Raw genomic sequence first — 173,212 nt, forward strand, 5'->3', positions numbered from 1 at the left:
TCACATTGTCTGTTCCAAACTCTTCCCGGAAGAATTCCTTCCCGTGAAGGAACTGCCTGACCAGTGATTCTCCAGAAGATAAATTGCAGTCCGCCTCCACAAACATGCCGCCCTCTGTTTCCCATCTTCCCTCTGCTACACGTTTCATAATCTCTTCATACACATCGGGAGCGTTCTTTTTCACATATTTGTAAAGCTGGGGCTGACTGGACATGAAAACATATTCCGGATACTGTCTCATCAGCTCCAGAACCGTTGAGAAGCTTCTCACTGCTTTATCCTCTGTAACAGCTAAAGTCCACAGCCACGCCACATCAATGTGGGTATGGCCCACGCAGCATATGGTTTTACTTTCACCGCCACAGTAGCGGTCATAAAATTCTTCCTTCATATATCTGGAAGCCTTTTTTAAACTCTCATAGTATTCAGGAGAATACTCTTTTCTTAAATCCAGCAGATTCAAAGATTCATTTGCTGCCGATAAGATGGTGATGCAGCTGCTGTCACCGTCAGGCAGCAGTTTTGCTGCTTCATAGGGAACGGATACATCATAAAAATACTGTTCCGTCTCCTGGTCGAGAATGCGGATTTTAGAATCCATCACCAGCTTAAAGTTCTGGTCTCCCGTGAAAGCAGACAAAATAATCCGGAAGGTTTCTCCTGCTTTTGCCTGTCTGGTTAAAAGCACTTCCCGATGATTTACATCAAGCCCCTGGCGCCTGATTCCGTTTACATAAATACTGAACTGAGGATTTGTGGCATCCCAGAAACCTTCCCGTCCTGTTCGCAGTTCATAAACCACACACTGGTCTTCCCATTCCTCTGGTATGGTAACTTCCGCTTCAAACCAGTAATACTCCCTGTGTCCACCCCAAAGTTCTTCCTTTGACAGCACCTCCCAAGACTTGGTATCCAGATCACTGATATGCTCAAACCGTTCTGCTGATTTGAGCATCCGGTACTCAGATACCGGAATGTCTTCTTTATAGATCAAAGACTGTAAATCACTTAACAGCTTGCCGATTCTCTCTTTTATTAAAATCACGTGAATTTCCTCCTTTTTTTATCAGCCCTTGGCTGCTCCGGCCATATTAAAGCCTTTTGACATGTAATTCTGAGACAGAACATAAAGGACAATGGAAGGAACTGCATAAACTGCGGAATACGCTGCCAACTGTCCATAGATCACCATTCCATGCTGTCCGAAAAACTGATAAAGTGTCACCGAAGCGGGAAACTTATCCAGGGTCTGCAGCAAAATATAAGGCACGAAGAAATTGCCCCAGCTTCCTGAAAAGGTGAAAATAAAAACCACACAAATCCCTGGAAACATGAGAGGTGCAATAATCTTTCTTAAGCTGTCAAAAGCAGAAGCCCCATCCACCCACGCAGCCTCTTCCAGCTCCACTGGCACATTATCCATAAAATTCTTCATCAGCCAGATTCCATACGGCATGGATGTTGCCGTAAGAAATAATATGAGCCCTCCAATCTTATCATACAATCCAACGGTCAGAAACATTTTATATACGGGAACCATCACAGCTGTAATGGGAAGTGAGGTCATAAATAAAATCGTATATAAAAACATGTTCTTATAACGAAGTTCGTATCTTGACAGAGGATAAGCCGCAAATCCTGCAATCAGCACCACCAGTACGGACTGCCCCAAGGAGATGAGAAGCCCATTTCCAAACGCTCTCTGATTTGCCTGATTAAGCAGTATGGTTTTATAATTCTCCATGGTCCACTGAGTTGGCATTTTCACTGCCTGGGAAGCATTGGCATCAAAGGAGGCAAGTAAAATCCAGAGAAGAGGCAGGGCAAATATTACAGCTAAAATTGTCAGTACCAGGTAAGGGATTGTTTTACGAAATTTCCAATACATGTGGTTGCCTCCTTAATCATTTCTCATAATTCTGGTATAAAATACGCTCAGAACAATTCCAATCACCAGGAGGATCATGGATATGGCAGTTCCATATCCCAGCTGCTGGGAAATAAATGCCTGTCTGTACATAAAGATGGGAAGAGTCAGGGTTTTTGTTCCCGGACCGCCGCCTGTCATCATATAAATCAATCCGAACACTCCAAGAGTGGACAGAGTATTTAGCATGGTATTGGTTGCAATGGTATTTTTAATGCATGGGAGGACAATCCGGATCATGGTCTGAAAAGGCCCGGCTCCGTCCACTCTTGCCGCTTCCTCAATATCTGCTGGAACCCCATCAAGGGCTGACTGGAAGTTCATCATGGAAAATGCTGTTCCGTGCCAGATATTTGCCAGTATTACCGTAAGCATGGGAACTGCAAATAAAAATTCCACTTGCGGCAGATGGAAAAAAGAAAAGATCTGGTTTAAGGTTCCGCTGTCTCCAAAAAACGTGCTGCAGCAAAGAGCTACTACTACCTCAGGCATAATCCAGCCTGCCAAAAAAATGGGACCTACAATCCCTCTGAAAACCCTGTTCTTATTTCTCATATTAAGAGCGATGATAAAACCTAATACCTGCTGCCCAATCAGACTTCCAAGCAGGAATACCAGAGTGTTAACAATGCTGATTCGGACAGTTCTGTCTTTAAACATGGTAAAATAATTACTCAGTCCGATGAATTTTAACTGCCTGGCATTCTCCCCTGACAAAGCCAGGTTTGTAAAGGAGTAATATACCGTTAGCAGAATGGGCGCGACAAAGAAAACTAGCAGAAGCAGGACTGACGGCATTAACAGCACCGATTTTTTCGCCTCTTCCAACAGACCGCTTTGTTTTTTATTCATAGTTGCCTCCTTATGGAATGCGGGTAAAGGGAAGGGCAGGTACTGAACTAACCTGCCCTCTCTGACCTCATTCTGACTTTACTTTTCCACTACATTTTCCGCGCCTACGCTGTTGGTCACATCTGACTGATACTGTGCCATTGCATCCTCCGGGCTGGTACCGGACACGACGGATTCCACCATCGTCTGAATGTGGGTGGTAACGGTGGTATACTGGCTGTTTCTAGGACGGTAGAACGCTCCTGAGAGGAAGCCGGTGCAGGTTTCCATAAACGGTTGGGAGGAATAGGAAGCATCTTTTGCAATGTCGGTTCTTGTGGCAATATTTCCCTGAGCAATAATGGTATCTAAGTAGACATCATAGCTCATGCAGTGTTTGATAAAATCCATGGCTGCATCTTTTTGATCCGACAGATTTGGTATGGATAATGCCCAGCCACCTGACATGGTAACACTGCCCGGCGCCTGTCCTTCACTGGTGGGCATCGCTGCAATTCCAAGCTTATCTTTATACTCCGGCCATGGTGCAGCTCCTGTCTCCTTGTAGTTTCCAGTCATCCAGTAACCGTCTAAAGAGATGGCTAACTTGCCTTTTGGTAAATACTCTCTGGACGCGATGTTGCCTGCCTCACCATTTAATACTTTTGATAAGGAAGGACCGTAACCATCTTTATAAATGGTGCTGACAAAATTCAGAGATTTTAAAATATTATCGCTTTTTACAATCCATTTGTTATTGTCAAGAAGCTGCTCTCCTGTTCCATAAAGAAGCATCTCATAGGTCTGCATGGAAGTTGCTTCGCCGGTTGCTACGCCGGAGTTGCACCAGAATGGAACTACATCCGGACATTTTTCTTTAATAACCTTGCATGTATCAAGGACATCCTGCCAGGTTTTTGGCTGCCAGTTGGTATCAAGTCCTGCTGCCGCAAATACATCCTTGTTATACCAAAGCCCTCTGGTATCTGTACAATAAGGAATTCCATATACGCTTCCGTCATCATAGGTAACGCCATCTACCAGCGCTCCGTAGAAGGTTCCGTCATTCCACTCCTTATAATCCTTTAAATAGCTGGAAAGATTGGTTAAATATCCGGCCGCCACATCTGAGGGCAGCTGAAAGGTATCTTCACATACGATATCCGGTGCCGTATCAGCAGACTGAAGAGCCAGAGCCACCTTTGCAAAATAATCTCCCTCTGATGCAGTAATCGGTGCAATATCCAGCTCAATGGAATCTTTCTTATCATAGGTTTCATAGGCGTGTTCAAACCACTTTTTCAGCACATCGCTTCCATCATTTCGATAGGTAATGCTGATCTTTGTCTTTCCCGCTGCCGCTGTTGTCTGACCAGCCGGTTTTTCCGTCTCCTTTTGTGTGGCTGCCGCTGTACTTCCTCCCTGGGTTTCTGACTTGCCTCCTGCCCCCTGACAAGCCGTTAAGGAAAGCGCCATAACTGAAGCAAGCGCTGCTGCCTGAATCCGTTTCATTTTTTTCATAATACCCTCTCCTTTTTATTTGTTAGATGAATCATAGCATATGACATTTCCCCGGTGTATTCCAAATTTTTAGAAAAGGGGTGTAATTTTAACCTCTGATTTACCGTTCCAGAATGGCGCTGCGGATTTCTCCCTGAAGCCTTGCCCCAACTGCCTGGGGCGTCATGGATTTGTCCCCGAAAAAGTCCGACATTGCCCCTGCAATGGAATCGGAAATAATAAACCATGTGGAATAGGTGCTTTTTAAAACACTCTGGTTTCGCTCCCGTTCTACAAACCCATCAGAAAGTCCCCGCATTTTCCCGGGATTGACACACACATCAGTTCTGACAGAAAGGCTATAGGTGTTTCTATAATAAGATTCAGAAACCTCCGGGGAAGTTATGTAATCCAGTAATTTTAATGCTTCCGTCTCATCTGCAGTCTCAGTAACCCCGATCATATCCCCCTGAAATAAAAAAGTCTGCTTTTGAATATAAGGAATTTCCGCTATCTCATAATTAATCTGGCTGGCGGAATGCTCTAATAGTGACATGGAGCTTAGCTTGGCAACCGCAATTTTTACATAGCCACTGGAAAATGCCTGCATAAGATCCTTCTGATTCCAGTTAATTACGTCCTGGGCAATGATTCCTTCATCCCTCATTTTCCCAAGTATCTCGTACAATTTTAAGCTGTTATCCGAATCCAAACCTCGAAGATTCCCCCCTGCTGAATAGACCAGCTGAAGAAAACTGGAAGCAATATCCTCCTTATTTTTCACTGCGATTCCAAAGTTGTAGGTCCCCAGACTTTTGGTCTCTCTGCAAAGATTATAAAAATCATCCATATTATCGGGGATCTCTTTTTTGTACCTGGCTAAATGATCTTTGTTATAAAACACCACATATGGATTGCTGGTAAAGGGAACACCATAGCAGATTCCATTTACCACACAGCTGCCATAGGCATGCTTTAAAAACCGGCTGGTTCTCTCCCCCGTCATATAATCAGACAGATCCTTAAGTATATCCATGGACTGAAGTGCAGGCGTCATCACACTGTCACAGATAATTAAGTCAGGAAGACTGTTCTGATCCTTATATAGACAGAGCTGCTTTTGAAATGCAGACTGAGCCACATACTCAGTAACCACCTTTGGATTACCGGGTATGGAAGAATATTCATCCAGTACTTTCTTTAAGTATTCATCACTTTTATCCTCTTTGTAAACTGCCATAATTACCAGCTTTTTTTCTGCATTTCCAGGGCGGTGTACCACATTGGTTTCCCTGCTGAAATTAACCAGAACCCCCATCAGCAAAAGAAATATAACGGTCCAGGCTAAAATCAGTAATTTACCAATTCTTCGGTTCAAGATCTATACCCCCTTTCTGTAATCCGACGGGCAGACTCCTGCAATGGAACGAAACACCTTGTTAAAATACTTGGTATCCTTATACCCCACAAGCTCCGCTACCTCATAGATTTTATATTTACCGGAGGCAAGAAGCTTTTTTGCCGCACTTATACGGAATTCCCCTAAAAATGCGGTAAAGTTGATTCCCATTTCCTTAGTAAACAGCTTGCTTAAGTATTCCGGCGTGATTCCTACCAGTTCCGCCGCATCAGTCAGGGATATTTCCCTGGCATAGTTCTGTCTTATAAATCCAATGACATTTAAAATCATTCCGTTGTCTGTCAGCGCCCCGCTGTCCCTTTTATCTGTCACCATACCAATAATCTTCCAGTAATTATTTAAAAATACCTCTCTGATTCCGGTTTTCATCATATCGTTTAAGAGATACTGGTATAATCCGTCTATATCTTTTTCCTTCATCAGTTCTCTTGCTGTATCAAGAATTGCCATGACAAAACGTACCGTATGGTTTTTTATGGTTTCAGGCCGCTCTCTGCGTAATATTACCTGTTCCTCAAATAGCCCCGCTATACGTCTGATACCGTCCTGATTTCCATTCTTTATTTCCCGCTTTACTCCATGCTCCAAATATTCCGGATAATCAATCCGCTCAAAAGCCAGCTTTTTTTTAAGCTCCTGATCAATAATACAGCTTTCAGAGAACAGGAAACTGTAAGATAAGCTGTCCTGCATCTGCCGGATGACATCCTTTAATTCTCCAATCCCATTGATGCTTTCAAAACTAATTAGAAATTCTCCCTTCTCCTTCAGTTCTTTTAAAATTCTGGTCTGAAACAGATTTTTTAAATAGCGTACACTTTGTCCGTCTAATATCATCACCAGTATCTGCCTTTCATAAGGCAGCAGAAAGGTATAAAAGCTGGTCAGGCAGTTTGTTTCCAGACGATCCTTTAACAGTTCCGCCATCTGCTTTGTGGTATCCTCCAGAATGCTTTCCGACTGTATTAAAAACAGAGAAATCTCCTGACCGTTCTGGTAACGGATTTCACCTGCAAACTGCCTCATGGCCTCTTCTTTTAACTCTCCTGTCAGCAGGGAAAACAGCAGCTGCTGGGGTGATACCGTCTTTGCCCTTGTCTTTGACAGCCTGTTTTCCACAGTCTCTAACACACTCATAATATCCTCTACGCTCAAAGGCTTTAAAAGATATTCCACCACAGACAGCTGAATTGCCTTCTGAGCATATTCAAATTCCGAATAGCCGGTCAGTACAACTGCAACGGCCTCACACCCCTCTTTTCTCATCCGTTCAATCATGACCAGGCCGTTCATCTGAGGCATATTAATATCTGTGATGACCACATCAGGCTGTAACCGCAAAGCCTCAGAAAGTCCCGTTTCACCATCACTTGCTCCACCCACCACCTGATGCCCGGTATAGGTCTCGATAATTTTAATAATTCCGTTTCTTGTATTGGGTTCATCTTCTACAACGAGAATTCTCATGCCTGTCCTGCCTCCTGCCTGCTATTCAAATAATATTTCTGCCCTCACTGTTGTCCCGTTTTCGTCTGACTCAATTTCAAAATGCCCCTCATCGCCATAGTAATACTTGATTCTCATGATCACATTTCTCACACCAATGCTTCCCTCCAGAGAGCTGGCGGAATAATCGTAATGATTGAGTTCATGGATTAATTCTAAATCCATTCCTTTTCCATTGTCTTTCACCTCAAACATCAGATGCCTCTCCCCTTTTTTTCTGATGGTTATGGTGATTAAATCCTCTCCTGACTTACCTGGGAAACCATGATTGATGGAATTCTCAATGAGAGGCTGAAATAAAAGCTTATGCATCTTAAGATCCATCACTTCCTCTTCAATATCCATAATGCAGTGGAAGGAAAAGGAAAAACGCTGCTGCTGGAGAAATATGTACTGCTTCAAATACTCTGTCTCGCTTCTTACAGTGACCACGCCATTGCTTTTATGGATACTGTACCGCAGAATATTGGCCAGGTTTTTTAACATCTTACTGATTAAAAACTGTTCATTTTCTATTGCAATCCAGTTAATGGCATCCAGGGTATTATAAAGAAAGTGTGGATTGATCTGCGCTTCCAGTGCCTTTAGCTCCGCATTCTTCTCTCTTAAAAGAGCTTCCTTTTCCATCCTGCCTGACTGGTCTATCTTTGTGACCATGTGGTTAAAATGCCTTGCAATGGTTCCGAATTCATCCTGCCAGGAATGGCTGATCTGGACCGTATAATCCCCTTTATAAGCCTTATCCATAGCTGATGTGATCTTCTCCACCCTGACCTGAAGGGACTGGGCAAACCGGAGCATGATCAGAATGCTTGTGATGATAATCAGGATTGTCAACAGGATAATAACTTCGAAAATGTATTTAAAATCCTTCAAAAGCTCTCTGTTATCCCGTATGGTAACCAGCGCATACTGACCATTTAAAACTGGTTTTGTGTAGATGCTGGAAAAACGCGCCTTAGTCGCCGGCTCAATTCTTGTTCCTATGAGCTCTGCCCGGTTACTGGAGATAATGATTCCATTGGTATCACAAAGAAAGGAGACGGTTCTGTCCTGCTTGTCTTCCTGAGAATACGTCTCCCTGATCCGTTCTTCATCCAGGCAGATTAAAATACTTCCTACCGTCCCCTGTCTGTAATTGTTAATATCTGCAATCCTGTGACCCAGGTAAATAATATTCCGGCTGGTTCCGTTATCTTCCTTCCGGTTAATCATGTCAGAATAAACTGTCCTGGTATTTAAAAACGTCTCATCTGCCACTTCCAGCCAGCTTTTATCCCCGTTTGGAAAGCAGAAGCTGTTCATGGTGCTGTTGGTAACAGAGTCATACCCGATACACTCTTTTTTCTGCGTTACCACCGCAATCCCCAGAATCTCCGGATGTAAGTAAGATATATTTTCCAGATCATCTTCCAGTTCCTTCTTTATGAGATAATAATTTCTGGAATCCCAGACATTTAATTTTTCAAGCTTCAGTGCGTATTGGTTTTCTGTATAGATGGACATGATAATGCTGTCATACTGGGAAAAATAATCCTCAAGTCCCTTCTGTGACAGCTTCATATTACTTTCCATCAAAATGTCTGTCTGACGTTTTAATGTGCTGGCCGCAATCATGCAGGTGATTGTCTCCATGATCATTAACGGTACAATGGAACCTGCCAGCAAAATAATTAGAGTTTTTTTTGCTATGCTATAACTTTTATATCTGTTAAGTAGTTTTCTGATCAAGTCCGGCTCCTTTTATTGTGTAATTCACATAATTTAATGAGATTTTATTTTGCTATTATAGCACATATTACCAATGACAGGCAATCCACACATACATAGATTGTTTTACGTAAAAAAAGGCAGCCCCTAAGGCTGCCTTAAATAATATTGTATTCTCTTTTTTACCCCCCCAGGGTCACATCCTGCCTGGAGTACCACTCCAGCGCATTGTAAACATGATCTGTTTTAAAATCCGGCCAGTAATCGTCTACCACATATAGATCCGAATAAACGGACTGAACCGGGAGAAAGCCGGAAAGTCTTCTCCTTCCCCCCCAACGGATGATTAAATCCATTCTGGATACATCAGAGGTTTTAAGCTCAGGACCTATGGTTCCGTCTGACAGTCCCAAATCCCATTCCCAGCTGTAATTGATGAGAAAGTTGATTTTCATTCCTCCTGTACCAAAGCACACCCTTTTGGTATATGGTTTAAGCTCGTCCGGAAACATGGCCGAAGAAGTTTTCCCAAGAACCAGAAGCTGGGCATTCTCTTTAGACAACACCTCCACAGCCTTTACGCAGGCCTTGGAAAATGCTTCTCTTTGTACAGACGGACGTTTGGTATTATCTGCGGTAAAGCCATAAAAGGTCATCTCTTCTACACCCAGATCCCTGCAAAGACGGTAAAGGGTCATACCAGGTGAGATACCTTTATCATACCCTTCTTCTTTTTTTATGCCATTCTCCACAGCCCAACGTCTGTTTCCATCAGGAATGATACCGATGTGTTTTGGAATTCTCATTATCTGCCCTCCATGATTGGTTCCCTTCGAGGAAGTCCTGTTAAAATTATAGCCAACTTTTTCAAAGGATATCATGTCCTGCAGAAAATTATGTAATTATAGTTGCCCTGGTGCTTATTTCTTAAATTTCTTAAGATCCGGCATCTTCGGCTGGTGATAGATATACATGCATCTGCTTTCAGATGCCAGCTCCACAGATTTTCTAGCTACCTGTTCCATGAATTTAGCTGCGATATTACTTTTACCCTTCATTCTTTCTACCTCCATTATTATAAAGACATTAAGATAATGCAATTATACATAAACAACAGCAATATAGAGACAAGTTGTAAAAATTACGGCTCTGCTCGTAACTATTCCCGATTTTGATACTCATGAATCCTCCCATTGTCACTTTTATAAAAAAACATGAACAGCACCAGAACGAGACACAGCAAAATGTTAACCAGATTTAGCAGGGATATAAAGCTTTCCCCCAAAAATGTGGCTCTCCTCTCAAACTGCATTTCACTCCACTCAATACAATTGGAAATGACAACAGCCGTCATCATATTTATTACATAAATTTTTCTGTTTGTTTTTCGATTATTATTTTTTTCCAGAATGAGATGAACTAAATTTACAACTAAAAACACGGTACAAAGAAAAATAATGAAAAGCAGATAGTGTTTCAATTTTGTTACCTCCGATATTAAAATGTGATATAATTTTTAGTGCAATAAGAAAATATTATATTTCCATTGAAAATATCACACCATGTTGAAATTTCGAGCCTGCAAGTAATTTTTAATTTATTCAATTAGACAAAATGCGACAAAAGCTCCTAATTCTCTCTTTTAATTAATGGGAGGTATCGTACGATATACAGATATAGATGTTTCATTTTTGCATAAATAAAGGAAAAAGTTTTAACGGGGAAGGGTACGTATGTTAAGAATAGCAATTTGTGATGATGACGTTCTGTTTACAGGAATGTTAGAAAATTTAATCAAAGAAGAAGCTTTGGCAAACGGTATTGAAATTGAAGTTGACGTATTTTTTGATGGATCCATGCTGACAAAATATGTACATCTTGGTAACTTATTTGACCTGATTTTTCTTGATATAGAAATGTCACAGCAAAACGGAATCGAGGCTGCACGCCACATCAGAGAGATTGATAAGACTGCATTATTAATTTATATTTCCGGATACGAACAGTATTTAAAAGAATTATTTGAGGTGGAGCCGTTTCGGTTTCTTTCCAAACCGCTTGATACGGCAAAGTTCTCCCGGTATTTCAAACAAGCATATGAGCGGATCAATGAAAATAATGTTTATTTCCAATTTAATTTTAATAAAGAAATTAAAAAGGTAGCCTTAAAGGATGTAGTCTACTTTGAAAGCCGCAACCGGGTTGTATACATTTATTTAAAAGATGGGAGAGAAGAATTTTTTTATGGAAAGCTTAACGATGTGGAAAATGAGTTGGCCGGAAACAAGCAGCGTTACCTGCGAATACACCAATCCTATCTTGTTAATTATGATTATGTCAGCACCATGAATTTTTCCAGTCTTGTAATTGAAAACGGAGGTAAGTCAACCACACTGCAAATCAGCGAAGACAGGCAAAAGAAAATCCGAAAACAGTTATGTGATCTGGCCAGTAAGAAAGCAGGGGGAAAATAGTATGAAAATTCTTTCAACAACCGTTGTCACTCCTTTTCTTTCACTTTTTTATATTTTAGTCATACGGAAATGCATCAACGCGTTTTTCGCGCCCTCATGGAGGAAAACCACAACATATATAATCTGGATCGCATATTATTTCTTCCAGTTGTTTCTGGGCATTGGAAGTGGGATTCCTCCGGCACTGACCCTTTTACTTAACATGGTCTTTGTCTTTCTGGTAACCAGTATTTCTTATTCAGAAAACTATAAAAAATGTGCCTTGTTCTCTTTTTTAATCTGTGCAATCTGGATGCTTGTGGAAATTATCATACATATGATCTTAAATATGATGAATTTAGATGATAAAGCCGGTCTCTCAGGAGCCATTATCTCTAAAATAGTAATGATGGTTTTTGCCATTGTCACCGGACACTGTCTTCAGCATAAAAGTACAGGAGATATTTCCTTACGGTATATGGCGATTTTACTAATGGTTCCTGCCGGCAGTATTTACATTATGCATAACATTTTTCTTATCAGCAGCACGGCTGAGGATGAAGTTCTTTTCTCCTTTATATCGGGTATTTTACTGCTGTTTATGAACTATATTATTTTCGAAGTATTTGAGTCTCTGGCAGCAAGTTCAGAGTATCAGAAAAAAACCCTCCTCTATGAACAGCAATTAGAACTTTGCAGCCGCCAGGCTGAGGAACGTGAGATCCAAAACACTGAAATACGCTTATTGCGCCATGACATGAAGCAGCACTTAGTCAGCATACTGGGCATGGTTAATTCCGGAAAAAATGAAGAGGCTGCCACATATCTCACTTCTTTTTTAGAAAAGGGAACCTCAAAAAAAATAAATGAAATATCCCACAGCGGTAATATAGTAGTGGATTCACTTGTGAATTATAAATCTTCCATTGCCCGAAAACAAAATATAGAATTCTGTACCAATATTTTTATTCCACCGGTAATGCCTTTTCAAAACGGAAATCTCACCATTATACTGGGAAACCTGCTGGAAAATGCCCTGGAGGCCTGCCGCCAGATGAATAGCGGACATCCAAAAATTGATCTGGAAATGTCTTATCAGAAGGGGATTCTTTCCATTGTTGTCTGGAATACCTTTGAAGGGGAGCGATACACAGACGGGCAGAAACATTTTCTTACCACTAAGAAAAATCCCTCCCATCATGGCCTGGGTCTGTTTTCCATTGAACAGGCGGTAGCCGCCTGTAACGGGGAAGCCATCACACAGGTTGAGGGAAACATATTTAAAGCGGTTGTGATCTTATATCAGGAGCCGGAAAAATAACAAATTACTGATCAGGGGGAGGGTAATATGGAACGATTATCCATTGTATTAACCAATTATATTTTAAAAAAAGATGTGATCTCTAAAGAAGATTATGAAGTTTATTTATATGGCTTTCAAAGCTTTCTGGAACTGTTTTTAAATCTGGTCTGCAGTCTTTGTATTGCATTTCTTATTCATATGGAAGTGGAATGCCTGCTCTTCTTTTTATTGTTTATTCCCCTTCGTTCCTTTAACGGAGGACTGCATTTGAAGTCTTATTTCTCATGTCTGGTTTTCTCCTGCGCCACCATGACTGTCATACTTCTGATTGTGAAATATTACAGTCTGAGCGCCCCGGTTTCGTTTCTGCTGTACCTTGTTTTTATGGTACTTATCAAAATCACGGGTGCAGTCGACCATCCCAACCGGCCGGTTGACACAGACGAAAACCAGACATTGACTCATAAAACTGACCGTACTCTGTTTATTAGTTTCCTTGCTGCATTGTGCTTTCTCTTTTTGAATTTAGAAAATTATATTTTTTTAGAGGCGCTGATTTATCTATTAGTATTTATCACACTGATATTATCCAAAATCAGGGGTTAGTCTTTATCTATATTCCCACGCAATTCCGTCAGGACTTTTTGTAAAAATTCCGGCATTCTGGCGCCCATTCGTCCTGCATTTTCTAAAATAGAGATTAACTCATTAATGATGAGCCAGACAGATACCAATAATCCAAAAATTGTTTTATGCTCAAATTTAATTCCAATCTCAGTAGAAAATTTATAGATCACATAATCCGTGCTGACAGCCGCCAGAATGATGAATATATAACTTGCCTTTTTATAAATTCCGATCCGGCTTTTCCTGCTGTTCCAACCATACTGATTATTATCTGGATTGTCCAGTGCTTCCTTTTTCGAAGCCAGCATCCCCGATATGTAGTCCGTGATCATAAGTATGGTTAATAACGATATGGCAGGAAATAAAAGTCCGAATTGATCCATAATCCAGGCACTGATGATTCCCATTGCGCTTTTTTCCAAATCCAATTTTTTTTCCATGGCTGCACCTCCTGTAAAGTCCTTCACTTATTTATAATAGTTCTCTTTTAAAAGATTGTAAAAATTTCTTCTGACCCGGTTCACGTATTGCCGGGACACAGAGTGGCGTTCTGCAATTACTGCATCTGACTCCTCATGAAAGACAATATCCCACAGAATAACCGCCTGTTTTCCTTCTGTCTTCAAGAGCATAGTTTTTAGATCTTCATAAAACAGCCAGTCATCGTAAACAGGCTGATCCATGCTGATCTCAGTAAAAAACTCATCCTCAACAGAAGCTTCCGCGTCAAAATGCTGCTTGCTTTTTTTATACTGTTCTAAGAACTTGTTTTTTAGGGCTCTGCTTAAAAAATAAACACATTGCCCATCTTCCTTATAATATTGCATTGAATTGATGGCCTCCAGCAAACTGAGCACAAATTCTGAATGCATGTCCTCTTTTTCATCTTTATATAACAGGCGGACATATTTATTAATCAGTGGAGTCATTTTATCTACTATCAGTAAGAATTTTTCTTTATTACCTTTTTTTATTTCCTCAATAATTACATGAACGCTTTCTCCCATTTTCTTACCTCCTAAAAGGCAAAAAGAAAAAAAGGGTAATATTGTAAACTAAATTCTTCTGAATCTTTATTTTTTTCGCATAACATGATTGTAGATAAAAAACTCACTATTTATCGGAACACGTAAAAAACGCTGAATAATAGGGAGAAATCTCCCTATTATTCAGCATTTTTCTATATAAACCTTATTTAGTTAAATTGTTTCTACCAAATTAGCATCGCCCAGTCTGGTATTATTTCTCCTCTTTCTTTGTTTCTCTTTATGAGAGACTTTCTGCTGTCCTCTCTCAGTTCCGTTATATGAAATACATTATTGAACTCTTTAAACCCGGAATCTTCTCCGCCTAAAACCGACTGATCCGGACTTAAATCATTATATTTACCAGTAAGATATGAGCCATCCCCATAAGTAAATCCAACATATCCGCATCCATCCGATCCATTGCTCACCAGAATCAGGCAATTGTTTTGAATGTATAATTCATGAATCATATACCAGCCCTCCGGTTCGTACAAATCGGCGACTTTCTCCAATCCATGGTTTAAGTAAGTATACACGCTTATGGAAATCCCGTCTCCCAGAATTAATTCAGGTATCCCATCTCCATTAAAATCGTGAATTCCCAGATAAAAAGATGAATTTAAACCATCTTCCCCTCTTAATTGATATGGATCTGGCAGATGGCCTCCACCCTGGTCGATTATCTCCCTATATGCAGTTTGCCAGTTAATTTCCTCTTCTGTCAAAGCAACTGGTTCCTGTACCATATTGCTGACCTGATTTTCGTCTGACTGCAAAACAGTTCCCCCCGTCATGTTGGAATCAGCGCAGCCGTTTAAAGATAAAATCAGAAAACAAAATAAGAATAAATGTTTATTCATTTGTCTTTCCCCTTTAAATTTTAAAACAAAATTGTTTTTGCTACTTCTGGGCATAATTATTTTATTCTACTATTATTACTGATTAAGGATTTTACCTCGTAGTAATTACGGGCCTGCACGTTGAAAAAGCCATAGTTATTTCACTATGGCTCATCAAAAAGGTTATCAAAAACTGTATTATACAATTAAACCGGTAAATATGTAATCACCATACCTCCTATGATCAGGCTCGCCATATTTGCCGTTATTACATATAACGCTACACGTCTTTTCCTGAATTCTTTCACAAAGGTTAGAAATGCAGTCAGTTCTGCTGCAAGCACCACAATCTCACAAAACAGATAACCAAATATCCAGTAATTACCTAAATCAGATCCTGTAAGCATTGCATTCAGCCCTGCCTGGGTAATCAGATTGACTGCGGTAAAAACCAGCCAGCTTCTTTTTTGCCTGAATCCAAAAAGCAGAAAAATAATTCCCTCAATAAGCATTGTCAGGAGAACCCGCATTACCACCAGAGCAGGAACCCGCAACGGAGCCTGACCTAATATAAGGGTCTCCGTTTCCATATCAAGTGTCAAAATATTACTATATCTTTCAAATGTTTCTTCAGGTAAAGCACATTGAAAACTTTTTTTATTACTTTGTACCACCAGCACTGCATCCTTTAAATCCTTAACCCGGGGTGATGAGTGGGTGTAATAGAGCCTGTAATACTTTTCCCAGCCTTTTCTTTCCCCTTCTACCACTCTTAAGTCTGTAACATCATGATTGGACATTTTTAAGGATAAAGATATCTTCTCTGGAGAGTTTAATACGATTATGGTAAAACCCGGCGGTTCCGCTGAGTTGGCAAACGCTGTTGAATAATAGCAGATACATAACAGGTGAACAATAAGAATGAGGAGGCAGATACTACTTCTATGACTGATACTCCTCCCTCTTATAAAAAAACCAGCCCCACCTTTATACACATTCATTTCTCTTTCCCCCTTCTATTTTGTTGTAATTATAACATACAAAGCTGGTATTATTATCCTTCTTCCTTATAAAATCCTTAAAATTAGCTGTTATCATAGCAATATATAGTCAAAAGGAGGTCCCTTATGGAGCGGAAATGTTACAAGACGGCTGCTGATTTTGAAAAGGAGGATGTTATGATGCACGAGTATATGTTAAAAACAAACCACATTTCAAAAAAATTCAAAAAAACATATGCAATTAATGATTTATCAATGTCTGTAAGAAAAAACTCTGTCTATGGATTATTAGGACCTAATGGTGCTGGTAAATCAACATTACTGAAGATGATTACAGGAATTATCACCCCCACTTCCGGGGAAATAATATTTGATAATCACCCCTGGAGCAGAAAAGATCTGTTAAGGATTGGTTCCCTCATTGAATCACCTCCTTTGTATGAAAACTTAACAGCATTTGAAAATTTAAAAGTTCGGGCAACTCTTTTAGGAATCTCATCCGATAAATGCATGGAAGTTTTGGAAAGAATGGACTTAATGGATACGGAAAACAAACAGATTTCCCAATTCTCCTTGGGAATGAAGCAAAGATTAGGTATCGCATTAGCGCTTTTAAATGACCCAGAATTGCTTGTCTTAGATGAGCCTACCAATGGGCTTGATCCGTTTGGAATGGAAGATTTAAGGAAAATGATCCGTACATTTGCGGTATCTGGGATATCCGTCATTGTATCCAGTCATATCTTAAGCGAGATACAGCAGGTTGCCGATGACATAGGCATCCTAAATAATGGGTCTCTTCTTTATCAGGATAAAATTGATGCCAATGAAAATCTGGAACAATTGTTTATGGATATTATAAGAAAGGAGCGTGCTTCCTGATGTTACAAACCTATCTGGTAGCCGAAAACTTAAAATTTAAACGAACCCTGTTTCGGAAACTTATTTTATACATTCCGGCAGCCTTAATTTTAATAGCAGTTATATTTTTATCTGTGGGGATTGGTTTAGGTGGTTTTTCAGCCTCCATCGTCTGTAATTGGTGTGTGCCCATTGCATCTTTATCCATTGTGATATTATGCCACTTAGTAAATAATAAGGAACAAAAACACAATTACCGGACTATATACAGCCTGCCTATAGACTTGAAAAATACATTTATTTCTAAAACAATTTTAATAGCACTTAATCTTTTGCTGATATCATTATTACTTTCATTGATATCTATTATTTCAGAGTACATGATGTCAGGTGTCTTAAGTGCATTTAAACATACCGGATCTTATGTTTTAGGATACTGCTTATTATGGGTAACTTTATTATGGCAGATCCCTTTCTGCCTGTTTTTGGATCAAAAGGCCGGATTCGTTGGTTCTATGATCATTAACCTGATTTTTACTGGACTTGGCGATTTGTTTCTTTCTCTTTCGCCTATATTCTGGTTTATTCCATATAGCTGGACCGCCAGATTTATGATTTCCTTATTCGGAGTATTGCCAAATGGATTATTAGTACAGGGAGGTTCAAGACAGATTCTGAGTTTGGGTCAGAGTTCACTGCTGGTGGTAGTAAGCATGCTCACTGCAGTCGTTCTTACATTTTTATTTGCACACTGGTACAGAGGGCGGGTGTATCGAAATTGACAATTGCAAGAGAGTTTTTCTCTAACTTTACAAAAATAAAACGAACTCCGCTTTTACTATTACATCTGCTGCCTCCTGTGATAATCACAACCTTATTTTTAGTTTATTACAATTCTGGTGGATACCGCCTTTTTTCTGATGTTCGGCTGTTTTTCATTTTGTTACAAATCTGCTATCCTATGTTTGTTAGTTTTGTTGTACCAATTTTTATTAATTTAGACCGAAATATCAGCAATGTTCAAAATGCTCTGGGGATTGTGGGATCAAGAAGAAGTGCTTATCTTGGTAAATTATTGTTTCTGCTGTTCCTGTCTGCCACAAGTATCATACTATACGAGCTATGCTTCTATATTGGAGTGAATTTTTTTCTAAATATGAACGTTATGGACTTTAATTCCTATTTTTTCGTATTCTGCTCGTTTTTATTAAGTAACTTGTTTTTATATTTTATACATGTACCCATTGCTTTTAAATTTGGTTTCAGTGTCTCCGTTTTATCAGGAATAGCAGGTACAATTTTAGCCGGTTACTATGAAAATTACATTGGTGATAAAATCTGGCCGGCCATTCCCTGGGAATGGGGTGTGCGGTTTTTAAAAGATTATTTTGGCCTGACCAGTGGAACGGTTATTCCTGGAGTGATTTCTCTGACTATTATTACTTCGGTTGTTCTGGTTCTCACAATATTATGGTATAGTAGATGGGAAGGCAGAGTTATACAAGAGTAAGATTAGGGGGATATTCTATGCCAAAACTATTAGTCATCGACGATGACCTGGATATGCTGGCTCTGGTACGCACTGCTCTGGAAAAAGATGGTTACCAGGTGGACACGGAAGCAAATGCTGCTTCCTTACAGCCTGCCAGATGCCGATTATACGATCTTTTGCTTCTTGATGTAATGATGCCCGGCGAGGATGGATTTTCTTTCTGCAGGCGGATCCGTACCGAAGTGGATTGCCCTATCCTGTTTTTAACCGCCAAGGCAGAAGATTCGGCTCTCGTCCAGGGCTTTGGCCTGGGAGCCGATGATTACATTAAAAAGCCTTTCAGTATTGCAGAGCTCCGTGCCCGGGTAGGCGCCCATCTTCGGAGAGAAGTGCGTCAGCCTACCCACATAATTAGACGAGGCAGCGTCCGTTTCGATATACAGGCAAAAACGGCATTTGCCGGTGAACACACACTTCCCTTTACCAAGGGTGAATATGCGATCTGTGAACATCTGGCACTTCATGCCGGACAAGTATTTACGAAAGAACAATTATACGAAGCCGTTTTCGGCTTTGACGCAGAGGGAGATCCGTCCGCTGTCGCGGAGCACATTAAAAATATCCGTGCTAAGCTGAAAGCCCACGGTATCAGTCCTATCGATACAATCTGGGGGGTAGGTTACAAATGGCGAAAAAACGAAGATCTGTAAGTTTATCCTATGTCCTTTTACGCTTTGTCATCATCATGGTTGGCTGCATGCTATTATGCTGCCTGTTATGGTATGGATTGTTTATCCGGCTTGTAAACGCCGGCTTTTTCTATAATGCTTATACTTCCAGCGAACAGATAGAAAAAATGCTGGCTGGTGACCCGGAAGCCTTCGTTTCTCCAGGTGATGATTTTTTGCCAGATTATGCTTTATTTGACCGGAACGGCAAAGTTCTGGAAAGCAACACCAAAGGTAAGAAACTGAAAATACTGACCAGTCTCTTATATGAAGACGCCTCTAATATGCGTGTTTCCAGACACACTTATGGAGATGGAAGCACGATAATCATTCGATATTATTTCAGATCAGAGTTTGCTAATCCTGTTCTGCGGAATACCCTTCCCCCCTTTGAATATATGTGGCTGTCATCACTGGGGGCAGCATTGGTGCTTTGTCTGCTGTTTAACACCCTGTGGCTTCGTAAGCGTCTTGCTGCCAAGCTGAAGCTGTTTGGCGAGGTTAGCCGGAAGGTAGGTGCACAGGAACTGGATTTTATAATTCCACACGCAGGAATTCGGGAATACGATCAGGCACTTGATGCAATGGAGCATATGAGAGATGCATTGTACAATTCCCTGTCTTCCCAGTGGGCGGCACAGCAGGAACGGGAAGCAGAGATAGCCGCGCTGGCCCATGATTTAAAAACTCCACTCACCCTGGTGGGAGGTAATGCTGAGTTGCTGCTTGATGAAGAACTCCCTGAAAGCAGTCGTAAGATGGTGGAAACAATTGCATCCAGTAATGAACGTGCCAGGCAGTATGTTACAAGTTTTCTTGAAGCCTCAGCAGGTGAGGAGGAGGCTTTCAAAAGCATCAGCCTGAGCGCTCTGTTTGAACAGCTGATCATTAACACTACGGCTATTGCAGAAGCAAGGGGCGTATGCATGAAAGTCCAGAACAGCCTTAACGGTTCAGCAACCGTTCAAAAAGATCGTCTGCTTCGTGCCCTTGTAAATGTAGTACAAAATGCCATAGAACATTCACCAGTTGGTGGAAACGTATATTTGACAGGCAATATGGCAGATGACGGCTGGCAGGTAACTGTTTGTGATGATGGCCCTGGATTTAGTAAGGCGGCTTTACAACATGCAACGGAACGACTGTGGCGTGGAGATACGGCCCGTGGTGCAGACGGCCATAATGGTCTCGGTCTCTGGTTTGCCGCACAGGTAGTCAAAACCCACGAAGGTCAGCTTTATCTAAGTAACAGTAAGTCCGGAGGGGTTGTTACAATTAAATTCTGAGAGGGTGGGAATCTCGATTAACCAAAGAATTCCATTTTCAACACATACCCCTAATTTCAGTAAAAAAGTAAAGCTATTGCTCCAATAAATTATTCATCTATTTTTGCAATAGCTCTCTTTTTTACAATTATGAAATTTTCTATAATAAAAATATGGAATCCCATTGAGTTTTAGCAGGTTGATAGCAAGATAAAATAGTCAGAATCACTCCACTGGTTCCTGTTAAGAGTCCTATTTCATCCTTATTTACGATATGCCCTTCCTCTATTTCTATATCTTTAAATCCAAACGGATATTGATCACTGTAGGATTCCAGTAAATGATCCAATATCTTCATATACACCTCGTAAAAGAATTCATCATCTGTGTATTCATAGAATTTTCTGGTCAGGCAGCACAAGCCAGAAAGACCGTGACAAAAAGTAGGTGAGATAACCTGCCGCATTCTTTTCAAAGATAATTTCATACTATCAATCGCAAGCTTACCCATTTTATCATTATTAAGGATTTTTGATGCAATCAATAATGAATACGCCACACCTGGAGTACCATAACACCATGCATCTCTGGATGGTACTGCTTTCTCCTGTTCCATCCCTAATATTTTTTGAGTTTCCCAAAATATATCATCACTGTCTTTTATACAGCTGTTAAAAATAAATTCTGACAGATATTTTATCGCTTCCAGCTGGTCTTGTACATATACTCCCGACTCATAGGACTTACATAATATTAAAAGTATGCCAGGTATCCCGTGTGCAACCCCTAAATTTATGTATCGTATCTCCGGACTATTTTCCAGAGGAAACAATTGACTCTCATCTGACCGGATGGCAAACCGGGGAATATTGTCGTCCCCTGCTTTACAAATATCCGTTAAATATTGCAAAATGTGCAACAAAGTCTCTTTCACATTGGGCTCGGATTTAAAATTCAACAGATAATTGGCTGTACCGGTTAATCCATACATAATATCATAAAATAGTTCGTTTAATGGAAGTTCTTTGTACTTCTGAATATTACTTTCTGCGATATCAACTATATACTCGTTTAGACTCTTAATAAATGATTGATATCGTTTCCCATGGTCTGACATACAATGTGCAGCAAATCCCACTCCGCATAGCCCATCAAACAGGGAGATATCATAGATGTTGTTTTTTCCCATATAGTCGTTTATGATCTCCAGATATTTATGGGCATAATTATCAAAACCATAATCTGGAAAATTTAATTGAAGTTCCGAAAATAATATACATAATGCGGGATACGATACTGCTACTGAAGTACATCGATACTCCGTGTTATTTGAAACAAATATCCCCTGAACATACTCTGCGTCGGATAATTTTTTTGATATATTTATTATGAAATTATCCAATTCGCGCTTTTTTTCATTCAGTAAATTCATAATCAGCCTCCATTTTGGGGTATATCGAATTCCAGATCATAAATTTCTTTGTAAGAAGGGCATGTTTTTAATAACTCTTCATGTGTGCCTTCAGCAACGATCTTTCCTTCGTCCAGATAAATTATTTTATCAGCTAACATGACATGAGCAATTTTATGAGAAATAAATACACCTATCTTGTTTTTTGTAAGTTCAAAAAATGTGTTCATTATTTTTTTCTCACCCATTTTATCCAGCGCAGCATTGGGCTCATCTAAAATATACATTTGTGCTTTTTTGAAAAAGCACCTGGCCAGAGCTACTCTCTGCCACTGCCCACCAGATAACTGTGTTCCATCTGAAAACCATTTTCCCAGCTGCTGATTTAAATCTGGTGGAAGAAAATCTATGCCAGCTTCTTTTAGTGACTCTCTTATCTGAGCCTCATTATCGATTTCATCAATGTTACCGAATCCTACATTATCCTTTACCGATAGTTCATACTTACAGTAATCTTGGAATAATATACCTGTTAATTTATGTAAGCTGTCAATATTGACTTTATTTAATGGGATTCCATTCATCTTAATCATATCGTCTTCCACTAAATAATATCCCAATAATAGTTTTATTAATGTACTTTTACCAGATCCATTTCTACCAAACAATGCAACCCTTTGGTTTTTATCAATTTTTATATTGATGTTCTGAAGAACTATTTTATCTGTTTCCGGATATGCAAATGTCAGATTATTTATCTCAATCTGATTTAAATCGTTTAGTTTGTATGTTTCTTCACTATTCCCATTTCCGGGCTTATTAAGAAAATTGATTAATTTTGACATATACAAACTGTTTTGATTTATGCTGTAAATAATATTCATAATACTGTTAAAGCTATCAAACATCATGTTAATAATTCTTAGAAGTGCAACGGCGTTACCAATTAAGATTTCACCTGCAATTACGGAGAATATGATTAATATCATGAGTACTGCCATACAGATCTGATCAACAAAATCAAATACAACAGAAATAATCAGCCGTACCTTGGTGTTGTATAAATTTTCTTTAATCACGCTTTGCTTCAAATCATTATGCCTTTTTATAATATGTCTGGCTAAATTAAAAATTTTAACTTCCTTAAATGATTGATCCTTTGTAAGTAAAAATTCGTAATACCATATACTTCTGGCTTTCTTTGCATTTCTTTCTTCTGTCTGGAACTCTCTTTTACTTATGGATAAGTAGAATATTGAAAAGGCAAACGCCGGAACAATAATCAAGAATACCGACAACGGCCGCCACATCAGCATGATATAAACAGATGAAAGTATGGTAGTAATGGACGTTACAAGTGTCAATGTGGTAGTAAAGATATTATAAGGCCTGAATCCCACCTGGGAAAGAATATGCTGCAGCTGATCCTGTATATCAGAATTTTCAAATTCTTCCAAAGACATAATGGCACATTTATCCAATAACCTGTTAATCAATTCATAATCCAACAAGAATTGAAATTTGGTAAATAAAAAAGTTTTAAAGCTTATAATCATACCTGACAAAAAACTTATCCCGATATAGATTGCTAAAATTCTAAGGGAAAGATTTAAGTCTTTGGCTGAAATGGCATTAATCAGGCTGCCAAAAATATTTACGGAAATTACAGGAACAATACCCCCGATAATATTAATAATAATGGTCAGTACAAATATCAGTTTGCTGGCCTGGAAGAATATTTTAATAGATTTGGGTATCACTTTTAGGGAAGAAAGCATTTCCTTTACTTCTGAAGTACTTAGTATTTTAAATTTCTGCATATTATTTACCACCCAATATACCTATTTTTTTTCTGCTGTAAACACAGTAATATGTATGACGCGCTAAAGTTCTCATCTTTTTTTCCAATTCCGTATTGGGACCAAACAAACGATTCATGTTCATATGCAGCAGACTATCCAGTATGCTTAATTTTACAGTTTTGTTATCTGGATAATTTTCTTCAATTCTATTTAAATATTCTTTCATTGATTCTTGTTTTACCGATAATATTTTCAAAATAAATTCAATATCTGGATCTAACGTTTCATGATACAAATACTTTATAACAAAATCAACGTAGGTTTCTTTATGTTCTTTAAATTCTTTCTGATAGCTCTTGGTAGGATTTTCACAATTAAGAAATACAAACATATCCTCAAAACTTAAATTAAATGTCTGCATGTGAAAGAAAATAATCACTGATGCTAAAAGTTCATCTGTCACTTTTATATTATGATTATTTTTTTCATAGATTATGGTTTGAATTGCTATGCTGTCTTTATAAAACACCTCATGTGCATAGTTCATTAAATCATATCCGCCATATCTCTCCAATTCAAGCTCATAACAATTAATACTATAGTTTGAGATAAGAGATTTTTTCATAAGCTGGCTTAATGTATCTAACATTTTAGGCAATACCATTATTAATCTGGTCTTATCAGCTTTTAATCTAAATCTCAGATGTAAATCGGGATCTTTATACTGAATGAAGAAATAGCTGTCTATTTCTTTATTATCAAGTAAATTCTGCAATGGAGCATACAACGCTTCACCTAACAGATAATCTGCGTATTCCTCAATACCGTATATTTTGAAATATAGCCACTCATCTAAGGGCTCTTTATATCTGACATTACCATAGTTCTTGGTTATATCAAAATTATTGGCCTTATGGGGAGTCGCATCCTGACCTAAAATTAATGGTATTACCAATTCACAGCAATAAGAGCTATCATTCAGTTTCACTGGATGTTCTGATTCTATATGATATCTTTCCACAACAGTTTCTGATTTTTCCAGTAATTTCTGCAACACAGATAAACATCTGTCATCTTTCAGATTTAACAGAAGTTTTTTGTCTGCATCTACGGCCTCCACCCAATGGGGTATATTTCTTGAATTTATGTATTCGGTAAACTTATTTTTAAACTCAGGAAAATCATAATGTTTTGTTAAACCCAGATCTCCTATTTTAATAATCCATTTTTCCTGTTCCAATACGAAGTTTTTATATCGTATTGTTGGAAGATAGGCAAATTTCTCCAGTAAGTATTGCCACGGTTTATTATAAAACCTGATTCCATCAGAAGATATTTCGTCAATTAATCTTAATATTCTGGGTTTTAACTGCGGATTAAACATATTGGTAGAGGTTGGGATGATTCTTTTATTGTTAACCGCAGACTTTAAATATAGTTTGTTGTTTTTAAATTCTACTAAAATCTCACTTAACTTAAGTTTAAATGCATGATCTTTGGAATTTGTAGTCCCGAAACTTGTTTCATAAGTGGAACCATGCATATTTCGGATTACGTTTGCGGAATATAAACTATCGGGTAAGTAGGTAAATTCACAGACCTGGCATTCATCACCATAATTTTTATTTATTTCTTCAAAGAATTGTTCCGGATTCTTCATCAGGTGAGAAAATCTTCCAAATGATTTCCCTGCATAAGTGGACCCAAAAATATTACTTAAATAGTAGACATCTCTTCCTTTTTCCTTTACATAATTAAAGTAGATTTCCATGGATTTTGGCAACTGATCCATATCAATATCTTCTGTTAAAAACATTCCCATATCTGCGTCAGTGATCTCAATTTCCTCACCAAGTCTTATGGAATCAACATATTTTCTTTCAAAGAATCGTATCCAGGGGTTGATATATTCTCCTAAATTATTCATGCCGGTTTTTCCATCATAATGGGCTGGAAAACCGATTCCTATATCAGGATCAATGAGTTCAGTTAAAGGAACGCACCTGGAAAAGCCATATTTTTCTAAAAATTTGTTCTTGTAATCATTCAAACTATTGAAAGGCTCTTTGATATTAAATTGTATAAATAAATTGAGAAGCTTATTTATTTTTTTAATTTCATTTTGATTTAAATTGCATTGGCTGTAAGAAATTGAAGAATCTATGGTCAGGTAGTTTTTGGAGTTGTAGATTCTCTTCATGTTTTTGAAAATATGTGTCAGGCTTTCGATGGTATTATTTATATAACCATTGGAATATTCCTGTATTTCATTTTTTATGTCAACTAAGGAATCTGTATTTATACCGTATTCCTGAAGTCTACAGATAAAGTATTCAAATTGGTCGACGATTGTTAATGGTGGACGAAGATCGGATATTAAATAACCTTCTTTTATGAGTGATTGGATATATGTATGAAATGTGTTTTCTTCCACATTCGGATATTCTTTTTTAAGGTTCTCTATAATATCAGAATAACCTACGTAATCACCTGATATTCTTAAAACTACTTCAAATGCATTGGAGTACTTTACAGATTTTTTATTTACTTTTCCCCCATCGCTGTCTTTTGTGCAGTTAAACAAGATTGCTTTGTTTCTCTGAATAGCAACACTTTCATTAATTGTGTATCGGAGGGTTTTTAAGTACTTGGATTCATACATAAAAACCACCTGGTATAACCACTCTGAATCAATCAGGGGTTTTCTTTTTAATTCTGCACTGCTTAATTCAAATGACGTTCTTTCAGATGTAATATTGCCAAAAGCAACTGTGGAGAATAATCCAAACGGAGTACACCTGGAACAGCTTCTGCTAAAATATTTATAGATTGAATTTAATAAATAATTTGTATCCCTTGCTGTGCCATCCTCTATATAGTGCTGCATGGATTCATATAAATCTTGGCTGGCCACAAATATAGCTTCATTAAACTGATCTTTGTATTGAGGAGAATCAAATAAAAACATAGTGTGATCTATGTTAGTTTCATTTTCTATATTATCTGTCAATAAATTGATTGGCAGACCCGGTGTTCTTATCATAAAGGAACCTATATCTTTGTATAAATCTTTCATATTTAACCGTATCCCCCTTACTTAACTCTTGTATGCCTAACCAAAATAGAAACTTCATTTGTACCAGTAAATTACTTCCACAAAATGTAAACGTACATGCATTTTGTGAATCTTCTAAATGCATGTACGTTTGCATCGGGTTTTGATTTACATGGAAATTAGTAGCATAACCATGTGTTTGTGCAGTTTCTTGTCAATCCACATTCACTTGTTCCACAGGTAGATCCTGTTAAACAACCAGGTGTGCAATAAGCAACACTAGCAACTTTTGATTCTCCTACATCTACTGAACCCTTGTCCATTTTAAGATCTAAATCAAAATCTTTATTCATGTACTCGTCCCCCTTTCTATGTAGTTATATAATCTGAATTTGATTATATATAGTAAACGTGAAATGAATCACATTACTACCAAGTTCATGTCTGTATTATATCAAAAAATATACTCTGTTTTGACTGCATGTAATTTTTACGACTTTACATGTAATTTTCAATGAGGTCCATTATGAAATGAGGGGAGGGAGGGGAAGTTTATAATATCTATAATGCAAGTGCGGGCAAAAAAAACTGCACATAGCTGATTAAAAAGCTGTGCGCAGAATATTGTTGAGTGATACTTCGTGTTGTTTGGGAATGTGAAAAGAGAACTAATATGTAAGAAAAAGAATATCCTGATTACATATACTAATTCGGATCTTTATCAGTCTATTTTTACAATATCAAATAGAAAGGGAAACTTTTCTGCAGTTTTATTTTCGAAGTTAACTTTGTACCCAGTTCCGTCTTTGTAAAATAACCCCTGGCTTAAATTCACTTTGATGTAACACATATTTTCATCATTTTCATTGTTATGGGCAAAATACCATGGCTCAAATACTTTAATCAGCTTTTCTCTGATTTTGAGATTTCCCTTTAATAATGGATGCCCAATATTTCGGGCAATTCCGGTAAAACGATACAGATCTTTACTTAATGAGACTACCGGATTATGTTTAATCTCTTTTACTTTATTAGACTTTCGGGAAGTTACAATGTAAAATGCTCCATTATCATAAAAGGTATCAATAAACCTTACGGCCGGAATGTTATTGTTTGATGTGGCCAGTGCAAATTGATAGTCTCTTGCAAATAATGTTTCTAAAACTCCCAGTCCTTCTTCATACGCATTCATTTCTCTTTTTCCCTATTTTCTTAGTATTTTTTCTATTGCTCTTCCTTTGGCAAGCTCATCTATTAATTTGTCCAGATATCGGATCTGCCTCATCAATTCATCTTCAATCTCTTCCACACGGTATCCGCAGATCACTCCTTTGATTAGTGACGCATTGGGATTCATCTGAGGAGCTTGGCGAAAAAAGACTTCCACACTTACTTCCTTTTCTATTTGCTGTTGTAATGAATTTGTGTTATAGCCTGTAAGCCAGAATATAATTTCATCTACTTCTTTTCTGGTTCTTCCTTTTTTCTCTGCTTTTTTTATATAAAGCGGATAAATGCTTGAAAAGGGCATGTGAAAGATTCGCGGTGTCTCCATCAGATGATCTCCTTTGGGTGATAGAATGATTGTTTTATTTGTTTTATATGAACCCTTTGGCTTCTTTCCAATCTATGAGAAGATTGTATCGGCTTGTGGTGAAACGTAAAACGCAGTAACTTGGATCATCCCATCCACTGAAATGATTCTCCAGTCCACGATACCACATCTCTCTTTTTATTTCAGGGTCTGTTATTACTTCTATTGTACCCACTAATGTGATATTATGATCAATTGAATTAAAACAAACACTGGCTTTGCTGCACCGATCGATTCGTTTGGTTCTATCACTTCCAAAACCGGTACAAAATGTCAACCAGTTGATGCCGTCAGCTTTTGATACGGATATGGTTGAGGTTGTTGGAAAGTCATCTGTGTCCATTAGTGTTAAGGCGCAGTATCCTTTTTCTTCACCTGCGGTGTTGGTGGCAATGATCTCTCCTGCTCTTGCAATGATTTCTTCGTTCATTTGATTTTCCTCCTGATTGGTTATGGATATAGTATAAGATAATAGATAGGACAACAGGGTGTCATGTTCAAAACGGGGGGTAAAAAAATTGGGTCCCTAACTCCGTCGCGCTAACCTCAATTCCGCTTACGCTCCATCTCGGTCACGGGCTTCGCCCTATAAAAATAAGTGCCATAAAGTCCGGTTGAGAGCAAGCTCTCCCCCGGACTTTTTGACACTTATTTTTGCACGACTCATTGCTATCGTGTACTCTATTTATTATTCAACGCCGCCTGTGCTGCTGCCAGTCTTGCGATCGGCACACGGAATGGGGAACAGGATACATAGTCAAGACCAATCTTATGGCAGAATTCTACGGAAGATGGATCTCCACCGTGCTCGCCACAGATACCAACATGCATGTCAGGACGAACTCCCTTGCCTAACTTGATAGCAGTCTCCATCAGCTTGCCTACACCAGTCTGATCCAGTTTTGCAAATGGATCATTTTCAAAGATCTTAGTATCATAGTAAGCATTTAAGAACTTTCCTGCATCATCACGGGAGAAACCATAGGTCATCTGAGTTAAGTCATTGGTACCGAAGCAGAAGAATTCTGCGTCTTTTGCGATATCATCGGCTGTCAGTGCTGCTCTCGGGATCTCAATCATGGTTCCTACCTGATAGGTTAAGCTGCTGCCTGCTGCTGCAATTTCTGCATCTGCAGTCTCAACAACAATCTTCTTTACAAATCTTAATTCCTTCTCATCACAGATCAGAGGAATCATGATTTCAGGACATACGTTCCAGTCTGCATGTGCTTTCTGAACGTTGATTGCAGCACGGATTACTGCTTTTGTCTGCATTCTTGCGATCTCCGGATAGGTGACGGCAAGACGGCAGCCTCTGTGTCCCATCATTGGGTTGAACTCGTGAAGGGAATCAATAATTGTCTTGATCTGCTCCACAGTCTTGCCCTGTGTATCAGCCAGCTTCTTGATATCATCTTCCTCTGTCGGAACAAACTCATGAAGAGGCGGATCTAAGAAACGAATGGTAACTGGATTTCCTTCCAGTGCCTCATAAAGAGCTTCGAAATCGCCCTGCTGTACTGGAAGAATCTTCTCCAGAGCTGCTTCTCTCTCCTCAACAGTATCAGAACAGATCATCTCACGGAATGCATCAATTCTGTCACCTTCAAAGAACATATGCTCGGTACGGCAAAGACCGATTCCTTCTGCACCAAGTTCTCTTGCTTTTCTTGCATCAGCAGGTGTATCTGCATTGGTTCTGACTTTCAGTTTTCTATACTTATCAGCCCATGCCATAATTCTTCCAAACTCACCGGCAACGGTTGCATCAACAGTGGGAATAATTCCGTCGTAGATTTTACCGGTTGATCCATCAAGAGAGATCCAGTCTCCTTCATGGTATTCCTTACCTGCAAGAACAAACTTCTTTGCTGCTTCATTCATGGCAATTTCAGAACAGCCGGATACACAGCAGGTTCCCATTCCTCTTGCAACTACAGCTGCGTGAGAAGTCATTCCTCCTCTTACAGTCAGAATACCCTGAGCTGCCTTCATTCCTTCAATATCTTCAGGAGAGGTTTCAAGACGTACTAAAACCACCTTTTCTCCTCTTTCTTTCCATGTCTTTGCATCATCAGCGGTGAAAACGATCTTACCACAGGCAGCTCCAGGAGAAGCAGCAAGTGCCTTTCCAACCGGTTCTGTCTTCTTTAATACTTCTGCATCAAACTGAGGATGAAGCAGAGTATCTAAGTTTCTTGGATCAATCATCTTAACTGCTTTTTCTTCTGTAATCATAAACTCGTCTACTAAGTCACAGGCAATCTTTAAAGCAGCTTTTGCTGTTCTCTTACCGTTACGGGTCTGAAGCATATAAAGCTTCTTGTCCTCAATGGTAAACTCCATATCCTGCATATCTTTGTAGTGATCTTCCAGGATACTGCAGATTCCTACAAATTTATGATAAACTTCAGGCATAACCTCTTTTAACTGTTCAATCTTCTGGGGAGTACGAACACCGGCAACTACATCTTCGCCCTGGGCATTCATTAAGAATTCACCCATTAAATGCTTTTCACCAGTTGCAGGATCACGGGTAAATGCAACACCTGTACCGGAAGTCTCACCCATGTTTCCAAATGCCATCATCTGAACGTTGACAGCGGTTCCCCATGAATAAGGTATATCGTTGTCACGGCGGTAAACATTAGCTCTTGGGTTGTCCCAGGAACGGAATACAGCTTTGATTGCCCCCATTAACTGCTCCTTGGGATCAGTTGGGAAATCAGAACCAATCTTTTCCTTATATTCTGCTTTGAACTGTCTTGCAAGCTCTTTCAAATCGTCGGCATTCAGATCCACATCCTCTGTAACACCCTTTTTTTCTTTCATTTCATCAATCAGTTCTTCGAAGTATTTTTTGCCTACTTCCATAACTACATCGGAGTACATCTGGATAAATCTTCTGTAGCAGTCATATGCCCAGCGTGGATTACCTGATTTTTCAGCAAGTACTTCCACTACGTTCTCATTCAGTCCCAGATTTAAAATCGTATCCATCATACCAGGCATGGAAGCTCTCGCTCCGGAACGAACAGAAACCAGAAGAGGATTTTCATTATCACCAAATTTCTTGCCGGTGATTTTTTCCATCTTTTCGATATGATCCATGATCTGCCCCATGATCTCGTCATTAATCGTTTCCCCATCTTCATAATACTGAGTACATGCCTCAGTCGTAATCGTAAATCCCTGAGGAACCGGCAGCCCTAAATTAGTCATCTCTGCCAGATTCGCCCCTTTACCACCTAACAGGTTTTTCATATCTGCACTACCCTCAGTGAACAAATAAACCCATTTTCTTGCCATAAGTAAAATCCTCCTCAAATGTGTAAATTATGCTGCTCCCCCGCGCTTTCCATTGCGGAAAAGCCCTGAAAGTATTATAGCACAATTAAAGGGGTAGTAAAGAGGTTTTCATAGATTATTTAAAGTAATTATCTCTTTTTTAAATACAATTGTATTGAAAGCACTTACAAAGTCTGTCTTTTTCCGATATGCGATTTGCGTTCGTATATACGAAATCATGTTCGACAAAAGCTCTGTTTCTTTAACATAATTCGACATGCAGCAAGGGTCAGTATCTCCGTCACAGGCATGACCGTCCAGATTCCGGTAACTCCCATAAAAATCGGAAGAATAAAGACCAGAATACTGTTTAAAATAATTCCCCGAAGCAGACAGATCTTTAATGCATTTCCCGGTTCCATCACGGATTGAAACCAGGTGGTATAAAGCACATTCAGTCCCATTGCTGCAAAAGACAGAAAATAGATCCGAATGGCTGGAACTGACATAGCCAGAATTTCCCTTTCAGGTCTGACAAATGCTTCTGTCACAAGAGCCGGAAACAAAAGTCCTGTTACAGCAAACAACACACCGGAAAAACAGGCGGTACGCTCTGCCAGATGTCTTACTTCCTTTAAACGGTCTTTTTTTCCTGCACCGTAATTAGTCGCCAGTATGGGCTGGACTGCCTGTGAAATACCGTTATTAACAGATGATGCGATATAAGCACTGTTGGAGATAATACCGTATACCACCACACCAAGTTCCCCTGCAATAGAAAGAATCTGGCGGTTAAATAAGAAGGTTACGATGCCATTGCACATATCCAGCAAAAAGCTGGAGAACCCATTCTTCACTACAGCCACAGCCTGACTGAGATGAAAGCCAGAAACAAATTTTAAAGTATTCCCTTTTGAAACCAGATGGGTCAGCAATATTAAGAGTGTTACACAGGTTCCGATGACAGTTGCCGCAGCAGCCCCTGCCATTCCCATTTTTAAGGGAAACATCAATATATAATCCAGAATAATATTTAAAACTCCTCCGCAAACCACCGCAGTCATAGCCAGGCGGGGAGCTTTATCATTTCGTACAAATACCTGATAAAAAGAAGCAAATAAAAAGGCGGGAGCCCCTGATATCAGGATTCTTCCATATTCTTCCACATAAGGTGTCATGTTTTCATTTCTTCCCAGGAACCCCGTAACAGGAAGGAAAAATGCATGTCCCAAAAATACATAAATCAAGCTCATTCCCGCAGCCATGATAAATGCCACAGTATAATACTGATTTGCTCCTGATTCATCTTTTTTTCCCTTACATACGGAAAGAAGTATACCGCCCCCTGCTCCAAACAGCATACCGGTTGCAAAAAAAAGGCTGAATAACGGCAGCAGTATATTTAAAGCCGCAATTCCAATTGCTCCAACTCCTCTTCCGATCATTAGAGTGTCTGCTAATATATAAATGGAGGTAACCATTGTTGCACTAATTGATGGAAGAAGATAACCTGCAAATAATTTTTTAACAGGATCTTCCAGTAAATTTACTTTTTTCATAATTAAGTCTCCTTTTGAAAGTCTTAAAATAGTTTACCATAATTTAATTAAATAACAAGGAAAAGAACGAAAGTGTGATTTAACATTTAAAAGTTGGGGCATATATATTAAAATGACAGAATTTTTTATCTTAGTTTTTATGCAAAATATCATGAATTAAGATTGTTTCCGACGCTGAAATATGATACATTAGAGTTATCTCTGAAAATATATTAATAACAGGAGGAAAGATCGTATTATGAAAAAAAGAGCTCTCGCATTAGCCATGGCAGTTATGATGGCCGCAACACTCAGCGCATGTGGTTCCGCTGGCAAAGGAACTGCAACAACTGCTGCTCCATCTGCAGAAGCCACAACTGCTGCAGAAAAACCAGCTGAAACGACAGGTGCTACATCCGTTAAGTCTGATTCTTCAACCGGATATGAACTGGCGCTGGTTACAGACCTTGGTACCATTGATGACAAATCCTTTAACCAGGGTGCATGGGAAGGTATGAAGAAGTACGCAGAAGAGAACAAGATCTCCTATAAGTACTATCAGCCACAGGAAGGTACTACTGATTCTTATTTAGAAACAATTGGACTTGCTATTGAAGGCGGTGCAAAATTAGTAGTATGTCCTGGCTTCTTATTTGAAGAGCCTGTATTCCTTGCTCAGGAGCAGTACAAAGACGTTCACTTCATTCTTCTTGACGGAGTTCCTCATAACGCAGACTACTCAGAATATAAGACAGAATCCAATGTTATGCCAATCCTGTTCCAGGAAGATGAGCCTGGATTCTTAGCAGGCTATGCAGCAGTAAAAGAAGATTACACAAAGCTTGGTTTCTTAGGTGGTATGGCTGTTCCTGCAGTTATCCGTTATGGTTACGGATTTGCTGAAGGTGCTGATTATGCAGCTAAGGAAATGGGCATCGACGGCGTTGAAATCATGTACAACTATACAGGTGCTTTCGCTGCAACTCCAGAGGCTCAGTCTATGGCTGCATCCTGGTATCAGAACGGAACTGACGTAATCTTTGGCTGCGGCGGTGCTGTTGGTAACTCTGTTATGGCTGCTGCTCAGGAAAAAGGCAAAAAGGTAATCGGTGTTGACGTTGACCAGAGCTATGAATCTGAGACAGTCATCACTTCTGCCATGAAACAGCTTTCCGTATCTGTATACGACGGCGTAAAAGCTTTCTATGACAACAAGTTCCCAGGCGGCGAGACAAGCATCTTCTCCGCTAAGAATAACGGTATCGGCCTTCCGATGGAAACATCCAAGTTCACCAAATTCACAAAAGAAGATTACGAAAAAATCTTCACTGAATTAAAGGATGGCAAAGTAACCCTGGTACAGCCTTCTCAGGATAACAACGATCCGAACAAAGACTTAAAGCTTGAAAAAACAAAGATTAACTTTGTAGAATAATCCGCGGGGATAGTGCCCTCCGGGCATACCACGATGTCAGAATTCTGACATAAAAAAGGAAAGGAGATGCCGTTTGATTCACCAGTCAGTAAAGATCTGGTCTCTTACGGCATCTTCTTTTTGCTTTATAACTTTATTAACCGGGTACCGGGCCCCATAGATAGGTACCGTAGTAAGGGGGATTTTATGGACTACATTATTGAGATGCTTCATATCACAAAAGAATTTCCCGGTATTATCGCCAATGATGACATTACACTACAGTTAAAAAAAGGCGAGATACACGCCCTCCTCGGAGAAAATGGAGCAGGCAAATCAACTCTTATGAGTGTATTATTCGGATTATATCAGCCGGAAAAAGGCTCAATCCGGGTTCGTGGTAATGAAGAAAAAATCACTGGTCCGCTGGATGCCAATGCACTTGGTATCGGCATGGTGCACCAGCATTTTAAGCTGGTAGAGAATTTCACAGTCCTGCAGAATATCGTACTGGGCATGGAGACGACAAGACGGGGCTTTTTGAAGATGGATGATGCCCGCAAAAAAGTAATGGAATTAAGTGAAAAATATAAATTGTTTGTAGACCCTGATGCGCTGATATCCGATATTACCGTAGGAATGCAGCAAAGGGTTGAAATTTTAAAAATGCTGTATCGTGATAATGAAATCATGATATTTGATGAACCTACCGCAGTCCTGACTCCTCAGGAAATTGATGAACTGATGCAGATCATGCGGGATCTGGTAAAGGAAGGGAAGTCCATACTGTTCATCACACACAAGCTCAATGAAATCAAGGCGGTAGCAGACCGCTGTTCCGTCCTGCGCCGCGGTAAATATATTGGAACCGTAGATGTTGCTGATACTACGCGGGAAGAGATGTCAGAGATGATGGTTGGCCGTAAGGTAAACTTAACCATTAGTAAAAAAGCGTCCGAGCCTGGTGAAGTAGTTCTGGAAGTAAAAGATTTATCTGTAGAAGCCAAACGGGAAGGACAAACCAAAAAGCTGGTTCATGATGTGTCATTTCAGGTAAGGAGAGGTGAGATTGTCTGTATCGCCGGTATTGACGGCAATGGACAGACAGAGCTGGTTCATGCAATCACCGGTATTTCGGATCCCAGCTCCGGTACTGTCACCATTAACGGGGAGGATATGACGAAAAAAAGTATCCGCTACAAAAATACCCATGGTCTCTCCCACATCCCCGAAGACCGTCATAAACATGGACTGGTACTGGAATACAATCTGGCATACAACCTGGTTCTCCAGCAGTATTTTGACAAAGAATTTCAGAGCGGCACATTTTTAAAGAATGACCAGATCTATGACTATGCACAAAAACTGATTGAAAATTATGATATTCGAAGCAGCGAAGGGGCATTTACCACGACCCGCAGCATGTCCGGCGGCAATCAGCAGAAAGCGATTGTAGCAAGAGAAATTTCCAAAGGTCCGGATATTCTCCTTGCAGTTCAGCCTACCAGAGGTCTGGATGTTGGTGCCATTGAATACATTCACAACCAGCTGGTAAAGCAGCGTGACGCAGGTGCCGCTATTTTACTGGTATCTCTGGAATTAGATGAAGTTATGAATTTAAGCGACCGGATTTTAGTCATGTTTGAAGGCGGAATCGTTGCCGACTTAGATCCTGAGAACATTACCGTTCAGGAATTAGGTCTTTATATGGCAGGCGCTAAGAAAGAAGGTGGCACACTATGAAACCGAAACAGATAAAAGATCATACAGGCATCCTCTCTTCCATATTCGCTATTATTCTGGGACTCATTGTAGGGCTGATTATCTTGTTTCTGTGTAATCCAGAGCAGGCACTTCCCGGATTTGCTACGATTTTAAGCGGAGCCTTCACCCACGAAGCCAAAGGTGTGGGTCAGGTATTTTATTATGCCACACCCATTATTCTTACCGGTCTTTCCGTTGGATTTGCATTTAAAACCGGACTTTTTAACATCGGTACTCCCGGCCAGTTTATTATAGGAGGCTTCGGTGCGGTTTATGTTGGAATTCTCTGGACCTCTCTCGGCCCGGCTCACTGGATTGTAGCTCTGGCAGCAAGTGTAATCCTTGGCGCCTTATGGGGGCTGGTACCAGGTATTTTAAAAGCGTACTACAACGTAAATGAGGTTATCGCCTCTATTATGATGAACTATATTGGTATGTATCTGGTAAACTGGATTACGAAAAGCTATAAGCCGCTGTTTAACAATTTAAGAAACGAATCCAAGAATGTGGCCAATACAGCTAATATCCCCAAGATGGGTCTGGATAAGATTTTCCCGGGTTCCAGTGTTAACGGGGGAATTATCATCGCGATTCTGGTGGTAATCCTTATATGGGTTATTTTAAATAAGACTACATTCGGATATGAATTAAAAGCAGTGGGCTTTAACCGTGATGCCAGCAAATATGCAGGAATCAATGAAAAGAAAAGCATCATTCTTTCCATGGTAATCGCCGGTGCTATTGCAGGACTTGCAGGAGGTCTTTTATTCCTTGCAGGAACCGGAAAGCATATTGAGATTAAAGACGTACTTCCTTCCGAAGGATTTACAGGTATTTCTGTTGCACTCCTTGGTTTAAACAACCCCATCGGCGTTCTGTTCTCTGGTATCTTCATTGCATACCTGACAGCCGGCGGCTTTTACTTACAGCTGTTTGAGTTCTCCACAGAAATTATCGATATCATCGTTGCAGTTATTATCTATTTCAGCGCATTTGCCCTGATGGTAAAAATCATTATGGCAAAGTTCGTTGGACAGAAAAATGGAAAAACTGACGAAACTGGGAAAGGAGGAAAGAAATCATGAGTGTCATTTATTTTATTTTTCAGCAGACCATGTATTTCATGATTCCTCTCATGATCGTTGCACTTGGAGCCATGTTTTCCGAGCGAAGCGGTATTATTAACATCGCTTTGGAAGGTATTATGACCATGGGAGCATTTACCGGAATCCTGTTTTTAAATTTTACAGGCAACAGTATGAGCGGCCAGCTTCAGCTGATTATGGCCATATTAATATCCATGGGCACTGGAATGATCTTCTCTTTGTTCCATGCTTATGCATCCATTAACATGAAATCAAACCAGGTTATCAGCGGTACTGCTCTTAATATGTTTGCTCCTGCTTTTGCAGTATTCGTAGCCCGTGTTATTCAGGGTGTTCAACAGGTTCCATTTAACAATACTTTCCGTATCACCTCGGTTCCTGTACTTGGCAGTATCCCATTTATCGGACCTCTTTTATTCCAGAACGCCTATATTACCACCTACGTGGGAATTTTAATCTTTGTATTATCTGCCGTTGTGCTTTACCGCACACGATTTGGTTTAAGGCTTCGGGCATGCGGAGAACACCCACAGGCAGCGGATTCTGCGGGAATTAACGTTTACCGTATGCAGTATGCAGGAGTATTAATCTCCGGTGCTCTGGGCGGTCTGGGAGGTCTGGTATTTGTAGTTCCTACTTCCACCAACTTTAATGCAGATGTGGCAGGATACGGTTTCCTGGCATTGGCGGTATTAATCTTTGGTCAGTGGAAACCAGTCAATATCATGCTGTGTTCCCTCTTCTTTGGACTGATGAAAGCGGTGGCTTCCTCTTATTCCGGAATTCCATTCTTAAGTGCTCTGGGAATTCCAAGTTACTTCTACAAAATGGTTCCTTATATCATTACATTAATCGTATTGGTATTTACCTCAAGAAATTCCCAGGCTCCAAAAGCGGAAGGAATTCCATACGACAAAGGTCAGAGATAACAAATATGCCGCAGGACTGGATAAATCTATTGGATTTACCGCCTGCGGCTTTTTTCTTTGTCTGATCCGGTGTCACTGAACGATCTCTGTACCATATAATACATTACTAAAATGAAAAGAGTGATGTTTCCATGTCCGACTGTAATTCTTTTTGTAACTCCACCTGTAATGAACGCTCCTATTATTCCTGGGATGCCAGCGACTACGGGCCTTCACCTCTCATTCTTAATATCAATCATGATACATTAAGAAATCCTTCCTTTCGAACAACAAGATGGACAGGAGAACATATGCAGCTTACTTTTATGAGTATTCCTGTGGGGTATGATATAGGTGCAGAAAGCCACCCAGGTCAGGATCAGTATTTTTGCGTTGTAGATGGAGATGGAATCATTTATATGGGGGATAGTCCATATGACCTGTTTTATTCCCAGCCTGTTGATAATGGCTGTGCGGTTTTAATTCCAGCCAATATCTGGCACAATCTGATCAATACCGGTGACCGGCCCCTGAAAATCTATTGTATCTATGCACCAATTGTCCATCTGCCGGAAACGGTACACTGGACCAAACGAGACTCTGATTTGGAAAAGTGAAGGCAAAAAATCCGGAAGAAAATCTTTAAAAAGATTCTCCTCCGGATTCTGTAATTAGAAATGGAACTTATCTTCAAAGTAGCTTTTAAGCTCTGCAATTGGAACTCTTACCTGATCCATGGTATCACGGTCACGAACGGTTACTGCGTGATCTTCTTCTGAATCAAAGTCATAGGTAATGCAGAATGGAGTACCGATCTCATCCTGTCTTCTATAACGTTTACCAATGTTTCCTCTGTCGTCAAATTCACAATTATAATATTTACGCAGTTCATCAAATACTTTTTCTGCACCTTCATTTAATTTCTTGGATAATGGAAGTACACCAATCTTAACCGGTGCGATTGCCGGATGGAAACGAAGCACGGTACGTACATCACCTTCGGCAATCTCTTCTTCATCGTAAGCTGCGCAAAGGAATGCCAGTGTTACACGGTCAGCTCCTAAAGAAGGCTCGATTACATATGGAATATAACGCTCTTTCTTCTCATCATCAAAATAGGTTAAGTCCTGACCGGAAGTGTTCTGATGCTGGGTTAAGTCGTAATCAGTTCTGTCTGCAATACCCCATAACTCGCCCCAGCCAAATGGGAATAAAAATTCGATATCAGAGGTAGCTTTGCTGTAGAAAGAAAGCTCTTCCTGCTCATGATCTCTGACACGCATCTCATCCTCTTTCATGCCTAAGTTCTTTAACCAGCTGACACAGAATTCTTTCCAATATGCAAACCACTCTAAATCTGTATCCGGTTCACAGAAGAACTCCAGCTCCATCTGCTCAAATTCTCTGGTACGGAATGTAAAGTTTCCAGGAGTGATCTCATTACGGAAGGATTTACCAATCTGTCCGATTCCGAAAGGAATCTTCTTACGGGAAGTTCTCTGTACATTCTTAAAGTTTACAAAAATACCCTGAGCAGTCTCTGGTCTTAAATAAACAGTATTCTTCGCATCTTCGGTAACTCCCTGAAAGGTCTTGAACATTAAGTTAAACTGACGAATATCGGTAAAATCATGTTTTCCACAGCTTGGGCAGCAGATATTTTTTTCATCGATGTACTGTTTCATCTCTTCCTGAGACCATGCGTCAACAGAACCTTCTATTGTGATTCCATGTTCGCCCATGTAATCCTCAATCAGTTTGTCTGCGCGGAAACGTTCCTTACATGCCTTGCAGTCCATGAGAGGGTCGGAAAAACCGCCTAAATGGCCGGAAGCGATCCAGGTCTGGGAATTCATCAGGATAGCACAGTCCACACCAACGTTATATGGACTTTCCTGTATGAACTTCTGCCACCAGGCTTTCTTAACATTGTTCTTTAATTCCACTCCCAGATTGCCGTAATCCCAGGTATTTGCAAGACCTCCGTATATTTCAGAACCTGGATATACGAATCCTCTTGACTTTGCCAGTCCCACTATCTTTTCCATTGTCTTTTCCATGATCTTAACCTCTCTTATTTAAAAATAATGTAGCTTTTTCCCTTTGTTGTCTGTACAGTATGACTGTCCTTTATCACCACATTGTCGGAAACAAACAGAATCTTACCCTGGGTCTGTATGGTAACGGGATTGGCTGATGTCACAACAACCGCCTGGCTCGTTCCTTTCTTGGATACTGCCTTATCATCCGCTTTTTTACCATCCGAAGCTTTTATAAAGGTTACTTTTTCTGATTGACTCTGACTATATACTTCAGACAGCTTATTTACCTCTATGGATTCTACCAGATTGGCTTTATCTTCATACTGGGTTGTAAATCCAATCAACGCATCAGCAGTAGCGTAATGAAACACCATCTTGGCTGTTCCCTTATCCAGTGTGCAGGAGTCTAAGGTGACCTGATTCTGCCCGTTGGCTCCGTTATACTGAGAAACTGCCTCTTCCAGAAATGCCTTCAGTTCATCCCCATTATAATAGTCCTGCTGCGCATAAGATTCCACCGTTGCAGTCTGAAGGGTTCCTTCTTCTGTTACAAAGATTCTGCTGCTCTCTGAATTTAAGGTGCTGCTGCCGCCATTACCAAGACAGCCTGTCAGCATGCCCGCAGTCAGCAAAACAGCAAGAACCGCTTTCCTTTTCTTCATCCAATTTCCTCCTGCATTGGCACATATGAGAGCATTATACCAAATGCTGCCTTTCATTTCAATACTTAACTCCCCATCATCGTCTGCAAAATATCCAGAGAATGAAACTCACGGTCAACGTACCGCTTTTTATTGATTTCCACACAGCGGGAGAACTCGATGAGCACCGATTCCGTCAGGGTAAAGGTATATAAATGCTCGATTGGGGAACCGATGACATACTCCCATGCATAGTTCGCCGAATCACTGACCTGACGCGGTGGTTTCTCTGTATATTCCCCGCTTAATACCATGGCCTTCAGCTCGAAAATCCGCAGAACCAGCTGGTTATCCAAAGCAGGCTTTAAAAGAGCCCGTACCGACTGGTATAAAAGCTTTAACAGTCCGGTCCCATCTATGTTTTCCCTGGAATAGTAATCGGTAAATTCCAGAAAGTAAGAGCCATAGCAGGTACATTCCATATCAGCTGACAGTTCATCAAAATAATTGGAAATTTCCGCAGACTGAAGTGTGTAGGAATCCCTGCCGGCGTAAAGGGAAAACTGGCCAAAGGCAAAGGGCCTGCTCACCGCCATAAACGGATTGCCCGGCCTCCTTGCACCTCTGGCAAATGCGGTAATTTTCCCTCTTTCCCTGGTCAGTATCACAAGACGCTTATCCATCTCTCCTACTGGAGAAACCTTTAATACCATTCCCGTCAGTTTCTCTGTTTCCCTCAATTTCTACCACCGTTTTTAAATATCCTTCTGGCTATACCCATAATTTTTCATATACAGTTCACTGTCACGCCACTCTTTGCGAACCTTGACCCACAGCTGTAAATTCACCTTCGTCTCCAGCTGGGATTCGATCTCTCTTCGTGCTGCGCTTCCAATTCTTTTTAACATGGCGCCGCCTTTTCCAATGATGATTCCCTTGTGGGATTCCCGTTCACAGATAATATTGGCTTCGATATCCATGATTCCGTTGTCCCGCTCCTTCATTTTCTCTACTGTTACTGCAATTCCGTGAGGAATCTCATCGTTTAAAAGCCTAAGCGCCTTTTCTCTTATCAGTTCTGCGCAGATCTGACGCATGGGCTGATCAGTCACCGTGTCTTCATCGTAATACTGTGGGCCTTCCGGAAGATACTTATAAATCAGCTCCAGCATTAAATCCGTATTCTTATCCTTTAATGCGGATACCGGAACGATTTCTGCAAACTTGCAGATATCTTTATAGGCGTTTATAAATGTGAGAATCTCTTCCTGGTTCTTCACGGTATCAATCTTGTTAATTACTAAGATTACCGGTGTCTTTACCTGGTTCAACTGCTCGGCGATATGCTGCTCTCCTGCACCGATAAAGGTGGAAGGCTCTACCAGCCACAGAACTACATCCACTTCCTTTAATGTATGTTCTGCAACATTCACCATATACTCTCCCAGCTTGTTTTTCGCCTTGTGGATTCCCGGAGTATCATGGAATATAATCTGCCCCCTGTCATCCGTATATACGGTCTGAATCTTGTTCCTTGTTGTCTGCGGCTTGTCGGAAGTAATAGCAATCTTCTGCCCGATTAAATGATTCATCAGAGTAGATTTTCCCACATTTGGGCGCCCGATTAAAGAAACGAAGCCAGATTTATAATTTTGATCCATATAGATTCTCCTTTGTGTTATGAGTGGAATAAGTTCTTTGTCTCTGCAAACATAGAGCTTTCCGCTGCGATTTTTTCTTCATTACCAATGACACAGAGACTGCCGGTGCTTAATACCGCTTTTACGATAGGAGCCAGTCTTCTGATATCTTCCTGTGATGCATTTAATACTTCTTTCCGCTCTTTTTCCATCATTTCACTGGTCACGCCTGATAAATAGGCGGACAGACCGCGGTTTCCCTTGGTAGACGGCGGATAGGGGACATCCATATCACTGATGGTTCCGATTACGTATTTGGTCATATCCCGATCTTCGACCTGGAAGTTTTCTAAATATTCCACCACACCTTCGTAGATCTGGTTTGTCTCTTTTAAGTTAGGATCCCGGTAAGAAGCAAAATAGCCTTCGCCGGAACGCCCGAATCCGCTCATGCAGCCGTAAGCGCCTCCCTTGACTCTCAAATTGATCCAAAGGTAGTCATAGCTTAAAATGACTTTTAAGATCTTCAATGCTCCCGTATACTCCATTCCAGTGCCTGCAAAGGTTCCGCATCTTGCCACATAGTTGACCTGGGAAGCGGTTGTGAAGCCTTCGTTTCTGTTGCCTGACGGGTAGAGGAATGAATACCGTTTTTCGTCTCCAGCAGGCAGCCCATCCGTCAGCTTTTTCATTGCATCAGGCAGAAGGGCATAACCTTCTTTATCTGCTGTATAGCTGACCAGCATATTGCCGGTTGTAAAAAGCTTTTTCACCACAGACTGAAATCTGGCTATAAATGTTTTCTTATCAGCCGGATATTCTTTATCCAGCTTTTCCAAAAATTCATAATAACCGATTCCGCCAGTTATATCATTAAAGTAGGAAGCTGAGGAAAAATAGGATGTAGCTCTCGCCACTGCCGCCGAATGGCAGGCACCCTCCAGCTTCATTCTTGCTCTGGATCTGGTTTCGCTGATTACCTCACCCACCCGCTTTTCATCATCTAAAAGAGAACGGGTCAGTATTTCATTTAAAATAGAAAATCCGAAATCAATTTTATCATAGAGCACTCTTGCACTTGCCATGAAGTAGCCTTTAAACTGACCTCTGTTTTGTAAATCAGGATAAGAGGTGACACTAAAGCTAACACCGCCGCTGTTTAAATGGATCTCACTGGCTAAATCTCCGTAAGTGTAATTCTCAGTATTTACATATCCAAGCAGGGATTTTAAAAATCCTACATAAGGTAAATCCTCCATCGGCAGAACCGATGTATCAAACAGTACTTTCAGGTAACCAATACCGGAGCTGAACATCTCATGATGAAGAACCTTAACTCCATGGACCTCCTTCTCTTCCCAGATAATCTCCTCCGGCTCCCTGCTGATATCTTCTCTGGCAAGCATGGGGATCTTTTCCAAATCCTCCTGGGGAGACGGGTTTTCCTGATATTCCCTTAACGCTTTTGTCTGAATAATTAACCGGTCAATCTTTTCTTCGGAAAGAGATGCCTTATATTCAGCAAGCTTTGCGGCTGTTTTTCTGTCTTCTTCCGCTGTTAAGTTCTTTTTCGGGCTGACGGTCAATACTGCCTCAAAGGGATTATCTAACAGATACTCTCTGATCAGCTGTTCAAAATAGCCGTCATCCACTACTTTCTTTAAATAATCAAAGGTGGCCTGATACTGTAAATGCATCATGGGATCACCATCATAAAGCCAGCTGTCCATACACTGAAGTCCATACATCAGCCCCTTTGGTGCGGAACCGTAATCTGCTTCCCGATAACGGAATTCATAGTAATTCATGCCTGCCTTTAAACTCTTTTTGTTAATGCCCTCATCTGCCAGCTTTCTTAAGGTTCCTTTGACAACTGCAAGGAATTCTCCCAGCTGTTCTTTGTTGGCATTCTTTGCAATCACCGTAAAATACGGCTGCAAAATTCCGCTGTCATATCCACCAAGAATATCCTGACCAATTCCTGCATCAATCAGTGCCTGCTTTAAAGGAGCACCTGGCGCATCAAGAAGGGTATATTCAAGAATCTGGAATGCCACATACAGTTTGGGGTCTAAATCGGTACCCACTACGGTATTGATGGAAAGATAGGTGGCGTTTTCTTCAGATTCCCCTTCTGTTATGGAATAGTATGTCTCTTCCTGTACCGGATGTTCAAACGGTTTCTGTCTCTCAATTCTGGAATCAACCTCTGCCTGATCATAGTGGCTTAAATACTCACGGTCCAGCCATGTAAGCTTCTCTTCCATATCCATATCGCCGTAAAGGTAAATATAACTGTTGGATGGGTGATAATACTTTCTGTGGAAATTTAAAAACTCCTCATATGTGAGATCCGGGATAAAGGATGGATCTCCGCCGGATTCCTGACCATAGCAGTTATCCGGGAAAAGTACCTTTCTGGTAAAACGGTCAAGAACTTCTTCCGGAGAGGAAAAAGCACCTTTCATTTCGTTGTAAACCACTCCGTTGTAGATTAAATCCGAGTCTTTCTCTTCCAGCTCATAATGCCAGCCTTCCTGCATAAAGATTTTCTCTTCTTTATAAATGTTGGGATGAAGTACTGCATCCATATAGACATTCATCAGGTTGTGAAAATCCTTTTCATTGCAGCTGGCAACCGGGTAAACAGTTTTATCCGGATAAGTCATGGCATTTAAGAAAGTATTAAGAGAACCTTTGACCAATTCCACAAACGGGTCTTTTACAGGGAACTGATCAGAACCACATAAAACGCTGTGTTCCAGAATGTGTGCCACTCCGGTGCTGTCCGCCGGAGGAGTCCTGAATCCAATGTTAAATACCTTATTATCATCGTCACACGGTATAATGAAAATTCTTGCTCCGCTTTTCTTATGATGGAGTACGCATCCTGTTGCGTTTAACTCCTCAATTTCTTTTTCCTCCACAACCTCATAGGCTGCAAGTTTTTTTAATTGATTCATATATGATTTCTTCCTCCTGCAAATTCTGTATTAATTACATATTGCCCACTAATTTGTCTTTTAATATAGCCGCGCATTCTCTGACGCAAAAATGTAGAAAAAGAACAGGATCGGATCCGCAGGATATTCCGTAAATATCAGGAATCCCCCATTTTTTAGCAATTTGCTGGGCGCGAAATACGTGAAAATCACTGGTCAGCACTCCCACTCTTATGGGTTTATCGGGCACCTCTTCAAATGCCCCCGGAACCACAATGCCCGGGCTGTTTAACCGGCTGGCCTTTTTCCTTGCCTGGTCCTCTTCAATGGCAACACGGCTGTACGCAATATTCTCAACCGTGCTGAAAGAACGGGTCTCTAAAATAAGCTGTTCTTCTCTAACACCATTATAAATCAGATAGTCTCTCATAGCCTCTGCCTCGGCAACCGGCTCATCTTCTCCTTTGGCACCGGATAAAACGAGAATGGTGCCTGGGTTCTTATCCACATACTCCACCGCCTTGTCCAGGCGTTTTTTTAAGGATTTTGTAATTCCTGTCTCCTTTACTTTCGCCCCCAGAACGATCACATAGTCCAGATTCGAGGTATCACGGACAGCCACACCTGTAAATACCAGAATTTCAACCACAGCAAACACTAAAATGCCGGTGCAGCACATGGTGGCAGCTGAAACCGGAACCCACAAAGGCACCTTATCCTTATGCTTTATATAAGTTTCCCATCCTCCTGCCAATAACATGCATATGGCGGCAAAAAACAGCCAGATCAGGGAAAATGATGTGGTTATACCGGAATAAACCACGATCACGATATAATAAATGACACATATAACTGCTGTCAGCCACAAAATCCATATCATACGTAAGCCTCCGCTCTGTCAGCTTCTATTTTAATTAAACTGATTTAGACATTCTATAGCATACCACAATATGGCAGTTTCTACAACAACCACCCGGTTTTGCTATAAAAGAAAAACACCATCCGGCAGTTAACCTGCCATGCCGGACAGTGCTTGAATTCTGTTTTATTGAAATTAGGTACGTCAAAACAAATCTGCATTTATTTAGCTAATTCCATAATTATTTCCGCAGCTTTTTCTATTCCATATCTGTCCGCCTTTAATGATAAATCATATGCATTCGCCAGTCCCCATTCTTTTTGCATGAAATGCCTGCAAAAATTTTTGCGTTCAGATTCTGCTTTTCTAATTTTCTTCTCAGCCTCTTTTTCTTTAAGGCTTTCGCGCATCATAACACGTTTTACTTTAGAAGCCATATCTGCGCAGATAAAGACATGAAATGTATTCTTTTGTTCTGCCAGGATAAAATTCGCAAGTCTTCCTATGATAACGCAGGATTCCTTTGTGGTGATTTCTTTGATTGTTTTTTCCTGCGCATGAAAAATTGCATCATATTTTCCATCTTCTCCATAGATATAAGCATAATTTTGCGTATATAGATCATAAAGAAAACTATGTGTCAATTTCTGATCGTTAATCAGAACAATTTCATCTGAATAACCCATTTCTTTTGCAACCTGACCGATGAGTTCATCGTCATAATAAGAAATCCCAAGCTTTTCTGCGATCAGTTTTCCAATTTCTCTGCCTCCGCTGCCATACTCCCGTGAGATGGTAATAACCAGTGGGTCCTGCTTTGGTCTCATAGGATTGCTTTCTGCATTTGTTTGTTCCAGAAATAACCAGTCTGTCAAAGGAGAAAGCATTCTTTTGAAAAACCTGGCAATGAGTCCTACAACGAAAGCTGCAATAATGGTTCCTTCCCGAACTCCCTGTATTTCACGAAATAAAAAGATGGAAACAATTCCAGCAATTACTGTCATGGATGTATCAAAACATACTTTTGTTATTCCAAACTCCACTTTAAATCTTTGTGATATCGCCTTAACAAAAGCTTCTCCCGAAAGCATCACCACATCTGCAATCACTTCCAGATAAACACCAAATCCTAATATGACACAGCCAATTATCAATGAGGCAATCTTTAAATAATATTGGTCTGGGTTAAGCCATGCCAATACTTTCATAGATGAATCAATGAAATATCCGAATGCAATTGAGACCGGTATCTGAAGTAACTGTACCTTCTGAAAATTTTTACCAAGTATTATAACCTGTAATACAATTAATAACAGACTAAATATGATTGTAAACTGTCCTAATGTAGGATTGAATCCAAGGCTTAAAACATATGGAATGCTCGAAATGGGTGATGTTCCCAGATTTGCCTTTGTGACGAAACTTACACCAAATGAATTGATGTACAATCCAATCAGAAATATAATATAACGTTTTGCTAATTCTCTTCTGTTCAAATTAACTCTTCCTTTAAATTCTTATTTACCCGTTTTAAATACTGGATAAATAGTTCTTTTTCTTTGTTTGTAAAATCCTTTAATGCAATTTCTTTCACAGTATCAAATGCTTTTTTTACATAAACGGCTTCCTCTCTTCCTTTTTCTGTTAAGTACACATACCAGAACCTGCGATTATTATTTTGCATTCTTCGCTCAATAATCTCACTTTTTTCCATTCTGGATAACAGACTGGTAACGGTAGCAGGCTCTATTTTGCATGCCTGCGCAATATCCTTTTGTACTGAGCCGTCATGTTCATAAAGATATTCTAAGATCTTTGGTTGTCCCGAAGATAGTTCTCTGCCTTCCAGCTGCTCAAATACCTGCTTTGTAAACATTGTCTGGTTTTCCAGCATTAACTTATGATACATAAATTTCCCCCATTTCTAATACAGATTGAATTCTAACAGTTAGAATTCTAATTGTCAAGTTATTAATATTTTTTTCAATGAAACTATTTTGTCATGTTATCTGAGCAATACGAAAAAGACAAGTAAGGAAGAAGACCGAAACCTTCATTTCCTTACTTGTCTTATTTATTTCAATTCACTTCTGCGAAGAATGTCATATGGTTCCATCTCCACGGTTAGTTCTACATAGAGAATTTGCTGGGGATGGGGAGCACTTTCCAGATTGTTTCCGTTTTCGTCGTAAATAGCTTTCACAACAGCCTCCAGATTTCTTCCGTCAGGTTTCATGACCTCAATGGTCTCTCCAACCGTGAATTTATTCTTCTGCTCGATTCGTGCATACCCTCTCTCATCAACTGCAAGGACCGTTCCTAAATAGGTGTAGTTTTTTACATAGGTATTGTTGTCGTAGATCTGGGTAGTCTCATCCGGTTTGCCAAAATAGAACCCGGTTGTGAACTCCCTGTAGGTGCATTTTCCGATTTCAGAACGATACCAGTCCATATTAGCTTTATAAAGCTCAGGATCTTTGTTGTAATCATCAATGGCTTTCCGGTAAGTTCTTGCTACCGTCGCCACATAAAGAGCCGTTTTCATACGCCCTTCAATCTTAAAGCTGTCGATCCCCGCATCCATCATCTCCGGTATATGTTCAATCATACACAGATCCTTGGAATTAAAGATATAGGTTCCACGCTCATTTTCATAAACCGGCATATACTCACCCGGTCGCTTTTCTTCCACAATGGAATATTTCCATCTGCAGGGATGGGTACAGGCTCCCTGGTTTGCATCTCTGCCCGTCATATAGTTGCTCAGTAAACAACGGCCGGAATAGGACATGCACATGGCTCCGTGTATAAAGCTTTCAATTTCTAAATCTTCCGGAATCTTTCCCCTGATTTCTTTAATCTCTGCAAGGGACAGTTCTCTGGCTGATACCACACGTTTTGCTCCCAGCTGATGCCAGAACAGATAAGTTCCGTAATTTGTATTGTTGGCCTGGGTGCTGATATGAAGCTCCATATCCGGAATCACCCGTTTTGCAATGGCAAAAACACCCGGATCGGAAATAATCACCGCATCTGGTTTTATTTCTTTTAATTCGTTAAAATATTCCTCTACTCCGGAAAGATCATCGTTGTGAGCCAGAATATTGGCTGTAATATAAACTTTTACCCCGTGTTCGTGGGCAAAGGCAATTCCTTCCCGGATATCATCATTTGTGAAGTTTTTTGCCTTGGCGCGCAGTCCAAAGGCTTCTCCTCCGATATAAACAGCATCTGCACCGTAAATAACTGCGGTTTTTAACACTTCCAGGCTGCCTGCCGGAATCAAAAGTTCGGTCTTTCTCATGAAACTCCTCTCTCGTACTTCTCTTTTAAAATGCTGACAGTAATTCCGTCTCCAATGGGAACCACCGATGTAATAAGCTGGTCACAATGCTTTAATTCAAACAGATATTCCCGCATCCGGGTATGAATGGTCCGGTTGCGCCGCTCTACTGCATAGCGGGATTCTATAATGTCTCCATCCTGAAGAACATTGTCTGAAATCAGCATTCCGCCTGGCCTTAAAAGTTCAAGAATTCTGGGAAGCCAGATTAAATACTGGCCTTTGGCGGCATCTAAAAAGACAAGGTCAAAGGGGCCGCTAAGCCCCTCTAATACCTCCTCGGCATCCCCTTCATACAGGGTAATTCGATCCTTTTCTCCGGCTTTTTCAAAGTTAGACTTGGCCTGGGGAATTCTCTTCTCGTATTTTTCTATGGTAGTGATATGGCAGTTACGGGGCATAACCTCCGCCATTAAAAGGGCAGAATAACCAACCGCTGTTCCCACCTCCAATATGGCCTGTGGCTGCATGGCGGCAGTCATTGTCTGTAAAAAAGCGGCGGTTTCTTCCCGGATCACCGGAACCCCTTCTAGTCTTGCCTTTTCTCCAATCTCTGTAAGAAGACCGCTGCGGTCTGTCTCCAGAGATTTAATATATTCCGTTATCCTGTCGTTAACAATCATTGTTTATCTTTCTTTTCCTCCGTATTATCATTCATCATCTGAAGGATCTCCTTGGAGGTCATGGAAGTATTAAAGGTATAGATACCCGGATTCACCTTATAATCAAAGAACTCTGCCTGTATGATAAAGGAATATTCATTGGCAATTAAGCCGCTTCCCTTTAAAAGTCTGGCTACCCGCGCAGCTGATGCACCCTTTTCCACAGTAATGTTCTTATCCTGGCCGGGTTTTTGTTCCACTGCGGAGGCATAGAATATCTCATGACCAAAATCATAGCCTCTGGTCACGCCTTCATATAGCAGCATTACGACCAGTGCAAAAATGATAAGTCTGGAGGATATGGCTATAATCGCTCCTGTTATTTTATTTATCTCATTCGTTGTCCGGCTCATAACGATCCATTCCTTTCGCCTTAAAGGCAGGAGTTTAATAAAACTCCTATACCTCCATAATGATCGGCAGAATCATGGGATTACGCTTCATACGCTTCCAAAGGAAATCGCTTAAGCTGTCCCGGATAATATTCTTGATTTTACCCCAGTCGTTGATTTTGCGTTCCAGGCAGTCCTGAACTGCATCATTTACAATGGCTCTTGCCTCTTCCATCAGATCCTCAGATTCTCTTACATATACAAATCCTCTGGACACAATGTCTGGTCCTGCAAGAAGCTGATTGGAATATTTTTCCAGAGTCAGCACAACCACAATAATTCCGTTCTGTGCCAGATTCTGTCTGTCTCTTAATACGATATTGCCTACATCACCAACTCCAAGTCCGTCTACCAGGATACCTCCGGACTGAACGTGATCTACAACTTTCCAGGATTCTGATCCCAGCTCCACTACGTCACCGGAGGACATGATAATTACGTTCTCCTTTGGAATACCCATGGACTGAACCACACTCTTTTGTGCAATTAAGTGGCGGTATTCTCCATGTACCGGAATGGCGTACTGAGGACGAACCAGTGCATACATAAGCTTAATTTCTTCCTGACATGCGTGTCCGGATACATGGGTATCTTCGCAGATTACCTCAGCACCCTTCATGGAAAGCTCGTTTACTACCTTGGAAACTGCTTTTTCATTGCCAGGAATCGGGTTGGAGCTTAATATAATTACATCATTTGGCTTAATGGAAATTTTCTTATGAGTACTTCCAGCCATACGGGAAAGAGCTGCCATGGATTCTCCCTGGCTTCCCGTAGTGATTAACACGGTCTGCTCATCGGGATAATTCTTCAGCTGATCAATGTCAATTAATGTGCCTTCCGGGATATCAATATAACCCAGTTCACTGGCTGTACCAATAACATTAACCATACTTCTTCCTTCTACTACAACTTTACGCCCGTTCTTGGCAGCGGAATTGATTACCTGCTGAACACGGTCCACATTGGATGCAAAAGTTGCCACTATGATACGGTTATTCTTATGGTCTGCAAATATATTATCAAAGGTCTTTCCAACCGTCTTTTCCGACTGGGTAAAGCCTGGTCTCATGGCATTGGTACTGTCACACATGAGGGCAAGCACGCCTTTTTTTCCAAGTTCTGCAAAACGCTCTAAATCTGCCGGTTCTCCAAATACGGGAGTATAATCAATCTTAAAGTCTCCTGTATGAAGAATTACACCTGCCGGTGAGAAAATAGCGAGGGCAGATGCATCGGCGATGCTGTGGTTTGTCTTGATGAATTCAATACGGAAGCAGCCTAAATTAATGGACTGTCCATGTTTAATCACCTTTCTCTTGGTGTTTTTCAAAAGATTATGTTCTTTTAATTTGTTCTCAATTAATGCAATGGTCAGTTTGGTACCATAAACCGGCACATTGATCTCTTTTAAGATATAAGGGAGTGCACCGATATGATCCTCGTGACCATGGGTGATAACAAATCCCTTTACTTTGTTAATATTTTGTTTCAAGTAGGAAACATCCGGGATTACCAGGTCGATTCCAAGCATATCATCTGTGGGAAATGCAAGTCCGCAGTCCACAACAATGATGCTGTCCTCGTATTCAAAAGCAGTGATATTCATACCAATCTGCTCCATTCCTCCTAATGGAATGATTTTTACTTTCGCGTTGCTGTCTTGTTTCTTCAATCTTTTACCTCCGTTTTATTATTTCCGTCCTGATCTTCTTCCATTTTTTCCCGGCATTCCCTGCAGTACCCGTGAAGTTTCACTTCATGATCTGTTACCATAAACCCCTCTGTATCAAGAAGTGCCTGTTCCAGAGTATCTAAAAGGTCGCCCTTAAAGGAAAATACTTTTTGGCATCGGCTGCAAATGGCGTGGTGGTGGTGGTGTCCGGACTCACGATTAAAGCCCCCCAGTTCGTAGCGGGCAAATCCATCATCAAAGCTGACCTTATCAATCACTGACAAATCCACCAGCACCTGCACAGTCCTGTAAATCGTGGCAAGTCCGATCTCCGGGCAGCTCTGTCTGGCCAGATCATAAATCTCCTCTGCAGTCAGATGTTCTCCCGGACGCTCAGCCATGAGTTCCAGCACCAGCATACGCTGATTGGTCACCTTGAGTCCTTTTTTTCGAAGCATGTCTTTAAAAACTTCCTGTTCCATACAACAGTCCCTCAATCACTTACCATCATTTTTCAATATCCACATCCGCTCCGTCAAGCAGTTCGGAAAATATTTTAAATAAATAATCTATCTCGTTATCATCCTCAACAAACTCATACAAAGCTTCCTCTTCATTCTGCTTTGACATGTCTTTTAAGATGTAACATTCTCCTTCTTCATCCTCATCTGTGGAATCAGTTACCAACAGATAATTCATACCATTAATTCTGGTTTCTTCTAACACATAAAAAATAATTTCTTCCCCTTCGTCATTGGTCAGGGTAATTTTTCTCTCTTCACTGTTCATTGCCTGTCTCCCGTTTTAAACTGTCTAAATATCCCTGCAGAATCAATCCTGCTGCTACCTTGTCAATGACTGCTTTCCGGTTTTCCCGTCTCACACCGCTCTCCATTAAAATTCTTTCAGAAGCGGCCGTAGTCAGTCTCTCATCCCATAAAACCACAGGAATTCCTGTCCGGCGTTCCAGCATATCTTTAAATTCCTCAGTCTTCTTAGCTCTGTCTCCAGCCGTGTTATTCATATTCTTAGGATAACCCAAAACAATGGTTTCAATCTCATAATCCTGAATCAGTTCCTCAATCCGGGCACAGGTTCTTCTCAGTTTATTTTCTTCTTCTCTCGTAATTGTCTCCACACCCTGGGCAGTTATACCCAGTAAGTCGGAAACTGCAACTCCCACAGTCTTAGAGCCGTAATCAAGTCCCATGATCCTCATATTTCCTCTTTCCTGTCCATGCTTTCTGGACATAAAGGTATGTTCGTTAGAACGCTCCTCTTTCCTGTCCATGCTTTCTGGACATAAAGGTATGTTCGTTAGAACGCTCCTCTTTCCTGTCCATGCTTTCTGGACATAAAGGTATGTTCGTTAGAACGCTCCTCTTTCCTGTCCATGCTTTTTGGACATAAAGGTATGTTCGTTAGAACGCTCCTCTTTCCTGTCCATGCTTTTTGGACAACAAAACAAAGCTGGTTCGCAGCCAACTAGATAAAAACAAACTGCCAGACTCCGCCTCTTACCACTTCATCTGACAGCTGTAACGCATTGCAAAGGTCTTATAGAGTTGAAACCTACCCGACAGACACCTAATGGCGTCATTACTTTAACTTCGTATCAATATATACCCGCATCAGTTCTTCCAGAATCTCGTCCCGTTCCACTTTCATGATCAGACTTCTGGCATTCTTATGGCTGGTGATATAGGTAGGGTCACCTGACATAATATACCCCACAATCTGGTTAACCGGATTATAGCCTTTTTCTGTGAGGGCAATATAAACCTGTTCCAGTACCTGACTTACGTCCAGCTTATTTTCCTGGACTGCTTTAAAAAATTGTGTATTATGAATATCGCCCATGTTTCTCACGTCCTTTAACTGTTCTCCTTTATTTTAAACCATAATCATGGATTCGGCAAGACAAAAATAATTTTTGTCTCTTAACATTTTAAAAATATGATTTCATCTGTCAGCATTTTCCATAAAGTTCCCTTTATCATCCTGCCTTTTATTCCTTCTTCAAAAGGCACTGCTGCTTTGATATATTCTTTTGTATGACCAATCACATAGCGCTTTCCATCTATCTCATATTCCTCTTCCATCAGCACTTCGGTCTGGCTTCCTAAATGAGATTCCCTGTAAGAAAGTGACATTTCCCGTTCCAGAGACAAAAGCTCACCGCTTCGTTTTGTTTTTACAGATTCAGGGATCTGATCCGGCATATCTGCCGCTCTGGTTCCGTTTCTGACCGAATATTTAAACACATGCATTTCGTAAAACTGAAGTTTCTTTAAATATTCTCTGGTGGTTTCAAATTCAGCGTCGGTTTCCCCAGGAAACCCTACTATGATATCGGTCGTTATGGCTGGATTCTTAAATGCGCTGCGAAGAAGCTCACAGCCTGTTAAGTATTCTTTGGTGTTATATCTCCGGTTCATACGCTTTAACGTGGCATCGCAGCCGCTTTGTAAAGACAGGTGGAAATGAGGACATATCTTTTCCATCCCGGCAAGAGCTGAAGCAAATTCTTCGGTTATAATCCTTGGTTCCAGAGATCCAAGACGAATTCGTTTAATTTCCGGTATTTCATGTACTTTTACAATTAATTCCAGCAGTCCGATTCTCTCCTCTGCCGGAAAATCCATGCCGTAAGAGCTTAAATGAATTCCTGTTAAAACAGCTTCCTCATATCCCAGAGCCGCCAGCCGTGTGATCTCTTCTACTACTTCCTGGGGTTTTCTGCTTCTGACCCGTCCTCTGGTATACGGGATGATGCAGTAACTGCAGAACTGATTGCAGCCGTCCTGTACCTTTACAAATGCTCTTGTATGATCACCGATTCTGCTGATGGAAAGGTTTTCATATTCAGCGGTATGGCTAATGTCAATTACTGTTTCTTCCTCTGTCACTTTATTTTGTGCAAAATAATCCTCCAGAATGGAAACCAGCTCTGTCTTCTTATTATTTCCTATCACCAGATCCACAGCTTCGTCTTTTTTCAGTTCTTCGCCTGCTGCCTGGACATAACATCCGGCTGCAATCACAACTGCACTGGGATTCATTTTCTTAGCACGGTGAAGCATCTGTCTGGATTTTCGGTCAGCAATGTTGGTTACTGAACAGGTGTTGATAATATAAACGTCTGCTCCCTCTGCAAATGGTACAATCTCATAGCCTGCGTTTTCCAAAAGCTGCTGCATCGCTTCTGTTTCATATGAATTTACCTTGCACCCAAGGTTATGCAGGGCTGCCTTTCTCATTTTATTTTCTCCTATCTAAATATTGCTTAAATTTTCAGTATTTTCATGTAAAATTACCATTGACTTTTATACAATAAATCAGTAGTATTGAAGTGAAAAAGGGGGCGGTTCCCTGATTAATAAAAGAGCTCACGCAAGGAGGTTTTTCACATGAAAACAGTTCGTATATCTTTAAATTCCATCGACAAAGTAAAATCTTTCGTAAATGACCTGACAAAATTTGATACAGACTTTGATCTTGTTTCCGGTAGATATGTGATCGATGCAAAATCCATTATGGGTATTTTCAGTCTGGATTTATCCAAGCCGATTGATTTAAATATTCATTCCGAAAGCGCTGTCGATGAAATCTTAAACATTTTATCTCCATATATTGTAGATTAACTTGATTAAGAGTTATTTGAGAAATGGGATCCGTCCTTTTAATAAGGAGCCGGACCCCATTTTTTCTTTAACACCAGACTTTTTCTACGGTACGAATGGCCGTCTCAACCAGCTCATCAATCTTTTCTTCCAGTTTTTCTTCTGAACGCTCAATCATTTTAATGCTTGGCTTTGTAACGGGATGCTTTGCAACAAAGATGGTGCAGCAGTCCTCAAAAGGAAGTACAGAAGTCTCATAAGTTCCGATCTTTTCTGATACGTCAACAATCTCCTGCTTATCAAAACCGATTACCGGACGAAATACCGGAATTGTACAGGCTGCATCTGTAGCTGCCAGTGACTGCATGGTCTGTGAAGCTACCTGTCCGATGCTCTCTCCTGTGATCAATGCCTGCGCTCCTGCTTCTCCTGCCAGATGCTCAGCAATCCGCATCATATAGCGTCTCATGATGATTGTAAGCTCCTCATGAGGGCATTTATCATAAATATAAAGCTGAATGTCAGTAAAATTCACGATATGAAGGTGAACTGGTCCGGAATATCTGGAAACCAGCTTTGCAAGGTCAATGACCTTTTCCTTTGCACGTTCGCTTGTATATGGCGGAGCATGGAAATAGACTGCGTCAATTTTAACTCCACGTTTTGCAATCATATAACCGGCTACCGGACTGTCGATTCCACCGGATAATAAAAGCATGGCTTTTCCGTTGGTTCCTACCGGCATTCCTCCTGGTCCCGGAATAATTTTAGAATAAATATTAATTTTATTTCTGACTTCTACATAAAGCATAACATCCGGCTTATGAACATCTACCTTTGTGTCAGGAAATGTATGAAGAATCACTTCTCCCAGATCCCGGTTAATCTGCTCTGAGTTAACTGGATACCGTTTGTTTCCTCTTCTTGCATACACTTTAAATGTAAAATGCTTATCGTCATAATACTGGTCCACATAAGTTAAAACCTGTTGTTTTAAATCCTCATAGCCATTGTCCTCCACCTGAACCATAGGGCAGATGGCTGCGATTCCAAATATGCGGCTTAATGATTCCACAACTTCATCAAAGTCGAATTCAGACTGGGCACTGGCATAGATACGTCCTGATTCCTTGGAAACGATAAAATCTCCGTCCAGCCTCTTTAATGCATGGCGGATGTGTGCTACAAGAGCATCCTCAAATAAGAAACGGTTTTTTCCTTTTACACCGATTTCTGCGTATTTAATTAAAAATGATTGATATTGCATCTGTTGTCCTTTCTTTTAAAAACCCGTCTAACCTCTCTGGTACCGCCTGAGTACAGGCAGCAGTTCTTTTAAGGTTTGTATGCAGTAGTCCACTTCTTCCCTTGTATTAAAAACTCCGAAACTAAATCTTAAGGTGGAATCCAAAAGTTCCGGTTTTATACCAATTCCTTTTAAGGTTCCACTGACAGCCGGATGATTGGAGGAACAGGCAGAACCTGAAGATACATAGATCTCTTTCTCCTCCAGCGCGTGAAGGAGTACTTCACTGCGGATTCCGGAAAAGCTGGCACTGACAATCTGTGGTGCCGACAATTCTCCTTTTTGGCTGTTTATGGTTACCCCGTCTATTTCTGACAGCCTGTCAATCAAATAATCCTTAATTTCTGTAATTGCACGGATCTTATCTCTGTGATTGGTATACATAAAGTTTGCGGCTGCAGCTAAACCTGCAACGCCCGGAACATTTTCCGTACCAGAACGCATACCTCTTTGCTGTCCTCCCCCATAAATCATGGGTCTTATTTTAACTCGTTTGTCAATGTAAAGAAAACCAACCCCTTTGGGCCCATGGATTTTATGGGCACTCACTGAGAGCAGATCAATTCCCTGGCTCTTTGGCCGGATCAAAAGCTTCCCATAAGCCTGTATGGCATCTACATGAAATAAAATGTTTGGATTTTTCTTTTTTATAATTTTAGAAATGGCTTCCACTGGTTCAATGGCGCCGATTTCATTGTTTACATACATGATGGAAACCAGAATCGTCTCAGGACAGATTGCTTCCTCCAATTCTTCCAGGCTAATATGGCCCTGCCCGTCAACGGAAAGATAGGTCACCCGGAATCCCTGCTCTTCCAGATAGGCAAGAGGATTGTATACGGAAGCATGTTCAATTCCAGTACTGATAATATGGTTTCCTGCCCGTTTATTGGCCATGGCAGTCTCAATAATAGCCATGTTGTTTGACTCGGAACCGCCGGATGTAAATACGATTTCCTTTGCAGCCACCTTTAAAGTTCCTGCAATGGTTTCGGCAGCTTCTTTGATATACCGTTCCGCATCCAGTCCTTTTTTATGCCTGGCTGATGGATTTCCATAATCCTCCATCATAGTTTTTATTACAATTTCTTTCACCGGCTCCAGAACTTTGGTCGTTGCCGAATTATCAAAATATGCTTCCATTTATGTTATCTCCCTAAACACTTTCCAACTGAAAACCAAGTACAGAAAGAACGAAAAGTCCTGCTGTTTCCGTGCGTAAAATACGTTTTCCCAGTGTAATTGTATGTGCGCCGTATGATTCTCCAAGTTCCACTTCCCCGTCCTCAAAGCCGCCTTCCGGTCCGATGAAAATTCCAACTTTCATACCCGGTTTTATGCGGGAAACAATCTCTCTTGTGTGAATCATTCCTTCGGCATGTTCAAAAGGAAGCAAAAGAATGTCAAATTCCTTTGCATATTCAAAGGCTTCCCGAAGAGTCTTCACACCGGTTACTTCCGGAATCAAAAGCCGTTTGGACTGCTTGGCCGCACTTTCGGAAACAGCCGCCCAGCGTTTGATTTTTGACTCTTCTTTCTTTTTATCAAGCTTCACCACAGCGCGCTTCGTTTCAACCGGGATGATCTTAAAGACTCCTAGTTCAACTGCCTTTTGTATGATCAGTTCCATCTTGTCGCTTTTGGGAAGTCCCTGAAATAAATATATCTCCACAGGCAGCTCTGTGCCGCCTTCCCGGATCTCTAATATCTTTGCTATAACCTCATCAGAAGAAATAGACAGAATTTCACACAAATAATCCTTATCCACTCCATTGCTAAGCAAAATTTCTTCTCCAGGTCCCATGCGAAGAACATTTTTTATATGGTTCACATCCGTTCCGGCAATCCGGACCGTGGTCTCCCCGATCTGGTCCTGCTGCACAAAAAAATGATACATTTTTTCCTCTTTCCTGTCCATGTTCTTTGGACATAAAGGTATGTCCGCAGGACGCGCTCCTATTTCTTTCTGACTGTCACAGAAACCCATTCTCCCTGATAGGTAATCTCCACCAGTTCAAAGGCATCATTGGCAGCAAATGCCTGCTTTACAGCTTCTTCCTTCATATTAATGATACCGGAAGTAATAAAGACAGTTCCTTTCTTCATATGAACCGGGATTTCCTTCTGTAAAGGGATAATGACATCAGCCAGAATATTGGCGACTACTACATCATATTTTTCAAAGCCTGCGGCTTCTTTTACATCTTTATCATCAATAATATTGCCTTTTAATACCTTAAATTTCTCCGGATCAATATGATTGGATTCCATATTTTCCATAACGGCAGTGATGGCATTTTCATCTAAGTCTGTCCCGAATACTTCCCCGGCTCCAAGCTTAAGTGCTGTAATTCCAAGAATACCGCTGCCGGTACCCACATCAAGAACAAGGTCACCCGGTTTTACATATTTCTTTAACTGACGGATGCAAAGCTGTGTGGTCTCATGCTGTCCTGTACCAAAAGCAGTACCTGGATCAATTTCGATCAGAAGCTTTTCTTTATGTTCTTCCGGAATCTCCTCCCAGGTAGGTTTAATTAAAATATCGTCAACAGTAAATGGTTTAAAATACTGTTTCCAGTTATTAATCCAGTCTTTGTCCTCAGTCTCGCTGGTTTCAATGGTACGGGCTCCCAGGTCCGTAAACATGGAAAGCTCGTCAAGTCCCTCTTCCACCTTTATTAACATCTCTTCTATATTGGTATCAGAGTCCGGATCTAAGTAAAAGCTGACTCTTGCCACTCCCTCATCAGGGGGCAGTTCCGGAAGAATGTCAATGAACATCCCTTTTGTTTCCGCTTCTGTAAGAGGAATATTATCTTCAATTTCAATTCCTTCAATTCCAATTTCATCAAACATGCTGCTGACTAAATCAACAGCCTCCGTTGTTGTAGTAAGAGTAAATTTTTTCCATTTCATATCAATTCCCTATCCTTTTATAATTTTCACAAAGAGACACAACAAAACCACAAGTACAACAGGGCGTACAATCTTCAGCCCGTTTTTCACCACAAGTCCGGAACCGATGTAATGTCCTGCAATACAGAATACACCAGCTGCCAGACCAAGTGGAATTAAAACTTTACCATTTATTAAAAATGTTGTCAGAGCCGCAATGTTGGAAGATAAATTAATCACCTTGGTGGTTCCGGAAGCACTTCTGATATCCATTCCTGCAAGGCCGGTCAGTACTAGAAGCAAAAAAGTTCCCGTCCCAGGTCCGTAAAAGCCGTCATAGCAGCCAATCACAAGGGCAGCCCCTATGGTGATCAGAATCATTTTTCTCTCAGATACTTCCTTATTTTCTTCCTGCTCTCCCAAATCTTTATTCTTTAATACATAAAATGCAACAACCGGTAGTGCCACTAACATCATGGTTTTTAACACGGTCTCACTTGCAAGCATGGATAAATGGGCTCCAATGACAGAACCTCCTATTGCCAGAAGTGCTGCGCACAAAGACAGCTTCACTTTTATATAACCATTTTTTGCAAACCGTGCCGTAGAAACCACAGTCCCCATGGCAGATCCCATCTTATTGGTACCAATTGCAAGATGGGGCGGTATTCCCGCAGCAAGATAAGCAGGCAGTGAAATAAGTCCACCTCCGCCGGCAATGGAATCTATCAGTCCAGCCAGAAATACAAGAGGACACACAATTAAGTATTGATTCATCTTCTGTTTCCTTTCTTTCGTCGAATCCTATTGAAATAAAAATCCTTCACAAGGAAAACCACATGATATCATAACATACAATGATATGGGTTGCAAGCGCAGAAAATCGGGCTTTCTCCGGTACATTCCGGAAAAAATATATTTTTTTTAATTTTTTTTAAAAAGAATGCAATAAAATTTCCACTTGGTGCATTAACTAATTGAACGGATGAAAAAGACTTTTGTTCCGTAGCAGATATAAGGGCAAAAAAACATATCAAGTAAACGAAATTCCTTGATGCATTACACCCCATCACACCCGCCTGAGTGTCTGTGACCGGAACAGAATCTTTTTTACAAAATTACAATCTAAAGGCAATTAGAATTTGTAATGAAAAACAGGAGAAATTTGGAACGGCTGATTATTCAGTCATCTCAAATGTCTCCTGTTTTTCGTTTATACAAAAAAGTCCTTACGGAACCCATGCCCCGTCAGCCCCTACCTTATAACCATCCGGCGTGACTGTATTCAAAAGAAGTCTGCCCTGTGTTCCGTCAGACATGGTGTTAAAATAATATGCCTTTTTGTCAATCAGCTGCCAGCCAGTTCTCATGGCACCAAGCATTCCATCATCAACTGGATTTAAATAATACTTTGCGCCATTCTGATCTGAATACCAGCCTGTGACCATGTGTCCCCCCTGATCAAAGCGGTACCATCTGCCGTTTATAAATTTCCAGCTGTTAGAAGGCCATGTGCCGTCACTGTACTGAAACCACCAGCCTGCAGGACTGTAATACCATCCTCTTCCAGTACTGCGGTTTCCTGGACCATCGTCGTCGTCATCCTCATCATCCCAGAAGTCAAAATAATCATCTGAATTACCTGGTCCGCCAATTTTGGTGCCGGAACCATTCCAGCCCGGAAAATCTCTGGCAGTCTGGCTATTATCCGCCCATGCATTCATGGACAGCAGGATTATCATTCCTGACAATACTGCTGCCCATATTGTTTTTTTTCTTACCCCTTTCATACCTTCTCCCTTCTCCGTAACATGTACTTTCAAAGGCTTTATTTAAAAAGTCCCTTCTTTTTATGTTTATCACTGTCCGGGTTCCCGTTCATGGCTTCATCGAAATTCTTTAAAGCTTCTTTTTGCGCCTCAGTCAGACGTTCCGGTACGGAAACAACCAACGTAACATAGTGATCGCCTCTGACAGCACGGTTACGTAAAGTAGGAACGCCTTTTCCTTTTAAGCGTACCTTGGTATCTGTCTGTGTTCCTGATTTAACTTCATATTCTACATCGCCGTCTACGGTCTTTATCAGTATAGTGCCGCCAAGTGCTGCTTTTGCAAAGGAAATGGGTACCGTGGAGAAAATGCTGGTATCCTGGCGTTTAAATATGGGGTGATTTGAAACCACTGCTTCAACCAGAAGGTCTCCCCTCTCTCCGCCATTGGTGCCAGGCTCTCCGGCTCCAGCCAGTCTTACGGACTGTCCGTTGTCAATTCCGGCAGGAATGGTGACTTTGATCTTCTTTCTCTTTGTGATATATCCTGTACCATAGCAGTCCGGACATTTTTCCTTAATCACCTTACCGGTTCCGCCGCAGTCCGGGCAGGTCTGTACGTTCTGGATCTGACCAAAGAAGGACTGCTGGGTGTACATAATCTTGCCTTTCCCGTTACACTTGGGACAGGTCACCGGTGATGTACCCGCTTTTGCACCGCTTCCATGGCAGGAAGCACACTCTTCCTTAAAATTGATCTCGATCTCCCGTTCGCAGCCGAAAATCGCTTCTTCAAAGCTGATGCGGATGCTGGTTCTGATATTTGCTCCCTTTAACGGGCCGTTATACTGGGCGCTTCTTCTTCCGCCACCAAAGATATCTCCAAAAATATCTCCGAAAATATCTCCCATATCGGAGCCGCTAAAATCAAAGCCGCCAAAACCGCCTGCTCCGCCGCTTCCATCAAATGCAGCTGAACCAAACTGGTCATACTGACGTCTTTTATCCGGATCGCTTAATACGCTGTAAGCTTCCGAAGCCTGTTTGAATTTCTCTGCAGCAGCAGTATCTCCAGGGTTCGTGTCCGGATGGTATTTTTTAGCCAATGCGCGATAGGCCTTCTTAAGTGCTGCATCATCTGCATCTTTGGAAACGCCAAGGATTTCATAATAATCTTTTTTACTTTCTGCCATCTTAGGTCTACCTCTCATAATTGTAAGGAATTTATTCCTGCGGAAAAAGTGCTGTATTCCTACAACACTTTCCCCAAAGCCCTGTCAAACGACTTAATATTAAACTTCTTTGTAATCTCCGTCAACAACATCGCTGTCCTGGTAAGAAGCACCTGCTGCTCCCATGTCAGGACCTGCGCCTGCGCCTGCCTGAGACTGTGCCTGCTCATAAACCTTTGCAAACAATGCCTGAGCGCTGTTCATCAGTTTTTCGCGGCCTGCCTTAATATCTTCAACCTGAGCATCAGTCATATCTTCTAATGGTGCTCTGTTAATTGCTTCTTTTAATGCATTTAAATCAGCTTCAACAGTTGCTTTGTCTGTATCTGCGATCTTATCTCCAACTTCCTGAAGTGCTTTTTCTGTCTGGAATACCATGGAATCTGCATCGTTTCTTGCATCAATGGCATCCTTGCGTTTCTTATCCTGAGCCTCGTATTCAGCTGCTTCTTTTACAGCCTTATCGATATCGGAATCGGACATGTTGGATCCGGAAGTGATGGTGATATGCTGCTCTTTTCCTGTTCCTAAATCTTTCGCGGAAACGTTAACGATACCGTTGGCATCAATATCAAAGGTAACTTCGATCTGAGGAACACCTCTTCTTGCTGGTGGAATTCCATCCAGACGGAACTGTCCGAGAGTCTTGTTGTCTCTTGCGAACTGTCTCTCACCCTGTACTACATGAATGTCAACTGCTGTCTGGTTATCTGCTGCAGTAGAGAAAACCTGGCTCTTCTTTGTAGGAATAGTAGTATTTCTCTCGATCAGTCTGGTAGCCACGCCGCCCATTGTCTCGATAGATAAGGAAAGCGGAGTTACGTCAAGAAGAAGAATATCGCCTGCACCTGCATCGCCTGCAAGCTTACCACCCTGGATACATGCACCAATTGCTACGCACTCATCTGGGTTTAAAGACTTGGAAGGCTCTTTGCCTGTCAGCTGTTTTACTTTCTCCTGAGCTGCCAGCATACGGGTAGATCCACCAACTAAAAGTACTTTTCCAAGCTCTGCTGCTGTCATTCCTGCATCTTTTAATGCACTCTGTACCGGAATGGCAGTACGCTCGATTAAATCAAGTGTCAGTTCGTCAAATTTAGCTCTGGATAAGTTCATGTCCAGATGCTTAGGACCTTCTGCTGTTGCAGTAATGAAAGGTAAGTTAATATTGGTTGTGGTAGAAGAAGATAATTCTTTCTTTGCTTTTTCTGCAGCTTCTTTTAATCTCTGCATCGCCATCTTGTCACCGGATAAATCAACGCCTTCTGCCTTTTTGAATTCATCAACCATCCACTGTGTCAGACGGTTATCGAAATCATCTCCACCTAAACGGGTATCGCCGTTGGTAGAAAGTACTTCAATTACTCCATCACCGATTTCGATGTTGGAAACGTCGAATGTACCGCCGCCTAAATCGTATACCATGATCTTCTGTTCTTTTTCATTATCAAGACCATAAGCAAGTGCTGCGGCTGTCGGCTCGTTGATAATACGTTTTACATCAAGACCTGCAATTTTTCCTGCATCCTTGGTTGCCTGGCGCTGTGCATCATTAAAATAAGCCGGTACGGTAATAACTGCTTCTGTAACTTTTTCTCCTAAATAAGCCTCTGCATCTGCTTTTAATTTCTGAAGAATCATTGCAGAAATTTCCTGAGGGCTGTAGTTCTTTCCATCAATGGTAACTTTATAATCGGTACCCATATGTCTCTTGATGGAAGAAATAGTACGGTCTGCATTGGTTACTGCCTGACGTTTTGCAGGTTCACCAACCAGTCTTTCTCCATTCTTTGTAAATGCTACAACTGACGGTGTTGTTCTAACGCCTTCGCTGTTTGGGATTACAACTGGCTTACCGCCTTCCATAACGGCTACACAGCTGTTTGTTGTTCCTAAGTCAATTCCAATGATCTTACCCATAGTTTTTTCCTCCTATTTATTAAACAAAATTGTGAGAGTTTCTGATTTATAATTAATTAGCTACCTGAACCATGGAGTGTCTTACCACGGTATCCCGATAGGTGTAACCTTTTTGAAGTTCCTGGGAAACTACATTCTCTCCAAGAGAATCATCCTCCACATGCATAACCGCATTGTGGTAATTGGGGTCAAATGGCATTCCAACCGCTTCGATTGGCTTAACCCCTGCTTCATCCAGAGTTTTCATCAGCTGCTTATAGATCTTTTCCATACCGTCAGCGAAAGGTGATTCCTTATCCGCTTCGGGAATCGCTGCCAGCCCCCGCTCAAAATTATCAACTACGGGGAGAATTCTCTCTATGATGTCCTTAGCGCCTATTTCAAACATGGCAGATTTTTCTTTTTCAGTCCGCTTTCTAAAATTATCAAATTCAGCCATGGATCTTTGAAGACGGTCTGTAAGCTCCTCAATCTTCTCATCTTTCGGATCTTTTTTCTCTTTCTTCTTACCGAAAAAGCCTTTCTTTTCCGGCTCCTCTTTTGCATCGCCTTCCGACTCTGCTGTCTCTTCCTGTTCCTGTGAACATTCTTCCTTACCGTCGCAAGTAACGTCTATCTCTTTTTCAGAGGAAACGGCATCTTCCTGATTTGTCGTCTCTTCTGCCAGATTCTCGTCTGTTTTAACATCTTCCATGCTCAATATTCTACCCTTTACCTTTCATCTTTTTTCAAAATGGTATCCAGCTGGGTCATTAAATTCCTCAGCGTATTGAGTACCTTTTCATAATCCATTCGCTTGGGGCCAATGATTCCGATGGTACCTCTTAAGCCTTCCCCAAGTTCATAATTGGCGGTAACGATACTGCAGTCCTTCATCGTCTGTACAGGTGCTTCATCTCCGATGTACACCTGGATTCCGGAGCTGCTTTCTGAACTGTTTACATCATCTACCAGTTCCTGAAGTAGTTCCTTTTGTTCCAGCGCACCGATTAACTGACTCGCTTTTTCTCCGTCGCTTAATTCCGGATATTTAAAAATATTGGTTGCTCCGCTGGTATAAATCTGAAGATCCTCATCATCGGCTCTGATGGCTGCTGCCACCTCCGATAAAACCCGGTCCACCACTTCACTGTGGGGACCTGCCTGGACCTTTAACCTGCTGATCACTTCTAAATTGATCTCTTCTATAGAAAGCCCGTTTAAAGCATTATTTAAAAGAATGTTAAGATTCAATATCCCTTCGTCGCTCAGTTCTGAACGAATGGGGATTATGGTGTTCTTTATGATATTGCCTTCCACCACGATTACCACAAGCAGTTTTCCCTCATCTACCTTGGACAGCTGGATAAACTTTAACTTGTTATGATGGTACTGGGGCGCACTGATCATGGCTGCATAGTTGGTATTCTGGGCAAGCAGCTTTGCTACCTGCTTTAACATGGATTCTACCCGGTCCACACGCTTTATCATTAATTCTTTAATCTCTGTAAACTCATCTTCCTTTTCCTGAAGAATGGTGTTCACATAGAAGCGGTATCCCTTATCGGAAGGAATTCTTCCTGCAGAAGTATGGGGTTGCATAATATAACCCATCTCTTCCAGATCAGACATCTCATTCCGGATGGTGGCGGAGCTTAAATTCAAGTCCGTATACTTTGAAATTGTACGGGATCCTACCGGCTCACCTGTTTCCAGATAAGTTTTAATAATCGCTTTTAATATAATGATCTTCCGTCCATCCAGTTGATCCTTATCATCCAAACTGCCACGCTCCTTTCAGAGGTATTTGTTAGCACTCGACGTTTAGGAGTGCTAACATCTTCTTTTCATAATATATTCTTTTTTTCTACATTTGTCAATACATTCCTGAAAATTTTTAAATGAAGTTTTTGTGACCTGCATGTACATTTTATCTCAATTTTCTATCAAATATTACAAAGCCTATGACATTTTTTTCTTGACATTTAACACTTTTGTAATATAATGGTAATTGATACACCATAACAACACGATTGCGAGGTAAATCATGATTAGTTTTTCAAGACGATTCCGAATCACCGGATTTCTGACACTCCTTTGTATTCTGCTGTTATCCACTACTGCAATGGCTGCCCAGACGGCTGATAGCCAGAGTACAGCAAGCCAACAGTCAGGGAGTGTAGATACGGATAAGCAAATGAAAAAGAACAGTACCGAAACGGTTGCTACTGCAAGTGACGCTACGATGAGCGATCAGGTAGGACCGGGCATAGAAAAGAAAGAACTGCCAGAAGAAAAAGCACCCACAGGTCCGGTTTTTGAAAGAGGAGCATCTCTGGGAATATTCTCTGCAACAGCCTACTGCCCCAGCAGCTCAGGAAGACAGCAGAAGACTTACTCCGGAACCATACCACAACCGCTGCACACATTATCTGCAGATCTTACTGTACTGCCACTTGGATCAAAGGTCATGATTGATGGCGTTGTCTATACGGTGGAAGATACCGGAAGCGGTATCAGAGGAAACAAAGTAGATATCTATTTCGGAAGCCGGGGAGAAGCTCTCGCTTTTGGAAGACAGTCAAAAGAGATATTTGCTGTAATTGAAAGATAATAAATCATTGTCCATATGCGTTGCCGGAAAGCGGATTTCTCCCTTTCCGGCAGCTTTTTTTGTGCAGAAAATCCTGCTGCCATCTACAGAAAGATATAAAAACTTGACAAATATGGAAAAAAGTGTAAAATAATTACTTGTACCTCATTTATTACAAATCTGTTACATATATTTATATTGTATTAATTTGTATGTACTTTTTGTAAAAAAGAAAGGAAGTAATTATTACATGAATAAAACAAAGAAATTACAATGGTTCTTAGGAACATTACTAATGATAGTATTTTATACGATATCACCTGTTTATGTCCTTGCAGGGCAGACTCCTGGGATTATAGACGGTGCGGATGAAACCAGCATCCGGGGATGGGCCTGGAACAGTTCAGATCCTTCTTCCACCCAGGAGGTTAAGGTCGTCATTACCAATCAGGCAACCGGAAATGTTGTGGGAGAACTGACTGCTTCTGCGACGAAATACAGAGAGGATCTGGCTAATCAGGGCACTGGCACTGGAAATTATGGTTTTGAGGTATCCGCCCCCTGGAACAGTTATGGGGACGGCTCCTATCTTGTGGAAGCTTATGCCGGCGGACAGAAGCTTTCCGGCTCCAGGGTATATGGTGTTGGTTCCTTTGCTTCTTCAAACGGGCTTCGTTCTCTTGGAATGTTTAAGACCACAGCTTACTGCCCATGCAGAGGCTGCTCAGGCAGATGGGGAGGAAGAACCAGTACGGGTACAGTCGCCACTGCAGGCCATACTATTTCCGTTGATCCAAGAGTGATTCCTTATGGAAGCCGTCTTATGATCGGTGGAGTGATTTATACGGCTGAAGACTGCGGCAGTGGGGTAAGAGGAAATCATATTGATATCTTTTTTAATACTCATGGAGAGACCCGGGCTTATGGCACCAGGAGTATGGAGGTTTTTCTGGTTCAGTGATGAAGCTTTATAATAGAATAAGGGGTATGCAAAGAAAGTAATTGTTCTCTCTTTGCAGACCCCTTATATTACAATAAAAACTGGCTCATAACGTAATTGCTGATATCAATTCCCCGTTCTGTAAGCCGGTAAAATCCTTCCTTTAATTCCATCAGGCCTTCCTGCTCCAGTTTATCAAGGATTGGTCCATATACATGGCGTATATTCTGGCCGAAATTGCTGACAAACCCATGAGCAGATACTCCTTCTATGAGGCGGAGCCCTAAAAACATATACTCCTCCATCTTTCCTTCTATGGAAAGGTGTTCAAACTCCTGTCTTAAAAGCTTGTCAAACTCTTCTTTTCTTCCAAAACTTCCATTGGTATAATCCTGAAAACATGTTGTGTTATGATAACGGCAGCCATCTAAATAGGAAGAAGATCCAAGTCCCAGACCTAAATACTCCACTCCTGTCCAGTAGCCGATGTTATGTCTGCACTCATATCCTTTTCTGGAATAGTTGGAAATCTCATACCGCTCATATCCCTGTTCCTTTAAGAACTCTCTGGTCAGGTAATACATCTCTCTCTCCATGTCTTCGTCAGGAAGCTCAGGAAGAGACATCAGACGCCGCCTTTCCTCTTTTGTCATAGAATCATTATCCATCTCCACATGATCTCCATAACGATCATAGAACGGAGTTCCTTCCTCAACAATGAGGCTGTAGGCCGAGATATGTTCAGGCTTTAACATGGTAACCTTTTTTAATGTATTCTTCCAGGATTCCACTGTCTGACCGGGAATGGCTGAGATTAAATCCACATTTACGTTTTCAAATCCTGCCATGCGAACTCGCTGAAAGCTTTTTAAAAACTCATCGTAGGTGTGTATTCTGCCAAGGTAGCCAAGTTCTTTATCGTCAGCCGACTGAAGTCCCATACTGATTCTGTTTACTCCGGCACGTTTGTACTGAATGAGTGCCTCAGAGGTAACGGTTCCCGGATTGGCTTCCATGGTTATCTCCGCCTCCGGATGAATGTCAAACTGACTGTTTAATGCGTTAAGAATGGCAGTCATTTGATTTGTTTCCAGAATAGAGGGCGTCCCTCCCCCGATAAATATACTGATGACCTGATATTCTCTGGTATATGCACTCTGGTATTTTATCTCTTCCAGCAGCTGTTCTGTATATTCCTGCTGCATCCGTTTATTTCCGGGAAATGATAAGAAATCGCAGTAAGCGCATTTACGTGCACAAAACGGGATGTGCACGTAAAGTTCCATATTTTTTTTATTCATCATCTAATTTCAGTACGCTCATAAATGCCTTCTGCGGTATCTCAACGTTACCGACCTGGCGCATACGTTTTTTACCTTCTTTCTGCTTTTCAAGAAGTTTTTTCTTACGTGAAATATCACCGCCGTAACATTTGGCAAGTACATCTTTTCTCATGGCTTTTACTGTCTCGCGGGCAATGATCTTGCCGCCGATGGCTGCCTGAATGGGAATTTCAAAAAGCTGTCTGGGAATCTCATCTTTTAGCTTTTCACACATTCTTCTGCCGCGCTCATAGGCGGATTCTGCATGTACAATAAAGGAAAGTGCATCCACTTCTTCTTTGTTGACTAATATATCCAGCTTTACCAGTTCAGACTTTTCATAGCCTTTCAGCTCGTAATCGAAGGAAGCATAGCCTCTGGAACGGGATTTCAGTGCATCAAAGAAATCGTAGATGATTTCATTTAACGGAAGTTCATATTTTAATAACGCTCTGGTGGCTTCCATATATTCCATTCCAAGATAAACACCACGCCGTTCCTGACAAAGCTTCATAATGGCTCCTACAAATTCCGTAGTTACCATAATTTCTGCGCTGACAATGGGCTCCTCCATATATTCAATCTCGGTAGGATCAGGAAGATTGGAGGGGTTGGTCAGTTCCAGCTTCTCCCCATTCTTTTTGAATACATGATAGACTACGCCAGGTGCAGTCGTCACAAGATCTAAATTATATTCCCGTTCCAGACGTTCCTGGATTACCTCCAGATGAAGAAGTCCTAAGAATCCGCAGCGGAAACCAAAGCCAAGGGCAAGTGATGTCTCCGGTTCAAAGAATAAAGAAGCGTCGTTAAGCTGAAGCTTCTCAAGCGCATCACGAAGATCATTGTAACGGGCTCCGTCGGAAGGGTACAGACCGCAGTAAACCATGGATGTTACCTTTTTATAGCCAGGAAGAGCCTGCTTACATGGTCTGTCAGCAAGGGTAATGGTATCTCCCACTGCCGTATCCTTTACGTTTTTGATACTGGCAGTTAAATATCCAACCATACCTGCAGATAATTCTTCACAGGGTAAAAACTGGCCTGCGCCGAAATATCCGACTTCCACTACTTCTTCCACCGCACCGGTGGCCATCATTCGCACTTTATCTCCTCTTTTTACCGTTCCTTCTTTTACACGGAAGAAAACGATGACTCCTTTGTAGGAATCATAAAGGGAATCGAAGATCAGAGCCTGAAGGGGTGCTTCCGGATCACCCACAGGAGCTGGTATTTTCTCAACAATCGCTTCCAGTACCGCTTCTACATTGAGACCTGTCTTGGCAGAGATTCTGGGTGCATCATGAGCTTCAATGCCGATTACATCTTCAATCTCCTCAACGACCCGCTCCGGCTCCGCACTGGGAAGGTCGATTTTATTTAGAACTGGAAATACATCCAGGTCGTGATCCAGTGCCATATAAACGTTTGCAAGTGTCTGGGCTTCAATTCCCTGGGAGGCATCCACTACTAAAACTGCGCCGTCACAGGCTGCCAGACTTCTTGAAACCTCATAATTAAAGTCAACATGACCCGGTGTGTCAATCATGTTGAAAACGTATTCCTGTCCGTCATTTGCCTTATAAACAGTACGAACTGCCTGGGCCTTAATGGTTATTCCACGCTCCCGTTCCAGATCCATATTATCAAGAATCTGAGCCTGCATCTCTCTGCTGGTCAGCAGTCCCGTTTTCTCAATAATTCTGTCTGCGAGAGTTGATTTTCCGTGATCAATATGAGCAATAATGCAAAAATTACGTATTCTATTCTGCTGGGCAGCTGCCATAAAATATAATCCTCTTTTCTGATGTTTCTGGTGTCTTCAAATATACCATTAAAATTAACGGTTGTCCACCGGGAAAGCGTTGATTTCCCTGAATCATATACATTTCCTGTTACTATTTTCGCTTGCAAATACAGGAATTATGTATTAGAATAATAGTAAAGAAACAACCGCCCCATTACAAGGGGTTGGCCAATGACAATGATAGAAATCCATCCTTGCTACCGTCCAAAGTATACAAGGGTGGGTTTTCTATTTCCTGTTTCCAGGATTTTATAGAAAATATTACTTACAATTAATAAAAATAAAGGTAAGCAATGCTAAAATGAATGTACCAAAAGCCATAAGGTCTTTAAAGTCATATTTCATTCACATCACCTCCCATCTATGTAATGATGGAAGGCCAACGCCCCTGCAGTGACACGATTGTTTCATGTTCTTATGGTAACATATCCCAATTTAACATGCAATTGATTTTCTCCTCTGCAGATAGCATTTTCAGAGAAGACGCAAAGCTGGATATGCCTGATAATATAACAGGCTTCCAGCTTTTTTTTACTAATATGTTGATTTTTAATTTCCTTTTAAGACCATATCCAAAACCTCTGAAAGGGGTTCCATGGCATTTAATGCTTCCTGGTAGGAATTGGTCTGGGCGCCGACTTCAATCAAAGCGGATCTGGCTCTTAAATGTTGGTTATAACGTAGCCCTTTTATGTAAATCTTGCGGGTAAGACCAGGGAAATAGGCTGCGCTGTCCAGCTGCATCTGAAAGCTGAAAGCCAGATTCTTCTCTCTGTATGGATTGGGCAGATATTCAATGGGGCCTTCGGGAGTCTGGCTGACTCCGTTAAAAAACATAACAGGAGCTGTCATTTTCCCATTGACCTTATTAACCATATGCAGATCACTGTTTACTCCATCCCGGTGTATATCCAGGATCACCTCAATAGACGGATTATCCTGAAGAATTCTGGTAATGCCATCAAGGGCGTATGTATATGCTTTGTTTCTGTCCAGCTTTCCATTTTGCAAGTCATAGACAGAGGTATCGTGAATGACATTGTAACCTTTTGCTGTTAACAACTGGGTTAAATAATTTCCGATTCCAACAACGGTTGCCTCCTTATTACCAGACGCAAAATCAGTATATTCCTCCTGAGAATGGGTGTGGTAAATTAAAATCTGGGGTTTATCATTTCCACCTTCCAGAGTAAATTTCTCTGAAAGAAACTGATCGGCTTTCATTAAATCCCGTCCAGCCGTGGTTGAGGTATGAACGCTGTAAAAATGCTTCATCATATAATCGTAATCTGCCAGCTGCTCCTTCCGGTAAGTGGTTCCCACAATGGGCCAGATACTGCTTGATGCGCAGGTCATAGCAGAATTCTTTTCCCCACTGGCAGGTACGGTCTGTTGCGGCTCTTTGGCCGCTTCTTGTTTTGGAGGTTCTGCGGCCGCCTGGCTTTCCGGTGTCTCCTGGGAAACCTTGGGTGCGCCTGCATTTACACTACCGTCTTCTCCGCTCTCTTCTCCTCCATCATATAGAAGAAAGCTGTGTTCCTCATAAAACTTTCCACTTTCTAAATAACTCCTGTAGGCAGGATCATCTTCTCCGTAATAATCTGCTGTTGTTCCGTTTTTATTCGTATAACGGGATAAGGGGGAATGACTGAAGAAAAAACCACAAAACAGACTTCCAAGTGATTTTTCCTGATACAGTATCTTCCCGCCTTCCCCTTCCTGCTCCCATACAGAAGCAGGATACTGGTAACGCCAGATTATGGCGGCGCTCTCTGCAACGCCCTCTCCAATCCAGCTTTGAATATCTTTTAAATCCAGCCTGCCTGCTGCCTGGGTAGCTTCTTTTAGACTTAAAAAAACGGCCAGAATCAGGCTTACTGTAATCATTATTTTTTTAATTATCCGGTTTAATCGTTCACTGCTCTGTTTCATAGCCGCCTTCCTGCATTCTTGATTATAATATACTATGCAGAAAGGTGGCTGTTTACTACGAAACTTCCTGTCCCAAAAAGGTCATGTGGATCCCCTCGGAGATGGTAAAGCTTAATTCTTTCACCGTTTCGTCAATATCTGGAGGGGTTACATAAAGCGGTCCAAATTCTGGCTCTAAAAGTTCACGGATCAGATCATACTGTTCATCAGAATTAAGATTTTCCATAAAATCACCCATTCCTTTGGTTTCCATATTTTCTGACAGTGCCCGGATTAAGGTTGTTACTGTATCATGGACAATTGCGGCAGCCCCTACAACAGTAGGTACGCCGATTGCCATGACCGGTACCCCTAAGCTTTCTTTTGTTAAGCTGTTGCGGTGATTTCCCACTCCGGAACCGGGGTGAATTCCGGTATCGGTAAGCTGTATGGTTGTCCCAAGACGTTTTACGCTTCTTGCAGCCAGAGCATCAATTGCAATAATGAGATCGGGTTTTGTTTCTTTAATAATGCCTTTTAAAATCTCGGCTGTCTCCATTCCGGTCTGGGCCATAACGCCTGGTGCAATCCCACTGATCACAGGCATGGGTTTTCCACGCCAGAAATCGTCTCCATACTGAACCTTTAAATGTCTGGTAACCTGGAGATTATTAAGAACTCTGGGTCCCAGAGAATCGGGAGTTACAGAAGAATTACCCAGTCCTGCCACCAAAACATGAAAATTAGGTTTTGTAAAATCTTTTCCTTCCAGCAGCTTGGAAATCTGCGCTGAAAGTTCCTTAGACACCTCTCTGTGATAATCCTCATCTTTTAAAGACAGCTGGTCTGCCTCCAGGGTAATATAGGTTCCAATGGGTTTTCCCATGGCTTTTGACCCTTTTTCATCAAGAATTTTTACCTCAGTCATTTTAATCCGGCTGTCAGCCCGATGCCATTCCCGCAGTGATACTCCTGATATTTCTCCGCCGTCACCAGGAAAACTTTCTTTTTCTTCAACTGCAAGGTCTGTACGTACTTCAAATGTGTTTTCCATTTCTTCCTCCTTTCCAGCATTTCTAAGGTATTTTCTGCAAAAAAGCAGGAATTATGTATTGACATATGTACTGAAATTAGCTAAAATATAAAAGTATGTTTACATTGAACTGTCCGTGTCCAGACTTTGATGCAAAACAAAGAATAAATCATATTACATTTTATTGGAGGTGTACAGATTGGCTAACATTAAATCTGCAAAGAAAAGAATCTTAGTTAACGAAACTAAGGCTGCTAGAAACAAAGCGATCAGATCCAAAGTGAAAACATCCATTAAGAAAGTGGAATCTGCTATTACTGCCGGTGACAAGGCTGCTGCCCAGGCATTATTAGTAAGTGCTATTACAGAGATCGACAAAGCTGCTACTAAAGGCGTATATCATAAGAATAACGCTTCCAGAAAAGTATCCAGAATCTCTAAAGCTGTTAACGCAATGGCTTAATTCATAAACGATATTTATCCCGTTCAGACTAACCCCCTGAATGGGATTTTTTGGTTTGGCGGGATTGCCGGGATCTCTATTCACCGGATCCCGCCAGGTTCTTATTGGATCTGAAGTGCGCCGTTCTGGTCTGACTTTAAGTGAAGCTCACCCTCATACATACTGCCGTCAGCTGTCACGCGGTAAAGTTCATTTTTCCAGATCACCCACTGGTCTTTTGCCATTTTCCCGGCACTGTCTAAATAATACCACTTTCCGTCACTTCCTGTTTTCCAGGTGTCTTTTACCATATATCCGGCTTCATCAAACCAGTACCAGGTATCTCCATCCTGATACCAGTCATTTTTCACATAATCTCCTGTATTGCCTAAATAAAATCTCCATCCGTTTTCCTCTTCCACCCAGCCGGATTTTACTTCTGCTGCGGATAAAAGGGAATCCTTAAAATCTTCCCAGGTGTGAATGGTGTTGTTGTATACGTAAGGATTGGGGCAGATTTTACCGGTCACATCGTAATGGCGGATTACGTGATCTTCTTTGATTCCGTATTGTTCCATCAGCTGCTTAGTCAGTTTCTTTGCTGAAGCGACGGTTGCGTCTTCAAAGTACCAGTCTCTGCTTGTGTCGGACTGGCTGCCTTTGTTTCTGACACACAGCTCGATACCAATGCTGTTGCTATTACGGCATTCCGGATGGATATAGGTCTTGGCTCCGCAGTGCCATGCAACGTTTTTGTCTTCAACGGACTGCCAGATTTCTCCGGAAAAGCCTACAAAGTAGTGGGCGCTGGCGCCTACGTACTGGGAGGCATAGTATTTGCAGTTTGCTTCTGCGCCTCCCAGCGCTCCTACATAATGAATAACGATATATTTAATACGGCTTAACTCGCCGTTACTGTAGTTATATGGGGTTAGAAGTTTGTTTATTTCCACTTAAATCCCCTCCCTTCTTCCCGAGAATCCCATGTCATCTGCATCAAAGGATTCCCGGAAACGTTCGATTTCTGTATAATCGGAATCTTTTAGATTCTCCTGTATTCCAAGTAGTTCGATGTTGCTCATGTCTTTGGTTGATTCGCTTTTTACCATAGATATCACCTTGTCCCTTTCTATTTATCATATGAAGAAAGGTGGGGAAATGTCACGGGGCAGTGTACTTGGTAAGGTTTTAGGTTCGGTCGGGGAGCTCGTCGGTGTACTGGGACAGGAACTTCTTTATGGCTTCCCATATGTGTTTTACGGGCAGACCGCATAATGTCATGTTTTTTAAAATGCTGACCAACTCGTATGCTATGTATAGAAGGCCGAAAAACTCGGCCACACCTATGGAATTAACTGGAAGATAGGATCGGATACCTTCCGGAATGAAACCAATTAAGTTTAGGTGTACGATTTGGTCTAGTACCAAGAGGAATGCCAGGGAGGCAACCATTGATATTTTTCTGATCGCACCGTCTATTCCAAAACAGCTGTTAAATTTATGTTCTTTAATTGCTCTGATGCAACCAAAGCAGGTATCCATAACTACGGCCAAGATAACCAGTTTAATAATCGTGCTTCCCCATGCCAGGGCAAGCAATTCTATGATTCTTTCCATTTAATTCTCCTTTACTTTAGACTTTTCCATGTTTTTATGTAGGGATTTAAATCGGTCAATTCTGTTTACTAAATCATGTCAGTATACGTAAATTATATTATGTTCATAAGTAGCTTTAATTTTAATTCCTGTTGTAACTTAGCCATTATTAGTTATGGAACAAAAATAATTAGTAATATCCTGATATTGTGTAAAAATAATTTCCTGATGTAGCAACTGGAACAATCATTTGATTATTATCATACTGAGCCCCGCCAGAATAATTAACCATTCCATTATTACTACCATATGGAATTACATATTGTCCTCCTTCAAATAGAGCAAGTCCGTTCCAGCCTGGATCAATAGAATTGTCCAATCTAAATACGCCTACCAGAGGTGTAAATCCAGTAGGTAATACTAAATAATAGTAGGATTTTGTAACATTATAATTCCATAGGAAAAAGTTTTTACTACCCGAAGTTGTTTTACGTCCTGATATACTAGCATATTTTCTAACATTACCCGTTACTCCAAAAATTTTAATTCCATTTAAAATATTCCCAGCCATAAGATTGCTATCGCCGACAATATTTATATTTCCTGTCATATACTTATCAGAGCAATTTACCGTCTGCTGAAAACTTCCCGGTGTAATAGTTTGACCCGATAAAGATGTTATATTACCTGTTAGTTTACTTCCATTTACCCATGCAGTGTATCCGTACAGCATCTGAGCAGCTGTAGCAGTTCCAGGTGTTTGTCCTACCAAACTATTCGCTATAATTTTTCCTAATCCATTATGATATCCAGCAGGAATGTTACATATTTCACCTGTGTTTAATGTCTGGCTCATAGCACCATGATTTACCATACTACCTTTTCTTTTGTTTTTAGGATCTGTACTATAATATGTTTTACTAGCGAGTACCTGACTATCCGCTGCATCTCCGGTCAACTCCAGAGTTCCTTCTACTACTTCATCATCAGAAGCACTTATAATAGCCGTATACCCCTTTAACACTTCAGCTCTGGTAGCGGTACACTCATCAGATCCTCCTCCAGCGGCTCCAGCACCTGAAATACTAACTTTACCCATTCGCACTCACTCCTCTCAGATATACGCTAAAATCTTCTGTTGGCTTCTTTTCTCCGCAATAGAACGTCACATACCCATCTTCTGTCTCCCCGTCAGATATCATCCCAGTCATTTTTCTTCGAAGCTTTACATCTGCAGCATCCAAATTTTTAGGAGTACAAGGGCTTAATACCGGATTGTCAGTTGCTTTCAATCCTGCCACCGCTAATCTTTGGCTGTAAGGTGCTGTATTGCTCCAGCCAGAAGCCGGAATACTTACCTCTATTAACTGTTCATGCTGCTCCTGAACCATCTTATTATAAAAAGTATTATTAAAAAGCTGTTCGATCTCAACCGCCATCTCCTGGCCATCTGCCAGCGTATCCCTGTCCCATTTACGAATTTCAGCCGTATATTGCGGCGGATTCTTTACATCACAATATGCCATATTAAACCTCCTTAAAATATTTCATCCATATCATAGATCTGAGGAATATCTGCATCTTTTCCTTTACGCATAAAGGTTCGGTATGCAATTAAATCTCCTTCTGCATCAAACAATCCCATTTCGGATATTTCACTTCCAGTTAATTCTCCTTTTTCTAATGTAGCCGTGTAACGGCAAGCAGTCTCCTCATCATTTACATAAGTGTGAACCTCCACTTTCTTTTTTAAAAGTTCATGATAAAGAGCAACTTCACCTCCAGAAGCCGCCTTTGGCTTCCCCTCATCATTTACGCCCCCGTCTCCCCACGCCATATGAGTGATAATGGGAAGAGCCACATCTCCTGCATGTGCTTTGCAAAATTTCTTTCTCCCTGTTACTGTAATAACTCCATTTGTAATGTCTGCCATATATTTTCCCTTTCCTATAAAATAGTTAAACCGCCATTTAAGTTACGATTACCGTCCAATGGCCACTCATCTTCCAATACATTCCTGTTTGTAATGCAGACAGGACCAACCGTCATGTATTCCATCGCACTGAAACTAAAACTCATCATTTCTTTTATATTAGAATCATTTTTTGATTCTGCTTGTACTACAATCATCTCATTATCTGAAAATAACTGCCTTGGTATGCCAACCGATATACGTAACTGCTCTTCCCGTTTATTGGGATGCTGTATTTCTGCACAAACCCTGGTTCCCACAGGATAAAAGTCAATGGGACTTTCATCATTGTAACCGTTTAATTTATTGTCCCTATTCAAATTCCAATTACGATCCAGATTCAAATGCGCCAGATTATATCGAGGAAAAAAAACAGTACGAATAGTTATGTTGTTAAAGGTAGAGCTGTTTGCGTGATAGTTTCCCTGGTATTTACTGCAAAATTCTGCTTCCAGATTTGCTGGTATTATTCTTCCTACCATATCCCGAATGCTTTCCACAATAACCAGAGAACATTCTTTTACTACAATTTTTAAATTGCTCTTAAGGATATCCACGTAGATTTCATAATTGTCCCCAAGTAGAGATGTTAACTGCTCCTGCAATTTTCTTTGGGTATAAGGGAGCTGATAATTCCAGTTTGCTAATACAATATTTCTTCTCTCTTCAAGAGAAAGTGCTGCCTCCCCTTTGATTCCTAACAAAGACTCCCATTTTTTTATCCCCTGATAATCCGAGGATACTATAAAACTGTTATTCCACAGGATTTCAATGTTTGAATACAGCTGCCCCAATTCATTTTTTTCAGCTCCGCCTATCTCATTAAACTCTCGGATTCCTCTTAAATAATCTGGTAAATATGATATTAAATCCATTTCTCTTTGATTAAGCATCGACATCACCTCGTTGTGCTATCTTCTCAGAGGGAATTACATAATTACCATTCACTCCATTGATCTTTGTATCCATAACATCAAGAACCCCTTCCACATCCAGCAACCTGCTTTCAATTCTGGAAATCCTGACAATAATGTTATCTAACTCTTGCCACGAATGATTGAGTTCTTCCAAATATTCGTCCAGAGTCTTTTCAATAAAATCTTTACATTTTCCAGAGTCATATCCTGTCTGATATGTGATTTTTGCAGTAATTGATACTATCTCTCCCTGGGCGCCTGCAACAGAAACTTTATGACCAATAGGCGCAATTCCATAGCCTTTCCCCTGGTCTGTAATTGGATCAATCTGTTCCTGCACACGTTCAATTAAATCCAGACTGGGAGCGTGAAAAGAGGAATCAACAATGACCAGTTTCACCGTTCCGCCACCATTCCAGGCAGGAAACACCTTTACCCCACCTACTCCTGAAATCGCCGAAACTTTCTCTTTATAATCTGCAATATTTCCACCGTACGCCTGAGATTTTAAACTGTCAAAATATCGTTTACGAAACCGTTCTGTTTCCTCTTCCTCTTCTCCTGGTACTAAAAGTTCTGTAAGTTCAGCAAATGTTAAGCCTTTTATATATTCAACGGGAATCAATCTGCCTAAATTTACATTTCCGGAAGTACCAATCGTTTCACACCGCATCCGGTATTCAAAGTCATCTAATTTTTCTATAGCCTTGTAATTCATTAAGTTTTGAGAGAAACGACTTCCTATTGGAATTTCCATATTAAATCGTGCCTTTAGCTCTGCATAAGAAGCTGCCTTGGGAATAATTCCGCGCTCAGCTGCTCTACGTATTAAAAATTCTCTGTCTGCTGTATCCGCAAAAATCTCTTTTAAGACCTGGTCGATCTCTATGTACATAATAGCAAGCTCTGCAGCAGCTGGAGCCAGCGCTGTATAAATTACAGAACCTTCCCTTTTATCTAAGTCAGATGATACTTTATCTAACATACGCTTTAATATGTTCTCATACGAAATATTTTCATACACTTAAAAGTTCACCTCCTTTTCAGCATTAATTTCTCCCACCGGAGTATGGACGGTAAATGTTATAAATAGTGATGTACCCTTCTCTTTGAAAGAAAAATTATCCACCTCATTGATTCGGTCGTCTTGCTTTAAGGCTTCCTTGATTCTTTTTTTCACTTTAGCTTTAACCAGCCCTAACGGCCTTCCAAAAAGCCTGTTTAATTCCACTCCATAATTCCAGCTATAAATTAGCCAGTCAAAACGCTCCGTATTTAAAATGCAGTAAACAGACTGTCGAATTGCCTCTAAACCATCTGTCATTCCCATAATACGACCGCTGTCCATAACAAGACGGAAGGTTTTAGATGGCTGCTCAATTACTTTAAAGTCCTGTTCCAAAATATTACCTGTTACTGGGAGCATAAGTATTCCCCCTCCTTTACCATCTGCCTGCTACTACGTATTGTTGTCCTCCCCGTTTTTGAATGAGAAGAATCCTGTCTCCATTTCTCAGACCTGCCTTTACAGTCACTGTCATTTCTCCCAAACCTGGTATTTCCATTACACTTAAATGGTCTGTAAACTGTTCTGGTAATATAATCTGGGTTTTTGTTAATATGGTTTTCTGATCTATCCGAATTTCTAATGGATCCGTGTTAAGCACAGAAGCAGTTATAACATCACAAGGATCTCCAGCCTCTACAGCCTGCATTACAATTCTTTTTATGTTCTCTATCCATTCAACGTCAGCCAACTATTTTTGCTCCTCTCAATGTTAAATCCATAGTATGAATTCCTTCATCAATTTTGTGAGTGACTGATTCAATAACCAGATAATTTTTACAACTTGTGTCTAATGTATCCAGAAAAACCGGAATAAGACAACCAGCTCTGGCACGAATATCACCAAATGCATCTTTTATTGTCAGGGAACGGGAAGGGCGATTGTACAAAGTCAGATAGGTTTCTGCTACTTTTTGCCCATCCACTCCCTTTTCAATGGATTCATCCTTTTTAAGGACTCCCCATTTATTTATGTTCTCTGTGCTTTTCGTAATGTAACACTCTCTTTGTTTGGTATCACTATTGTCATAATACAGTTTGATCAGATTAAAGGTATTGCTGTCAATACTGACTTTATAGTCATAGTCCTGCGCTGTCGTTTCATCAATCATGATATCCAGCTTCATGTTTTCCATAGATTTAAGTGTTAATTTTCCTACATCATCATAGAACGTATATAATTTCCCCGAATGTATCATAGCAAGATCCATATTGTTCAAAATAATATCAAATAACGTCTTGTCCTTTTCTTTTCTGGAAAATCGCTGACCAGTATCCTCAAGTTCTCCTGTCTTTAGATGAAAATCATCCGCAATCATCTGTATTAATTCTGCGGCAGTTAAATCCGTATAATTATAAGTCTCTTTATTTTTTAGATAACGCAGCTGATCGTATGCTGTAACCTTTACCTGACCATCACTGTTCCAGTTACGTTCGAAAATAAACCCAAAGAAAACAGGGATTCCAGTTACGTCCAACCGGACAGCATTGCCCTCTTCAATTTGAAGCATCTTGTCCGGGAGAAGCGTAAATGTGCACTTTCCTGGCTGTCCTCTTCGTTGGGTCTGCCATGAAATGTTTCCGCATACGACTGGTTCATAAACGGTCCGATCATTTTGGATATATAAATGTGCTTTCATCTTTCTCCTTTCCTAAGGCATAATTAATACCTGATTTGGATAAATCAAATTAGGATTGGAAATTTTATCGCGATTTAACTGGTATATTTCTTTCCACCGGCTTCCATCTCCAAGATTTTTTTTAGCAATGGACCAAAGGCAATCTCCTTTTACAACCGTATATTCTTTTACGATTGGCGGCTCTCCCTGACGTTCTTCTTGTGAACTGGTCACTTCATTTTGCGATTCGTCCTCATCGATTTTAAAATTCATGATTTTTGTTCCGTAACTCTTATATTCTTTCATGTTAAGAGACACTGCCAGATCAAACCCCTCACTGACATCATCTGTGACTTTATAGTCCTCCAATGTGACATCAAAAGTTGTGTCAAATAAACTGTTTCCCATTAGTCCTTCACGAATTACAGTAAATTCAAAAAAATTCCCATTATCCTTAAGTTTTTTTATTTTAGTTAAGAAATCTTCTGCACTTCCTATACTTCCATCCCAAGTGGCACATGGATATTCCATTTGAGGAATAATTACATCCAGGCTTATTTCAGCAAGACCCGTTGGCTTAACTAAATTAATCTCCTCTCCATTAATGAGATTTATAGTTTTATTCTGTCCATTGTATTTTAATGGTATTTTTTCTGGTGGAAGAGGAAGTAGCATGTCATCAATATAGATTTGATAAGCCATTAATATACCGTCCCTTCTGCGGAAGAAACCAGCATTTCTGTAGTAACATCGCTAAGCATTCGAGCTACGTTATCAATGTCCGTAACAGTCTTTATGGTGTTATTGTTATTAACATCCACCTTTAATTCCGCCAGTGTAAACCGGTTAATAATTTCCTGCTCAGCCGCATCCCGCATATACTTTAATTCCTCGTCTACGATATCCATGGAATCTGCCATAGCTGCTGTACTCGCCGCCGTATTACCTGTGTTTTTTATAATATCTTCATTAGGTACCTGTGTGTTTTCTACAGGATCATGCTGCTTAACATTTGTTTTTATTTCCTCATATTTATTTTTAACTCCATTTTCTATACCCGTCCCCCAATTATTACCATTCTTATAAGCATCACCATAATTAAAACGATCATGTTCTAATCCCGCTTCAGACATCATCTTATCTAAATCCAGTGGTTTAAACTTTTCTTCGTAAGTCCCATTTCCATGTTTCTTAGCAAATCTATCATAAAAACCATAAATGTCTTCTCTCCAAACTGATACCGTTGCTTCAAAATGAGAACCAGTAACCAGATCCAGAGCTTTTGCCACCTTCTGAATCAGGCCCAAAATTTGATCTCCGAAATCTGCAAATAGATACACAGCCGAAGCAAGAGGATCACGGAACATATTTGCTATAAAATTAGCCAAGAAAATAAAAGGATTCAACATAAATTCAACTACCCCAATAACCATTTCTCCCATAGCCATCAGGATATTACCGATAAAAGCTAATGCCGCTGCGAATACCCCGCAAATTATTCCTGTAGCACTATAGGAGGTTCCGGCAAAATGATTAATAGCTGCTACTCCTGCATAAAAAAGAGCAATAATTGCAATAAGAAGAATCAGGAACCAAGTCAGAGGGGAAGCTCCCAGTGCTGCATTTAGACCTTCGACTGCAATCTTTTGTGCTGTTGTAGCTACAACATTGGCCCAACCGCAAACCGTACTTAAGGCTGTTTGAGCCGCATTAGCAGCCATAACCAGCCAACCAGCTCCCAAAACTGCATTGTAAACAATTAAGGCAGCAACAATACCCAGGATAACAGGTTGGAGAACCGACCATGACTCAGCAATAAAATTACCAATAGTTCCCGCTACCAATCCAATTACACCAAAAATCCCACTGATATTTTCAACATCTCCCTGCAATCCTGATGTAAAATCCTGAATACTTTTTGTAACAAAGTCCACTATTCCGCCAATTGGTCCTGCTAATCCAATATTAATTGTCTTTGCCAGTGAACTGAGAGCACTTGCTGCATCGTTATACTTTATACTGTCTAGTTCCTCCAGATGATCTTTTGTCAATTCTACAGATCCACTTAGGTCAGACAGTGCCATTACACCGTCGCTACCAATATTTCCCCATGCATCACCAAACAGCTTAACTCCTGCCAGATTTTTGCTTACCGGATCTTCCATATTATTTAAAGCATCCATTGTCTGCATAAAAGCCTGCTTTGCGGTCTCTCCTCCACCTTTAAATGCTTCCGTCATTTTATTTGCATCAAGCCCTAAGGCAGCGAATCCCTGGCTGGAATCTTTTCCACCACTGACTGCACGTTTTGAGAATTCGCTAACCGCTGTACCAAGGGAAGCTATTGAAACTCCTCCATTTTCAGCACCATTAATGAAAGCCTGAAACATTTCATCTCCACCAAGACCCAGGCTTTTAAATCTGGATGAGTACTGATTAATTGTTGCCAGTAAATCTCCATTCTTATTAAGACCTGCCTGTGTTCCCTGAATAATCAAATCAAACGCTTCAGCACCAGATATACCAAACTGCTGTTCCAACATGCCTGCAGACTTTATACTATCTGTCAGTCCATATCCAAAGGTATCCTGCATCAGCAGTCCGGCTCGTGTTATCTGCTCTAATCCGCTTCCGGTTTGTCCAGTAAGCTGATTCACTGCAGAAAGGCTTTGTGCTGCCGAACTAAGACTGGGGCTTAGATTATCAATATAGAGATTGGAGGCACTTTTTTGTGCTGCACTAAGATCTGGTCCTTCCATACCGGTTCTTGTCTGTATGACATTACCTGCGGCTTTCATGTCGTTTGCCTGATTGAAAATATCCATGGCACTTGTCTTAATGCCCATTTTCTTTGTAACAGAAACAACTTTTTCCCAGGCTTTCTTTAGCTTTTCGACTTCTTTCTCATTCTCTTTTGTGTTCTCAGTTAACTCTTCCTGCTGGTCTTGCACTTGATACACCGTTTCTTCTATTCTGTCATACTGGAGGCGAATTCCAGCCAGTGAAGATTCCCACATTTGCATACCAGGTAGCGCCAACGCATTTGATGATGCCATTTGTAAGCTGCGCATAAGACCGGCAGTCATATTAATGGAAGTACTGACTCTGTTGAGTACAGGTGTTGCACCGTCAACAAGCTGTATTGAGTTTTCTAATGTCGCCACACTTCTACCTCCTTTCCATTTATTATTGGGGAAACGTCTGTTAAGGCGCTTCCCTCATTTATTACCTGTGCCTGGCCTTTGCTTTTTGAGCCTGCTTCTTATCATTTTCCAGTTTCAGATTAACTGCTGCAATAATAAATGCCTTCTCATACCGGTCAAGGCTTAAAAATTCATGTGGCCATTTGTGAAGCTTGTGGAGGCAATAGTAAGCAATGTTGGCTTCCATATCGCCTCCATTTATTAGTTTTTTGCCTCTTCGACCTGCTCTTCCAGTGTTGTATCAAATCCATTCACCTGCTGGATCCGCTCTAAATATCCGGCATATTCTCCAGCAGTCAGCATTGCTTTTAACAAAGCATCTGATCCCATAACCTGGTAGGAATCCTGTAGACCTTTATCATTCAGATTGGGATACACCGTACATTCTGCGGCCAGTTTTCCAAGATAAAGATTATAATCCGTCTCCTGTGTATACTGTCCCTTTTTGCCAGTCACCTGTACCCGTTTCGTGCACTCTTTTCTCAGCGCTTCATCTTCTTTTGAAGTAATTGCTTTAATTTCCCACTCCACTGGTTTATTTTTCTGACCTATAAAACGTTTTGAAGCTACAAATTTCTCATTCTCCGCCTTTACAGCATTCTGACTTAAAAAACAACTTAAATCTCCCATTTTCATATCCTCCATGTATTTACTGCATTCCTGCAATTGTTCCAAAACGTTCTGGCATTTCCCAACTCTCAAATGTAAATTCGAACTCATCCTCTAAATATTCTCCTGAGGCATCAAACTTGGTAATAATTCCTCCGTTTAAGTTACAATTCTTTAAAATGACAGTCTGTCTTCCCACACTGGAAGCAGGATCTTCATTTGTAACCTGAATATCAAAGTAGATATCCTTGCCAGTCTGCTGGTATCGATATAAAATATCACGGAAAATGCTTGTGTTATAGTGAAATGTTGCAGAACCGGTTCCCTTCATTCCGACCGTTTTATTCCCTTTCATAGCTCGTCCAAGAATCGGGATTTCAGACTTCACCTTTTCAATCTTTGCTTCCAGATTCAAAGCCTGCATGAAATTAAAACGTTCATTTTCAATTGTAATAAAGCATTCTGCTTTTGCTGCGCTGACTGCATCCCACGCATTCATTGTTATATTACTCATTATCCATTACCCCTTTCTTATGAAACGACGACTGTCATGTACAAAATACTCATACAGTTAATAGGCTGAACCGGGAAATTTACTAAAACAGACCGTTTTCCCTCCCCCTTATCCACTGTGACCGCTTTTGCATCAAAGTCTTCAATGGCTCTTAAAACTGCCATTTGTTTTCCGTAGGTTACAATATCATTCCACAGACTGATTCGCCCTGCATTATCATTGGGCATCTTTCCCAGATACCGGGAATGGAAAAGTCCTGCAATATCATTGCCAATCTGATCCAGTACTCGGATGGTCTGATTATTAGAGAAATCCTCTCCTTTTTCATCTGTATCGGTTACCAGTGTATTAATATCTGTAAGAACCCTGATCTCACTTCCAACTTTATGTAAAAGGAATTTGCCGGCCTTCATAGCATCTGCAAGCTGAAGCTGGGTATAGGGAACTTTTACAGTGTATTCTCCGTCATACTTCTTGTTTTCCACTGTTTTGTTAATATCACAAGCTGCCTCAGCGCCTGTTACCCAATAAACCAGACCTGGCGTATTCTCTTTGGCTTCATTTTCCACTGATATGATTCCTTCATGATCTGCTTTTGAATATTGATGTAAAACTGTCTGGAATTTTACTCCAACATCATCTCTCATTCTCCTGGTAAAGGCCGCAAATAATGCTTTCACATTATCATCCTGTGAAGGACAGCAAAGAATCTGGTAAGAGCTGCTTTCTATTGCATGTAAAAATTCAGAATAATCTTCGCCGGTAATTTCGTTCCCATCACTGCCTCCAGCAAATGGAAGCCCTGCCGTTTCTGCCAAAGTTGCATCTTTCTTAAATATCACATAATTGTTATCCTTAAGTTCAGCTGATTTTGAAACAGTCTGAGCATCTATTTCTTTTCCATCAAACAGGATGCTTACATTATATTTTGAATTGTCATCCACATTTTTTGAGATGACTGCCATCAGATTGTTTCCCCGCTTTCCGGAATATTTTGCTGTTCCATAGTCACAGAATGCATGGTTACCGGCATTTAACCGATAGAAGATTCCCTTTTTCATATTCTGGAATAATTCTCTTACAGGCAGCATTGCTGCGTCCTCAACCGAATAGCCAAAAATTTCTTTACTGTTATACTGGAATTCCTCAGCAGTAACTTCAAAAATTTCCTTTTCCGGCCCCCAGCTTAAAATCATTGGAATAGCGGCCACACCTCTGTCACCAAAGGATACACCAGACGTAGCACGATTAATAAAATTTATATACGCACCGGGAAATACCTTATTTTGTGTTTTAAAATTTCCTCCACCTAACATACGTTTACCTTACCTTTCTTAAATCGATTCATTATCTCTTCTGTTTCTGCCAGTGAATAAGTTTTTCCGTTCTCTAACAATGCACATAGCAGGTCACTTTGACCGAAATACTTCTCTGAACAGATTAACTGTTTTTTTGTATAACGTACTGCTTCAGTTTTTTCTGCAGCCTTTCTTCTACTGTTCCCAGTCATCAATTTACCTCTTTCATTTTAAGATAATGCCCTCCATAGACACTTCCTCCTCCTGATTTTTCAGAAAGAATATTTGATATTCCGTTTGAAATTTCAGATTACCGTTTTCTACTAATCCAGATCTGTCTTTACTTCCTATAACTGCCCCGTTTTTCAAAGAGATCGATTCCAAATGTTTCATTAACAACTCCAATACATGGTACTGATTCTCAAATTGCTCATCTGCACCCTTGGGATAATAATTAATAAATATTTTTATACTACAGCAGTATCGCTTCCCGTTTATGCAATTCTCCGACACCTGTGAAATTCCGGCCACTAAACAGGATTCTTTCTCTTCTAGCTCAATAGATCCTAAACGGATTTTTATTTCAGGAAAGATAATCTTCAACTTCTCAATTACAGATTCCGTTATTATGTTATACATTCCTTGCCTCCATCCCTTTCACCTACCTTCTGTCAGAATTTTATGTAGTCTTTTTGTCTACATCATCATTAAAAAAAATATCACTAATCTCCTCCAACGATGCAATCCCAAGCAACTCACACAGCGCTTTAATCTCACCCGCCTTAAACTGACTCTTATTCCACAGTTTTCTTCGAAACCCATAGCTGGACAAGTGAAGTCTGTCCGCAATCCACCCCTTTTTCAGCCCGGATTTTTTGATTAACTCATTTAGCCGAACCGTGTTGGTCATCCTGTCCTCCTTTCTTGTAGTCTTTTTGTCTACAACGTCATCATACTCCGTCGTTTCCTTTTTGTCAACACGTTTTTCAATTTTTGTTGAAAGTAATTCTACTCCGTGATATAATGCTGTCATGGAGGTGGTCCTATGGATATCGGTCAGATTATAAAACAAAGACGTGAGGAATTGGGAATGTCTCAGGAAGAGCTTGCGAATAAGGCGGGTTACAAATCCCGTTCTTCCATCAATAAGATAGAGGTAGACGGCAGAGGCCTTCCCCAGTCTAAAATTACCGCAATCGCAAAAGCACTGAGAACAACTCCGGCTTCCCTCATGGGCTGGGAGGAAACAGATGTTTTTGCGCTGGATCATGAAAACAGCTGTTTCGGAGAGTCTGCAAGAGAAATGCTCAATAATTTTCAAAAGCTCAATGAAAGCGGACAAAAAGAGGCGCTAAAACGGGTCAGTGAGATGGTGCACATCCCCCAATATACAAAAGTAGACCCGGTTGTCCGGCCTTTGCGTACGGATCCCAGATCTTATTTACAGCCGGTAGCGGCTCATGAGCGGACGGATATTGAAGTGACTGAGGAAATGAGACAGCATGATGATGCCTTTTTCGATGAGTAAGGAATAAAATTCGTTGAGGTGATTTATTTGAATTATGACATATTATTAGAGGAAGCAGACTCTGACGGAATCATGATTAAAGAAAAACCATTAATTGGTAATGACGGACGTATTAGGGGTGATCAGATTCTCATCCGGCAGAACATGTCCGGCTGTCAGAAAGCCTGCGTACTGGCTGAAGAACTTGGACATTACTACACCACTGCCGGAGATATACTGGATCAGTCTAATGTTTCAAACAGAAAACAGGAACGCACAGCACGTTTATGGGCTTATAACAAAATGATCACGTTGGAGAAGCTGGTTGCCGCGAAAGAGGCCGGCTGCAGAAACAGCTTTGAGATCGCGGAACATTTAGAGGTTACGGAAGAATTTCTGCTGGAAGCACTGGAATGCTATCGGACTAAATATGAGAAGGGGCTGCAAAAGGACAACTATTTAATTCTTTTTGAACCGTTTAATATTTATAAAATGGCAGAATAATTTTTTTCTTATCTTAATGTCACCTGATGCATCATATATTATCCAGAGGTGATGAACTATGCAGTCCTGCGAATTAGTAACACTTGTGTCATCCATTGCCTGCTGTCTTGCACAAGGGCGTACACCTGATGAAATTGCCCTGCTTAGCAGTATTTTCGACCAGCTGGGCGATACACTGGATACTATTGCAGCCCACCGGGCTCTCTGTTGCGGCAATGATGACAATATTAATGATGATATATTTTTTGGCTTTCAAAGTGAAAGAAGACGGGAGCGATAAGGAACTATTCACCAGTTCCTTATCCTCCCGTCTTCTGAAACAGACAACCTGTTATTTTAGTATTTTGCAGTCAGCAAAAGCTCAACTGCCATACGATCCGAAAGTCTTCCCGTTTTAACCGCTTCTTCCGCCTCAACACAGGAATTCACATAAGAAAGAATCTGTTCCTTGGAAAAAGTTCTTGCCTGAGGCATCAGTTTACCGGCAGCAAAAGGCGGGATTTTAAGCTTTGCTGCGATTCCCCCTTTATCCATCCCCTTCCCCATCAGTTCCTTTACCTGGAGCAGCTGGTTAAACTGCCTGGCAATGAGAAACATGATTCTCATGGGAGGTTCCTTTAACGTGAGCAAATCTTCATAAAGTTCAAGAGCTCTTTTTGTCTGGCGGTTAACGATGGAAGTAACCATATCAAATATTTTATTGGTGGTCCGCTCTGTACAGATCGCCATCACATCTTCATCAGTTATAATATCTCTTCCTAACGTAAAGCTAATCAGCTTTTCCAGCTCCATGCGGATATTTTCCATATCATCACCGGTCATGTTTAAAAACAGCTCCATGGTCTGTCCAGTCACCTTTTTTCCTTCTCTGGAAAGTAATGTTCCTGCCCACCTGGCAAGCTGATTAATGTCCTGACGCTCCATCTCGGCGGCATAACCAAGTTCCTTTATCTTTTTAAACATTTTGCTTCTTTTGTCCACTTCTGATTCCACAAAGATCATGCAGGTTGTATCCGGCATCTGGGGCAGATAGTTAACCAGTTCTTCTGCAGCCGCCTTAAAAAATCCACTGTCTTCTACAAGGATCAAGCGTTTCTCCGAAAAAAAAGGCATAGTATCAGCAAGGCTTATAAGCTCCTTTACATCAATGGATTTTCCGCCAAACTGGTTGAAATTCATGGTATCTCCCTGAGTTATGGCCGATTTCATCTGATTCTTGTAGCTGTTTTTTAGAAATGCCTCTTCTCCATATAAGAGATAAACCGGCTTAAAACTGTTATTTTTTATATCCTGATTCAGGGTTTGCATCGCATGTTTCACTCCTTTTCCTTCTTAACATTATACCCATGGTTCCTGGTTCCGTCAACGAAAGTTGAAAAACGGATTCTTGTTCCATCCGTTTCCAGCCTGACTGCTCCGCTCATTCCAGTTCCGAACACCGTAACACTCCGCTCATTAAAACGTTCTAATACTTCTTTATGAGGATGTCCGTAAGAATTCCCCTGTCCATAAGAAATCACAGCCCAGACAGGTGAAACTGCATCAAGAAATGATTCGCTGGATGAATATTTCGAGCCGTGGTGAGCTGTTTTTAAAACATTTACTTCACTTAATAACTGATCTTTCTTTTTTTCAAGAAGAAGCTGTTCCTCCCGCTCCCCCATATCACCGGTAAACAGCATATGGCAATCACCATAGTCCATTTTAAGCACCTGGGATTCGCCATTAACATCTGTGGGTACGTCATCTTTTCCAGGATAAAGGCAGGTAATGGATAGCTTTCCTACCTTCATTACATCTCCCCCTGTCAGATACTGCACACAGGCCCCCCTATCTTCCCCCAGTGCTGCCAGAGATTGTATCATTTCCTCATCCCGCCCATGATAAGGGAGAAATAAATTCTTAATCTGTATGTCCTCACAGCTTTCCAGCAAATATTTTACTCCGCTTACATGATCCAGGTCTCCGTGGCTGACAAATGCATAATCAATCACTGAAACACCAAGAGACTTCAGACATGGGGACAGTGTATACTCTCCCAGAGTTTTTTTAGATGAGCTTCCACCATCAATCAGCACGCATGCCCCTTCCGCCCTGAGCAGAATTCCATCTCCCTGCCCCACATCAAGAAACCATGCTTCGAGCCCTTTTACCGGCTCAGGTAATAAAAGAAATATAGATAATATATAAAATCCAACCAGGAAAAGGAGTTTTCCTGCAAACGATATTTTTCCTTTTTCCGGCGAACTTTCATTTCCTCCCAGGGCATCAACGTTTTTTTTCTCTGCTTCCTTTTCACACCTGCTGAATAATTTCATTATAAAAATACAGCCAGTAAGAAGAAACCCATAAGCCACCAGCGTTCTGATACCAGGCCTGCCCAAAATAATATTGCTCCCCGGCATCTCACCGGCAATGTTTAAAAGAATCTCATACAGAGACAGTATATAATGCCCGGTTCCCGCTGCCGCAGTTCCAAAAACAGGACTTAAAGCTCCAAATGCAATCACTCCCAGACCAGAACAGAGAACTCCGCCCATCAGTGGAATGACCAACAGATTCAAAACCAGACCATAAGGCGGAATCTGGTAGAAATGAAAGGCTGTCACAGGCAGAGTAATCATCTGCACCGCAAAGCAGGCAGAAATACTCCCGGAAAAAAGGCTATCCTTTCCCAGCCACCCTTGAATAAGCGGAGCGATTGCTCCTATTGCAAATACGGCACCGAAGGAAAGCTGAACACCTCCCTGCATCAGGAGTGACGGAGACTGAAAGCCCAGAAAAAATAATGACAGCGAAGCTGCAGATAATAAATCATAGGTTCTTCCAAGACAAGCCGCATAAAATCCCAGACACATCATCAACCCGGCACGTACCACAGAAGGACTTGCACCCGTTAATATACCATATAAAATCAGAAGTACCATACTAACAAGACCTGCACCCCAAAAGCCTGCACCAGCCTTTTTTATCAGCTTATAAAAAGAAAGTCCGATAAAAGACATATGAAGACCGCTGATGGCAAGGAGGTGGGCAATCCCATTTTTCTGGTATAAATCCTTAATATCCCTGGAGATTCCCATTTTATCGCCCAGCACTGCAGCCGTAAAGATCCCTGCATCTGTTTCTATTGCGTCCCGGTAAAGAATCGCCTTACTATGGACTTTTAATTTTCTTAAAAACTCCAAAAGCGGAGACTTCCCCCCATCTACTATAGTAATCTCCTCTGCAAAAAGGGTAAAATCCACCCCCAGAGACTGATAGTAGCTCTTAAAGTCAAACTCTCCCGGGTTTCTTGCCTGTGAAAAGGGCTGTGCCTCGCCCCGCACAGCAACAATCTGTCCCATTCCCAGAGAGTTTAGAGAATCCCCTTCACACTCCTTTAAAGAAACCATGATTCCGGGGGGCTGATAAAGAACCTCTTCCCACTTCCCTTTCATCATTTTTCTGATCCGGTTATTCTTCAGAGTCAGACTGACAACTCCTTTCTCTTCTGCAATAGATGAAATACTGCCCTGTACCTCAGTGTAATAACCTGTGATCTCTAAAAGACGCATATCCCGTTCTCTTAATTGTTCCATCTCAAGGCCTGCACGTGCCGATCCCAGATAGAAAAAAACAAGAGGCAAAAAGACCCAAAGCGGGTTTCTGCCTCTCCTGCAACCACAAAAAATCATCCCGGCAGCAATCAGTGCCGGAATAAAAAGCCAAGATGTCAAAGCCAGCAGTACGGCAGTCTCTCCAAGTACAAATCCCCCTGCAATCAGACATAATGGGCGTTTTATTGTTGTGTTCCTCCTGTTTCTTCTGTTGATTCCTCATTTTCCTTATTGTAATCCAGATTTCGCTCAAACTGCTGGTTCAAAGAAATGGAGTCCCGAAACATCACATCCTGAGAACCATTGACTGTGATCTGAACCTTATTAATAGATGAAACCGCAGCCAGAGAGTTGACGATGGAATAGATGGGGATATATTCCTTTACCTCCAGAGTGTTATTGAGAAATGAGGAGTCAAAATTGATGTAGCATACATTTTCATTAACCGACACATTAATCAGTTTGGTTTCCTTCGGCAGCGTAGGGTTTAATCCCGGTCTGCCAGGTCCTGCGATCAGCTGTTCAATTACCAGCTTTTCCAGGGAAGTATTAATATTATGAACCACTTCTCTTGACTCTTTTACCAGCTTTTCTCCGCTTTCATCAGCAAAATACAAGGACAGCTCTGTCTTTTCAAATGAGTTGACATTGCTGATATTATCAATAAAATCCGTACTCTGCATTGGTCCCACCGGATTTCCGGTGCTGTCCATAAGCGGCTGTTCTGCTGTGTAGATTGCTACGTATGCAATTCCCTTGATCTGAGTCAGGGTTCTGACAAGAGCAGCCCTGCAAAGAATCTCTCTGGTGCTGTTCATCATCGCATAATTATTATCAAAATACAGATACAACACTGTATCCTCCAGCTTATACCGCTCAAATCCCACCTTGTCCGGGACGGCTGCCTGCCGGTCTAAATCCTTGGGAACGTTGCGCAGCTGTTCCATCAGATTTTGAATTTTCCAGTCTGTTTCCTCTTCTGATTCATCCACAGGCTTTTCAGGCATGGTATATGGCTGAGGCTCCATTTTGGTCATGGCCGAATTCAAATAGTAGATCTGATAAAGTTCCCCGCTATCCGTGCTTTTTTCAGGCGCTCTTCCTGAGCAGCCGGATAAAAAGCATACCACAGACAGCAGGAATATCATGATACCCATTCGTGGCTTCATCCCTATCCCTCCTGTTCCTAAGAAATGTATGTAAGAGGAATACGTACAGTAAATGTAGTACCCTCTCCCTCTTTGCTTTGAAGCTTGATCGCTCCCTGATGCATCAGAACAATCTTTTTTGTTATGGATAAACCAAGCCCCGTTCCTCCAGTCTCCCGGGACCTTGCCTTATCCACCCGGTAAAAGCGGTCAAATACCCGTTCCTGGAACTCTTCTGAAATTCCAATCCCTGAATCTGCAACCTTTACATAAAAGAACTTGTGATCTGCATCAAGGGTAACCCGCACCCAGCCGCCTTCTATATTGTATTTAATGGCATTTTCAACAAGATTGCTCAGTGCCAGAGACAGCTTCATCTCATCCACATCTGCCGTAACCTCCCGCATGCTTTCAAAGGTCAGTTCAATATTGCGCTTCCCGGCTATGGGACGAAGACGTTTTAAAATCAGTTCCAGCAGACCGTTAATTTTAACCTGGGCCACATTTAAGTTAGCACCTGCTGTCTTATCCATTCGTACAAGAGCAAGGAGATCATCGATAATTTTATTCTCTCGTTCAATCTCTTCCGAAATATCGCTTAAGAACTCCCGGTACAGTTCCACCGGGGCATCCTCCATTCCAATGAGAGAATCCGCAAGTACACGAATGGATGTAATGGGAGTTTTTAGCTCATGTGACACATTGGAAACAAACTCTTCCCTGGACTTGTCTACCGCTTTCAGTTTCTTTAACGTGGTATTAATGGAATCTGAAATCTGCCTGGTCTCCTTGTAAACACGGGAGATAATATCTTCATCTATGTTTCCTTCTGCTGCACGGTTTAACATCCTCTGCAATTCCCGAAACGGCTTCATTAAAAGTTTTACCAGAAGAACTACCACAATTGCCAGTATGGAAATAATTAAAAGCTGCAAAAATGCCCCCTTATCCGATACAGTGACAATGCGGTTTAAAAGATCTTCCGAAGATGCCGTGATGATCATAACACCGTCAATCTCTTTTTCCTGACTATTGGAATAGATTGGAATTGTGAGAGAAAAATACTTTTTTTCCTGATTGTATTTGCTGCTGTTTTCACCGTTAAAGCACCGGATCACTTCCTCCGACACATTGGTCTTACCTGCAGAGAGGGAAAAGGTATCGCTGATAATACGAAAGCTCTTATTGATAATTACAATTCTCCCGTTAAACATATCCGCTTTCACAGCCATCTCATTATCTAACAGGGGATCTTTGGGATCCATTGTTAAATATCCAATCCTGGTCATCTTATTGCTTAATATCCAGCACTGGTTTTGGATCTCCTGCATTCGTGAATCGATCAGGTTTTGCCGGAATGCTCCCAGCAGAACAGAGCTCCCGACAAAAACCGGAATACTTCCTATAAACAAAAAGACGAGGATCAGAGTGACCTGCAGGCTGATAACGGGCTTTCGGCTGAATAGTTTATCCTGAAACATGGTCTCACCTCTCCAATCTCTGACTTATCATAAATTTAATTTTTTGGTACATGTAACTGCAAGTGCACCAGGTCCGATATGACAGGAAACGCTGAGGGAAAGATGATCCACATGGATGTCCCCTGTTTCCGGAAACAGCTCCTGAAGCTCCCGCTTAAATTCCAGAGCGGCTTCCAGACTGTCTGAGTGTACAACTGCGATATGGGTCACTGCACCGTTTGGATCATTAAAACGTTCATCCATGTCCTTTTTTATGGCTGCAATCATCATGGCTTTCGCCTGCTTCATGGTTCTTGCCTTTGCAAATGCATCAAGCTTTTCTCCCTGAATGGTGAGAACCGGTTTAATCCGCAGAAAACTGCCAAGCAGCGCAGCTGCAGGAGTGATTCTCCCCCCTTTTTTCAAATATTCCAGAGTGTCCAGAGTAATGTAAATGGTGGAGTCCATCTTCGTCTCCTCCAGTTTTTCCTTGATTGCCTGAGGGCTTATCCCCTGATCTGCCATCTCCTTCGCATCAAGAACAGACTGCCTCTGGGTTACAGAGATTCTCTGATTGTTAACAACAAATACCTTACCTTCATAATCTTCCGCCAGCATTATGGCTGTCTGACAGGAACTGCTTAATCCACTGGACATGGGTATGTGCACAATGGCATCGTATTCCTTTAACAGTTCATTCCATAAATCCATTAAATCACCGGGTGACGGCTGTGAGGTGGAAATATCAGCACCGTTTTCCAGCTTTTCATAAAACTCCTGCTGGCTTAAGCTGATATCCTCATAATACATCTCTCCATCCATCATAAATGGCATGGGAACGACATAAATTCCAGCTTCCTTTCCCTGTTTCTGGGTAATTCCGCTGTTGCTGTCTGTAACGATCGCTACTTTCATTCCGGCTCTCCTTTATTTCTCAAATTAAGTATTCTTCTCTGCTTCACTCACAGAGGTATAAAGCTGGTAGTACATGCCTTTCTTTAAAAGCAGTTCTTCATGATTTCCTTCTTCCACAATTCTGTTATCAGAAAGAACTAAAATACGGTCAGCATTCTGTATGGTAGTCAGACGGTGTGCGATAGTCACCGTTGTCCTTCCTTTGGAAAGCCGTTCCAAAGACTGGGAAACCAGCTGCTCGCTTTCATTATCCAGCGCAGAAGTTGCCTCATCAAGAATCAGTACCGGCGGATTTTTAAGGAATACTCTGGCAATACTGATCCTCTGCTTCTGACCTCCGGAGAGTTTTACACCACGTTCCCCAACGTATGTATTGTATCCATCCTTTAATCCTGTGATGAATTCATGAGCGCCTGCCATCCTGGCGGCCGAAACCACCTCTTCCATGGAAGCCCCGGGACGACCATATTCAATGTTCTCAAATACGGTTCCTGAGAATAAGTAAACATCCTGCTGTACCACACCTACTGTACTTCTTAAGCTCTTAAGGGTCACTTCCCGGATATCCTGACCATCAATTAAAATTCTTCCCTCAGTGGGATCATAAAACCGCGGTACCAGGCTGCAGAGAGTTGTTTTTCCGCCTCCCGACGGGCCTACCAGAGCCACCTTTTCACCGGATCTGATCCTAAGATTGATGTGTGACAGAACTGGATTCCGGTCATCCGGATATTCAAACGAAACATCTTCAAAAGAGATCTCCCCGTCGATCTTCGTCAGAGGTCTTGCCCCCTCTTCATCAAATATATCTACATTGGCATCCATCAGTTCCATGAATCGGTCAATTCCTGTCATTCCTCTCTGGAACTGCTCTGCGAATTCAATAATTCTTCGTATGGTCGCCAGCAATGTGCTCACATAAAGAGTGTAAGCCACAAGATCTCCAGGCTCAATAAGACCTTTAATCATAAAAATACCGCCTGCAACGATTACCACTACATACATCAGACCGTCAAACATCCGAATGGTATTCTGGAAAGCAGCCATATATTTATAAGTTTTTCGCTTGATCTGTAAGAATTCCTGATTGTCCCGATTAAATTTCTCTATCTCAATCTTTTCATTGGCAAAGGCTCTTACCACCCTGTTTCCAAGCAGACTGTCTTCTATCCTTGCATTCAGTTCACCGATATGATTTCTCTGGTGCTTAAACGCTTTCCTCACCTGAATGTTAAAATAGGTACAGGATACTGCCATAACCGGAATCAGCAGGAAAATAAGGATGGTTAAGGGGAGATTAATCCCAGACAGTATAATAAAAGAAATCACTGTCTTTAAGAATGCAATGAAAAATTCTTCTGGACAATGATGGGCAAACTCCGTCACCTCAAATAAGTCGCTGGTTATCCGTGACATAATCTGCCCGATCTTGGTGTTATTAAAATAATTATCCGAAAGCTTTTGGAGATGGCCGAATGCATCCTCCCTCATATCCGTCTCTATGGCAGCCCCCATCACGTGCCCCGTATAAGCCATATAAAAACTAGCCATACCGTCAATGATCCTCAGACCGAAATAAAGAGCGCCGATACTTATAATGGTGCGGGCGGTCAGTGCCGATAAATCCCGCAGCCCCTGATTGGTAATATACCGGAGAATCAGGGGCAGCACCATCTCACAAATAGTGGTTAAAGACGCACAGATTAAGTCCATTACCATGATTTTTGTATACTTTTTATAATAAGGCACAAAGCGCCTCAGCAATACGCCTGTTTTCATCTCTTTTTGATTCATACGTTCCTCTACTCTGTTATTCGAATGCTTTTTATCAGTTCCAAAGCCCAGTCTCTCTCCCCCGGCTTTCTGCTTACAATGTTAATATTCATACGCTGGTCTTTATAAAGTACCTGGGCTGATACTCCATATCTGGTTTCTCCCGGCTTCTCCTCCGGTTCATAAAATGCAACCCTGACCTTTGCGTTATTCAATTCAAAATCCAAAATCTCCTCAGGCTTGCCCTGTTCAAACCACTGGGATTTAAACTCCGCTTCACGTCCTGCAAAGACCGCTGCATAAATATAGTAATCATGACCGCCGTAATCTCTGCCGTCATAATAATGATCCATTGCACTGTTATCTTCCTCATCGTATAAGAAATTCCCTGGCAGGGCAAAACTCATATTACCGATCTTACGATAGACCAGATATTTTCTGCAGCCGATGGAATCTTCAATATCCATAAGATTCACAGACTTCATCTCCATGGGAGTATGGGAATCTAGAGCACAGATGTCAAGATAGGTTTTATGGGGAAATGGAATATCCGGATCCATAACATATGCTTTTTCAAGAAGCTCTATAATCCTTTGATTTACATAAACATCCTGAGTGCTCCGCTGGGAGGGCATAAAATAGCAGGACTGGTTTAAAAGCACCATAGCACTGTTTCTGTAATATCTGGCATCTTTTTGAATATCATTCCAAACAAAAAAATCCTTGGCAAATGCCACACTCATACCGGAATGAACCATACCTGCGATCTCTTGAAATGAAAAAGACCGGATGTGGGTAATCAGCTTTCCTTCCTGCCTGGATGGAACATAGTAGATGGCAGGCCAGCAAAACATATATTCCCCTTTTTCATTCCAGCCGGATACTAAATCCATCAAATCGGAAAACCATTGGTAAAAATACGTTTGTCTCATAGCCAGAAAATCTCTTTTTATGAAATAACCGGTCCGGTCCTCTACTCTTAGTTTAAGTTTCTTCTCCCGTGCTGCTTCTTCTAAAAATTCTATCACTGCAGCATGAAACCCGGGACCTGCAATGTTTGTCTGGCTCTCCCCCTGAAGCTTACGCTTATTCCAGTTAAACCAGATATATCCTTCCGGACACAGCTGAACAAGCAGCATGCCTTCAATGCGAAAACACTGATATCCCATCTTCTTTGCCAGGTCCTTTACCATAAGCTCCGCAGACTGACTGTTCCAGGCAAATCCGGAAAATATTTTTTTCTTGGGCTCCAAAGAAAATCTGATTCTTATACTCATCTGAAATCCTTCCTAACATACCTTTCTATATTCTATCGTATTTTTGTTAGAAATGGAAGCACAAAACGTATATGGACAAAGTAATTTTCAAACTTTTATAAAAAAGAAGACCGCCCGGCAGGTTTACCGGGAAGCCCTCTTCCTTTCTTACATTAACGGACAATCAGTGATTTTCCTGTCATCTCTTTCGGCTGTTCCATACCCATCAGTTCAATTAAGGTTGGTGCGATGTCTGCAAGGCAGCCGCCCTCTCTCAGCTTACAGGCCGGATCAGCATTTACCAGAATGAAAGGTACCGGATTGGTTGTATGGGCTGTAAAGGGTTCACCCGTCTCATAATCCAGAAGCTGCTCTGCATTACCATGATCTGCACAGATAAACATTACTCCGTTCATCTCCTTCACTGCATCTACCGTTCTTCCCACACACGCATCAACCGTTTCAATGGCTTTAATTGCTGCGTCTTCAATACCGGTATGTCCAACCATGTCCGGATTTGCAAAATTCACGATGATAACATCGTATTTGCCGGAAGTCACAGCCTCTACCAGTTTGTCGCAGACAACAGGAGCGCTCATCTCTGGCTGCAAATCATAGGTGGCAACCTTTGGTGATGGTACTAAAATTCTGTCTTCTCCCTTATTGGGCTCTTCCACACCACCGTTAAAGAAGAATGTTACGTGTGCATATTTTTCCGTCTCAGCAATTCTTGCCTGAGTCATGTTATGATCAGCAAGGAATTGTCCAAATGTGTTAACAATGGATTCCTTTTTAAATGCAACCAGTTTATTCTTAATTGTCTCATCGTAATCAGTGAAGCAGACATAGGTGAGATTCAGACGTTTCTCTCTCTCAAATCCTGTAAATTCATCATCGCAGAAAGCTCTTGTCAGCTCTCTTGCACGGTCAGGACGGAAGTTAAAGAAGATAACCGAGTCGCCATCCTCTACCACAGCAACCGGCGCTCCGTTCTCTGTCACAACAAATGGCTCTACAAATTCGTCATTCTTCTCTGCGTCATAGGAAGCCTGTATACCAGCAGTTGCTGACTGGGCCTGATTTCCTTCTCCCTTTGTGAGTGCATCGTAAGCCCGTTTTACACGGTCCCAGCGGTTATCTCTGTCCATGGCATAATAACGTCCGGAAACAGATGCCACTTTGCCTACGCCAAGCTCTTTCATCTTTGCTTCCAGCGCTTCCACATAGCTTTTTCCGGAAGCAGGAGGTGTATCACGGCCGTCTAAGAAGCAGTGAACAAATACCTTCTCAAGGCCGTTTTTCTTAGCAAGTTCCAATAATCCATAGATATGGCCGATGTGGCTGTGAACACCACCGTCTGAAACCAGTCCCCACATATGAAGTGCGGAATTATTCTTTTTGCAGTTTTCCACTGCCTGTAAAAATTCGGAAACAGTAAAAAAGTCTCCGTCTGAAATTGCTTTTGTAATTCTGGTCAGCTCCTGATATACGATACGTCCTGCACCCATATTTAAATGGCCAACCTCAGAGTTGCCCATCTGGCCGTCCGGCAGACCAACTGCCAGGCCGCTGGCATTGCCTTTTACGTAAGGACACTGGCTCATCAGCTGGTCCATAACGGGAGTTCTCGCTTCACACACAGCATTATGGTCGCAGTTATTATTTAACCCGTAACCATCAAGGATCATTAATACAACCGGTTTTTTGCTCATAACTAGTTCTCCTTTTCCTTCTGTTCATTCTATCGTAATTGTGCTTATTGCAATCATTGTCTTTCAACACATTATTTTACATGATTTCGTAATTTCCTGCAACCTGGGAATGATGAAAAATTATCAGGAAGCAAAAAGCTGCTCCCTGCCCGAAAGCAGACAGGAAGCAGCAGCTGTGTTATTTCTTATAATTGACAATATCTCCGAATTCCGGTTTTAAGGATGCTCCTCCTACAAGACCGCCGTCGATATCCGGCTGTGCAAACAGTTCTGGTGCGCTGCCGGCGGAAACAGAACCGCCATACTGAATCCGGATTGCCTGTGCAGTTGCTTCATCATAGATTTCAGCAATGCAGGAACGGATAGACTGGCAAACTTCCTGAGCCTGCTCCGTTGTTGCAACCTTACCTGTACCGATTGCCCAGATAGGCTCATAAGCGATGACTGCTTTCGCAGCATTCTCAGCCGGTATGTTTAAGAATGCAATCTTAATCTGCTGGCGAATCCAGTCAATGGTAATTCCCTGTTCTCTCTGTGTCAGTGATTCACCGCAGCAGATAATCGGGGTGATTCCGTACTCAAAAGCCTTTAATGCTTTTTTGTTAACGGTTTCATTGGTCTCTGCAAAATACTCTCTTCTCTCGGAATGACCGATTACCACGTATTTTACACCTGCGTCCTTTAACATAGCCGGTGAAATCTCTCCGGTATAAGCGCCCTTATCTTCATAATACATGTTCTCAGCGCCGATGTTAATGTTAGAACCTTTTGCTGCCTCCATGGCAGGAATGATGTCAATAGCAGGTACGCAAAATACCACATCTACTTCATCGTTAGCTACCAATGGCTTTAATGTATTAACAAGCTCCACCGCTTCGGTTGGAGTCATATTCATCTTCCAGTTTCCTGCAATAATTTTTTTTCTGGACATAAAATAACCTTACCTTCCGTTATTTATTATCTGCTGCTGCAACGCCTGGCAGTTCTTTGCCTTCCAGGAACTCTAAGGATGCTCCGCCACCAGTAGAGATGTGGGTCATCTTATCAGCAAAGCCCAGTCTCTTTACTGCATTTACAGAATCTCCGCCGCCGATAACTGTGGTAGCATCGCTAAGCTCTGCAACTGCACGGCAGATTTCTAAAGTACCCTCTGCAAAGTTAGAGAATTCAAATACGCCCATCGGTCCGTTCCAAACAACGGTCTTAGCGCCTTTTAATGCTTCCTTAAACAGTTCAATGGTTTTAGGTCCGATATCAAATCCTGACCAGCCAGCTTCAATGGTTTCTACCACTTTGCGCTCTGTATCATTGGAGAATTCTTTACCAATCACATTATCGATAGGAAGAAGAAGTTTCACGCCTTTCTCCTCTGCCTTTTTGATCATCTCTAATGCATAGTCAAGCTTATCTTCTTCACATAAGGAATTTCCGATCTCTTTGCCCTGAGCCTTAGCAAAGGTATAAGCCATACCGCCGCCGATAATTAAGGTATCAACCTTGTCAAGAAGGTTGTTAATTACGTTGATCTTATCGGAAACCTTTGCACCACCCAGGATAGCCACAAAAGGACGTACCGGATTCTCAACTGCCTGACCAAGGAACTTAATTTCTTTTTCCATTAAGTATCCAACCACATTCTCAGATGTATATTTGGTAACGCCTACGTTAGAGCAGTGAGCTCTGTGAGCAGTACCAAATGCATCGTTTACAAAGATTCCATCACAAAGAGAAGCAAGCTCTTTTGCATACTCTTCTGCAGCTTCGTCTTTTCCGTATTTGGTCTCTTCCACTCTGTAACGGGTATTTTCAAGAAGAAGAACTTCTCCATCCTTTAATTCCTCAGCCACTTTCAGTGTCTCAGGACCAGTTACCTTAGGATCATTTACGAATTTAACTTCTACGCCAAGACGCTCGCTTAAAGCAGGAGCAACTGGTGCTAAAGATAATTCTGGAAGAGGCTCGCCCTTTGGTTTTCCAAGATGGGAGCATAAAATAACTTTAGCGCCCTGATCAAGCAGTTTTTTAATAGTAGGGATTGCTCCGTCAATACGGTTAAAGTTCTGAATCACACCTTCCTTTAACGGTACGTTAAAATCACATCTTACAAGTACTTTCTTACCCTTTAATCCGGTTAAATCGTCAACTGTTTTTTTATTAAGCATCTTATTGTGCTCCTTTCAGATTATGTTTTACAACATCATAAAAAAACAAAAGGCCCGGTCCTTTCCGACCGGACCCTTCGTGGATCTTTAGCCTAATTCAGCGAAGTACTTAATTGTACGAACCATCTGGCTTGTATAGGAATTCTCGTTATCATACCAGGAAACAACCTGTACCTGATATAAATCATCACCGATCTTGGAAACCATAGTCTGAGTTGCATCGAATAAAGAACCAAATCTCATACCGATTACGTCAGAAGATACGATCTCATCTGTGTTGTATCCGAAAGACTGGCTTGATGCTGCCTTCATAGCTGCATTGATACCGTCTTTGGTTACTTCAGCACCCTTAACAACTGCTGTTAAGATAGTGGTAGAACCTGTAGGAACCGGAACACGCTGTGCGGAACCGATTAACTTGCCGTTTAATTCAGGAATAACAAGACCGATTGCTTTTGCAGCACCGGTAGAGTTTGGTACGATGTTAGCTGCACCAGCTCTTGCTCTTCTTAAATCACCTTTTCTGTGAGGTCCGTCAAGGATCATCTGATCACCTGTGTAAGCGTGAATTGTGCTCATGATACCAGACTGGATCGGAGCATAATCATTTAATGCCTTTGCCATAGGAGCAAGACAGTTTGTTGTACAAGAAGCAGCGGAGATGATCTTGTCATCTGCTGTTAATACATTCTCGTTTACGCTGAAAACAACGGTTGGCAGATCGTTGCCTGCTGGAGCAGAGATAACTACTTTCTTAGCGCCTGCATCGATATGAGCCTGAGAAAGAGCTTTGGAGCAGTAGAAACCAGTACACTCAAGTACTACGTCTACGCCGATTTCTCCCCAAGGAAGATTTTTTGCATCTTTTTCTGCGTAAATTCTGATGGTCTTTCCATCAACTGTAATAGAATCTTCAGAAGCTTCTACTGTGTGAACATTCTCACCATAAAATCCAGCGTATCCGCCCTGAGCTGTATCATATTTTAATAAATGTGCTAACATCTTTGGATCTGTTAAATCGTTGATTGCTACTACTTCATAGCCTTCTGCACCAAACATCTGTCTGAAAGCAAGACGGCCAATACGTCCGAAACCGTTAATCGCTACTTTTACTGCCATAATTCAATTCCTCCTAAGAATAAAATTAAAAGTGATCGTTAAATATTAATCAACTACCGTTTATTCTACCTAATATTCCAGTAAATAGCAAGTCCTTTTTTTATTTTTATCAATTCCTCACAATTATTTTACATTTCATTCTTGACATATCCGGCAAGATTGTAAGCATGATCGGAAATGCGTTCCAGGTTGCTGATCAGGTCTAAAAATACCACGCCTGCGGCGGTGCTGCACTCTCCAGTCGAGAGACGTTCGATGTGTTTTTCCCTTAGCTCCTCCTCCAGGGCATCTACCTCATCTTCATACTTAATCACCTTGCGGACCTCATCCATATCGCCTCTTCTTCTTGCATCAATGGAATGGGAGAACGACTGAAAAGCCGTCTGACAGATCACCTTAAGGTCGGATATTCCGGTTTCAGAAAATGCCACTTCATGCTCCGCCATATATTCCGCCTGTTCCGCCAGATTTTCTGCATGGTCACCGACTCGCTCAATATCGTTGATACTGTAAAACAGGTTGTTGACTATTATTTTCTGCTCTTCTGTCAAAGACAGATTGTTGATTTTGACCAGATATTCCGTCAGCATCTTTTCCATATTATTAATCGTCTTTTCGGTTTTATACACATCTTTTGCTTTATTGACATTTTTAGAAATAACAGCATCGATGGCAAGCTGCACATTTTCCATGGCAATCTGTCCCATATGTACCACTTCCATGGCAGCGGTCTCCACTGCGAATGCAGGTGATTCAAAAATTCTTTCGTCCAGATGCTTCATGGTTTCACTTTCCTGATCAGCGGATTCTTCTGAACCTTTTTTCTCTTCCGGTATCAGCATACCGGACAGCTTAACCAGCTGATTTGCAAAAGGAAACAATATGCAGGTATTGGTTAAATTAAATATGGTGTGGAAAATTGAAATCTGCACTGCTGTTATGTTGTGGTCTGCAATCTTTGGCATCGCTATAAATATAAGAAAAGATGCGATTCCAAATAAGATAGAACCAATGACATTAAAGGAAAGATGAATCGCAGCAGCCCGCTTAGCAGTCCTGGAACTGCCGATACTTGAGATCAATGCAGTCACACAGGAACCAATGTTTTGACCCAGTGTAATGAAAATAGCAGCATTGGTAGTAACCACCCCATTCATTGCAAGGGTCTGTAAAATACCAACGGAAGCCGAAGAACTCTGTAAGAGGGCTGTTACCAGCGCTCCGATTATCATGCCAAGGAACGGATTGTTTCCAAGAACACGGAATGCTTCCGAAAATATGGGCGCATCTGTATAAGGTGAAATTGCATTGGACATGAAATCAAGTCCTATAAACAGCATGCCAAGTCCCACCAGTATCTCACCAATGGTTCTGGTCTTCTGCTTTTTCACAAATAATAGAAGAACCGCTCCGATTCCAACAAGAAGGGGAGCACAAAATGAAGGTTGAAATATAGAATATGCATCTCCCAGCTGATTCATGGAAACAATCCAGGCTGTAATGGTCGTTCCGATGTTTGCACCCATGATTACTCCCACAGCCTGAGTCAGATTTAAAACTCCTGCACTTACAAAACCAACTACCATAACCGTAGTTGCACCGCTGCTCTGGATAATAGCCGTAATTAACGCTCCCAGAAGTACTGCCATAAAGCGGTTGTTTGTCAGCATTCCCAGAAACTGACTCATACGGCTTCCTGCACTTTTCTGCATGCCGTCTGCCATGGTATTCATGCCGTACAAAAACAGTCCCAGCCCTCCCATGAATGTAAACAAACTCGATATGTCATTAACCGACATTGTTACCTCCTTGTAACCAATATGTATTTTTTACTACAGATATCTGACCATGCATTTATCTGCGCCGTTTAAAATAATACCATAGAAAGATTTCATTTATCAATGGTTTTTAAAATTTATGTAAAATTCTGTTTAAATTTGTGTAAAACAGTCTGTTGGGCAGATTGCATTTCCAGTCATGTTTGTTTATAATGAATTTAATTTTTGGAAAAGGAGACTCCTATGCTGCCAGACTATCATTTTCACACAGAATTTTCAGGGGATTCCACCACACCAGTCAGAAACCAGATTGAACGTGCCATTGCGCTTCATATGGATTCCCTATGTGTGACGGATCACCACGACTTTGACGTAGATTCCCCCATCGATTTTACCTTAGACCCGGAAATTTATTTTAACACCATGTGTCAGCTTCGGGACGAATATAAGGAACGAATTGACCTTCGCATCGGAATTGAACTGGGACTGCAGCCCCATTTAAAACAATATTATGACCAGCTGCTGAGACGCTATGATTTTGATTATGTAATCGGATCCACTCACTTCATTAACCGCAAGGATGCTGCCTATCCCGAATTTTTTGAAGGCAGGCGGGAAGAAGACGCATATCTTCAGTATTTTGAGGTGACACTGGATAACGTAAAACTAAAAGATGCTTACGATGCTGCAGGACATATCGACTACATCGTCCGATATGGTCCGAATAAAGCAGCTTATTACAACTATCATGCATATCAGGATATCATTGATGAGATATTAAAGACTGTAATTGAAATGGGAAAAGGAATTGAAGTGAACACCGCAGGTTACAGAAAGGGAATCGGTCAGTCTAATCCATCGGGAGATATTATTAAACGTTACCGGGAGCTGGGCGGCGAGATTATTACGGTGGGATCTGATGCCCATATACCAGAAGATTTAGGTGCAGATTTTCAGACTGCAAAAGAGCTTCTGAAACAATGCGGATTTTCCTATTATACGGAATTCAGAAGAAGAAAACCGGAATTTAAACCTCTGTGATACATCTAAGACAACACGGATTGGAGAACTATCATGAATGTATTTGACATCGTCGGGCCTGTCATGATCGGACCTTCCAGCTCTCACACAGCTGGAGCCGCCCGCATTGGAAAAACTGCTGCGCTCCTTCTTGGAGAACCGGTAGCAAAAGCGGATATTTTGTTTCACGGTTCCTTTGCTAAAACCTACAAAGGCCATGGAACCGACAAAGCCATTGTAGGCGGAATCTTAAAATATGATCCCTGGGACCCAGGAATTCGTACCAGTCTTGAAACGGCCGAAAAGCAGGGTATTAGCGTTAACATTCATACCGGTACCATTGAAAATGCCCATCCAAATACAGCTTTAGTGACCCTTACCGGATCAGGTGGTGCTACGCTATCTGTCCAGGGTGCTTCCATTGGAGGCGGCAATATTGTGATAAACAAAATCAACGACATGGAAGTATATTTTACCGGTCAGAATACCACATTAATTGTCATGCATCAGGATGTTCCCGGTATCATCGCCCAAGTCACAAATCTGGTTGCTGCCGGCAACGCCAACATCTGCAATTTCCGGTTAAACCGCCAGGAAAAAGGCGGAATTGCAATTATGACAATTGAGATGGATTCCGATGTGGCCCCTTCTTTGGTGTCTGAAATCAGGCTTCTTCCTCATGTGTACAATACCATTCTTTTAAAACTGGGCTGAAAGAATCAACCGACTGGAGAATACAATGAAACTAAAATATAATACGGTGGAAGAGCTGGTTGAGGCCGCTGCTTCCAGTCACAAAAAAATTTCTGAAATCGTTTTGGAGCAGCAGGCCGGAGATATGGAATCAACCATAGAAGAAGTCTATGCAACCATGGAAAGCAGTTTTGACGTGATGCGCCAGTCTGTAATAAGTGGACTGGACGAAACTCTCCGATCTCCCAGCGGTCTTTCCGGAGGTTCTGCTGCAAAATTAAAAAAAGCCGTAGAGGAGGGTAAAAACCACTACGGTCATCTTCTTGGCAATGCCATCAGCATGGCACTGGCTGTTACGGAATTTAATTCCTGTATGGGAAAAATTGTTGCTGCTCCAACTGCCGGATCCTGTGGGGTAATTCCCGCAGCCCTGATCTCAGTTATGGATGAATACGATCTCCCAAAGCGCGACATAGTCATGTCTTTGTTTACCGCTTCTGCCATAGGTATGGTCATTGCCAAATGCGCCAGCATTGCCGGAGCGGAAGGCGGCTGCCAGGCTGAGGTTGGTTCCGCTTCTGCCATGGCTGCCGCAGCTCTGACAGAGATTTTTGACGGTACACCCCAGATGGTATCCGACAGCTGTGCCATTGCGTTAAAAAACACCATGGGACTTGTCTGTGATCCCGTTGCAGGACTGGTGGAAGTTCCCTGCATCAAACGAAATGCCATGGGTGTGGCCAATGCCTTTACCGCATCCGAGCTTGCCTGCGCAGGGATCAAAAGCGTAATACCTGCAGATGAAGTAATTCTCGCCATGAAACAGGTGGGACAGCTCATGTCCACCTCTTTAAAAGAAACAGCCGAAGGAGGGCTTGCTGCCACTCCTACCGGCTGCCGCCTGTGCAGACAGATTTTTGGTCCGGAAGCCTGCAGCGGAGAATGATCTTACAACTTCATATCTGATATCATTTTTTCATTTTGGAAGAGAGAAAGGCATAGAAATCATTTTTCTCTTCCTTTAATATGCGGCCCGGAAGAACAAATCCATGAGTGGAATTTAAAAACACCAGTATCATGGAAGGCTTTTTCGCAATTCTTCTGACTTTGTTCCAGCTTATTTCCTGCTTTCCCTCTCCCTGTCCCACATGGATTCCCGTGTCATCAAACCGGATCTTGATATCCTGACTGGCTGACGCCTGTTTCTTTGCTTTCCCATAAACTGCAAGAGGCTGAATAATCGGAAAAAGGCAGCAGCCTAACACTGCACAAATCCGGAAGAAATTTCCGGAAGTTTCCCATCTGACAATGGTAAGAGTAAGAATCGCAGCAGTAAAAATCAGGTTGCACATGCCTACCATTGATCCATAAATATAGTACATGGACAGCTGCCAGATATCCATGCCTGTATTTCTGTACGTATACTCGTATTTCATAATTCATTTCCTCCCATAGCAGAAATCAGGCATTGAAAATTACAATGCCTGATTTCAAACGTGCTCATCATTTTGCAAATAAGGACGGTAACCAGAGACTGGCTGCTGGTACAAAAGTAATTAGTAAAAGTGTGATAATCATACAAAGATAAAATGGAAGGGTTGCCTTTACTACCTTTTCCATTGGCAGCTTTGCTACCGCCGAACCGATAAACAATACCGCGCCAACTGGTGGTGTTAAAAGTCCGATACCACAGTTAAGTACCATAATAATTCCGAACTGAACCGGATCGATACCAATTGAAGTTGCAATCGGAAGTAAAATAGGGGTTGCAATCAAAATAATTGGTGACATATCCATGATACAGCCAAGGATCAGAAGAATCAGGTTTAAAAGCAGAGCAAGAATAATCGGATTAGAAGTAATTCCGGTAATTGCATGTGCTGCCATATCCGGTACATGGAGTGATGTAAGACAATATCCAAATACGTTGGAAGTTGAAATAAGGATAAGAACAATGGCAAGTGTATTGACACAATCCCCCATTACGTTCCAGACACCTTTCCAGTCCAGTCCTTTGTAAATAAAGACGCTTACAATTAAACTGTAAATAACAGCGATAGCTGCAGATTCTGTAGCAGTAAATACACCACCTACTACTCCGAATACCACAATTAATACGGCTGCCAGAGCCCAGAATGAAATTCCCAGCTGCTTTACCAGGTTTTTGATGCTAAACTTATCTCCCTTTGGATAATTTCTTTTTACAGAAATAATATAGGAACCAACCATAAGGGAAATTGCCAATATCGCGCCTGGTACATAACCTGCAAGGAAAAGGCTTCCTACTGAGATACCGCCTGCAGTAGTTGCATAAATTACCATATTATGACTTGGAGGAACTAACAGACCCTCACAGGAAGAGGTTATGGTAACGGCCGTTGAGAAATCATCATCATAGCCCTGATCCACCATCATTGGGATAAGGATAGAACCAAGTGAAGCTGTATCAGCAGCAGCTGAACCAGAAATACCACCAAAGAAATAAGATGCAACGATATTTACCATTGCCATACCGCCCCGCATCCAGCCAACACATGCATTGGCAAGAGCAATCAGTTTTTCAGAAATACCACCGGATCCCATAAGAACGCCCATGGTGATGAAAAACGGTACTGCCATCAGGCTGAACGAACTGATTCCTTTTACCATCTGCTGACAGATCACTGCCAGACTGCTTCCCTGGGAAAGCAGACAGAATACTGCAGATAAAGCCACTGCGTAAGCAATTGGAAACCGAAGGAAAACCATAAGAAAGAAACTTCCCAGTAAGACCAGGATTGCTATATTACCGCCCATTATAGATTTTCCTCCTTTTCAAAAAGACGTTTGATATCATTGTATAATGCTTCCAGTTCAAAAATAATCATTGCACCACCAGCCAACGGAACCGGGAAGTACATCCAGAATCTGGAAAGCTTAGGCATACTGGTATAAAATCCTTTTGATCCAATACCATGAGCATATTTCCAGCCTACAGTCAGCATAATAAATGCAAGTGCGAGAATGGATATATCTGCCAGAATGTCAAGAAATTTGATCAGATTTTTTGGCAGATAAGTATCCAGTGCAGTCATACGGATATGAGAACCTCTCCGAATGGCAAGAGCTGCAGATAATACCGCCATGTAGCACATAAAGGTTAAAACAACTTCTTCGCTCCACGCTGGATCGGGGATAAAGGAGATATATCTTCCAGCCACCGACATGGTGGTTATTAAAACATCTCCGATCAAAAGTATCTTACATATAAACAAAACAATCTTATAAACAATATCATAAGCCGGTTTTATCTTGTCAATTGTTTTGAAAATTTCTGGCATAAAGAACCCCTTTCTAATAGTGAGGGCACAGAAAGCTGATTTCTGCGCCCCACTTGTCAACACTGATTATTTCATATCAAGAATCTTCTGATATAAATCTGCATTATCCTTTGTGTTTTCAGCAATTACGTCCTTGCAGGCTTCCTGCCATGGTGTAATGTCTTTTACTTCAACTACATTAACACCAGCAGCTTTTAAACCATCTAATACTTCTTTCTCATTATCCTGAGAAAGTTTCTGGTTGTATTCAGAAGCATACTTGGCAGCCTCTGTCATGGCTTTCTGCTGATTCTCAGTTAATTTATCCCATGAAGCATCTGTGATAATAACCTGAATGGCACCAAGTGTATGTCCGTCAAGAATTAAGTTTGGAGCAACTTCCTGGAATGCATTTCCTTTGTAGTTGGCAATTGGCTGTTCAGCAGCATCAACCACACCGGTCTGAAGAGCGGAATAAAGTTCATTCATGCTTACTACGGTTGCATTTGCACCTAAAGCACTTACCATACCTGTCATAACAGGGTCACTGGAAACGCGGATTTTTAAACCTTTAATATCATCAATGCTGTTAATTGGTTTCTTGGAGAAGAAATGACGGAAGCCCTCTTCACCATAGAATAAACCTCTTACTCCTAATCCTATATCATGCGGCTCCATTAAAAACTCTGGAGCAAGATCACTTTTTACGAATTTCCAATAATGATCACGGCCTGCAAATGTGTAAGGAATGGATAACAGTTTTGACTTGTTTGCACCATAGCTGGTAAGCGCGAACGCAGAGATACGTGACATATCAATGGTTCCGCCGCCGCCAAGCATGTTATCAAGAACATCGTTTTCTGCTCCCAGTACACCGCTTGCCTGTAAATCAATTTTAATAGATCCGCCTGACAATTCTTCAACCTTTTCTTTAAACGCCTGATCAGTTTTACCTACGATTGTGTCTAACGGATTTACTTCTGCATATACAAGTGTAACCTGTGGATCTGTGGAAGAAGCTTCTTTGGATTCTCCCCCCTTGGTTGTCTCTCCTGCTGCTGCAGTTGTTGCAGCCGCTGCTGCAGTGGTTGTCTCAGTCGCGGTATTATTTTTTGCAGTACCGCCGCATGCTGTTAATGATAAGGCTGCAATTGCAGCTAACATCAGAGCACTCAGTCCTCTTTTTTTCATGATATAACCCCTCCTTATAATTTCCTTGCCAGTTGAAAACCTAATTATTTCCTTATGTTTCCCCCAGCGAAATCATTCTATCACACAAAAAGTGATAAAACCACGGTAAATATTTGCGAATCCTAGTATTATTTTAACATCTTATTTATATCCTATCCCCGTTTCTTTATTAAACATTAACATTGTTTTTGGTTTTTTGCATTCCAGTTTGACATTTCATATAAAAAAAGACCCGTACATGGTGCACGGATCTTTCTGACTGCTCTGCTCTTATTCTTCTATTCTCTTTTTATATATTTCAATTACCTTTTTCATTGCCTCCTGGCCTGGGGCTCCGATGGTCATTCTCTTTTCCACACAGGTCTTTAGGCTGATTGCATCGTAAATATCCTCTTCAAAAACAGGGCTGATGGCTTTGTATTCTTCCAGAGTCATATCATCCAGAGCGATACCTTTCTCTATGCAGAAAAGGACAAGCTGACCAACGATTCCATGGGCATCACGGAAAGGAACTCCGTGGTTTACCAGATAATCTGCGGCATCGGTAGCGTTGGTAAAACCATTCTTTGCACTGACCTCCATCACATCCTTACGGAAGGACATGGAGGAAATCATTCCTGTAAAAAGAGCCAGACAGCCTTTTACTGTATCAATTGCATCAAAAGTCAGTTCCTTATCCTCCTGCATATCCTTATTATAAGCAAGAGGAATCCCCTTCATGGTAGTCAGAATGGAAATAAGTGCTCCATAAACCCGTCCTGTCTTACCTCTGATCAGCTCTGCAATATCAGGATTCTTTTTCTGAGGCATAATGCTGCTTCCCGTACTGTAGGAATCATCAATTTCAACAAAACGGTACTCATTGGTATTCCATATAATAATTTCCTCGCAGAACCTGCTTAAATGCATGGAGATAGTTGATAAGGCACTTAAAAGTTCAATTAAGTAATCTCTGTCTGCAACCGAGTCCATGCTGTTTAAGGTAGGTCCATCAAAGCCAAGAAGCTTGGCGGTGTATTCACGGTCCAGAGGATAGGTGGTTCCTGCCAAAGCTCCGGATCCCAGGGGACAGTAGTTCATTCTCTTTCTGATATCCAAAAGGCGGGAATAGTCCCGGTCAAACATCTCAAAATATGCACCTGCATGATGAGCCAGGGTAATTGGCTGGGCTTTCTGCAAATGGGTAAAACCAGGCATATAGGTATCCAGATTTTTCTCCATTAATGCCAGAAGTTCCTTTAAAAGCCCCTTTACAAGAGCGGAAAGTTCATCGATTTCGTCTCTGGTGTACAGTTTCATATCCAGAGCCACCTGATCATTTCTGCTTCTTCCCGTATGGAGACGCTTTCCTGCTTCTCCAATCCGTTCCGTTAAATTTGCTTCCACAAAGGAGTGGATATCTTCATGCTCCGCTGTGATTGTAAGGGCTCCACTTTCCAAATCGGCACAGATTCCTTTCAGACCATCAATAATTTTATCCCGGTCCTCTTCACTGATGATTCCCTGTTTTGCAAGCATTGTAACGTGGGCAATGCTTCCCTCAATGTCCTGATGATAAAACTTCTGGTCAAAAGACAGGGATGCGTTAAAATTGTGAACCAGCTGATTGGTTTCCTTGGTGAAGCGACCGCCCCATAATTTCATAATAGTTCTCCTCTTTCCTTAGTTAGTTGTATGTGTCCGCATGGGTTTGCGTTTTTTGTTCTTTCCTGCTGCCAGGCCTGTCAGCACCAAAAGGATCAGGATACTTCCTCCTGTAATCATTCCTCCGGCTTTTAAGCCCTCCGGCATATATTCAAGGGTAACTTCATGAGTTCCGGCAGTCATATGAACGCTTAAAAACGTATCAAATATTTTATAGGGTTCTGCTTCCTTCCCGTCGATCTTTACAGACCAGCCCTTGTCAAAAGGAATGCTTAAATACAAAAGTCCTGCTTTCTCAGCATCAACCGTTCCCTTAATCTGGGTATCGGTCCATTTTGTAAGCTTAAGCGGATTCTTATTTAACACCTGATAAACAGATTCCAGGCCTTGAGGAAGAAAACGGTAAGCACTTGCTATTAAATCCTGATCATTGTCATCATTTCGAAGTGTAACTTCTTCTCCCGATTTTAAATAGCCCAGCTCCAGTAAATATCCACGGCTTACATTATCAAAGTTTTTTGTCTTTTCTCCCAAAAGTGCAACGACTTTTTCAACCTTCTTGTTGCTGACAAAAACATAGTAATCACCATCTGTATCAGGAGTGAATGTAAAGCTTTTTCCTTTTACTTCACTGGGTACTTCAGAAAGCACCGGACTTGCACCTAATACCACCGCTAAATCATTTTGAACCTCAGCCGGATTAGTAAGCTCCAACTGCCAGTTATTCTCCACATCATATGGCATCATAAAGCCTAATGAAAGTGCATAATTATTCTTCCACAGCTGCATGTCATCCTGAACCGATACAAGAGAGGATACTTCATTTTCTCCCGTCTCTTCGGAGTACAGGGCATATTTCACAGCAAAAAGTGCATCTACCAAAGGAGTGCTGCCTGTTATACTGTAGGCGTTGGTTGAGCTTTCACAGCCAAGCTTTTTAAAAAATTTAGACAGATCCGCGTTGGCAGTAGACGAAAACAGGGATACTGATGGAAAATTCATCCATGCACCGTCGTTCTTAGTTTTTCTTGTGACCTTTTCCACCCTGTAAAAATCGGGGTTAGGCAGCAGACCTTCTGTTAAGTCAATGGAAGCCTTATTATCTTTTACATAGTTTGTACGGCTTGTAGTTGTAACACTTGTAACCGTAGTATTGACTGCTGCTTCTAAAGCTACCACTCCAAGAGCCAGCAAAACAAGCAGATTCCGGTTGATTCCTCTCTGATAAAGGCTGATCAGTCCTGTATATACTGCCAGAAAAATGATGGCAACATAAAAAATAGAAAAATGGAAGGCATCGTCTGTAATCAGTTTCTGAGCCATAATCACAAAGATTACAGTGGCAAAAAAAGCTGTCACAACATGTTTCCATGGTATCTCATGTAAATAGATATAAGCATGATATCCTGCTGTCAGTATGAGAAAGATATAGATAAAGGATTGCCTGCAGGGAAGGCTGTTTGGATAGTGAAATCCATGCCAGATAAAATTAAGTACATTAATAGAGAAGCTGGCATAAAAAAACAATAAAAGGGAACACATGACAATCTTATCCTTCTGCCGGATCTTCCTGCATCCAAGATACAAAAGGAAAAATATAAGAATTGCCACGCCGCAGTAAATATTCGGCCAGTGATCCAGTCCGATTTCTGTTTCCACTGCTGGCAAATGTCTTGCAATCATATCAAAGATGGAAAAATAGGAGCTGAATGTCTGGGGAAAGTTAATATCTCCAGAGGCTGTCATCTTCATGGCATAGATTTCAGGCAGCAGTACCACTGCAGCCAAACCACCTGCAAGAAGGGAATACACTGCAAAATGAACCCCGTTTATCAGAACCTCTTTCCATGGTTTTCTTCCTTCCAGAATCAGAAGTGCCAGGAAATAGAAGACCATAAAAATACATATCATAATAGATATGTAATAATTGGATAAAATTGATAACCCAAGTGTAATGCAGTAAAGAATGCATTTCTTTTCCTGAACCAGTTTCTCTAATCCAAGCATAATAAGCGGGAACAAAAGAATACAGTCCAGCCACATAATATTCCAGCTATACGCTGCCATATACCCGGATAATGCATAAAAAATACCAAAGAACGCGATTCCAAAATCAACTGTCTTAAAATGCCTGCGCAGATACCAGGAAAAAGCAAGACCGCTTAACCCAATCTTTACCACAATCATATAGGTCATGAATTCAATGATAAATTTTTTCGGGTAGAGAACGATCAGCCAGTTTAAGGGACTTGCCAGATAATAGGAATAAAGAGCTGAAAAATTAACTCCCATGCCAATATCCCAGCTGTATAACAGGCTGCCTCCATGAGTCAGCTTATACTGGAATTCAGAGAAAAAAGGTGCATACTGATGATACATATCCGTTCTTAAAAAGCTTTCTTCTCCAAAGGGAAAGATCCCTCTCTGGGCAAATATAATGATCATGATTATCACAGGCACAAAAAAGGCGGCAATCAGACCGTCAGAGTCCTTTACCAGACTCCCGCTTTTATGCTCTTTTTTCCGAAAAGAACGTAAGACCTCCTGGTGCTCTTCTTCAAATGGTTCTTCTTCCCCCATTTCTTCTCCGTATTCCTCTGTATTTACAGATTCGTCAACGGAATAAGACTCACTGTCTTCATTGGAATCATCAAAATCATAAAGTTCTTCCATTCCTTCTACCGGAACCTCCAGCCTTATGACAGGCATGGATTCATAATCCGGTTTTTCTTCTCCCTCGTCCCCCAAAAAACCTGTCTTCTGTCTGTCATCCGTTTTATTCCCTTCCTGGATGTCCGGTGTTTTATCTTTTTTTTCATCTGATGTCATCTTTAAAATATCCTCTAATTCCTTTGAAATCTTTTCAATATCGTCATCGCGTTCCATTTTACTTACCTCTCTTTACAAGGGGGAACCTCACTCTTTCGGAATATGAAAAGCTTACTGAATACATAATTTACAATCACAACAACGATGGACACCAGTATTTTGCTTACATATTCATCCATATTGAGCCAGGAAACCATTATCACCATAAGAACCATTTCCATGACGCCTGATGCAGCCCTGCATGCAGTAAAGGAAATCATCTCCTTTACCACAAATCCCAGATGCAGATCATAGCTTTGAAATACAAAGATTTTATTAACACCAAATGCAAACAGCACAGAAACCAGCCAGGCTGCTGCAGTACTGATCCGATAGTCGACTCCGGCCTTCACCATTCCAACATACACGATCAAGTTGACTACCGTGGTAAGGACACCAAATACCAAATAGGATATGACCTCACGGTTCATAACCTTGTCCCATATTTTTTTAATCATAATAGCTGTTCTCCTGTAAAACACATTTCCTCTATTGTATTATAGGCACCGGAAATTGTAAAGGGAATCTAAGGGGACGTTACCAGAAAGTCCTTAGCCCCCTCTGTGTAGTGTACCTTGCCATCCTCTGTAATAAAAACACCATAAACATCATCCATGGAATTTAACAGCTCCATTCCCTTTTCCAGTCCCATAGAAAAACAGGTGGTAGATAATGCGTCCCCATCAACCGAAAGCTTTGAAAGAATGGTGACGGAAACCAGCCCGTTCTCATAGGGAAAGCCGTCTCTGGGATTTAAAATATGATGATAGTTCACCCCGTCTTTTTCAAAATGGCGCTCATAAACACCGGAGGATACCACAGACATATCTTCTATATTTAACGTTTCAATGGTCTCATTTCTGTCTGCATAGGGCTTTTGCAGTCCAATCTTAAAAGGGCTTCCATCTGGTTTCTTCCCAACACAGAGTACATTTCCACCCAGATTAATCACTGCACTTTTCACTCCCTGTTCAAGAAGATAATCTTTCATGCGGTCTGCTATATATCCCTTTGCAATCGCCCCTAAGTCAATGGAAGTGTCGGGAGATAAAAAGGTAAGGGTATCATCTTCAAGCTTTAAATTCTGGTAACCTACTTTTTTCACCGCAGCACTGATTTCATCCGAGGGGGGAATAACGGGATTTGAAGCTGTAAAGTCCCATAAGGAAGACAACGGTTCAATGGTAACATCAAAATCACCATTGGATATTTTGGAATAATAAAACCCCTTGGAAAGCAGGGCAGCCATATCCGGTGACAGCTTCACAGATGATTCCTGTCCAGGTCTGTGATTGATTTTATAAACTTCACTGCTTTCAATTGTTTTACTGAAAATATTTTCATAGGAACGGCACAGATCCAGACATTCCTTTAAAATTTTAGGATCATCGTTATCATAAAGAGTAACTGTTACAAATGTATTTAACAAAAATCCTGATTTACTGATTGGCTCTATTTTTCTATGACATCCGGTAAGAAGACTGACAGCCAGGCAGACCGCCAAAACCGCTGCTTTTCCTTTTTTCATTCCTGATCCTCCAATTTTTTACCGGCTTCCCTTGCGTGTTCCACAAACATCCGGCGTACACCTTCAATTTCACCCATTCCTTTCAACCGGCAGATCACATCATAACCAACAGTTTCCAGCCGGCTTTTCCACGAATCACTATCTGTCCCAGCCATATCATTATGAGCATGATCTCCGCATACAATCATCATGGGCTGAAGAACTGCCTGTTTTGACTGTTTCCCGTTTAGTGCTTCTATTACATCATCAATGGAAGGTTCTGCTTCTACCGTTCCCACATGATACCTGGTATATCCCTGTTTTTTCAAAATTCCAGCCAGGCGGTTATAGGCGGCATTGGCTTCATGTTCGGAACCATGGCCCATAAACACAATCTCCGTACCTTCCGAATCATATTCCTTTGTATCTTCCGTCAGGATCTTCGTAAGTTTTAAATAATCTTCCTCAGAAGAAAGAAGGGGTGCACCGATAATCAACTGGTCAAAGGAACCTTCCTGTTTTTTTACAGCATTGACGATACAATCATATTCTTCTCCACCCATTACAAGAGTCGGTTGGATCAATACCCGATTAAAGCCTTCTGCTGCCAGCTTTTCCATGGCTTCTTCCACTCCGTCAATCTTAATATTATCCCGTTTTCTTAATATATCTATAATAATCCGACTGGTAAAAGCCCGTCTTAATTCATAAGAAGGAAATTCAGCTGCCAGAGCCTGTTCTATGGCTTCTATGGTCTTACTTCTGCTTTCGTTATAACTTGTCCCAAAGCTCACTACTAGTAATGCCTGTTTCATCTTTCTGGTCCACACTTTCTAATCTTTTTCCTGACTACCATATCACAGATGATTTTTGCTGTCAAATTCCTTTTTACGCACCACAGGCGCAGAACCAAACGGTTCTGCGCCTGAGATACACATTGCATACATTTTATTGGAGATTATCTTAAAAATCTACCTCTTTATCATAGTAACAACAGGTTAACAGCTTCTCCATCTCTGCCGGGGTAATTGCCCGTGGGTTGGAGCCGGTGCATGCATCACCAACTGCTAACTCAGCTACTGCCGCTAATTTATCATTGAACTCTGCTTCGTCAATGATTCCGCCTTCGTATTCCTTAATACAGGTAGGAATATCCAGCTCCTTGTTCATGGAACGGATCTCAGCAATTAATGCATCAACCAGTTCTTCATCTGTGTTGCCCTCTAAACCAATGAAACGGGCAATCTCACCATAACGCTTTGCTGCTTCTGCGTCTTTGGCATTAAACTTAATAACTTTTGGAAGATACATTGCATTGGCACAGCCATGCACAATGTGTCCGCCAGAATAAGCAGCTCCTGTTTTATGAGCCATGGAATGAACGATTCCAAGGAGTGCATTGGAAAATGCCATACCTGCAAGACACTGTGCATTATGCATGCGGTCACGTGCAGCCATATCTCCGTTATAGGAATCAATTAAATCATTATGTATCATCTTGATCGCATGAAGCGCAAGAGGATCGGTATAATCGCAGTGAAGAGTGGAAACATATGCTTCCATTGCATGGGTAATTGCATCCATACCGGTATGAGCTGTCAGCTTTTTAGGCATGGTCTCAGCAAGATCCGGGTCAACAATTGCCACATCGGGTGTTATATTAAAGTCAGCAAGGGGATACTTGATGCCCTTGTGATAATCGGTAATAACGCTGAATGCCGTAACTTCGGTAGCAGTACCGGAAGTAGAAGGAATGGCGCAGAACTGTGCTTTTGTTCTTAAAGTCGGGAAATTAAAAGGAATGCATAAATCCTCAAATGTTGTATCCGGGTATTCATAAAATGCCCACATTGCTTTTGCCGCATCAATCGGTGAACCGCCGCCGATTGCAACGATCCAGTCCGGTTCGAACTCCCGCATCATCTGGGCACCCTTCATTACAGTTTCAACGCTGGGATCAGGCTCTACCCCTTCAAACAGTTTTACTTCTAATCCAGCTTCTTTTAAATATGCTTCCACTCTGTCAAGAAAGCCAAAACGCTTCATAGAGCCGCCGCCTACGACAACAATTGCTTTCTTTCCCTTTAAGTTTTTTATTTCCTCCAGGGAGCCTTTTCCATGATAAAGGTCTCTGGGTAATGTAAATCTAGCCATTGTAAAACCCTCCTTGTGAAATTCCTGTCGTTTCTATGAGATAATTGTAGTTCAAACAGAGAGGAATTACAAAGGTAAAAAAATATATATCAGTATATAAATACTGATATATATTTAACATTCTTATTCTGCCAATTTTTCTTTTACACAGCTTAACTGCTCAAGAAATTTCTTATCCCAGCCGGTAAGTGAATACCCCTTCCGGCAGATAAATGAATCCCTGAAACGTTTCTTCTTCACGCATTGTTTTTCCACCAGCTGATACTGCTTTAGCAGCTCTTCCGGCATGGGAGATACCCACATATAGGTCAATTGATTGTCACACAAAAGCTGAAACTGGCTGCCCCGTTCATATACATAAATTCTCTTTGGGGATTTGGGATATTTCATTCCCCCTCCAATATCGTCGTTTTTGCTGGAAACAACATCTCCATGGGCAATCTCAATAAAATTCATTAAATCTTCGGCTTCTATCACACTCTTATCTGCAAGAGGATGGGCATTTGACATCAGGATCCTTAAAGAATACTCAAAAACAGATTCCATAATCAGCCCTTTTGCAGCGGTCTCCCTTGCATAATACTTTTCAGAAGCAACCGGATACCGGATGATACCAAGATTGTACTCTCCTGTCTCCACATCCCTGATAGTATCTGTGGAATTGGTCTCCCGAAGCCATACGTTCATCATGGATTCAGCGCCCATTTCCTTTATAAAACCGGAAAATGCTGTGCTGATATAACTGGCTCTGGGCATAGATAGAGAAAACTCCACACCGCTTCCATCTCCTGTTTTATACAGATGTTCCATTTCATCAATCTGAATCAGAACATTTCTGGCATGTTCTAAAAAGATCCTTCCTCTGGCAGTGGGCACAACTCCTTTGGAAGTCCGTTTAAAGATAGGCGCCCCAAGGCCTTCTTCCAAAGTCTTAATCGCCTTGCTGAGATTCGGCTGATCCATGTATAAATTGGCTGCTGCCTGTGTAATGGAACCGGTCTTTTCCACTTCAACCGCATACTGCAATAGCACGGTATTCAATCATCTTCCTCCTTTGTCTCCTGCCAACCGTTCTTTTCCACTTCATACAGATACTTTGACAGTGCTGCAAGCGAAACTGCCATATTCTCGTTTTGAACCAGTATATGGGGTGGTACAGTCAGATGAATGGGGGCAAAATTCCAGATGGCCTTCACTCCGCCTGCCACCAGCCTGTCACAGACCCCCTGGGCATATTCAGCAGGAACGGTAATAATCCCAATGTGTATATTCATTCGCTGACAAAGGTTTTCCAGTTTATCCATGGAAAGCACCATCTTTCCACCGATTCTGGTATTCACCTTTCTTCCGTCAGCATCAAAAGCCATAACAATTTCAACCCCGTACTGTTCAAAGCCTTTATAGGAAAGCAGTGCTTTTCCCAGATATCCAACGCCTACCAGTGCTGCCTGATTGGTGTTATGAAATCCCAGAAATTCCTCCATATCTGCAATTAATTCCTTAATTACATATCCCATTTTGGGCTTTCCTGCTGTTTTGGCTACTAATGCCAGATCTTTTCGGACCTGAACCTCATTTAACTGAAGATCCAAAGCAATGGCGGGTGCGGAAATGGTTTCTAATCCATCGCTGCTTTTCTTTTCCAGATAATGATGATAAACGGGAAGGCGCTCCAGCGATTTTCTGGATATTCCTCCTACCATATGTCTCTTTTCTTCCATAAAATCTTCCCCCAGTCTCATTTAGCAAATAACAGATACCAACAACCCTTTTATAACTTTTTAATTGACTGTACCCCGATCCTTCTGGTCAGTCAGAAACATGGCATCGCCAAAGCTGAAGAAACGGTATCTCTCCCGAACTGCTTCCTCATATGCATGAAGTACATGATCTCTCCCCGCAAGCGCAGATACCAGCATAATTAAGGTGGATTCAGGCAAATGGAAATTGGTAATCAGGCAATCCAGTATCTTAAAGCGATAACCCGGATAAATAAATATTTCAGTCCATCCGCTTCCTGCCTTTAATATACCGTCTTGCGTTGACGCAGATTCCACGGTTCTGCAGCTTGTGGTTCCTACGCAGACGATCCTTCCCCCATTTCGTTTGGCATCATTAACCTTTCTTGCTTCCTCTTCTTCAACGATATAGAATTCAGAGTGCATGTGATGAGCTTCTATCTCATCCACCTTAACCGGGCGGAATGTACCAAGTCCCACATGAAGTGTAACATGGGCAATCTCCACTCCTTTTTCCTGTATCTTCTTTAATAATTCTTTTGTAAAATGCAGACCTGCGGTTGGTGCGGCAGCAGAGCCTTCATTCTTGGCATAAACAGTCTGATACCGGTTTTTATCCTGAAGCTGGTGGGTAATATAGGGTGGCAGGGGCATCTGACCAAGCTGATCTAAAATCTCTTCAAAAATACCCTCATAAGAAAACTGGATGAGACGGTTTCCTTCTTCCACCACGTCAATCACGGTTCCTTTTAAAAGTCCCTCTCCAAATGAAATGACAGTTCCGACTTTTGCTTTCTTTCCCGGTTTCACAAGAGTTTCCCAGATATCATTCTCTCTTCTTTTTAATAGAAGAATCTCGATCTTTGCTTCAGCGCCTTCTTTTACACCAAATAGCCTTGCCGGAATTACCTTGGTATCGTTAATAACCAGACAGTCTCCCTTTTTTAAGTAATCCAGTATATCTTTAAAATGTCTGTGTTCGATCTCTCCCGTATGCTTGTCCAGAACCAGCAGTCTGGAAGCCGACCGGTCCTCTAACGGATCCTGTGCAATCAGCTCCTGAGGTAAATCAAAATAAAAATCTCTGACGTTCATAAAACTACTCTCCTTTATCAAAAATGCTCCTCTGCACGGTGCCACGCAGAGAAGCATCTGTTTTAACTATTGTTCGACTGGCTGGCTGATTCACTGGCAGGTTCACCAGATGACTCACTATCTGATTCCCCAGTGGTTTCTGCAGCAGCTTCCGGCTCTTCTTCGCCCTTTTTTAAGGTGTTATAAACTGCCAGAAGATTCTCATCGGACTTTAAAGCCTTCTCAAGACCTTCGTTTACCTCTTTTGCCATCTTTTGCACTTCATCAGACTGGTTTACTTCCTGCATAAATTCAGACTCTTCTTTGCTGTTATCTGCAACCAGGAAGCAGCTTCCATCCGATGCAGTCTTTGCATAGCATACAATCAGGCTTGGAGCCATCGTCTCTGCCTGACGGAATTTCACATCAAATCTGGCATAAACCACATAGTCACCATCTGCAATTCCAGGTGTAGAAAAGCATTCCAGATTTTCAAAACTCTGATAGAACTTTACCTCTTCTTCCATTCTGGAAGCCAGCTGATCCAGGCTCTCATCCCCGGTTTTACCGCCATAAACTTTAGAAAGTGCGTCCTTGTCGCAGCTCTTTCTGGCGTTAAAGTATGACTTCATCAAATCATTCAATTCGGGCACCGCATCCTTTTGCAGTGCAACTTTTACCTTCTGCGGCTGATTTTCATCGCTTTGCGGTGATGTACTCTCCGCCTTGGCAGAGACCGTTTCCGGCTCATTCGCGGGCTGTCCGGCTTTGTCCAAAACAACCACCGCCATGATCAGTATTACTGCAACCAATGGTATGGCAAGAAACTTCAAAAACCGTCTGGTTTCCGCTTTCAGCCCATTCCATTTTCCTAATAAGTCCTTCATTAGACCTGACCTCCTGGAGAAACAATCTCCTCTCTATTCTAACAAAAAAACAGCCAAAAATCAACAAATAACTCTTGCGCTTTAAAACAATCTATAGTAGAATGTAAAAGATGCATCTGTAGCTCAGTGGATAGAGCAGTGGCCTCCGGAGCCGCGTGCGTAGGTTCGATTCCTATCAGATGCACTATAATTATATAGAATTATTAACCAAAAATCCTTGTTTTAAAAGGATTTTTTTAGTTTACAGTTTCTTAAATCATTTTGAGCAATTTATTTTGAATCGTTCTTCTTAACCATATATATCCACTTAAACAAGTTTTTAATACCAAAAAATTAAAATTCAGACCGCTGCAACTACAGAATTATGTTTTGCTGCTTCTCATAGTAAAATATCTCATTTAAATAAAAACCAGCCGATAACAATGGGACTGTTACCGACTGGTTTTGTTTATTTTTCATTCTGCCTATGGCAATTTTCCAAAGAACGCAACTATAAAAGCTGAAATAATGAGTAATATAGAAAATACATATTTATAACTCTTTTTTATACTAAGCATCCATATGAAACTAATCAGACTTGATATGATAACAATGTATACCGCCAGCATTTGTAAAAGGCTGTTATACAATTTATAATGATTTGCACTCCACATAATAATTGTAAAAACCGTAAATACAATCATGGAGATTGTTTTTATTATTTTTTTCATTTTAATATGTACGAACAGATGTTATCTGATGTGTAATTTTATATACTTGTCGTCTGCCCATTCTGGTTCTGTAGTATTTTACGGTTTTTATGGATAATTTTAATCCATGACTAGAATCATTAGGGATCAGTAAAGTGCCGCCTCCTACAATTGTGCTGATTGTACCAGTTATGCCACCAGCAATTTGTGCTCCTGGAACTTTTGTCAGTATTAAACCAACAACTCCCGCTACAGTGGCCGTTGTACCTATGGTATCTCTAATTTCTGCATAAGAGATATATTCAGTACTATAAGATGTTTCTGATTTTAAAGTAATGCTGCCTTTGTTGCCTTGATTACTTATATCAACCGTTTTACCCGTAATAGATGAGTAGATTGTATTAGATAATTTATCATATTTTAAATAATTTTCCTTACCTGTCTCCAGGTTTTTAATGGTAACTGTTCTCGTATTATCATCTTCTGCAACGGTTACAAGTTCTGACGATCCCTGGGACTCTACCAACACCGAAGTGTCACCAAGTATTTCAATATTATCTTCCAGGTTTTCCGATAAAACTCCTGCTGTAGATTCAAAGTCACTTTCTGCCGCGGAGACAGGTGTAATAGTTAATGCTGTCACGGTAGTTACAGACAATATGATAGCTAAAGCTTTTTTCAATCTCATATTTTTTCTCCTTATATATCGATTAGTTATCGCTAACTCTTGTATGAAAATACGGCCGTGTTTTCATTTCTATTATAGTTCTTTTAAAATTTTATAACAACAGTTTATCCCTTACATTATTCTTAAATAAAACCTGTATCATAGTCCATAATTTATGTTATATTTTCTCTTTTTCGACATCACCTGACGTGTTTTGATACAATCATATGATTAATATTTAAATTTTCATTAACATGCCGATTAAGCCAAACAATATCATAGGTACAGCCCACTGTTTATTAAAAGATATATACATAAAAATAAAGGCATCCCAGAATGAACTTACCCCCATAAATTAGATTCGGTCTAACTTATGGGGGTAAGTTCATTCAGAAGCCTTTTTTACAGAAAACCTTTATATATTCAGTTATTCTCATTTAAATATGTATTACATGATCAACTTTACATCAGGGGGCTTCCTATATTTCAAAAATAATCCCTCCTGTGAAACTAGTTTCTTCAATATTTGAAGAACCTGATCAGTTGGTTTATAAATAGAAACTGAAAATCCCCCATCAATACTTATAAGAAACTGAGGCTCTGTAAAGATTATTTGTGCCGAAGAAAAATCCATTGATACAATCTTGTTTATTATATATGCTAATTTATCCGGAGAACTGTTTCGGATATTAACGTCAAAAGAAATCTCATGTTCCAACTCAACAGGTATTGGAGCTTCAGTTAAATAAATTTCGCAATGAAGGAAATAAATCATCTTCAAAGCAATTCTGGATATTTTATCTGCAAAAGTATGTAAATAAGTACTTTCAAAATATTCCTCCAAATCCAGAAAGCTCACATCATTTGTTTCATATGGAATAAAATCAATAAAATAATAATCATCTGATTTTTGAAATGATTCTATTAATTCATACATAAAGTATTATACCTCATTAATTTGCAAGTACTTCCCCATTCTCTCCCAGTGAAGCAACTCTATTCCCATCCTTGTCCTTCAACTTCCACTTTCTTCCTCCATGACCAGCATTATCTTTATCAATTGTCCAGCCACCTTTTTCTTTATAACTAGTTTTTCCTTTAACATTTTAATCAAACTTTCCTAAATCAACATCTCCGTTTTCACCCCTTAACCTAGCTGGAATTTTTCCTTTTATTTGGCAATTTATAGAGAATCAGAATCACTAAGCCAATCAGTAATAGTATTGTATAACCAGGTTCCTGCTGCTATTGATACGCCAGCTACGAATATAGCGCCTGTCGCAGCAATTGCAATATTTCCAATACCAGGAATAAAATATACTCCTGCCGCACGCAGGGCGAACAAAAAACAACCAGTATCAATCTAACTGTTACTAGCTGTCTAAAAATATAAGTTTATCTCTCTCTTGTATAAAACATACCTGACCCTATGGCAAATTACCAAAAAAGCAACCATAACAACTGAAATAATGAGTAAAACATTAAAAATATTTTTATAAGCCTTATTCATACTATGCAGCCATACATACCAAAAGTTTCATCTGGCATGCTTATCACATTCTAATTGCTAAGTTATTCAATTATAATCACTGCCCCCTTTGGTATGCAAAACCCCTCCCTCAATGACAAATAGTCCACACCTGCTTCTCATTACGGAATAATACTCCTTTTGAGTTTTAGGTAAACCATACGCGATCTGGACCGTTTTCCAGTTGCTCCTGTATATATTACCTACTTTAACAACCTCAGGAATAGAATCCGTTCTGCTGACTTCCACCATATTCTTATTGTGTATCATATCAATATAATTATATCTGGTTACGGTTATGGACAATATGAGACCCATGATTAAAAAGCCGGACAACCCGGTGAACATCAGCCAGTCCCGTCCAATAAAGAATAACACAAATAACAAAAGCATAACCACTAAATATAACACTCCATAAACTGTAATCCCAACAATATTAGTCATATGTTTACCCCCAGGATACAAATCATAATCAAGCTATGGTTCAATGGATATCTGATTGAATTATACCATATATTGCCTTAAAAAAACAGATATGTTTGGTAAAATATATCATTCTATCTAATTTTTAAGTGCGTATAAGATTATGTGTCATCCATAAAGCATAACTATATAATCATATTATTTTGATTTTCCTCCTTTCTAAACTCAAAAAACGGATGAAGACTAACCACGTCAATCTACACCCGTTTTATTATAATATTCCTTTATGCTTTTAGCTAAAAATCCCCGTAACTGCATTCCACATTTTTGCGAATACATTCTTTACCCGCTGCCATACTCCCACATCCACAGGAGCCGGCTCAATATCAACTGCATTGGTATTTACATCATCTTCTGAGATTTCCTGTGACCTTAAGATAATCTGGATACTGGAAGGAGTCTGGTTCTTATCCGATGTAAAGGATACCATCTTATCATCTAAATTCATTTCCAGCAGATTGCTGTCATCAGCAATTTTATCCAGCTTCTCATCCAGACTGTTTCTGATACTCTCATTGGCTCCTTTTAGCTTATTTGTGGTAGAAGAAGTTTCCGCCGCCTTTTCCAAAATATCTATCAAACCGTTTAAGGTATCCTTTGTACCGCCTTCCACCGCTGCCCGATTATTTTTCACAGTGTTTTGAACACTGCGGAACAGGGATATCACCTGGTTGGTCGACGAACTGATCTGTTCTACAGAAGCTGCCGTATCATCAAGCATTAAATCAAAAGCTGCCTTGTTATCATTTTTTGTTTTATTTAAACTAACCACATCTCCGATTGTTGTATCGATATCGTAAGTAATAGACGCAAGCTTACTTACGACTGCTTTACTGTCTTTAACTCCTCCCTGAACATCGATTCCGGATATTGTATAACGAACACTGGATAAGATGTTGTTCATGGAGTTTAATATTTTGGATAATACAGCTGCTGTCTGAATCAGTGCAGCAGCATTGGTGTCGCTCATACCAGAAGCTGCAACCGACTGAAGCTGGGCACGAAGCTTGTCTACCGCATCTTTTCCCAAAGAAAACTCCAGGTCATCAAGCACATCATTCATATCACCCATAAGCTTCTGCATGCTCTCTGCCTGTTGCTTAAGATCTTCTGCACTTAATGCCGAAGATGGGGAAGCAGTGGAACCAAGCTTCTTTAAAACGCCCTGAATCCCATCAAGCTGTTGCTCAATATCTTTAATCTCACCTGTAATCTGATCTGCATCAGACTCCTCCAGGCCGCTTTGGAGATCTCCCAGGGAATCTTTTAAATCTCTTAAAGATGAAGATAAGTTATAGAAATCTTCCCCGGAATCCTGAAGTGTTTCCACCAAAGTATTTACTTTATTATTTACATCATCAAGTCCCTGCTTATTGGCCATGATATCCGGCGCAAGCTGACTGATTTTCTGATTGGCAGCTTCCAGACTGTCTATACTTGCATCTGTTTTTGAGATTATTTCATCCTTTGATGCATCGAAGTTTTCTCTTGCTCCCTGCAGCTGGCTCAGTCCCTTTTTGGTAACATCCATACCGTTGCTGATATTGTGCAGCGTATCCAGCATTTCATTCATACCATCAAGCAGCTCATCTGCTGAATCCTTAAACGTATCCTTTGCCTCCTTCACATCAGCAATATCACTGATCTGATCCAGGGTTCCCGGAACCATCATCATAATTACTCCGCTGGATTCAAAATCGTGGGAACTTATTTCAATATGAAATGTCTTTTCCTGACCTGGAACAGCCGCAAAAAGAACAGCCTTATAAGTACCCAGAGACTGGATCTGTGCTCCGGGCGCTTCAACGGAATTGACGTCTTCCATATCTACCATTGTAGCAACCTGTAAAAGCATATTGTTCTGATAATATGTATTGGCATTCTTATTGGGAATGCAGTGAACGTCTATTTCTACCAGCCCATCCGCATGTAAAAGATCCTGAGCTTCTTTTGGTATACCATTTAATTTATAGGAGATATCAAAATCCCATGGAAGAACTACTTCTCCGTTATTTAACTGGCATTCATAATAGAAACGGTCTTTTGTATCTTCCGGAAGCTGCCAGGTCACTGTGTCTCCGTCAACAGCAGGCTTTGCATAATTTGACATATTGGTAATATCCTTATAAGTTCCATAATCAGAAAAGGAACGGATTCCATTTAATGTGACTCCTTTTACCACGCTGCTGTCAGTCTCTTTTCCGTAATAGTCCAGATTTACATATAGTGTTTCGTCCACAGATACAGCTGGCGGTCCGGCGTAAATATTTCCAGCCATATTAATACTGATCATTGAAGTGATGAGTGTCGCTGCTGTCAGCCGATATGCTGCGCTCCATTTATTTTTCATTGTTTTTCACTTCCTCCTGTTCCTGCTTCTTATCTTCTGTGTCTATTTTCTGTCCACCTTCTGTTTTAACGTCTTTTGATTGTTCCGCTTCCAGCAAAGCTTTCTTTTTTTCAATTCTGTTGGCTTTGAACGCTTTTTTCTTTTCAATTACGGCCTGATGAGAAGCAACGATCTTTTGCCGTTTTCCTTCCTCCCACATCAAAACAGGATCTGCCAGGGTTAAAAGAACCGGCAGCAGGAATAGTACCATAATTACACTGATAAAAGCGCCCCTGCCTATTAAATGTCCAAGACCTGCAATGGCAGATACTGATGAGATAAAATATAAACCGTATCCAACTATCGTTAAAATAGTTCCTGAAGTCAGGATAGAAAGTGCACTTTTGGAAACAGTGTGCTTGATAGCCCTAGCCTTTTCCGGATATTTTTTCTTCATATCCATATAGTTATTGGTCATCAGAATGGAATAATCCACCGTAGCCCCCAGCTGAAGACAGCTGACAATAATATAACCCAGATACAATATATCCTCTCCTTTAAAATAAGGAATTGCAAAATTGATAAATACAGCTACTTCAATGGGGATCAGAACAACAACAGGTATAATCAGAGACTTAAACGTAATCATAACTACCAGGCCGACTCCCAGGATGGAAAGAATATTTACAAAGTTATAATCTTCCGTGATAATGGTCTTGATATTCTGGGTGGATGGGATTACCCCTGTGATATAAGCCCCTTCCGGATAATACTTATTTACAATGGAACTGATCTCATCCGAACATTGAAACGCAAAATCACTTTCATCAGAGGATTTTACATAAATCATAATTCTGCTGTAATCCTTTGTATGCAGCAGGCTGGTAATGCTTTTCGGTATAATCTTCTCCGGTATACCATCTGGTAAGGTGCCCGCCAGAGAGGTAGCAGATCTCACATAGTCTAAATCTTTCAGTTCATCCGTCAGGTTTTTTTCCGTTACCATATTGGTATTGGGAACAACCGCAAGAATTAAATTACTCTTCCCAAAACGGCCGTTAATCTGCTGTTCATCGTAATATACCCGGGTACCAGGACTAGATCCCAATGCACCGTTACCAAATGTAAATGCATTCATGTTCTGGGCTATAAAAGCCGGTATAACCAGAAGTGCAATTGCAGTCAAAACACCATAACGCACTTTATGTACAAGAATTCCCAGCCCATGGAAAGATGGCATAAAAGAACGATGCTCTGTCTTCTTAATTCTGTCTCCCCAACGAAGCAACAGAGAGGGCATTAAAAACAGAACCGTTGCAAGACTGATTACAATTCCCTTGGCCAGAACAAATCCCAGATCGTATCCAATCGAAAAGCGCATCAGCATCAGAACCAGAAAGCCGATAATGGTTGTTGCGCCACTTGCAAGTATGGACGGTATGGATTTGTGAAGAGCATTGGTAATTGCGGTTACCGGATCATCTCCTTTTTCCCGTTCCTTTGTAAAACTGTCCAGAAGGAAAACTGAATAATCCATGGCTACTGCCAGCTGTAAGATAGCAGCCACACTGAACGTGATAAATGATATGGTTCCAATCATCAGGTTGGTTCCCATATTAATGATAATTGCAATTCCCATAATCATCAGGAAGAGAAATGGTTCAAACCATGAAGTGGTTGTTGCGCACAATACCAGTGCAATCATTACGACTCCCATAGCCATGGCAATACTAATCTCTCTGGTAAGGGTCTCATTTAACGATTTGTTCTGAACCGCCGATCCCATGAAATAGCCTTTGTCACCTGTCATCTTCTGCATCTGGCTGATTGCAGACTTGGTAAGACTGCTGGAATCCCCTTCTTTAAAAATGATATCCATAACAGCATAATTGTCCTTATAGTAATCCTGGATATCATCGTAGTTAATAAATATGTTTGCTTTATAAACATCGGTGGTGGTATCTGCCCACATCACCATATCCACACCGTCTATATCCGCAATCCGGTCCTTATAGGCCTTTGCTTCATATAGAGTAACAGGGCCAACCATTACCCTTGCCGTGCCTGGATATCCAAATTCTTCTTCCATTACATTAAGGCCTTTTTTCGCTGGTGCCCAGTCGGGAAGATATTCGCTCAGATCATAATTAACATGAACAAAGCAGGCGCAGACAGCAGATATAATTACTGCCAGCGCAAAGAGTTTTTCAATTCGTCTGCCGTTCTTAACGATCAGTTCAATAAGGCCCGAATGTTTTTTCTTAGGCCTGCTTTCATGAAGCTGTTTATTTTTTTCTTTTGTTTTCACTGTCCTCACCCTTTATTCGTCTTTTCAGTGTATACAATAATACCATTTTCCAATTTTGTAATTATACAATCTATTTAAGTTGAATGATTTTTCGACAAAATTCCAAATATGTCTAAACATATTGTCATTTTTTATCAACTAATGTATAATGGATTTGATTCTGTTGCTTATCTATCGCATATCTGGCAATCATATCCAACCCCATTTTTCATCCACTGTGCTGTATCTCGCATCATGCGATTTACATAAATCAAATCTAAGGAGGTATACAATATGGTATACGAACAATTTCAAAAAGCAGTAAAGGAATCACTGGAAGAACGCTTTGGCTCTGGCTACAACTTAACACTCCAAAGCATTACGAAAAACAACGGACTGACCCTTGACGGTATCTGTATCAGCAGGCCACAGGAACATACGGCTCCGGCTATTTATCTTCAGACATTTTATGATACTTATAAAAAAGGAAAATCATTTCCCCAGGTTGTAGACGAGATTATGGAATTATATCAGACACAGCATTTGCCAGAAGATAATTTTATAGAAGAACTACACTCAGAAAGCCCTTTAACAGACCGTATCATCTTTCGCCTGATCAATGAACCGGCTAACCGTCCCCTTCTAACCGATCTCCCCCACATATCAATACCAGATCTGGATTTATCACTAATCTTCTGTTTGTCTTTAAACAAGAAAGACGACCAGCTTCTCACAGCCATTATCCACAATTCCCATCAAAAACTATGGAACTTATCCACCGAAGATTTATATGAGTATGCAAAATTAAACACACCAGACTTATTTCCTGCAAAGATCACTTCTCTTATGGAGGTAATAAAAGAAATCGCAAGAAAATCTTCAGATACGGAAATAAAAGAGGAAGACTGGTCCGGTTTATTTGACCCATCTCCCCTGTCCCCTCCCATGTATGTCCTAACTAATCCCTACGGTGTCCACGGAGCTGCCTGTATGTTCTATGAAGGCATATTAAAAGACTTCGCAGATCGCATGGAAGGCGATTTAATCATTTTGCCTTCCAGCATTCACGAAGTCTTACTAATCCCGCATAGCAATCATATTTCCTATGAAGAGCTGGCGGAAACCGTATTTTCCATCAATCAGGAGGAGGTCCCTCAGGAAGACCGCCTCTCCAACCATATCTATCACTATTCCAGATCAAAGAACCACCTGTCCGTTGCTTTTACTTCTTCTTTCCCAATCGGAACAATGAATCCATAATAAAAATTGCCATGGCAATGGCACCGGAAACCTGAAGTGTCTCCACCAGATAGTGACTGGAAAGCACCGGGTCATTACTGATCACATAGGACACGCTTCGGTATATAGAAGCACCAGGCACGGAAGGCAGGATTCCTGCCACTAAAAACACCGTAACAGGTGCTTTACACACTCTTGCAGCAATATGACTGAACAGCGCTACCAAAAGAGTGGATAAAAAAGCCGCAGCTATGACCGATCCGGCTGCGGCTTGTACAAGAAGGTATACTAACCAGCCAACCGCGCCAATGGTTCCTGAAAGAATTAAATACTTCTTCGGAAGCTCCAGTATCAGAGAAAAGCTGATCACTGCAAGAAATGCTCCAACTGTCTGAATCACCATATAAAATACCCCCCGGACAGCCACTGATACAGTCCCATACCAGCTCCCACTCCTGCCGCTACTGCAAGAGCGATTACTACAGCTTCCACAATTCTTGCCGTACCTGATGCATAATCCCCATTTAACGTATCGCGGATAGCTGTGGTAAAGATTACTCCCGGCACTAATGGCATGATGGCACCAATTATAATAATATCACTTTTAATGCCAGGCAACCCCCATCTCTCCAGAAAAAGAGTGGTCAAAGCAATTAAGAAGGCGCAAAATGCATTGGCACAGAAATCATTTAAACGGATCTTTTGAGAAATCTCCATGGCAACCGCCAATACAGCTCCGGTCACAGCCGCCGCCACGCAGTCTCTTGCGTTACCGCCAAGAAGCAGTGTAAAAAATACCGCCACTCCCATAAAGCCCATATCCTTAAGCCTCTTATGAAACTGAACCGTCTTTCGTATTTCTTTCAGCCGCTCAAATGCCTCTTCCACCGTCATAAGGTCTGCACAAAGCTTTCTTGATACATCATTCACCAGATAAACCCGGTTTAAATTGGTATTTCTGACCGTCACCCTTCTTGCCACTGTAATCGCTTCTATGGACGGATCGTTTAAGGATGCAAAAATGCCTGTGGAAAATACGATGGCTTCCGCCGTATTGCGACCTGCTTTTCTTAAAATATGGTCAATGGTATCTTCCACACGAAAGATCTCCGCACCACTTATCAACATAATCTCACCTGCCAGAACAGCAGTTTCCACAAGCAGTTTATCATTCATCAGCTTATCCTCTATCCAATTAAAAAATCAAACTTCCAATCTGGTACACCACTACAGCAAAGAACCAGGCAACCGCCAGCTGAAACAGTACCATACCAAGCGTCCATCTCAGTGATCCGGTTTCTTTCTTTATGGTGGCAACTGCAGCGATACATGGGGAATAAAGCAGGCAGAAGATCATCAGCGCATATGCATTCACTCCGCCAAATCCCACATTGCCCAGCAATCCGGATAATTCAACCATTCCTGCTGCCGAATTAATATTACTGATTCCAAATAATACAGAAAAACTGGAAACCACCACTTCCTTAGCAGAAAGCCCGGAAATAAGTGCTACCGCAATTCTCCAGTCACCCAGTCCCGCAGGAGTAAGCACAGGAATTAAAACTCTGCCAATCATGGCTGCAAAGCTTTGTGATACATCTGTGACAAATCCATGAAACCCTGTATTGAGCACAAACCAAAGTACGATAGAGGCCAGAAATATGGTAGTACCTGCTTTTCCAAGGTAATCTTTCACTTTATCCCACACATAAATTGCTACCGTTCTCGCATTGGGTGTCTTATATTCCGGCAGTTCAATTAAAAGTGTATCCTCTTCCTGTGATTTTATCATCTTATGAGTCACATGGGCAATCAAAATCGCAACCATAAGTCCGATTACATATAAAGAATAGGCCGCAATCAACGCATGATTGGGAAAAAACATCTCTGAAAACAAAACGTAAATAGGCAGTCTGGCAGAACAGGACATAAATGGTGTGATGAGTATTGTCCTTCTCCTGTCCCTTTCACTGGGCAGCGCTCTCGCTGCCATTACAGCCGGCACCGTACAGCCAAACCCTAAAAGCATGGGAAGAAACGCCTTGCCGGAAAGCCCCACCCTTCCCATTATCTCATTCATTACATAAGCAACTCTCGCCATATAACCACTGTCTTCCAAAAAAGCCAGGGCAAGAAACAGAATGAAAATATTCGGGAGAAAAGTAAGGATTCCTCCTACACCTGCAACAATTCCATCCACTACCAGGGAAGTGATCCAGTCCGCTGCATGAATGCCCGTCATCATCTGATACATAAACGCCGACAGATGATCCAGTGCAATCTCAAAATATCCCTTCAGGAAATCCCCCACGGTGAACGTCAGGAAAAACACAAGGGCCATAATACCAAGAAACAAAGGAACTCCCCAGAAGGGATGGGTCAGATAAGCATCAATCTTATCCGTCATTGCCGCCTTCTGCTCTTTGTTAACCAGGCATTCGTGAATCACTCCTTCTATATAATCATATTTCTCATTTATAATCTCTTTTTCATAATTATGATCAATAATATTGCTTAAATCAACCGGATGGTCATTTGCCACCTCTTCATCATATTCCAGAAACTTGATGGCATGCCACCGCAGATTTTTAAGCTTTCCATAATGGGCTTTCAGGACTGTCTCCACTTTGGATATCTTATTTTCAATTCGTGGTGTGTACGTAACCACCACTCCCTGAGGTCCTTCCTCGTAATGATGAACCACTGCATGCATGAGAACGTCAAGACCGGTCCGCTTTCTGGCTGAAACCGGTACTACAGGGATATTCCCAAGCATCTCAGGAAGGCGGTGAAGATCAATCTCCATCCCCCTGTCTTCTACAATATCCATCATATTAAGAGCCAGAATCACCGGCTTTTTTAATTCCAGAAGCTGAAGTGTCAAATATAAATTCCGCTCCAGAGAGGAAGCATCCACAACGTTAATAATCACGTCAACGGATTCATCTTCCAGACACTTTCTTGTAACAATCTCTTCTATGGTGTAACTGGTCAGGCTGTAAATTCCCGGTGTATCAATCACCCGAATGGTCTGGCCTTTATAAATGGTCTCCCCTTCCACGCGCTCCACCGTAACACCTGGCCAGTTTGCCACTTTCAGCCTTGCACCGGTAAAAGCATTAAACAGAGTTGTCTTCCCGCAGTTGGGATTCCCAACGAATGCAACACGGATTATTCTTTTGTCATCACTCATGGCTGGTCTCCTCCTTTATCTCAATTCCCTCTGAGATCTTCCTGCCCAGAGCCAGACGAGTCCCTCTGACCTTTATAATCACGGTGCCGCTTCCTTTTTTGTTTAATAAGGTAACTGGCGTCATCTCGTTGACGCCTAATGCTTCCAGCCTTCTTGTAATGGCATCCTTTACCATAACACTGTATACAATGTAGGTCTTTCCGATATCTCCTTCATGAAGCTTCATAATAATCTCCTCTGAATGCAGCCAGTTCCAAAACCGGCGCACCAGGGTTCTTTCCCTGGATTGCATCCATAGAGATTTTACACTTATTGAGAATCATTGTCAATACTATCCTAATACCTGAAAGATATTTTTTACTGACTAATATCCTGAAGCATCTTTTTCACCTGTACCATACGGTCACGCAGCTTCGCAGCCTCTTCGAAATTCAGTTCTGCTGCTGCCTGATGCATCTTTTTTGTCAGTTCCTTTGAAAGCTTTTCCAGTTCCATTGCATCCATGGATTCGGGATCTTTTTTAAACTCCTTATCGCTAGCTGCAGCAGCTTTTGATATGGCTATTAAGTCACGAACAGCCTTTTTAATGGTAGTGGGAGTGATTCCATGTTCTTCATTATACCGTTCCTGAATTGCTCTTCTCCGGTTTGTCTCTTCAATTGCAACTCTCATGGAATCCGTCATATTATCTGCATACATGATAACGTGACCTTCCGAGTTTCTGGCTGCTCTTCCTATGGTCTGAATAAGAGAAGTCTCTGAACGCAGGAAGCCTTCCTTATCCGCATCCAGAATTGCCACCAGTGTGATCTCCGGAATGTCCAATCCTTCTCTCAATAGATTGATTCCTACCAAAACATCGAAAACATCAAGACGCATATCACGAATAATCTCCGAGCGTTCCAGTGTATCAATATCGGAATGGAGATATTTAACCCGGATTCCAACCTCTCTCATGTAATCCGTCAGGTCCTCTGCCATACGTTTGGTCAGTGTGGTGATTAATATCTTATTCTTCTTCTCCACCTCTTTATTGACCTCAGAGATCAAATCATCAATCTGGCCTTCCACCGGACGTACGTCAATCTCCGGATCCAGCAGTCCGGTAGGACGAATGATCTGTTCCACCCGTAAAAGCTCATGCTGGGATTCATAAACAGATGGAGTAGCCGAAACAAACATCATCTGATTGATCTTGGCTTCAAACTCTTCAAAATTCAAAGGCCGGTTATCCAGGGCTGAGGGAAGACGGAAACCAAAGTTCACAAGAGTGGTTTTTCGTGAGCGGTCTCCTGCATACATTCCTCTAACCTGAGGAAGGGTAATGTGGGACTCGTCCACAATAATGAGAAAATCATCGGGAAAATAATCAATTAAAGTATAGGGTGGTTCTCCTGGTTTCCCCCCTGTGAGATGTCTGGAATAATTCTCAATTCCGGAACAGAAACCTGTCTCCTTCATCATCTCCACATCAAAATTAGTCCGTTCAGAGATTCTCTGGGCCTCTAAAAGCTTGTCTTCACTTTTAAAATACTCCACCTGCTCTTTTAATTCAGCCAGAATCGTAGAAGCTGCATGCTCCATCTTATCCTTGGAAACAACATAATGAGAAGCAGGAAATACTGCAATATGTCCCAGCTCTGCCCGGATCTCACCTGTCAGTGTATCAATCTCCGTGATCCGGTCTACCTCATCTCCAAAGAATTCCACCCGGTAAGCTTCACTGCCGGAATAGGATGGAAAAATCTCCACCACATCTCCCCGGACGCGGAACGTGCCGCGCCTGAAATCCATGTCATTCCGGTCATACTGAATATCGATGAGTTTATGAATCACTTCATCCCGGTCTTTAATCATTCCAGGCCGTAAGGAGATCACCATCTCCTGATAATCGATGGGACTTCCCAGTCCGTAAATGCAGGAAACCGAAGCAACGATAATCACATCTTTGCGCTCCGATAATGCCGCAGTGGCAGAATGGCGCAGTTTATCGATCTCATCATTGATGGAGGAATCCTTTTCAATGTAAGTATCGGTAGATGGTACGTATGCTTCGGGCTGATAATAATCGTAATAGGAAACAAAATACTCCACTGCATTCTCCGGAAAGAATTCCTTGAATTCCCCGTAAAGCTGTGCAGCAAGAGTTTTGTTATGAGCAATAATTAATGTTGGCTTCTGTATTTCCTGTATGACATTGGCCATGGTAAAGGTCTTTCCAGAGCCGGTAACTCCCAGTAAGGTCTGAAACTGATTGCCTTCCCTAAATCCTTTCACAAGCTGTTCTATGGCCTGGGGCTGATCTCCGGTCGGGGCAAACTCTGAATGCAACTGAAATTCCATACGTTCTTTTTACCTCCTTGGTGAACTATCGTACCAGGATTATAACATAGCAAAGATAAAAAGTATAGGCAGGGAAGGAACATTTGTTCTGATTTTATTTTTTAATAATTGGCCGCTTATAAAGCGCTCACAATCCGGCCGGTTAACGCACAGGCCGCTGCCGTTTTGGGAGAAGCCAGATATATTTCAACTTTGGAGGTTCCCATTCTTCCCAGGAAATTCCGGTTATTGGTAGCCACTACCCGTTCCCCGTCACTTAGGATTCCTCCGGTTCTTCCGCAGCATAATCCGCATCCCGGGTGGGTGATAATGGCACCTGCCTCAGACAGAATCTCCATGATTCCCTGGTCCATGGCTTCCTGGTAAACCTTCCGGCTTGCTGGTGTCACAATAAGCTTCACGTAGTCAGCTACCTTTTTGCCCTTTAACACCCCTGCTGCCGCTTCCAGATCCTCCAGACGTCCATTGGTGCAGGAACCAATAAATACCTGGTCAATGGCGATGCCCTCTAGTTCACTGACGGGCTTGATTTTATCCACCTGGGAAGGACATGCCATAACAGGAACAAAATCCTCTGCACGATACCGGATTACTTTTTTGTAAACTCCATCCTCATCTCCAGTCAGACTCTTCTGAAATTCGTTCAGCTGTATTTCACAATACTTGGCCGTTTTCTCATCCGGAGTAAACAAGGCACATTTTGCACCAGCTTCAACAGCCATATTGGCTATGGTCATGCGGCTTGATACCGACATCTCCTCTACGGTGCTTCCTGTAAATTCAAGAGCCAGATAAGTGGCTCCGTCTGCACCCAGATCCCCGATCAGGCGCAGAATAATATCCTTAGACATCACATCATCCGGAAGTTTTCCTTCAATAACCACTTTAATCGTCTCCGGTACCTTGATCCACATGGTACCGGTACCCAGAATGCTCGCCATCTCCGTATAACCGATTCCGGAAGAAAATGCTCCCACACAGCCATATGTAGTAGTGTGACTGTCTGTGCCAAAAACCACATCTCCCGGTTTTACGTATCCTGCCTCCGTCATCAGCTGATGGCAGATTCCATCACTTCTGTGGACATGCTTCATTCCGTATTTTGCTGCAAATGAATCTCCGATCCGGAAATGCCTGGTATCATCAAGCTGGCTGGCTGGAACCAGATGGTCATAGATTAAGACTGCTCTATCCGGATCCCAAAGCTTTTTAAAGCCCATTTCTTCAAATTTATCTGCTACAAAGGGAATAAAAATATCATGAATCATTACCCTGTCTGCTTTCACAGTCACGATATCTCCCGGCTTTACATTTTGTGCACCTGTATTATGCCTGATTATTTTTTCAATAATTGTGTATCCCATTGCCCCTCCTTAATCCAGTCCGTTGCGTTTTCGCATGGCTTTCACCAGTCCGCCTGCACTGATAATATCAACCAGATTCTGAGGCAGCGATGCGATCTGATAAAATCTGCCCTGGTATTCCACGTGTTCATTTACCGTAACTTTTATGATGTCACCTTCTGTCATATCATCATATAAATCCGGTTGTTCCATAAGAAGCAGACCATTATTAATGGAATTGCGGAAAAATATTCTGGCAAAGGATTTGGCTATTACGCATTTCACTCCGAGAGCCTTAATAATCTCAGGTGCCTGCTCCCTGGAAGATCCGCAGCCAAAATTTTTACCAGCTACAATGATATCTCCTTCTTTGATCAGTCCAGCCAGTTCCGGCCGGAGAGGGCTAAAGCCATACTGCTTCATCTCATCTATGGTTTTTAATGCCAGATATTCCGTAGGAATAATGATATCCGTATCGATATCATCTCCAAGAACCCAGACTTTTCCTGTAAATGTCTCCATTGTCATTTCCTTTCCCCTGATTATGCCAGCGTAATCTCTCCTGCTATCGCTGATGCCGTCACTGTGGCAGCAGAACCTAAATATACCTTGGAACTGGGATGACCCGCCCTGCCTTTAAAATTACGGGTACCGGTACTGATGAGAACCTCATTCTCACCAATGACACCCTGACAGCTTCCCCAGCAAACACTGCAATTCGGGTTCATGACAATTGCACCAGATTCCATGAAAATGTCAATAAGTCCTTCCTTTAATGCCTGTTTGTATACAGAAAGGCTTGCCGGAACAACCAAAAACCGGACACTGTCCGCCACCTTTTTTCCCTTAATAATACCGGCTCCGATTCTCAGTTCTTCAATCCTGCCATTGTTACAGGACCCTAAAAATGCTTCATCTATTTTCACGCCGCAGACTTCTCTTGCAGGAACCACATCATCTACAAAATCCGGTCTTGCAATCACTGGCTGGATAGCAGACATATCAATGGTATATTCCCTTGCGTAAACTGCATCCGGATCACTTTTATATACAGCCTTTGGCTTTCTTCCCTGCTCTTCCAAGTAGGCAAGGGCGATTTCATCTGCCTCAAAGATACCGGTTTTTGCTCCTGCCTCAACGGATAAGTTGCATAAAACCATACGGTCATTGACACTCAGTGTTTTAGCTCCCTCTCCGCAAAATTCCATCACCTGATAATTGCAGCCATTGGCACCAATCTGACCAATAATCGTAAGCATTAAATCCCTTGGATAAACTCCCTGTGGAAGCTTCCCAACCAGATTGAATTTAACAGATTCCGGAACCAGCACCCAGGAGGTCCCTGTAACCATACCATAAAGAAAATCCGTACATCCTACTCCTGTACCAAAGGCACCTAACGCACCATACGTGCAGGTATGGCTGTCTGCTCCAAAGATCAGTTCTCCCGGACAGACGTAATTTTCCATCATAATCTGATGGCATACGCCCTTCCCCTCCCAGAAATCAATCTGATGCTCTCTGGCAAAATCTCTCATCTTTTTCTGGGCTGCCGCAGTCTTTGGATTATCAGCAGGCACATTGTGATCCACAATAAAGACAAGTTTTTCAGGATCTGCAATACGGGGATTTGTCAGCTTGTTATGATACATATCAACGGTTAAATGGGTTGTTCCATCATTGCTCATCAGTCGGTCCAAATTAACAGTATGAATGTCCCCCGGCTTCACATGATTCACACCGGCAGCAGCCGCTATTATTTTTTCTGCGATTGTCATTCCCATACTTATTCCTCCTTATTTAAAGATGCAATCAGGCCGCCCTGATTCAAAATATTCTGCATATATTCCGGAAGCTTCGTACAGGAGTACTCTTTTCCCTTTGCCTTAACAATTCCCTCTGACAAAGACAGCTCCATCACATCACCTGTATTCACTTCATCCGGAAGTTCTTTGCACACGATCACAGGAAGTCCAATATTAATTGCATTCCGAAAGAAAATTCTGGCAAATGATTTGGCTATCACAGCTTCTACACCAAGAGCCTTTAATACACCCGGTGCCTGCTCTCTGGATGAACCGCATCCAAAATTTTCCCCGCCTACTACATAATCTCCCGCCTTTACTTTTTTAGGAAAGTCGGGATCAAGAGATTCAAATGTATGTACTTTCATTTCTTCAAGATCGGGTAATAACAGATACTGGGATCCTATAATCTGATCTGTATCCAGATCATTATGAAATTTAAAAATTGCACCTGTTGGCATAAGATTTCCTCCTGCTCATACGTAATACATATTCTTTTATTTATTTTACCACAGCCATTAATATAATAATAATACATGATATGAATATTTACTATAACATAAGATTATATTATACTTGTCCATACGCCATTGTAAATCTGTTCCATTTAGTATATCATATTTTTTATACCATCAATCATCAGGAGGACATTTTATGTATAGCTTTAATAACGATTACAGCGAAGGCGCGCACCCAAAGATTCTGGAAGCGATCACACGGACCAATCTGGATCAGAACAGTGGATACGGAACTGACGGGCACTGTACCCATGCCATGGAGATGATCAGACGGGAAATCGGGCGTGAGGACGCTGATGTTCATTTTATTGTAGGTGGAACACAGACGAACCTGATTACTATCGGTACAGCCTTAAAACCGTGGCAGGCAGTAATCTGCGTTGCCCAGGGACATATTAATGTCCATGAAACAGGCGCTATCGAGGCCACTGGTCATAAAGTTCTTGCTATGCCAGGAAAAGATGGAAAGCTGACTCCTGCTGATATCACTCAGGCGTTATATCTTCATACAGATGAACATATGGTCCAGCCTAAAATGGTCTATATTTCAAACTCTACCGAACTGGGAACCCAGTATTCCAAAGCCGAGCTGGAAGCAATCCGCAGTCTGTGTATGGAAAAAGATCTTTATCTGTTTTTAGACGGTGCCCGTCTGGGTTCTGCTCTGACCAGTGAAGTAAATGACTTAACCATAAAAGATATTGCTGCCTTAACCGATGTTTTTTACATTGGCGGAACAAAAGCCGGTGCTTTGTTCGGGGAAGCTCTGGTTATCAGCCACCCGGATTTAAAACCGGATTTCCGTTTTATGATGAAACAGCGTGGCGCTCTGCTGGCAAAAGGCTGGCTCCTGGGTATTCAGTTTGAGGAACTCTTCACTGACAACCTTTACTACGATCTGGCTTCCCACGCCAATGCAATGGCAGATATTCTAAGAAAGGGCATCAGTGCATGCGGCTATTCCTTCGCTGCCCCTTCCCTCACAAACCAGCTGTTTCCCATATTTCCCGAAGAAGTGATAGAAACCCTTCAGAAAGATTTTGTATTCTCCATACAGGAAAAAGGAACCAACGGTCATTCTGTCATAAGGCTGGTTACCTCCTGGGCGACCACAGAAGATGCCTGCAGACAATTTTTAGACATTCTTAAAACCTGCTCTATGTAACGAAAAAGCCCTTAAGAAACTGGCAATGAGATTGCTGTTGTCTCTTAAGGGCTTTATTTTTTATTTTAAAGCATTAATTGCTTCTATCAGCTGATTGTCTTCATTATGCTCAATCTTAATTTTTGTTTTCAGCTCTTCTTTTAATTCTACGGGAACATCTGGTTCAAGTCCCTTTTTATGAAGATCAAAACCGCTTGGTGTATAGTAATGGGCTATTGTCATCTTAATTGCAGTTCCGTTATCTAACGGGAACAAAGTCTGGACAATCCCCTTGCCAAATGTTTTAGTTCCTACAAGCTTTGCTTTCTTGTATGCCTTAAGGGCACCGGAGAAGACCTCAGATGCACTTGCAGACTGACCATTGACCAAAACTGCCATTGGTACATCTACCTGATGACCGTCTGATGCATAATACTGCTCGCCTTTTCCGTTCTTGTCAGCCATGTAAACAAGCAGGGTTTTATCCTTCTTGGTTCTTACCAGATTGGGATCGCCTTCAATGACCAGATTATCAGGAAGAATGTAATCCAGCATGGATACAACCGCATCCACAACTCCACCGGGGTTATTTCTTAAATCAACCACCAGCTTTTTCATTCCCTTTTTCTCCAGATCATCAATTGCACCTTTAAACTGATCAGCAGTTACCGTATCGAACTGACTTACTGAAATATATCCAACATTGTCAGCCAGCATTTCATATTCAACCGTAGGCACTGTAATCTGCCGGCGTTCCATGGTCATATCGATATAATCGCCTGCCTCCTTACGAAGTACAGTGATTGTCACAGGTGTGCCTTTCTCGCCTTTGATGTAGTCCTTTACTACCAGCTCCAGATCAATTCCTGTCACTTCTTTGCTGCCTACCTTATAAAGGATATCACCAGGCAGTATTCCTGCTTCCGCTCCGGGAGTTCCTTCGAACACCTTGCTGACTGTAATGACTCCGGTTGAGGGATTCTGACTTACCATCACACCAATCCCGCAGTATTCTCCAGCCGTATCTTCCATAAGTTTTTTATATTCATCAGCCGTGTAATAAACCGTGTAGGGGTCCTCAAGGCCATAAAGCATTCCTTTATAGATCCAGTCTTCCACTTTCGTATTGTCTTCGTCAAAAAGATAATACTTATCAATCACACTTTGAATGGTCTGGATCTTAGCTACAATCCGGTTCATATCCAGATCCCCGTTCTGATTCTCTGCCTGAACGGATTCAGCCGTTGTTCCCTTCCCATCAATTGCAGTTCTTCCAATTAAAAAAATGCCTAAGGACATCCCCACAATTACAAGGGCTGCCAATGTGGTAAGTAGTGCTCCGACTAGGGCACCCTTCCAAAATTTATTCTTACTTTCCACTGTCATTCTCCTATCTAGCTCATTATGGGCTTACATACTTCACTGGATTTACATAACTTCCATTCACTCTGATCCCAAAGTGGAGATGCGGTCCTGTGGAATACCCGGTAGAACCCACTTTTGCAATTAACTGTCCCTGCGACACTTCCTGCCCCGCTGAAACCAGGAGTTCGGAACAGTGCATATAAACAGTATAGACTCCCCCGCCATGATGAATCATGATATAATTGCCGGCAGAATAACTGTATGTAGAAATCGTTACAGTCCCGGAAGCTGCTGCTACAATACCCGCACCGGTTGATGCTCCGATGTCTATGCCCTGATGATTGGAAGAGGCTCCTTCGGTTGGAGATTCTCTGTCACCGAAAGAAGAAGTGATCCTTGAAGATGACGGACTGGGCCATATAAAGCTAATATTCCCGATTGCCACCGTATTATACGTTTTTCCAGCCTTCTGGGCAGCTTTCCGTGCTTCTTCCTCTTGTTTTCGTATCTGTGCTTCCATTTCTTTGATACGCTGTTCCTGAGCTTTTATATCCTTTTCCAGTTCAGATAGATTTTCCTGGTTCTTGGCTATCCTGGTCTGATATGACGCAAGTTCCTGATTTTTTGCCTGTAAGAGTCCCTCAGCCTCCTGCTTTTTGTCTCTGGCAGCAGTCTGGAATCCAAGCAGATTCTCATATTCTGCCTTTAACAGAGCTTCTCTCTGACTGACCTCTTCTTTGGTTCTTTTATAATCCTCCAGCATTCTTCTATCATATGCAGCAATGCTTCTGATATATTCCGCCCGGTTATAAAGCTGGGTGAGATCGGCGGACTTAAACAGCAAGTCCAGATAATTCGTCTCACCCTTTTCATACATATATTGAATTCTGAGTTTCATATTCCGGTATTGATGTTCCTGAGCCTTTTTTGCGGTCTCAAGATCTGCTTTGGCAGCTTTTATCTGCTCTTCTTTCGCTGAGATCTGGGCGGTGAGTGCCGTCAGCTGCTTATTATAAACAGCCAGTTTGTCATCCAGACCTTTCACATAAGATGCAGTATCCGCTTTCAGACCTTCCAGCTCTTTTAAAGCTGATTCCACTTCCTTTTTTTGATCCTCCATGGAACTGGCCTTTTTCTTTGCATCATTTACATCATTCTTTGTACCATAGGAGGGAAATATACATGATACGGTCATCAAAAGACCGATTCCCACTGCAAACAGTCTTTTTCCATGATTCACGGACGACTCCCCTTATACTTTTAAATGCTTCCGGATTGTAAAGAAACTGACAAAAAATCCAATTCCAAGTCCCAGTGACATAGCCGTTGCGGCCATGTAAGGAAATATGGCATCAACAGGAAGAAACTGAAACAATCCGGAAAGAATGCTGAACTTAGTCACTACATATCCAACTGCTGAACGGTAGAGAAAATAAATGGCGATCAGGGGAAGAGAGGCACCTACCAGTCCGATAATGACTCCTTCTACCACAAAGGGTGCTCTGATCATATAATTGGTCGCACCGATCAGCTTCATAATCTGATTCTCATTTTTCCGAAAAGCTGCTGCTACGGAAATTGTATTGCTGATTAAGAAAATAGCCACAGCCAGAAGAATACCGATGATCAGCATAGAAAGGATTCCTATCACTTTATTTAAGCTGTTCATACCTTCTGCCGCTGTCTTGGAATAATTAACTTTTCTAACTCCCTCTATTCCATTTAACCAGGATACAAGCTCATCCTGCTGGGTTAAATCATTTAGAAATATTGAATAGGAAGAAGAATTGGCAAGGGGGTTGTCCTCTTCAAATCCTTCTGCAAGATCCTGCATATCACCGAAGTACTCTTTCTTTGCTTCTGACCATGCGTCCTCAGCAGAGGTGAATTTTACTTCTTTTACTTCTTTTCGTTGTTTAATCTCATTGCCAATCTCAGTGATCTTGTTCTTATCAAGACCCTCATTAAAAAATACTGTGATTCCTACTGTACTCTCCGTATTTTTCACTACATACTGTACATTTACCATGATAGAGAAGAACAGACAAAAAAGGAAAATGCATGCGGATACTGTTGCAATGGAGGCCAGTGAAAATAATATGTTTCTGCAGATGTTTATTACACCTTGTTTCAGACAATACCAAAATGTACTAATTCTCATACGTATAACCGCCTTTTTTCTCATCGCTTACGATGGTTCCGCGATCCATCATAATTACCCGCTTCTTCATACGGTCTACAATCTCCTGGCTATGGGTAACCACAATTACGGTAGTACCCAGCTTGTTGATCTCCTCTAAAAGCTTCATGATCTCCATGGAGTTGTGGCCGTCTAAGTTGCCGGTTGGTTCGTCGGCAAGAAGAATTTCAGGTTTGTTAATGAGCGCTCTTGCAATCGCCACTCGCTGCTGCTCCCCACCGGAAAGCTGCTGCGGGAAAAATTTATATTTGGAAGACAGGCCTACCATCTTTAACATGGCTGGCACTGATTCTTTTATGCTTCTTGTGGATGCCCCAATGACGCGCTGCGCAAATGCAACGTTTTCATACACATTACGGTCTTTTAACAGGCGGAAATCCTGAAAAACCATGCCAAGCTTTCGACGGTACCTGGGGATGAACCGCCTTGGCATCTTGCCTAAATTCATATCATTTACTATAATCTTACCAGAGGTGGGTTCCACTTCTTTTAACAGCATCTTCAGCAGAGTGGATTTTCCGGAGCCGCTTCTGCCGATGATGAAAACAAATTCACCGTCCGCTACCGTCATATTGATGTTACGCAGTGCCTTGTTTCCCGCCTCGTATGTTTTACTTACGTTCCATAATTCAATCATTTTAGTCCTCTGAGTAATTTTGCATAGCGTGATTTTCTTTGATATATACGTGAGACAGTAGGTTTATGAAACCTCGAGTGTGAAGATCGCGACTCCGCAGTGGAACCTCGATTACGCTTCGCTTCATCTCGGTTTACGGGCTTCGCCCTATGAAAAGAGTCAGCAATACAGATGCTTTTGTGCAAGCACAACGCATCTGTATTACTGCCTCTTTTCACACTGCTCATTGCCAGCGCTAACATTAATAGTCCTGGTTCTCCATATACTTCATATACTTTACTACCATCAGTGCAATCTTAAACGTAATTGCATCCTCAAACACCCGAAGATCCAGTCCGGTACTCTTCTGCAGCTTATCCAAACGATATACTAACGTATTTCTATGAATATAAAGCTGTCTGGAAGTCTCGGAAACATTCAGGCTGTTCTCGAAAAATTTGTTGATGGTGGTCAGGGTCTCTTCGTCGAAATCATCTGGTGATTTGCCGTCAAAGATCTCTTTAATAAACATACGGCATAAAGGCAGCGGAAGCTGATAAATCAGACGTCCGATTCCAAGCTTGCTGTAAGCTACCACATTCTTATTACTATAGAAGATCTTACCTACATCCATTGCCATCTTGGCTTCTTTATAAGATCTGGATACTTCCTTGATCTCACTTACAATGGTACCAAATGCTACATGAACCTGAGTCATCGCCTCTGTATTCAGCATGTCCAGAACCGTATTGGCGGTTTTCTCCAGATCCTCATAGTTCTCGCCGTCTTTTACCTCTTTAACAAGAATGATATTCTTTTCGTCTACGGCAGTTACAAAATCTTTTGTCTTTGCTGCAAATAAATTGCGTACGGTCTCCAGCGCATTCACATCTTTTTCGTGCTGTGTTTCAATAATAAATACAACACGTCTGATATTGGTTTCAATGTGAAGTTTCTTTGCCCGGTTATAGATATCTACCAGAAGCAGGTTATCTAATAAAAGATTTTTAATAAAATTATCCTTATCAAATCTCTCTTTATAAGCAACTAAAAGACTCTGGATCTGGAAAGATGCTAATTTGCCTACCATATATACATCATCACTTCCGCCTTTTGCAAGGAGGATGTATTCTAACTGATGTTCGTCGAAGACTTTAAAAAATTGATATCCCTGGATTACCTGACTGTCGGCTGGAGAATCCACGAACGCCAGGATCGAACTTTCGTAATCTTCCGCATCAGGAAATGTGGTAGCCAAAACCTTTCCTTCTGTATCGCAAATACACAGATCTATTCTTGTTATTCCTTTTAATCCTTCAATGGTTGTTTGAAGTATTTGATTCGAAATCATGGCATAATCTCCTTTTTCGTAAATTTACCTTATTCTATATTAATGCAAAAAGAAAAAAAAAGCAAGCGAGTATCATACTCGCTTGCATAAAATTTCACTAATTAGTTTAATACAACTAATTCTGTATCCTTGTCAAATACATGAACTTTTGTTAAATCAAGAGCAAGCTTGATTGTATCGCCAGGTCTTGCAGTTGTACGAGGATTTACTCTTGCAGTAAAGTTTACTTCTTCTACATCGAAGTATAAGTATACTTCTGCTCCAAGTAATTCGTAAACTCTGATGGTTGCATCGATTACGCTTGCAGGAGAAGACTCAAGGAATGCTTCCTCATCATGAAGATCTTCTGGACGAATACCTAAAACTACAGTCTTTCCAATATATCCGCCATCTTCCAGTTTCTTTGCTTTCTCAGCTGGAAGAGCGATTGTGTTTCCACCAAATGTTAAAGTTACATCGCTTCCGTTCTTAGCAACAGTAGCTTCAATTAAGTTCATCTGAGGAGCTCCGATGAATCCTGCTACGAATTTGTTGCCTGGCTTATCATATAAGTTCTGAGGAGAATCAACCTGCTGAATAACACCATCTTTCATAACTACAATTCTGGTACCAAGTGTCATAGCCTCTGTCTGATCATGTGTTACATAAACCATGGTAGCTTCAAGTCTCTGATGTAATTTAGAGATCTCAATACGCATCTGACCTCTCAGCTTTGCATCAAGGTTGGATAACGGCTCATCCATTAAGAATACTTTTGGATTACGAACAATGGCACGTCCCATAGCTACACGCTGTCTCTGTCCACCAGATAAAGCCTTTGGTTTACGATCTAATAAATGTTCCAGGTCAAGGATTCTTGCAGCTTCATGAACCAGCTTATCAATCTCATCCTTTGGAGTCTTTCTCAGTTTCAGACCAAACGCCATGTTATCATATACAGTCATATGTGGATACAAAGCGTAGTTCTGGAATACCATCGCGATATCTCTATCCTTAGGTTCTACATCGTTCATTAACTTTCCATCGATGTAAAGTTCGCCAGAGGAAATGTCTTCCAAACCAGCAATCATACGAAGAGTTGTAGATTTACCGCATCCAGATGGTCCTACAAAAATAACAAATTCTTTGTCTGCAATCTCCAGATTGAAATCCTTAACTGCCTCAAATCCATTGGGATATCTTTTAACGATGTTTTTCAGTGATAAACTAGCCATTTACTAATCCTCCTAAAAATAAAATATATATTCTCTGTTCTGAACTACAAGCCCCCACAGCTGCAGCTCCCTGTTTCTGAAACAATCATACATGAATTGTTTTTTTTTTACCATATTCTTATTTACCAAAATCCATTTGGGGCTTTTGGCTAATTTGTATAACCATTGAAAAAACTGACTGAAACGTCAAAATATCAAGAGACAGGCTCGTACATTTCTGTCTATATTCGATACCCTGTGACTATTTTGCCTCTTATTTGGTTATATATTACAAGGCGATGTCGTTATTTTCGACACCGCCTTGTAATATTTTAAATATTTTTATTTCTTTTTCGCAAGAACGTTCAGCCATCTTACGTCAGAATGACCAGAACGAATATCTTCGGTCTCCCACAGCTTTAAAATTTCAAATCTGCCGTTTTCTCTTAAGAGCTGGGAAATAGAGTCTGTGGTAAAGTCACTGAAATACCGTTCGCCACGGAACCCCTCAAAATCTCCCAGTTTAAAAGACATATATAGAATACCCTTCTCATTTAAGGCCCTTGCTATCTTTGTAAGAATGCCTGACAGTTCCTTTTTCGGAGTATGAAGCAGTGATGCACACGCCCAGATTCCATCGAATACGTCGTCAAAATCTATCTGCTCAAATGTCATCTGTAGTACATCAAGACCAGTGTGAATTTCCGCCAGCTTACACATCTCAGAAGATGCATCAAGGGGTGTCACATCATATCCCAGTTCATATAGAGTAAGGCTGTCTCTTCCTGAGCCGCAGCCCAAATCCAGAATCGTATCGCCCTCCTCCAGATAATTTAAAAATTCTCTCATGATTTCTGACATATCCTGATTTACTGTTTCTTCAAATTCCTTTGCCGCATACTTATTATAATAGTCTATCGAGTCCAAAATAATCCTCCTGTTATCCGCTTACCCGCTAATTAATTACTTCAATTTTGTTTTCTGTTATCTTAACTTTACCTTCTTTAAGAAGATGTCCCACTGCACGTTTAAAAGCATTCTTGCTCATGGAAAATTCCCGCTTGATCATCTCCGGATCAGCTTTGTCAGTAAATGGCAGACTTCCTGAAAACTGATCTTCAATGATTTCAAGAACCTTTAGTGAATCCGCATCCATCTGAATATATGCTTTCTGCCTTGGACTTAAATCCAGTTTTCCATCTTCTCTTACCTTAGTGACCCTTGCTGTAATCTCATCACCTTCCCTGTATTTCTCAAAAAGCTCCTTTTTGGGAATCAGTCCATAATATTTTTTATCTACTGCAACAAATGCACCCAGCGTATCGCTGAATTCATAGATAATCCCTGTAACCTGATCATCCTTTTTATAAGGAGACTGATTGCTCATATGGGCATAAACCCGCATGGTTGCAGCCAGCCGCTTACTTTTATCAATGTACAAAGTAACAAGAACATTTTCACCGGTTCTTACTTTATATGTCTGCTCTTTATATGGCAGGAGCAGATCCTTCTCCAGTCCCATGTCCAGAAATGCGCCGATCTTTCCTACTTCCTTCACTTTCAGAACTTCGGTCTCACCAACTAAAAGCTTGGGAACTGCAGTCGTCGCAATCAACCGGTCTTCTGAATCCTTGTAGATAAAAACCGTAATCTCATCTCCCTGCCCCGTTCCTTCAGGAACCTGTTTCTTTGGAAGCAGTACAGATACTTCACTGCCGGCATCTTCTCCTAAATACACGCCGAACTCCTTTACCCTCTGGACTGTGAGGGTCTGCATCTTACCTAATTCAATCATCTTATATCCTCTCTGTTGTTCCACGCAGCCAAATGACTGCGTAAGCTGCCCCCTGTTCATCACACAGAGAAACAACGTATCCTTCCTCTGTCTTACTGACTCTGGGATAGACTGCATCTCCGAAGACTGCTGCCTTTTTATATTCCACTCTCAGTTCCGACACTTCCATTCCATCTGGAAGCACTTCCCTGGCAATCTCCACATATTTGGAATTATTCACATGGTGGTTGGTATCAATGTGATGCCTTTCCACGGTAACAGGAGCTGAAGCTTCATATTGATCAGGAACTTCAATTCTACGGGGAGCATACTCCATTTCAAGAGGTTTCTCCCATGTGGTTCCATAACCGCTGATATCATCTGCCTCAATTTTTGCAGGCCGTCCTTTCTCCGTATCAAACAAAAACCATACGGAATTGGCTCTTACCAGATAATTGCCCTCCTGATCGCATACAGTAAAATTACGGTATCCGTAAAATCCTTTAAAATCATAGGGCCAGGTGTTGATCGTGATTTTTTCACCAAGAGTCGGATAACGATCCACAACAATCTGCCAGGATGATAACCACCATACTTTGTGCCTATCGTTAAAATATGCCACTCCCAGCCCATTATCCTCAGATTGAAAAGTGGAACAATCCTGCAGATAATTCATAATACCGGTTAATGAAAGTTTTCCATATTCATCTGTCTCACTATATCGTACTCTGCTGCCGAATGTATACATTTAAATTTTCTCCTCAAAATTATATAACATTATAAAGCATTTTTTAACGATTGTCCAGATAAAAGCGCAACATGCTGCACCTCATTTCCCTTAAAAATCCAGAAAGGATTATCTTTTAACATAGATTTAACAGTTCGTCCAAATATAGATCAATTACACAAAAAAACGGGACCATATCAGGTCCCGCTCAGAAGCTGGGCTACAAGGATTCGAACCTTGAAAATGACGGAGTCAGAGTCCGTTGCCTTACCATTTGGCGATAGCCCATTAACACAACAAAAGGAATTATACAAGATATCTTTTAAATAGTCAAGTTTTTTTTGATTTTTTAGTTAAAAATTTTACCAGCTGACTTTGATAGCGGTATACTTATGGATAACAGCTCAGCCGGCCTGGCTGAACTGCTCCTTTGAGACACACTGTCCCATACTTACTCGTAGCTTTTCTTTCCAAATATCCGTTTCAGTTCTTCCATGGGTAGTTTTGGTGTTCTGTCTTCCCTTAACAGCCCGTTTGTTTCCTGCATCACATCCGTCAGCTGGGTATAACAAAAACCGGAAAATTTTCTGCTTTTAATAAGAAAGTCAGTAACCGGCTCAAGGCGCTTTAGAAACTCCTCCTGGCTTCCAGCTTTATTGTAATAACCCCAGCCCTCCGTTTCTGAAGTAAATGCGATACCGCCATACTCTGTCATCAGAACAGGCTGTCCCCCATAGTTCTGACCATCAGCCAGAGCCATACGACGTTCTGCATGTCCATTCATGATATCTTCCATAGATTCATATTTTCCTGTATTTTCAGGCATCAGTTCATAATCATGCAATGCCAGTATATCCGTGTTCTCAGTCTGTTCCCAGCCGTCATTTCCGCTCACCAGTCTGGTTCTGTCCAATGCTTTGGCCTGATAATACAGCATATTAGCCAGGCTCTGCTGACTGCTGTCCGTTCTGATATTTCTCATTCCCCAGCTTTCATTGACAGTAACCCACGTAATAATGGATGGATGATTATAATCCCGTTCAATAAATTCAGTTAGTTCTGCAGAGGTGTTTTTTAAAGTGCTGTCTGTACACTTATAACAGCTTGGCATTTCCCCCCATACAAGAAATCCCAGCCTGTCCGCCCAGTAATAATATCTGGGATCCTCAATTTTCTGATGCTTTCTTGCACCATTAAATCCCATTTGTTTTGCAAGTATGATATCTTTTTTAATGGATTCCTCATCTGGAGGCGTAAGAAGGCTCTGTTTCCAGTATCCCTGATCCAAAACCAGCCTCTGGTATAATACCTCACCGTTCAAAAGAATTCTTCCATTAGAGATACAGACAGACCGGAGTCCGAAATATCCTGACACCTTATCATTCAGAAGCATTGCCTCCATCCCAATCAAATTGGGCTTTTCCAGTGTCCAGATCATCTCTTCCCTGCGCACATCTAAGTCAGGTAAGGCCAGAATGCCTTTTCCATACCCATTTTCGCAGACCACATTCAGACTTCCAAGATCCATCTCAGTCCCACCCTCTGCCGGAAGACTGCTAAACGAAATTTCTGCCTTCAGCTTATCCATAGAAGAAATAAAAATTTCACATAGAACTTCATTCCGTTCCAGATCGGGAGTCGCTTTTATTCGTTTTATATAGGTTTTTCCTGCATACTCCAGCCACACACTCTGCCATATTCCTGTAGTTGGCGTGTACCAGCATGCAAAGTTTTCTCCTGTCCAGGTCTGTTTTCCTCTGGGCTTATCCTCATCGCTATAATCCATTACTTTAACGGTTATAACATTTTTTCCTTCCAAAACCAGTCCCGTAATGTCAGCCTCAAAGGGAGTATGACCGCCTCTGTGACCTGCCGCATACATCTGATTGACATAAACCTCAGCCTCATAATCCACAGCTCCAAATTTTAAAAGCAGGCTTTTATCCATTAATCTGCTTTTCTCAACATCAAATTCTTTCCGATACCAGACAACATGGTGAACCTCTGTATTACAGATTCCGCTCATTTCCGACTGATAGCAGAACGGAACCTTGATTTTTTTATCAAATACCGGTTCATCAAACGAAAACTCCCACTCTCCATTGAGATCCGTCCATTCTTCCCTCGCAAAATCAGGTCTTGGAACATTTTTATTTATCATGATTCTTCTCCTTTTATCCCTTTAAACCCGATGTACTGATGCCCTCCACCAGATATTTCTGCAGGCAGATAAAAATAATCACTGCCGGTAAAATGGACAGGCTTGCCATTGCAAACATGGCTCCGTAATCCGAAGAAGATCCCGGATCGGAAAAAAGTTTAAGGGCAAGACTGACCGGATACCTTGCGGATTCGTTGATATAAAGCAGGGCTGACAGGAAGTCATCCCATCTCCACATAAAGGAAAATATGCTGGCAGTAATTAACGCCGGTGTGATAAGGGGCATGATAATCCTGGAAAATATGCTGTAATAGGAGCAGCCGTCGATCTTAGCTGCCTCATCAAGCTCCCTTGGTATGCCATCAATAAAATTAATCATCAGGTAAACAAAGAAACCCTGAATTGCAAAACAGTAGGGAAGAATCAGTGGTTTATAGCTTCCTACCCAGCCTAATTTCTGATACCATAAATATTGGGGAATCATAAGCACCTGTGCCGGAAGCATCATGGATACCAGCATTGCTGCAAACAGAATTTTTCTACCGAAAAATCTGCATCTTGCAAGTCCGTAAGCTACCAGAGCGGAAGAAAAAACAGTTCCTAATGTTGCTGTGATGGCTATGAAAAAAGAATTCTTAAAAAAAACTGCAAACGAGATTTTTGCGAATCCCTTCCAGCCGTTTGTATAATTGGTAAATACAAATTTTTCCGGAATCAGCTGGCCCGCTGTTAAAAAAATGGTATTTGATTCCTTAAATGAACTCATAAACATCCAAAACAGAGGATAAATCATTACAAGTCCCAGGCTGCACACAATTACATGGTATAAAATCTTACCTGCTTTTTTTCTGGTCATCATCTGCCTCACACTCCTTCTGTATAAACCCAGAATCTTTTTGTTGCAAACAGTATCACTGTTATCACGCAGATCAAAAGCAGCATTACCCATGCCAGAGCTGCACCGTATCCGGTGTTATAAAACTCAAAAGATTGCTGATACATATAAACGGTATAAAATAAGGTGGAGTTAAGGGGTTTTCCCTGGGTAATAATAAAGCATTGGGTAAATGCAAGAAAACCGTTAATCATCTGCATAACCAGATTAAAGAAAATAGTGGGCGTCAGCAGAGGCAGTGTAATCTTGAAAAACTGGGAAAATTTATTGGCTCCGTCTACCCGGGAAGCTTCATAAAGCGATACCGGAATCTGCTTTAAAGATGATAGAAAAATCAGCATGGAAGAACCAAACTGCCAGATTGCCAGTATTATAAGTGTCCAGATTGCCGTTTTATTATTTCCAAGCCATGGAAAATTAGTGTGTATTCCTAAAATACCCAGAAGCAGATTCACTACACCATCAGTTGCAAACATCCGTTTCCATAATATGGAGACTGCCACAGATCCTCCGATAATGGACGGAAGATAGTAAAATGCCCGGTAAAAGCCGGTTGCCTTTGATGATTTCAGCAGAAGCAGGGCTACCATAAGCGCAAAGATCAGACGCAGAGGAACCGATACAAAGGCAAAATAAAACGTGACTCCTATGGTTTTATAAAACACATTGTCATCAGTAAACATTTTTATGTAATTATTTAAACCTGTGAAAACAGGCGGAGACAAAATATTATAATCACATAAAGAATAGTAAAAGGAAATTCCCATAGGTACAACCATAAACAGCAGAAATCCAACAATAAAAGGAAGGCTGAATACCACTCCCGCTGTGCTTTCTTTGTTCAGGAAATGTCTGAGTCCTGCACCTAACGTATCTTTCATAGACATCCTCCATTCATAGATAACCGTCTTCTTGATTAAACAGGGGCAAAGCTGTCTCTGCCCCCGTATTCTGATTCATTATTTCTTGCTCATAATTTCATTTGCCCCGTTATAGAATTCTTTGGCGGCTGTTTCGGCATCATATACACTATAACAAACCTGTTCCTGTACCTGGTTTAACAGATTTGAGACCTCGCTGGCACCATCTGGCTGGGGCGGATTAATGGGGGAACAATTTGGAGTAACTACTTCATTAACATAATGAATGACTTTCTGTTCCACTTCACTCATCTTTGGTGACAGTTCACCGGCAATCTTACTGGAAGCCGGAACTCCCCGTTCACCCAGTAAAATATTATTTGCATCGGAGGAATTGGTCAAAAAGTTAATTACCTTTACTGCTTCTTCCGGATTCTTTGAATGAGCTCCTACAGAAAAGAACTGGCTGGATTTTAAATAACCAGACTTTTTCGGATCAGCTGAAGGCCAGGTAGTGATACCAATCTCCATGCCTTCCGGAGCCGCTTTTTGCATTGCAGTCAGCTGGTTTGAATTATAAAAAGCGCACCAGGACATGGTTTCAGGACTGGAACCGTAAACCAGAGGCTCCTGCTCCACGGAACCGATGGAAAGCTCAGCAAATACGCCTGGATCTATAAACCACCCTTCTTTGATACCTGTTTCATACATCTGGAAAAATGGAAGATAATCTTTTTCCTCTCCGCCCATCTTTTTATCCCCATAGAGAACAACATCATTTCCTCTCATGAAATAATCCAGAAACGCACCTGCATTGTAATAGGCAATGTTTGTTTTATACCCGGTCTTCTTATAAACCTCACGGCATAAATCAATAAATTCATCGGTTGTCATATAGTCCTTGACCACAATACCATTTTTATCTAAAAGTGTCTTATTATACAGCAGTGATGGTGCATTAATTCCTGCACAGACCGCATACACGCCTCCGTTCACCGTACCGCTTGCCATGGTATTATCAGAAATATTTGAGACATCCAACGTGCCATCTTTTATATAGGGTGTCAAATCCACCAGAAGACCGTTTTTTACATACTGGTCAATAAATGAATAATCCATCTGAACAATATCAGGGATCGCCTGACCTGCTGCAGATGTGGCCAGTTTATTCCAGTAATCAGACCACTCAGAGAACTGACCCTCTATTACTGTTCCAGGATTCTGCTCGGTATACAAATCAAGTGCTGCCTGTGTTTTCTCATTTCTGACCTGATTTCCCCACCAACTCATGGTTAGCTTCAGTTTTCCACTTTCATCCCCCACTGCTGCCTTTGTGGTTTCTGCTGTAGACCCCGCTGCTGTAGATCCCGCCGCTGTATCTGCAGTAGTGGCTGTACCACTGCTTCCGCATCCGGAAAGGGACGCTAATGCAATAACTGACGCAATAAGTAACGCAATTTTTTTCTTCATATAACCTTCCTCCAATCATTTTTTCGTATATCAGGCGTTTTTCATTATACTTCCCCCTCTAATCCCAGTAAATGATTAAAACCGGCTTCCAGGTTGAAAAAACCGTGTTGTGTGTATAATTTGAATAGTTCTTTGTGCTAACCGGTTGTATTGGCAAAATGTTTTATATATAATTTAGCTGTCATTACTACAGACCCGAAAGGCGGTTTTTATGAAGCATTTTATAAGAAATCTCTCTTTAAAAAAGAAGATTCATTCCATTGTATTTTTTTGCATTATCCTTCTGGCTTTGGCCTCTCTTTTTAGTATTCAGCTGATTACAAAGGCCAATCAAAAGGTGCTTTATCAGTCTGTGGCTTCCTCTTTATCTTATACTGGCAAAGAGTTAAATAACCGGCTGGATAATATATCTACAATGGCGGATATGTTTCTGGCTGATACCAATATACAGAACGGACTTGGTATATTAAAAGATTCCACTAGCATCCAGGACCGTTCCATTGCATACAAATCACTCTACGGCGTTTTAAATGAATATTATTTTACCTTCCGCAAAAATAACATTAACTTTATGAGTCTCTATCAGGACCGGTATTCCATCCATACTCATATTGCAGCTGGAAAAACACTTCCGGAATCCGTGGTTGAGGATCTGGTCACAAGAGCCGAGGACGCCAGAGGACGAACCATCTGGATTACCGACTACAGCGATCAATATGGTTTATTTATGGTCAAGCATTTGCTGCGCACAGAATATCTGACTCTTGATCCGCTGGGAACACTGATTGTAAGCATCAACGTAGACGGACTCGTTAATGCTGCCACTAACACCAGTCATTTTAATGATGACACCGGCTATATTCTTTCCAGTCAGGAGAACTTAATCTATAATTCCTCCAGTATAAAGACTGACCATAAAACTCTTTTTGGAACATATTTCCATTCCAGATATGGACTTGTAAATAAAGATGGGAACAGTTTCTTTTACGTCAAAGGAATCATACCGGAATATGGCTGGGATTATGTCTGTCTGATACCCTATGGCAGCATTGCAAATTCTCTCCGAACAAGCCTGGAAGTATGCCTGATTATTATTGCTGTCTCCATTGGACTGGCTATCCTGATGTCCTCTTCATTAATCGACTCAATCACCAGACATTTTGATAATCTCATTATAAAAATGGAACGCTTTGCAGCAGGGCAGACTGAAATACCCCAGGTTTCCTATGATTACAGCAAACGCACTGATGAATTAGGAATTCTGCACTCCTGCTTTGACCAGATGGTGGATAAAGTAAATCAGCTGATTAAAACAAATTACCTGAATAAAATACTGATAAAGGAAGCCCAGCTAAAAGCGCTGGAGACACAGATGAATCCTCACTTTTTATACAATACCCTAGAATCAATTAACTGGAGGGCAAAAACAGTTGGTGCAAAAGATATCTCTTCCATGACAGAATCTCTGGGAACTCTCCTTCGCATCACACTGGACCAGAAAAGTAAGCAGGTACCTTTAAGCAGGGAACTTGAGCTGGTGCAATGTTATATGACCATTCAGAAGTACCGGTATGAGGACCGGCTGGAATATGAAATATCTGCCCCTGAAAATTTGGTTGGTTGTTATGTGTTAAAACTGACCCTCCAGCCCCTGGTGGAAAATGCAATCCGTTATGGACTGGAAGAAAATACAGAAGGATGCCGGATTTTAATTACAGCTGAAGCAGACGGTACTTCCCTCATTGTCACAGTCAGAAATAACAGCTCCGCTTTTGAAGAAGACCTGATAAACAAATTGAAAAACCGGGAAGCTAAACCTCATGGTTTTGGAATCGGCCTGTTAAATATATCGGAGCGAATGAAGCTTACTTACGGAGAACACTACGGCCTTACCCTCTATAATGAGGATGACCAGGCCGTCGCACAGCTTTCTTTTCCTCTGAGCCGGACTCCTAAAGACATTTTTGATACGAAAGGAGAATAATCATGCTTAAATTAATAATTGCCGATGACGAACGGGTAATACGGGAATCAATCTCCTCCCTGATTGACTGGAACAGCCTTGGCATTGAACTGGTAGGAACATGCCGTGACGGAATCGAGGCCTATCACATGATTCTCGATGAATCACCCCATATTGTAATGACCGATATCCGCATGCCCGGCCTGTCTGGACTTGAATTAATAGAGCGTATCTATGAGGCACATATGGACACCCAGTTTATTCTCCTGTCCGGATTCGGAGAATTCGAATATGCAAAACAGGCAATGAAATACCGGGTTCACCATTATCTGCTTAAGCCCTGCAACGAAGAACAAATCGTAGAAAGCATGAAAGATATCATAAAGGAATACTATCACCGCCAGGCTTTTCAGGATTTAAAGGAACGCCAGAAGGCGCTGACGGTTAATCTCCACCACAGCATTATGGGTAATATTATTAATGAGCAGATTTTTAAGTCTGATCCTGCTAAATTTTCCTGGGATGCTTATTCAGGATTTATGGATTTCTATCAGACGGGATATGAATTGTGCTTCCTTCACTATTTAGAAGAAGAATATTTAAATTTCGTTTTAAGCCGCATTTACGAATACATGGCAGAGCATGCCCCCGGAATTGAACTGTATTGTATCTATGTGAAAAACTCACTGATTCTTTTTTTTGAAAGATACCAGGCCTCCTATGACCAATTTGATTTGTTTATGCAGACCTTAAAACCAAAGGAGCTGCCTTTTCAATTAGACTATAAACGAAGCACCTTCCAAAGCCTTGAACAGCTTTTAAAAAATCTGATCACAAAAATAAGACGTTATGGAATTATTTATTACATGAATGGACTAGAACCGGTCCCTATCTGCAATTATAAAAATTTAATTACTAAAATTGAAGAACTGACTGCACGTTTAATCGTAGCAGAAGAACCGGAACGGAAATCCTGTGTGGAAAATCTTACTGCAACGTTAAACGATATCAGCAATACGGATTTTTTAAAGCAGGCCGGATCACGAATTCTAATTAAACTGGCTACGGAAACCAGCTATCTGTCATCGGTGGATACCACAGAGTACCTGATGGACTTAAACCAGCAGACTGAATATTCTGAAATCCGACACATGCTGTGCAGAAAGCTGAACGAAATCCTGAAAAAGCCTTCCAGCCGTTCCCAGCACTACAGCCCTTTCATTGACAAAATCATTGGATATGTGGTCGCGCATCTGGATGATCCCAATCTTACATTAAAATGCATCGCCGAAAATTATCTTTTTATGAATGTAGATTATGTCAGCAAACGATTCAGTAAAGAAACAAAGCAGAAATTTTCTAACTACATCACTGCCCTGCGCATCCAAAAAGCCAAGCAATTATTAGCAGAAGGTCATACAGAACAGATACAATGGGTTGCACAGCAGGTAGGGTGTGGAAATAATCCCCAGTATTTTAGTCAGATTTTTAAGAAAGGAACGGGGATGACACCTAGCGCATACGCTAAGAAATTAAATGGAGGAGAATGAAATGACAAACAAGGAATTACTTCCGAAAATCCATCTTGTAATGGACAAACTGATGAATCTGGGAGGTGGTAATTATGAAAATGACCGCTCAGTGGGAAAGGAAGATGCAAGCCGCGGCATTATTGCCAGAGATTTTGGCATTGAAGAATGGGACTGGCCTCAGGGCGTAGGTCTCTATGGACTGTTAAAACTTCAGGCTTTTTATGGAGATGACCGTTACTTAGAATTTTTCGACCGCTGGTTTCAAAATAATCTGCAGAAAGGTCTTCCCAGCAAAAATATAAATACCACTGCCCCCTATCTTGTTTTAGCCCAACTGCTGGATGCGTTTCAAAACCCGGATTACGAAAAACTCTGTCTGGATCATGCCCAATGGCTGATGAACGAACTGCCGAAGACGAAAGAAGGCGGCTTCCAGCATGTGGTAACTGCAATAGGAAACCGTGATGGGGTTTTGTTAAATGACGGTGAAATGTGGATTGATACATTATTCATGGCAGTTCTGTTTTTAAATAAAATGGGACATCGTTTCAAAAATGAGGACTGGATAGGCGAAACTCTCCATCAGGTATTACTTCATATTAAATATTTATATGACAAGCATACCGGATTGTTTTATCATGGCTGGAGTTTTCCCCTAAACAGTAATTTTGGCGGAATTTTCTGGTGCAGAGGTAATTCCTGGTTTACCTATGGAATACTTGAACTGATTGAGTCATTTGATCAAACTCTGGATCCGGGACTTCTCACATATCTGACAGATACCTACAAAGCCCAGGTGAATGCCCTGAAAAAGTTACAGGCTCCTTCCGGGCTGTGGCATACTGTTCTTGCTGACCCGGATAGCTATGAGGAAGTATCGGGATCTGCTGCGATTGCAGGTGGTATTTTAAAAGGAATTAAAATGGGAATTCTGAATGAAACATATCATGACTGTGCAGCCAGGGCTATTGAAGGAATCTGTAATAATATAGCCGAAGACGGGACCGTCTTAAATGTTTCCGCAGGAACCGGCATGGGTTACAATGCAGATCACTATAAAAATATAACAATTCGTCCCATGGCTTATGGTCAGTCACTGGCCCTGATTTCACTGATTGAAGCATTAAATTAGCCAAATTGAATGCTTCAAAAAAAGCGTTGATCTGCTTTCGCAAACCAACGCTTTTTTATTTTTTTCATCACTGGGCTACAAGGATTCGAACCTTGAAATGACGGAGTCAGAGTCCGTTGCCTTACCATTTGGCGATAGCCCATCAGTGCAACGAGTGTATTATACTATAGCTTTCTCCTGTGGTCAAGCACTATTTTACATTTTTTTACCAAATATTCTTAAAGCTCAGGAAGAGCCTTATTGTACTGAATGCCCTTCCTGATTTACTGATTCTGTATTCTTTTTCTCTGCCACGGTTGTATCTGTTTCCGGCGCTTTCGTGGTTGTAGTTTCAGATGGTTTTGTCACTACCTGCTCGGTGGTCTCTTCTGTTTCCGTGTCATCAGCTTCCCCGTTCCCAATTACAGGTGTCTCAAAAACGCCTTTTACAGTGGTCTGCTTACCCGATTTCGGTGATATTCCTCCAAGTACAAAGGTATATTCCCTGCCTCCTTCTAAGCCGGTTACACTGATCTCACAATAATCAGAATCGGTATCTTCTATCTTTGATGAGTATGTGTTATTATCTCCATCCTTTACCGAAACTGTAGGATTTTTCCATTTGACTCTCGTTTTAAAGTGAACCATGACAATACCATTCTCATAGTCCACGTAATCAATCTTTATTTTCTCTGATGACACCACATCCTCAGATGTAGTTGCTGCTGCCGTTGTTTCCCCGCTTGTAGCCGTAGGCTGGGTGCTTGATGGCTCTGTATGGACCTGGCTCTGGGTCTCAGCAGATGTGGATTCCGGAGTGGTTTCAGTGACAGACTCTGTCTCGTTCTTTGTAGTCGTTTCCTCTGTTGTCTGGATGCTGGTCTTGGTCTCTTCCAGGGTTTCCTCTGAAACCTTTGTCTTAGTTCCCACTGCATAGGACCTTTCTGTTATGACCTTAGCAATCTCTTCCATGGTAAGTGGAGCCAGTTCTTCCATATCTTCCATAGAAAGGGAAGAATTCTGAGCAATCAGTTCTTTTAAGAAATAAGCTTTTCCATAGGATATGTTATATTCCTGGGCCAGCTGCTTCACATCGTCTTCCTCTATGACCTGCTGGTCATACACAACCGCTTTTAATCTTTTTTCCTCCAGAGTCGTCCTGATATCAGTGACCACTGCAGATCTTAAGTTAGAAGCCTTTTTAATACTGTCATTGGATACAGTAACCAGTATTGCATTATCCAGATCATCAAGAAAGCCATGGGTAACCATGGATCCGATAATGGCGTTAACAGCCACATTTAAATCCACGCCTTCCATATCCATATCCTTAAGTATTGTCATCCCGTCCTGATTGACCGCCTCCGCTTTCAACACCCTGTTTTTCTTGTTTACAGATAGTTCAACACTGGGGTTCACATCAATTCCTATGACAGAATCCACTCTGCTGTTTTGATAGCTATAAGTTCCTCCCGCAAGCATAATCATACAGAAGCAGGCTGCAATCAGCCCAGCAATCACCCTCTGCCGTTTAAAAAAGAATGGCCTTGAAACACTGGTCTCTTCAATCTGGGGAGTGCTTAAATCAATCCGGTCCAGTACATTGGGGATTAAGTCATCAGTTGCAGATTTTAAGCAGGCTTCGATCTGTTTTCTATTTAGTTGTTTGTGTTTATCTAAAGCCATATCAAAGCCTACTCCTCTCTTAAATAATTTTCCAGTTTTTTCATAGCACGGTTATATCTGGACAGAGCAGTTGCCAATGGAATCTTTAAGCTGGCCGCTATTTCCCTGTGCTTCATTCCGGCGGAAGTATGAAGAAGAACGATCTCTCTCTCCTCTTCCTTTAAAATTGACAATGCAGCCAGCAATACCATCTTATCTGCTGCCATCTCTATTTCTGAACAGACCTCTCCGGTTTCCGTACCAGACAAGTCTTCTAACGTAATGTCCGAGTCATGCTTCTGCTCCCGGAATTTCATATAGCATAAATTCCGTGCTATGGTAAACATCCACGCCAAAGGTTTCCCCTGGGATTTGTAGCTCTTTGCAGAAGTCCATATCTTTAAATAGACTTCCTGCAAGATTTCCTCCGCATCCTGTGGGTGCTTTATAATGGACAGAATAAAACTGTACATCGTGCGGTCTGTATTCTGATATAAACGCTGAAAAGCCTCCTGGTCGCCTTCTGCCACTTTTTTCAAAAGCGCTTCATCGCTTAACAGGCTGTAATCTTCAGCTCCGCCAAAGCTCATCAATCCCATAAACAGCATGGATCCGATTTCCTTTCTATTAGGTTAATGCTGATTTCTGTCATCTTATTGCATAAAATGGAAATATTTTATTACCTTATTTTTCCACACCAAAACCGCTTTCCGCGGTTATGACCAGACAGCAGCGTTTATCTATCTCAGTTACCTTTTTTGTGATCTCTTCTTTTAGCCATTCCCTTTTTTTGCGGTCATATTCCCTGGGAACCACCAGATCAAAGATCAGATTAATCTGATCTTTTCCTTCTATCATTCTGAAATCATGAAATGTGACTCTTTCATCTGTATCTTGTATCACATTTTCCACCATACTTCCAAATTCCATTACTTTCGAATCCCTGGTTTCCACAGGATCCATATGAATTACAAGAAATATACCAAATTTTTTTAATGCCTCCCGTTCAATCCGGTCGATAATCTCATGGGACACCTCTACATTTACGTCATTAGGAACTTCAGCATGAATGGAAGCCATACTTCTGGTTGGTCCATAATTATGAACAATCAGGTCATGACTACCCACAATTCCTTCATAGGCTTCCACAAAATCAGTAATTTCCTGGTAAAGCTTTGGATCAATGGGCTCACCGATTAATGGCGTAAGAGTATCTTTTGCAATCCTGATACCCGCCCACATGACGATGACTGAGACAATCACACCCACAATTCCATCAATATTTACCCCCCAGATACCATAAATACCCACAGATAAAATAGTAGAGGAGGTGGTTATTACATCACCCATAGAATCTGCTGCGGTCGCCTTCATTACTGCTGACTGTATTCGATTTCCAAGAGTCCTGTTAAAAAACGCCATCCATAATTTCACTAATACAGACAAAATAAGGATAACAACAGACACTGCATGAAAAGACATCTCCTGAGGGTGGAGAATTTTATCTATTGAGGTTTTAAACAGTGAAAATCCTACCTGGATAACAAGGAATGCAACAATAAATGCCGCAATATATTCCACTCTACCATGTCCAAATGGGTGCTCCTCATCCGCCGGTTTCCCAGCCATCTTCACACCAATAAACCCTATAATCGAGGAAGCCGCATCCGATAAGTTATTAAATGCGTCTGCCATAACAGAGATACTGTTTATGAGAAGTCCCGTTAAAAGCTTAGCGGTGAACAAAAGGATGTTGCAGAAGATCCCCACCACACTTGCCATCAGCCCGTATCTGGTGCGAACCAGGGAATCCTCCATGTTTTTGTAGTCTTTCACAAATATGCGAACCAAAAAATCAGTCATAATTCTCCTTTCCTGATTTTAAAGTTAATAGTTGACACTCTCTAAAAAAAGGCCTTCCGGAGGCACGGTATAACCTGCCATTTGCCGGTCCAGCGCCTTTAATATACCAGACATCTCCTCAGGTCTTCGTTCTTTCAGTCCCACTTCTATTAAAGTGCCCATAAGAATTCTTACCATATTATAGAGAAATCCATCGCCAGTAAAACGAACGAATATTCTGGTATCCTCTTTTTCAAATTCTATTTTCTTTAAATTTCTTACTGTTGATTTCTTCATCTTCCTGTTAGAACAAAAGCTTTTAAAATCGTGCTCTCCACAGAGTAAAACCGCTGCCCGCTCCATTGCTTCTACATCCAGACTTTTATGAAGACCATAAATATATTTACGATCAAACACCTGTTTCTTTTCTCCCATTTCAATACGGTAAAGATATGTCTTTTCCTGTGCATTCAAACGGCTGTGAAACCGCTCCGGCACCTGATCCAGTGCCTTTACCCGGATATCTTCAGGCAGGTAATGATTTAAATACTCCATTATCTCCTGTCCCTTTTTATTTATATCAACGTGAAAATTTGCAACCTGATTAAGAGCGTGTACCCCTGCATCTGTTCTGCCAGATCCATGTACCTCCACGCTTTGTCCGCATAATCGTTCTAAAACAGTCTCTATCTTCCCCTGTATGGTCTGATCGGTATTTCCCTGCTTCTGCCAGCCGTCATAACGGCTTCCGTCATACTCAACTACAATCCTGTAATTCGTCATATTTTACTCCATTCTTTTGCGTATATAAAAAACAGGAGTGCTGCAATCGCAGTTCCGGCTGCCACTCCTGAACAATCCAGCCATACATCAGAGATCTGTCCCGATCTTCCCGGTACAAACAGCTGAATGGTTTCATCAATAAAAGGAATCAGAAAACCTGCCATTCCATGGATAAATAACCGCTTCTCCATAGTAATTTCATATGATTTCACACATTGATACAAAATTATCCCTAACAGCGTATATTCCGAGAAATGACCTGCCTTTCGGATTATATGCTCTGTGAGCCACCGGCTCTCTATTCCAGCAGAGATAAACAGATTCCTTAAATACTCCAAAACATGCCCGCTGTCAACCGATGATAGATCTGCTGTCTTAAGAGAGTTGGAGTAAATAAATAAAATATATAAGACTGCTGTCACTGTCCACACCAATCTCTTTTTCATATGTCTCACCTCAAAATTCCACTTTTATCTACCTGTTCGGCAGCCTGAATGAGCATCTCTTCCTCACGCACCAGCGCAAGTCTTACAAATCCCTCTCCCGAAGGACCAAACGCACTCCCAGGTGTTACCAGTACTCCAGCCTTTTCCAGAAGTTCTCTGGAAAATGTCTCTGAATCTTTAAATTTGTCCGGAACCTTTGCCCATACAAACATGGTAGCCTGGGGCTTTTCCATATTCCACCCAATTCGGGTCATATGTTCACACAAAGCGTCTCTTCGTCTTTCATATGCCTTTCTGGTTGACTCAACACAGGATTGATCGCCTGTAATTGCAGCAATCGCCGCTTTTTGAACAGGAAGAAACATCCCATAGTCCATATTAGATTTTAGAGTTTTTATTTTTTCAACAACTTCCCGGTTTCCCAGGCAGAATCCAATCCTTGCACCAGCGAGTCCATAGGTTTTAGAAAGAGAATTAAATTCTACTCCAATATCTTTTGCACCATCGAAACTTAAAAAGCTACCGCATTGACGCTGGTCAAAAACCAGTTCACTATAGGCATTATCATGTAAAACCACGATGTCATACTTTTTTGCAAAGTTAATTAAATCCTTATAGAAGCTGTCAGGTGCCATAGCTGTGGTAGGATTATTTGGATAAGAAACAATCATGAACCTGGCTTTTATAGCAATCTCTTCCGGTATTTCTGAAAAATCCATAAGATAATCCTTTTCTTTCCTCTGAGGCATGTAAAAAAGACTGGCTCCAGCCAGTAAAGGACCATCGGCAAATACCGGATAACAGGGATCAGGAACAAGCACTACGTCACCTTCGTCTATAATAGACAGAGCTATATGTGCAAGCCCCTCCTGAGAACCAAGAAGTGAGCAGATTTCTGATGAAGGATTCAGGGTAACTCCATATCGTCTTTGATACCATAAAGCGACTGCCTCTAATAATTCTTTCTGATCATGAATGGCGTAAATATAATTATTGGGATCAGCGGCCGCTTCGCAAAGAGCTTGTGTAATATGTCCAGCCGGCGGAATATTTGGTGCTCCCACGCTTAGATCAATTACCGTTTCCCCTTTCTCCTCTTTCTGGCGTTTCAGCTCCAGAAGCTTAGAAAAGATTCCCTCTCCAAAATGGTTCATTCTTCTAGCAAATCGCATGGGCATTCCACCTCTGTCTTTTTTCAATAGTATATAATCTTAGTTATTATAGTACAAAGGTTCTTATATTACAAGGACAGGCATTAAAAAAGTCCCCAAAAACGGCATATACCGAGTTTGAGGACTTCATTTATGGACCGATTGTGACCGGAACACCCAAATTACAATAACTCCACAAAACATCCATCACTTCATTATCAACTGCTACGCATCCATGAGTTGTTCCATCCGGAACTCTGCATCCATGAATCATAATAGCTCCGCCCAGTGCTGTTTCCCACGGAGGCTGCTGTCCGTTTAAATTAGCATTAATAATTTCATCTCTTTGCTCCTGGGTAATGATTCCTTGCTCAAATCCCCGATTCGCATCTTCTATTCCGGGATAAGAAAGCCCAAGTGCCAGATATGCTACACTTTTGTCATTCCTCGTACAGACGTAAAACTGACCGCTGGGAGTTCTCATATCACCTTCCACCTTTTTGTTTCCGTCAGAAGACGAAGCACCAATGGAAACGGGATACTCTCCGATTAAAGTCCCATTCTGTTTTAATGTCAGGGTTTTCAACCGTTTGCTCACATATATGGATACACCATTCACCGATGCGGCATTACCAGCCTTTCCACCTGCTCCTGGTCCAACCGCCTCCTGGGCATAACCGGTCGTTGCAGTCAAAGCTATCAACACAATTGCCATCAAGCCCGAAAAAACTCTTCTTATCTTTTTACTCAATCTTACGTTCACAACCATACTCCTTCATAACTATAATTAAATACAGTGACCTAAATAGCTTAAAACGGCCTGATAACAACCTTCTACACCGGCTAGACCGCTGTCCAGACAAAGGTGATAATTTTGCGCCTTTCCCCATTCACAGCCTGTATAATACTGATAATAATCTTTTCTTTTCCGATCTGTTTCCCTGATTTTATTCTCTACTAATTCAGGATCCAGATCTTTATTTAAGGAAATAATCCGCTGGGTCCGATGTTCAATCCCTGCGTATATAAATAGATTGATGCTGTCTTCGAGAACCCTGTCCGCACACCTTCCAACAATTATACACGGTCCCTTTTCAGCCAGACTTTTAATCACTCTGGACTGAGCGAGAAATACCTGATCAGATATAGGTATTTCATACAGAGGGGAAAATGAGGTATAAAGGGGTGGTTCCAATGATTGCTCTGTTACGGGAATGCTTTCATAATAATTAAGAAACTCAGTCACAGACAGGTTTGTCTCATGCGCAGTTAAAGAAATTAATTCTTTGTCGTAGAAAGGGATTTCAAGTTTCTCTGACAGCTTCATTCCCAGTTCCCTGCCGCCGCTTCCAAACTCTCTGCTTATGGTAATCACACGATCTAACATATACCCTCCTTATCTTCCGTCAGACAATTCTACCAGTTCCTCTTTTCATAACATTCCATTCATACTGCAGAATATCAGGTATTCTTATTTGGTATATCCATCCGCATTTTATCACATTCTGAAATCTATGTATACCTTATTTCCGTATTTCGTCCATATAATCTATCCTGAAAATAAAAAAAGACCAGAGTCTTCTATTAAAAGAAAGACTTCCGGCAAATAAAAAAAGCGCGAGACGGGACTCGAACCCGCGACCCCGACCTTGGCAAGGTCGTACTCCACCAACTGAGCCACTCGCGCTTATTAATTATTCTTTTATCTGGGCATATACCCTCAAAACCACACATTGTTATATATCTTTCATCCGTTCTTTCCTCTTACCTAAACCAACCTGGTTAAGCCCTCGACCTATTAGTGACAGTCAGCTGCACATGTTACCATGCTTCCACCTCTGCCCTATCTACCTCGTCGTCTTCAAGGGGTCTTACTCTTGCGATGGGATATCTCATCTTGAGGGGGGCTTCACGCTTAGATGCCTTCAGCGTTTATCCCTTCCCGACTTGGCTACTCTGCCATGGTGTTGATCACCAACAGATACACCAGAGGTCAGTCCATCCCGGTCCTCTCGTACTAAGGACAGCTCCTCTCAAATATCCTACGCCCACGCCGGATAGGGACCGAACTGTCTCACGACGTTCTGAACCCAGCTCGCGTACCGCTTTAATGGGCGAACAGCCCAACCCTTGGGACCTACTACAGCCCCAGGATGCGATGAGCCGACATCGAGGTGCCAAACCACTCCGTCGATGTGAACTCTTGGGAGTGATAAGCCTGTTATCCCCAGGGTAGCTTTTATCCGTTGAGCGATGGCAATCCCACTTTATACCACCGGATCACTAAGTCCTAGTTTCCTACCTGCTCCACCCGTCGGTGTCGCAGTCAAGCTCCCTTATGCCTTTGCACTCTTCGAATGGTTTCCGACCATTCTGAGGGAACCTTTGAGCGCCTCCGATACTCTTTCGGAGGCGACCGCCCCAGTCAAACTCCCCGCCTGACATTGTCCCCCAGCCAGGTTATGGCTGCAGGTTAGAAATCCAATACCGCAAGGGTGGTATCCCAACATCGGCTCTGATAAGACTGGCGTCCTATCTTCATTGCCTCCCACCTATCCTGTACATGCAGCACCGAATCCCAGTATCAAGCTGGAGTAAAGCTCCATGGGGTCTTTCCGTCCTGGCGCAGGTAACCAGCATCTTCACTGGTATTTCAATTTCACCGGGTGCATTGTCGAGACAGCGCTCAAATCATTACGCCTTTCGTGCGGGTCGGAACTTACCCGACAAGGAATTTCGCTACCTTAGGACCGTTATAGTTACGGCCGCCGTTTACTGGGGCTTAAATTCAGAGCTTCGCGTTGCCGCTAACCCCTCCTCGTAACCTTCCAGCACCGGGCAGGCGTCAGCCCATATACCTCACCTTTCGGTTTTGCATAGACCTGTGTTTTTGCTAAACAGTTGCTTGAGCCTATTCTCTGCGGCCTGATTTCTCAGGCACCCCTTATCCCGAAGTTACGGGGTCATTTTGCCGAGTTCCTTAACAATGCTTCTCCCGCCGGCCTTAGGATTCTCTCCTCATCCACCTGTGTCGGTTTACGGTACGGGCACATATTACACAATAGCGGCTTTTCTTGACAGCCCCTACAGAGACTTCCCTACTTTTGTTCGGTACGCGTCACACCTTCCTGTTGCTAAGCGGATTTTCCATCTTAGCCAGTCCAATGTTTGCCCCGGTCTTTTCATTCCCGGGTTCTCTCTCGGTTCTGTGTCCCCACAGTTCTGATAATATGCGGTACAGGAATTTCAACCTGTTGTCCATCGACTACGTCTTTCGACCTCGCCTTAGGTCCCGACTTACCCAGAGCAGATCAGCTTTACTCTGGAAACCTTAGATATTCGGCCTGGAAGATTCTCACTTCCATCTCGCTACTCATTCCGGCATTCTCTCTTC

General features: G+C 41.4%; 162 protein-coding genes, 4 tRNA genes and 1 rRNA gene (2 of these 167 running past the window's edge). 29 read left to right on the forward strand and 138 right to left on the reverse strand.

Translation table 11 applies throughout. The features are described from left to right. The 9 genes from ACOAOT_RS15870 to ACOAOT_RS15910 all read right to left on the reverse strand — a co-directional run. Nucleotides 1–1,045 carry the start of an alpha-mannosidase gene (locus ACOAOT_RS15870; RefSeq protein WP_420217887.1) on the reverse strand. 2,105 nt of this gene lie to the left of the window's left edge, so only the first 1,045 of its 3,150 coding nucleotides appear in the window; it begins with the start codon at nt 1,043–1,045; its stop codon lies beyond the left edge, outside the window. Nucleotides 1,046–1,066: 21 nt separating this feature from the next. Continuing rightward, nucleotides 1,067–1,888, reverse strand: coding sequence for a carbohydrate ABC transporter permease (locus ACOAOT_RS15875; RefSeq protein WP_420217888.1), 822 nt, complete (start codon nt 1,886–1,888; stop codon nt 1,067–1,069). Between the two features lie 12 nt (nt 1,889–1,900). Beyond that, a complete protein-coding gene (locus tag ACOAOT_RS15880) occupies nt 1,901–2,779 on the reverse strand; it encodes a carbohydrate ABC transporter permease (protein WP_420217890.1) in 879 nt (292 codons plus the stop codon). A gap of 78 nt (nt 2,780–2,857) precedes the next feature. Next, a complete protein-coding gene (locus ACOAOT_RS15885) occupies nt 2,858–4,279 on the reverse strand; it encodes an extracellular solute-binding protein (RefSeq protein ID WP_420217891.1) in 1,422 nt (473 codons plus the stop codon). Between the two features lie 100 nt (nt 4,280–4,379). After that, nucleotides 4,380–5,636: an ABC transporter substrate-binding protein gene (locus tag ACOAOT_RS15890; protein ID WP_420217892.1), complete on the reverse strand. Its 1,257-nt coding sequence runs from the start codon at nt 5,634–5,636 to the stop codon at nt 4,380–4,382. Nucleotides 5,637–5,639: 3 nt separating this feature from the next. Then, a complete protein-coding gene (locus tag ACOAOT_RS15895; RefSeq protein ID WP_420217893.1) occupies nt 5,640–7,145 on the reverse strand; it encodes a response regulator transcription factor in 1,506 nt (501 codons plus the stop codon). Nucleotides 7,146–7,166: 21 nt separating this feature from the next. Further along, nucleotides 7,167–8,915 carry a cache domain-containing sensor histidine kinase gene (locus tag ACOAOT_RS15900; protein WP_420217894.1) on the reverse strand — a complete coding sequence of 583 codons (1,749 nt, stop codon included), beginning with the start codon at nt 8,913–8,915 and terminating at the stop codon, nt 7,167–7,169. Nucleotides 8,916–9,076: 161 nt separating this feature from the next. Next, entirely contained in the window at nt 9,077–9,700 is a 624-nt protein-coding gene (locus tag ACOAOT_RS15905) for an undecaprenyl diphosphate synthase family protein (protein ID WP_420217895.1), read from the reverse strand. A 114-nt stretch (nt 9,701–9,814) separates the two neighbouring features. After that, nucleotides 9,815–9,952, reverse strand: coding sequence for a cyclic lactone autoinducer peptide (locus ACOAOT_RS15910; RefSeq protein ID WP_170819707.1), 138 nt, complete (start codon nt 9,950–9,952; stop codon nt 9,815–9,817). A gap of 675 nt (nt 9,953–10,627) precedes the next feature. Here ACOAOT_RS15910 and ACOAOT_RS15915 point away from each other — a divergent pair. The 3 genes from ACOAOT_RS15915 to ACOAOT_RS15925 are packed head-to-tail and all read left to right on the forward strand — an operon-like array spanning nt 10,628 to nt 13,256. Then, complete coding sequence (locus ACOAOT_RS15915; protein WP_420217896.1) at nt 10,628–11,368, forward strand: LytR/AlgR family response regulator transcription factor; 741 nt, start codon at nt 10,628–10,630, stop codon at nt 11,366–11,368. A 1-nt stretch (nt 11,369) separates the two neighbouring features. Next, nucleotides 11,370–12,668 carry a sensor histidine kinase gene (locus ACOAOT_RS15920; RefSeq protein WP_420217897.1) on the forward strand — a complete coding sequence of 433 codons (1,299 nt, stop codon included), beginning with the start codon at nt 11,370–11,372 and terminating at the stop codon, nt 12,666–12,668. A gap of 27 nt (nt 12,669–12,695) precedes the next feature. Continuing rightward, nucleotides 12,696–13,256 carry an accessory gene regulator ArgB-like protein gene (locus ACOAOT_RS15925; protein WP_420217898.1) on the forward strand — a complete coding sequence of 187 codons (561 nt, stop codon included), beginning with the start codon at nt 12,696–12,698 and terminating at the stop codon, nt 13,254–13,256. Here the strand turns inward: ACOAOT_RS15925 and ACOAOT_RS15930 are convergent. From ACOAOT_RS15930 to ACOAOT_RS15945, 4 genes are all read right to left on the reverse strand, one after another. Further along, entirely contained in the window at nt 13,253–13,717 is a 465-nt protein-coding gene (locus ACOAOT_RS15930) for a phage holin family protein (protein WP_420217899.1), read from the reverse strand. The genes ACOAOT_RS15925 and ACOAOT_RS15930 overlap by 4 nt on opposite strands. Before the next feature lie 27 nt (nt 13,718–13,744). Further along, nucleotides 13,745–14,284 (reverse strand): sigma-70 RNA polymerase sigma factor region 4 domain-containing protein, encoded by a 540-nt coding sequence (locus ACOAOT_RS15935; RefSeq protein ID WP_420217900.1) that lies wholly within the window; start codon nt 14,282–14,284, stop codon nt 13,745–13,747. Nucleotides 14,285–14,487: 203 nt separating this feature from the next. Beyond that, nucleotides 14,488–15,165, reverse strand: coding sequence for a hypothetical protein (locus tag ACOAOT_RS15940; protein ID WP_420217901.1), 678 nt, complete (start codon nt 15,163–15,165; stop codon nt 14,488–14,490). A 185-nt stretch (nt 15,166–15,350) separates the two neighbouring features. Beyond that, the gene (locus tag ACOAOT_RS15945; protein WP_420217902.1) at nt 15,351–16,145 is read right to left on the reverse strand and encodes a hypothetical protein; all 795 of its coding nucleotides are present in this window, start codon (nt 16,143–16,145) and stop codon (nt 15,351–15,353) included. A gap of 180 nt (nt 16,146–16,325) precedes the next feature. Between ACOAOT_RS15945 and ACOAOT_RS15950 the strand changes: the two genes are divergently transcribed. From ACOAOT_RS15950 to ACOAOT_RS15970, 5 genes are read left to right on the forward strand one after another with little or no spacing between them, the layout of a single operon-like run. Continuing rightward, entirely contained in the window at nt 16,326–17,027 is a 702-nt protein-coding gene (locus ACOAOT_RS15950; RefSeq protein WP_420219436.1) for a lantibiotic protection ABC transporter ATP-binding protein, read from the forward strand. Next, nucleotides 17,027–17,788: a lantibiotic immunity ABC transporter MutE/EpiE family permease subunit gene (locus ACOAOT_RS15955; protein ID WP_420217903.1), complete on the forward strand. Its 762-nt coding sequence runs from the start codon at nt 17,027–17,029 to the stop codon at nt 17,786–17,788. Before ACOAOT_RS15950 ends, ACOAOT_RS15955 begins: the two co-directional genes overlap by 1 nt. Next, nucleotides 17,785–18,516 carry a lantibiotic immunity ABC transporter MutG family permease subunit gene (locus ACOAOT_RS15960; protein WP_420217904.1) on the forward strand — a complete coding sequence of 244 codons (732 nt, stop codon included), beginning with the start codon at nt 17,785–17,787 and terminating at the stop codon, nt 18,514–18,516. Before ACOAOT_RS15955 ends, ACOAOT_RS15960 begins: the two co-directional genes overlap by 4 nt. 17 nt (nt 18,517–18,533) lie before the next feature. Continuing rightward, nucleotides 18,534–19,208: a response regulator transcription factor gene (locus tag ACOAOT_RS15965; protein WP_420217905.1), complete on the forward strand. Its 675-nt coding sequence runs from the start codon at nt 18,534–18,536 to the stop codon at nt 19,206–19,208. Beyond that, entirely contained in the window at nt 19,184–20,512 is a 1,329-nt protein-coding gene (locus tag ACOAOT_RS15970) for a sensor histidine kinase (RefSeq protein ID WP_420217906.1), read from the forward strand. The genes ACOAOT_RS15965 and ACOAOT_RS15970 overlap by 25 nt, the downstream gene beginning before the upstream one ends. A 139-nt stretch (nt 20,513–20,651) precedes the next feature. Here ACOAOT_RS15970 and ACOAOT_RS15975 read toward each other — a convergent pair whose 3' ends face one another. The 9 genes from ACOAOT_RS15975 to ACOAOT_RS16015 form a co-directional block, all read right to left on the reverse strand. After that, on the reverse strand, nt 20,652–21,923 hold the full coding sequence (locus ACOAOT_RS15975; protein WP_420217907.1) for a lanthionine synthetase C family protein: 1,272 nt from the start codon (nt 21,921–21,923) through the stop codon (nt 20,652–20,654). Nucleotides 21,924–21,925: 2 nt separating this feature from the next. Then, on the reverse strand, nt 21,926–23,722 hold the full coding sequence (locus ACOAOT_RS15980; RefSeq protein WP_420217908.1) for an ABC transporter ATP-binding protein: 1,797 nt from the start codon (nt 23,720–23,722) through the stop codon (nt 21,926–21,928). 1 nt (nt 23,723) lies between these two features. After that, nucleotides 23,724–26,780 (reverse strand): lantibiotic dehydratase, encoded by a 3,057-nt coding sequence (locus tag ACOAOT_RS15985; RefSeq protein ID WP_420217909.1) that lies wholly within the window; start codon nt 26,778–26,780, stop codon nt 23,724–23,726. Between the two features lie 158 nt (nt 26,781–26,938). After that, the gene (locus tag ACOAOT_RS15990) at nt 26,939–27,112 is read right to left on the reverse strand and encodes a gallidermin/nisin family lantibiotic (RefSeq protein ID WP_420217910.1); all 174 of its coding nucleotides are present in this window, start codon (nt 27,110–27,112) and stop codon (nt 26,939–26,941) included. A 368-nt stretch (nt 27,113–27,480) separates the two neighbouring features. After that, nucleotides 27,481–27,951 carry a pyridoxamine 5'-phosphate oxidase family protein gene (locus tag ACOAOT_RS15995; protein ID WP_420217911.1) on the reverse strand — a complete coding sequence of 157 codons (471 nt, stop codon included), beginning with the start codon at nt 27,949–27,951 and terminating at the stop codon, nt 27,481–27,483. Between the two features lie 12 nt (nt 27,952–27,963). Then, complete coding sequence (locus tag ACOAOT_RS16000) at nt 27,964–28,314, reverse strand: DUF2200 domain-containing protein (protein WP_420217912.1); 351 nt, start codon at nt 28,312–28,314, stop codon at nt 27,964–27,966. 43 nt (nt 28,315–28,357) lie between these two features. Further along, nucleotides 28,358–28,783, reverse strand: coding sequence for a pyridoxamine 5'-phosphate oxidase family protein (locus ACOAOT_RS16005; RefSeq protein WP_420217913.1), 426 nt, complete (start codon nt 28,781–28,783; stop codon nt 28,358–28,360). A 251-nt stretch (nt 28,784–29,034) separates the two neighbouring features. Beyond that, nucleotides 29,035–31,662: a pyruvate, phosphate dikinase gene (gene ppdK / locus ACOAOT_RS16010; protein WP_420217914.1), complete on the reverse strand. Its 2,628-nt coding sequence runs from the start codon at nt 31,660–31,662 to the stop codon at nt 29,035–29,037. 215 nt (nt 31,663–31,877) lie between these two features. Further along, a complete protein-coding gene (locus tag ACOAOT_RS16015) occupies nt 31,878–33,200 on the reverse strand; it encodes an MATE family efflux transporter (RefSeq protein WP_420217915.1) in 1,323 nt (440 codons plus the stop codon). 238 nt (nt 33,201–33,438) lie between these two features. Here ACOAOT_RS16015 and ACOAOT_RS16020 point away from each other — a divergent pair, with 238 nt between their 5' ends. The 5 genes from ACOAOT_RS16020 to ACOAOT_RS16040 all read left to right on the forward strand — a co-directional run bounded on the left by ACOAOT_RS16020 (nt 33,439) and on the right by ACOAOT_RS16040 (nt 38,988). Beyond that, complete coding sequence (locus tag ACOAOT_RS16020) at nt 33,439–34,614, forward strand: BMP family lipoprotein (RefSeq protein ID WP_420217916.1); 1,176 nt, start codon at nt 33,439–33,441, stop codon at nt 34,612–34,614. 186 nt (nt 34,615–34,800) lie between these two features. Beyond that, the gene (locus ACOAOT_RS16025; protein ID WP_349668567.1) at nt 34,801–36,336 is read left to right on the forward strand and encodes an ABC transporter ATP-binding protein; all 1,536 of its coding nucleotides are present in this window, start codon (nt 34,801–34,803) and stop codon (nt 36,334–36,336) included. Continuing rightward, complete coding sequence (locus ACOAOT_RS16030; RefSeq protein WP_420217917.1) at nt 36,333–37,442, forward strand: ABC transporter permease; 1,110 nt, start codon at nt 36,333–36,335, stop codon at nt 37,440–37,442. The genes ACOAOT_RS16025 and ACOAOT_RS16030 overlap by 4 nt, the downstream gene beginning before the upstream one ends. Beyond that, on the forward strand, nt 37,439–38,392 hold the full coding sequence (locus ACOAOT_RS16035) for an ABC transporter permease (protein WP_420217918.1): 954 nt from the start codon (nt 37,439–37,441) through the stop codon (nt 38,390–38,392). The genes ACOAOT_RS16030 and ACOAOT_RS16035 overlap by 4 nt, the downstream gene beginning before the upstream one ends. Nucleotides 38,393–38,523: 131 nt before the next feature. Further along, nucleotides 38,524–38,988, forward strand: a complete 465-nt coding sequence (locus ACOAOT_RS16040; protein WP_420217919.1) for a cupin domain-containing protein — start codon at nt 38,524–38,526, stop codon at nt 38,986–38,988. A gap of 54 nt (nt 38,989–39,042) precedes the next feature. Here the strand turns inward: ACOAOT_RS16040 and ACOAOT_RS16045 are convergent, their stop codons facing one another. The 17 genes from ACOAOT_RS16045 to mtaB all read right to left on the reverse strand — a co-directional run bounded on the left by ACOAOT_RS16045 (nt 39,043) and on the right by mtaB (nt 55,827). After that, complete coding sequence (locus ACOAOT_RS16045) at nt 39,043–40,431, reverse strand: glycine--tRNA ligase (RefSeq protein WP_420217920.1); 1,389 nt, start codon at nt 40,429–40,431, stop codon at nt 39,043–39,045. A 14-nt stretch (nt 40,432–40,445) separates the two neighbouring features. After that, nucleotides 40,446–41,075, reverse strand: coding sequence for a hypothetical protein (locus tag ACOAOT_RS16050; RefSeq protein WP_420217922.1), 630 nt, complete (start codon nt 41,073–41,075; stop codon nt 40,446–40,448). Between the two features lie 65 nt (nt 41,076–41,140). After that, the gene (gene recO / locus ACOAOT_RS16055; RefSeq protein WP_420217923.1) at nt 41,141–41,794 is read right to left on the reverse strand and encodes a DNA repair protein RecO; all 654 of its coding nucleotides are present in this window, start codon (nt 41,792–41,794) and stop codon (nt 41,141–41,143) included. 15 nt (nt 41,795–41,809) lie between these two features. Further along, nucleotides 41,810–42,715, reverse strand: coding sequence for a GTPase Era (era, locus tag ACOAOT_RS16060; protein ID WP_420217924.1), 906 nt, complete (start codon nt 42,713–42,715; stop codon nt 41,810–41,812). Between the two features lie 17 nt (nt 42,716–42,732). Further along, nucleotides 42,733–45,657, reverse strand: a complete 2,925-nt coding sequence (locus ACOAOT_RS16065) for an insulinase family protein (RefSeq protein ID WP_420217925.1) — start codon at nt 45,655–45,657, stop codon at nt 42,733–42,735. 34 nt (nt 45,658–45,691) lie between these two features. Further along, on the reverse strand, nt 45,692–46,516 hold the full coding sequence (locus tag ACOAOT_RS16070) for a YdcF family protein (protein ID WP_420217926.1): 825 nt from the start codon (nt 46,514–46,516) through the stop codon (nt 45,692–45,694). 200 nt (nt 46,517–46,716) lie between these two features. Beyond that, nucleotides 46,717–47,991, reverse strand: a complete 1,275-nt coding sequence (locus tag ACOAOT_RS16075) for a DUF6198 family protein (RefSeq protein WP_420217927.1) — start codon at nt 47,989–47,991, stop codon at nt 46,717–46,719. Then, nucleotides 47,988–48,404: a MarR family winged helix-turn-helix transcriptional regulator gene (locus tag ACOAOT_RS16080; protein WP_420217928.1), complete on the reverse strand. Its 417-nt coding sequence runs from the start codon at nt 48,402–48,404 to the stop codon at nt 47,988–47,990. The genes ACOAOT_RS16075 and ACOAOT_RS16080 overlap by 4 nt, the downstream gene beginning before the upstream one ends. A gap of 165 nt (nt 48,405–48,569) precedes the next feature. Then, the gene (locus ACOAOT_RS16085; RefSeq protein WP_420217929.1) at nt 48,570–49,799 is read right to left on the reverse strand and encodes a peptidase U32 family protein; all 1,230 of its coding nucleotides are present in this window, start codon (nt 49,797–49,799) and stop codon (nt 48,570–48,572) included. Further along, the gene (locus tag ACOAOT_RS16090; RefSeq protein WP_420217930.1) at nt 49,796–50,461 is read right to left on the reverse strand and encodes an O-methyltransferase; all 666 of its coding nucleotides are present in this window, start codon (nt 50,459–50,461) and stop codon (nt 49,796–49,798) included. The genes ACOAOT_RS16085 and ACOAOT_RS16090 overlap by 4 nt, the downstream gene beginning before the upstream one ends. Next, the gene (locus ACOAOT_RS16095) at nt 50,458–50,853 is read right to left on the reverse strand and encodes an endolytic transglycosylase MltG (RefSeq protein ID WP_104436683.1); all 396 of its coding nucleotides are present in this window, start codon (nt 50,851–50,853) and stop codon (nt 50,458–50,460) included. Before ACOAOT_RS16095 ends, ACOAOT_RS16090 begins: the two co-directional genes overlap by 4 nt. Before the next feature lie 46 nt (nt 50,854–50,899). Beyond that, nucleotides 50,900–52,567, reverse strand: a complete 1,668-nt coding sequence (locus ACOAOT_RS16100; RefSeq protein WP_277408901.1) for a ribonuclease J — start codon at nt 52,565–52,567, stop codon at nt 50,900–50,902. Continuing rightward, on the reverse strand, nt 52,564–53,049 hold the full coding sequence (locus tag ACOAOT_RS16105; protein ID WP_420217931.1) for a Fur family transcriptional regulator: 486 nt from the start codon (nt 53,047–53,049) through the stop codon (nt 52,564–52,566). Before ACOAOT_RS16105 ends, ACOAOT_RS16100 begins: the two co-directional genes overlap by 4 nt. Nucleotides 53,050–53,074: 25 nt before the next feature. Continuing rightward, on the reverse strand, nt 53,075–53,356 hold the full coding sequence (locus tag ACOAOT_RS16110) for a DUF1292 domain-containing protein (protein WP_277408902.1): 282 nt from the start codon (nt 53,354–53,356) through the stop codon (nt 53,075–53,077). After that, the gene (gene ruvX, locus ACOAOT_RS16115) at nt 53,346–53,786 is read right to left on the reverse strand and encodes a Holliday junction resolvase RuvX (protein WP_277408903.1); all 441 of its coding nucleotides are present in this window, start codon (nt 53,784–53,786) and stop codon (nt 53,346–53,348) included. The genes ACOAOT_RS16110 and ruvX overlap by 11 nt, the downstream gene beginning before the upstream one ends. Before the next feature lie 380 nt (nt 53,787–54,166). After that, nucleotides 54,167–54,427 (reverse strand): IreB family regulatory phosphoprotein, encoded by a 261-nt coding sequence (locus ACOAOT_RS16120; protein ID WP_104436687.1) that lies wholly within the window; start codon nt 54,425–54,427, stop codon nt 54,167–54,169. A gap of 80 nt (nt 54,428–54,507) precedes the next feature. Beyond that, nucleotides 54,508–55,827, reverse strand: coding sequence for a tRNA (N(6)-L-threonylcarbamoyladenosine(37)-C(2))-methylthiotransferase MtaB (gene mtaB, locus ACOAOT_RS16125; RefSeq protein ID WP_420217932.1), 1,320 nt, complete (start codon nt 55,825–55,827; stop codon nt 54,508–54,510). A 150-nt stretch (nt 55,828–55,977) separates the two neighbouring features. Here mtaB and ACOAOT_RS16130 point away from each other — a divergent pair, with 150 nt between their 5' ends. Continuing rightward, a complete protein-coding gene (locus ACOAOT_RS16130; RefSeq protein WP_104436689.1) occupies nt 55,978–56,211 on the forward strand; it encodes an HPr family phosphocarrier protein in 234 nt (77 codons plus the stop codon). Nucleotides 56,212–56,278: 67 nt separating this feature from the next. Here the strand turns inward: ACOAOT_RS16130 and thiI are convergent, their stop codons facing one another. From thiI to hrcA, 10 genes are all read right to left on the reverse strand, one after another. Then, complete coding sequence (thiI, locus tag ACOAOT_RS16135; protein ID WP_420217933.1) at nt 56,279–57,457, reverse strand: tRNA uracil 4-sulfurtransferase ThiI; 1,179 nt, start codon at nt 57,455–57,457, stop codon at nt 56,279–56,281. Between the two features lie 27 nt (nt 57,458–57,484). Beyond that, a complete protein-coding gene (locus ACOAOT_RS16140) occupies nt 57,485–58,639 on the reverse strand; it encodes a cysteine desulfurase family protein (protein WP_420217934.1) in 1,155 nt (384 codons plus the stop codon). Nucleotides 58,640–58,652: 13 nt separating this feature from the next. Beyond that, nucleotides 58,653–59,393: a 16S rRNA (uracil(1498)-N(3))-methyltransferase gene (locus tag ACOAOT_RS16145; RefSeq protein WP_420217935.1), complete on the reverse strand. Its 741-nt coding sequence runs from the start codon at nt 59,391–59,393 to the stop codon at nt 58,653–58,655. 59 nt (nt 59,394–59,452) lie between these two features. Beyond that, a complete protein-coding gene (gene prmA / locus ACOAOT_RS16150) occupies nt 59,453–60,415 on the reverse strand; it encodes a 50S ribosomal protein L11 methyltransferase (RefSeq protein ID WP_420217936.1) in 963 nt (320 codons plus the stop codon). Nucleotides 60,416–60,424: 9 nt separating this feature from the next. Next, the gene (locus ACOAOT_RS16155) at nt 60,425–61,171 is read right to left on the reverse strand and encodes a sulfite exporter TauE/SafE family protein (RefSeq protein WP_420217937.1); all 747 of its coding nucleotides are present in this window, start codon (nt 61,169–61,171) and stop codon (nt 60,425–60,427) included. Nucleotides 61,172–61,623: 452 nt separating this feature from the next. Next, the gene (locus tag ACOAOT_RS16160) at nt 61,624–62,184 is read right to left on the reverse strand and encodes a glucan-binding protein (protein WP_420217938.1); all 561 of its coding nucleotides are present in this window, start codon (nt 62,182–62,184) and stop codon (nt 61,624–61,626) included. Nucleotides 62,185–62,222: 38 nt separating this feature from the next. After that, nucleotides 62,223–63,356: a molecular chaperone DnaJ gene (dnaJ, locus tag ACOAOT_RS16165; protein WP_170819662.1), complete on the reverse strand. Its 1,134-nt coding sequence runs from the start codon at nt 63,354–63,356 to the stop codon at nt 62,223–62,225. Nucleotides 63,357–63,455: 99 nt separating this feature from the next. Next, entirely contained in the window at nt 63,456–65,315 is a 1,860-nt protein-coding gene (gene dnaK / locus ACOAOT_RS16170) for a molecular chaperone DnaK (protein ID WP_104436697.1), read from the reverse strand. A 52-nt stretch (nt 65,316–65,367) separates the two neighbouring features. Then, nucleotides 65,368–66,009 (reverse strand): nucleotide exchange factor GrpE, encoded by a 642-nt coding sequence (gene grpE, locus ACOAOT_RS16175; protein WP_420217939.1) that lies wholly within the window; start codon nt 66,007–66,009, stop codon nt 65,368–65,370. A 17-nt stretch (nt 66,010–66,026) separates the two neighbouring features. Next, on the reverse strand, nt 66,027–67,076 hold the full coding sequence (hrcA, locus tag ACOAOT_RS16180) for a heat-inducible transcriptional repressor HrcA (RefSeq protein ID WP_420217940.1): 1,050 nt from the start codon (nt 67,074–67,076) through the stop codon (nt 66,027–66,029). 265 nt (nt 67,077–67,341) lie between these two features. On the opposite strand from hrcA, the gene ACOAOT_RS16185 reads away from it, so the two are divergent. Together ACOAOT_RS16185 and ACOAOT_RS16190 are read left to right on the forward strand one after the other, a co-directional pair. After that, a complete protein-coding gene (locus ACOAOT_RS16185) occupies nt 67,342–67,908 on the forward strand; it encodes a 3D domain-containing protein (RefSeq protein ID WP_420217941.1) in 567 nt (188 codons plus the stop codon). A gap of 229 nt (nt 67,909–68,137) precedes the next feature. Next, nucleotides 68,138–68,848, forward strand: a complete 711-nt coding sequence (locus ACOAOT_RS16190) for a 3D domain-containing protein (protein ID WP_420217942.1) — start codon at nt 68,138–68,140, stop codon at nt 68,846–68,848. A 68-nt stretch (nt 68,849–68,916) separates the two neighbouring features. Here the strand turns inward: ACOAOT_RS16190 and hemW are convergent, their stop codons facing one another. The 4 genes from hemW to gpr all read right to left on the reverse strand — a co-directional run bounded on the left by hemW (nt 68,917) and on the right by gpr (nt 74,921). Continuing rightward, the gene (gene hemW, locus ACOAOT_RS16195; RefSeq protein WP_420217943.1) at nt 68,917–70,131 is read right to left on the reverse strand and encodes a radical SAM family heme chaperone HemW; all 1,215 of its coding nucleotides are present in this window, start codon (nt 70,129–70,131) and stop codon (nt 68,917–68,919) included. Continuing rightward, entirely contained in the window at nt 70,121–71,935 is a 1,815-nt protein-coding gene (gene lepA / locus ACOAOT_RS16200; protein ID WP_420217944.1) for a translation elongation factor 4, read from the reverse strand. The genes hemW and lepA overlap by 11 nt, the downstream gene beginning before the upstream one ends. A 570-nt stretch (nt 71,936–72,505) precedes the next feature. Next, the gene (locus ACOAOT_RS16205; RefSeq protein ID WP_420217945.1) at nt 72,506–73,888 is read right to left on the reverse strand and encodes a stage II sporulation protein P; all 1,383 of its coding nucleotides are present in this window, start codon (nt 73,886–73,888) and stop codon (nt 72,506–72,508) included. Nucleotides 73,889–73,943: 55 nt separating this feature from the next. After that, nucleotides 73,944–74,921, reverse strand: a complete 978-nt coding sequence (gene gpr / locus ACOAOT_RS16210) for a GPR endopeptidase (protein WP_104436705.1) — start codon at nt 74,919–74,921, stop codon at nt 73,944–73,946. A 178-nt stretch (nt 74,922–75,099) separates the two neighbouring features. On the opposite strand from gpr, the gene rpsT reads away from it, so the two are divergent. Further along, nucleotides 75,100–75,363 (forward strand): 30S ribosomal protein S20, encoded by a 264-nt coding sequence (gene rpsT, locus ACOAOT_RS16215; RefSeq protein ID WP_104436706.1) that lies wholly within the window; start codon nt 75,100–75,102, stop codon nt 75,361–75,363. Nucleotides 75,364–75,464: 101 nt separating this feature from the next. Here rpsT and ACOAOT_RS16220 read toward each other — a convergent pair whose 3' ends face one another. The 20 genes from ACOAOT_RS16220 to ACOAOT_RS16315 all read right to left on the reverse strand — a co-directional run bounded on the left by ACOAOT_RS16220 (nt 75,465) and on the right by ACOAOT_RS16315 (nt 89,169). Further along, a complete protein-coding gene (locus ACOAOT_RS16220; RefSeq protein ID WP_420217946.1) occupies nt 75,465–76,295 on the reverse strand; it encodes a peptidoglycan recognition protein family protein in 831 nt (276 codons plus the stop codon). Beyond that, nucleotides 76,296–76,451, reverse strand: coding sequence for a hypothetical protein (locus tag ACOAOT_RS16225; protein ID WP_277408913.1), 156 nt, complete (start codon nt 76,449–76,451; stop codon nt 76,296–76,298). 79 nt (nt 76,452–76,530) lie between these two features. Next, complete coding sequence (locus ACOAOT_RS16230; RefSeq protein WP_420217947.1) at nt 76,531–76,959, reverse strand: phage holin family protein; 429 nt, start codon at nt 76,957–76,959, stop codon at nt 76,531–76,533. Between the two features lie 169 nt (nt 76,960–77,128). Then, nucleotides 77,129–78,037, reverse strand: coding sequence for a hypothetical protein (locus tag ACOAOT_RS16235; protein ID WP_420217948.1), 909 nt, complete (start codon nt 78,035–78,037; stop codon nt 77,129–77,131). Continuing rightward, a complete protein-coding gene (locus ACOAOT_RS16240; RefSeq protein WP_420217949.1) occupies nt 78,030–78,464 on the reverse strand; it encodes a hypothetical protein in 435 nt (144 codons plus the stop codon). Before ACOAOT_RS16240 ends, ACOAOT_RS16235 begins: the two co-directional genes overlap by 8 nt. A gap of 11 nt (nt 78,465–78,475) precedes the next feature. Further along, nucleotides 78,476–78,871: a phage tail-collar fiber domain-containing protein gene (locus ACOAOT_RS16245; RefSeq protein WP_420217950.1), complete on the reverse strand. Its 396-nt coding sequence runs from the start codon at nt 78,869–78,871 to the stop codon at nt 78,476–78,478. Nucleotides 78,872–78,885: 14 nt separating this feature from the next. After that, a complete protein-coding gene (locus ACOAOT_RS16250; RefSeq protein ID WP_420217951.1) occupies nt 78,886–79,803 on the reverse strand; it encodes a putative phage tail protein in 918 nt (305 codons plus the stop codon). After that, nucleotides 79,796–80,851 carry a baseplate J/gp47 family protein gene (locus tag ACOAOT_RS16255; RefSeq protein WP_420217952.1) on the reverse strand — a complete coding sequence of 352 codons (1,056 nt, stop codon included), beginning with the start codon at nt 80,849–80,851 and terminating at the stop codon, nt 79,796–79,798. Before ACOAOT_RS16255 ends, ACOAOT_RS16250 begins: the two co-directional genes overlap by 8 nt. Continuing rightward, nucleotides 80,852–81,253: a DUF2634 domain-containing protein gene (locus ACOAOT_RS16260; protein ID WP_420217953.1), complete on the reverse strand. Its 402-nt coding sequence runs from the start codon at nt 81,251–81,253 to the stop codon at nt 80,852–80,854. Nucleotides 81,254–81,269: 16 nt separating this feature from the next. Next, nucleotides 81,270–81,584, reverse strand: a complete 315-nt coding sequence (locus ACOAOT_RS16265; protein WP_420217954.1) for a DUF2577 domain-containing protein — start codon at nt 81,582–81,584, stop codon at nt 81,270–81,272. After that, nucleotides 81,577–82,533 carry an XkdQ/YqbQ family protein gene (locus ACOAOT_RS16270; protein ID WP_420217955.1) on the reverse strand — a complete coding sequence of 319 codons (957 nt, stop codon included), beginning with the start codon at nt 82,531–82,533 and terminating at the stop codon, nt 81,577–81,579. Before ACOAOT_RS16270 ends, ACOAOT_RS16265 begins: the two co-directional genes overlap by 8 nt. 12 nt (nt 82,534–82,545) lie before the next feature. Beyond that, a complete protein-coding gene (locus ACOAOT_RS16275) occupies nt 82,546–83,214 on the reverse strand; it encodes a LysM peptidoglycan-binding domain-containing protein (RefSeq protein ID WP_420217956.1) in 669 nt (222 codons plus the stop codon). Next, entirely contained in the window at nt 83,214–85,676 is a 2,463-nt protein-coding gene (locus tag ACOAOT_RS16280) for a phage tail tape measure protein (protein ID WP_420217957.1), read from the reverse strand. The genes ACOAOT_RS16275 and ACOAOT_RS16280 overlap by 1 nt, the downstream gene beginning before the upstream one ends. A 61-nt stretch (nt 85,677–85,737) precedes the next feature. After that, a complete protein-coding gene (locus ACOAOT_RS16285) occupies nt 85,738–85,902 on the reverse strand; it encodes a hypothetical protein (protein ID WP_349672208.1) in 165 nt (54 codons plus the stop codon). A 14-nt stretch (nt 85,903–85,916) separates the two neighbouring features. Beyond that, nucleotides 85,917–86,345 carry a phage tail assembly chaperone gene (locus tag ACOAOT_RS16290; protein WP_420217958.1) on the reverse strand — a complete coding sequence of 143 codons (429 nt, stop codon included), beginning with the start codon at nt 86,343–86,345 and terminating at the stop codon, nt 85,917–85,919. Nucleotides 86,346–86,364: 19 nt separating this feature from the next. Continuing rightward, nucleotides 86,365–86,838, reverse strand: coding sequence for a phage tail tube protein (locus ACOAOT_RS16295; protein WP_277408930.1), 474 nt, complete (start codon nt 86,836–86,838; stop codon nt 86,365–86,367). A gap of 17 nt (nt 86,839–86,855) precedes the next feature. After that, nucleotides 86,856–88,154: a phage tail sheath family protein gene (locus ACOAOT_RS16300; protein WP_420217959.1), complete on the reverse strand. Its 1,299-nt coding sequence runs from the start codon at nt 88,152–88,154 to the stop codon at nt 86,856–86,858. Continuing rightward, a complete protein-coding gene (locus ACOAOT_RS16305) occupies nt 88,148–88,348 on the reverse strand; it encodes a hypothetical protein (protein WP_420217960.1) in 201 nt (66 codons plus the stop codon). Before ACOAOT_RS16305 ends, ACOAOT_RS16300 begins: the two co-directional genes overlap by 7 nt. 13 nt (nt 88,349–88,361) lie before the next feature. Continuing rightward, nucleotides 88,362–88,775, reverse strand: a complete 414-nt coding sequence (locus tag ACOAOT_RS16310; RefSeq protein WP_420217961.1) for a phage tail terminator family protein — start codon at nt 88,773–88,775, stop codon at nt 88,362–88,364. 40 nt (nt 88,776–88,815) lie between these two features. Next, the gene (locus tag ACOAOT_RS16315) at nt 88,816–89,169 is read right to left on the reverse strand and encodes a hypothetical protein (protein ID WP_420217962.1); all 354 of its coding nucleotides are present in this window, start codon (nt 89,167–89,169) and stop codon (nt 88,816–88,818) included. 12 nt (nt 89,170–89,181) lie between these two features. Between ACOAOT_RS16315 and ACOAOT_RS16320 the strand changes: the two genes are divergently transcribed. The 3 genes from ACOAOT_RS16320 to ACOAOT_RS16330 are packed head-to-tail and all read left to right on the forward strand — an operon-like array spanning nt 89,182 to nt 90,427. Next, nucleotides 89,182–89,664, forward strand: coding sequence for a helix-turn-helix domain-containing protein (locus ACOAOT_RS16320; protein WP_420217963.1), 483 nt, complete (start codon nt 89,182–89,184; stop codon nt 89,662–89,664). 27 nt (nt 89,665–89,691) lie between these two features. Further along, nucleotides 89,692–90,147 carry an ImmA/IrrE family metallo-endopeptidase gene (locus tag ACOAOT_RS16325; protein ID WP_420217964.1) on the forward strand — a complete coding sequence of 152 codons (456 nt, stop codon included), beginning with the start codon at nt 89,692–89,694 and terminating at the stop codon, nt 90,145–90,147. Between the two features lie 58 nt (nt 90,148–90,205). Beyond that, entirely contained in the window at nt 90,206–90,427 is a 222-nt protein-coding gene (locus ACOAOT_RS16330) for a DUF6774 domain-containing protein (protein WP_420217965.1), read from the forward strand. Nucleotides 90,428–90,483: 56 nt separating this feature from the next. Here ACOAOT_RS16330 and holA read toward each other — a convergent pair whose 3' ends face one another. The 12 genes from holA to ACOAOT_RS16390 all read right to left on the reverse strand — a co-directional run bounded on the left by holA (nt 90,484) and on the right by ACOAOT_RS16390 (nt 107,090). Further along, entirely contained in the window at nt 90,484–91,455 is a 972-nt protein-coding gene (gene holA / locus ACOAOT_RS16335; RefSeq protein ID WP_420219437.1) for a DNA polymerase III subunit delta, read from the reverse strand. Nucleotides 91,456–91,463: 8 nt separating this feature from the next. Then, nucleotides 91,464–93,866, reverse strand: a complete 2,403-nt coding sequence (locus tag ACOAOT_RS16340; protein WP_420217966.1) for a ComEC/Rec2 family competence protein — start codon at nt 93,864–93,866, stop codon at nt 91,464–91,466. A 62-nt stretch (nt 93,867–93,928) separates the two neighbouring features. Next, entirely contained in the window at nt 93,929–94,915 is a 987-nt protein-coding gene (locus tag ACOAOT_RS16345) for a GerMN domain-containing protein (protein ID WP_420217967.1), read from the reverse strand. A gap of 17 nt (nt 94,916–94,932) precedes the next feature. Further along, on the reverse strand, nt 94,933–96,375 hold the full coding sequence (locus tag ACOAOT_RS16350; protein WP_420217968.1) for a sensor histidine kinase: 1,443 nt from the start codon (nt 96,373–96,375) through the stop codon (nt 94,933–94,935). Nucleotides 96,376–96,402: 27 nt separating this feature from the next. Next, a complete protein-coding gene (locus tag ACOAOT_RS16355) occupies nt 96,403–97,269 on the reverse strand; it encodes a DegV family protein (RefSeq protein WP_420217969.1) in 867 nt (288 codons plus the stop codon). A gap of 24 nt (nt 97,270–97,293) precedes the next feature. Beyond that, complete coding sequence (locus tag ACOAOT_RS16360) at nt 97,294–99,063, reverse strand: ABC transporter ATP-binding protein (protein WP_420217971.1); 1,770 nt, start codon at nt 99,061–99,063, stop codon at nt 97,294–97,296. 8 nt (nt 99,064–99,071) lie between these two features. Beyond that, a complete protein-coding gene (locus ACOAOT_RS16365; protein WP_420217972.1) occupies nt 99,072–100,319 on the reverse strand; it encodes a hypothetical protein in 1,248 nt (415 codons plus the stop codon). Nucleotides 100,320–100,471: 152 nt separating this feature from the next. Next, nucleotides 100,472–102,010, reverse strand: coding sequence for a 2,3-bisphosphoglycerate-independent phosphoglycerate mutase (gpmI, locus tag ACOAOT_RS16370; protein ID WP_420217973.1), 1,539 nt, complete (start codon nt 102,008–102,010; stop codon nt 100,472–100,474). Nucleotides 102,011–102,188: 178 nt separating this feature from the next. Next, a complete protein-coding gene (gene tpiA, locus ACOAOT_RS16375; protein WP_420217974.1) occupies nt 102,189–102,941 on the reverse strand; it encodes a triose-phosphate isomerase in 753 nt (250 codons plus the stop codon). Between the two features lie 19 nt (nt 102,942–102,960). Continuing rightward, nucleotides 102,961–104,172: a phosphoglycerate kinase gene (locus ACOAOT_RS16380; RefSeq protein WP_104436739.1), complete on the reverse strand. Its 1,212-nt coding sequence runs from the start codon at nt 104,170–104,172 to the stop codon at nt 102,961–102,963. An 87-nt stretch (nt 104,173–104,259) separates the two neighbouring features. Next, nucleotides 104,260–105,291, reverse strand: coding sequence for a type I glyceraldehyde-3-phosphate dehydrogenase (gap, locus tag ACOAOT_RS16385; protein WP_420217975.1), 1,032 nt, complete (start codon nt 105,289–105,291; stop codon nt 104,260–104,262). 128 nt (nt 105,292–105,419) lie between these two features. Next, on the reverse strand, nt 105,420–107,090 hold the full coding sequence (locus tag ACOAOT_RS16390) for a Na/Pi cotransporter family protein (protein ID WP_420217976.1): 1,671 nt from the start codon (nt 107,088–107,090) through the stop codon (nt 105,420–105,422). 222 nt (nt 107,091–107,312) lie between these two features. On the opposite strand from ACOAOT_RS16390, the gene ACOAOT_RS16395 reads away from it, so the two are divergent. From ACOAOT_RS16395 to sdaAA, 3 genes are read left to right on the forward strand one after another with little or no spacing between them, the layout of a single operon-like run. Beyond that, nucleotides 107,313–108,110: a histidinol-phosphatase HisJ family protein gene (locus tag ACOAOT_RS16395; protein ID WP_420217977.1), complete on the forward strand. Its 798-nt coding sequence runs from the start codon at nt 107,313–107,315 to the stop codon at nt 108,108–108,110. A 33-nt stretch (nt 108,111–108,143) separates the two neighbouring features. Continuing rightward, complete coding sequence (sdaAB, locus tag ACOAOT_RS16400) at nt 108,144–108,803, forward strand: L-serine ammonia-lyase, iron-sulfur-dependent subunit beta (RefSeq protein WP_420217978.1); 660 nt, start codon at nt 108,144–108,146, stop codon at nt 108,801–108,803. Nucleotides 108,804–108,828: 25 nt separating this feature from the next. Beyond that, nucleotides 108,829–109,728 carry an L-serine ammonia-lyase, iron-sulfur-dependent, subunit alpha gene (gene sdaAA / locus ACOAOT_RS16405; protein WP_420217979.1) on the forward strand — a complete coding sequence of 300 codons (900 nt, stop codon included), beginning with the start codon at nt 108,829–108,831 and terminating at the stop codon, nt 109,726–109,728. 22 nt (nt 109,729–109,750) lie between these two features. Here the strand turns inward: sdaAA and ACOAOT_RS16410 are convergent, their stop codons facing one another. The 14 genes from ACOAOT_RS16410 to ACOAOT_RS16475 all read right to left on the reverse strand — a co-directional run bounded on the left by ACOAOT_RS16410 (nt 109,751) and on the right by ACOAOT_RS16475 (nt 125,145). Next, entirely contained in the window at nt 109,751–110,218 is a 468-nt protein-coding gene (locus ACOAOT_RS16410; RefSeq protein WP_420217980.1) for a YcxB family protein, read from the reverse strand. A gap of 67 nt (nt 110,219–110,285) precedes the next feature. Next, nucleotides 110,286–111,578 carry a TRAP transporter large permease gene (locus ACOAOT_RS16415; protein WP_420217981.1) on the reverse strand — a complete coding sequence of 431 codons (1,293 nt, stop codon included), beginning with the start codon at nt 111,576–111,578 and terminating at the stop codon, nt 110,286–110,288. Then, a complete protein-coding gene (locus ACOAOT_RS16420; protein WP_420217982.1) occupies nt 111,578–112,102 on the reverse strand; it encodes a TRAP transporter small permease in 525 nt (174 codons plus the stop codon). The genes ACOAOT_RS16415 and ACOAOT_RS16420 overlap by 1 nt, the downstream gene beginning before the upstream one ends. Nucleotides 112,103–112,168: 66 nt before the next feature. Beyond that, nucleotides 112,169–113,272 carry a TRAP transporter substrate-binding protein gene (locus tag ACOAOT_RS16425; protein WP_420217983.1) on the reverse strand — a complete coding sequence of 368 codons (1,104 nt, stop codon included), beginning with the start codon at nt 113,270–113,272 and terminating at the stop codon, nt 112,169–112,171. Nucleotides 113,273–113,542: 270 nt separating this feature from the next. Further along, nucleotides 113,543–114,916, reverse strand: a complete 1,374-nt coding sequence (gene argH, locus ACOAOT_RS16430) for an argininosuccinate lyase (protein WP_420217984.1) — start codon at nt 114,914–114,916, stop codon at nt 113,543–113,545. An 18-nt stretch (nt 114,917–114,934) separates the two neighbouring features. Further along, nucleotides 114,935–117,802 (reverse strand): YfhO family protein, encoded by a 2,868-nt coding sequence (locus ACOAOT_RS16435; RefSeq protein ID WP_420217985.1) that lies wholly within the window; start codon nt 117,800–117,802, stop codon nt 114,935–114,937. 5 nt (nt 117,803–117,807) lie between these two features. Further along, nucleotides 117,808–118,242: a GtrA family protein gene (locus ACOAOT_RS16440; protein ID WP_420217987.1), complete on the reverse strand. Its 435-nt coding sequence runs from the start codon at nt 118,240–118,242 to the stop codon at nt 117,808–117,810. Nucleotides 118,243–118,310: 68 nt separating this feature from the next. Then, the gene (locus tag ACOAOT_RS16445; protein ID WP_420217988.1) at nt 118,311–119,312 is read right to left on the reverse strand and encodes an FAD:protein FMN transferase; all 1,002 of its coding nucleotides are present in this window, start codon (nt 119,310–119,312) and stop codon (nt 118,311–118,313) included. Beyond that, on the reverse strand, nt 119,309–120,106 hold the full coding sequence (locus tag ACOAOT_RS16450; protein WP_420217989.1) for a sirohydrochlorin cobaltochelatase: 798 nt from the start codon (nt 120,104–120,106) through the stop codon (nt 119,309–119,311). The genes ACOAOT_RS16445 and ACOAOT_RS16450 overlap by 4 nt, the downstream gene beginning before the upstream one ends. A gap of 148 nt (nt 120,107–120,254) precedes the next feature. Next, nucleotides 120,255–121,445: an iron-containing alcohol dehydrogenase gene (locus ACOAOT_RS16455; protein ID WP_104436753.1), complete on the reverse strand. Its 1,191-nt coding sequence runs from the start codon at nt 121,443–121,445 to the stop codon at nt 120,255–120,257. Between the two features lie 123 nt (nt 121,446–121,568). Next, nucleotides 121,569–122,477 (reverse strand): LysR family transcriptional regulator, encoded by a 909-nt coding sequence (locus ACOAOT_RS16460; RefSeq protein WP_420219438.1) that lies wholly within the window; start codon nt 122,475–122,477, stop codon nt 121,569–121,571. A gap of 5 nt (nt 122,478–122,482) precedes the next feature. Further along, nucleotides 122,483–123,166, reverse strand: a complete 684-nt coding sequence (locus ACOAOT_RS16465) for a redox-sensing transcriptional repressor Rex (protein WP_349669748.1) — start codon at nt 123,164–123,166, stop codon at nt 122,483–122,485. A gap of 60 nt (nt 123,167–123,226) precedes the next feature. Beyond that, nucleotides 123,227–124,279, reverse strand: a complete 1,053-nt coding sequence (gene queA / locus ACOAOT_RS16470; RefSeq protein ID WP_420217990.1) for a tRNA preQ1(34) S-adenosylmethionine ribosyltransferase-isomerase QueA — start codon at nt 124,277–124,279, stop codon at nt 123,227–123,229. Nucleotides 124,280–124,341: 62 nt separating this feature from the next. Then, nucleotides 124,342–125,145 (reverse strand): hypothetical protein, encoded by an 804-nt coding sequence (locus tag ACOAOT_RS16475; RefSeq protein WP_420217991.1) that lies wholly within the window; start codon nt 125,143–125,145, stop codon nt 124,342–124,344. A 112-nt stretch (nt 125,146–125,257) separates the two neighbouring features. Between ACOAOT_RS16475 and ACOAOT_RS16480 the strand changes: the two genes are divergently transcribed. Further along, nucleotides 125,258–125,329 (forward strand) — tRNA-Arg (locus tag ACOAOT_RS16480). 527 nt (nt 125,330–125,856) lie between these two features. On the opposite strand, the gene ACOAOT_RS16485 is transcribed toward ACOAOT_RS16480, so the two are convergent. From ACOAOT_RS16485 to ACOAOT_RS16505, 5 genes are all read right to left on the reverse strand, one after another. Next, complete coding sequence (locus ACOAOT_RS16485) at nt 125,857–126,522, reverse strand: hypothetical protein (RefSeq protein WP_420217992.1); 666 nt, start codon at nt 126,520–126,522, stop codon at nt 125,857–125,859. Nucleotides 126,523–126,949: 427 nt separating this feature from the next. Continuing rightward, nucleotides 126,950–127,438, reverse strand: coding sequence for a hypothetical protein (locus ACOAOT_RS16490; protein ID WP_420217993.1), 489 nt, complete (start codon nt 127,436–127,438; stop codon nt 126,950–126,952). Between the two features lie 639 nt (nt 127,439–128,077). After that, nucleotides 128,078–128,473, reverse strand: coding sequence for a hypothetical protein (locus ACOAOT_RS16495; protein ID WP_420217994.1), 396 nt, complete (start codon nt 128,471–128,473; stop codon nt 128,078–128,080). 271 nt (nt 128,474–128,744) lie between these two features. Next, a complete protein-coding gene (locus ACOAOT_RS16500) occupies nt 128,745–130,862 on the reverse strand; it encodes a methyl-accepting chemotaxis protein (protein WP_420217995.1) in 2,118 nt (705 codons plus the stop codon). Continuing rightward, nucleotides 130,852–133,149, reverse strand: coding sequence for an efflux RND transporter permease subunit (locus tag ACOAOT_RS16505; protein ID WP_420217996.1), 2,298 nt, complete (start codon nt 133,147–133,149; stop codon nt 130,852–130,854). The genes ACOAOT_RS16500 and ACOAOT_RS16505 overlap by 11 nt, the downstream gene beginning before the upstream one ends. 273 nt (nt 133,150–133,422) lie before the next feature. Here ACOAOT_RS16505 and ACOAOT_RS16510 point away from each other — a divergent pair, with 273 nt between their 5' ends. After that, entirely contained in the window at nt 133,423–134,388 is a 966-nt protein-coding gene (locus ACOAOT_RS16510; RefSeq protein WP_420217997.1) for a DUF5688 family protein, read from the forward strand. On the opposite strand, the gene ACOAOT_RS16515 is transcribed toward ACOAOT_RS16510, so the two are convergent. The 9 genes from ACOAOT_RS16515 to ACOAOT_RS16555 form a co-directional block, all read right to left on the reverse strand. Next, nucleotides 134,351–134,770, reverse strand: coding sequence for a threonine/serine exporter family protein (locus tag ACOAOT_RS16515; protein WP_420217998.1), 420 nt, complete (start codon nt 134,768–134,770; stop codon nt 134,351–134,353). The two genes, ACOAOT_RS16510 and ACOAOT_RS16515, sit on opposite strands and share 38 nt — an antisense overlap. After that, entirely contained in the window at nt 134,764–135,543 is a 780-nt protein-coding gene (locus ACOAOT_RS16520) for a threonine/serine exporter family protein (RefSeq protein ID WP_420217999.1), read from the reverse strand. The genes ACOAOT_RS16515 and ACOAOT_RS16520 overlap by 7 nt, the downstream gene beginning before the upstream one ends. Nucleotides 135,544–135,562: 19 nt before the next feature. Further along, nucleotides 135,563–137,560: a ferrous iron transport protein B gene (gene feoB, locus ACOAOT_RS16525; RefSeq protein ID WP_420218000.1), complete on the reverse strand. Its 1,998-nt coding sequence runs from the start codon at nt 137,558–137,560 to the stop codon at nt 135,563–135,565. Next, nucleotides 137,553–137,786: a FeoA family protein gene (locus ACOAOT_RS16530; RefSeq protein ID WP_104439758.1), complete on the reverse strand. Its 234-nt coding sequence runs from the start codon at nt 137,784–137,786 to the stop codon at nt 137,553–137,555. The genes feoB and ACOAOT_RS16530 overlap by 8 nt, the downstream gene beginning before the upstream one ends. Nucleotides 137,787–137,917: 131 nt before the next feature. Next, nucleotides 137,918–139,903: an excinuclease ABC subunit UvrB gene (gene uvrB / locus ACOAOT_RS16535; protein WP_420218001.1), complete on the reverse strand. Its 1,986-nt coding sequence runs from the start codon at nt 139,901–139,903 to the stop codon at nt 137,918–137,920. 116 nt (nt 139,904–140,019) lie between these two features. Then, nucleotides 140,020–141,267: a 3-isopropylmalate dehydratase large subunit gene (locus ACOAOT_RS16540; protein WP_420218002.1), complete on the reverse strand. Its 1,248-nt coding sequence runs from the start codon at nt 141,265–141,267 to the stop codon at nt 140,020–140,022. 9 nt (nt 141,268–141,276) lie between these two features. Next, nucleotides 141,277–141,768, reverse strand: a complete 492-nt coding sequence (locus ACOAOT_RS16545; RefSeq protein ID WP_420219439.1) for a LeuD/DmdB family oxidoreductase small subunit — start codon at nt 141,766–141,768, stop codon at nt 141,277–141,279. A 20-nt stretch (nt 141,769–141,788) separates the two neighbouring features. After that, nucleotides 141,789–143,030, reverse strand: a complete 1,242-nt coding sequence (locus tag ACOAOT_RS16550) for a 3-isopropylmalate dehydratase large subunit (RefSeq protein WP_420218003.1) — start codon at nt 143,028–143,030, stop codon at nt 141,789–141,791. A 2-nt stretch (nt 143,031–143,032) separates the two neighbouring features. After that, on the reverse strand, nt 143,033–143,512 hold the full coding sequence (locus ACOAOT_RS16555; protein ID WP_420218004.1) for a LeuD/DmdB family oxidoreductase small subunit: 480 nt from the start codon (nt 143,510–143,512) through the stop codon (nt 143,033–143,035). Nucleotides 143,513–143,705: 193 nt separating this feature from the next. Here ACOAOT_RS16555 and ACOAOT_RS16560 point away from each other — a divergent pair, with 193 nt between their 5' ends. Next, the gene (locus ACOAOT_RS16560; protein ID WP_420218005.1) at nt 143,706–144,734 is read left to right on the forward strand and encodes a threonine aldolase family protein; all 1,029 of its coding nucleotides are present in this window, start codon (nt 143,706–143,708) and stop codon (nt 144,732–144,734) included. Between the two features lie 60 nt (nt 144,735–144,794). Here ACOAOT_RS16560 and ACOAOT_RS16565 read toward each other — a convergent pair whose 3' ends face one another. The 14 genes from ACOAOT_RS16565 to ACOAOT_RS16630 all read right to left on the reverse strand — a co-directional run bounded on the left by ACOAOT_RS16565 (nt 144,795) and on the right by ACOAOT_RS16630 (nt 159,325). After that, nucleotides 144,795–146,099 (reverse strand): S41 family peptidase, encoded by a 1,305-nt coding sequence (locus ACOAOT_RS16565; protein WP_420218006.1) that lies wholly within the window; start codon nt 146,097–146,099, stop codon nt 144,795–144,797. Nucleotides 146,100–146,115: 16 nt separating this feature from the next. Further along, nucleotides 146,116–147,273 (reverse strand): murein hydrolase activator EnvC family protein, encoded by a 1,158-nt coding sequence (locus ACOAOT_RS16570; protein ID WP_420219440.1) that lies wholly within the window; start codon nt 147,271–147,273, stop codon nt 146,116–146,118. Nucleotides 147,274–147,330: 57 nt separating this feature from the next. Continuing rightward, a complete protein-coding gene (ftsX, locus tag ACOAOT_RS16575) occupies nt 147,331–148,239 on the reverse strand; it encodes a permease-like cell division protein FtsX (RefSeq protein ID WP_104439750.1) in 909 nt (302 codons plus the stop codon). Continuing rightward, nucleotides 148,229–148,915 carry a cell division ATP-binding protein FtsE gene (gene ftsE, locus ACOAOT_RS16580; RefSeq protein WP_104439749.1) on the reverse strand — a complete coding sequence of 229 codons (687 nt, stop codon included), beginning with the start codon at nt 148,913–148,915 and terminating at the stop codon, nt 148,229–148,231. Before ftsE ends, ftsX begins: the two co-directional genes overlap by 11 nt. A gap of 241 nt (nt 148,916–149,156) precedes the next feature. Then, nucleotides 149,157–150,245, reverse strand: coding sequence for a PucR family transcriptional regulator (locus ACOAOT_RS16585; RefSeq protein WP_277408972.1), 1,089 nt, complete (start codon nt 150,243–150,245; stop codon nt 149,157–149,159). A gap of 101 nt (nt 150,246–150,346) precedes the next feature. Then, a complete protein-coding gene (locus ACOAOT_RS16590; RefSeq protein WP_420218007.1) occupies nt 150,347–151,459 on the reverse strand; it encodes an ABC transporter ATP-binding protein in 1,113 nt (370 codons plus the stop codon). Nucleotides 151,460–151,780: 321 nt separating this feature from the next. Then, the gene (locus tag ACOAOT_RS16595) at nt 151,781–152,365 is read right to left on the reverse strand and encodes a class I SAM-dependent methyltransferase (protein ID WP_420218008.1); all 585 of its coding nucleotides are present in this window, start codon (nt 152,363–152,365) and stop codon (nt 151,781–151,783) included. A 28-nt stretch (nt 152,366–152,393) separates the two neighbouring features. Beyond that, nucleotides 152,394–153,233, reverse strand: a complete 840-nt coding sequence (locus tag ACOAOT_RS16600) for a CvfB family protein (protein ID WP_420218009.1) — start codon at nt 153,231–153,233, stop codon at nt 152,394–152,396. A gap of 1 nt (nt 153,234) precedes the next feature. Then, nucleotides 153,235–153,960, reverse strand: coding sequence for an acyl-[acyl-carrier-protein] thioesterase (locus ACOAOT_RS16605; protein ID WP_420218010.1), 726 nt, complete (start codon nt 153,958–153,960; stop codon nt 153,235–153,237). A 194-nt stretch (nt 153,961–154,154) separates the two neighbouring features. After that, nucleotides 154,155–154,227: transfer RNA gene (locus ACOAOT_RS16610), tRNA-Gln, on the reverse strand. Nucleotides 154,228–154,390: 163 nt separating this feature from the next. Next, nucleotides 154,391–156,100 (reverse strand): glycoside hydrolase family 2 protein, encoded by a 1,710-nt coding sequence (locus ACOAOT_RS16615; RefSeq protein WP_420218011.1) that lies wholly within the window; start codon nt 156,098–156,100, stop codon nt 154,391–154,393. 13 nt (nt 156,101–156,113) lie between these two features. Continuing rightward, a complete protein-coding gene (locus tag ACOAOT_RS16620; protein WP_104439742.1) occupies nt 156,114–156,959 on the reverse strand; it encodes a carbohydrate ABC transporter permease in 846 nt (281 codons plus the stop codon). Nucleotides 156,960–156,964: 5 nt separating this feature from the next. After that, the gene (locus ACOAOT_RS16625) at nt 156,965–157,876 is read right to left on the reverse strand and encodes a carbohydrate ABC transporter permease (protein ID WP_420218013.1); all 912 of its coding nucleotides are present in this window, start codon (nt 157,874–157,876) and stop codon (nt 156,965–156,967) included. Between the two features lie 78 nt (nt 157,877–157,954). Next, a complete protein-coding gene (locus tag ACOAOT_RS16630) occupies nt 157,955–159,325 on the reverse strand; it encodes an ABC transporter substrate-binding protein (RefSeq protein ID WP_420218014.1) in 1,371 nt (456 codons plus the stop codon). 211 nt (nt 159,326–159,536) lie between these two features. Between ACOAOT_RS16630 and ACOAOT_RS16635 the strand changes: the two genes are divergently transcribed. From ACOAOT_RS16635 to ACOAOT_RS16645, 3 genes are read left to right on the forward strand one after another with little or no spacing between them, the layout of a single operon-like run. After that, the gene (locus ACOAOT_RS16635; RefSeq protein ID WP_420218015.1) at nt 159,537–161,309 is read left to right on the forward strand and encodes a sensor histidine kinase; all 1,773 of its coding nucleotides are present in this window, start codon (nt 159,537–159,539) and stop codon (nt 161,307–161,309) included. 2 nt (nt 161,310–161,311) lie between these two features. Then, nucleotides 161,312–162,838 carry a response regulator transcription factor gene (locus ACOAOT_RS16640; protein WP_420218016.1) on the forward strand — a complete coding sequence of 509 codons (1,527 nt, stop codon included), beginning with the start codon at nt 161,312–161,314 and terminating at the stop codon, nt 162,836–162,838. A gap of 1 nt (nt 162,839) precedes the next feature. Then, nucleotides 162,840–163,952, forward strand: coding sequence for a glycoside hydrolase family 88/105 protein (locus ACOAOT_RS16645; protein WP_420218017.1), 1,113 nt, complete (start codon nt 162,840–162,842; stop codon nt 163,950–163,952). 70 nt (nt 163,953–164,022) lie between these two features. On the opposite strand, the gene ACOAOT_RS16650 is transcribed toward ACOAOT_RS16645, so the two are convergent. The 11 genes from ACOAOT_RS16650 to ACOAOT_RS16700 form a co-directional block, all read right to left on the reverse strand. Then, nucleotides 164,023–164,094: transfer RNA gene (locus ACOAOT_RS16650), tRNA-Gln, on the reverse strand. A gap of 95 nt (nt 164,095–164,189) precedes the next feature. Continuing rightward, nucleotides 164,190–165,617 (reverse strand): anti-sigma-I factor RsgI family protein, encoded by a 1,428-nt coding sequence (locus ACOAOT_RS16655; protein ID WP_420218018.1) that lies wholly within the window; start codon nt 165,615–165,617, stop codon nt 164,190–164,192. Nucleotides 165,618–165,625: 8 nt separating this feature from the next. Continuing rightward, on the reverse strand, nt 165,626–166,204 hold the full coding sequence (locus ACOAOT_RS16660) for an RNA polymerase sigma factor (RefSeq protein WP_104439735.1): 579 nt from the start codon (nt 166,202–166,204) through the stop codon (nt 165,626–165,628). A 76-nt stretch (nt 166,205–166,280) separates the two neighbouring features. Continuing rightward, the gene (locus ACOAOT_RS16665) at nt 166,281–167,459 is read right to left on the reverse strand and encodes a cation diffusion facilitator family transporter (protein ID WP_420218019.1); all 1,179 of its coding nucleotides are present in this window, start codon (nt 167,457–167,459) and stop codon (nt 166,281–166,283) included. Nucleotides 167,460–167,483: 24 nt separating this feature from the next. Then, on the reverse strand, nt 167,484–168,221 hold the full coding sequence (gene truA, locus ACOAOT_RS16670; protein ID WP_420218020.1) for a tRNA pseudouridine(38-40) synthase TruA: 738 nt from the start codon (nt 168,219–168,221) through the stop codon (nt 167,484–167,486). Next, the gene (locus ACOAOT_RS16675; RefSeq protein ID WP_420218021.1) at nt 168,218–168,667 is read right to left on the reverse strand and encodes a VanZ family protein; all 450 of its coding nucleotides are present in this window, start codon (nt 168,665–168,667) and stop codon (nt 168,218–168,220) included. The genes truA and ACOAOT_RS16675 overlap by 4 nt, the downstream gene beginning before the upstream one ends. 5 nt (nt 168,668–168,672) lie before the next feature. Continuing rightward, complete coding sequence (locus ACOAOT_RS16680; protein WP_420218022.1) at nt 168,673–169,839, reverse strand: aminotransferase class I/II-fold pyridoxal phosphate-dependent enzyme; 1,167 nt, start codon at nt 169,837–169,839, stop codon at nt 168,673–168,675. A gap of 130 nt (nt 169,840–169,969) precedes the next feature. Then, nucleotides 169,970–170,581 carry a L,D-transpeptidase family protein gene (locus ACOAOT_RS16685; RefSeq protein WP_420218023.1) on the reverse strand — a complete coding sequence of 204 codons (612 nt, stop codon included), beginning with the start codon at nt 170,579–170,581 and terminating at the stop codon, nt 169,970–169,972. A 24-nt stretch (nt 170,582–170,605) separates the two neighbouring features. Further along, complete coding sequence (locus ACOAOT_RS16690) at nt 170,606–171,205, reverse strand: cytidylate kinase-like family protein (RefSeq protein ID WP_420218024.1); 600 nt, start codon at nt 171,203–171,205, stop codon at nt 170,606–170,608. Between the two features lie 227 nt (nt 171,206–171,432). Then, nucleotides 171,433–171,505, reverse strand: a tRNA-Gly gene (locus ACOAOT_RS16695). A 91-nt stretch (nt 171,506–171,596) separates the two neighbouring features. Continuing rightward, nucleotides 171,597–173,212 (reverse strand): 23S ribosomal RNA (locus tag ACOAOT_RS16700); it runs 1,275 nt beyond the window's last position.

It is taken from the genome of Lacrimispora struthionigena (genome assembly GCF_048627165.1).
Lineage (GTDB): Bacteria > Bacillota > Clostridia > Lachnospirales > Lachnospiraceae > Lacrimispora.

Bases quoted from the DNA above. Each gene is read 5' to 3' on its own strand.
- ACOAOT_RS15875 (WP_420217888.1), bottom strand. From the start codon at position 1,888: ATGTATTGGAAATTTCGTAAAACAATCCCTTACCTGGTACTGACAATT.
- ACOAOT_RS15880 (WP_420217890.1), bottom strand. From the start codon at position 2,779: ATGAATAAAAAACAAAGCGGTCTGTTGGAAGAGGCGAAAAAATCGGTG.
- ACOAOT_RS15885 (WP_420217891.1), bottom strand. From the start codon at position 4,279: ATGAAAAAAATGAAACGGATTCAGGCAGCAGCGCTTGCTTCAGTTATG.
- ACOAOT_RS15895 (WP_420217893.1), bottom strand. From the start codon at position 7,145: ATGAGAATTCTCGTTGTAGAAGATGAACCCAATACAAGAAACGGAATT.
- ACOAOT_RS15905 (WP_420217895.1), bottom strand. From the start codon at position 9,700: ATGAGAATTCCAAAACACATCGGTATCATTCCTGATGGAAACAGACGT.
- ACOAOT_RS15910 (WP_170819707.1), bottom strand. From the start codon at position 9,952: ATGAAGGGTAAAAGTAATATCGCAGCTAAATTCATGGAACAGGTAGCT.
- ACOAOT_RS15915 (WP_420217896.1), top strand. From the start codon at position 10,628: ATGTTAAGAATAGCAATTTGTGATGATGACGTTCTGTTTACAGGAATG.
- ACOAOT_RS15920 (WP_420217897.1), top strand. From the start codon at position 11,370: ATGAAAATTCTTTCAACAACCGTTGTCACTCCTTTTCTTTCACTTTTT.
- ACOAOT_RS15925 (WP_420217898.1), top strand. From the start codon at position 12,696: ATGGAACGATTATCCATTGTATTAACCAATTATATTTTAAAAAAAGAT.
- ACOAOT_RS15930 (WP_420217899.1), bottom strand. From the start codon at position 13,717: ATGGAAAAAAAATTGGATTTGGAAAAAAGCGCAATGGGAATCATCAGT.
- ACOAOT_RS15935 (WP_420217900.1), bottom strand. From the start codon at position 14,284: ATGGGAGAAAGCGTTCATGTAATTATTGAGGAAATAAAAAAAGGTAAT.
- ACOAOT_RS15940 (WP_420217901.1), bottom strand. From the start codon at position 15,165: ATGAATAAACATTTATTCTTATTTTGTTTTCTGATTTTATCTTTAAAC.
- ACOAOT_RS15945 (WP_420217902.1), bottom strand. From the start codon at position 16,145: ATGAATGTGTATAAAGGTGGGGCTGGTTTTTTTATAAGAGGGAGGAGT.
- ACOAOT_RS15950 (WP_420219436.1), top strand. From the start codon at position 16,326: ATGCACGAGTATATGTTAAAAACAAACCACATTTCAAAAAAATTCAAA.
- ACOAOT_RS15955 (WP_420217903.1), top strand. From the start codon at position 17,027: ATGTTACAAACCTATCTGGTAGCCGAAAACTTAAAATTTAAACGAACC.
- ACOAOT_RS15965 (WP_420217905.1), top strand. From the start codon at position 18,534: ATGCCAAAACTATTAGTCATCGACGATGACCTGGATATGCTGGCTCTG.
- ACOAOT_RS15970 (WP_420217906.1), top strand. From the start codon at position 19,184: ATGGCGAAAAAACGAAGATCTGTAAGTTTATCCTATGTCCTTTTACGC.
- ACOAOT_RS15975 (WP_420217907.1), bottom strand. From the start codon at position 21,923: ATGAATTTACTGAATGAAAAAAAGCGCGAATTGGATAATTTCATAATA.
- ACOAOT_RS15980 (WP_420217908.1), bottom strand. From the start codon at position 23,722: ATGCAGAAATTTAAAATACTAAGTACTTCAGAAGTAAAGGAAATGCTT.
- ACOAOT_RS15985 (WP_420217909.1), bottom strand. From the start codon at position 26,780: ATGAAAGATTTATACAAAGATATAGGTTCCTTTATGATAAGAACACCG.
- ACOAOT_RS15990 (WP_420217910.1), bottom strand. From the start codon at position 27,112: ATGAATAAAGATTTTGATTTAGATCTTAAAATGGACAAGGGTTCAGTA.
- ACOAOT_RS15995 (WP_420217911.1), bottom strand. From the start codon at position 27,951: ATGAATGCGTATGAAGAAGGACTGGGAGTTTTAGAAACATTATTTGCA.
- ACOAOT_RS16000 (WP_420217912.1), bottom strand. From the start codon at position 28,314: ATGGAGACACCGCGAATCTTTCACATGCCCTTTTCAAGCATTTATCCG.
- ACOAOT_RS16005 (WP_420217913.1), bottom strand. From the start codon at position 28,783: ATGAACGAAGAAATCATTGCAAGAGCAGGAGAGATCATTGCCACCAAC.
- ppdK (WP_420217914.1), bottom strand. From the start codon at position 31,662: ATGGCAAGAAAATGGGTTTATTTGTTCACTGAGGGTAGTGCAGATATG.
- ACOAOT_RS16015 (WP_420217915.1), bottom strand. From the start codon at position 33,200: ATGAAAAAAGTAAATTTACTGGAAGATCCTGTTAAAAAATTATTTGCA.
- ACOAOT_RS16020 (WP_420217916.1), top strand. From the start codon at position 33,439: ATGAAAAAAAGAGCTCTCGCATTAGCCATGGCAGTTATGATGGCCGCA.
- ACOAOT_RS16025 (WP_349668567.1), top strand. From the start codon at position 34,801: ATGGACTACATTATTGAGATGCTTCATATCACAAAAGAATTTCCCGGT.
- ACOAOT_RS16030 (WP_420217917.1), top strand. From the start codon at position 36,333: ATGAAACCGAAACAGATAAAAGATCATACAGGCATCCTCTCTTCCATA.
- ACOAOT_RS16035 (WP_420217918.1), top strand. From the start codon at position 37,439: ATGAGTGTCATTTATTTTATTTTTCAGCAGACCATGTATTTCATGATT.
- ACOAOT_RS16040 (WP_420217919.1), top strand. From the start codon at position 38,524: ATGTCCGACTGTAATTCTTTTTGTAACTCCACCTGTAATGAACGCTCC.
- ACOAOT_RS16045 (WP_420217920.1), bottom strand. From the start codon at position 40,431: ATGGAAAAGACAATGGAAAAGATAGTGGGACTGGCAAAGTCAAGAGGA.
- ACOAOT_RS16050 (WP_420217922.1), bottom strand. From the start codon at position 41,075: ATGAAGAAAAGGAAAGCGGTTCTTGCTGTTTTGCTGACTGCGGGCATG.
- era (WP_420217924.1), bottom strand. From the start codon at position 42,715: ATGGATCAAAATTATAAATCTGGCTTCGTTTCTTTAATCGGGCGCCCA.
- ACOAOT_RS16065 (WP_420217925.1), bottom strand. From the start codon at position 45,657: ATGAATCAATTAAAAAAACTTGCAGCCTATGAGGTTGTGGAGGAAAAA.
- ACOAOT_RS16070 (WP_420217926.1), bottom strand. From the start codon at position 46,516: ATGATATGGATTTTGTGGCTGACAGCAGTTATATGTGTCATTTATTAT.
- ACOAOT_RS16080 (WP_420217928.1), bottom strand. From the start codon at position 48,404: ATGTATCATAAGTTAATGCTGGAAAACCAGACAATGTTTACAAAGCAG.
- ACOAOT_RS16085 (WP_420217929.1), bottom strand. From the start codon at position 49,799: ATGAGAAAGACCGAACTTTTGATTCCGGCAGGCAGCCTGGAAGTGTTA.
- ACOAOT_RS16090 (WP_420217930.1), bottom strand. From the start codon at position 50,461: ATGATTGTTAACGACAGGATAACGGAATATATTAAATCTCTGGAGACA.
- ACOAOT_RS16095 (WP_104436683.1), bottom strand. From the start codon at position 50,853: ATGAGCCGGACAACGAATGAGATAAATAAAATAACAGGAGCGATTATA.
- ACOAOT_RS16105 (WP_420217931.1), bottom strand. From the start codon at position 53,049: ATGGAACAGGAAGTTTTTAAAGACATGCTTCGAAAAAAAGGACTCAAG.
- ACOAOT_RS16110 (WP_277408902.1), bottom strand. From the start codon at position 53,356: ATGAACAGTGAAGAGAGAAAAATTACCCTGACCAATGACGAAGGGGAA.
- ruvX (WP_277408903.1), bottom strand. From the start codon at position 53,786: ATGAGGATCATGGGACTTGATTACGGCTCTAAGACTGTGGGAGTTGCA.
- ACOAOT_RS16120 (WP_104436687.1), bottom strand. From the start codon at position 54,427: ATGGGCGATATTCATAATACACAATTTTTTAAAGCAGTCCAGGAAAAT.
- mtaB (WP_420217932.1), bottom strand. From the start codon at position 55,827: ATGAGAAAGGCAGCCCTGCATAACCTTGGGTGCAAGGTAAATTCATAT.
- ACOAOT_RS16130 (WP_104436689.1), top strand. From the start codon at position 55,978: ATGAAAACAGTTCGTATATCTTTAAATTCCATCGACAAAGTAAAATCT.
- thiI (WP_420217933.1), bottom strand. From the start codon at position 57,457: ATGCAATATCAATCATTTTTAATTAAATACGCAGAAATCGGTGTAAAA.
- ACOAOT_RS16140 (WP_420217934.1), bottom strand. From the start codon at position 58,639: ATGGAAGCATATTTTGATAATTCGGCAACGACCAAAGTTCTGGAGCCG.
- ACOAOT_RS16145 (WP_420217935.1), bottom strand. From the start codon at position 59,393: ATGTATCATTTTTTTGTGCAGCAGGACCAGATCGGGGAGACCACGGTC.
- prmA (WP_420217936.1), bottom strand. From the start codon at position 60,415: ATGAAATGGAAAAAATTTACTCTTACTACAACAACGGAGGCTGTTGAT.
- ACOAOT_RS16155 (WP_420217937.1), bottom strand. From the start codon at position 61,171: ATGAATCAATACTTAATTGTGTGTCCTCTTGTATTTCTGGCTGGACTG.
- ACOAOT_RS16160 (WP_420217938.1), bottom strand. From the start codon at position 62,184: ATGAAAGGGGTAAGAAAAAAAACAATATGGGCAGCAGTATTGTCAGGA.
- dnaJ (WP_170819662.1), bottom strand. From the start codon at position 63,356: ATGGCAGAAAGTAAAAAAGATTATTATGAAATCCTTGGCGTTTCCAAA.
- dnaK (WP_104436697.1), bottom strand. From the start codon at position 65,315: ATGGGTAAGATCATTGGAATTGACTTAGGAACAACAAACAGCTGTGTA.
- grpE (WP_420217939.1), bottom strand. From the start codon at position 66,009: ATGGAAGATGTTAAAACAGACGAGAATCTGGCAGAAGAGACGACAAAT.
- ACOAOT_RS16185 (WP_420217941.1), top strand. From the start codon at position 67,342: ATGATTAGTTTTTCAAGACGATTCCGAATCACCGGATTTCTGACACTC.
- ACOAOT_RS16190 (WP_420217942.1), top strand. From the start codon at position 68,138: ATGAATAAAACAAAGAAATTACAATGGTTCTTAGGAACATTACTAATG.
- hemW (WP_420217943.1), bottom strand. From the start codon at position 70,131: ATGATGAATAAAAAAAATATGGAACTTTACGTGCACATCCCGTTTTGT.
- lepA (WP_420217944.1), bottom strand. From the start codon at position 71,935: ATGGCAGCTGCCCAGCAGAATAGAATACGTAATTTTTGCATTATTGCT.
- ACOAOT_RS16205 (WP_420217945.1), bottom strand. From the start codon at position 73,888: ATGAAACAGAGCAGTGAACGATTAAACCGGATAATTAAAAAAATAATG.
- gpr (WP_104436705.1), bottom strand. From the start codon at position 74,921: ATGGAAAACACATTTGAAGTACGTACAGACCTTGCAGTTGAAGAAAAA.
- ACOAOT_RS16225 (WP_277408913.1), bottom strand. From the start codon at position 76,451: ATGGTAAAAAGCGAATCAACCAAAGACATGAGCAACATCGAACTACTT.
- ACOAOT_RS16230 (WP_420217947.1), bottom strand. From the start codon at position 76,959: ATGGAAAGAATCATAGAATTGCTTGCCCTGGCATGGGGAAGCACGATT.
- ACOAOT_RS16235 (WP_420217948.1), bottom strand. From the start codon at position 78,037: ATGGGTAAAGTTAGTATTTCAGGTGCTGGAGCCGCTGGAGGAGGATCT.
- ACOAOT_RS16240 (WP_420217949.1), bottom strand. From the start codon at position 78,464: ATGGCATATTGTGATGTAAAGAATCCGCCGCAATATACGGCTGAAATT.
- ACOAOT_RS16245 (WP_420217950.1), bottom strand. From the start codon at position 78,871: ATGGCAGACATTACAAATGGAGTTATTACAGTAACAGGGAGAAAGAAA.
- ACOAOT_RS16250 (WP_420217951.1), bottom strand. From the start codon at position 79,803: ATGCTTAATCAAAGAGAAATGGATTTAATATCATATTTACCAGATTAT.
- ACOAOT_RS16260 (WP_420217953.1), bottom strand. From the start codon at position 81,253: ATGCTCCCAGTAACAGGTAATATTTTGGAACAGGACTTTAAAGTAATT.
- ACOAOT_RS16270 (WP_420217955.1), bottom strand. From the start codon at position 82,533: ATGAAAGCACATTTATATATCCAAAATGATCGGACCGTTTATGAACCA.
- ACOAOT_RS16275 (WP_420217956.1), bottom strand. From the start codon at position 83,214: ATGGCTTATCAAATCTATATTGATGACATGCTACTTCCTCTTCCACCA.
- ACOAOT_RS16285 (WP_349672208.1), bottom strand. From the start codon at position 85,902: ATGGAAGCCAACATTGCTTACTATTGCCTCCACAAGCTTCACAAATGG.
- ACOAOT_RS16290 (WP_420217958.1), bottom strand. From the start codon at position 86,345: ATGGGAGATTTAAGTTGTTTTTTAAGTCAGAATGCTGTAAAGGCGGAG.
- ACOAOT_RS16295 (WP_277408930.1), bottom strand. From the start codon at position 86,838: ATGAGTAATATAACAATGAATGCGTGGGATGCAGTCAGCGCAGCAAAA.
- ACOAOT_RS16300 (WP_420217959.1), bottom strand. From the start codon at position 88,154: ATGTTAGGTGGAGGAAATTTTAAAACACAAAATAAGGTATTTCCCGGT.
- ACOAOT_RS16305 (WP_420217960.1), bottom strand. From the start codon at position 88,348: ATGACTGGGAACAGTAGAAGAAAGGCTGCAGAAAAAACTGAAGCAGTA.
- ACOAOT_RS16310 (WP_420217961.1), bottom strand. From the start codon at position 88,775: ATGTATAACATAATAACGGAATCTGTAATTGAGAAGTTGAAGATTATC.
- ACOAOT_RS16315 (WP_420217962.1), bottom strand. From the start codon at position 89,169: ATGACAGCATTATATCACGGAGTAGAATTACTTTCAACAAAAATTGAA.
- ACOAOT_RS16320 (WP_420217963.1), top strand. From the start codon at position 89,182: ATGGATATCGGTCAGATTATAAAACAAAGACGTGAGGAATTGGGAATG.
- ACOAOT_RS16330 (WP_420217965.1), top strand. From the start codon at position 90,206: ATGCAGTCCTGCGAATTAGTAACACTTGTGTCATCCATTGCCTGCTGT.
- holA (WP_420219437.1), bottom strand. From the start codon at position 91,455: ATGCAAACCCTGAATCAGGATATAAAAAATAACAGTTTTAAGCCGGTT.
- ACOAOT_RS16345 (WP_420217967.1), bottom strand. From the start codon at position 94,915: ATGAAGCCACGAATGGGTATCATGATATTCCTGCTGTCTGTGGTATGC.
- ACOAOT_RS16350 (WP_420217968.1), bottom strand. From the start codon at position 96,375: ATGTTTCAGGATAAACTATTCAGCCGAAAGCCCGTTATCAGCCTGCAG.
- ACOAOT_RS16355 (WP_420217969.1), bottom strand. From the start codon at position 97,269: ATGAAAGTAGCGATCGTTACAGACAGCAACAGCGGAATTACCCAGAAA.
- ACOAOT_RS16360 (WP_420217971.1), bottom strand. From the start codon at position 99,063: ATGAATCAAAAAGAGATGAAAACAGGCGTATTGCTGAGGCGCTTTGTG.
- ACOAOT_RS16365 (WP_420217972.1), bottom strand. From the start codon at position 100,319: ATGAGTATAAGAATCAGATTTTCTTTGGAGCCCAAGAAAAAAATATTT.
- gpmI (WP_420217973.1), bottom strand. From the start codon at position 102,010: ATGAGCAAAAAACCGGTTGTATTAATGATCCTTGATGGTTACGGGTTA.
- tpiA (WP_420217974.1), bottom strand. From the start codon at position 102,941: ATGTCCAGAAAAAAAATTATTGCAGGAAACTGGAAGATGAATATGACT.
- ACOAOT_RS16380 (WP_104436739.1), bottom strand. From the start codon at position 104,172: ATGCTTAATAAAAAAACAGTTGACGATTTAACCGGATTAAAGGGTAAG.
- gap (WP_420217975.1), bottom strand. From the start codon at position 105,291: ATGGCAGTAAAAGTAGCGATTAACGGTTTCGGACGTATTGGCCGTCTT.
- ACOAOT_RS16390 (WP_420217976.1), bottom strand. From the start codon at position 107,090: ATGTCGGTTAATGACATATCGAGTTTGTTTACATTCATGGGAGGGCTG.
- ACOAOT_RS16395 (WP_420217977.1), top strand. From the start codon at position 107,313: ATGCTGCCAGACTATCATTTTCACACAGAATTTTCAGGGGATTCCACC.
- sdaAB (WP_420217978.1), top strand. From the start codon at position 108,144: ATGAATGTATTTGACATCGTCGGGCCTGTCATGATCGGACCTTCCAGC.
- sdaAA (WP_420217979.1), top strand. From the start codon at position 108,829: ATGAAACTAAAATATAATACGGTGGAAGAGCTGGTTGAGGCCGCTGCT.
- ACOAOT_RS16410 (WP_420217980.1), bottom strand. From the start codon at position 110,218: ATGAAATACGAGTATACGTACAGAAATACAGGCATGGATATCTGGCAG.
- ACOAOT_RS16415 (WP_420217981.1), bottom strand. From the start codon at position 111,578: ATGGGCGGTAATATAGCAATCCTGGTCTTACTGGGAAGTTTCTTTCTT.
- ACOAOT_RS16420 (WP_420217982.1), bottom strand. From the start codon at position 112,102: ATGCCAGAAATTTTCAAAACAATTGACAAGATAAAACCGGCTTATGAT.
- ACOAOT_RS16425 (WP_420217983.1), bottom strand. From the start codon at position 113,272: ATGAAAAAAAGAGGACTGAGTGCTCTGATGTTAGCTGCAATTGCAGCC.
- argH (WP_420217984.1), bottom strand. From the start codon at position 114,916: ATGAAATTATGGGGCGGTCGCTTCACCAAGGAAACCAATCAGCTGGTT.
- ACOAOT_RS16435 (WP_420217985.1), bottom strand. From the start codon at position 117,802: ATGGAACGCGATGACGATATTGAAAAGATTTCAAAGGAATTAGAGGAT.
- ACOAOT_RS16440 (WP_420217987.1), bottom strand. From the start codon at position 118,242: ATGATTAAAAAAATATGGGACAAGGTTATGAACCGTGAGGTCATATCC.
- ACOAOT_RS16445 (WP_420217988.1), bottom strand. From the start codon at position 119,312: ATGAAAAAAGGAAAAGCAGCGGTTTTGGCGGTCTGCCTGGCTGTCAGT.
- ACOAOT_RS16450 (WP_420217989.1), bottom strand. From the start codon at position 120,106: ATGAAACAGGCATTACTAGTAGTGAGCTTTGGGACAAGTTATAACGAA.
- ACOAOT_RS16455 (WP_104436753.1), bottom strand. From the start codon at position 121,445: ATGGCTAGATTTACATTACCCAGAGACCTTTATCATGGAAAAGGCTCC.
- ACOAOT_RS16465 (WP_349669748.1), bottom strand. From the start codon at position 123,166: ATGGAAGAAAAGAGACATATGGTAGGAGGAATATCCAGAAAATCGCTG.
- queA (WP_420217990.1), bottom strand. From the start codon at position 124,279: ATGAACGTCAGAGATTTTTATTTTGATTTACCTCAGGAGCTGATTGCA.
- ACOAOT_RS16475 (WP_420217991.1), bottom strand. From the start codon at position 125,145: ATGAAGGACTTATTAGGAAAATGGAATGGGCTGAAAGCGGAAACCAGA.
- ACOAOT_RS16485 (WP_420217992.1), bottom strand. From the start codon at position 126,522: ATGAGATTGAAAAAAGCTTTAGCTATCATATTGTCTGTAACTACCGTG.
- ACOAOT_RS16490 (WP_420217993.1), bottom strand. From the start codon at position 127,438: ATGTATGAATTAATAGAATCATTTCAAAAATCAGATGATTATTATTTT.
- ACOAOT_RS16495 (WP_420217994.1), bottom strand. From the start codon at position 128,473: ATGACTAATATTGTTGGGATTACAGTTTATGGAGTGTTATATTTAGTG.
- ACOAOT_RS16500 (WP_420217995.1), bottom strand. From the start codon at position 130,862: ATGAAAAATAAATGGAGCGCAGCATATCGGCTGACAGCAGCGACACTC.
- ACOAOT_RS16510 (WP_420217997.1), top strand. From the start codon at position 133,423: ATGGTATACGAACAATTTCAAAAAGCAGTAAAGGAATCACTGGAAGAA.
- ACOAOT_RS16515 (WP_420217998.1), bottom strand. From the start codon at position 134,770: ATGGTGATTCAGACAGTTGGAGCATTTCTTGCAGTGATCAGCTTTTCT.
- ACOAOT_RS16520 (WP_420217999.1), bottom strand. From the start codon at position 135,543: ATGAATGATAAACTGCTTGTGGAAACTGCTGTTCTGGCAGGTGAGATT.
- feoB (WP_420218000.1), bottom strand. From the start codon at position 137,560: ATGAGTGATGACAAAAGAATAATCCGTGTTGCATTCGTTGGGAATCCC.
- ACOAOT_RS16530 (WP_104439758.1), bottom strand. From the start codon at position 137,786: ATGAAGCTTCATGAAGGAGATATCGGAAAGACCTACATTGTATACAGT.
- uvrB (WP_420218001.1), bottom strand. From the start codon at position 139,903: ATGGAATTTCAGTTGCATTCAGAGTTTGCCCCGACCGGAGATCAGCCC.
- ACOAOT_RS16540 (WP_420218002.1), bottom strand. From the start codon at position 141,267: ATGGGATACACAATTATTGAAAAAATAATCAGGCATAATACAGGTGCA.
- ACOAOT_RS16545 (WP_420219439.1), bottom strand. From the start codon at position 141,768: ATGGAGACATTTACAGGAAAAGTCTGGGTTCTTGGAGATGATATCGAT.
- ACOAOT_RS16550 (WP_420218003.1), bottom strand. From the start codon at position 143,030: ATGGGAATGACAATCGCAGAAAAAATAATAGCGGCTGCTGCCGGTGTG.
- ACOAOT_RS16555 (WP_420218004.1), bottom strand. From the start codon at position 143,512: ATGCCAACAGGTGCAATTTTTAAATTTCATAATGATCTGGATACAGAT.
- ACOAOT_RS16560 (WP_420218005.1), top strand. From the start codon at position 143,706: ATGTATAGCTTTAATAACGATTACAGCGAAGGCGCGCACCCAAAGATT.
- ACOAOT_RS16565 (WP_420218006.1), bottom strand. From the start codon at position 146,099: ATGACAGTGGAAAGTAAGAATAAATTTTGGAAGGGTGCCCTAGTCGGA.
- ACOAOT_RS16570 (WP_420219440.1), bottom strand. From the start codon at position 147,273: ATGACCGTATCATGTATATTTCCCTCCTATGGTACAAAGAATGATGTA.
- ftsX (WP_104439750.1), bottom strand. From the start codon at position 148,239: ATGAGAATTAGTACATTTTGGTATTGTCTGAAACAAGGTGTAATAAAC.
- ftsE (WP_104439749.1), bottom strand. From the start codon at position 148,915: ATGATTGAATTATGGAACGTAAGTAAAACATACGAGGCGGGAAACAAG.
- ACOAOT_RS16585 (WP_277408972.1), bottom strand. From the start codon at position 150,245: ATGATTTCGAATCAAATACTTCAAACAACCATTGAAGGATTAAAAGGA.
- ACOAOT_RS16590 (WP_420218007.1), bottom strand. From the start codon at position 151,459: ATGGCTAGTTTATCACTGAAAAACATCGTTAAAAGATATCCCAATGGA.
- ACOAOT_RS16600 (WP_420218009.1), bottom strand. From the start codon at position 153,233: ATGATTGAATTAGGTAAGATGCAGACCCTCACAGTCCAGAGGGTAAAG.
- ACOAOT_RS16605 (WP_420218010.1), bottom strand. From the start codon at position 153,960: ATGTATACATTCGGCAGCAGAGTACGATATAGTGAGACAGATGAATAT.
- ACOAOT_RS16615 (WP_420218011.1), bottom strand. From the start codon at position 156,100: ATGATAAATAAAAATGTTCCAAGACCTGATTTTGCGAGGGAAGAATGG.
- ACOAOT_RS16620 (WP_104439742.1), bottom strand. From the start codon at position 156,959: ATGATGACCAGAAAAAAAGCAGGTAAGATTTTATACCATGTAATTGTG.
- ACOAOT_RS16625 (WP_420218013.1), bottom strand. From the start codon at position 157,876: ATGAAAGATACGTTAGGTGCAGGACTCAGACATTTCCTGAACAAAGAA.
- ACOAOT_RS16630 (WP_420218014.1), bottom strand. From the start codon at position 159,325: ATGAAGAAAAAAATTGCGTTACTTATTGCGTCAGTTATTGCATTAGCG.
- ACOAOT_RS16635 (WP_420218015.1), top strand. From the start codon at position 159,537: ATGAAGCATTTTATAAGAAATCTCTCTTTAAAAAAGAAGATTCATTCC.
- ACOAOT_RS16640 (WP_420218016.1), top strand. From the start codon at position 161,312: ATGCTTAAATTAATAATTGCCGATGACGAACGGGTAATACGGGAATCA.
- ACOAOT_RS16645 (WP_420218017.1), top strand. From the start codon at position 162,840: ATGACAAACAAGGAATTACTTCCGAAAATCCATCTTGTAATGGACAAA.
- ACOAOT_RS16655 (WP_420218018.1), bottom strand. From the start codon at position 165,617: ATGGCTTTAGATAAACACAAACAACTAAATAGAAAACAGATCGAAGCC.
- ACOAOT_RS16660 (WP_104439735.1), bottom strand. From the start codon at position 166,204: ATGCTGTTTATGGGATTGATGAGCTTTGGCGGAGCTGAAGATTACAGC.
- ACOAOT_RS16665 (WP_420218019.1), bottom strand. From the start codon at position 167,459: ATGACTGATTTTTTGGTTCGCATATTTGTGAAAGACTACAAAAACATG.
- truA (WP_420218020.1), bottom strand. From the start codon at position 168,221: ATGACGAATTACAGGATTGTAGTTGAGTATGACGGAAGCCGTTATGAC.
- ACOAOT_RS16675 (WP_420218021.1), bottom strand. From the start codon at position 168,667: ATGAAAAAGAGATTGGTGTGGACAGTGACAGCAGTCTTATATATTTTA.
- ACOAOT_RS16680 (WP_420218022.1), bottom strand. From the start codon at position 169,839: ATGCGATTTGCTAGAAGAATGAACCATTTTGGAGAGGGAATCTTTTCT.
- ACOAOT_RS16690 (WP_420218024.1), bottom strand. From the start codon at position 171,205: ATGTTAGATCGTGTGATTACCATAAGCAGAGAGTTTGGAAGCGGCGGC.